We start from the raw sequence: 229297 nt of genomic DNA, 5'->3' as shown, positions 1-229297 counted from the left end.
GGTGGCCACCGCCACCTACCGGCGCGAACTGCTCAACAAGTGGCGGCGCAACATCTGCTGGACCTCCGGACACGGCGAAGGCTGGGCCCTCTACGCGGAAAAGCTCATGCAGGAACTCGGATACCTCGACGACGCGGGCGACCACATGGGCATGCTGGACATGCAAAGGATGCGCGCAGCCCGGGTGGTGTTCGACATCGGCGTCCACCTGGAACTGGAGATGCCCGCACGCTGGGGCACCGGTACGTGGACCCCGGACAAGGGATACGAGTTCCTCAAAGCCAACCTGCCAATCAGCGAAGGGCAACTCAACTTCGAGTTCAACCGCTACCTGGGCTGGCCCGGCCAGGCGCCCTCCTACAAAGTAGGCCAGCGCCTCTGGGAACAGATCCGCGCCGAACTTGAGTCACGGCCAGGGTTCGACCTCAAGGAGTTCCACACCAAGGCCCTGAACATCGGCTCCGTTGGACTCGATACGCTTCGGCGGGCGCTGCTTTAACCTCCGGGGTGGACGAGATGTTAAGCACACCGCCGCTGGGAATAAGTAACAAAACCCGCTGTCCGCCTTGGATTTTCGTGTTTTTCTGTTTCTTCCAGCAACTGGGGGTGCGTAATATTTCTCAATATTGTTTCGACGTGATAATGGCTTCGGACCTAGCGTGTTCGGGTGAGCACTCAGACAAGCACCCCCTCCCCCGCAGGGAAGACGGGCTTCCAGCTTCCCAAGTGGGCTGGATCGTTCGGCTTCCAAATCATCGCCGCACTCATCGTGGGCCTTGCCCTCGGCCTGCTGGCCAAGTACACCGGCAGCACCAAGACCAACCCCAACGGCCTCGGCGCAACACTGCAGACCATCGGTTCCAGCTACGTGTCGCTGCTGCAGACCGCCGTCGTGCCCCTGATTTTCACGGCCGTGGTGAGCTCCATCTCCAACCTTCGCCAGGTTTCCAACGCCGCCCGGCTGGCCTGGAACACCCTGCTGTGGTTCGCCATCACGTCCCTGATCGCGGTGCTGATCGGCATCGGCCTGGGCGTCCTGCTGCAGCCCGGCGCCAACACCGGAATCACTGAAGAAGCCAAGTACGCCGGCAAGTCCGGCGACTGGTGGTCCTTCCTGATCGGCCTCTTCCCGAAGAACTTCCTCGGCCTCGGCGCGAGCTCCACGGTCGCCGAATCCGGCGCCGTGACCACCTCCGTCAGCTTCAACGTGCTGCAGATCCTGGTGATCGCCATCGCCGTCGGCGTTGCCGCCCTCAAGGTGGGCAAGGCAGCCGAGCCCTTCCTGAACCTGAATGCCTCGGCCCTCGCCGTGATCCAGAAGGTCCTTTGGTGGATCATCCGCATCGCGCCGCTGGGCACCGTCGGCCTGATCGGTAACGCCGTCGCCGTCTACGGTTGGGACACCATCGGCTCCCTGGGAAAGTTCACGGTTGCCATCTACGCCGGACTGGCGCTGGTGCTGTTCGTTGTGTACCCCATCCTGGTCCGCACCCACGGCCTGTCCGTCAAGCAGTACTTCTCCGGTGTCTGGCCTGCTGTCCAGCTGGCCTTCGTTTCCCGCTCGTCCGTGGGAACCCTGCCGCTCACCCAGCGCGTCACCGAGCGCAGCCTGGGCGTCCCCCGCGGCTACGCCTCCTTCGCCGTCCCGCTGGGCGCCACCACCAAGATGGACGGCTGCGCCGCCATCTACCCGGCCATCTCCGCCATCTTCGTGGCCCAGTTCTTCGGCATCCAGCTCGACTTCAGCCAGTACCTGCTGATCGCCCTGGTCTCCGTCCTGGGATCCGCTGCGACGGCCGGCACCACCGGCGCCGTGGTGATGCTGACGCTGACGCTCTCCACGCTGGGACTGCCGCTGGCCGGCGTCGGGCTGCTCCTTGCCATCGACCCGATCCTGGACATGGGCCGTACCGCCGTCAACGTGGCAGGCCAGGCCCTGGTCCCCACCATCGTGGCCAAGCGCCAGGGCATCCTGGACGAAGCGCTGTACAACGCGCCCCGCAACGGCACCCCCTTCGTTGACGATGACGCCGCCGCCAACAACGGTGCCGCTACGGACGGTACTGCTGCCGACACCGCGCCCCGCGAGCTGCAGGACGCCAAGGCATAACAAACGCCGGTGCCGCAAGGCGCCTCGTATGTGCTAACACAGGAAGTCCCCGGGAATTCTCCCGGGGACTTCCTGTTGTCCCGGGCTGTCACCCTGGGACGCCTGCAGGGGCGGTTAGGCAGTGAGGCGCGCGGTCAGTGACCGCCGCCGCCGATCACCCCGTTCTGGACCGCCTTGGTCACGGCGTCCGCCTCGGCCTGGGTCAGCTTTCCATCGGTGACGGCCTGGTCCAGGCGGGTCTTGAACGCTGCCGCCCGGTCTGCCTGTGCCGCGGTACGGAGCTCGTCGAGCGCCGCCGTTACCTTGGCCTCGTCAATTCCGAGCGATGCTGCGAGGGACTTGGCAAGCGCAGCTTCGCGGGTGGCCATGTCAGGCTTCTCGCCTTCTGCCGGCGGTCCGCTGGGCTTGTTGGCCTCCCGGAAAGCCTTCAACGCGTCAGCGACTTTTGCTTCGTCCACGCCAAGCTTCTGGGCCAGCTCTGACGCCTGGACTCCACCGCGTTCACCTCCGCGTCCGCCGTGGCGGCCCATGCCGTCATGGCCCGCGCCCGCGCCTGTGCCGGCATCGGCAGAGGAACTCGAACTGGCGCTCGGTGAGGGGGTTGGCGTCGTCGTGGCCGAGGCTACTCCCGCCACTCCAATGCCGGCACCCACGGCAAGCGCCGCGGCCGACAGGCCGAGCGCCATCTTCTTCCTGCGTGACATTCTCTTCTCCTGCTCCGCCGTCGCCAGACGGCTGCTGTGGCTGAACCCTTTCCGGGCCTTACCAAAGCATCCGTGCGAAGGTTCGGTAGAGGCTGTTGGGAGCCTTTCATTCTCCTGTGAATTTAACTTGCCCACCGTGCAAACTTGCACGTAGTGTAAGAGCGTGAAGTCATCATCGTCCTTGCCTGACGCGCCCGCGGCTCCCTCGCGCCGCGAACTGAACAAGGCCGCGACCCGGCAGGCCATCACGGACGCTGCGCTGGCGCTGCTCCGGTCCAAAGGTCCCGGCGGTTTTACGGCCGAAGACATCGCCGAGTCTGCCGGTATCTCCCGGCGCACCTTCTTCAACTATTTCAACAGCACTGACGCCGCGCTTGCTTCGGTCACCCACGGTTTCCTGGATATTGTCATCCGGCAGTTGCAGCTGCGCCCCGCGGAGGAACCGCTGCTGGAGGCGGCACAGGCTGCCCTCATGGCCCTGGCGGACCCCAGGACGGTGGAGCCGCTGGCCGAGCTGTTCGCCCTGACGCAGCACAGCCAGCTGATGGCCCACACCGAACTCGAGGCCTGGGACCACTGCCGGGCCCAGGTCTTCACCGTGGCAAGGGACCGGGTGGCGGCGGCCCCGGACGGTTCGGACGAGCTGTACGTCCATGCCCTGGCCGGCTCCGTCATCTCCTGCGGCAAGGCCGCCATGGAGGTCTGGTTCAGCCGCCGGGGACCCGACCTGTCGCCCGCCTCCCTGGCCGAACTCCGGCAACTCCTTATCGATGCCATGGCCCTCCTGGGCTCAGGCTTCACCCCGCCTGCCGGCGCCGGCACGTCCACCTCCCCGGCCACCCCGGCCCGCACGTCAGCCCCTTCAGCCGCCCACTCCTCCTGACCAGATCGGTTTCCCTCATGGCACTGCTGCTCTACCGCCTTGGCAAGTTCTCCTACCGCCGGCGCTGGCTGGTCCTTTCGCTATGGCTCGTGGCGCTGGTTGCCGTCGGCGGCTCCGCCGCGGCTTTCCACGGCACCCTGTCCAACAATTTCCAGATCCCCGGAACGGAAACGCAGCGGATCGCGGACAAGCTGAAGGAAGACCTTCCGTCAGCGTCCGGCGGCACCGCCACGATCGTTTTCGAAGCACCCGACAACGGCTTCACCGACGCCAGCCGGGTGGCGGTCAGTGACGCCCTGAAGAAGCTCGAAACGCTGCCGGACGTCCGCGGCACCGTGGACCCGTTCGCCACCCAGGCCCAGGTGGACCAGGCAGGGCAAACCATCACCGACGGTGAGCAGCAGCTGGCCGCCGGGCAGGCCAGGCTGGACGCCTCCAAGGCGCAGCTGGATGCCGGGAAGGCACAGCTGGAGGCGGCAGAGCAGCAGATGGTGGCCGCCGGCGCTCCGGCAGCAGCCATCGAGGCTCAACTGGGCCAGCAGAAGGCCGCAGCGGCCGAAGGCCAGGCAAAATACGACGCCGGGGCGAGGGAACTTGAGGCCAGCAAGGCCAAGCTGGAGTTGGGCAAACGGCAGGCCGAAGCATCCTCCGCCATCCGCTTCGTCTCCGAAGATGGCAAGGCTGCCGTAGCCCAGGTGCAGTTCAACGGCTCCATCAACGGGCTGAGCCCCGAGGTCCGGCAACAGGTGCAGGACATCGCGCACGCGACCTCCGCCGCCGGCGTCACAGCCCTCGCCAGCAAGGAAATCACCGAGGACATCTCCGAGCTGTTCGGCATCGCGGAAATCATCGGCATCGCCGTCGCAGCCCTGGTGCTGATCATCATGCTCGGTACCCTCGTGGCGGCCGGCCTCCCGCTCCTGATGGCTGTCATGGGCGTCGGCGTGGGCGTCGGCATCACCTTCGCACTGTCCGGCCTCTTCGACATGAGCTCCATCTCCCCCATGCTGGCGCTCATGCTGGGCCTCGCCGTCGGCATCGACTACTCACTGTTCATCGTCAACCGGCACCGCACCCAGCTCCTGGCCGGCATGGATCCCGAGGAATCCGTGGCCCGCGCCACGGGGACGTCCGGCAACGCCGTGGTGTTCGCCGGCCTGACTGTCATCATCGCCCTCGCCGCCCTGGTGGTCCCCGGCCTGCCGTTCCTGGCCGTCATGGGCCTGGCAGCCGCGGGCACGGTGGCCGTGGCGGTCCTGGTCGCCATCACCCTCACCCCGGCCATGCTGTCTCTCATCGGCCGCCGCATCATCTCCAAGCGGGCCTGGGCCAAGGCCAACGCCCACAACGCAGAGCCCGGCCACGAAGCGGCAGACGACGCCAAGGACCGTGAACGCAGCACCCACGGCTGGGGCGGCCTGGTGACCCGCCACCCCGTGCTCGCCATGGTGGCCGGCGTGATCCTGCTGGGCACGCTGGCCCTCCCCGCCACACAGCTGCAGCTCGCCCTGCCGGACGGCGGCTCCGAACCGGTGGATTCCGAGGCCTACCAGGCTTACGACGTCACCGCCCGGAGCTTCGGCGAAGGCGTCACCGGCCCCATCGTTGCCGTGGGCGAGTTCCCTGCCGGGCTGGACGAGGCCGCAGCCACCACCCTGCAGTACAACATTGCGGACAAGCTCCGGTCAGTGGACAACGTGGTGGCAGCCGTTCCGGTGGCCATCAGCGAAGACCGCCGCACCGCCGTCTTCCAGGTCATCCCGGAGGAAGGCCCGGCCAGCGCCAGCACGGTCAAGGTTGTCTCGGAACTCCGCGGCCTGAACGCCGAAATCAAGGCCGATTACGACGTTGCCATGGGCCTCACCGGGCAGACCGCCGGCAACATCGACGTCTCCACCAAGCTCGGTGACGCGCTGCCGCCCTACCTGGCCATCGTCGTCGGGCTGTCCCTGATCCTGCTGCTGCTGGTGTTCCGCTCCATCGTGGTGCCGCTCCTGGCCACGGGCGGCTTCCTGCTTTCGCTGGCTGCCGCGTTCGGCGCGGTGGTGGCCGTCTACCAGTGGGGCTGGCTGGGCACCGTGTTCGATGTCGCCAACCCCGGTGCGGTCCTGAGCTTCCTGCCGATCATCCTGATCGGCGTGCTGTTCGGCCTGGCCATGGACTACCAGGTGTTCATCGCTTCCGGCATGCGCGAGGCGTACATGCACGGATCCACAGCAAAGGAGGCCGTGCGGGTCGGCTTCCGGCACGCCGCCGCCGTGGTGACCGCCGCCGCCATCATCATGGTCAGCGTGTTCGCGGGCTTCATCTTCAGCCACCTCACCATGGTCCGGCCGCTCGGCTTCGCGATGGCGTTCGGTGTGCTGCTGGATGCGTTCGTGGTCCGGATGACCATTGTCCCCGCCGTCATGTACCTCCTCGGCGAAAAGTCCTGGTGGCTGCCGCGCTGGCTGGACCGCATCCTGCCGGACGTGGACGTGGAGGGCGCCAAGCTCAGCCGCCCGGAGAACGCGAAGGCGTCTGCAGAGCTGGTCCACTAGGCTGATTCCGTGGTCCGCCTGATACTTGCCTCCCAGTCCCCCGCCCGCACCAAACTCCTAGCCGAAGCCGGCATCCGGCACACTGTGCTGGTCTCCGACGTGGATGAGGACGCCGTGCAGGCGCGCTACGGCGTGACTGATCCGCACGACACCGCGCTCCTGCTGGCCCGGGCCAAGGCCGAGGCCGTGGCGGCGCTCCCGGACTCCGAGGGTGCACTGGTTCTTGGCTGCGACTCGGTATTCGAGTTCGACGGCGAGGCGCACGGCAAGCCCTACACGGCCGACGTCGCGCGGGAGCGGATGCTCCGGATGAGCGGCAGCTCCGGGGTGCTGCATACAGGACACTGGCTGGTGGACTGCCGGGATGCGGACACGGACGACGACGGCGGTGACGGTGCAGGGTCCGGCGCCACCCTCGGCGCGGTTGCCTCAGCCGAGGTCGCCTTCCTGGACATGGACGCGGAGGAAATCGACGCGTACATCGCCACCGGCGAGCCGCTGCACTGCGCCGGGTCTTTCACCATTGACGGCCTGGGCGGGGCCTTCATCCGGAAGGTCGACGGCGACCCGCATGCCGTCGTCGGCCTGTCCGTTTCCACCCTCCGCGGGCTGCTGGCCGCCGCAAACGTGCGCATCACCGATCTCTGGCCACCGCGCTGAAAGGCGGCCAATTACACCGGACTTGTAGCTTCCCTACAAAGCATTGCCGGTTTACACGCGGATTCCGCAAGTAATATCGGCGGAACCTCCAAAACCGCGCTAGGCTCCCTGAAGGAAAGAAGGAGACGCCTTGTCAGCAAATATGGAGCAGTCCGCCGGTACCACGCAGCAGAGCCTCACCAAGGTGCTGATCGCCAACCGCGGTGAAATCGCGGTGCGCATCATCCGCGCCGCCCGCGACGAGGGCATCGCCTCCGTGGCGATCTACGCCGAACCGGACCGCGACGCCCTGCACGTCCGCCTTGCTGACGAAGCCTATGCCCTGGGCGGCAACACCGCCGCCGAGTCGTACCTGGTGATGGACAAGATCATCGACGCCGCCCTGCAGTCCGGTGCGGATGCCATCCACCCCGGCTACGGCTTCCTGGCCGAAAACGCCGAGTTCGCGGCCCGTGTGATCGAGGCTGGCATCACCTGGATCGGCCCGTCCCCCGAAGCGATTTCCGCCCTGGGCGACAAAGTCCAGGCCCGCCACATTGCTGAAAAGGTGGGTGCACCCCAGGTTCCCGGCACCGCCGATCCTGTGCAGTCTGCCGAGGAAATCCTCGAGTTTGTGGACAAGTTCGGGCTGCCCGTGGCCATCAAGGCTGCTTTCGGCGGCGGAGGACGCGGCATCAAGGTGGCCCGCACCCGCGAAGAGATCCCCGAACTGTTCGAGTCCGCAGTCCGTGAGGCCACCGCTGCATTCGGACGCGGGGAGTGCTTCATCGAGCGCTTCCTGGACGCTCCCCGGCACGTTGAAACCCAGTGCCTCGCTGACGCCCACGGCAACGTTGTAGTGGTCTCCACCCGCGACTGCTCGCTGCAGCGCCGCAACCAGAAGCTGGTCGAAGAAGCACCGGCGCCGTTCCTCACCCCGGAGCAGAACCAGCGACTGTACGAATCCTCCAAAGCCATTCTGAAGGAAGCCGGCTACCTCGGTGCCGGTACCTGCGAATTCCTGGTGGGCCAGGACGGCACCATTTCCTTCCTGGAGGTCAACACCCGCCTGCAGGTAGAGCACTGCGTGTCCGAGGAAGTCACCGGCATCGACCTGGTCCGCGAACAGTTCCGCCTGGCCCGCGGCGAGGAGCTGGGCTACGGCGACCCCGAGGTCCGCGGCCACTCCATCGAGTTCCGCATTACGGGTGAAGATCCGGGCCGGAACTTTATGCCCGCTCCGGGGACCATTGCTACGCTGAAGAACCCGACCGGCCCCGGCATCCGGATTGACTCCGGCGTGGAGCAAGGTGACGTCATCAGCGGCAACTTCGACTCCATGCTGTCCAAGCTGGTGGTCACCGGGGCTACCCGTACCCAGGCCCTGCAGCGCTCACGCCGCGCCCTGGAGGAGATGGTGGTGGAAGGCATTCCCACCGTCATCCCGTTCGACCTTGCCGTGGTCAGCCATCCCGATTTCGCTCCGGTGGAGGGACCCTTCAAGGTCCACACGCGTTGGATCGAAACAGAGTTCACCAACGACCTGCCGGCCTGGAATCCCCGCGGCGCCTCCGAAAGCGACGACGCCGAAGAACGCCAGCGCGTGGTGGTCGAGGTAGGCGGCAAGCGCCTCGAAGTAGTGCTCCCGGCCTCCCTGGGTTCCCTGGGCGCCGGCGCAGCTCCGGCGGCGAAGTCCGGTAAGTCCAAGAAGCGCGCACGGTCCGGCGGCCCCGCTGCCGCAACCGGCAACGCGCTCACTTCCCCCATGCAGGGAACCATCGTGAAGGTGGCTGTGGCTGAGGGCGACGTTGTAGCCGAGGGTGACCTGGTAGTGGTCCTGGAGGCCATGAAGATGGAGCAGCCCCTCACGGCGCACCGTTCCGGAACCATCACGGGCCTCAAAGCTGTTGCAGGTGAGACGGTGTCCGCGGGCGCCGTGATCGCCACCATCGAAGACTGACGGGCCGGAGGCACCCATGCTGGCACCCAGTTTCCAGGAAGAAGTGGCCCGCTATCACGAGGCGGTTCCGGAGATCACCCGGGGCAACACAGGTCCCATCAAGGATCTTTACTCCCGGCTTGAGGACGTAACTCTGGCCAACCCTTTCGGCGGCATCGCTAAAGGTTGGGCGCAGGTTGAAGCCCGGCTGGACCAGGCCGCCCGGCAGTTCCAGGACGGCGAGATGCTCGGCTTCGACACCATCACGTCGTACACGGCGCGCGACACCGCCTACCTGGTGGAAACCGAGCACTTCCGTGCCCGGCTGGACGGTGCTGCGGCTACCGAGGAGTTCGCTCTCAGGGTAACCAGCATCTTCCGCCGCGAGGAAGGCTATTGGAAGCTGGTGCACCGCCATGCCGATCCGGCTGCGCGGCCTCAGTCCCGTAGGTCGCTGGCCCAGGCCGTGGCCGGCTGAACCAGCCTGTAGCCCGCTGTCCGCTGGCTCAGAGTCCTACCCGACCGGAATGACTACGGGTTCAGCCGTTCCACACCACCCAGCAGCCCGGAGCCGTCCGCTCCGGGCTGCTGGCGTATGGCGGGCAATTGCAGGCACACTTAGCAGGTGTTGCCATTCCTGCTCCTGGCCTCCCGGGCCGAAGACGCCGCCGCCGATGACGAGTACGCCGCGTACCTGAGGTACGGCGGCCTGGAGGAGGGGGAGCTGCGACGAATTCGGCTTGAAGCGGCTCCCCTGCCCGAGCTGGACCTCTCCGCGTACTCCGGCGTGATCGTGGGCGGCAGTCCGTTCACGTCCAGCGATCCGCCCGAGGACAAGAGCCCTGTCCAGCACAGGGTGGAACAGGAACTGTCAGGCCTGCTGGACCAGCTGGTGAACCGCGATTTCCCGTTCCTGGGTGCGTGTTACGGGGTCGGGACACTGGGCAGGCACCAAGGCGCCGTGATCGACCGGACGTACGGCGAGCCCCTCGCCGCCGTGGAGATCGGCCTCACCGACGCCGGCCTGCAGGACCCGCTGCTGCAGGGCATGCCACAGGCGTTCACCGCTTTTGCCGGCCACAAGGAAGCCTGCAGTTCGCTGCCCGCCCATGCGGTACGCCTGGCCGGATCCGCAGCCTGCCCCGTACAGATGTTCCGGGTCCGGTCGAACCTCTACGCCACCCAGTTCCACCCCGAACTCGACGCAGAGGGCCTGGTGACACGCATCGACATTTACCGCAACGCCGGCTACTTTCCTCCGGAGTCCGCCGAAGACCTGATGGCCGACGCCCGGAAGTTCACCGTGACCGAGCCGATGAAGATCCTGCGGAACTTCGTGGAGCGTTACGCGGCCTGAGCTTCCGAGCTTCCGAGCTTCCGAGCTTCCGAGCTTCCGAGCTTCCGAGAGCGACCATAGGGGCAGTGACGGATCACCGGCAAGCGCATCCCCATCATGCGCTTCGTTCAAGCCTCCCGCTGCCACCTGGCCCTTCTGGCGACATCCTGTTCGCGCCCTGGAGGATCAGCGCGCCAAGGCTCAGGGAACGCCGGCTTGATGACGCGGCCCAGGAGTTGGACGGATGGTCGTGGGGGCGGTTGGTTGCCGGGTGCCCGCGCCGGGGCTCGGGCTGTGCCCGCATGTTTGCCCGGGCTGCTGGTGTGGCTGATGGCTGTCCCGGGGAGTGGTGGTGCGGTGGAGTGGTAGGTGTGTCCGGTGGGGGTTCGGAGCTTCACGGTGTGGCGTGCTCCGGGATTGGATGCTGTTCCAGCTGACCAGCCTGGGCTTTCTTTGGTGTGGTTGCAGGCTTCGCAGAGTCCTTGGCCGTTGGCAGTTGTGGTGTTGCTGCCGTGGTGCCAGGGGATGATGTGGTCGTGGTGGCGGATGGGTGCGTCGCAGTATGGGGTGCGGCAGGTATCGTCGCGGGTTTGGAGGAAGCGTTTGAGTCCTGCCGGGAAGAGCCGGGCTTTGGAGTCCAAACCGATAAGGTCACCGGTGCCGGGGGCGGTGTAAAGCCGCCTCACCCAGACCGCCATCCCCGGCTTGGGCTGGTCTCCGGTGACCAGTTCGCGGGCCCAGGCGGCGGGGACAATGCCGTAACCGGTGAGCCGGGCGGGTTCGGAGTCGGCTTGGAGGAGGGTCCGGTCGGTCATGACGAGCTGGACCTGGACCCCGCTGATCCCGCCCGGGGCCCCGGTGATCCGTTCGACGAGGGTGTCGGCCATGGCCTGGCCCGTGGACCGGCCGTCCCCGGCGGAACGGAGGGTGCCGGCTTCCCTGGTAAGGGCCGCGTAGACCGCTACACCCTGGGCGACCGGAAGCAGCGCGGTCAGGCGGGCCATCGTGTCCGGGGCCGGGCGCAGGCTGACCGTCCGTCCACCCACCGCGTTGGCGGCCCGCCTGGCCACCGACGCAGGATCCCGCCGGTACGCGGCGGCCCTGACCGCGGAGACGATGGTCCGGTCCCCGGCACCATCAAAGGAGCCGGTATCGGCGGCGAGTTCCTCATCCACCCCGGCCCGGTCCTCGGGTGAGAGGCAGATGGTTTCCTTCACGACCAAGGTGGTGCGCCACTCACTCAACCGCCCGGACCGGAACGCCGCGAAAGTGCGGGGCATCCCGGTCAGGGTCTTCGCCAGTCCCAGCAGCCGCCCACCCCGGGACGGGGACTCCCGGCGCGCCAGCGCCACCTGCGCCCCGACCCCGGCACCCTGTTCGTCGGCCGGGACACCGGCAGCAGCCTGTTCCCGCCGCTGGGCCAGGTCAAAAGCCACAGTGATCTCGGCCTGCCTCGCCGCCGCCACAGCCTTCAAATCCTCAAGCTGCCGGAGCTGATCGATCATCCCCGCACCATCACCAGCAACCGGCACCACCGCCAGGATCTTCAACGCCTCAACCACGCCCGGGGCACCAACACCCGCGGAATAGCCTGAGGCCGGGCTGGGGCCGGCGTGCGAGGCAACAGGAGCGGCCGAAGCCTGCATGATGGCCGGCCCGGCGGCAGCGCGTTGGAGAACGGCAGATCCAGCTGAGGCCGGAGAAGGAATGTGAGCAGCCGAGCCGAGTGCGGTGGCCCGCGCGGCGTCGGCGGGCGAAGCAACTCGGGCAACCGGGGCGGCCGGATGTGCGTCAGCAGCAGCCGGAATAAGGGCAACAGAGCCGGGCGCGGAGGTGTCCTTGACAGCAGGTGGCACGGCAGCTGCATGCCCCGCCTCCACTGCCGCCACCCCAACCGTCTCCATCACCAAAGTCTTCCAGCACCCACTGACATTCCCCACGCCCCCAAAGCCCTATGTGGAAAACCCCGGAAGCATGGATGGGACTCCCCCGGTGGACTGCTGACTGCACCCCAAACGAACAGCAAACGGCGCCACCAACCGTGGCGCCGCCGTCGAACGTTCCAAGTCCCAGTCCACGTCCAAAGGCAAAGCAACCTAGGAGCGGCGATACGTCAATGGAAAATGCCCTATTCAAAAGAGAATGCCCGGACAGTCCAGGGGCTGTCCGGGCATTCCTGCAAGGCTGACGGGTCAGGCTACGTTGTTCTCGTAGTCGAGGTCCCTGGTTTCCTTGCTGACGAACAGTGCGATGAGGGTCAGCACGGCCATGGACGTCAGGTAGACACCCACGAGTACCGGGCTGCCGTCGGCCAGCTCCCACAGCGCCACGGCGATGAACGGCGCAACTGCCGCACCCAGGATGCTGGAGAAGTTGTAGCTGATGGCCGATCCCGTGTAGCGGACGTTCGTGGGGAACAGCTCCGGCAGGAGCGCGCCCATCGGCCCGAAGGTCAGTCCCATGAGCGAGAAGCCCAGGATCAGCAGGGCCATGGTGCCCACAAAGCCGCCGCTAAACAGCGGAACGAAGAGCAGGCCGAAGGCGAAGATTCCCGCGGTAACGCCGATCAGCATCTTCCGGCGGCCGTACTTCTCAGCAAGAGGACCGGAGACCAGGGTGAAGATGCCGAAGAACACGACGCCGGCAATCAGCATCCAGAGGAAATCATTGCGGGTGTAGCCCAGGCCCGGAACGAACGCCGCTGCGGCGGCCTCGGTCATCGGTTTGCCGGCCTTCTCGGCGGCCGCCTTGGCCGCATCGAGGCTGGAGGCCCGGGTGCCGTAGGTCAGGGTGAACGTGGTCATCAGGTAGAAGAGCACGTAGGTGGCGAGCATGATGAAGGTACCCAGGATCAGCTGGCGCCAGCTGGTCTTGAAGACGCGGCCCAGGGGCAGCTTGGCGACCTCGTTGGACTCGATCACCTTGGTGAACGCCGGGGTTTCGATCAGCTTCAGCCGCACGTAGAGGCCGATGATCACCATGACTGCGCTGAGCAGGAACGGAACACGCCAACCCCAGGCCTGGAAGGCGGCGGGTGAGAGCGTGTAGCTGGCTACCAGGAAGATGACGTTGGCGATGATGAAGCCGATGGGAGCGCCAAGCTGCGGGAACGTGCCGTAGATGGCGCGCTTGTTGGCCGGTGCGTTCTCGGTGGCCAGCAGGGCCGCCCCGCTCCATTCGCCGCCAAGGGCCAGGCCCTGGGCGAAGCGCATGACTACCAGCAGTGCCGGTGCCCAGAATTGCCAGCCCGGTACCAGCGCAGTGGGCAGGCAGCCGATGAGGAAGGTGGCGATGCCCATGGTGAGCAGCGAGGCCACCAGGGTGCCCTTGCGGCCGAACTTGTCGCCGAAGTGCCCGAAGACGATGGACCCCAGGGGGCGGGCGACGAAGGCCACACCGAAAACCGCGAAGGAGCTCAGGAGCTGGGTTGTCTCGTTCTGGCCAGGGAAGAACAGCTGCGGGAAGACGAGGACCGCCGCAGTTGCGTAGACATAGAAATCATAGAACTCGACCGTGGTGCCGATCAGGCTGGCGACGATCACACGGCCGCGGGAGTTCACCGGCTGGGGTGAACCGGGCACCGTGGAGGTGTCGGTGGAAGACATGTGTAAACGCTTTCGTGAGAAACCGGCCGGATACAGCGGGCTGCCCCGGCGCGAAATAGTTAGAGTTCAATATTAGTTCCGCTGGTCCAGTCAATGGACGAAAGGTCCAGTATTTGGACCTGTGCTGTGCGTCTCACTTTTTGGGCACCCTCGCATCCTAACGGCGTCCGGCGGGCACAGATAGGCAAATGTCACAGCCCGTTAACATCCGGCGTCGGTCCGTGAAACGCGCCGTCCCTACCTTGGAGGAACAACATCCCCCCAAAGGAGGTAACCCGTGACTGTTGACCGCACCGCAGATGCCGGCACCGGCAATTCCGTTGATCTGGACGACGCCCCGTCCCCGGAATCAGCCGCAGCATCCGCCAGCGCACAGCCCGGCACTACCCGCACCGCAACCGCTCCCGCCCTCGAATTCCGCCCCGGCCGTTGGATCGCCAACTGGGACGCCGAGAACAAGGAACAGTGGGAAACCGCCGGCCGCTCCATCGCCCGCCGCAACCTGAACTGGTCCATCTTCGCCGAGTTCCTCGGCTTCGTCGTCTGGCAGCTGTGGTCCATCGTGGTGGTCCAGCTCCCGGCAGCAGGCTTCACCTTCACCACATCCGAGATTTTCTGGCTGATCTCGATGCCCAGCCTGGTGGGCGCAACCCTTCGCATTCCCTACACCTTCATGGTTCCCCGCTTCGGCGGCCGGAACTGGACCATCGTCTCGGCCCTGCTGCTCCTGATCCCCTCGATCGGGCTCGCGATGTGCGTCTCAAACCCGGAGACACCGTTCGGCGTGATGCTCCTGGTGGCAGCCCTGGCCGGCTTCGGCGGCGGCAACTTCGCCAGCTCCATGGCCAACATCACCTTCTTCTACCCGGCACGTGAGAAGGGCTGGGCCCTGGGCCTGAACGCCGCAGGCGGAAACCTCGGTGCCGCCGTCGCGCAGCTCGCCGTCCCCATCGTGATCACCCTCCTGGCCGCCGGCACCGTCAACCTGCCCATGGCCGGCCTGATGTGGGTCCCGTTCATCCTGCTGGCCGCCTTCGGCGCCTACAAGTACATGAACAACCTCACCAGCGCCAAGGGCGACGTGGCCGGATCCGTGGCCGCACTGAAGGAACCGCACCTGTGGGTCATGGCGTTCCTTTACATCGGAACCTTTGGCTCGTTCATCGGCTTCGCCGGCGTGTTCCCCAAGCTGATCAAGGACTACTTCCCCGAGTTCTCCACCATCGGCGTGGGAACCGTGGCCCTCTCGCTCGCCTTCCTGGGCCCGCTGGTGGGCTCGCTCGCCCGGCCTTACGGCGGGCGCATGGCGGACCGCATGGGCGGCGCCCGGATGACCGTTTCAGCTTTCGCCTCCATGGCCGTGATCACCCTGACCATGATCTGGACGCTGCCGCTGAAGAACTTCTGGCTCTTCCTGGTCCTGTTCCTCATGCTCTTCACCGCCAGCGGCTTCGGCAACGGCGCAACCTACCGGATGATCCCGGTCATCTTCGCCACCAACAGCCGGGCAGCGCGCAGCGGAGCCAGCTCCGTGGCCACCCAGCGGCTGGCTTCCTCGGCCCTCGGCCTGATCTCCGCGATCGGCGCCTACGGCGGGTTCCTCATCCCGCAGGTACTGAACGCATCCAACACTGCCAGCGGCTCCTACACCCCGGCCTTCTACGGCTTCGTGGGGGCCTACGCCCTGATGCTGGTGGTCTGCTGGGCCTGCTACATCCGCAACGCCAACCGAAACGCGATGGGACACGTCTAACCATGACCACAAGCGCCGACACGCACTGCCCCTACTGCGCCCTGCAGTGCGCCATGACGCTCACGTCCCCCACAGGACCGGCCCCGGCTGCACAGCCGGGGCCGGTCCCCGTGGCCCTCACCACGGCACCCGCTGCACCGCTCGAGGTCCAGGGGCGCCACTTCCCCACCAACCGTGGCGGCCTGTGCCGCAAGGGCTGGACCTCCGCCAATCTCCTCAACCACCCCGGACGCATCACCGAGCCCCTGCTCAAGGGAACGGACGGCGTGCACCGGCCCATCTCCTGGGACCAGGCCCTGGACCTCGCCGCAGCAGCGGTGAAGGACGCCCGCGCCCGCTACGGTGCAGACGCCGTCGGCGTCTTTGGCGGCGGCGGCCTCACCAACGAGAAGGCGTACCAGCTGGGTAAGTTCGCCAGGCTGGCCCTGGGCACCTCGCGGATCGACTACAACGGCCGCTTCTGCATGTCCTCCGCGGCTGCGGCAGGGATGCACGCCTTCGGCGTGGACCGCGGCCTGCCCTTCCCGCTCGAAGCGCTGGACACGGCCAGCACCATCCTGATGCTGGGCTCCAACGTGGCCGAAACCATGCCGCCCTTCGTCCAGCACCTCAAGGGCGCCCGCGACGCCGGCGGCCTGATCGTGGTGGATCCGCGCCGTTCCGCCACAGCAGATTTCACGGCCGACGGCGGCGGCCTCCACCTCCAGCCCCTTCCGGGCACGGACCTCACCCTGCTGCTGGGCCTCTCCCACGTGGTCATCCACGAAAACCTGGCGGACACCGCCTATGTCAGTGAGCGCACCTCGGGCTACAGCGCCGTAGCCCGCAGCGTCGCGTCCTTCTGGCCAGAACGGGTCCAGTCCCTCACCGGCGTGCCGGCCGACCTCATCCGGGAAACAGCCCGCAGGCTTGCCGCCGGGGCCAGCAAGGGCGGCAGCTACATCCTCACCGGCCGCGGCGTGGAGCAGCACGTGGACGGAACCGACACCGCCACCGCCGCCATCAACCTCAGCCTCCTGCTCGGCCTGCCGGGTTCGGCCCGCAGCGGCTACGGCACCCTGACCGGCCAGGGCAACGGCCAGGGCGGCCGGGAGCACGGGCAGAAAGCCGACCAGCTGCCCGGCTACCGCAAGATCACCGACCCCGCCGCCCGCGCCCACGTGGCCGGCGTCTGGGGCGTTCCCGAGGAGCTCATCCCCGGTCCGGGCCTTCCGGCAGTCCAGCTGCTGAAGTCGCTGGGAAAGAACGACGGCGTCCGTTGCCTTTTCGTCCACGCCTCCAACATTGCGGTCGCCTCGCCGGACGCCAACGCCGTCATCGAGGGACTCCGCAGCCTGGACTTCCTGATGGTCTGCGACTTCTTCATGTCCGAGACGGCAGCCATGGCAGACCTGGTTCTCCCTGTCCTTCAGTGGGCGGAAGAGGAAGGCACCCTGACCAACCTCGAAGGCCGCGTCCTCCGCCGCCGCCGGGCCCTCACACCGCCTGCCGGGGCCCGCAGCGAGCTGTGGATCATGGCCCGGCTCGCCGAACGGCTCGAAGCACCGTCCACTTACAGCGAGGACCCCGAAACCGTCTTCGAGGAACTGCGCCTGGCATCCGCCGGCGGGCTGGCCGACTACTCCGGCATTGACTACGCCATGCTGGACCGCGGGGAAGCCGCCTACTGGCCCTACCCCGCCGGCAGCACCGGAACCCCCAAGCTCTTCCAAAAGAGCTTCGCCCACGCCGACGGCAAAGCCGTGATGACCCCGGTGCTGCCGCGCCGCCGTCGTGCGCCTGCCGAAAACCCCTTGGCAGAAAGTGAAGACGCGGCCGATACCAAGCCCTTCACCCTCATCACCGGCCGCCTCCTGGAGCACTACCAGTCCGGCGCCCAGACGCGGCGGGTCGCCGCGCTCCTTGCCGCCCAGCCTGAGGCCAGAATGCAAATCCACCCGGCCGCGGCAGCCGCGATGGGCGTCACCGAAGGATCATTCGTGTCAGTGGCCAATGAACGCGGCGAGGTGGTGTGCCGGGCCGAACTCAGCACCGCCATCCGCAGCGAGACGGTCTTCCTGCCGTTCCATTTCCCCGAACTGGAAAGTGCCAACCGCCTCACCGAGGCGGCCACCGACCCCATCTCCGGGATGCCCGAATTCAAATTCAACAAGGTGTGGGTCCGGCCGGTGGCCGCACCCGTAGCGAGCAAAGTGCTTCAGACGATGGAGGCCTCATGAGCGAACAGATAGTCATTGTGGGATTCGGGCCGGTGGCCGCCCGGCTGGTTGATGAGCTGCTGCCCGCCGTACGCGCAGGCCAGGTAGCACTGACAGTGGTGGGCGAAGAGACCGAAGCTGCCTACAACCGCGTCCTGGTGGCCGACCTCGGGGTTGGCCGCACCACCGCCGAGGCCCTGGCCCTCTCGGACGCCGGCGCCCTCGCTGCGGACGGTGTGGAGGTCCGGCTGGGCACCCGCGTCCGGCGGGTGGACCGCGCCCGACAGCAGGTCCTGCTCTCGGACGGCACCCCCGTCCACTACGACCGGCTGGTGTTCGCCACCGGTTCCCGGCCCGTGATCCCCAACCTCACCGGAATCAACCCGGACCCCGCCTCACCGGTCCTGCCAGCCGGCGTCACCGCGCTCCGGGACCTCCGGGACGCCGGCGTCCTGCGGCAGGCCGTGGACGGCGGCAAGCGCGTTGTAGTCCTCGGAGGCGGCGTCCTTGGCCTGGAAACGGCGCTCGCAGCGGCTGAGGAAGGCGCCACCGTGACCGTGGTGCACAACGGACCGCACCCGCTGGGCCGCACCATCGACCAGGGCGGCGGCGCTGTCCTGGCGGCGGGCCTGCGGCGATGCGGCGTGCGGATGGCCGGCAACGCGCGCTCCACCGGTGTGGAACACAACGCTCCCGACGGCGGTTTTTCGGCTTTGCTGCTTGATGACGGTTCCGCGATCGACGGCGACCTCCTGGTCATCTCGTGCGGCGTGCGTCCCCGCACCGAGCTGGCAGAGGGATGCGGCCTCTCCACGGCCGCGGGCATCCTGGTGGACCACCGGTTGCGGGCCCACCACGAACCGCACGTCTTCGCGATCGGCGACTGCGCCGAGGTGCGCTGCCCGGACCCCGGCTGCGCCGCATGCCGCACCGCTTCTGGTCCGTCAGGGCTGGTGGGCCCGGGCTGGCGCCAGGCCGAGTGGCTGGCCGAATACCTGACGCTCCTGGCAGCGGGCCTGATCGAGGACGCCGAACTCCTGCCGGAACTGCCGGCCGAACAGCCGGGCATCATCGTCCTTAAGGCGCGCGGCCTGAACATGGCCGTCGCCGGGGACAACGGCGCCGACCCCTGGGACGAGGAAGCGCTCACCGCCGGTGCCGTCAACGGCCGGCCCCGCCTGCAGATCGCCCAGTGGGCGGATCCCGAGCACGGCCGCTACGTCAAGATGACCACGCGCGGCGGCGTGCTGGAGGGACTCGTCGCGGTGGGCATGCCCCGCACCGCGGCAGAGCTCGTGGGGCTCTTCGAACGGAACGCGGAACTGCCGGCCGACCGGTCGCTGCTGCTGCGGCTGGACGGTCCGGACCAGCTGCCGGTCAGCGGCTCAGCGGATCCTGCCGGAACCGTGTGCCGCTGCGCCGGGGTCAGCGGAGCGGTGATCCAGGGCGCCGTGGAGGAAGGCTGCGCCACGGTGGCCGAGGTGTCCAAGGCAACCCGCGCCGGGACCGGCTGCGGCGGCTGCCACGAGGCCATCAGGGGCCTCATCGAACGGCACTTCCAGGCGGTACCGGCAGCCTGACCGGGGCCTGCACAGGATCGGCAGGGCCGGCAGCCGCTTTTCCAGGACGTACCTGCCTGGTCAAGCTCCCCGTTGTCCACGGCCTCGGCATACTCCGTCAGGTCCGGACCCGGCTGGAAGTCCACGAACTGGTCCTTCAGTTTATGCAGCTGCCCGCGCGGCGGTCCAGCCTTCAGGACGCCCGGCCGCAGGGCGCCTCTTCACACCCCGAACATACGTCCCGCCAGCAGGTAGATTCCGTAGAAGGCGGAAGCCAGGAGGACAGCCAGATAAGCCAGCACCAGCCGCGTATCGCGCAGGTAGCACTTGGACTTCTTGAGGCCGCGTCGACGCGCTTTCCAGTATCCAATGAGTCCTATGGCTGCAAAGACGGACAGCGCCAGGGGACCCGCGAGCCACCCCAGCAGGGCAATTGTGGCGAAGATGCACAGGCGCAAGGGGTCAAAAGGCGCTTCTTCGGTGCTGCCAGGGCCGGAACCCGGTGGGGCCGAGGGTGCTTCAGGAGTGGTGCCGTGCCTCCCGCCCAGCAGCTGTGAGGGCAGCGGCCCGGCGGCGATCCGCCTGGCATGCGACGCTGGGTCCATCATTCCTCCCTAAACCTGACGCATCGGGAGCAGCCGGACACCGGTGGCGGTACTCATGCGCTGCCTCGCCAGCGAAGGCCATGCCTGCACTGCGCAGAACGGAGCACACTGGTGGGCGCCGGCGTCGCTCTTGGTTCCCACGTGGACGCAGCATTGGGTCAGCCGCTCCTCGATCATCGTGGAGATGTCCATGAAAGGCTTGACCATGATCCGGGTGACCCGTTCCGCGAGGAGCCTGCGCAGGCGTTGTTGCTGGCCAGGGAGCTTGCCTGCCGCCAGGGTGGTCAGCGTGCCGATGCCCAAATCGCACTGGGAGCAGATGTTCTTCCAGAGGTCCATGGTGCGTGGGTGGGACAGCGACGCCTGCTCGCTCAGCAGGTCCAGCAGCGAGGTTTTCATCAGGTTCCGCAGCTCCAGCGGGATGGAGCTGTCAGCGATCCGGTTCGCAAGGCTGTCCGGGTTGAGCTCCAGCCACGTCAACAGCTGATCGTGCCCGATCAATGATGTCAGGGACCTCCAGACTCCCGCGTCGTCCTTCAGCATGTAGCCCACCGAGGCGCAGTGCGGGTGGGAGCAGGGCAGTGCCGTGAGGTCGTGCCAGGACACTACGCCGTTGGTCTGCTCAGCCAACCTCTCCAGGACGCCTGTGTGGGTGAGCCGGTCCAAGGGATCGATGCCGTGTCCGCGTCCTGAACCGAAGACGGGCTGCAGCGCCACCCCGCCAATAAAGGGAGTCTCCAGGGCACGCGTCACTACGGCACCCACTTCACCATCGTTGACCCCAAGGGATGCCGTCATGGTCAGCGTGGTAAAGATGCCCGCTTCCGACAAGCGGGAGATTGCCGCGTCCTTGTAGCGGGTCAGATCCCCGCCGCGGTGGTAAATCGACGATTCCCTGGACGGACCGTCGTACTGGAGGTACACCTCCACCCTGTCCCGGTGCCCTGCCAGCAGGCCGAGGAGGTCGTCATCGGCGGCAATCAGCATGCCGTTGCTGTTCACCATGATCCGGACGATCGGCCGGGAAACGAGTTCGTCCAGCAGTTCGGCCAGATAGGGGTACAGCGTAGGTTCACCGCCGGAGAGCATCAGCACATCCAGCCGGTTGTTCTCCCGGGCCAAGCGGGTGTCCACACTGTCGAGCACCTCCTGAAGCGGCGCGACTCCCTGCAGTTGCGGGCCCGACGCCGTAAAACAGGTGGGACAGCGCAGGTTGCAGTGCTCGATGATGTCCTGCAGGAGGATACAGGTGTGCTGAGTCTGCATGGCCGGAAGCCCGAAGGCATAGGCCTCAGGGACAGCGCGGAAATTGTCGGTCTGGTCAGGGATGTGCTGCTTCGTGGGCGCCTGCCACTTCTCCAGGTAGCGCAGGATTTCCGCCGACTCGTCGTACAGGGTGCGGACCAGGCCATGGTCCGGGCAGCCGCGTTCGAGCCACACACGACCTTCACGGACAAGCAACGCCCCGGACAGCCGCCGGACCTCGCTGAGTGGCGCGTCGGTTCCGTGGCATTGGGGGCAGAAAGCGGTCACATAACGGTGGATCCTGTCACCGCGCAGCGGCTGGCCTGGCCCTGGCAACTGTTGAGTCCTCATGATTCGGCACCCTTCTTCAAATTTCGACCTGTGTAAGGGCACCCACGCAAAGTCCCCCGCCGAGCAACGTGAAAATGCCGAGCCCAATCAGTAAGCCCGCTCCGGTGCGTGAAGTGCGGGGATTAACGGCAAGAACCATGGCCAGCCCCAGATAGACGGCGATCGGTACGAAGGCGGCCGAGCCGGCGAAGATGCTGTTTGCCCATGCATTCGGTGGTCCGGTGTTCGGCGCTCCGATGCCGATTGTTGCCCAAAGGTAGAGGATGTACAGGGCCAGAGCGCCGAACAACGTTCCGGACCCCAGATGACCACCCCGGTTTTCCCGCTTCTGACCACGCCCTTGCTCCCTTGGCGGCGGAACCGGCTGGTCGTCGTTCATGTCAGGCCCGGACCTGGGCAAGGAACGTAACGCAGAGTCCGCCACCCAGCAACAGGAAGGCACCCAGGCCGATCAGCAGCCCTGTCCCCAAGCGCGACGTCCGGCGACGCACTGCCAGCACGATCGCCACCGCCAGGTACAGGGCGATGGGGATGAACGGGGCCGGGATGGAGAGGAAGGTGGCCGACCAGGCATAAGGCCCCTGTGCCATTGTTCCCAGGACGTAAACGGCGTACAGGGCCAGGGCACCGAAAAAAGCCCCCAAACTCATTGATCCGGATTTCGGGGCTTGCGGCGCCGGGTCGTCCTGGTTCGGCGGTGGCGGCGGGGCGTCGGACGTGTTGTCACTCATGCTGCGGTTCCTTCCATCTCGCGGCGGAGGAGTGGGCCGAAGACACGCCGGACCCGCAACACCAGGAGGGGCAACACTGCCAACAGGAACCATTGGGGCCTGCTCATCCCCAGCCAGAGCACCTCGTTGCCCCGGACGAATTCGACGAGGAACCTGAAGAGGGCATAGGCGCTGACGAAGCAGATAAAGAGATCGCCGGGATGGGGCAGGCGGTCCCGGTAGCGCCACATAAGGGCAAAGGCCGCAACGTGGAAGACAATCTCGTAGGCGAACGAGGGATGAAGTCCCACCCCGACCTGAGCGCCGGTCAGCGCGGCCTGCGCAGGAGTGAGGATGACTCCCCAGGCTCCCCCGGTCGGCGTTCCGGGGAGCTCTGTTAGAAGGCAGCCGGTACGCCCAAGGATGAGCGCCAGGGCTACTGCCGGGGCCAGCAGGTCACCCGTCGGCTGCCGGTAACCGGTCAATCGTTTGGCCAGGAGGACGCCGAACCAGGCTCCTACCAGGCCGGCCAGGATGCTGCGGTCGCCATTGCCCCACCAGTCAGCCAGTGAAACTTGGCGCGAGATGTCCCAAGTGAGCACCCTGGAACCGATGGCTCCGAACGCAACGGCAAAACCTGCAACAGGCCACAACCGGGGATCGCTGAGCCCGCGGCGACGCTTCTCGTACGCGTAGAACAGCAGGGCTGCGAGGATTCCCAGCCCGACGAAGCCGGCATGTACCAGCCCGTTTCCCGCGAAGGGAAGCCCGATCATGAGCAGAGTGTAACAACGGGTTGCCCGTGGAATGCGGGCCCTTCGGCCCTTACATGGGCGGGTGCCCTACATGTGGACGTGCAGGCGCCGGGCGGCTTCGGAAATGGAGCCGGTCAGCGACGGGTACACCGTGAAGGTGCTGGCGACGTCGTCAACGTGGAGCTTCTGCTTCACGGCGATGGCGATGGGGAAGATCAGCTCCGACGCGTTCGGACCAACCACCACGCCGCCAATCACAGTCCCGGATCCCTTCCGGGCAAAAATCTTCACGAAGCCGTCACGGGCGCTGCGCATCTTGGCGCGGGCGTTGCTGCGCATTGAGAGCTTCACGACGTCGCCCTGGTACTTTCCGGAGTCGATGTCGGCTTCCGAGACACCCACGTTGGCGATTTCCGGTGAGGTGAAGATGTTGGAGGCCACCTGGTGCAGCTTCAGCGGAGTCACGCCGTCGCCCATGAAGTGGGCCACGGCGATCCGGCCCTGCATGGCGGCCACGGAGGCAAGCGGCAGGACGCCGGTGCAGTCACCGGCGGCGTAGACGTTCGGGGCGCTGGTGCGTGAAACGCCGTCCACCTTGATGTGGCCGCTTTCGCTGACGGCTACGCCGGCTTCCTCGAGTCCGATGCCGTCGGTGTTGGGGATGGACCCCAGGCACAGGAGGCAGTGGCTGCCGGTGACCTTGGTGCCGTCGCTGAGCGTGACCACCACGCCGTCGTCGGTCCGCTCCACCGATTCGGCGCGTGAGCGGGACAGCACGCGGACACCGCGGCGTTCGAACACTTCCTCCAGGACCACGGCGGCGTCAACGTCCGAGCCCGGGAGCACCCTGTCACGGCTGGATACCAGCGTCACCTTGGAGCCCAGGCCGTTGTAGGCGGAGGCGAACTCGGCGCCGGTGACGCCGGAGCCCACCACGATCAGTTCCTCGGGCAGTTCATCGAGGTTGTACAGCTGTGTCCAGTTGAGGATGCGTTCGCCGTCGGGACGGGCGGTGGCCAGTTCGCGCGGGTGGGCGCCGACGGCCAACAGGATGGTGTCCGCCTCGATGGTTTCGGTGCCCTCCGCGGTCAGGACCTCGATGGTGTGGTTGTCCAGGAGCCGGCCGGAGCCGGCGAGAATCCGGACGTTCTGGCTGGCCAGGGCATCGTGGATGTCCTTGGACTGGCTGCGGGCCAGGTTGAGCAGGCGGTCATTGATGTGCTTGAGGTCGGCCCGCATCACGGGGACGAAGTCGCCGCCGTCGACGTCGAACTTAACGCCCAGCTCGCCGGCTTCGGCAACGCGGGTCATCAGGTCCGCCGTGGCGATGAGGGTCTTGGAGGGGACGACGTCGGTGAGGACCGCGGATCCGCCCAGGCCTGCGCGCTCGATAATGGTGACCTGCGCCCCCAGCGAGGCGGCCACCATCGCGGCTTCGTATCCGCCTGGACCACCTCCCAGGATCGCGATCCGGGGTGAACTGAAATCTGGGTGCGTAGTCACAAACGATTATTCTCCCGCATCCTCGCCTGACCACCAAAGAAACCGGTCTCTCAAGGGTGCGGGCCAAGGGGTGGGCGGAGCGGAACCGGCAGGATACCTTGTACCAGTGAGTACAACTGACTTCCTGAACACTGACCCCTTCGCCGCCGCCCGCGCTGCTGCCGACTACATTGCCGAGGAAACCGGGGTGGACACCCACGACGTCGCCCTGGTGCTTGGCTCCGGCTGGGGCGGGGCCGCTGACCTGATTGGCGAAACCACTGCCACCCTGTCAGCCGAAGAGGTGCCCGGTTTCCATGCACCCGCCGTCGAAGGGCACGTGGGAACCATCCGGTCGATCCTGACCACCGAAGGCAAGCGTGCACTGGTCCTCGGTGCCCGGACCCACTACTACGAAGGCAAGGGCGTCCGCGCCGTAGTCCACGGAATCCGCACCGCGGCCGCCGCCGGCTGCAGCACCCTGGTCCTCACCAACGGCTGCGGCGGCCTCAACGAGGACTGGGCGCCGGGCACCCCCGTACTCATCAAGGATCACATCAACCTCACCGCCGCTTCGCCGCTGGAAGGCGCCACGTTCGTAGACCTGACAGATCTTTACTCCGCACGGATCCGCGGGCTGGCCCGCGAGGTGGATTCCAGCCTCGACGAAGGCGTCTACGCACAGTTCCCCGGCCCGCACTACGAGACTCCGGCAGAAGTCCAGTACGCCAAGCGCATCGGCGCCGACCTGATCGGCATGTCCACCGCGCTGGAGGCCATCGCCGGGCGGCACGCCGGCATGGAAGTGTTCGGCATTTCGCTCGTCACCAACCTGGCAGCAGGGATCAGCCCCCAGCCGCTCAGCCACCAGGAGGTGCTGGAATCCGGCCAGGCAGCGGGTCCGAGGATTTCGGCCCTGCTTGCCGGAATCATCGCCAAACTCTGATCCGTGGGGCGCGGCACTGAGGCTTCGGTGCCGCACGGGCAGCGCCAATGACGATAGCGTTATGCCCATGACGTCCTCCGATGCCGATGTTCGCCTGCTCAACGATGCCCGCGAGTGGGCAGCCCAAGACCCGGATCCGGCAACGTCGGCCGAGCTCCTGGAACTCATCCGGGCATCGGCAGACGGAGACCCCGCGGCCCGGCAGGAACTCCAGGACAGCTTCCGCGGCACCCTGCAGTTCGGCACCGCCGGGCTCCGTGCCGCCCTCGGTCCCGGGCCCAACCGGATGAACCGCGTGGTGGTGCGCCGTGCGGCCGCCGGCCTCGCGGACTTCCTTGCCGACGCCGTGGCGACGGCATCCCCGGGAACCCGGCCACGCGCCGTCGTCGGCTATGACGCCCGCCATAACTCGGATGTGTTCGCAGCGGAAACTGCGGCTATCTTTACCGCGGCAGGAATCGAAACCTTCCTGATGCCGGCGGCGCTGCCTACTCCCCTGCTCGCCTATGCCGTCCGCGCCCTGGCATGCGACGGCGGCGTGATGGTCACGGCAAGCCACAACCCACCCCAGGACAACGGCTACAAGGTGTACCTGGGACGCCACGCCGTGGCCGAAAACGGCAACGGTGCCCAGATCGTGGCCCCGTACGACGCCGAAATCGCTGCCCGCATCAGCGCGGTGGGCGCTCTGGACACCATCAAGCTGGCCGCGGACGGCTGGACAGTGCTGGATGGATCGCTCGCGGCCGGGTACCAGTCCGACACGGCGGGACTCGCCCTCCCGGACCTTTTCCCGGCCCGGGACCTGCGGATCGTGCTGACTCCCATGCACGGCGTCGGCGGGGAGACTGCACTCGCGGTGCTGAACGCCGCAGGTTTCGGGGATGTCACCCTGGTCAAGGAGCAGGCCGAACCGGACCCGGACTTCCCCACCGTGAGTTTCCCCAACCCGGAGGAACCCGGCGCGCTGGACCTGGCCCTGGAAACGGCAGACCGCCTCGACGCGGACATCGTCCTGGCCAACGACCCGGATGCCGACCGTGCCGCGGTGGCCGCCAAGGACCCGGACACCGGCGCCTGGCGGATGCTCCGCGGCGATGAGGTGGGCGCCCTCCTGGGCGCGCACGTCGCCGCACGGCATGCTGCCGCGGGCGTGGAAACCCCTGAGGGGGAAAGCCCGGGGGTGTTCGCCAACTCGATTGTGTCCTCGCGGCTGCTCTCCCGCATCGCCGCGGCGGCAGGATTCGCCCACGAGGAAACCCTGACGGGCTTCAAATGGATTTCCCGCGTACCCGGCCTGGTCTACGGGTACGAGGAGGCGCTGGGCTATTGCGTGGCGCCGGACCTGGTCAAGGACAAGGACGGCATTTCCGCAGCCGTCCTCATCGCCGAACTGGCCGCCACCGCCAAGGCCGACGGCAAGACCATCTTCGACACCCTCGATGAGCTCTACCTGCAGCACGGCCTGCACGCCAGTGACCAGCTGAGCATCAGGGTGGCGGACCTTGGCCTGCTGGATGCCATGATGAACCGGCTCCGGGTTTCCCCGCCGGAATCCTTTGGCTCATCGGCAGTCGAGGTCTCCACCGACCTCTCAGTCGGTTCCGACCAGCTGCCGCCCACCGACGGCCTGCTGTACGTGACACGCAACCTCACCCGCGTCATCATCAGGCCCAGCGGCACGGAGCCCAAGCTCAAGTGCTACCTCGAGGTGATCCACCAGGTGGGATCCGCCGCGGAACTGCCCGACGCCCGGCAGGCAGCACGGGCGGCGCTTGACGAGGTCCTCCGCGACATCAGCGAGGCCCTGGGGCTTTAACGCACTGAAGGGGCGCCCCGGGGCGCCCCTTGTGGTTGTTATATGTGTCCGGCCGGGTCACAGCTCCACTTCGACGAAGCCGTCGCTGACGCGGGTGCCGAAGGCTTCGATCCGCAGGCCCGGAGCACTGAAGCATTCGCCCGTTTCGAGGTCGTAGACCTCTTTGTGCAGCGGCGAAGCGATGGTGGGGCGGGAGCCCTTGGAACCGAGGATGCCGCGGGCCATCACGTACGAGCCGGTTGCCGGGTCCTGCTGGGCCACGGCAAAAACGCCGCCAGCAAGCGTGCGGAAAAGCGCCACCTGCCGGCCGCCCACCAGGGCTGCCTCTCCCCATGCGGGTTCGAGGTCCTCCAGGCGGCAGACACGGTGCCAACCTGCCGCGGTTTCCGCTGCTTCGGCGTCGAGTGTCCCGAGTTCCAGTGTTGCCGTCATGTCCGGCTCCTCTCCCTGCGCTGCTTGTCCTGATGTCTCTTGTTGGCAGCCTGAGCGGCCGTGTTCCACGCTAGGCGCCGGGTGTTTCCGCGGCATGCGCCAAATATGTCCGGGGCGTAAAAGAGACCTAACCCGGGCGGAAATGCCCTCGTGATGCAGAAGTTAAGTTGACGAAACAATTGGGAAACTGAAGCGAAACTGCCCCTCCCTAGTCTGGGTGGACTGCTCGACAGAGAAAGCCGCAGAGCACCGTCTGCGGCCCATGCGAAAGGCCCACAGTGACCGAACAGACTCCTAGCACCGAGACTCCGCGCCGCATCGTCGTCGCCGGCGGCGGCCCCGCGGCCCACCGTTTTGCGGACGCCATGCATGCCCGCGGCCTCGACGGCTGGCATGTCACTGTCCTCACCGAGGAAGCCCACCTCCCCTACGACCGGGTGGCACTGTCCAAGGCCCTCACCGACGGCGGGGTCGACCTGACGCTGGGTGCCGCGTCGATGTGGGACCACGGTTCCCTGGACCTGAGGACCGGCGAGCGCGTGGTGAAAATCGAAGCAGGCGCAAAAACTGTGCAGACTGCGGCCGGGAACGCCTACGAATATGACGAGCTGGTGGTGGCAACGGGTTCGGACGCCGTGCGCCTGCCCATTCCCGGTGCCGAACACGCCCACGTGTACCGCACCCTTGAGGACGTGTGGGCCATTAACCAGGCCCTCGCCGAACTCACCGCCAGGCTGGGCCGGAAGGTCAACGCCGTCACCATCGGCGGCGGCCTCCTGGGCCTTGAATCGGCGGCGGGCACCGAGCAGCTTGGCGCCACCCCGGTCGTCATCAACGGCGCTCCCTGGCTGATGAACACCCAGCTGGACGAGGGCGCAGGCCAGGCCCTGGGCCGCCTCATCGAAGCGAAGGGCTTCGAAGTCCATGGTGGCGTGTTCCCTTCCCAAATCCTGGCCGACGACGACGGCCAGGTCACCGGGGTGCTCATGGCGGACGACCGGATCATCCCGGCAGACCTGGTGATTGTCGCCGTCGGCGTCCGTCCCCGGGACGAACTCTTCCGCGCCGCCGAGGGAGAAGAACAGGTCTTTAGCCTGGGCCCCCGCGGGGGCGTGGTCATCAACGACTACTGCGCTACCGAAATCCCGGGCATCTGGGCCATCGGCGAAGTAGCCAACTACGGGGGCATGTGCCTGGGCCTGGTGGCCCCGGCCAACACGATGGCCGAGATCGTGGCGGACAGGCTGCACGGCGGCGACGCCACCTTCCCCGGTTTCGACACCGCCACCAAGCTCAAGCTCTCCGGGGTTGATGTGGCCAGCTTCGGCGACGCCTTCGCGAAGACCGAGCACGCCCTGGAAATCGTCTACGCCGACCCCGCCCGCGGCGTCTACCAGAAGATCGTCACCACCGATGACGCCAAGACCCTGCTGGGCGGCATCTTCGTCGGCGACGCCTCACCGTACATGAGCCTGCGCCCCCTCCTGGGCCGCGAACTCCCCGCCGAGCCGGGCGCGTTCCTCAGCGCAGCCGGCGGCGGTGATGCCCCGGAAACCGAACTTCCGGACGACGCCACCCTGTGCTCCTGCAACAACGTCACGGCCGGGACCATCCGGGACACCATCAACGGCTGCGGCGCCTGCGAGGGCAACGCACCCGTCCAGGAACTCGGCGAGCTCAAGGGCTGCACCCGGGCCGGCACCCAATGTGGTTCCTGCGTCCCGATGCTGAAGAAGCTGCTGGAAACCGAGCTGACCAAGTCCGGCGTCGAGGTCTCCAAGGCCCTCTGCGAGCACATCGAACTGTCCCGCCAGGAACTCTTCGAGACCATCCGTGTCCTGGAACTGACCTCCTTCGAAGAGATCATGGCCAAGTACGGCACCGGCGACGGCTGCGACATCTGCAAGCCCACCATCGCCAACATCCTCGCCAGCCAGAACAGCGCCTACGTCCTCGACGCCGGCCGCGGCACCCTGCAGGACACCAACGACCGCGCCCTGGCCAACATGCAGAAGGACGGCACCTACTCGGTGGTACCCCGCATCGCCGGCGGTGAAATCACCCCCAAGAAGCTTGGCGTGATCGCCGCCGTGGCGGAAAAGTACAACCTGTACACCAAGATCACCGGCGGCCAGCGGATCGACATGTTCGGTGCCCGGCTGGAGGAGCTGCCGGAAATCTGGAAGGAACTGGTGGACGCCGGCTTCGAATCCGGTCAGGCGTACGGCAAGAGCCTTCGCACGGTGAAGTCCTGCGTCGGTTCCACCTGGTGCCGCTTCGGCGTCCAGGACTCCGTGGCCATGGCCATCCAGCTGGAGCTGCGGTACCGCGGCCTCCGCAGCCCGCACAAGCTCAAGATGGGCGTCTCCGGCTGCGCCCGCGAATGCGCCGAGGCCCGCGGCAAGGACGTGGGCGTCATCGCGACGGCGGACGGCTGGAACCTCTACGTCGGCGGCAACGGCGGTGCCACCCCGGCGCACGCCCAGCTGCTGGCCAAGGACCTCGACGACGAAACCCTGGTCAAGTACATCGACCGCTACTTCATGTACTACATCCGCACCGCCGACCGCCTGCAGCGCACCGCGCGCTGGCAGGAGGAACTCGACGGCGGCATCAAGCACGTCGAGGACGTGGTGGTCAAGGACACCCTGGGCATCGCCGAGGACCTTGAAGCGGCGATGGCCAAGCACGTCGACACCTACATCGACGAGTGGGCCGACACCCTGAAGGACCCGGAGCGCCTGCGCCGGTTCCGCTCCTTCGTCAACGCACCGGACCAGAAGGACGACTCCATTGCCTTCGTCCCGGATGAGCGTGGCCAGATGCGCCCCGCAACGGCCGAAGAGAAGGCAGCCGCTGCCCAGCAGCCCGTCCTCCTCGGAGCCTCCATCGCGGTCCGTCCCGGCACGCCCGCACCCGTTGGAAACGAGGCATAACCATGCAGCTCAGCATCGACCTCACGGGCCGCGAGGTCCTGGTGACCGGAACAGACACCGCCGCGCGGCAGGCCGTACGGCGCTACGAAGCCGCGGGCGCCGTCGTCCGCCGCCTCGCCGGCCCGCAACGCACCGCCGCGCTCCCGGAGAAGCCGTTCATGGTGGCCGCGGTCGACGACGGGCAGCCGGGCTGGGAGCCGCTGCTCCAGCAATACCGGGCTGCCGGCGTCCCGGTCGCCACGGAACCTGCAGCAGGCGCCGCCGGGCATGTGACCCTGGTGGGCGGCGGACCCGGCACCACCGAGCTCCTGACCGTTGCCGCCGTCAAGGCGCTGCGCGACGCGGACGTGGTGTTCTACGACCGGCTGGCACCCTGCCAGGACCTGCCTGCCCTGACCAGCGCCGAGCTGGTGGATGTGGGAAAGAAGCCCGGGCACCACAAGGTAGGCCAGTCCGATATCGAAAAGCTCATGGTGGACAGCGCCCTGGCCGGCAATAACGTGGTCCGCCTCAAGGGTGGAGATCCCTACGTGTTCGGCCGCGGCGGCGAGGAAGTGGCCGCCTGCGTGGCTGCCGGGGTTAAGGTCCAGGTGGTGTCCGGTGTCACCAGCGCCATCTCCGTGCCTGCCGCGGCGGGGATACCCGTCACGCACCGCAACGTGAGCCACATGTTCACGGTGGTGTCCGGGCACGCTCCGCTCACCGAAAAGGAGCATCATCACCTTGCCGGCCTGGGCGGCACCATCGTGGTGCTGATGGGCATCGGAACGCTGCACCACCTGGCTGCAGGACTCCGCCGGGCAGGCATGCGGGCCGATATGCCCATGGCAGTGGTGGAACGGGGTTACCGTCCCGGCCAGCGCACCACCATCGCAGACCTCGGCACCATCGCCTCGGCTGCTGCAGGCTGCAGCAACCCCGCCGTCCTGGTGATCGGCGAGGTGGTGCGGGTGGCGGAAGCCAACCGTGGGCACGCTGAAGCCGCAGCCGACCTGGACCGGCTGGCGGCCTCGCTGCTCGGTTCGTGAAAGGATTGACCCCCATGAATGCACTTGCACCGGCCGAAACGGCAGACGCCACCGGGGCGGCCGCCGCCGCGGAGGCCCAGGCGGCCGAATCACCGCTGGAGGGCTTCCGCATCGGTGTGACCTCGCACCGGCGCTCCCAGGACCTGATCGACGCCCTTGAGCGCCGCGGCGCCGAGGTGATCCATGCCCCGGCCCTCAAGATCGCTCCGGTCCAGGAGGACCTCCGCCTCATCGAGGACACCCGCACCATCATCGCGGCCAAACCGGACCTGTGCATCGCCACCACCGCCTACGGCATGCGCCGCTGGTGCGAAGCGGCGGACACGTTCGGCATCGGCGACCAGCTGCTCGAAACCCTGGGCGCCTGCCGGATGTTCGTCCGCGGCCCCAAGGCCCGTGGCGCGGTCCGCGCGGCCGGCCTCGCCGACGTCGGAATCAGCAGCGACGAAACCACCGCAACGCTGGTGGACATGCTGCTGGCGGAGGGAGTGCGCGGCAAGACCGTCGCGGTCCAGCTGCACGGCTACACGGACGTCCGCCAGCTGGAACGGCTGCGCATGTCCGGTGCCACCGTCCTGACCGTCACCCCGTACCGCTGGGTCAAGCCGGACGGTGCTGACCGGCTCCCCCGCCTGATCGAGGCCGCCTGCAGCGGAAACCTCGACGTCCTCACCTTCACCAGTGCACCCGCCGTCGACGCCATGTGGAGCACCGCCCACGAAATGGGCGTCTACAAGCAGCTGATCGAAAGCCTGAAGACCAACGTGACCACCGCCGTGGTGGGCCCTGTCACCGCCCAGCCGCTGCTGGACGCCGGGGTTAAGCCGCTGATCCCGGAGCGATTCCGGATGGGCGCGCTGATCCGGCTTGTCGTCGAGCACCTGGCGTTGAACCATGTGCGTCGGCTGGACACCCGGTCCGGGAACATAGAGCTCCGCGGCCGCAGCCTCCGCATCGACGGCCAGGCGGTGGAGCTCGCTCCCGCTCCCCTGCTGCTGCTCCGCGCCCTGCTCGGCGCCGGCGGGGCGGTCCTCTCCCGCGAGGCGTTGTCCGACCTGCTGGAACTGCGCGGTTCGGTGCACGCACTGGACATGACCGTCAGCCGGCTCCGGTCCTCGCTGCCCGACGGCAAGCTCATCGAAACCGTGGTCAAGCGGGGCTACCGGATCCGGGTCTAGCCGTTACGGCCGGCGGCGAGGGCCTCCAGGCGATGGCGGCGGGTAACGGCGCGGGCCGGCCGAATGTGTCCAAGTCGGGCGCAATGAGATGCAGGTCACCGGTTCTGTTACCGGCCGGTAAATACTGGCGAACACCGGGGTGCTGAACGGCAACTGGCGGGAAACACGCCGGAAAAGCCGCACGCCTACGCTGGGTTCCATCATGAACTTCCGGCCGTTTCCCGGCCGCCAGCGAAAGGGCCAGCACATGTCCGCTCCGGCACCCACCACGTCCACCTCCGCCGCCACCCGCATCGTCATCGCCGGAGCAGGGCCAGCTGCCCGCGCCCTGGTCCGGCAGCTGGACCAGGGCCGCTTCGCTGGCAGCATCACCGTCCTGAGCAACCGCGACGACGCCCCCGAGGACCTGCTGGAACTTGCCCTGCTGCCGCAGGTGTCAGTCCGCTTCGGCCAGCCAGCCAGCCACATCGATGCCGATAACCGCACCGTGGCCACGGCTGACGGCATGGAGTTCGCCTACGACCAACTGGTCATCGCCACCGGTTCGGCCCCCGTGGCCGCGCCCGTCGAGGGCGCCGCACAGTGCCTGAGCTACTCCACCATCGACGACGCCGCCCGCATTGCGGACCGGGTGCAGGAAGTCACCCGGGAACTGGGGCGCCGTCCGCTCGGGATCCTGGTGGGCACCGGGGCGGCCGCAGGCCAGGCTGAGGCCGTGCTGCGCGCCAAGGGCGTCCGTCCGGTCCGCACCACCGCCCGGCCGGCCGCCGTCGTGCCCGGAACCTCAACCTTTGGCCTGGCCGCCTCGGCCGTGGTTTTCGAGGACGGCAGCAGCATGTCCGGGGACCTGGTGGTCCTTGCCGAGGACCGCGTGTCCTGCGACGGCCTTGCCGCCAGCGCGGGTCTGCGGACGGCCGCCACCGGAGGCATCGTCATCAGCCAGGACTTCCGGACTTCGGTTCCCGGTATCTGGGCCATCGGGGACGCGGCAGCGTTCGACGGCGTACGGCTGGGTTTGCTGGTGGCGGCGGCTTCCGCTGCGGGGGCCTGCGCCACGCAGCTGCTCACGGCGGCTTCGGCAGCCGCGCACCTGCCCGAGGCATCAAGGGAAGCAGCAGCTGCGGTGCCGTCGCCGGCACGGTCCCTCCAGGCAGCCGCCTGACGCCTGGCGCAGCGCGGGTTGCAGTGTGGGCACCTGTGACAAGATGGTTCCCGAAACGCGAGTCAAGGACGCGCCGGGCCCACGACGCCCGGGCGAGGCCCCGAGAGGACCATCATGAGCAACGAAGCCACCCCTTCCGTTCAACCCGCTGCCGCTGCGGCCGGGAATATTGCTTCCTACATCGACCACACGCTGCTGAAGCCCGAAGCCTCAGAGGCTGACGTCCTCAAGGTCTGCGCCGAAGCCGCCGAATACGGTTTCAAGTCCGTCTGCGTCAACCCGGTCTGGGTCAAGACCGTCAAGAAGGCGCTAAAGGGCTCCGGCGTCCTGACCTGCTCCGTGGTGGGCTTTCCGCTGGGGGCAACCCCCACCGATGTGAAGACCTTCGAAGCCCGCGGCGCGGTGCTGGACGGGGCCGACGAAGTGGATATGGTGATCAACATCGCGGCCGCCCGCGCAGAGGACAAGGGCGCCCTGACCGAGGATATCGCCTCGGTAGCGGAGGCAGTGCACGCCAGCGGCGCCATCCTGAAGGTGATCATCGAGACCTCCCTCCTGTCCGACAACCAGAAAGTCCTCGCCTGCGAGGCAGCTGTGGCGGCCGGAGCCGATTTCGTCAAGACCTCCACCGGTTTCAACGGAGGGGGCGCCACGGCCGAAGACGTGGCACTCATGCGCAGGACCGTGGGGCCCGAACTGGGCGTCAAGGCCTCGGGCGGCGTGCGGTCGCTGGCAGACGCTCAGGCTATGATTGCTGCAGGTGCAACACGTATTGGCGCCAGCTCCGGAATTGCCATCGTCAAGGGCGAACAGGGTTCGTCCGCGTACTGACGGCCGCCGGACGCGCCACAATCAAGCCCCGCGGGGCCGAGGAGGAACGAATGTCCAGCAAGATCAACGCGTCCAACGAGGGCACAGCGAACACGGGCACTGTCCGCACTCCCCAGAATGAAAACAAGCTCGCCGGCACCATCGTCGTGTTCGTGATCATGATGGCCCTCTTCCTCGGCGCCGTCTACTCGCTGTCCTTCCTGACGCTTGGCAACCCGTGGCCGATGGCCGTTTGCCTGGGCCTGTTCGCCCTGGCCTTCTGGATTCCGCAGACCATCCTCGGCCGCTCGGATTCCGCCGGCGAACACTAAGCCTGCACACGCACAAAGACCCCCGGACGCCGTCCGGGGGTCTTTTGCTGTTCCAGGCCCGTGCGCCTGCCCTCAGGCGAACCAGGGGGCAATCCAGGCGGTGGCAGCTGCCACCACCCGCGGCCACTGGTTCCGGGCAATGGCCCAGCCCGCCACCGTCAGCCCCACCATGGCGTAGGCGCTGACGGGGATCAGCACCAGCCATTCGCGCTTGGACCCCGCCCGGCCCAGCAGGGGCAGTGACAGCGCCCCGTTGGGCCGCCAGACGTTCCGCAGCAGCGGCACCTTCCGCAAGAGTTTCGGCGGCCGGATCACCAGGGGCCACAGCAGCGGCACTCCCCCGGTGGTGATGAGGTCTCCCACGATATGGACCACCACACCGATGAGCATCGACATGGGCAGCCAGGTCCACTGGTGCGGCGCGTACACCGTGACCAGCCCGGCCATCACCAGGGCGAAGATCCAGTTGGAGATGAACCCGCTCTTCGGAAACAGCTTCAGGGCCTTGGCAGCGATGTTGATCAGGAACATGCACAGCAGCCCTGCGCCCACGGACAGCAGCCCCCACGGGGTTTCCATCTGCACTTGCGCGGCCACACCGGCGAGGAGCACGAACCCGGCGGCGCCCAGGACCGAGTGGGTGCCCTGGCGGTGGCCGCCGCTGGCGGTTTCGATGCCCCTTGCTATGGCGTTGGACAACGGTGGCAGCGAATGGGCCACGGTGCTGGACCGGTGGTCCCAGTCGCAGACCAGCGCGGTGCCGGCCGTGGCCATGCCGCCGATGAGGATGCCCGTGGGGTCCAGCGGGTACCAGCCCAGCGTGTACGGGCCGGTGGACGCAACAGCTACCCACGCCGCGGCTCCCGATGCGGCGTGGTGACCTCCCATCAAGTGCTAACTCACCGCCAGCGGGGCGTCAGAGAAGATGTTGCGGATGACTCCGTTGGCCCACTCCAGGATTTCAGCGTCCTGGAGGTCCCGTCCACCGATCCGGGCCGTCTTGGGCTTGGGGATGAGGATGGCGTCCAGCGCGGGCTTGGACTGGGACCCCGGGTACATCCGGGTCAGCCGCATCACCTTGGACTCGGGAAGCGATGCCGGCGCGAACTTGATGAAGTTGCCCTGCAGCGCGACGTCGGACAGTCCTGCTTCCCGGGCACCCACCCGGAAGCGCGCCACCTCCACCAGGTTCTGCGCGGGCAGCGGCAGTTCGCCGTAGCGGTCCACCAGCTCGGCCTTGACCTCGTCGATGGCCTCGTTGGTGAGGGCTGCGGCCAGCTTGCGGTAGGCCTCCAGCCGGAGCCGCTCACCGGGCACGTAGTCGTGCGGCAGGTGCGCGTTGACCGGCAGTTCGATCTTCATCTCGGCGGCCTTTTCCTCGGCTTCACCGCGGAAGTCCGCCACGGCCTCGCCCACCAGCCGGATGTACAGGTCGAAGCCCACGCCCTGGATGTGGCCCGACTGCTCACCGCCCAACAGGTTTCCTGCGCCGCGGATTTCCAGGTCCTTCATCGCCAGCTGCATGCCGGCGCCCAATTCGTTGTGCGCTGCCACGGCCTTGAGCCGTTCCAAAGCCACCTCGCCCAGCGGCTTCTCCGACGGGTACAGGAAGTACGCGTAGGCGCGTTCACGGCCACGGCCCACACGGCCGCGGAGCTGGTGCAGCTGGGACAGCCCGTACTTGTCCGCGCCGTCCACGATCAGGGTGTTGGCATTCGAGATGTCCAGGCCCGTTTCGATGATGGTGGTGCACACCAGGACGTCGAACCGGCGTTCCCAGAAGTCCACGATGATCTGTTCCAGGCGGCTCTCGGACATCTTGCCGTGCGCCACCTCCACCCGGGCCTCGGGCACCAGTTCACGGATCTTGGCCGCGGTCCGTTCAATGGTGGACACCCGGTTGTGGACCAGGAACACCTGGCCTTCGCGCATCAGCTCGCGGCGGATGGCGGCCGAGGTCTGCTTGTCCGTGTACGGGCCAACGTAAGTCAGCACAGGGTGCCGCTCCTCCGGCGGGGTGGCCAGGGTGGATGTCTCCCGGATACCGGTCAGGGACATCTCCAGGGTCCGGGGAATCGGGGTTGCACTCATGGCCAGGACGTCCACGTTGGTGCGCATCTTCTTCAGCGCTTCCTTGTGCTCCACGCCGAACCGCTGTTCCTCATCCACGATCACCAGTCCAAGGTCCTTGAATTCGAAGTCCTTGGACAGCAGCCGGTGCGTGCCGATCACCACGTCCACCGCGCCGCTCTTCACGCCCTCGGCGGTCTCCTTGGACTCCTTGGCGGACTGGAAGCGGGACAGTGGCTTGACCCGCAGGGGGAACCCGGAGAAGCGCTCGGTGAACGTCTCGTAGTGCTGCTGGGCCAGCAGCGTGGTGGGCACCAGGACGGCCACCTGCTTGCCGTCCTGCACCGCCTTGAACGCAGCACGGACGGCGATCTCGGTCTTGCCGTAGCCAACGTCGCCGGACACCAGGCGATCCATGGGGATTTCCCGCTCCATGTCCGCCTTGACCTCGTTGATGGTGGTCAGCTGGTCCGGCGTCTCCACGTACGGGAAAGCTTCCTCAAGCTCGCGCTGCCAGGGGGTGTCAGGGCCGAAGGCGTGGCCGCGTGAGGCCATCCGGGCCGAGTACAGCCGGATCAGCTCACCGGCGATCTCCTTGACGGCCTTGCGTGCCTTGGACTTGGTGCTGGCCCAGTCCGCGCCGCCCATCTTGCTCAGCACTGGGGTGTCCCCGCCCACGTACCGGGTCACCTGGTCCAGCTGGTCCGTGGGGACGAACAGCCGGTCGCCGGGGGCCCCGCGCTTGGACGGCGCATACTCCAGGACCAGGTACTCCCGGACGCCGTCGCTGCCGCCGGCCACCTTGCGTTGCAGCAGTTCCACGAACCGGCCGATGCCGTGCTGTTCGTGGACCACATGGTCCCCCGCCACGAGCTGCAGGGGGTCGACGGCGTTGCGCCGCTTGGAGGGCATGCGCCGCATGTCCTTGGTGGACCCTGCGGAGGTCCGACCCAGCAGGTCGGCTTCGGTGAGCAGGCCCAGTTTCAGCCCGTCCAGGACGAAGCCGCGGCCGACGGCGGCAGTGGTCACCTCGATGATGCCCGCCTGGGGCTCGTGGTCAAGGCTGTCCACGCGGGCGCAGGGGATGTCGTTTTCGTGGAAGAGTTCCGCCAGGCGCTGGGCCGGGCCGGGGCCTTCGGTGGCCACCACGATCCGCCACTGGTCGCGGACGTGCGAGCCGATGAAGGCCATCATTTCCGCCACGTCGCCCTGGTAGCCCCGCGGTTCGCGCGCGTGCAGGTTCAGGACGTCGATCTCGGGAAGGAGTTCCGCATCCTGCGCCAGTGACGTGATGGACCACCAGGAAACGCCGTGCCCCAGCGCTGAACCGCGGGTCTCCGCGAGCGAACGGAAGCTCGCCGTATGCAGCGCTGCCGATGCCTGCGAGCTGAGGTCCAAAGGTGCGGCACCGCCGTCGGACGCCGTGGACCACGCTGCCTCAAGGAATTCCTCGTTGGTGGCCGAAAGGTCGTGGGCGCGGGTGCGCACCTTCTCGGGTTCGATGACGACGGCGATGGACTCCGCCGGCAGCTGGTCCACGAAGGGCACCATGGCGTCAACCAGCACCGGCGCCAGGGATTCCATGCCTTCAACGGCGATGCCGCCGGCGATCTTTTCCAGCATGTCCGCGGCGGCGGGCAGCTCCGCCTTCAGCTTTGCGGCCCGTGACATGACGGACGCGGTGATGAGGATTTCCCTGCAGGGCGGGGCATGCAGTTCCGTGGGGTGGTGGATGCCGGGGGCGGACAGCGAGCGCTGGTCCGCCACGGCAAACCAACGCATCTGGTCCACCTCGTCACCGAAGAACTCCACACGGATGGGGTGGTCCTCAGTGGGCGGAAAGACGTCGATGATGCCGCCGCGGACCGCGAATTCACCGCGGTGGGTCACCATGTCCACGCGGGCGTACGCGGCGTCGGCAAGGCTTCGCACCACGTCGGTGAAGGGAACATCCTGGCCCACCTTCAGCGTGACCGGGACCAGGTCTCCCAGCCCGGCCACCACGGGCTGGACCACGGCGCGGACGGGAGCCACCACCACGCGCAGCCGCTCCGCCGTCGAACTTTCCGGATGCGCCAGCCGGCGCAGGACCGAGAGCCGGCGCCCCACCGTGTCCGATCGGGGCGAGAGTCGCTCATGAGGGAGGGTCTCCCAGCTGGGGAACTCGGCCACGGAGTCCGCGGGGAGGTAGGCGCGCAACGCCGCCGCCAGGTCCTCCGCCTCACGGCCGGTGGCGGTCACCGCGAGCACCACGCCGGGATCGGCCGCGCCTTCCTGCCCTGCCGCGGCGGCAGCCAGGCCATCCGCCATCTCCGCGAGCAGCACGGGCCGCAAACCCGCGGGCGCGCTGATTTGGTAATCCTGTCCCCTGACGGCGAACCCGCGTCCGGCCTCAGCCCGGACACGGGCGAATGACTGGTCCGGGGCCAATGCACGGCGCAGCCCATCGAGCGTGGGGCCGTGCGTGGCGGTAACGGGAAGGCTCATGACAGCTGCTCCTGGGGTATTCACGGAAGATCGCAGGCAACGCGAAAACCCGAAATTCGCTGCGAATCCCGGGTAACCCCAGCCTACCGCGCACCAGTGACATTCCGGTTTGGACGGATACTCCGGGACCCTCGCTGACGCAGGCGCCCCGAGTCCGGCGGGGCTACGCTGGCAGGACCGGACCTTTTTAGGGAGCGGCCGTCCAGAACGGCGGCGGCTCCGAACTGCTAAAGCGGAACACCGCTGAGGACGAACAGGAGCCAGCATGACCGGAGACAGCACCACAGATTCGCCCGTACCGGCGCACGGGGCCCCAGCTTTGCCCCGGACGGTCCTGGTCACCGGGGCCACAGGCTACATCGGGGGCCGCCTGGTGCCCAAGCTCCTCGAGGCAGGCCACACCGTCAAGGTGCTGGTGCGCTCCCCGGACAAGATCGCGGGCGTGCCCTGGCGGAACCAGGTGGAGGTAGTGCAAAGCAGCCTCGACGACGGCGACGCCCTGCGCCAGGCGCTTGCCGGCGTCGACGTCCTCTATTACCTGATCCATTCGATGGCGGCCGGGGCGGGCTTTGAGTCCAAGGAACAGGCCATGGCCCGGACCGCCGCCGAGGCCGCAGTGGCCGCCGGAGTAAGCAGGATTGTCTACCTGGGCGGGCTGCACCCGAAGGGCGTGGAACTCTCCACCCACATGCGGTCCCGGGAAGCTGTGGGCCAGGTATTCCTGGACAGCGCGGTGGACGCCATCGTATTCCAGGCCGGCGTCGTGATCGGTTCCGGCTCTGCCTCCTTCGAAATGATCCGGCACCTCTCCGAAACCCTTCCGCTCATGCCCGCGCCCAGCTGGGTCCGGAACAGGATCGAAGCCATAGCCGTACGCGACGTCCTGTACTACCTGGTTGCTGCCGCGTCCCTGGAGGGCACCATCAACCGGACTTTCGATATCGGCTGCCGGCAGGTGCTGACCTACGCCAGGATGATGCAGGAATACGCCTCGGAGGCCGGGCTGCCCTACCGGGTGGTGTTGGCGCTGCCCATTCCCGCGCCCAAGCTGGCAGGCATGTGGGTGGCGCTCACCACGCCCATCCCGTGGTCCATGGCGGTCCCGCTGGTCCAGTCGCTCCAGCATGACGCGGTGTCCAACGAGCACGACGTCGACGGGTACATTCCGCAGCCCGACGGCGGCCTCACCCCCTACCGCACTGCGGTGGCCCTGGCCCTGGGCAAGGAGCGGGATGGACAGGTGGAGACCACGTGGGCGAATGCCGGCGCGGATTCCGATCCCCTGCCCAGCGATCCGGAATGGGCGGGGCACAAGGTTTACATCGACGAGCGGACCTTCCACGGTGACGTGGACCCTGCCCACGTCTGGACGGTCATCGAGGGCATCGGCGGCCGGAACGGGTGGTACTCACTGCCGCTGGCCTGGCAGGTTCGGGGCTGGCTGGACAAGCTGACGGGCGGAGCCGGGCTGCTGCGCGGCCGCCGCCACCCGCACACCCTGCACGCGGGCGAGGTAGTGGACTGGTGGCGGGTGGAAAGCATCGACAGGGGCAAGCTGCTGCGCCTGCGTGCCGAGATGCGGGCGCCGGGACGGGCCTGGCTGGAGCTCGCCGTGGAACCCGATGGTGACGGCAGCCGTTACCGTCAGCGGGCCATTTTCTTCCCGAAAGGCCTCAGCGGCAGGCTGTACTGGTTGGCCGTGCTCCCCTTCCACAGCTTCATCTTCCCGGCGATGGCACGGAACATTACGGCCGCTGCCCAGCAGCTGGCCAATGCGGAACGGCCCGCCGCAACCCCGTAGGATGTTTGGAGCCTCATCCGATCGCGACGTCCCAGGAGGACCCATGGCCCTGAGCGCCACCACCACCGTTCCGCACCCCGTTGACAGCGTTGCCGCTGTCCTGGTGAACGAGGATTTCCAGCGCCACGTCAGCCAGCTGGTAGGCGGAAACCTGGAATCGTTCACCGTTGACGGTGACATTGCCGGCGCCTTTAGCGCCACGCTGGTGCGGACGCTGCCCACCACACGCCTTCCCGAGATCGCCCGGAAGTTCGTCGGCGAGCACCTGAAGGTGACCCAGGTGGAGACCTGGGATGCCCCGGCCGCCGATGGCTCCCGCAAGAGCAACATCTCCCTCAAGGTTGCCGGTGCCCCCGTTGACGTGACCGCTGTCCAGCGCCTGGTGGCCGAAGCCAGCGGAACGCGGGTGGAGCTGGAAGGCGAGGTCAAGTCCTCAGTGCCGTTCCTGGGCGGCAAGATCGCCGACGCCGCCGAGCCCATGGTGGCAAAAGCACTGAACCTGCAGGCCACCCAGGCGCAGGCCTGGCTCGAAAGCCACTAGTTCATGCAGCTCCCTGTCTTCGCCGCGCTGGTCCTGATCATCGCCGGTGTTTGGTCGCTGGCCGTCTGGCCGCAGTTCCTGCGCCGGGTCATGAAGGACCCGCGCGCACGCGATGCCGCCGGAAAACCAACCAAGTTCCTGACGGTGCACGTGGTGCTGGTCAGCATCTCGATGGTGCTGGGAGCGGCGACTGCCGTCATCGGTGTTCTGGGGCTGCTGGGTAAATAACCCGCTCCCGTTTTAACCCAAGAGGTCCACTTCCCATGGGGAAGCGGACCTCTTGGCGTTTGCGGGCAGTGCGTGTCTGCAGGCTGCAGTACGCGTTGCGGGCGGCCCGGTCAGGACGCCTGGTTCAGGGCATCCTCCGCGGCCACCCAGGAAATCATGGCGCATTTCACTCGGGCCGCGTATCGCGCGACGCCCTCGAAGGCGGCGGCATCCCCCAGCAGTTCAGGATCGGCCGGGATCTTGCCCCGCGACCTGAGTACCTCGCGGAAACTGTCGATCACGTCGTGCACCTCCGCCACGGTCATGCCTTCGGCGAGGTCGCTGAAGACCGAGGCCGAGGCCATGGAGATGGAGCAGCCGGCGCCGTCCCAGGAAACCTGCGCCACTTTCCCGTCGGCCACGGCGAGCCGCAGGGTCACCTCGTCGCCGCAGACCGGGTTCAGCTGGTGGGACTGCCCGGTGGAAGCACCGCTTGGCGCTGGGGTTTTGGCCAGGCCGCTGCCGTGCCGGGCCTTTGAGTGGTCAAGGATAATCTGCTGGTACAACTGGTCAAGGCTCATTGCATACCTTCGGTTCTGGCGGCTAAGCGCGGAAGTAGGCCCGCACGCCGGCCACGGCGTCCAGGAACTGGTCTACGTCGTCGGTGGTGTTGTACAGGTAGGCGCTGGCGCGGGTGGTGGCGGTCAGCCCCAGCCGGCGGTGCAGCGGCTGGGCGCAGTGGTGGCCTACCCGGACGGCGATGCCCGTCGAGTCCAGGAACTGTCCGACGTCGTGGGCGTGGACGCCTTCGACGTCGAACGCGGCCAGCCCAATGCGTTCCTCGCCGGCTGCCGGACCCAGTACCCGGATCCCGGGAAGCGCCTCAAGGCCGGCCACCATGCGCTGGCCAAGGTCCATTTCCCACCGGTGGATCCGGTCCAGGCCGGTCTCCGTGAGGTAGTTGGCGGCGGCGGCCAGGGCGACCGCCTGCGAAATGCGCTGCGTTCCTGCCTCGAAGCGCTGCGGAGCCGGGAGGTATTCGGCCCGTTCCATGGTGACCGTTGTGATCATGGAACCGCCGGTGAGGAACGGTGGAAGGATATCCAGGAGTTCCTGCCTGCCGTACAGCACGCCGATTCCTGTGGGTGCCAGCATCTTGTGGCCGGAGAAAACGGCGAAGTCCACGTCCAGCTCTTTGACGTCCAGGGGCATGTGGGGCGCGGACTGGCAGGCATCCAGGACTACCAGGGCATTCGAAGCACGGGCCAGGGCCACCAGTTCACGGACCGGATTGATGGTTCCAAGGACGTTTGAGGCGTGCGTGAAGGCCAGCAGCCTGGTACGGCTCCCGATGATTCCTGCAGCCTGCTCCAGGCTGAGCCGGCCGGCATCGTCGATGGGCAGGTAGCGGAGTGTCGCCCCGGTGCGGAACGCCAGTTCCTGCCACGGGATGAGATTGGCGTGGTGTTCCATTTCGGTGACCACTATTTCGTCACCCGGTTTCAGGGCAAGGCCCTTCAGTGCCGAGTCCCCCCGGCCCTGGGCAGCCCAGAGCGCGGCGTTGGACAACGCGTAGGAAATGAGGTTGAGGCCCTCTGTGGCGTTGGAGGTCCAGACAGTTTCGGAATAGTCTGCGCCGACGAGGTCCGCCACGGTCTGGCGCGCGTCTTCAAAGGCCTCGGTGGCTTCGACCGCAAGATGGTGGGCGCCCCGGTGCACTGCCGCGTTGCGCTGCTCGTAGAACTCCTGCTCGGCTTCGATCACGCTGAGCGGGTTCTGGGATGTCGCACCGGAATCGAGATAGACCAGGGGCTTGCCGTTGACCATCTGGTTGAGGACCGGGAAGTCGTTGCGGATGCGGAGGACCTCGGCGTTATCCATGACCGGAACGGACCGCTCCAGGGTGGCGGGCGTTGATACTACGGCCAAGACGTGCTCCTTGAGATGCCAGCGGTTGACACTCAATTGTCCCACAGCACGGCTGTGGCGGCCGCCCGGAGGGGTCAGCCGCCACAGTCGCTCCGGGCTTCAGCCCGCGGAGCGGAGGGCCGGCGACGGCTGGGGGGAGAGTCTCGGTCTCAGAAGACTCTGACGTCGCCGGCCCCGTCTCGGTCCGGCCGCATGGGCCGGAAGTTCAATGAGGCCTTGATGTGTTTCGGCAATCCGTGCGGCTCTTTGCTGCCGTGTGCTTTGCCTCCTTAAGTAAATCCCCCGGGGCCGGCGCGCACACGAGTAGGGTGTACTCGAATTCCGGCGGGTGCCACTACGGGGACACTGAGTGTCGATACCCGCAGGGCCGCCGATGCCCTGCGATGCACGGCTTTAACGCAGGCCACGGGTGGCTGCGGAGTCAGCAGGAGGGCACGCAGAGTTACCCCGCACCCCGGTGAAGGACAGGGTGCAGGGCCCACAGGGAGGACGAACAGAGCGACGGCGGCAGCTACCGGGGAAGGGCGGTTTCCAGTTCGTCGCGGCTCCGGACGCCCAGCTTGACGTAGGTGCGGTACAGGTGGCCTTCCACCGTGCGGACGGAGACCATGAGGCGCTGGGCTATCTCGCGGTCCGTGAGGCCCTGGACGGCGAGTTCCACGATGTCCTGCTCCCGTCGTGTGAGGTGCACGGTGGGAGCCGCCGCGATGAAACGGCCCTCGCGGAACCGCTCCCCCAGCTCGTGGTCGCACTTTTCACGCTGAGCCACGGCCTGCCGGGACCGGCGGCGCTCCCCCGCCTGCTCAAGAACGGCACTGGCACGGGCGTAGGCCTCACGGGCAAGGTTGACGAAGCCGGATTCCTCCAGCGAAGCGGCTGTCACCATCAGGGCGTCGCCGTCGGCGGCTTCCCACCCGGCGGCAAGGGTCAGCATCGCTTCTGCCCAACGCCCCTGCAGGCCGCCCGCTGCTTCCTGCACCATGGGAATGACGGAGGGATCCCCCAGGTCCCAGCATATGGCGAGGAGTTCGAGCAGCTGCCCGGCCCGGCCGGAAGCTTCGGTAGTGGTCATGAGCGTGTGCAGCGACGCCAGGCCCTTGCCGTCGTGTGCAAGGTACTCTCCCGCGGCCATCGCATAGCCGCGGGCCAGGAGGTCAGCGGGACCACCGGCCATGGCGTCTGCATAGTCCTGTTCCAGGCGCTTGGCCTGCGCTGCGTCCCCCAGCCGTGCAGCAACGTAGTATCCCAGAGCGGACCCAAAGCCGAACAGCTGCAGGGGGTCGTTAAGGCGCAGCGCCTCCACGGCCGGGAGCAGCACCTGGTAGGCCCGTTCCATCCGGCCCTGGCGCAGCAGTGAGTACCCGCGCAGCACCTGCAGGCTGCCGTTGAACGTGGCCACTCCTGCAGCATGGGCGGCGGCGTAGCTGTTGAGCTCCCGCTCCGCGGACTCCCATTCGCCCATGGCCAGGTAGCAGCTCACGAGCCTGCCGAGGACCACTTCCGGAAAGAAGTACAGGCTGTCCTCGAGCGGTGACAGCTCGGACGCGGCCCGGAGTGCGGCGTCAAGGCCGTCGCCGGGGCGGCCCGCCGCCGTGAGTGCGTGCGCCAGCAACGCTTCCCCCAGCGCGGCCATCGGTTCCGCCTTGGTCTCGGAGAGGCCCTGGACCCTGATGCCCTCCACCTCGTCCGCCAGTGCCTGACAGTCCGCTTCGGCCCCCGACTGGAGCAGGCGCAGGAGCTGCACCGGCCAGGCGGGACCCGCTTCCCCGGCCTGGGAAACCTGGCTGAGCACGTCCTCGGCCACGGCTGCCCGGGACTGCCCGGCTGCCTGGTGCGCCGATACCCGCAGCAGGAGGACGGCCGGCCCCTGCGGATCATCGGCAAGCGGGGCCCAGCACTCATCGAGGAGGGCTGCGGCGTCAGCATAGGCGCCTTCGTTGTAGAGCGCCCGGGCCTGGATGGCCTGGGCTATTGGCAGTGAGCCCGGCTCCTGGATCCGGGCCGCGATGGACCGGGCGCTGTCATTCCGGAAAAGCAGGAGTGCTTCGCGGGCGGACTCCAGCATGTCCTCCTCGGACACTTTGACTCCGACTTCAATGGCCCACTCCACGGACCGCAGCCGCCCCTCACCGCGAAGGACCGTGCCGTCCTGCCGGGACTGGATCTTCTCCTGCAATTGGAGGCTGCGGGAGACCGAGATGGTGTTCCTGATCGCGTCGGAGAAGAGGCCGTTCCAGAGGGACAGCTCGGCAGGCACGCCTGACGTTTCGACGGCCATCTGCTGGTCCAGCAATGAGCGGACCACCGGCGCCCCGCAGATTTCTTCGATGACCTTGCGGCCCACCGGGCCCGCCAGTGCGATGAGCTTGAGTGCTTCCTGTTCCTCGGCGTTGCGCCGCAGGTGGTCCTTGGCCACCACGGCTGTCAGCCGCGGTCCGTCGGCGGGCAGGGCACCCAGCAGGATCCAGATACCGTTGCGCTTCGAGAGGATTCCCGCTTCGGCGGCATCGTGCAGCAGCGCATCGAGGAGGCGGGGGTTCCCGCCGGACGCTGCCCAGACAGCCTCGATTGTGGCCGCGGGAACAGTTCCGTCCAGCAGGTGGGCCAGGACTTCTTCGATCTGTTCCCTGTTCAGCGGGCGCAGGTCCACGCGTTCGGCGAGCCCGTCATACCAGAGCTGGTCCAGTGGCTGGGGCAAGCCCGGACGCGGCCTTGCCGCCGCCACGACGGTGGCCCAGCCGGCCGAAATGAGGTCGGCCACCACGCCGGCGGAGGCATCGTCAAGGTAATGGGCGTCGTCCAGCACCATCAGCACGGGCGCGCTGTTCCCGGCCCGCAGCTTTTCGAAGTAGCTCCACATGGACCGCAGCACCGCCACAGGGGAGACGGATTCGTCGGCCGTCAGCTCACCGGTGTAGGGCGTCAGGACACCGAACGGAACCGCCGCAAGGGCGGAGCTGCCATGGATTCGCAGGATGTTCAGCTCGCCGGCGAGGCGTTCCGAAATGGCTTCGGCCAGAGACGACTTTCCAATGCCGGGGCCAGCCATGACAAACACCGCCTGGCTGGTGCGGTTCCGGACGATGTTGCAGATCCTGTCCAGCGGTTCGCGGCGTCCGGTGAGGACCCTGCTTGCTGCTGCTTTGTGGCCGTTAGACGAGTCCAGTCAGATCACCCCTGGAGGTTACGCCGAGCTTGGTGAAGACCTGGTACAGATGGCCCTCAACAGTCCGGACTGACACGCCCATTTCCAGGGCAATGTCGCGGTTGGATGCACCCCGGCCCGCAAGCCGCGCTATTTGCCGTTCCCGGCTGGTCAGCAAGGGGCTGCCGCTGCTGGGCACAATGGGGAGGTTCGCAACCGTGGTGGCCAGGATGTCCAGGCGGGCCTGGGCCGTGCGGGCCGAAATCGAGTCGCCATCCTGGCGTGCGAAGTCCACCGCGAGGGCCATGCACCGGGCCTCGACGGCGTCCAGCTCCAGGGTGGCGGCAAGCTCTCCGCCGGCCAGGAGGGTCTTGGCATCCTTGGTGCGGCTGCCCAGGGCGATGAGCCGGGAGACCTCGGCAAGCGGACCCTGGCGGCGGCCGGCAATGTCTTCGAGCAACCGGAAGTCTGCATCGCTGCCGTTGACCGTGGCGGCCAGCAGTTCGACGCCTGAAAGAGTGTGGAGGCCCGCGGCGAGGTTCCGCCGGGCAGATTCCTTGAGCCGCGCCACGGAGTCGGCGTCGTTCAGCCAGCGGCCGGCCGTCAGTGCACAGAAACGGATGATGCTCTCGTCAGCGAAGCCGGCGGCTGCAGGGATCCGTTGCAGCTTGCCCAGGTATTTGCGGGCCTGGGGAGCGTTTCCTGTCTGCGCGTAAGCCAGGGCGGTGGCTGCGTAGGTGTACCGGAGGGCGGTCTGGACGGGCTGGAGTTCCAGCTGCGCGCCGGCGGAGAGCAGGAGGTCCAGGGCTGCGGCGCCACGGCCTGCGAAGACGTAGGCTATCCCGGCCCCCAGCTCGCTGGAAGCAGTCCCGTAGGGCAGCCGGTACGGTTCGTCCGTGCTCTGGGGGCCCAGGAAGTCCAGGCACCGCCGCCACTGCCCCGCCAGCAGCAGCACCATGTAGGACTCTTTGGTGTACTGCTCCCGCAGCCCCACCACGTGGGAGGCGTCGCTGATCTGGCCGCCGAGTTGGCGCATCAGGCCCAGCGCGTCCATCTCGCGGCCGGTGAGCACCAGCGCGGTCATCAGCAGAATCGCGGCGTGCATGCGGTAGCCGGTGTCCGGGTTCAGTTCGGGATCGGCGGCGGCTTCAAGTTCGGGAATCAGTTCCGCGTAGTCGCCCTTGAACGCCCGGTACTCGAACGCGCTCAGGGCCACGCGGTTTGCTGCGACGGCTGCCGGTTCGGGCCAGGAGGGCCGCTCGGCACCCGTGCCGGCAAGCAGGCGGTCCCGGGCTTCACCGAGCAGTGACGGCACTTTGTCCGCGTGCTCGGGAAGGCCCATCATCACCTTGGCCCTGGCCGCGGCCACCTGTGCATACTCCTCGAGGTCGAGGGCGTCCAGCTCCGGCTGCGAAATGTCCTCGAGGGCGGCCAGTGCCTGGTCCGGCATGTCCAGCTGAAGGTAGGCAGCCGCGCGCTGCCGCTGGGCAGGAACCCATTCCCGGTCTCCGCGGCGAAGCAGTTCCCCGTAGGTGAGCGCGAACCGCGGGTCGAACAGCTGGACGGCGGCCTCGGCTGCCGAAAGGGCCAGCGCGGGGCTCAGTTCCGCCTCGCACTCATGGGTCCAGGCGGCAAAGGCCATCAGCTCTTCAACAGTCATGCCCGCAGGGTCCGGCTCCACACCGCCAAGAAGCACGGCACGCAGTTCGCGGCGCCGGGCGATGCTCAGCCAGGTCCGCACGACGTCCCCGATGTATTTCTCCCGCAATGAGACCCAGCGGTGGTCTGAATTGTCGATTTCGAGGAGTCCGCCGTCTTCCATGTCCGCCACGACGTCGGCGCCGTAGATCGAGGTCAGCCGGGACAGCTCCACTCTCCGGGCGCAGGACAGCATTTCTATGACTTCGCGGGTCTCCACGGTTTCCCGCGACCACCGGGAGCGGACGATGTCGTCGAGGCTTGCTGCGCCGTCGAGGACTACTTTGTCCCGCAGGGTCCACACGGAGTCGGACAGCACCAGGTTGCCGGACAGCTGCTGCTCGGTGACCAGGGCTTTGAGCAGCAGCGGATTCCCTCCCACCATCTGGTGGTACGTGGTGACCAGGGAGGCGGACACGCGGTGGCCCAGCAGTGAAAGGAGGACCTGCCGTGTCTGGAGCTCATTAAGGTTGCTGAGCCGGACCTCGGTAAGCCTCCGGTCCGTGAGGAGCCAATGGAAGTCCGCGGGGAGGTCACTGATCTTGGGTGCCACGGCAATGATCTTGGCGGTCCCGGTCAGGAGCACGTTGAGGAGCACGCCGGCGCTGAGATCGTCGATGGTGCCGGAGGTGTCCAGCGTGATTACGCAGGGCCTGCCGGCGGCGTCACTGCGGATCAGGGACGTGATGCCGCGGAGGATGGCCGTGGGCGAGCCCATATAGGCCTGCGGAAGGCGGGCCAGGAGAAAGGACAGGCATCCGTAGGGTGTGGTGGAGCCGGCGGGTCCGCTGCGGAGCTGCAGCGACCACACGTCCGGGCCAAGGTCCGTGACGGCGGCACGTGCGAGGGATGATTTTCCGACGCCCCGGCCGCCGGTGATGACGACGCCCAGCGAGTTCTCTGCGGTCAGTGCAGTGCGGACGGTTTCAAGGTTGGCGCTGCGGGCGGGCACGGACCATTGCGGCCCCGGACTGCCCTGGGCCGGAGTACGCAACCCGACGTCCAGGGGTGCTGGCCCGCGCCCCCAGCTGAGTGGCTCGATTGACATGAACGTTCCCCTACATCCAGCTATAGCGGGATGTAGCCCCTTTGCTCCCCCGCATAGCAAGAAGAGTACCTTGCCCGGCGGACAACGAGACAGGTCAAAGCCACTTTAAGTTTTATTGTGGCGCCGCCCGTACCTCTTAACCGGCTGTCTTGGCCGGGTGGAACTTCTGTTGCGCGGCGGTGAGGCCCTCCTTCAGGAGCAATTCGACGGCGTCGGCCGCCTCGTCCAGCAGGAACGGGAGCTCCTTGAGCTCTGCGGTTCCGAAATCGCGCAGCACGTAATCGGCCGTGTCCATGCGGCCGGGCGGGCGGCCCACGCCGACCCTGACCCGGAGGTACTCCTTGGTGGCCAGTGCCTTGGAGATATCCCGCAGGCCGTTGTGGCCGCCTTCGCCGCCGCCGATCTTGAGTTTCACCGTATTAAAGGGGATGTCGATTTCGTCGTGGACCGCCACCACGTGGTCGGGTGAAATGCCGTAGAAATTGGCCAGAGCGGACACCGGTCCGCCGGAGACGTTCATGTAGGTCATGGGCTTTGCGAGCACCACCCGGGGACCTCCGATGCCCAGGCGCCCTTCGACTACCTGGGCGCGTGCTTTATGGCTCTTGAACCCGGCGCCTACCCGGCCCGCAAGTTCGTCGAGGACCATCTGGCCGACGTTGTGCCTGTTCCCTTGGTACTGGGCGCCGGGGTTGCCGAGGCCAACAATCAGCCAGGTATCAGTCATGGATCAATCCTAAGGTGGGTGGTCTCGCGGCTTGGGCTCAGGCATGGCAATGGCCGGACCCCTGCGGGATCCGGCCATCGGCACATGTGGCGGAAGGCTACTCGGCAGCAGCTTCTTCGGTGGCTGCAGCTTCGCCGGCGGGAGCCTCGGCCTGCTCGCCCTCTTCCTCGGCGATTTCAACTTCCTCGGAGATGTTCACAACCAGCGCCTCGGCGTCGGTCAGCAGGACAGTGCCCTTGGGCAGCACGAGGTCGGATGCGTGGATGTGCTCGCCGGCGGCGCGGCCTTCGATGCTGACCTCGACGGCGGTGGGCAGGTGGGTGGCCTCAGCTTCGAGGGAGACGGTGGTCAGCTCGAGGTTGTGGACGGTGCCGGGAGCGGACTCGCCTTCAACGTGAACGGCAACATCAACCGTGACCTTCTCGCCCTGGCGGACGGTCAGGAGGTCGATGTGCTCGATGATCTGCTTGATCGGGTCGCGCTGGATGTCCTTGACCAGGGCCAGGTGGCCTTCGCCGTTGATGTCAAGGGACAGCAGGGCGTTGGCGGTGCGGACGGCCAGGGTGGTGGCCTTTGCGGGGAGGGTGATGTGGATGGGCTCTGCGCCGTGGCCGTAGATGACGGCGGGGATCAGGTTGGCCATCCGTGCACGGCGGGCGTAGCCCTTGCCGAATTCGGTGCGCAGTTCTGCTGCGAGCTTCTGCTCAGACATGGAATCTCCTTGAAGGCTAAACGGTGTTCAGCGAGGGCGGAGGTCTGGGATGACCTTCAACGCCGGGCGGCCGGGGCGGCCCAATCCAAGAAGGCTGTTCTTCATCTGAAGGACAGGTCAGACCCAGTCGATCACGGAGATCTGCGAGCCGTCGAAGCGGCCGCTCTCCCTCGCCAAGGTTTCGGGGTAAACCCTACCAGTGCCGGCACCGTTTACTGAAAACGGTGCCGGCAGCGGCAGGGACAGGCTGGTGCTAGGCGTTGCCGTCGAACAGGCTGGTGACCGATCCGTCGTCGAACACTTCACGGACGGCGCGGGCAATCAGCGGCGCGATGGACAGCACCGTCAGCTGCGGGAAGCGCTGCGACGGGTTCAGCGGCAGGGTGTTGGTGACCACCACTTCACGCGCGCCGGACTCTGACAGGCGCTGTGCCGCCGGCTCGGAGAAGACGGCGTGCGTGGCGGCGATGATGACATCCTTGGCGCCGGCGTTCTTCAGCACCTGGACAGCGCCGGAGATGGTTCCGCCGGTATCGATCATGTCGTCGATCAGGACGCAGGTGCGTCCCTCGATCTGGCCCACAACGGTCTTGGACACGGCCTGGTTGGGGACGGTCAGGTCGCGGCTCTTGTGAACGAAAGCGAGGGGCGCGCCGCCCAGGCGCTCGGCCCACTGTTCGGCGACGCGGACCCGGCCGGTGTCCGGGGAAACCACGGTGATGTTTTCGGCGTCAACGCGGGTGCGGATGTAATCAGCCAGCAGCGGGATGGCCATCAGGTGGTCGACGGGGCCGTCGAAGAAGCCCTGGATCTGGGAGGTGTGCAGGTCCACGCTCATGATGCGGTCCGCACCGGCGGTCTTGTAGAGATCGGCCACCAGGCGGGCGGAGATGGGTTCGCGGCCGCGGCCTTTCTTGTCCTGCCGGGCGTACGGGTAGAACGGCGACACCACGGTGATCCGCTTGGCGGAGGCACGCTTCAGCGAATCAATCATGATCAGCTGTTCCATGAGGTGGTTGTTCAGCGGGGCTGGGTGGGCCTGGATCACGAAGGCGTCAGTGCCGCGGACGCTTTCACCGGCGCGGACGTAGATCTCGCCGTTGGCGAAGTCGTAGGCGTCCACCGGGAGGAGGTCGGTGCCGAGCTCCTTGGCGATTTCCCGGGCCAGCTCCGGATGTGCCCGCCCGGTGGCGAGCACCAGCTTCTTCTCGCCATGCGCCGTAATTTCGCTCATTGTTACTTGCCCTCTTCTGTAGATGCCGGGGTACTTGAGGAGTTGTTGATGGCCGCCTGTGCCAGTTCGGCGGACCGGCTGCCGGGACGGTTGGCCGGGACCCACCCTTCGGTGTTGCGCTGGGCGGCGATGCTCAGCGCGAGCGCGCCTGCCGGGACGTCCTTGCGGATCACCGCGCCGGCGCCGCTGTAGGCGCCGTCCCCCACGGTGACCGGTGCAACGAAGACCGTATTCGAACCTGTCCTGACGCCTGAGCCGATGACGGTGCGGTGCTTCTTCTCGCCGTCGTAATTGGCCGTGATGTTGCCGCAGCCGATGTTGGTGTCTTCGCCGATTTCAGCATCGCCGGCGTAGCCAAGGTGGGACAGCTTGGAACCGCGTCCGATGGTGACGTTCTTCGTTTCGTAGAAGGCGCCGATCTTGCCCTTTTCGCCAAGGACGGTGCCCGGGCGCAGGTAGGTGAAGGGTCCGACGGCGGCGCGCGGGCCGATCGTCGACCCGGAGCCGTGGGTGCGGATCACCGTAGCGCCCTCTCCCACCTCAACGTCGGTGAGGGTGGTGTCGGGTCCGACGACGGCATCCCGCGCCACCGAGGTGGAGCCGTGCAGTTGCGTATTGGGCAGCAGGCGGACGTCCTCGTCCAGTGTGACGGAGGAGTCGATCCAAGTGGTGGAAGGATCCACCACTGTCACGCCGGCGCGCATCCATGCCTCCACGGTGCGCCGGTTCAGTTCGGCACCGAGGGCGGCGAGCTGGACGCGGTCGTTGGCGCCCTCCACCTGCCAGCGGTCAGCGGTGACGACAGCGGCAACGCGGCCGCCTGCCTCGCGCGCCAGCCCCAGCACGTCGGTGAGGTACTTCTCGCCCTGGGCGTTGTCGGTGGTGACCTTGCCCAGTGCATCGCGCAGCACGGCGGCGTCGAAGGCGTAGATCCCGGAGTTGACCTCGCGGATCAGGCGCTCGGCGTCGGTGGAGTCCTTGTGTTCGCGGATGCCGGTCACGGTGCCGTCTTCTCCGCGGAGGATCCGGCCGTAGCCTGTGGCGTCGTCCAGGACTGCGGTGAGCACGGTGGCCGCGTTGGCGTCCCGTTCGTGGGTGGCGACGAGTTCGGCCAACAGCCCGCCGGAGAGCAGCGGGACGTCGCCGTAGGTAACCACCACGGTGCCGGTGAGCTCTTCCTTGGCGTCCAGCGCCTGCAGTGCCACCTCCACGGCACGGCCGGTGCCGGGCACCTCGTCCTGGTCCACGATGGCCGCAGACGGGTCGAGTTCTGCCACGTGCCCGGCCACAACGTCGCGTTCGTGGCGGACCACGATGGCGAGCTGGCGGGGTTCAATGCTGCGGGCGGCGAGGAGCGCGTGGCCCACCATCGAACGTCCACCGATTTCGTGGAGGATCTTGGGGGTACGTGACTTCATCCGGGTACCGGCACCTGCTGCCAATACGATGACTGCGGCCGGACCGGTGTTTTCAGGGATCACGTACGGATTCTCCTCGCTTTTTTGCGCTGGCGCTTCATGGTGTCCGGCCAACCTCCGCCGGCCCGGCACCGGGAGTTACCTGCTGAACTCCCCGCACAGCAGTTCCGCCCATAGGATTCGAACCTATACTCCACGGCTCCAAAGGCCGGGGTGCTGCCGTTACACCAGGGCGGACCATGCCTCCGGCACAAGGCCCGGGCACAAGTCCCTATTTTGCCACGGCTTCGGGGCAGCGCGCGACACAGCCCCAGTTGACCGGGAACCGGGCGCCCCGGAAACCGGGAAAACGGGCCCGCCGGGGTAGGGCATGATGGAAATGTGAGCAACAACCCTCCGCGGACACGGATGACTGGCCTTCAGCGGCGGAACCAGCTGATCGACGTGGGGCGTGGCCTGTTCGCAGTCCGCGGACTGGATGGCACCACCATTGAAGAAATCGCCGCCTGCGCGGGCGTCTCGAAACCGGTAATCTACGAGCACTTCGGCTCCAAGGAAGGCCTCTACACCCAGGTGGTGGACTTCGAGTTCCACATCCTCCTGGACGCCATCAACACCGCACTGGGCGCCGAAGCCAAGCCGCGCGTCCTGGTTGAACGCGCCGCCCTCGCCCTGCTCACGTACATCGAGGACCGCACTGAGGGCTTCCGGATCCTCATGCGCGACGCTCCCCCGTCCCAGCCCGAAGGCGCCTTCTCAACCCTGCTGTCCCACGTCACGGCGAGGGTGGAGCACATCCTGTCCGACGAGTTCTCCCGGCGCGGCTTCAGCGGCCAGGACGGCGCCATGTACGCCCAGATGCTGGTGGGCATGGTGGCCATGACCGGCCAGTGGTGGCAGGACAGCCGCCAACCCGATAAGAACACGGTCGCAGCGCACCTGGTCAACCTCGCCTGGAACGGCCTCACCGGCCTCAAGAAGGACCCGGAGCTGCAGTCAGAGGTGTGAGTTGCCCGATGCCTGCGTTGCCTAGGTCAGTCGCCCAGGAGTTCAGAGGCTTCGAGCCACTCCAGTTCCAGGGTGTCCTTTTCGTCGGCCAGGTTCTTCAGTTCGCTGTTCTGTTTGGCGAGGGCGTCGAAGTCTGACTTCTCGGTGCTCTTGACCATATCGTCGTGCAGTTTCTTTTCCTGCTGGTCGAGCTTCTTGATCTGCCGCTCGATCCGGTTGAGGGCTTTGCGGGCCTCGCGCTTTTCGGCTTCGGACGGTCCGGTCCCGGTGGCCGCAGATGCGGCGCCGGCGCTGGTGACGGGGTTTCCGCCGCCGGTCACGGTGGACCCGGCAAGGGCGGCCTCGCGGAGTTCAAGGTACTGGTCCACGCCGCCGGGCAGGCCACGGAGCTTGCCGTCGCCAAGGAGCGCCATCTGGTGGTCGGTGACGCGTTCCAGCAGGTAGCGGTCGTGGCTGACCACCACCAGGGTTCCGGGCCAGCCGTCCAGGACGTCCTCGACGGCGGCGAGGGTGTCGGTGTCGAGGTCGTTGGTGGGCTCGTCGAGCATCAGCACGTTGGGTTCGCCCACCAGCAGCCGCAGCAGCTGCAGGCGGCGCCGCTCACCACCGGAGAGGTCACGGACCGGTGTCCACTGCTTCTGGTTGGTGAATCCGAGCTGCTCCACCAGCTGGCCGGCGGTGAATTCCTTGCCACCGACGTTAAAGGAACGCTTTTCGCGCTCAATGACCTCGATGACGCGCAGGTCAGCGACGTCGTCGAGCTCCTTGACTTCCTGGGTGAGGACCGCGGTGACCACCGTCTTGCCGCGCTTCAGCTTCCCGGCGTCGGGGGCAATCTCGCCGTTCAGGAGCTTCAGGAGTGTGGTCTTGCCGGCGCCGTTGACGCCCACCAGGCCCAGCCGCTCACCCGGAGCCAGGCGCAGGGTGATGTTGTCGAAAAGCTTCTTCCCGTCGTCGTCGCCCTGGAAGTTCAGCGAAACGTGTTCCAGGTCCAGGACGTCCTTGCCCTGGCGCGCGGTGGCCATTTTGCTCAATGCCATGGAATCACGCGGCGCGGGAACGTCGGCGATGAGCGCGTTGGCCGCCTCGATCCGGAACTTCGGCTTGGCGGTACGGGCAGGGGCTCCGCGGCGCAGCCAGGCGAGCTCCTTCTTGACCAGTTGCTGGCGCTTGCCTTCCACCACGGAGGCCATCCGGTCCCGCTCGGCCCGGGCAAGGACGTATGCAGCGTAGCCGCCCTCAAAGGGGTCCACGATCCCGTCGTGCACCTCCCACGTCTTGGTGCAGATTTCGTCGAGGAACCAGCGGTCGTGGGTGACCACCAGGAAGGCGCCCTGGTTGGCGCGCCAGCGCGATTTCAGGTGGCGGGCCAACCAGGCAACACCTTCGACGTCAAGGTGGTTGGTGGGCTCGTCGAGCATGATGACGTCGTGGTCCTCGATCAGCAGCTTGGCCAGGGCCACCCGCCGCTTCTGGCCGCCGGACAGCGCGTGGACGTTGGCATGCCAGTCGACGTCGGACACCAGGCCGCCCATGACTTCACGGATTTGCGGGTTGCGCGCCCACTCATAGTCGGCCTGGTCTCCGACGATCGCCACGCCCACTGTGAGGTCGCCGTCGAGCACGTCGCTCTGGTCCAGGTAGCCGACGTTGACGTCCCCGCGTTTGGTAACGCGGCCTGAATCCGGTGTGGAGCGCAGGGCGAGCAGCCGCATCAGGGTGGACTTGCCGTCGCCGTTTCGGCCCACCATGCCGATGCGGTCGCCCTCCTCGAGTCCGAGCGTGACGCCGTCCAGGACTGTGCGGGTCGCGAAGGAGACCGTGAGGTTTTCGCCGCCAAGAAGGTGTGCCAAAAAGAACTGCTTTCTGCTGCCCGGATGGGCGTTGCGCTGCTAGAGAAGGGTGTCGGAGATGATGCGGGCACCGGGGACGGGACCGTGGACGGCGAGGGCGGAAAGGCCTTGGTGCTGCAGGTCTTCCGCCAGTGCATCCGCTGCCACGGAGTCATCCGCGAGAAGGGCCACGGTGGGCCCGGAGCCGGACACGATGCCGGCGATGGCGCCATGCGATTCGCCGATGCCCAGCGTATCGCGCAGTGAGGGCGCCAGTTCAATGGAGGCCCGCTGGAGGTCGTTGACCAGGATGCGGCTGAGGGCGTCTGCGTCGCCACCGCGCAGCGCGGCGAGGATGTGGGGGTCGACGCCGGTGGGCTCGTCCGCGTCCACGCCCTCGGCTTCACGCAGCCTGTCCAGGGTCCGGAAGACTTCCGGGGTGGGCAGGCCGAAATCGGCGGTAACCAGGACCCAGTGGGTCTTTGCCTTGGCGAGTGCCGGCGACAACTGGTCACCAACCCCGAGCCCTACCGCCGTACCGCCGAGCAGGGAGAACGGAACGTCGGCTCCGAGTTCGGCAGCAAGGTGCGCGAGTTCCTCCCTGGACAGGCCGCTGTTCCACAGGGCATCACAGGCCAGCAGCGTAGCGGCGGCGTCGGCCGATCCCCCGCCCATTCCGCCGGCCACGGGCACCCTCTTGGTGATTTCCAGGTGGACCCCGGTGGCGTGCTCGGAAACGTCAGCCATGATGGCGGCGGCCCTGTACGCCAGGTTGCTGGCGTCGAGGGGGATGTCGACGGCGTCAAGGTCAAGGGTGCTGCCCGGGCTCAGGCTCACCGTGATGCCCGGCGTTTCCGTGCTGGTGGCGGCCACTTCTTCATAGAGGGAGACAGCCAGGTAGACGCTGGCTACGGAATGATAGCCATCGGGCCGGAGCGGGCCGACGTCCAGCGAGACGTTGATCTTTCCAGGAGCCTTGACCCGGACCGTCCGCGCCGCGAACCGGACAGCGGGCGTGTTCACGCGCCCGCTTCCTTGGCTTCGGCGATTCGGGCGAACGCGGCGATGTCGATAACCTCACCGCGTGCCGTGGGGTCGACGCCGGCCGCCACCAGGCAGCGTTCGGCTTCCGATCCTCCCCCGGCCCAGCCGCTGAGCGCAGCGCGCAGGGTCTTGCGACGCTGGGCGAAGGCTGCATCAATCACGGCAAAGACCTGCTTGCGGGTTGCGCTGGTGGCAGGCGGCTCGCGGCGGGTGAAGGCGACCAGTCCGCTGTGAATCTTGGGCGCGGGCCAGAACACGTTCATGCCGATCACGCCGGCTTTGCGCATCTGGCTGTACCAGGCTGCCTTGACTGACGGAACGCCATAGGTCTTCGAGCCCGGGCCGGCAGCCAGGCGGTCGGCTACCTCGTCCTGGACCATGACCAGGCCGTGCTGCAGGCTGGGGAAATGCTCCAGGAGGTGCAGGACCACGGGTACCGCAACGTTGTAGGGCAGGTTGGCTACCAGCGCCGTAGGTTCCACGGGAAGTTCCGTGACCTTCATGGCGTCAGCCTCGACGAGGTGGAAGTTTCCGACGGCGGCCGGCCGCCATTCAGCCACCGTTGCCGGAAGCTTGGCGGCGAGGACGGGATCGATCTCCACAGCCACCACGGCCGCTGCGGCGTCCAGCAGGCCCAGTGTCAGTGAGCCGAGGCCCGGGCCGACTTCCAGGACCGTCTCATCGGCCCCGACTCCTGCTGCTGCCACGATCCTGCGGATGGTGTTGCCGTCGATGACGAAGTTCTGGCCCAGGGTCTTGGTGGGCCTGACACCGATCTCCCCTGCCAGCCGGCGAATGTCGGAAGCACCGAAAAGCGGTGCGGGCGCGGCGGGGTTGGGTTCAGTCACCTAGGTATCCTATCCCGCGTGGCCGGGCCGTTTCCGCCGGGCCGGCCGTGTTAACGGCGAAGCCGGGCCCGGAAGAATCCCGGGCCCGGCTTCGATGCGTGGACCATGCCAGTACGGGCTGGCAGCGGATCAGCTAGCTGCTGGCTGCCCAGCCGCAGCCCCACGGCTGCAGGCCGCGCTGCGCGTACACGCGGTTGGCGATGTCGATCTGCTGGGCCTTGGTGGCCAGGCTGGCGTTGGGTGCGTAGGCACCGCCGCCGGCGCCGATCCACGTCCGGATGTCGAACTGCAGACCGCCGTAGTAGCCGTTGCCGCTGTTGATGCTCCAGTTACCGGTGGACTCGCACTGGGCGATCTTGTCCCACATGGCTTCGTTCATCATGGCCGGAGCAGCAGCGCCGGTGTTGTTGCCGGCGGCCGGGGCCGCAGCGGCCTGGGCGACAGGCTTTGCCTTGGTGCCCACCGTGACCTTCTCAGCGACGGGCTGGACGGCTACGGCTTCAGAGACGAGGGTACGGGAGGCTTCACGGCCATCCACGAGGACCAGCTTGAAGGTCTTCTCCAGCTTGCCCGCGGCGCCTGCCTGGGTAACTTCCTTCTCACCCTTGAGCATCTCGGCGTTTTCGGTGGTCACCGTCTCGAAGGGGACGTCCTCGGTGGTTTTCGCGGTCTGGCCGTTATCAACCCGGGACACCTTGATCACCATGTTGTTGACCACGTGCGCGTTGGCAGGCTGGGAGGTCCGGTCGTTGGCGCCGATGGTCAGCCCGGCGCTTTCGAGCACGTCGCCTACGGTGGCGGCGGTGGTGGTGGTGGTGTTCACCTTGCCGTCGGCGACGACGCTGACGGACTTGGGGGTGGAGATGGACACGAAGGAACCGGCGAGTGCGAGCTGCGCATCCTTGGGGACTGAGAGGGATGAGGTGCTGGCCACGCCGAGTTCGGTGACCAGGCCCGCGACGTCCTGCGCGGTGGTGCTAACCGTTTTCTCTGCTCCGTCGAGGCTGACCTTAACTTCCTTGGCCTGGTTGACGTTGATCACGGTTCCGTTGTGGACCGAGGCGTCGATTGCCGGGGAAACCCTGTCTGCGGGCTTCAGTTCGACGTTGGCACTCTTGACCACCTGGCCGACGGTGCCGCCGAAGGTCTGGACGGAAGAGACCTTGCCATCGACGTTGAGCGTGATGGTTTTGTTATTGCCGACGAAGGCTACGAGCCCCGCTACCAGGGTGCAAAGCACCAGCAGCTGGGCTCCAACCTTGAAAAAGCTGATCTTGCCATCCGATGTGAAGAACTTGACCACGATTGCCCGTAACTTTAGGTCCATCCGGGCACGGGGATTTGCGCAGTAAAATGCCCGGCACCGCCTTTGAACAGCAGTCCGGGCACCTTTGCGCCGCCTGCTTCCCGCCAGCAGCCAGGACGGGACATGATCCCGGCTTGTGATGCTGAAAAGGAAGCGAAATTACCCGTTGGCCTTCCCCGACCCCGGCTAATAGTTTTCCACTGTAACCGTAGCGTTATAAACGGGCCAACAAATTTGCATACCACGTATGCCTCCAAGGTCACTCAATGTGACACTTCTCAGCTCCAGGATCCGTATGCCCGCAACGTATTTGAGCTGATCCGGGTGCACAGCTCCGAGAGGTCCGTGCCTGTCAATTCAGCCATGGCCCGGACGGTGTACGGCACCATGTAGCTGGCGTTGGGCCGGCCCCGGTGCGGATGCGGGGTCAGGAACGGGGCGTCGGTTTCCACCAGGACCAGTTCCGGGTCTGCGACCGCGAGCGCGGACCGCAGGTTGGCCGCGTTCCGGAAGGTCAGTGTTCCGGCGAACGACATGTACCAGCCCTCGCGGTTGCAGATGGCGGCAAGCTCCTCATCGCCGGAGAAGCAATGGAATACCACCCGGTCCGGTGCACCCTCTTCCTCCAGGACCTGCACCACGTCGGCGTGTGCGTCCCGGTCGTGGATCTGGAGGGTGAGGTCCAGCCGTTTGGCGATGTCGATGTGCCGCCGGAATGAGTACCGCTGATGGGCAAGCCCCTCGCCTGCCGTGCGGAAGAAGTCGAGGCCTGTCTCGCCGATGGCACGGATCCGCGGGTGGGCTGCCAGCTCTTCGATCTCGGCGAGAGCGTCTTCGAGTTCGCCGCGGGCGGCATAGCCGGGAGCATCATTGGGGTGCAGCGCCACAGCGCCCAGCAACCTGTCATCCTGCTGCACCGCCTGAACGGTGAATCGCGACGATTCCAGGTCGCAGCCCACCTGGATTGCCCCCTGGACACCCACAGCGGCAGCAGCGTCCATAGCCTCGGTTATTCCTACCGGCCCTTTTCCGTCTGGAAAATCCAGGTGCGTGTGATTATCCATTACCGGTACCGGCAGCGGTTCGGGCGCGGGCGGATATTCGCGTTTCGGGGTCGCTGCGCCACTCTGGGAGCCTCCGGTTGTGGGTTCGCGGTAGGCATCGGGGGTCTGCGGACTGCACATCATTCCAGCCTAACGGTGGACGGCACCACGATTTCGCCGGAACTCTATGCCAGGCCAGGCAGTTGTGTTAGTAGTCTGGTGGGAGCACATGAGAACGCCCACCGACGGGCGAAGGCAGGCTTGCTGTCCCGTCCAGGTGAAACCCTGGCTGAAAGGTTGCCGATGGAATCTTACCGACGCACTGCCAACGATGTGAGCGCTGCGAACCGCAATCTGGCGGGCGTTTCCGATCCCGTCAGCCACCTGAACGGCCACCGTGCCGCCGCCATGGACGCTGACTCGTTCCACGACGCCAGCCAGCGGATCCTCAGCACTGTCAACACGGTGATCGACGGGAAATCCGACGCCGCGGAGCTTGCGTTGACAGTCCTCCTCGCCCAGGGCCACCTGCTGCTGGAAGACGTTCCAGGCGTCGGCAAGACCCTGCTGGCCAAAACCCTTGCCAAAACCATTGACTGCACCGTCAGCCGCATCCAGTTCACGCCGGACCTGCTCCCCTCCGACGTGACCGGAGTGTCCATCTACAACCAGTCATCCAGGCTCTTCGAGTTCCGTCCGGGCGCAGTTTTTGCCAACATCGTCATCGGCGACGAGATCAACCGGGCGTCAGCGAAAACCCAGTCCGCCCTCCTCGAATGCATGGAGGAGCACCAGGTGACGGTGGACGGCACTTCCTACCGGCTCGACGAACCGTTCATGGTGGTTGCCACCCAGAACCCCATCGAGATGGAAGGCACCTACCCGCTGCCCGAGGCCCAGCGTGACAGGTTCATGGCCAGGATCTCCATGGGCTACCCGGACAAGGACGCCGAAATCGAGATGCTCGAAACCCATCAGGCGGCGTCCCCGCTGGCAAAGGTCTCAGCCGTGGTCACAGCTGCGGAGGTAGCAGCCATGATCACCACCGTCCAGCAGGTCTACGTCTCGCAGGCCGTGAAGGAATACACCGTGTCCGTCGGCAGGGCCACGAGGGAAAGCCCGCTGCTGCGGTTGGGGGCCAGTCCGCGATCCATGCTGCAGTTGCTTCGCGCGGCGAAGGCGACCGCGGCCCTGGACGCCCGCGACTTCGTCCTCCCCGACGACGTCATCCAGGTGGCCGAGGCTGTCCTGGCCCACCGGATCATCCTGGACCGCAAAGCTGCCGGCGCCGGCGAAACAGCGCACACTGTGCTGCAGGGCATCCTGTCGCGGCTCCCGGTTCCGCAGGCACCCGCAGGCGCCGGCAACGCGGCTGGTGCAGGCACTGCCGCCGGAACGCGGAACCAGGCCGCCCGGAACGCGGCGTCCGTGGCAGGTTCGGGCAGGAACCGCTAAGCGGTAAGCCATGGCCCTCCTCGACAGACTGCCCCAGCACCTTTTCACCGCACGGGGGTGGGGCATGCTTGCTGCCGGGGGCTTCACCCTTGCCGCCGCCCAGATCATGGGACGCAGGGACCTTCTGACCCTCAGCATCCTGCTGCTGGTCCTCCCCTTGGTTTCGCTGGCCGGTATCCGGTTGGTGAAGCCCCGTTTCCGGGTGTACCGGGAATTCCATCCTTCGCCGGTGGAAACATCGTCCCCAACCACCGTGCGCCTTGCCGTGGCGCGGACCGGCGCAGGCAGTGGCCGGGCCAGCATGGAGGAACGCCTGCCGGCCCGGTTCGGTTCTTCGCCCTCATTCAGGTTTCCCTCCCGTACGGCCTCCGGGGGTACCAGCCGCTATGAATATCACCTGCGTTCGGAGCAGCGCGGCCAATTCCGCATTGGGCCGGTCACCGCTGAGTTCACGGACCCCTTCGGGTTGTCACTGCACCGCCAGTCCATCGACGACGGCGACACGCTCACCGTGACGCCGGCCGCCGTCGTGCTCCCCGCTACCGGTCTGGCCGGCGCGCGCGGAAACGATGGTGTGACGGCAACCAGGACCCGCGCCAACCCCAGCGACGACGACGTCATGACGCGCGAATACCGTCACGGCGACCCCATGCGACGGGTCCACTGGGCGGCCACCGCCCGCCATGGCTCACTGATGGTCCGGCAGGAAGAATCCGTCACCACACCGGAGGCCACCATTATCCTGGACCACCGGTTCGGGGCATTCTCCAGCGGTTCCACCACGGCCGGCGGTCTGGGCGGCCAGGCCGGCCAAGCCAGCCAGGACGGGCATTCCATGCTGACCAGCCGGACGTTTGAATGGTCGGTGGTGGCGGCCATGTCCATCAGCGCACACCTCGCAGAGCGGAACTACGGCCTGCGCATCCTGGACGTCCGCGGCGAGCCCGCCTTCCTGCATTCGCCCTCGGCGCCCGAACCGGAGTCAGAAGAATACGGCGGCGCGTCAGGGCTGCAGTCCATCGCAGAGAGCCTCGCTGCCATCCAGCTCACTGGGCCGCACCACGTCCGGACCAATGGCAGGTTCCGTCCGTCCGCCGGCCCGGGTTCGGCTCCGGCACTGCTGCGCCCCCGCAGCCGCAATGGCCAGGATGCGGGACCCGCCGCCTTCGACGACAGGCTCATGGACAAGCTGTCCGCGCACCGCATGCGCGGGCCACTGATCGCGGTCCTGGGCCGCATCTCGCCTGAAGAGGCAATCGCCCTGGCGCCCGCAGCCAGTTACGGGACCAACGCCTTCGCCGTGATCGTGGCTGAGAAACCTGATGACTTCTCCCCCGTGCTGGAGACCCTGCGACAGGGCGGATGGCGCGCCGTGGCGGTGCCGGCCTCAGTGGGCCCCGCTGCCGCCTGGGGATCGTTCGACCAGGACGTGCCGTTGCCCGCTCCGTCCGGCGACGCCAGCCGCGGCGCGGGGGTGGTCCGATGACCATGGCGCCGGCCCGGACTCCGGGAACGGGGACGCAGTCCACACCGACAGAGGGTTCAAGGCCCGCCCGCGTGGGCGCCTACCCCTGGGCCATGGCCGCAGCCATCGTGCTGGCAGTATGCGGGGCAGCCTTGTCCCTGAACGGAGTCCTGCGCGGCTGGGCCTGGTATTGGCCGGTGGCCACCACCGTTGGCGCTGTTGGCTTTACCCTCGCCGGGCTTCGGGCACTGCGCGCAGCGCCCCTGCTGGTCACCGCAGGAGGCTTCCTCTCACTGGGGGCCATCCTCACGCTGACGTTCTTCCGCGGGTCAAGCATCCTGGGGGTGATTCCCACCGCCGCGACGTTATCCGACGTCAACCAGCTGATCCGCCGCGCCAGCGAAACCGTCCTGTCGGAGACGGCCCCCGTTGCACCCAACGTGGGCATCGTCATGGTGATTTGCGCCGTCCTGGGACTTGCGGTGATCCTGGTGGATGCCCTGGCCGTCCCGCTCGGCATGCCGGCGGCCACCGGCATGGGGCTGCTGGCCATCTTGGTGGTACCGGCAATGATCAAGCCGCAAAGCGTCGGTTTCTGGGGATTCATTGCAACGGTGGCCGGTTACCTGATGATCCTGGCCTGCAGCCAGTGGTTTGCCCCCGACTTCCGCAGCCAGGGCGGAACGGCGCGGAACCCGGGGCAGCTTCGCCGGGCCGCCCTCACCGGAGCCGTGGCGCTGGCCGCCACCCTGGTGGTGCCGCTGGCTGTCCCCGGCTTCGACCAGGGCACCTTCCCGCAGGGCTCGCGGCTCAACCCGTGGGGAACCGGAACCGGCCTGAATCCCATGATCACGCTGGGGAACAGCCTGCGGACACCGGACGGCAGCGGCCGTATCACCTACGCCACCAGTGCCACCGCTCCCCTGTATCTGAGGTCCGTCACCGTGGACCACTTCGACGGCGAATCCTGGGGCCCGGACGACCGCACCTCATCACGGCTGCCACTGGGCGGACAGATCGATCCAGGCTATGCGATCCTCGCCGACGAACAGCAGCAGGTCACCGCCATTGACACCGGAACGTTCAGCAGCCCATACCTCCCGGCCCCCTATGCTCCGGAAACCGTCCGCGGCCTCAACGGCCGGTGGACCTGGGACCCCGCCACACTGAGCATCAAGGGCTCCGACGCCACAGCCTCGCGGCGCCAGGAGTACGTGGTGACATCGTCGGTGCCCAACCTGACTGCTGCGTTACTGGAGCAGTCTTCGGCTCCAGCGCGGGACGTTCCGGACGACTTCACGCGGATCCCCGGGAACGTGCCGGAGATCGTCCGGACCACTGCCGGGCGCGTGGCCGGTGCGGGCGCCACGCCATATGAGAAGGCCATGGCCATCCAGCGCTACCTGCGCTCGTCGGAGTTCACGTATTCCCTGCAGTCGCCCGTGCAGGGCGGCTATGACGGCAACGGCCTGTCCGTCCTGTCCGACTTTTTGGAGCAGAAGAGCGGATACTGCATCCACTACGCCTCGGCAATGGCGGTGATGGCACGGTTGGAGGGGATCCCCAGCCGGATCGCGGTAGGCTATGCGCCGGGCAGGCTGACCGGTGCCACTGTAACGGTGGCCGGCCAAGGCGAGCTGTCGGAGTACGAGGTGGACGCGCGGGATGCGCACGCCTGGCCGGAACTGTACTTCCAGGGGCTGGGCTGGGTGCCGTTCGAGCCCACGCCGTCCCGTGGTGTGGTCCCGGACTACGCCAGCGAAACCTCGTCCCCTGCAGCACCGGGCTCCGTTGAAAACAATGATGACCTCGTCCCCGACCCCGCCCCGGTTCCGACACCGGCCCCCAGCGCCACCCCGGTTCCGGCCCCGGGCGTCGGCGGCGGAAGCACCGACGCCGGCGCGCAGGTGCTGCCGTGGCTGCTGGGAACGGGCGGCGTGCTGGGCGTGCTCCTGCTTGCGGCGTCGCCGCGCCTGGTGCGCACCGGAATCCGTGCGCGGCGCCTCCGGCCACGGAACGCCGCTGATGCCGTTCCGCTGGCATGGAGCGAGATGCTGGACCTTGGCCGGGACTACGGTCTCCCGGCCGGCACCAGTGAATCACCGCGCGCCTACGCGTCGCGCCTCCGCAGTTCACTGCTGGGCGAGCCGGACGGCATGGATGAGGCCGCGCACCGCGCCGTTGCCGCCGTCACGGCGGCCTTCGAACGGCGCAGGTACGGCCGGCCGCCGGAGCAGGCTGACGGTCCCCCGGAAACCGACGCCGGGTCGTCCGGCCCCGGCAGCGCTGCGGGTTCATACGGTGCCGAAGCGCCCGCACCGCTGGGGCCGCTCGAGGATTCGCTGCGGACCAACGCAACACTGCTGCAGCGGTGGCGGGCCAAGTGGCTGCCGCCCTCCGTCATGGGCCGGCTGGGGAGGCTCGCCACCGCTCCGGTCAGGCTCGCGGGCCGCGCGTGGACGCGGCGCGCGGAGGCGAGCGCAGAAGCCCCCGTGCGCGCCCGCCCGGCCGGACCAGGGCGGACTGCGCACGGCGGCTTCCACGAGCAGGAAGGCAACTGACTGCGGCGATCCGGCCACGTTCGCCGGGCCTCCTGCCGGCGGAGGAGACTAGCCCGCGTAGGGGTCGGCGATGCCGATGTACTGGGTGTAGAGGTACTCCTCGATGCCTTCGAGCCCGCCTTCACGGCCAAGGCCGGACTGCTTGACGCCACCGAACGGTGCCGCGGCGTTGGAAATCACCCCGGCGTTCAGGCCGAGCATGCCGGTTTCGAGGCGTTCACCCATCCGGATGCCCCTGTTGAGGTCCTTGGTGAAGACGTACGCCACCAGGCCATACTCGGTGTTGTTGGCCAGGCGTACGGCGTCGTCCTCGCTGGAGAACGTGATGATGGGTGCCACCGGGCCGAAGATCTCCTCCGAAAGGATCCGGGTGCCTTCGCTGACTCCCGAGAGGATGGTGGGCTGGTAGAAGTAGCCCGGGCCATCCACCGGTGCGCCGCCCAGGACAGCCTTCGCGCCGGAGGCAACGGCGTCGGAAACCAGTTCGTGGACCTTGTCCCGGCTCTTGGCATCGATCAGCGGACCCACCTTGGACTCGGGCTCGGTGCCGCGGGCGGTGGTCATCTCCTTCATCTTCGCGGCGAACTTCTCCGCGAATTCGGTGGCCACGGATTCGTGCACGATGAACCGGTTGGCAGCGGTGCAGGCCTCACCCATGTTGCGCAGCTTGGCCAGCATTGCACCGGCGACAGCCGCATCCAGGTCAGCATCCTCGAAGACAACGAACGGGGCATTGCCGCCGAGTTCCATCGAGGTCCGGAGCACGGTTTCAGACGCATCGGCAAGCAAACGGCGGCCCACCTCGGTGGACCCCGTGAAGGACAGCTTCCGCAACCGGGCATCCTTAATCAGCGGACCGGTGGTGGCGCCGGCGGTGGAGGTCGGAATAACGTTCAGGACACCGGCCGGCAACCCGGCTTCCTGCATCACGGCGGCGAACAGCTGCGACGTCAGCGGCGTCAGGTTGGCCGATTTCAGGACCATCGTGCAGCCGGCGGCGACGGCCGGTGCGATTTTGCGGGTGGCCATGGCCAGCGGGAAGTTCCACGGCGTGATCAGCAGGCACGGGCCAACAGGCTTCTTGGTCACCAGCAGGCGGGACTTGCCGTCCGGGGCAACGGAGTAGCGGCCGAACGCGCGGACCGCTTCCTCGGAGAACCAGCGCAGGAACTCTGCGCCGTAGGTGACCTCGCCACGGGCCTCGGCCAGGGGTTTGCCCATCTCCATGGTCATCAGCAGCGCGAAGTCCTCAGCGCGCTCGGTCACAAGCTCGAATGCCCGGCGCAGGATCTCCCCACGCTCACGCGGCGGAACCTTTGCCCAGGACTCCTGCGCAGCCACCGCCGCGTCCAGGGCCGCGGCACCATCTTCGGCGCCCGCGTCGGCAATGCTCAGCAGCACCTTCCCGGTAGCAGGATCCTCGACGTCGAACGTCTTGCCGGAAACGGCATCACGCCACTCGCCGTTGATCAGCAAACCGGTGGGAACGGAGGCCAAAAGGGCGGCTTCACGGTCGGCGGTAACAGCGGCCTGTGCAGTAACAGTCACGATGACTCCCTCGTCAGTAGGGTTGTGGCGGCCGTGGTGTCCTGCCGTAGCGGCGGAGCGTCGGAGGCCGATTAACTGTCACACTACTGCCGGCATGGAGAAGGGGTCTACGCTCCGCCGCACTGCCCACTTATGGGTTTACTGTGCAGCTGCACAGCACTTGCCCACCACGCGCGGTACGGGTTCGAGGTGGCCTCAGCGGGCGGCAAGGACGGCCGAATACAGCTCACGTTTGCTGACCCTGACGTCCTCTGCGACGGCGGCCACTGCTTCCTTGAGCCTGATGCCCTGGGCCACCAGTTCATTCACTGCCGCCACGTGGTCCTCCGGCGTGCCGGCGGCCTGCTCCGGCGCGCCACCCAGGACCACAGCAATCTCGCCGCGGACCTCATTGTTTTCGGCCCAGTGCAGCAGCTCATCGAGGGAGCCCCGGATGACTTCCTCGTAAGTCTTGGTCAGCTCCCGGCAGACCGCGACCGGCCGGTCCGGCCCGAAACGCTCGCGCAGCGCACGAAGCATAACCTCAAGCCGGTGCGGCGCCTCGAAGAACACCATGGTCCGGCGCTCACCGGTGAGGTCTGCCAGCCGTCCGGCGCGTTCACCGGCTTTCCGCGGGAGGAACCCCTCAAAGCAGAACCGGTCAGTCGGCAGGCCGGACAGCGCCAGGGCAGTAAGGACGGCGGACGGGCCGGGGACGGCGGTGACCGTCAGTCCGGCGGCAACCGCACCTTCCACCAGCCGGAAACCAGGATCGGAGACCGACGGCATCCCTGCGTCGGTCACCATCACCAGGGTGCTGCCCGTCCGGACCTGGTCAAGGAGTTCCGCGGTCCGGGTCGCTTCGTTGTGCTCGTGGTAGCTGATGATCCTTCCGGCAACGGTGACGCCGAGGCTCTGGACCAGGCGGTGCAGGCGGCGGGTGTCCTCCGCGGCAACAATGTCCGCTGTCCCCAGGAGCTCAACCAGGCGCGCGGAGGCGTCACCGACATTTCCGATGGGCGTGGCGGCAAGGACGATGCGCCCGGGGGCAGGAGGGCTGGCGGCTGGTGAGGTGTTGGGGGAAGAATCCACGCCACCAGCCTACTGCTGGGAAGGACTGCCAGCCGCAAAAGGTAGCATGGGGCTCGTGACGCAGACCTCGACGCGGCGGCCGGGAGCCGGAGAATCCGGAGCCGGACAACCCGCTCCCGTGGCGTCTGCAGGCATCCTTTCAGGGGTTGGTGAACAAGGTCCGCTCCGGTCCGGCCGCGGCAGGTCCCGGCCATGGGTGGTCCGTCCGGCGGAGGCCTTCAGCACCGAGGGACTCCGGGCGCGGCTGCTGGGCAATGTCCGGTCATGGCGGGAGTACCCACCCTCGCTGCGGATCTGGTTCGTCCTGGTGCCCGTCTTCACGGCGGTGGTGGCAGGAATCCTCCGCTTCTTCCGCCTGGACGCCCCGCACAAGCTGGTCTTCGACGAGACGTACTACGTCAAGGACGCCTACTCCTACCTCATCAGCGGCTACGAGCGCAGCTGGCCGGACAAGGCGAACGACTCCTTTAACGCGGGCAACCCGGATGTCCTGTTGAACTCCCCCGAATACGTTGTCCATCCGCCGGTAGGCAAGTGGATGATCGCCGCGGGAATGGCGCTTTTCGGCCCGGACAATCCCTTCGGCTGGCGCTTCGCGGCGGCCCTCACCGGTACCCTCTCGGTCCTGCTGGTCTCCCTCATCGCCCTCAAGCTCTTCAGGTCGCTCCCTCTGGCCGGAGCCGCCGGCCTGCTGCTGGCGGTGGACGGACACCACCTGGTGATGTCGCGCACCTCGCTGCTGGACATCTTCCTGATGTTCTGGATCCTGGCCGCATTCGGGGCGCTCCTGATGGACCGGGACGATGGCCGGCGGAAGCTCGCTGCCCGGCTGGCCGCTGCCGCTGCACTCAACGGCGGACGTCCGCCGGTGGCAGAACTGCTGTCCGGCCCCTGGCTTGGCGTCCGCTGGTGGCGCATCACGGCCGGAGTCTGCCTTGGCCTGGCCGTCGGCACCAAGTGGTCCGGCCTGTTCTTCCTGGCCGGGTTCGGGCTGCTCACCGTCTTCTGGGACTTGAATGCGCGGCGCGTGGCGGGCATCCGGGGCTGGGTCAGCGGCGGAATCATCAAGGACGGCCTTCCCGCGTTCTTCAGTACGGTTCCGGTGGCCGCCGTCGTTTATTCGCTGACGTGGATCGGCTGGTTCCGGTCCGACAACGGCTACTTCCGCCACTGGGCGGAAAACAACCCCTCCGCAACGTGGGGCTGGTTGCCGGACGCTGTGCGGTCACTCGCCCACTACCACCAGGAGGCCTACACCTTCCACCAGGGCCTGAGTTCCGAGCACCCCTACGAGGCCAGCGCCTGGAGCTGGCTGGTACTGGGCCGGCCGACGTCGTTCTTCTATGAATCCCCGCAGCAGGGCACCCCCGGCTGCGACGTCGCCAAGTGCACTTCGGCCATCCTGTCCGTGGGCAACCCCCTGATCTGGTGGGCTGCGGCCATCTCCCTGGTTGTCCTGCTGTTCTGGTGGGCGGGCCGGCGCGACTGGCGCGCCGGCGCCATACTGGCCGGCGTTGCCGCAGGATACCTGCCGTGGTTCATGTACCCGGACCGGACCATGTTCTATTTCTACGCGGTGTCTTTCGAGCCCTTCCTGGTGCTGGCTCTTGCCTACTGCCTGGGCCTTGTCCTCGGCAGGGCGTCCGATCCTCCGTGGCGTCGCCGCTCGGGGCTGTATCTGGTGGTCCTGTTCGTGGCGGCAGCGATCATGCTGTCCGCCTTCTTCTACCCCGTATGGGCAGCGGAAGTCATCCCCTACGACGCCTGGAAGGTCCGCATGTGGATGCCGTCATGGATCTAGGGCAGGATGGCATCAGACCCCGAATGGACGCCGCTGCCGCGGCCTGGCTGCGGAACGGAGACCTGTTGTGAGAGAAGCAAGCACTGAACTGCTGGTCGGGCTGGACGCCGCCAGCAACGTGACCGACCTGTTGCTGGAACGGCACGCCGCCAACCCCGCCCATGCTTTATACCGGCGCAAAGGGCCCAACGGGTGGGTGGATGTACCGGCCGGGAAATTCCTGCAGGACGTCAGCGCACTCGCCAAGGGGCTGATCGCCGGCGGGCTCGAACCGGGCGACACTGTCGCCGTCATGTCTGCCACCTCCTACGAGTGGACCCTGGTGGACTTTGCCATCTGGTTCGCCGGCGGCGTGACCGTACCCATCTACGAAACATCGTCAGCCAGCCAGGTGGACTGGATCCTCCGCGATGCCGGAGCGCGCCGCGTCTTTGTCCAGGACCATGCCACGGCGGAACTTGTCAGCGGCGTGGTGGCCGGCTCGGCGACGCTCCGGGACCGTTTGGTCAACGTCATACGCATGGATTACGACGGCGAAGCACCGCACCTCGCCAGCGTTTCGGCTGCGGGTGCGGGGGTCAGCGACGCCGAGCTCGAACGGCAGCGGAGCACGGCGGGCCTCGACGACGTCGCGTCCCTGGTTTACACGTCCGGCACCACCGGCGGCCCCAAAGGATGCGAGATCACCCACGGCAACTTCGCGCTGGTGGCCCGGAACATCGTGGCATTCCTGCCGGAGCTCCTGGTCCAGGACCAGTCCCGGACCCTGATGTTCCTGCCCCTCGCCCACGTCCTTGCCCGGGCGGTGCAGGTGGTCTGCCTCTCCGCCGGTGCCACCCTGGGACACACCCCGGGCGCCGCGCAGCTGCTGGAGGACCTGGGCACGTTCAAGCCCACCTTCCTGCTGGTGGTGCCCAGGATCTTCGAAAAGGTCCGGGCCACCGCAGCACATAAGGCAGCACTGGCCGGGAAGGGCCGGCTCTTTCAGGCGGCCGCGGCTGCGGCGATCTCCTACTCCACCGAACAGGACCGGCAAAGCCGCGGCGAGGGGTCCGGGCCCGGGTTCCTCCTGCGGGTCCGGCACGGCCTCTTCGACCGGCTGCTCTATCCCCGGCTGCGCCAGGCACTGGGCGGCCAGGTGGGTTACACCGTGTCCGGGGCCAGCCACCTTTCCCTGGAGGACGCACACTTCTTCCGCGGTGCAGGCATCCCGGTGCTGGAAGGGTACGGCCTGACCGAAACCACCGCGCCGTGCACGGCCAACACACCCAGCCGGACGCGCGTCGGGTCCGTGGGAATTCCGATTCCAGGCACCACTATCAGGGTGGCCCAGGACGGCGAGATCCTGGTCAAAGGCATTGGCGTGTTCAAGGGTTACCACAACAACCCACAGGCCAATGCCGAGGCGTTCGTGGATGGCTTCTTCCGCACCGGTGACCTCGGGGTGCTGGACCCGGACGGGTTCCTGACGGTCACGGGCCGGAAGAAGGACATCCTGGTCACGGCCGGCGGAAAAAACGTTGCCCCTGGGCCCCTCGAAGACGTCATCAGGGCGCACCAGCTGGTGGGTCACGCCGTGGTGGTGGGTGACGGCCAAAAGTTCGTGTCGGCGCTGATCACGCTGGACCCGGACGGACTGGCCGACTGGAGGTCGGAGCGCGGGATGCAGCCGCTGGAGCGCCAGGCCGCCGTCACTGACGCCGAGGTCCTCGCGGCCGTCCAGGCCGCGGTGGACCACGCAAACCTTTCGGTCTCAAAGGCCGAATCCATCCGCCGGTTCACGCTCCTGGACACGGAGTTCACGGTGGAATCCGGCCACCTGACGCCGTCGCTGAAACTGAAGCGGTCCGCCGTCGTCAGGGATTTCGACGCCGAGATAGCGAAGCTTTACGCCTGAGCGGGCTCCGTGGTCTCCTCCGCTGCCCGGGTCACGCCGCGACGGCGGCGCGTGGGCCAGGTGAGGATCAGGGTCACCAGCGACACGAGGAGCACCAGGCCCCCGATCACAATGCCTGCGTCCATCCAGAACTGGCCGGGGAACAGCCGGATCAGGGTGTCATCCAGGCTGAAGGTCCAGGATCCGTCCGCGAAGAAGATCCGGTGGAACTCGGTGAAGAACTGCTGCCAGCCCAGGAACGCCAGCGTGCCGAGTCCCAGGATGAGTACCAGCGTGACAATGGAACCGGCGAAGAGGCCCCGCCGGACTCCCCCGGTGCTGCGCTTGCGCAGATACAGGACGGCAATGACGCCCAGGATCAGGAGCAGGGTGCCGGCTCCGAAGGTGGAAAGGATCACGGTCTTGACGTCGGCCATGTGGCTGACTTCGCCGTCCTTGAACAGTTTGTCGCCGCTGCGGTGCACCAGGTCGCCGAGGTAGCGCGGACCGGCCCAGTTGCTCAGGTAGTCGACGGCGTAGGAGCCGTAGGTCATCCTGTCGTCCGTGCTGAACCCGTAGCCGTCGCCGGGAAACCCTGGGCGGTTGTATTCGATCCACAGGAACAGCGGGCTGGTGACTGCGCGGACGGCGAGCACCAGGAGGACAACCGGGAAGAAGATGGCAAGGAGGACCTGCATGACCCGCGGTGCCACCGGCTTGGCGTTGGCCGCGCTCTCACGCTCGGCGTTGCGCCGCGCCACTTCCTCTTCGGGTGGGCGGACAGAAAGCGCGGACGTGGGAAGTGGCTCGCGGAACGACCCGCCATCGCCCTTGCCGGCAGTCCTGCCGGTGGACTGTGCTGCAGCGGAGGATCCTGCGGCGGAAGTCCCGGCGGCAGAGGACTGCACGGCTGCAGATTTTTGGGTGGCGGATTCGTCGGCGGCTTCCGCGGCGCGGCGGCCGGACCTGCTGTCCGGCTGCTGGTCCACGGGCGTGGCCGTGCCTTCCGTCACGGTCCCATCCCCGGTGCGCGCCGGTGCCGGGGATTCCTTTCCGGCGCCGTCATTGACGGGCCGGTCACGCGTTGTGGTGTCCTTGCCAGTGCCGCCGTTGTCCGGCGCGTCGGCCGCCATCCAGGAGAAGGCGGGCTCGTCCGAGTCCCCTGACGTATCCAGGAAAGGTTCGGGCTGCGGCTTGGCGCTTGTGGCGCGGGCCGGGGTCTCGTCTTTCACAACAGCGTCACTTCCGTTGGGGTGTCCGCGCCGGGCTGGGATAGGCTGGCGCGCTTCATCTGTTGTCGAGCCTACCGCCCGCTCCTGGACACGGGCGAGGAACCACCCCGGAGCAATTACAACGATTCAGGCAGCGATTTCCGTGTAGCCTGCATCCTCGCGGCGAAGGTCGCCCCGCTCCCCCGCCAGGTAGGCGCGGCGGCCCCATACCAGGGCGTACGTCCAGTAGCAGGCAAGCACGGCGGCGCCGATGGCAATCTTCGCCCAGACTGGAAGCGGGCTGGGCGTGACGAACCCTTCCACGAGGCCGGACACGAAGAGCACCAGGACCAGGCCCAGCGCCACGGTGACCAATGAACGGCCTTCCTCAGCCACAGCCCGCAGCCTGGTTCGTGGCCCCGGCGACACCATGGCCCAGAAGATCCGCAGGCCAGCGGCACAGGCAATGAAGACGGCGGTGAGTTCCATGAGGCCGTGCGGAAGGATGTAGCTGAAAAAGACGTCTGACTTGCCGGCAGCGGCAAAAATTCCTGCCGCCACACCGACGCCTTGGGCATTGGTGAAGAGAATGATGGGCACCCACACACCGGTGATGCCCAGGGCAACAGCCTGGGCGCTGATCCAGGCGTTGTTGGTCCACACAGCGCCTGCGAAGGAAGCTGCAGGGTTCTCCGAGTAGTAGTCAATGAAGTCCTCTTCGACGTACTGCTTGGCCGCAGCCTCCGAGGCCACCGCGCGCAAGGCCTCGGGCGACGATCCGATCCAGATCGCGTAGGCGGCGCCAATGATGAGGAAGGCGGCCCCACAGGCAAGCGTCAGCCACGCCAGGCGGTAGAACGCTGCCGGGAGCGCGAGGACGAAGAACCGCTCCAGGTCTGCCATGGGGTTGGACCGCGCACCGGTGAACCGTGTCCGTGCCTGCGCCAGGGTGGCTGACAGGGATGCTGACAGGCCGCTTTCCGGGGCAACCGAGCGGATGAGTGACAGGTGGGCGGACGTGGCCTGGTACAGGGCAAGCAACTCATCGGCCTCCGGCCCGCTGAGCTTGCCCTTGTGGGCAAGCTCGTGCAGCCGCGTCCACTTGTCCGCGTTGACGGCGGAGAAGGCGTCCATATCCACGGCACCAGCCTAGCGGCACCGCACTAGACTTTGACCGACTGCACCATAGCCGCGAGGAAACGGATACGCACGTGGGATCGATCATCACCGGTGAGGCCGTGGTCCTGGAACTGCGCCCCGCCTCCTTTGCAGCGCGCGCCCTGGGACTGTTCCTCGACGTCCTCTTCAACGTGGTCCTGCTGGTGGTCATCCTGATCGGCCTCGCCACCGCCGGCGAAGACCTGGACGAGGCCGCCATGCGTGCGCTGGTCCTGTGCAGCGTGGTCTTCTGCCTGGTGGTTGTCCCGGTCGGGCTGGAAACACTGAGCCGGGGCCTGTCCCTGGGCAAGCTTGCCGCAGGCCTCCGGGTGGTGCGGGACGACGGCGGGGCCATCCGCTTCCGGCACGCCCTGATCCGTGGACTGACCGGCTTCCTCGAGGTCTACCTGACGTTCGGCGGCTTGGCCCTTGCCGTGGCACTCTTCAACGACAAGTCACGGCGGCTGGGCGACCTGATGGCGGGAACCTACGCAATCCGCACCCGGGTCGCTGCCGAGCGGCCGGTTCCGGTCGCCATCCCGCCAGGCCTGCGCGCCTGGGCCCGGACGGCGGACATCGGCCGCATCCCGGATGCCACCGCACGCCGGGCATCCCAGTTCATCCGCCAGGCCGCCAGGATGGCGCCGCTCTCCCGGGCAGGTATGGCCGCGTCAATCGCCACCGAACTCGCCGCCCATGTGGCCCCCGGGCCGCCGCCGGGCACCGGCCCGGACGACTACCTAGCCGCCGTCGTGGCCGAGCGGCGGAACCGGGAACTCACCAAACTCGCCCGGCAGCGCCAACGCAACACGGAGGTCGGCGAGCGGCTGCAGCGGCTGCCTTTCGGCAGCTGACGTCAGTTGTCGTACTCAGTCCAGGGGATGTTCCAGTCGCCGTACCCGTCATCGTGGGCGGCGTAGTCCCCCTCGGTGTTAATGATGTTCACCACGTCGCCGGTGCCCATGTTCTCGAAGACCCAGGCGGCGCCGTCGGGGGCGAACCCGATGCAGCCGTGCGAGACGTTCGTATTACCGATGTAGGGGAAGGCGGATTCAAGCGCCTGGTGGATGTAGGCCCCGCTGAGCGTCAGCCTGATGGTGTACTCCACATCCACGTCACCGTAGTAGGCCGGGTCGCCGGGTTTCAGCCCGATGCTGGAGGCGCGGAAGTGGTCGAACCGGTTCTTCTCCATGAGGACGCCGTAGCCACGGGCTGACGGGAACCGCTTGTCGCCCATACTGACGGGCAAGGTCTTCACCGGCTGGTCGTTCACGCTGAGGGTGAAGGTGTGTGCAGTGGCATCCGCCACGGCCACCTTCTTATCCCCGATGTTGACCTTCACTTTTTTGTCGAAGTTGGCGATCTGGCCGTTGCCCAGGTCCACGCCGAACATCTGCATGTCCATGGTGACGGTGGAATTCGCGGCCCAGAAGTTTTCCGCCCGGTACCGCACCATCTTGTCGTTGTACCAATGGAAGGCGCCCACCTGCCCGGCGCTGCTGGTGATCTTGATGGCCTTCTCCACGGCGTCCCGGTTGAGTACGGGTTCGCTGAAGATGATCTGCAGCGGCTGGCCCACGCCCACCTTCATTCCGTCCAGCGGATACACGGCGGCGTCCGCCTCGTGCGAACTGGAGACGGTGCTGAACTGCTGGGTGGTGCTCGTTTCGCGTCCCGCGCCGTCCTTCACCACGAACGTGTAGCTGTAGTCGGTGTTGAACTTCAGCGGCGCGGTTGCGGTCCATCCGGTGCCGGCAGGGTCGATGCTGCCATCCACCTTTTCGCCGGCAGTGCTGGTCAGCGTCACGCGCTCGATGGTGCCGTTGCTGATCTTCAACGACACGGGGGCCGCGGGGTTGACCTGCTTGGCACCGTTGACCGGGGAAGCCTCGGACTTCACCGCAGCCACCACCGGTGAGGCGATGCCGGGAGAGGTCCGGGTAGCGGACCCGGCTTCGGATTCCAGGTCCCCGCCTGCGAGGCCGGGCGCGACGGCGGCGAACACACCGCCGGCAGCCGCGAGGATGCACACCACGGCGATGATGAGCATCTTCTTGAGGGACCGGCGGCGGCGGGGCTGGACTTCAGGCTCCATGATCAGATCCTAGGCGCTGGAAGTAACAGCCCGGGCGCGGAGGGCGCCCGGGCACCTTACTTCTTGGTAACGGCTTGTTGGCGGCGGCTTCTAGTACCGGTAGTGCTCGGGCTTGTACGGGCCGGCGGCGTCAATGTCCAGGTACTCAGCCTGGTCCTTGGTCAGCTCGGTCAGTTCCACACCCAGGGCGTCGAGGTGCAGGCGGGCCACCTTCTCGTCCAGGACCTTGGGCAGGACGTAGACCTGATTCTCGTACTCGCGCTCGTCAGCGGGCTGGTCCTTCTTGGTCCACAGCTCGATCTGGGCGATGGTCTGGTTCGCAAAGGAGTTGCTCATCACGAAGGAGGGGTGGCCGGTGGCATTGCCCAGGTTCAGCAGGCGCCCCTCGGACAGGACAATGATGGAACGTTCGGAGCCGGTGCCCTGGTCAAAGACCCATTCGTGCACCTGCGGCTTGATCTCCACCTTGCTGACGCCGGGGACCTTGGCCAGTCCGGCGATGTCGATCTCGTTGTCGAAGTGGCCGATGTTGCCCACGATCGCCTTGTTCTTCATGCCCACCATGTGCTCAGCCATGATGACGTCCTTGTTGCCCGTGGTGGTGATGAAGATGTCACCCAGGGCGAGCACGGATTCAAGCTTGGCCACCTGGTAGCCGTCCATGGCCGCCTGGAGAGCGCAGATGGGGTCGATCTCGGTGACGATCACGCGCGAGCCCTGGCCGCGGAGGGCTTCCGCCGCGCCCTTGCCGACGTCGCCGTAGCCGCAGACGACGGCGACCTTGCCGCCCATGAGGACGTCCGTTGCCCGGTTGATGCCGTCGGGAAGCGAGTGGCGGATGCCGTACTTGTTGTCGAACTTGCTCTTGGTGACGGAGTCGTTGACGTTGATGGCCGGGAAGAGCAGCTTTCCCTGCTCGGCGAGCTGGTACAGGCGGTGAACGCCGGTGGTGGTTTCCTCGCTTACGCCCTTGATGGTGGCGGCAGTCCGGGTCCACTTGTGCGGATCGGCTGCCAGCGACCGGCGCAGGACGTCGAGGAAGATGCCATATTCCTCGGAGTCGGTAGGATCTGCTGACGGAACGTTGCCGATTGCTTCGAACTCCACGCCCTTGTGCACCAGCATGGTGGCGTCGCCGCCGTCGTCGAGGATCATGTTGGGGCCAAGCTCCGGGTTGGTCTCGGCACCCGGCCAGGTGAGGATCTGTTCTGCGGTCCACCAGTATTCCTCAAGCGTTTCGCCCTTCCAGGCGAAAACGGGGACACCCTGGGGGTCCTCCACCGTTCCCTTGCCCACAACGACGGCTGCGGCGGCCTCGTCCTGGGTGGAGAAGATGTTGCAGGACGCCCACCGGACCTCGGCACCGAGCGCGGTGAGGGTCTCGATCAGCACGGCGGTCTGTACCGTCATGTGCAGGGAGCCCGCGATCCGGGCGCCCTTCAGCGGCTGGCTGGCGCCGAATTCCTCGCGGAGGGACATCAGGCCGGGCATCTCGTGCTCGGCCAGGCGGATCTGGTGCCTTCCGGCCTCGGCCAGGGAGATATCGGCAACTTTGTAATCGAAGGTCATGGATGGTCCTTTGCTGTGTCCGGGAAAATCATGAACAGGCCGCATCAGCGTTTCCGGAGGGCCTGGAAATGGCAGTTGTTTCGTGTTCCGCCGGGGGCGGGGCTCCGGGAGTGATTCACCGGGGCCGGCGGGCTTAGCGGACGGCGTCTTCGGCGGGGTCGGAGTCATGCTGGTCGGACCCGGCGGCCGTCGCGGCAGCCAGCAGTTCCGGGGGCAGGAGGAGGGGAATGCCGTCCTCGATGGCGTAGCGGGGCTTCACTCCGTCAGCCCCCGCGGCCGTGGCCACCAGTTCCTCGCCTTCCTGCACCAGGGGCGAGCCCGTGACGGGGCAACGCAGGACAGACAACAGTTCGGAACTGATTTTTGGCATAGGTTCAGGCTCCCTGGCGGGCGCGCTCGCGCCGGTAGCGGACATGGTGTGCAGGTTCCAGCCTACCGCCAGAAAGGGATCAGGACGGCTCGCGCAGGATGCGCAGGTGTCCCCTTCGGATCCCTTCGGCCCCGGCCGGCGCCTCCAAGGCGGAATGCTGGCTGCGCTGCGCGGGTTGCTGCGGCGCCTGGGCGGGTACCGCTGCCGCCTCCCGCACCGCGTTGGCCAAGGCGAGGAGATCGTCCGGGCCGGGCTGCTGCGGAGTCGAGGGCATGGCCAGCCGCAGGACCTCCCAGCCGCGGGGAACGGTCAGCGAGTCGGCGTGTTGCTCGCAGAGGTCGTAGCAATGCGGTTCTGCGTATGTGGCAAGCGGACCCAGCACAGCGGTGGAGTCCGCGTACACATACGTCAGGGTGGCCACCGCCGACTGGCGGCAGGCAGATCTTGAACACTGACGGATAGCTCCCACGACATCCCAGACTACTCTGCGCCCAAGCCAAAACGCCGCATTGGGGCCCATGCCCGGACGCGCCTTCGCTGCGGGGCGAATCTGTCGCGGAATCCCCGGTCCGGGTTTAAAGTCAATGTATGCAGTCATCGAACCAGAATTCAGGCCTGACGGTCCGGTTGGCTGACCCGGGTGCCGATTCCACCACCGGGGCGTCCGCAGCCGGCCGGAGCTTCATGCGGCGCCGGCGGAACCGTCACGGCCGTGGCCTGCGCGGGGAAGTCATGCTTCCCACCCACCCGGGCTACCGGACGCGCGGCGACCGCTTCGATGACATGGTGCTGGACTCGGCCCAGCGGCTGCATGATATCTGGGGCAAGACCCTGGACGGCGTCAGGTTCGGCGTTGATGATATTCCACCGGAGCTGGAACTCCTGGCCGCCACCGGCGCACCCGCACCCATGGGCGCTTACACGCCGGCAGCCGGGGATGACGGGCCGCTGATCACCGTCTACCGGCGCGTGGTGGAACAGGCCTGCCCGGGCGTGGAGGAACTCCAGGACATGGTTCACGACGTCGTCGTCGAGCACACTGCCGAGATGCTGGGCGTGGCGCCCGAAACCTTGGACCCGGTGTACCGGCGTCGCTACTGAACGCGCAGGCGGGTCAGTAGCCCAGGGCTACCGGGACCGTTTCCTGTCCGGCGGCTGCAGCCTGGAAAGGCAGCGATGAGACGTCGCTGCGGCCATCCTGTCCCACCAGGACGGCACCGTACGCGGCGTCGCCGGATGCTGACACCACGTAGCCCACAACCTCGGCACCGTCTGCCTCATTGGGAACGGCGATGGAGGCTGTCGTTCCGCCGGCGATGTCGGCGGTGGCCGGTGCCCTTACCTTGCCGTCGGCGGTGATCGCGGCGTACGTGATGGTGGCCCTGGCATCGAGGGCGCCAAATACCAGCTGGCGGGCGCCGCCCTTGGGTACGGCGACCACATGCTGGCTGCCCAGCCGGATTCCGGATGCCGCCCAGGCGAGGTCCGAGGGCTGGTTCGCCTGCAGCCCTCGGGTGATGCGTGTTGCCGCCACAAACGAAACGTCGGACGACGCCGCTACCGTGTAGTTCCCGGCCGGCACCCCGGCCAGGGATACTTCGGTAATGGAATTGGCTTTGGCTGTGATCACGCCGCCGGACGGGAGTGCCTTTTGGCCGTCCCGGCCGTAGAGCTTGACCTCGACCACGGCGTCGGACGGCCCCGGCACGGTGATCTCCAGCGCGGGGGCGGCGTCTGCATACCCGGGCTTGCCGGTCAGCGCGGCGATGCCGGCGGCGTCCTGGATGTCAACGCCGGTCATCACCTGGCGGACGGCGGGCGCGGTGCCCGGCGTAATGAAGTCCACTCCCCCGGGCGTCAGGCCGCGCAGGACACTCTGCTGGATGGCCGCCGCAATGGGACCGCCAGTGCTGCGGACACGGACACTCAGCTGTTCCTCGCCGGGCGCCAGCCCGGCCAGCACCACTGAACGCGTGGTTCCCGGCGCCACCAGCAGGCCGCGGCTTCCCGGCGCCTGGATCTGCCCCTTAGCGCCGAACAGCTCGAGGCTGACGGTGGCCGGGCTGCTGGATGCATTGCTCAGGACCAGCACCGATGTCCGGCCCACGGTGGTACTGGCTCCGGCAAGCCATTGGTCGTTGGAGGGCTGCAGGCAGTTGGCCGCAGCCGAACCCTGCAGGTCACCGTCCGTTGCCCTGAAGATCATGGCCCCCGCCGCGGACGCTTTCTGGTTGGCCACGGCGTCGGCGCTGAGGACAGTGACCGAATCCACGCCACGGCCCGACACCGTACCGGCCAGCAGTTCCTGCCGCGGGCCTTCGGATGCCGGTGCGCCCGGAGCCTTGGCGATTTCGACGGCGGTGGCCCCGTCCAGCCGCGACAGCCGGCTTCCGGGTACCACTCCCGCAGTCCCCAGTACCGCTCCGGTCACGCTGGTGGCGGCGGTGTCCGACTCGGGGCTGAACTGCGGATCAGTCCCTGCTTCGGTGCCTTCCAGGAGGCGGGCCGGGCCCGGGCACACGCCCACGCTGGTTCCGGCGGGAACAGCTGCAGCAGCAGGCTGGACGCTTCGGCTGGAAGCGGCCGTGGGCAGCAGCGAACCTGCGGCAACGACGCCGCCGGCGCAGGCGAGGACAAGGACGGCTGTGGCAGCCCCGGCAAGGGCTGCCTTCCGCCGCTTCCCGCCGGCGGGGACATCTGCCGCGCCGGAGTCCTTCTGGCCTTGCAGGCCGTTCCGGTCCTGCCCGGCTCCGGTATCGGCTACGGCGGGACGGGTGGGGTGCTCATGCATTCTGCTTTTCCTTACGCAGGGCGCCTTCGTCGCGTGACAGCCCGGTCCTGGGCCTGTTGACCGGCATGGGAATGGCAAGCATGACCGTCAGGCCGATGACGGTGATCTGGGCTGCTCCTACCCACCAGGACCAGGGGTTTTCGTAGCGGACTGTCAGCTGTCCGCCCGAAGCCGGCAGCGTGAACGCCTGCGCCCATCCTGATGTGGTGGATGTGAGCTTCCGGCCATCGAGCCAGGCGGTCCAGCCGGCATCGGCGCGTTCGGCCAGGACAACCAGGCGGCCTTCCGGGCCACCGGAAACGGAGGTGTCGACGTCGTCTACCCCCGATGGCACCATGGCCAGCGTGGCGCCGTTGCTGTCTGTAATCCGGACACGGTGGGCAACTTCCGCCGCCTGCGTGGCGGACTGGTTCCGCGACGTGATTCGCCAGAGCCAGCCCACGTCGGTCTGTCCCACAGCCACCAGCCCCGGGACGGCGTCCATCCGGCTTGCGGTCAGTTGAGCCGCGGTATCGGCGGAACGCAGGACCACGAATCCGGCGCCGAGCTTCTCAAGGTCTTCGCGCGGGTCAACGCCCTGCCCGGCAACCAGCGTGGCCACTACCCTCCGCACGGACGCTGTAACGTCGTCGTCGCCGCGCACCGTTTCGGCTCCCGCAGCACCCGTGATGCCCCGGGCAGAGGCGATAGCGGACAGGCTGTCCAGCGTGGTTCCCGCACCACGCATCAGGGAAGCGTCGTAGGTACCGTCCTCGCGGGTACCGATCAGCAGTGTCCGTGTCTGCTCAGCACCGGTTCCGCGGTCGATTGCGGTGGCTGGAAGGGTGCGGATACCGGCAGCCTCTACGAGCCTGGCGGTACCGAGCCCGGGTGCTTCGGATTCTTCGGGAACGGCTGGCGCCGCAGTCGCTGCGCCGGTCCGGAGCAGGTTTTGGGCGGACCATGCGGCCATGCTGACGACCGGCCCCACAAGAAGGACGGCCATGCCCACTGCAACGGCCGCATTGGCTGCCGTGGCACGGCGCGGTTTCGTGGCGGCGGTCCGGCCGGCTGCGTTCAGGAGCCGTTCCGCTCCGAGCAGGCCCGCACCCAGGAGGGCAAACGCCGCGGCGGACACGGCAGGTCCGGTGAATGGGCTAACGAGGCTGTCAGCGGTGGCACCAGTGGCCACCTGGGTGGCCAGCCATCCGCAGGCCAGCGCTATGGTGGCCGCTGCCCACAGCGTCCGCACCGTCCCGGACCCGCGTCCCGTGGCGAAAAGGGCCACGACTGCAAGGATGAGTACCGGTGCTGCCAGGAGGACCGTCAATGCCAGGGCCCACGGCAGCGCGCCGTCCGCAAAGAGCGGCAACCCCACCAGCCCCTTGGCGGGGTCGAACGCCAGCGGCTGGCCCAGGAGCTGCTGCCAGAGCGGGGCAGCCGCGAAGGGCAGGGGCATGCCGGGGTCGGCCAGCAGGGCACGCGGCCTGTCGAGAACCGAAATGCCAAACGGGATGAACAAAGCAGCGCTGGGCAGGAGGGCCCACCACACGGTGCGGCCGCGGCGGCCCATCCGAAGCCCACAGATAATGATGACCAGGGCTGCCGGGACCAGGAGGGAAGGTGCGGAAGCAACCGTGACGGCGAGGGCAAGACCCGCCGCGGCCGCGGCAGTCCAGGAAGGTGTTCCGTTGATTCCCGGCCGGACGGCCGGTTTGTCAGCTGCACGCAGGCCTGGTTGCGGTGCTGCATGGCGGCCGTGGCCCACGGCGGAACCCGTGGCCCGCAGCAGGGCCAGGACAACCAGGGGAACCATCAGGTGCGCCACGAGGGCTCCGGCCCGCCCCTGGTTCAGGGCAACCTGCAGGGCCGGCGCAGCCGACCAGAACAGCGCGGCAACCAGGCGAAGTCGCCGCCGGGTGGTCAGCCCGCCTGCGGCGAACCACGCCGTCAGTCCGGACAATGGCGTGCCGAGGATGATAAGCCACGCCATGGCGGCGTTCGCGTTGCCGCCGCCCAGTACCCCCATAATCCACAGCACGTAGTCGAAGGGGTCTCCGTGGCCGGGAAGTCCCGCACCAAGGTTGATCCACCAGCCGGAGGCGTTCTGCCAAATGTCCCCCAGGCCAGTGGAGATGGGGATGAGGCCACCGCCGGCCACAGCCTCAGCACGGAGAAGGCCTGCCAGGCCCAACAGCGAGGCAAGGGAAGCGATGATGAAGGCGGCCAGGGCACCGTTGCCCACCCAGCCGCGCTTCCGGGTTGCCAGTGCGGCGAAATCGTCTGCGGAGTCACCCGTGGGCTGGTGTGCCAGGGGGTCCTGTTCAAGTTCATCTGCGGGGTTGTCGTCCGCCCCAATGGCTTCCATCAGGGAACGCCGGTGGCTCCAGACTTCCCGTCGCGGCGTCTGGAGCTTGCGGATCACGGACCGGCGGATGCGCCGGGTCTGCCGCGCCGACTTCCTTGCCCGGGCAATGGTTCGTGGCCGCACCAAGGCGGCGAAGGTGGCAGCAATTTGCGTGATTCCGTGGGCCGGGTCTTTCACCACGATGCTCAGGACCAGCCTGAAGAGGCTTCCGAGCAGGGCTCCCACGGCATGCACCGGGACCATCCACAAAGGCGCGTGCTTCAGCCGCAGGTGTACCTGGGCCTTCCTGGCTGCTGCCGGGTTACCCAGGGCGTGCGGCCTGTGCGCCACGTGGAACATTCGAGCTGCCGGTACCACTACAACCCGGTGCCCTGCCAGGCGGTTGCGCCAGCAAAAATCGACGTCGTCCCCGGTGCCCGGGAGCCCGGGGTCGAACCCGCCCAGCTGCTCCCACACGTCCCGCCGCACGAGCATTCCCGCCGAATTGACGGCGAAAGTGTCGCTGCGGCCGTCGTACTGGCCCTGGTCAAGCTCGTCGGCGTCGATGAGCGTCAGCCGTTCCGCCCACCTGCTGGTGGACAGACCAACGTCGATGAGCTTCCGTTCCTCGTGCCAGTCCAGTTGTTTGCAGCCGGCAACGGTCACCGACGGCGCACGTTCCACGGCACCAAGCAGTTCGGCCAGGGCCTCCGGGGCGGGGGCGGCGTCGTCGTGGAGCAGCCAGATCCACTCCAATTTGCGGTCGGCCCTGCCGGCCCCGCCCGGGGCAAGCTCCGCAAGGGCTGCGGACACGGCGGCGCCCATGCCGCCCTTCCCGTGATCATGGGAGACGACATGGGCTCGGCCCAAGGTGTTTTCGAGAAGGGTCCGGGAGTCGTCACCGGACCCTGTATCGACGCCTATTGCATAGTCGACCGGACGGGTCTGGTCCGCTAGACCTGCAAGCGTTCTGGGGAGATAGGCACTGCCGTTGTGGGCAACCACAACGGCAGTGACATGGACATCCTGGTGAATCAGACCGCTCGCTTCCTCAGTCGTCGGCGCTCACGCTCGGAAAGGCCTCCCCAGATGCCGAACCGTTCGTCATTGGCCAACGCGTACTCCAGGCACTGGGAGCGAACGTTGCACGCACCGCAGACCTTCTTGGCGTCACGGGTGGAGCCCCCCTTTTCCGGAAAGAAAGCTTCTGGATCGGTTTGGGCGCACAGTGCATCTGTCTGCCAGCCCAACTCCCCTTCGTCGTCGAAGTCCTGCTGGAACGGCAGGCCGATCCACACTGGCTGCACCGTTCCCGGAGCAGCCAGTTCCATGGGCGGATCGAGTTCGTCTTCCGGTTCCGCGCCGACATCGAGAAGGGCTTCGTGGGCTGCCAGGAATGCGGTGGCCTGGTCTTCAAGTGCAGTGCCGGTGTTGCTGTTGTAGCGCTCCGCGGCGGCAGGATCGGCGGGATCCACGTACCAATCACTGGGCACTCCCCGTGCACGGTACCTTGCCGTGGCCTGTCCGGCCACTACGGCATCTTCCTGGATACGCTCTGCTTGCCCCACGGCGACCCTCCTGATGTTGCAGCCACTGCCTGGATACGTGGACACTCGGTTGTGTGCCGGTATTTACGCAGTTGCCTTTAGATATCTAATTACACGTGTGTAACTAAGGCGAGTCAAGCCGCAGCCGGGATAATAATCAGTGACCTCGGCGAACCACGTGCACGCCACGCCCGGGAATTTTTACCCCCTGGCGCCGCTTCCCCTACTCCCACCCGCCAAAAAGACGGAAAACGGGCTGGAATCGCTGTGGCCGCGCGAAAATAACGCCCATCGAAGAAATTAGCAAGCCCGCTTACTACTTTGTGTGATAAAGATCTCACGTGGCACCGGCCCCCAGATTCGGCACTACCGGGCCGGATGACCGGCACGGTCGCCAGTGGCAGGATGGAGGCATGACTACTCCGGCGATCCAGCTGTTGAACAACCTCCGCTCCGGCAACTCCACCGCACCGCGGCTGACGTGGTACGGACCGGAGGGGGAGCGCGTGGAACTTTCCGGCCGGGTCCTGGACAACTGGGTAGCGAAGACCAGCAACCTGCTGCAGGATGAGCTCGATGCCGAGCCCGGCATGAAGATCAGGCTGGCCCTGCCCGCGCATTGGAAAACGATGGTGTGGGCCCTTGCCGCTTGGCAGCTGGGCCTCGAAACCGTCCTGGAGGGTGAGGGCGCGGACTTCCTCGTCACTGCCGACCCCGATCGGCTGAACGGAAAGGCGGCGGGGCAGGAACCGGCAGAAGGGACTTACGACGCCGTGATCGCCGTCGCGCTTCCCGCCCTGGCCATGCGGTGGCCGGGTGAGCTCGCCGGCGGCTGCCTCGACTACGCAGCCGAAGTACGCCTGCATGGAGATGTTTTCCTGGCGCATGCCGATCCCGATCCCCGGGCGCGGGCCATCTCAGGATCGGACGGCCGTGAGCACCTTCAGCAGGACCTGCTGGAGGGATTCGCCGCCAGCCATGACGGCGGCGTTCGGCTGCACATTCCGGCCGCGGATGGCCTGGAGGCGGCGCTGGCCAATGCCCTCGGGGCGTGGAAGCAGGACGGATCCGTGGTGATCACCCACCCGGACGTCCAGCTGACCGACAAGCTGATCGCCGCCGAACGCATCCACGGCAACTGACACCGGCCAGGGGCCGGCAATGTCCAGCTAGGACTTGGCCGGACCGTCCGCGGACGGCTGGCGCTCGTTGTCTGCGGCCAGCGGCGCACCGTGGTGGTGCATTTCGATGAGCTCGTGGTCATGCGAGAACTCCGGCTCTTCGTCCAGTTCCTTGTTGAACACGAGGAAGCGGTAGGCGAAGAAGCGCACCACGGTGGCCACCAGGATGCCCACCACACCGGCCAGGAACAGCAGGTTCTTGTCGGTGACGCCGAGCCCGTACTTGGCCAGGGCCGTGAACCCGGTGGAGATGCCGATGCCAATGCCGTTGATGAGGACGAACATGATGAACTCGCGCAGGACATTGTCCTGGCGGCGGTGGCGGAAGGTCCAGAAACGGTTGGCGATCCACGAGAAGACTGTAGCCACCGTGGCGCCAACGAACCGCGCCTTCGCTTCGCTGTCCGTCATCGGACCGTGCATGAGGTAATACGTCAGGCCGTTGTCAATGACGAAGGCCACACCGCCCACCGCCCCAAATTTGGCAACCTCGCGCCAAAACAGCGACGCCAGGCCCCGGATGCGGTCTGCAAGTGCGGAAATCATGACCCTCCAAGGCCGTATAACGTGTGGGCCTTTTGGCCAGAGATCCATTTTAGCGCCTCGAACCTTGGAGGAGCCTCCCAATAAACCTCGTTTGAGGGGCCGCGTTACCTCGAATCTCGCTTTCCGCCACGGCCGGAAGCCGGGTTCTCCGGCGGTTTTCGGTAGGCTGGCAGATGTGACTTTTCCAGTAATAGGTGTTGTTGGCGGCGGCCAGCTTGCCCGAATGATGGCCCCAGCCGCGACTGCCCTCGGCTTCGAACTTCGAGTCCTGGCGGAAGGTGAGGACGTCTCTGCCGTCTCCGCGGTGTCCACTTCCCCGGTGGGAGACTACAAGGACCTGCAGACGCTCCTGGACTTTGCCAAGGACCTCGACGTCATGACTTTCGACCATGAGCACGTCCCGGCTGCCCACCTCCGGGCACTGCAGGAGGCCGGCGTCAACATCCAGCCCGGCCCCGACGCCCTCATCCACGCCCAGGACAAACTGGTGATGCGGGCAGCCATTGACCGGCTGGAACTGCCCAACCCGGTGTGGGCCTCAGTGGACGACGTTGCTGCCCTGGTGCGCTTCGGCGATGACACCGGCTGGCCTGTGGTCCTTAAGACTCCGCGCGGGGGCTACGACGGCAAGGGCGTCAGGATCGTCGGGTCGGCGGACGAGGCGGCCGAAACAGCGGACTGGTTCGCTGCAATGAGCCCGCTCCTGGCGGAGGCCAAGGTGGAGTTCACCCGGGAGCTTTCAGCGCTGGTGGCACGGACCCCCGACGGCGAGGCCCGCGCCTGGCCTGTTGTACACACCATCCAGGTGGACGGCGTGTGCGACGAAGTCATCGCCCCCGCCCAGGACATCCCCGTGGAGGTTGCGGCAGCGGCCGAGGACGCCGCGCTGCGGATTGCCGCAGAACTTGGTGTGACCGGCGTGCTGGCGGTGGAACTGTTTGAGACTCCGGGGACCGGGGCGGGCTTCCTGATCAATGAGTTGGCGATGCGTCCGCACAACACCGGGCACTGGACCCAGGACGGGGCAGTGACCAGCCAGTTTGAGCAGCACCTGCGTGCAGTCCTGAACCTTCCACTGGGTGCTACCGATGCGCTGGCTCCGGTAACAGTCATGAAGAACTTCCTGGGCGGCGACAACCAGGACCTGTATGCGGCATTCCCGCAGGCCCTGGCCAGCGAACCGGCGGCCAAGGTGCACTGCTACGGCAAGTCAGTGCGGCCCGGCCGCAAGATCGGCCACGTCAATCTGGTGGGCGCCTCCACCACGGAAGTAGAGTCAGTGCGGCGCCGGGCCGGGATTGTGGCCGGCATCATCCGTGACGGGCGGGCACCTGCAGAAGAGCCGCCCATGACATTCGAGGAGAACGCATGAGCGCCCCCACCACCCCGGCCAACGGATCCGCGGCAAGCCCCCTGGTAGGGCTGGTCATGGGCTCCGATTCGGATTGGCCCGTCATGGAAGCGGCGGCGGAAGCGCTGGCAGAGTTCGGCATCCCGTTCGAGGCCGATGTGGTGTCGGCGCACCGGATGCCCACGGAGATGATCCGGTACGGCCAGAGCGCCCATGAGCGCGGGCTTCGCGTGATCATCGCCGGTGCCGGCGGCGCGGCACACCTGCCCGGCATGCTGGCCAGCGTCACTCCCCTGCCGGTCATCGGGGTGCCTGTTCCGCTGAAGACGCTGGACGGCATGGACTCCCTGTTGTCCATCGTCCAGATGCCCGCCGGCGTGCCCGTAGCCACGGTGTCCATCGCCGGAGCCCGCAACGCAGGCCTGCTGGCCGTGCGCATGCTGGCTTCCGGGACCGACGAACTCGCCGCGTCTCTTCGCGCGGACCTGCTCGAGTTCGCCGCGGACCTCAACGCCGTGGCGTCCCGCAAGGGTGCCAACCTCCGGCAGAAGGTCAGCGAGGTCTTCGCCGAGGGCAGCGGAACACTGCGGGGCAACCGTTAGGACCGCCGGAATGTCCAGCAGCAAGGTCCCCCAGTCCGGGTCTGACACGTCCCTGACAGACCCCGTCCGCTACCCAGTGAGCGCTTCGCCGCCGGTGCGGACCAAGCGGGCGTTCGTCCTGATCCTGCTGACGCTGTTCGTTCCGGGCAGCGCACAGCTCGTGGCGGGCGACCGCAAACTGGGGCGGACGGCGCTGCGCGTCACGCTCTGCGCCTGGGCGGCCATCGTCCTTGCACTCCTGCTGCTGCTCTTCAACCGGCCACTGCTCATCAACGTCATCACCAACCAGTTCGCCTCGCTGGTGATCATCCTCGTCCTGGTGGCCCTCGCCATCGGCTGGGCTGTCCTGTTCATCAATACCCTGCGGCTCATCCGGCCTGTGCTGCTGGTTCCCGGCGCGCGGCCGGGCGTCGGCATCGCCCTGGTCCTGGCGCTGGTCATCAGCAGCGGATCCCTGGGCTACTCGGCCTACCTGCTCAACGTGGGGCGCAACGCCATTGGCAGCATCTTCTCCTCCGGTCCGGCCATTGATCCCGTGGACGGACGCTACAACTTCCTCATGATGGGCGGCGACGCCGGTGATGACCGCACCGGCCGCCGGCCGGACAGCCTGTCGGTGCTCAGCGTGGATGCCAAGACCGGGCAGACGGCCATCATCTCCATTCCCCGTAACTTCCAGAACGCCCGGTTCAGTGAGGGCTCGCCCATGCGTTCGGTCTACCCGGACGGCTACAACTGCGGCGACGAATGCCTGATCAACGCCATCAACACCGAAGTCACCAACCAGTACGCGGACCTTTACCCGGGCGTTGCCGACCCCGGCGCCCAGGCCACCATGGAAGCGGTGTCCGGAACTCTGGGGATGCCCATCCAGGCCTACGTGCTGGTGGACATGGAAGGGTTCTCCACGCTCATAGACGCCATGGGCGGGATCAGGATCAAGGCCGGAGGCTGGGTTCCCATGAGCGGGTACTTCGACGAAGCCACCAAGACGCACGGCATGCCGCTCGGCTGGATCCCGGCCGGCGAGCAGACCCTGAACGGCGACCAGGCGTTGTGGTACGGACGGTCCCGCGAATACGTGGACGACTACGCCCGGATCCAGCGCCAGCAGTGCGTGCAGCAGGCCATGCTCAAGCAGCTCGATCCGGCCACCCTCCTCGCCAAGTTCGAGGACATTGCCAAGGCCGGAACCAAGGTGGTGGACTCCAACATCTCCTCGTCGCAGCTGGGCAGCTTTGTGGACCTGGCCATGAAGGCCAAGGGCAAGGAGGCCAAGCGCCTCACCCTCGGCCCGCCGGACTTCGATGCATCGTTCTCCACGGTGCCGGACTTTGACCAGATCCACGAGCGGGTGGACCAGTTGCTGGCCTCCGCATCCGGCGCCCAGTCGGCAGGAACGGCCGACGACGTCATGGCAGTACCAGCCGCGGGCGGCGGGCACGTGCAGGCATCCGGCAGCCGCTCCCCCGACGTGCTGCAGGCCGGCGGGAGCACTGCGCAGCAGGCCACCCCGGCGCCGTCGGACTTCACCCCGGTGACCACCACGCCCGACGGCGAACCGATCACTGCGGAGATGCTGAACCAGCTCAAGAGCGAAGGCAACGAGGAAGCCATCCGGGAGCTCGTGGCAACGAACGGCCAGTGCGCGCCGCTCTAGCGCGCATGGCGGAACCGCCCTGACAGTCCTAACCAAGAAATGGAACGGTTTTGTACGAGATTGACAACGTCCTCCGGGACTACGCGTGGGGATCCACCACAGCCATCGCTGCCCTCCTGGGCCGGCCCGAGTCCGGCTCCCCTGAAGCTGAACTCTGGATCGGCGCCCACCCTGACTCGCCGTCCACCGCCCATGTCCCGGAGGACCGGAGCACCGCTCCGCTGGACGCGCTGATCACCTCTGACCCGGAGCATTTCCTGGGGGCGGAGTCCGTGGCACGTTTCGGCCCGCGCCTGCCGTTCCTGGCGAAGATCCTTGCCGCTGCCCAGCCGCTGTCCCTCCAGGTCCACCCGAGCCTGCAGCAGGCGCAGGCCGGGTTCGCCCGTGAAAACGCTGAGGGCTTGGCCCCGGACGCCCCGCACCGCAATTACCGGGACGACAACCACAAACCGGAAATGATCCTGGCGCTGACGCCGTTCGAGGCCCTCTGCGGCTTCCGGTCCGTAGCAGCCACCCGAGGGATCCTGCAGCATGTTGCGGACGCCGTCAGCCGTGAAGGTGGAAGCCCCGGAGATTCCGGGCGTGAGGGGGCTGCCCTGGTGGCGGCCCTGCTTTCGGACCTCGACGGCGGAGCCACCGGCGGTGATGAAGGCGCCGGCCTGCGCAGGGCCTTTGAACGGCTCATCAGCGGTGGCGGGGACGTCGCCACAGCCACGTCCCAGGTGGTTGCCGCACTGATCGGTGGCAGCCTGGCGCCTTATGAGGCCGAGCTCAGCACCGTTATCAGCCTGAACGAGAAGTACCCGGGCGACCCCGGGGTGCTGATCTCCCTGCTGCTGAACCGCCTGTCGCTGCAGCCGGGCGAGGCCGTATACCTCCCCGCGGGCAACGTGCATGCCTATCTGCACGGCCTGGGGGTGGAGGTGATGGCGTCCTCGGACAACGTGCTGCGCGGTGGCCTCACGCCGAAGTACGTTGATGTTCCGGAACTGCTGCGCACCATCGACTTCAGCCCGGTGGCTGTCCCCATGCTGGATGCCGAACGGTCGGAGCTGGGCCAGGAACTTTTCCGGCCGCCCTTCGCTGAGTTCCAGCTCCAGCGGATTGAGCTCTCGCCCGGCGACGGCCCGGTGCCGCTGGCACAGTCCGGCGCAGCAGTGGTGATCGTGGTGGCCGGCGGAATCTACCTGGACTCACCCAAGGGCGACCTGCGCCTGGAGCGCGGCGCCAGTGCCTTCCTTGCCGCCGCCGAGGCTCCGGTGAACGTGCACCTGGCCTCGGACAGCGCCGAGGCGGCACTGGCGTTCGCTGTTACGACCGGCCTTTAGCCCCGGCGCAGCAGCGTCCGTGCCCGTCCGGCGGCGGCTTTGGCCACCCGCCGGGCGGTCTGGAGCCCCCGGCGGGCCAACGGCATCGCTTTCGAGTAGGCCGGGTAGAACGGTGAGAGCGGCTTTTCCCACGTTCCCAGCAGCATGTTTTCGTGCTTCGCGAACTGCTTCTTGAAATCGGAGATACCGTCGTTGAGCAGGCCGTTGAAGTCGTACCGGGAGCATCCGTCCTCCCGCATGGCCTGCAGGGCAGCCCACTTGACGCCGTAGTTCACGCGCTGTTTCTGCCCTTCAGCCGAGACGCCGCCGTAGAGTTCAAACGCCGTGGCGCCGCTGCGGGCGAGCCAGACGAACGCCAGCAGCTGCTCGCCGTCAAACGCTCCAATGATGGGCGAGCCGTCACCAAGGTTCCGGAAGATGTCGCGGTAGTACTGGTCCTCGTGGATGCCAAACCCGGCACGCTCGGCTGTCTCGTGGTAGATGGCCAGGACCTGTTCGAGCTCGGACTCGTTCTTGACCTTACGGAATTCGACCTCGCTGCGCATCGCCTTCCGGATGTTGGCCCGGGTCGACTTCGACATTTCGGCCATGAGCTCATCATCGGTCCGGGTCAGGTCCAGGATCAGGGTCCGGGGAATGAGGACCGTGTTGGTGGTCTCCCGGAAGCCCGCCCCGGCCACGGCCCCGGCGTAGGCCGAGTCCTTGTCCCAGTCGGGTTCGATGCTCAGGGCCACGCCGCGGTGCCGGATGGCGGCATGGTCAGCGAGGCTGTTGAGGATGGCCTGGGTGTCCTCCACCGAGCACATCGGGCCCCTGGGGATGTAGACCAGTGCCCGGAAAGGCAGCGGCAGCGGGCGGACCAGCAGCTGAGCGGCTCCGACGGTGGCCTCCCCGTCCTTCAGCAGCACCCGGTCCACCGACCAGCCGTGCATGGCCTTGGTCTCTCCCCAGCCCCAGAGCTGCTGCGGATGCCCGTTGAACGTGTCGACGGATTCATCCCAGAGGGCGCGGTCAGTACAGGGCACAACAGCAGGAATCATGGCTTAAACCCTATACCAGCCTTTAACGCCGAAGCCCCGGAGCACCGTTGGGCGCTCCGGGGCTTCCGGGGAACTGTGCTCAGCTCTTGCGGGCGTAGCCTTCCCACTTGCTGGCCTGGTGCTCGCCGTCCACGAAGCGGATGGTGCCGGACTTGGACCGCATCACGATGGACTGGGTGAGGACCTTGTCCTTGGAGTAGCGCACGCCGCGCAGCAGGTCGCCGTCGGTGATGCCGGTTGCTGCGAAGTAGCAGTTGTCGCTGGAGACGAGGTCATTAGTGGAGAGGACCCGCTCAAGGTCGTGGCCGGCGTCGATCGCCTTCTGCTTCTCTTCGTCGCTGGTGGGCCACAGGCGGCCCTGGATGACGCCGCCGAGGGACTTGATGGCGCAGGCAGCCACGATGCCTTCAGGGGTGCCGCCGATGCCCATCAGGGCGTCAACACCGGTGCCGGAACGGGCTGCAGCGATGGCGCCGGCGACGTCGCCGTCCATGATGAACTTGGTGCGGGCGCCGGCTTCGCGGATCTCCTCGACCAGCGGGCGGTGGCGGTCGCGGTCCAGGATCATCACGTTGAGCTGGTTGACCTTCACGCCCTTGGCCTTGGCGATCAGGTGCAGGTTCTGCTTGACGGGCAGGCGCAGGTCCACCATGTCAGCAGCTTCCGGCCCGGTGACGAGCTTTTCCATGTAGAAGACGGCGGAGGGGTCGAACATAGAGCCGCGTTCCGCCACGGCGAGGACGGCCAGGGCGTTGTTGATGCCCAGGGCGGTCAGCCGGGTCCCGTCGATCGGGTCAACGGCAACGTCGCATTCGGGGCCGGTACCGTCGCCGACGCGTTCACCGTTGAACAGCATGGGGGCTTCGTCTTTTTCGCCTTCGCCGATGACCACAACGCCATTGAAGTGGACGGTCTGCAGGAAGGAGCGCATGGCGTCGACGGCTGCACCGTCGGCGGTGTTCTTGTCGCCGAAGCCCACCCAGTGTCCACCGGCGATGGCTGCTGCCTCGGTGACGCGGACGAGCTCGAGGGCAAGGTTGCGGTCCGGCTCATCGTTGCCCACAGCAAGGGACGGGGAGATCGTGGAGTACTTCTGGGTCATGGACGCTGGTGACACGTTAACCTCTTCTTCGAGTGGCGATCATTGAACCCGTCCCGCCGGAGCAGCTGGACGGTGATTCCTCTGCTTCCGATCATAGTCGCGGGACGCGGTGCCGGACGGCGGATGACGCACACCCGCAATGTGCACGCGGTGTGCGGGACTCCCGCCGGGAGCCGCCGAATGGAAGTCCCATGCCGGCATGGGCGACTATGGAGGGGTGAATGAGATGCAGGAGAAGACCAGCCCCACCCCTGACCCGGCAGGAACCGGAGGCAGCGGCGGAGCCGGCACCGGGGACGCAGGCGCCCCCGTAAAGCCTGTCATTCCGGCAGCAGCGGCCAAGCGGGCGAACGCTTCGGTCATCGGCATGGTCATCGCCCTGGCGGTAAGCATCGCCGCGTTCCTTCCCGTCATTCTCATGAACCCGCTGCCCAAGAGCGACGGATACCGCCCGGACATCGACGTCGCGGGCATCTCCCAGCGGGCTGCGGATGTGGCGGGATTCACACCCGCGGCGCCTGATACCGGGACCGCGTTCCGTGCCAACTATGCGCGGTGGGAAGCGGGGACTGGCAACGGCGTCCCCACATGGGAGGTGGGCTTCCTGACCCCCAAGGAGTCCTTCATCGCCCTGGTGCAGACCAGCAAGGCCAACCCCACCTGGCTCCTGCAGCAGACCAAGAACGCCCCGGTGACCGGCACCCGCAGCGCGGGCGGCCAGGAATGGGAGCTCCGGGACACCGGCAAGGGCGAGAAGTCGATGGTGCTGGATTACCGCGGCACTACCGTGGTCCTCTCCGGCGCGGCGCAGCTGGACGAATTCGGCTCCTTGGCCGACGCCGTCGTGAAATCCATGGACAGCAACCCGGCCGTCACAGTTTCACCGTCGGCACCCGCCGCACCTTAATGTAGTAAGCGTGGCTACTAATCTGACTCCTGCACTGGCCTGGCGCCGCCTGCGCGAAGGCAACGAACGATTCGTCAATGGCGAGTCCTCCCATCCGAACCAAAACGCCGACCACCGGTCGTCCCTGGTGGATACCCAGCATCCGTTCGCGGTGATCTTCGGCTGCTCCGACTCACGGCTCGCCGCGGAAATCATCTTCGACGTGGGCCTCGGCGACGTTTTCGTGGTCCGCACCGCCGGCCAGGTCATCGACGACGCCGTCCTGGGCTCGCTCGAGTACAGCGTCGGTGTGCTCGGGGTGCCGCTGATCGTGATCCTTGGCCACGACAGCTGCGGAGCCGTCACAGCTACCAAGTCGGCTGTCGAGACCGGCGAGATGCCCACCGGCTTCATCCGCGACCTCGTGGAGCGCATCACGCCGTCTGTCCTGACCTCGCTGCGCAACGGCCAGCCGGAGGTCAACGACATGGTGGTGGAGCACGTCAGGCAGACGTCCCAGCGCCTTGTGGACAGTTCGCGTGTGATTTCCGACGCAATCGAGGAAGGCCGCACTGCGGTCATCGGGCTTTCGTACCGGCTGGCCGAGGGCCGCGCCGACCTTGTTTCCGGAATCGGCGAGCTCTAGCAACCATTGACGGACCCAGGGAGCGGGTCCCGGGACGGCCGGACGGGCCGCTCCGGGGCCCGCTTCACGGTTTTCGATGGGGCGGCCGGGAGCCATAAGCTAGCCCCATGACTTCCACTGAAGAGTTCCGCATTGAACATGACACGATGGGCGAAGTCCGCGTCCCCGTGAACGCACTGTACCGCGCGCAGACGCAGCGGGCAGTAGAGAATTTCCCCATCTCCGGCAAGACCCTGGAGCGCACCCACATCGAGGCGCTGGCACAGGTCAAGAAGGCAGCTGCCCAGGCCAACGCAGAACTGGGCGTGCTCGACGGCGAGCTGGCCAAGGCGATTGCCGACGCTGCCGATGAGGTGGCAGCCGGCAAGTACGACGGCGACTTCCCCATCGACGTTTTCCAGACCGGTTCCGGTACCTCCTCGAACATGAACACCAACGAGGTCCTGGCTGAGCTGGCCACGCGTGCACTGAAGGCCGCCGGCAGCGACAAGGTGGTCCACCCCAACGACCACGTCAACGCTTCGCAGTCCTCCAACGACGTGTTCCCCACGTCCGTGCACGTGGCCGCCACGTCTGCGCTGATCAACGACCTGATCCCCGCCCTTGGCTACCTGGCGGAGTCGCTGGAGCGCAAAGCCGTTGAGTTCAAGGACGTCGTCAAGTCCGGCCGCACGCACCTGATGGACGCCACTCCGGTGACCCTGGGCCAGGAGTTCGGCGGCTACGCCGCTCAGGTCCGCTACGGCATCGAACGCATCAACGCCGCGCTCCCCCGCGTGGCCGAGGTTCCGCTGGGCGGCACCGCCGTGGGCACCGGCATCAACACCCCCGCCGGGTTCCCGGAGCGGGTCATCGAACTGCTCGCCACGGACACCGGCCTGCCGCTGACCGAGGCCCGCGACCACTTCGAGGCGCAGGCCAACCGCGACGGCCTGATCGAGGCGTCCAGCCAGCTGCGCAACATCGCCATCTCGTTCATGAAGATCAACAACGACCTCCGCTGGATGGGTTCCGGTCCCAACACCGGCCTGGGCGAAATCGCCATCCCTGACCTTCAGCCCGGCTCCTCCATCATGCCGGGCAAGGTCAACCCGGTCATCTGTGAGGCATCCATCATGGTGGCCGCCCAGGTCATCGGCAACGACACCGCCATCGCCTGGTCCGGCACCAACGGCGCTTTCGAGCTCAACGTCGGCATTCCGGTGATGGCCGCGAACCTGCTCGAGTCCATCCGCCTGCTGGCCAACACCAGCCGGGTCATGGCGGACAAGATGATCGACGGCATCACGGCCAACGTGGAGCGCGCCCGCTTCCTGGCCGAGGCCTCCCCCTCGATCGTCACGCCGCTGAACAAGTACATCGGCTACGAGAACGCAGCCAAGATCGCCAAGACCGCCGTCAAGGAGGGACTGACCATCCGCCAGGCCACCGAGAAGCTCGGCTTCGTCGGCGAAGGCGAAGGCAAGGTCTCCGAGGCCGACCTCGACAAGGCACTGGACGTCACCACCATGACGGCCCCGGCCCACAAGGCCTAAAGCACTTAGCGCCCGACGGCGGCCGCCCACCTTCCCAGCGAAGGCGGGCGGCCGCCGTCGTTCTTTAAGCCCCTCCCGCGCGACCTCAGATAAAAGTTGCACCATTGATGACTTAGTGCAAAACTTTACTCTGTGACTGATAGTGCAAATTCCGATCCTGGCCTGCGGGAACGCAAACGGGCCGCCACCCGGACCGCCATCACCGCCGCCGCCAGGGCCCTGACCTCGGCGCGGGGCCTTAATGGCTACACCGTGGAGGAAGTCTGCGAAGCGGCCGGCATCTCACGCCGGACCTTCTTCAACTACTTCCCCACCAAGGAAGACGCCATCATTGGCCACGCCGAGGACGACGTTCCGGCGGACGTCATCGAAGAATTCGTCGCCGGCGGCGCGGGCTCCGCCGCAGGTGACATCTCCCCCACGCTGTTCCAGGACCTGGTGAAACTCTCCCTGCGGCTGGCCGAAGGCATGTCGGCCTCCGAAGAGGAAACCCGTCAACTGATCGCCGTGGTCAAGAAGGAGCCCCAACTCATCCTGCGGATCATCGGGGTGACAGAACAGCGCGAGGCGCAATTCGCCCGCGACGTTGCACGGCGTGAAGGGGTGGCGCCGGACCATCCCGTGGTGCAGATGGCCGTGGTGCTGCTCAGCACCATCGCCCGCAAAAGCAGCATGGCCTACTTCTCCGACGGCAACACCCGCAGCTACCCGGAGCTGCTGCTGGAAAACATCTCGGCAGCAAGCCTCCTCTTCTCCCAACCATTCGACAGCACGGCCACCGCCGCAGCAGAAGGAAACGCATGAGTACCGCAACCGCCACACCGCCGGCAGGGCCCCTGCTGCTGACCCAAAAACGCATCTGGATCATCTTCTCGGCCCTGATCGCCGGAATGCTGCTGTCCAGCCTCGACCAGACCATCGTCTCCACCGCAATGCCCACCATCGTGGGCAAGCTCGGCGGCGTGGAGCACCAGGCCTGGATTACCACGGCCTACCTGCTGGCCACCACCATCGTGATGCCCATCTACGGGAAATTCGGTGACATCCTGGGGCGGCGCAACCTGTTCCTGGTGGCCATCGCCCTGTTCACCCTCGCCTCGCTGGGCTGCGCCCTGGCCACGGACTTCTGGGGCTTCGTCATCTTCCGCGCCATCCAGGGTCTGGGCGGTGGCGGACTCATGATCCTTTCCCAGGCCATCATCGCCGACATCGTTCCGGCCAAGGACCGCGGCAAGTACATGGGCCCGCTGGGCGCCATCTTCGGCCTGTCCGCCGTGGCCGGTCCTCTTCTGGGCGGCTTCTTCGTGGACCACCTCACCTGGGAATGGGCCTTCTACATCAACATCCCCGTTGGCCTGGCCGCGTTCGCCATCGCCTGGTTCGCCCTGACGCTGCCGAACAAGAAGGCTGAGAAGCGGATCGATGTCCTGGGCGTCGTCCTGCTCTCCGTCGCCACCACCTGCCTGATCTTCTTCACCGACTTCGGTGGCAAGAAGGACGAGGGCTGGGATTCACCCCTTACCTGGGCCTTCGGCACCGGCCTGCTGGTGTCCGCCGCCGCGTTCGTCTTCGTGGAGCGCCGTGCGGAAGACCCCATCATCCCGCTGAGCCTGTTCCGCAACCGCATCTTCATCAACGCCACCGCCATCGGCTTCACCCTGGGCCTGGGCATGTTCTCGGCCATCGCGTTCGTTCCCACGTTCCTGCAGATGTCCTCCGGCACCTCCGCCGCCGAGTCCGGGCTGCTCATGCTTCCCATGATGGCCGGCCTGATGGGTACATCCATTTACTCGGGCATCCGGATTTCCAAGACGGGCAAGTACAAGATGTTCCCCATCCTGGGCGCTGCGCTCACGATGGCCGCCATGCTCTGGATGACCACCCTGGCCGCGAGCACACCCATCTGGGTGATCTGCGTGCAGTTGTTCGTGTTCGGCGCCGGGCTGGGCCTGATCATGCAGGTAGTGGTCCTGGTGGTCCAGAACTCCGTGCCGGCGGAGCAGATCGGCACCGCCACCAGCACCAACAACTACTTCCGCGAGGTGGGCGCCGCCATGGGCGTGGCGATTTTCGGATCCCTGTTCACCACCCGCCTGTCCGAGTCGCTGACCAGCGCCTTCACAGGTGCGGGCGCATCTGCCGAGCAGGCATCGCAGTCCACCAGCACCCTGGACCCGCAGGCAATGAACCAGCTTCCGGAACAGCTGCGGGACGCCATCGTCAACGCCTACGCGGACTCGTTGGCCCCGGTGTTCTGGTACCTGGTGCCGTTCATCGCCATTGCCCTGCTGTTGGCCATCACCCTCAAGCAGATACCGCTGTCCGATACGGCCGGCATGGTGGCCCGCGGCGAAGCCGTCGGCGGCGAGGAAGCTGAGCGGCTGGCCGCCGGCCTGCCCGGCGTTTCCGCAGGGCAGCATGCTCCCGCCGGGGAAGCCGTAGACGCCAGCGACGCGGCCATGGCAAAGGACGACGACGGCGAGCTGGTCTCGCAGGGCCGCTGACCGCCGTCGTACGCACGCCGCCGCACCCGGTGCGGTGCAGCGGATCGGCTAACAGGGACGCCGCAATCTTTGGGGGTTGCGGCGTCCCTGTTCGTGTCAGCGGGCTGCCGGGGTTGAGGCGCGAATTTCAGGGCTCGTAATGGACTGCGTCATGGGGCGCCAGCGCCCGTTCGATGCTCTCCCTGTCCCGCGGCCGGATGTCCGGCAGGCCGTCGAGGGGGAACCAGCCCACGGCAAGGGATTCGTCATCGTTGACCCGGGGCTCACCGGACACGTGGCGGCACCGGAACACGATGTCCAGGAAGTCGCACACATCCCCGTTGGGGAAGGTGACGGGACCGGAGACGCCGACGGAAACCATGCGCTCGGTCTCTGCCACCACCGCGGTCTCCTCGAAGATCTCCCGCACCAGGCCGGGGCCCGGGTGCTCCCCCGGATCCAACAGACCAGAAATCAGGGCCCACCGGCCGTTATCCGATCGCTGCCCCAGCAGGATATGCCCGTCGTCATTGACCACCACACCCCGTACTGCAGGAATCCACAGGGGATCGTGGCCGATTTTTTCACGGAGTTTGAGGATGAATTCAGGCGCTGCCATGGCTTCAGCCTAGCTGCCGCAGGGCGAGGCCAGACCCTTCGGTGGCGTCAGGCGGCAGGCAGCAGCAGCATCACGGCGGCGGTGCCGGCCAGCATGAACGGGCCGAAGGGAATGGCGGATTTGAGGCTGCCGCGGCGGGTGGCGAGCAGTCCGAGGCTCCACAAGCCGCCCAGGAGGAAAGCCGCGAATGTTCCGGCGAACACGTGCCCCCAGCCGAGGTAACCCAGGTACATGCCCAGCACACCGGCGAGCTTCACGTCACCAAATCCCATGCCGGGCGGATACACCAGGCGGAGGACGAAGTAGAACAGCCACAGCACCGCTCCCCCGGCGAGGACACGGCCGCCGGGCAGGCCGAAAAGCCTGGCACCGCCGTCGGGCACAGCCGCAGCGTCCGCCCCTGCCACCAGGACCGTAGCCACCGCAGCGAGCAAGAGCACCCCGGCCACCCCATAGGAGGGGAAAACGATCCGGTTGGGCAGCAGGTGGTGGCGGACATCGATCACCGTGAGGCGGACTGCCATCACCGCGAAGTAGAGGCATGCCGCCAGCACCAGCCAGAAGGCGAGGGGGGTGTCCAGCCACAGGTCGCCGAGTCGTCCGATCACCCCTCGGATGCTACTGGAATTCCCCTGCCCGCCCCACCGTGTCCGCGTAAACTGTGGATATGTCAGCCTGGGATTCCCGGCGGCGCCCGGACCCCGCCAGCGGCGCATCCCCCTCAGATCCCCCTGCCATGTTCCGCAGCCTGTGCCGGTCTTCGCCGTGGAAGTGGCAGTCGCTTCGCTTTGAGTACTGGGATGAGCCGTTCGACGCGGCACCGGCTCCGGGAGCTTCCCTGGTCCGGGCATGGCTGCGCCGGCCCGGTGCGCTCCGGCTGGAGAGCCCCGAAGGACTGGTCCTCCACAGCACCACGGGAATCAACGATTCCCGGGATGGCCTCTACGTCAGTTCCACCCGCAAGTCCTGGCTCCTCCCGCCCCACCTGGTCTCCCCTGTGTACGGCGCGGCCGGACTGGTGAAACGGCGTCCGGAGGCGGCCTACGGTGAGCCCGGGTTCGGCAACGGAAGGTTCTCCGCTGCACTGGACCCGGTGGAGCTTGCCGGCAATTCCCCTGCGCCGCTGGAGTTTCCGGGCAGCAACCCGGTACAGGTGGAGGACGTGCGCACCGTGGACCACGAGGGCAGGCCTGCCCTGGAGGCCGTGGTGGCGCCCACTCCCGCCTACCAGCCCTGGGATCCGGCGGCTCCCCTGTGCCTTGCCGGCCGCTCCCTGGTGCGGGTGGACCTTGGAACGGGCGTCTGCGTGGCCAGCCGTTCGCTGGAGCACGACACCGAAAGCTACGGACACTGGCTGCGGATCCTCGGCGTCGACGAATACATGCTGGACGACCTCTTCCTCGCCGAGTCGATGAACCTCACCGACGTCCGCCGCCACATCAGCTGGGACGTGCCCGCCTGACGCGACAGGCAGAGGTGCACGTCATCGGCTAGGCTTCGCGGATGATTAGCATGAGCTCCATCTGGCCGCTGTACGACCTGAAACTGTCCACTCCCCGGCTGGAGCTCCGGCCCGTCACCGAACAGGACATCCCGGCAGCCGTCGAGGCAGCCCGCAGCGGCATCCACGAACCCGGCCGGAACCCGTTCAGCACGGCCTGGGCAGAGGCTCCCCTGGCTGAAATGGGGCCGCGGATGGCCCAGTGGCAGTGGCGCCTCCGCGCCGAATGCACCCCGGAGTCCTGGACACTGCTCCTGGGCATCTGGCACGAGGAGCAGTTCATCGGCTGCCAGGACGTGGGCGCGAAGGACTTCGCACTGTTGAAAACCGTCTCCACCGGATCGTGGCTCAAGCAGTCCGCCCAGGGCCGGGGGCTGGGCGCAGAGATGCGTGCCGCCGTCGTGCTCTGGGCCTTCGACTGGCTGGGCGCAGACTTAGCCGAATCCGAGGCCGCGGACTGGAACGCAGCCTCCCTCGGCGTCTCCCGCACCCTCGGCTACGAACCCAACGGAACCACCCGCAAGGCGTGGGGCACTCAAATTGAGACGGTCCAAAAAGTCCGCCTCACCCCGGAAACATTCAAGCGCCCCGACTGGACCCTGCAGGTAGAAGGCCACGAGGCTGTAGCGAAGTTCCTCGACGTGCGATGAGTGCCTGTCCTTGGCTGGGTACTCCGGGCCACGGTCCTTCTCAGTCGCTTAGCGCGTAGGTTCCTTCCCAAGGCTCGCAAGCTCGCCTCGGGGCCCTCGGAACGACGCTTACGGCGATGCGCTCCTACGAGAAGGCCCGTAACCCCGCTTGTGCGTGGGGCAGCCTTCCGGCAGCGTGCGTCAAAGGCGAGGAACGAGCCAGCACGCAGAGGAAGGGTGCCCCACGCACCCGCCTTAGCCTTCCAGGAGTTCCGTCACCAGGGCGGCGATTGGGGACCTTTCCGAGCGGGTCAGGGTGATGTGGCCGAAGAGCGGGTGTCCTTTCAGGGTTTCGACGACGGCGGCGACCCCGTCGTGGCGGCCGACGCGGAGGTTGTCGCGCTGGGCGACGTCGTGGGTGAGCACGATCTTCGAGTTCTGGCCGATGCGGCTCATGACTGTCAGCAGGACGTTCTTTTCGAGGGACTGGGCCTCGTCCACGATGACGAATGCGTCGTGCAGGGAACGGCCGCGGATGTGGGTGAGGGGCATGACCTCAAGCATTCCGCGGTCCATGACTTCCTCCACCACTTCCTGGCTGACCAGCGCGCCCAGCGTGTCGAAGACGGCCTGGGCCCACGGGTTCATCTTCTCGGACTCGGAGCCGGGCAGGTAGCCGAGTTCCTGGCCGCCCACGGCGTAGAGAGGGCGGAACACGATGACCTTGCGGTGCTCCCGGCGTTCCAGGACCGCTTCGAGGCCCGCACACAGGGCCAGGGCCGACTTGCCGGTGCCGGCCCGCCCGCCGATGGAGACGATGCCGACCGAAGGGTCCATCAGCATGTCGATGGCCAGCCGCTGCTCGGCGGACCTGCCATGGAGCCCGAACACGTCCCGGTCGCCCTTGACCAGGCGCACCTGCTTGTCCGCGCCCACCCTGCCCAAGGCGGAACCCCGGTTGGACAGCAGGACCAGCCCGGTGTTGACCGGCAGTTCCGCGGCCGCGGGGATGAACACCGGTTCGTGGCCGTAGAGGGTGGAGATCTCCTCCTCATTGGCTTCGACCTCGGCCACCCCGGTCCAGCCGGAGTCCTTGACCAGCTCGTTGCGGTACTCGTCCGCCGTCAGCCCCATGGCCGAGGCTTTGACGCGCATCGGCAGGTCCTTGGACACGACGGTGACGTCCTTGCCTTCGTTGGCGAGGTTCTTCGCGACGGCGAGGATGCGGCTGTCGTTGTCACCGCTGCGGAACCCGAGCGGAAGCACCTCGGCGGAGATGTGGTTGAGCTCCACCGTGAGGGTGCCGCCGTCGTCCCCGATGGGGATCGGCTGGTTCAAGCCGCCGTGCTTGACCCTCAGGTCGTCGAGGAGCCGCAGCGCCGTGCGGGCAAAGTAGCCAAGTTCGGGGTCGTGGCGCTTTGCTTCCAGCTCGGTGATCACCACGATGGGGACGATGACTTCGTGTTCTGCGAACCGCAGCAGCGCCCGGGGGTCCGAGAGGAGGACGGAGGTGTCGATCACGAAGGTGTGGATCAGGGAATCCCTTCCGGAGACGGCAAAACCGGCCGCAGCATCAGTTGCCGCGCCGGTTTTTTCAGTGGCTCGCACAGTGCGAGAGGTAGCTGTTCCTGCCTGGTCTGAAAGGACCTCATGCAGTTTTTCAGAAGTAGCCACATCGACTCCAGCCCCGGGCCCCAGCCCGGCCTTGTTATTGGTGAGGCGGCTCGGCCAGGAGGCCGGGTCCGGCCTCCCATACAACTGGTGCGATGTTTCGCTCCATGTACTGGCCTCCCCGATCAGCCGGCGGTTTGCCTGCTGATGGATATAACGTAAATCCACCCCCCGGCATTTCCGCAACCATTACGCGGCGATTCCTGTTGCGGTGTTGTGAACTCCGGGTGAACCGGGAGTGTCAGGCGCCGTAGCGCCGTTGCCGGCCCGCGTAGTCACGCAGTGCCCGCAGGAAGTCGACCTTGCGGAACGCCGGCCAGAGTGCCTCGCAGAAATAGAACTCGCTGTAGGCGCTCTGCCACATGAGGAAGCCGGAGAGCCGCTGCTCGCCGGAGGTACGGATGACCAGGTCCGGGTCGGGCTGGCCGCGGGTGTAAAGGTACCGCGAGATGTCATCCACGCTGAGTTCATCGGCAAGCTGGTTGATGTCGGCACCCTTGGCCACGGCGTCGTGCAGAAGCTCACGGACTGCATCCACGATCTCGCGGCGACCGCCGTATCCCACAGCCACGTTGACATGGATCTTTTCGTGGACAGGCGTCCGTGCCGTCAGTTTGTTCAGGCGCTCGGCAAGGTAGCCGGGAAGCAGTTCCGGCGCCCCCATGGCATGGACGGAAATGTTCTCGTCCTCGTCCAGCCGGTCCAGGGTGTTGGCAATGATGCCCATGAGGAGGTCCAGTTCCTCACTGGACCTGTTCATGTTGTCCGTGGACAACATGTACAGCGTTACCACTTTGACGCCGAGCTCCTGGCACCAGCCCAGGAACTCATGAATCTTATCCGCGCCCGCTTGGTGGCCCTGGCTTGTCGGTGCATTGAACTGCTTGGCCCAGCGGCGGTTCCCGTCCACCATTACACCGATGTGCCGTGGGATGCGGTCCCGGGAGAGGTCCTTGAGCAGCCGCCGCTCGTAATAGCCGTAGAGGAACCCGGGCAACTCCACGCGTCCACTCACCTGACTTCCTCGCTGTTCGTACTTGCACATCCTAGGCTACCGCCCGGGCGGCGCATGCCGGTCGAAGGGGCCCCGGCGCGGGGTCGCAAACACCCAGTTACCGATGAGTAACTTACCGGAACGTAGGTTATTCTGGACTTATGAACAGCGACTCTTCCGAGGCTCCGCGCACGCCGCAACCGGAGGATGAAAAGCCCACTCCGCCAGGAAACTCTCCGGTTGACGATGCCGCCATCAGGCTGGCTGAGCTGCTGATGATCAAGCCCAAGTGGCGCGGCTGGATCCACACCGTGGCGGCCCCGTTTGCCTTGGCCGCGGGTATCGTCCTGGTGGTCCTGGCGCCCACCGCCGACCGCAAAATCACCTCGGCCATCTACGCCGCCACCGGTGTGCTGCTGTTTGGCGTCAGCGCCGTGTACCACCGCGGCAACTGGTCACCGCTGGTGAAGCGGGTTTTGAAGCGACTCGACCACACCAACATCATGCTGGTCATCGCCGGCAGCTACACGCCACTGGCCTGGACCCTGCTGGAACGGCAGCAGGCCGTCCTCCTGCTCTGGATCATCTGGTCCGGCGCCATCCTGGGGGTGTTGTTCCGGCTCCTGTGGACTGATGCGCCGCGCTGGCTGTACGTGCCCATCTACATTGCGCTGGGATGCGGCGCACTGTTCTACTTGCCGCAGTTTTTCCAGGCGAGCCTTCCAGCAGCCGTCCTCATCTGCGTGGGCGGCGCGCTCTACATCGCCGGAGCCGTGTTCTACGCGCTGAAGAAGCCGAACTTCAGCTACAACCACTTCGGCTTCCACGAGCTCTTCCACGCCTTCACGGTCTTTGCGTTCGCCGCCCATTTCACGGCCATCGCCATAGCCGTCCTGGGCTGACCGCAACCCCCGCAAGGGTCCGTGGGGGGAAGGGCCTACTCCCGCGGCAGCGAGCTGCCCTGGCTGTAGCCGTTTCCCTTGGTGTCCCGGGCTTCCTGCGGAGCCGTGGCATCCTCGCGGGCTTCCTCCGCCACAATGTCCGCTTCGGCAGCAGCTGCGATGCGCTCCTCCTCGACCTGTGCCCGGTACCGGACGCGCCGGATCCGGCGGACCATGTCCACGATGAGCAGCGCCGTGGCCACGACAAAAAAGGCGGTCATGATAAAGCCCAGCAGGCCGGGCGTTACCTGGTCCTCCGTGATCCCGTCGCGCAGGGTTGGAGTGGGCATCGGCGTGGGGGTGGTGGCCAGGCTGAGGAGCAAGTTTTGCACGTGTAATACCTTCAAGGGATCGGGTTGCAGCCGGACATATGTCGTGCCCGAAGCGCCGGAGGCTAACTTCTACGCGGCATAGAAATCGCTGCCGCTTCTATCTTAGCCCGGCAAACAGGTCCGTCTCGGGCAGTTCGGAGGAGACCCGGGACTTGATCAGGGAATAGTCCTCCCATGGCCAGGCCCGCCGCTGCATGTCCGCTGATACGGCGAAGAAGAAGCCCAGGGGATCCACCTGCGTACGGTGGGCCCGAAGGGCGTCGTCGCGCACCTCGAAAAAGTCTCCACAATCCACCTGGGTGGTGGTGGCATGTGTTGCGGGCGGCGGAGTATGCCCCTCGGCGTCGGACTCCAGCCACGCTGCGAGGCGTTCCGCATACGGCGACTGCAACCCGGCTTCCTCGAGCGCGAAATGCAGTGCGCGGAAGCGTTCCGGGCTGAAGGCACGGTCATAGTACAGCTTGCCGGGTTCCCATGGCTCCCCCGCTTCAGGGTACTTATTGGCGTCCCCTGCGGCATCGAACGCTTCCACTGCCACTTTGTGCGCCATGATGTGGTCCGGGTGGGGGTAGCCACCGTTCTCGTCATAGGAGAGGATGACGTGCGGTTTAAAGGACCGGACCAGCCGCACCAGGGGCGCCGCGGCATGGTGCAGCGGCAGCGTGGCGAAGGAACCAGCCGGAAGCGGCGGAAGGGGGTCACCTTCGGGCAGCCCCGAGTCCACGAAACCGAGCCAGCGCTGCCGGATGCCAAGGATCTTTGCTGCCCTGTCCATCTCCAGGCGCCGGGCGCCTGCCATGTCCCGCTTGGGATGCGGTTCGCCTTCCACGGCGGGGTTCTGGATGTCGCCGCGGGATCCGTCGGTGCAGGTGGCCACCATGACCTCTACGCCGGCGGCAGCGTACATGGCCATCGTGGCAGCACCCTTGCTGGATTCGTCATCCGGGTGGGCATGCACTGCGAGCAGCCGAAGCGGTGCCGGGGAGGTGCTGGACGCTGTCATGGAAGGACGGCTCCTGATTCTTCTTGGTTTGTGGCGGTGCGGGGTTGTGGCGGTATGCGGGCGGACGGAAAACACCGCCATGGACGGTGCAATTGGCCACCACGGGATGGGCACTAAACTGGTCTGGTGACTTCCCCGGACCAGTCGGCCCCATCCGCGCCCGCAGACACTAGCCTAGCCAATCGATATGGTGGCCAAAAGCGCAGCCTGACGCCCGCCGTCAAGCGCGCCATCGCGGGCGGGGCCCTCGCCGTCGGTATCGGTTTCCTGGCATGGGTCTCAACGTCTAACTCGTTGTCCTCGGTGACCTTCAAGGACGTGGGTTACAGCACACCGGATGCCACTGTGGCCGAGGTGGACTTCCAAGTGACCCGCGAGCCCGGCACTCCCGTCAAGTGCGCCGTGAAGGCCCTCGATTCCAAGTATGCGGTGGTTGGCTGGAAGGTGGTGGACATTCCTGCCGATGCCCCTGAGGGGTCAGAGGGAACGGCCGACGGCGGCAGGACGGTTTCCCAGCGGGTCATGGTCCGCACGGAGTCGCTGTCCGTGTCCGCCGTTGTGGACAGCTGCTGGGCCACGGACGGATCCGGCCAGAAGGTGTGATGTGGACCGCTTGCTCGTTGGGATAAATCCAGGGGTTTGACTACAATGGATCAATACCTTCACCCCGCTGAGCTGGTTGCTGTTCCACAAGTGGCCACCGTGGCGGGGTCTTTTGCATGTAGGACCATTTAGAGGAGAAGTCCGTGTCTACCACCAACAGCGCAGCTGCAGCCTGGCTTACCCAGGAAGCTTTTGACCGCCTGAAGGCAGAGCTGGACCACCTTTCCGGCCCCGGCCGGGCGGATATCGTCCAGAAGATCGAAGCTGCCCGGCAGGAGGGCGACCTCAAGGAGAACGGCGGATACCACGCTGCCAAGGAAGAGCAGGGCAAGATCGAGGCCCGCATCCGCCAGCTGACCGTGTTGCTTCGGGACGCCCACGTGGGTGAATCTCCCGCCGATGACGGCATTGTGGAGCCCGGCATGATCGTAGTGGCCCGGATTGCCGGGGACGAAGAGACCTTCCTGCTTGGATCCCGTGAAATTGCCGGCGACTCTGACTTGGACGTCTTCAGCGAGAAGTCCCCCCTGGGCTCTGCCATCCTGGGCCACAAGGAAGGCGAGACGCTGAGCTACGTTGCGCCCAACGGCAAGGACATCACGGTGGAAATCCTGTCCGCGAAGCCTTACGCAGCCTAGTTTCCTTAGCTGCCACAGCGCCTGCCGCCCCAAGGGCGGCAGGCGCTGTGTTGTTTCAGCTTGTTGGGCGGCAGCTACAGGGGAATTGCGCGGTCCCGTTGCCGGTCGGCGCCGGAACGCGGGCGGAGGATCAGTGCGGCCACCACTCCCCCGGCGGCTCCGCCCAGGTGGGCCTGCCAGGAAACGAAGCCGGACACGATGGGCAGCATGCCGAACAGGATGCTGCCGTAGCCCATGAACAGGACCACGGCCAGGAGGATCTGTTTCCAGCTGCGGTTGAAGAAGCCGCGGACCAGGAGGAAGGCAAAGAGTCCGAAGACGAGGCCTGAGGAGCCTACGGTGATCCCGCCGTCGCCGATCAGCCAGACGGTGATTCCCGATCCCAGCCAGCTGAGCCCGAGGGCAGTCAGGAAAACCCGGAGCCCGGAGAGAAACACCAGGAAGCCAAAGATGATCAGCGGCAGGCTGTTGGAGAGCAGGTGGTTCAGGTTGGCATGCAGCAGCGGAAACGTGAAGATGTCCAGGAGCCCATCAGCGCTCCGGGGCCGCAGTCCGAACGTGCGCGTCAGCGACCCCAGCGTCAGCGTGTTGAACAGCTCAATGACGAAGAGCAGTGCCACAAACCCGCCCAGGACGAGCAGCCCGCCCTTGGCGCGCGCCGCCGTCGTCTGCCGCTCCCGGAAGTCCCCGTTCCGCATGAGGCCAGCCACGCGTACTCCTAGTGCACCACGATGGGCTGGAATCCTTCGGCACGCAGCGCGCTGAGGACCTGCTCGCCGTGCTGGTGGCCCTTGGTCTCCAGGTTTACGGTGATGGAGACGTCGCCCATGCTGATGGAGCCACCCACTCGGGTGTGGTCCAGGCCGGTGACGTTGGCATCGTTTTCGGCGATGATCCTGGCGATGGTTGCCAGCGAGCCGGGACGGTCATCCAGCATCATGCGGACCGTCATGTAACGTCCGGCTGCGGACAGGCCACGCTGGATGACCTTAAGCATCAGCATGGGGTCGATATTGCCGCCGGACAGTACGACGGCGGTGGTCCCCGGGTTTTCGATCTTGCCGTCCATGAGGGCTGCTACGCCGACGGCACCGGCGGGCTCCACCACCATTTTGGCGCGTTCCAGCAGGAAGATCAGCGCACGGGCCAGCGAATCCTCGCTGACCGTCACAACATCGTCCACGAGTTCGCGGATGATGCTGAACGGCAGCTGCCCTGGCCGGCCCACGGCGATGCCGTCAGCCATGGTGGACACCTTCTTCAGCGGCACCAGGGCGTCGGCGGCCAGGGAGGGAGGGTAGGCCGCGGCGTTTTCCGCCTGCACCCCGATGATGCGGATTTCCCGGCCGAGTTCCTTGGCCCGGGCTTTGATGGCGACGGCGACGCCGGCCAGGAGACCGCCACCGCCAACGCCCATCAGGACGGTGTCCACCGTGGGGATCTGCTCGAGGATCTCCAGGCCAACAGTGCCCTGGCCTGCCACCACATCAACGTTGTCGAAGGGGTGGACGAAGACCGTCCCCGTTTCGTTGCTGTACCGCTGGGCTTCGGCCAATGCCTCGTCCACGTTGTGGCCGTGCAGGATCACTTCGGCACCGTGGCTGCGGGTGGCTGCGAGCTTCGGCAGCGCAACACCGAGGGGCATGTAGATGCGGGCCTTGATTCCCAGGCTTTTCGCTGCCACGGCAACGCCCTGTGCGTGGTTGCCTGCGGACGCTGCCACGACGCCGCGCTTCTTTTCTTCGGGTGACAGGCGGGCCATGCGGACATAGGCGCCGCGGACCTTGAAGGATCCTGCGCGCTGGAGGTTCTCGCATTTGAAGTAGACCTCGCCGCCCACCTGCGCGCCCAGCGCACGGGACGATTCCACCGGAGTGCGCGCAATAATCCCGTCAAGCAGCTTCTGCGCCTCAAGGACATCGTCCAGCGTGACGGGAAGGGTTTGCAGGATGTTCACGTACTACTCTCCTCTTGGTTCGTTCCCGGCGCCCCGCGGGGATGCGGAGTGGGCACCGCGGTGTTCAGCTGTGGTGCCGTCAGACGTGTCCCGTTCGCCGCCGAAGTCCTTGGGCGGTTCAACGCCTTCAATGGTGTTGTCCCCGCCGGCCGGAGCTGTCAGGGGCCTCCCGGCAATCACCGGCACCTGTTCATGTTCCCATGTTCTGGCCGCGATGTAGCGAATGGCCGAGTTTGCTACGGCCAGGATGGGTACCGAAAACAGTGCACCCGGGATGCCGGCAAGGTAGGAACCGGCGGCAACGCTGAGGATGACGGCTACCGGGTGGAGCGAAACGGCCTTGCCCATGACCAGCGGCTGCAGGATGTGGCCTTCGAGCTGCTGGACAGCAAGCACGATGGCGAGCATGATCAGCGCATTCACGGGGCCGTTGGCAACCAGTGCGAGCAGGACGGCAATCACGCCGGTCACCAGGGCACCCACCACCGGGATGAATGAACCCAGGAACACCAGCACGCCCAGGGGAAGAGCCAGCGGGACACCGATGATGGCGGCGCCCACGCCGATGCCGATCGCATCCACAGCGGCAACGAACATCTGGATGCGCGCGTAGCTGACCATGGAGGCCCAGCCCTTGCGTCCGGCGCCGAAGGCGGCGGCCCGCGCCCGCCGCGGAAGCAGCCGAACCAGGAACGCCCAGATCCGGTCTCCCTCCAGCAGGAAGAAAATGAGGATGAACAGGGCGAGGAGCAATCCGGCGGCGAAGTGTCCGGCGGTACTGCCAAACGAGAGGGCGCCGCTGAGGATGCTGCTGCTGTTGTTCTGCAGTGCGTCGCTGGCTTCCTTGACGTACTGGTCGATCTGGGCCGCCGTCAGGTGCAGCGGCCCGTCGGAGAGCCACGTCTGGACCTGGCGCACTCCTTCGAGCGCCTGCTGCCACAATTCGCCGAAGCCGATCACCAACTGCCGGCCGACCAGGGCAAGCGCACCGGAGATCACTGCGATAAAGCCAAGGACAGTGGCGGCCACCGCAAGGCCGGCGGGCAGCCCGCGCCGCTTCAACCAAGCCGTGACCGGGCTCAGCAGCCCCGCGAGGAGCGCCGCCACCATGACCGGGATGATGAGGAAGGTGATGTGGCTCAGGAGCCAGATCAGCGTGCCGGCCATCAGGAGGATGAGGCCCAGGCGCCAGGACCAGGATGCGGCAATCCGCACACCGTACGGGATGTCCCGGTCCAGCTCACGGTCCGTCAGGACCCGGAGGGGAGCCGCCGTGGCGGGGGCTGGAGCTGGCCTGGACTGGGTAGCGTCGTCCGCGTTGGGCGTCATAAGGAAACTCTAACCGCCCGTGGCGGCGTGGTAGTCGATTCCCCACTCCATGGCGAACGACTCCCCCGGCTCGAGCCAGCGCAGGCCGTCACCGGAGTTAAAGGCGTTGGCCGGACCGGTCATCGGCTCTACGGCGAGCGCACGGCTCCGGCCGGGGTAGACCGTGCTGACGAAGACGTGGACGTACTGGCAGGATTCGTCCTGCCAGAGGCTGACGCTGCGGCCGTCCGGACCCGCCAGCACGTGGCGGGCCCTTCCATCCTCATACCCGAGGCCGGTGAGTGCGACGTCGACGCTGAGGCCGCCGATGGTGCGGCCGGTGCGGAAGTCGGTGTCGCCGTCGACGGGCGCGGAACTGCGGGGTATCAGCCGTTCATCGGCGATGAGCTGGGTGTCGGCCTGGACAGTCAGTACCAGCTCCTCGGCCGGTGTATCTCCCAGCCGCAGGTAGGGATGCGCGCCGAGGACAAACGGTGCTGCTGCGGCGGAATGGTTGGTCAGGCTCTGGCGGACCGCGAGGCCCAGGTCTGCGGTCAGCTCGTACCGTACGCGGTGCCGCACCAGGAACGAGTACCCGTGCTGCGGAAAGACCGTGGCTTCCAGGGACACGGAGTAGGGCGATTCGTCCACCAGGGTGTAACCCACATTCCTGAGCAGGCCGTGGCTGGCGTTGTTCCGGGATACCTCGGTGATGTCCAACTGCTGCTTTTTGCCGTCAAGGACCCAGGCGCCGTCCTCCACCCTGTTGGCCCAGGGCGCCAGGGTGATCCCTGCGCCGCCGGGCGGGATGACATCGTCGCCGTAGGTCTCGGTCAGGAGCACGCCGCCCCGGCTGTAGGAGCGGAGTCCGGCGGCGAGCTCGGTAATGACGGCCACGGCGTCGCCGCGGCGAAGTTCGTATTGGCGACCTGAGGCAAAGGCGCGCAGGTGCGGACTGGTGGATGCGTCCTGGGACGAAGACTGGGTCATGCGCTTTAACGTACCGCGGCGCCAGCAGTCGCACAGAACAGCAAATGTTGTTTTTTGTTCTTAACTATTCTTTTTTGGTTGAACATGCAAAAATATCTCCATGACAGCGATCACCAGCACCAGACTCTCCGACGGCCGGGAGCTGATCTATTTCGATGACCCGGGCACCAATGCGGCGCGGGCAACGGGGCCCGCCGACCAGCGGGGCCTGCCGCCCCGGGGCGAGCCCGGAGAGGTCCGTTTCGATGCCCTCACGGATGAATGGGTTGCAGTGGCGGCGCACCGGCAGGCCCGCACCCACCTTCCGCCTGCGGACCAGTGCCCCATCTGCCCCACAACGCCTAACAACCCGTCCGAGATTCCCGCCGCCGACTATGACGTGGTGGTCTTCGAAAACCGTTTCCCGTCCCTCGGCCCGGCCCTTGGTCCGGTCCCGGAAGACGCTGCATGGGGAACCAAGGGCCCGGCCTACGGCCGCTGCGAGGTGGTGTCCTTCACGCCCGAGCACACGGGCTCCTTCAGCACCCTCAGCGAAACCCGCTCCCGGACGGTGATTGAGGCCTGGGCCCAGCGCACGGAAGCGCTCAGCTCACTGGCGGGCATCAAGCAGGTGTTTCCCTTCGAGAACCGCGGCGCAGATATAGGCGTCACCCTCCACCACCCGCACGGCCAGATCTACGCCTACCCCTACGTCACTCCCCGGGCGGGCGTGCTGGGTTCGGCTGCCCTGCGCTACTACGAAAAGCACGATGGCCGCGAAACCCTGACCGGCTCCCTCCTCAAGGCGGAACGGCAGGACGGCAGCCGGATGGTTATGGAAGGCGAGAACTTCAGCGCCTACGTCCCCTTCGCCGCCCGCTGGCCGCTTGAAATCCACCTGGTCCCCCACCGCCACGTTCCGGACCTGGCGGCCTTGAGCGGGGAGGAGAAGGACGAGCTTGCGCACGTCTACCTGGACCTGCTGAAGCGCCTGGATGCCCTGTACCCCACTCCCACCCCGTACATCTCCGCCTGGCATCAGGCTCCGCTGGAGCCCGAACTCCGCGCCTCCGGCTACCTCCACCTTCAGCTGACCTCACCCCGGCGCGCTGCGGATAAGCTGAAATACCTTGCCGGATCCGAGGCAGCCATGGGTGCCTTCATCAACGACACCACACCGGAAAGCGTGGCCGGGCGGCTGCGCGCAACGGTTCCGGCACCTGCCACTGCGGCCGCCGAGGCCGCTCCGTCCCAAGGAGTTCCCGCTTGAGCGCCGCACCCCACCCCACCGCCGATTCAGCCACCCCGGGCACACAGGACCTGGCTGCCCGCTTCACCCGGGAGTTCGGCGCCGCCCCGGCAGGCGTCTGGCGGGCACCGGGCAGGGTCAACCTGATCGGTGAACACACTGACTACAACGAGGGCTTCGTGCTGCCGTTCGCCATCGACCGGACTGCCCGGGTAGCGGTGGGCATCCGCCAGGATTCCACCGTGAGGCTGCTGTCAACGTACGGCGACCAGGGCATGGTTTCCACCACGCTCGACGCCCTGGAGCCGGGCTCCGCGAAGGGCTGGACCAAGTATCCCCTCGGCGTGATGTGGGCCCTCCGCGGGCGCGGCATTGACGTTCCCGGAATCGACCTGCTGCTGGACTCGGACGTTCCGCTCGGCGCAGGCTTGTCCTCGTCGCACGCGATCGAGTGCGCGGTGGTCACCGCCCTCAACGAGCTCACCGGCGCAGGCCTGGCAGCGGAGGACATGGTCCTGGCCACGCAGCGCGCCGAAAACGACTTCGTGGGGGCTCCCACCGGCATCATGGACCAGTCCGCCTCCCTTCGCGGCGCCAAGGGCCACGCGGTCTTCCTGGATTGCCGTGACCAGAACGCCACCCTGGTGCCGTTCGAAACGGAACCCGCGGGGCTGATCCTGCTGGTCATCGACACCAAGGTCTCGCACTCGCACGCCGACGGCGGGTACGCCTCGCGCCGCGCATCCTGCGAACTCGGCGCCGAGGTCATGGGCGTCAAGGCGCTGCGCGACGTCCAGGTGGCTGACCTTGAGGAAGCCAGCGGGCTGCTGGACGAAGTGACGTTCCGCCGCGTGCGCCACGTCGTCACGGAGAACGACCGCGTGCTCCAGACGGTCGAACGCCTGGCCGCCGAGGGGCCCGCCGCGATCGGCAGCCTGCTGGATGCCAGCCACGCATCCATGCGGGACGACTTTGAAATCTCCTGTCCGGAGCTTGACCTGGCCGTGGATGCCTCGCGCGCCAGCGGGGCCATCGGGGCGCGGATGACCGGGGGCGGTTTCGGGGGCGCGGCGATCGCGCTGACCCCCGTTGCTTCCGAAGAGAAGGTGCGTGCCGCCGTCGTCCGCGCTTTCGCCGAGGCTGGCTATGCCGCACCTGACATCTTCACTGTCTCCCCCGCGGCTGGCGCAATGCGGGTTGCCTAGCAACCTGCGCGGCCAGCCGGTCAAGGGGAAGTCGTTAAACGTTACAGGCCCACCGGAAGGTGGGCCTGTAACGTTTAAGGACTCGGACGACGGCGGCCGCCGCCGTCGGTGCTAGTCGTCGCCGCGGAGGATGGCCAGCAGGCGGATGATCTCCACGTAGAGCCAGACCAGGGTGACCGTGAGGCCGAAGGCCGCGGTCCAGGAGAAGCGCTGCGGGGCGCCGCTGCGGACGCCGGCTTCAATGCTGGTGAAGTCCATGATCAGCGAGAAAGCGGCGAGGCCGATGGCGAGCAGGCCGATAACAACGCCAATCACGCCGCTGCGCAGGCCGAAGGGCTCCTGAGTCACGCCGGTCAGCATCATGACCAGGTTAACCACTGAGAACAGGGCGTAACCGCCAAGGGCGATCATGAAGAAGCGCATCGCTTTGGGGGTGGCGCGGACCTTGCCGCTCTTGAACAGCAGCAGGGTGACGGCAAACACGGAGAGCGTGCCCACCACTGCCTGCAGGCCGACGCCCGGGTACTGGGTATCGAGGATGCGGGTCAGGCCGCCAAGGAAAAGTCCCTCAAGGCCGGCGTAGGCCAGGATCAGCGCAGGAGAAGGCTGCTTCTTGAACGTGTTGACGAGTGCCAGGACGAAGCCGCCGAGGGCGCCGACGATCATGAGCATCGACGCGAGCCCCAGGCCGACGGTCAGGGTGACTGCCGCGCCGAGGATGAGAACGCCGAGGCAGGCCGCCGTTTTGACGATCACGTCATCGAAGGTCATCCGGCCGGTATCCGCCGGGCCCGCCGACGGCTGGTTGTACATGTCCTGGAGCTGGTTGTCCGTCATGCCCTGCGGCTGGGCGTTCCAGGTCTGCTGGCCGTAGGGTGCCTGGGCGTTCGGCTGCTGGCCGTAAGCCTGCTGGCCGTAGGGGGCGCCGCCGTAGGCCTGCGGGGCAGGCGGTGCCTGGGTGGCTCCACGGAAGCTCTTTCCGTTGAAGATCGGGTTTCCGCCAAGTGCCATTGCGGGATTCCTCCATGCTGGGTGGGTGATGGATCTTAAGGTTTACGCTACCAATTCCCACGTAGCCGGCTCCCCTAAAGTTCCCGCCGCCCTTCCTTGCAATACAACCGTGACCTGCCGGTGGAGAGGCCGCGTCCCTGGAGACACCCCCACTCAACAAAGGTTGTTTCCCACGATCCGCGCCATATCGCAGCCGCAGGCCCCGCAGTTGTTATCCGATCGCTACCAATATGGCCTGAACCACGGCATTCACCGGTTCTGATGCGCTGTAGCATAAGCCAAGCAGGGTGACGGAACTCACACTTGTGGGTGTCGGGCGTCATGGCATTTTTCCCCACCCTGCGACCGTTCGCAGCGGCTGCAATGGCGCGGCCTAGACCGCCCCCAAGTGGAGGTTATCAATTTGAGAAGTACACCCCAAGGCCAGCGGGCCGGAAGGCGCCTCGGTTTGCTGAGACTGATGGGAGCCATCGGCGCTTCCATCTTCGCAATCCTCCTGGTGGCCGGACCGGCGAGCCAGGCCGCTTCCCCGTCACCGACACCATCCCCGTCGAATCAGACCTTCCAGAACAACATCAGCGGGTTCCTCCGCGATGACACCCGCGCACCCCTGGCGGACGTGACCATCACGGCGAAGAAGGGCGATTTCACCGGCACTGCCAAGTCATCAGCCAACGGCGCCTGGAACATCGGCGTGCCGGAGCAAGGCACCTACACGGTGGAACTGGATGAATCCACGCTTCCCGAGGGCATCAAGCTGGCCGACGGCCAGGACAATCCCCGCGACGTAACGTTCAGCCAGACCTCCAACCTCTCGGTGATCTTCGCGTTCGGCAAAGGTATCGTGGTGCAGCAGCAGGACTTCGGCCAGAACCTGCTCAACAGGCTGGTGGCGGGACTGAGCTTCGGCCTGCTACTCGCCCTGGCATCGGTTGGCCTGTCCCTGATCTTCGGCACCACCGGCCTCACCAACTTCGCCCACGGCGAGATGGTGACCCTTGGCGCGGTCCTCGTCTTCGGCTTCAACGCCATTGGGCTTCCCTTCTGGCTGTCCCTGATCCTGTCACTGGCGGGCGGTGGCCTGTTCGGTTATGCCCAGGACCGCGGGCTCTGGCGGCCACTGCGCCGCCGCGGAACGGGCCTGGTGCCCATGATGATCGTCAGCATCGGACTGGCCCTCGCGGTCCGCTACGTGATCCAGTTCTACTTCGGCGGCGCCACCCAGCAGCTGCCTTACGCCCAAAGCCCCGAGGTCCAGATTGGCCCGGTTTCCATCTCGCCGAACAACCTGTGGTCCCTGGGCATCAGCGCGGTGGTCATCGCCCTGATCGGCATCGTGCTGCTGAAAACAAGGCTTGGCAAGGCCACCCGCGCAGTGGCGGACAACCCCGCGCTGGCTGCCGCGTCCGGCATCGACGTGGACGCCGTCATCCGGCTGGTGTGGATCACCGGCGGCATGCTCGCTTCCCTTGGCGGCATCCTCTGGGCCTACTACCGCCCGGGCGTCACCTTCGACATGGGCTCGGCCATCCTGCTGCTCATCTTCGCCGGTGTGACCCTCGGCGGCCTGGGAACCGTCTTCGGCGCCCTGATCGGTTCCATCATCGTCGGCATCTTCGTGGAGCTGACCACCGTGTTCGGCCTCGCTGCCGACCTCAAGTACGTGGGAGCTTTGTTCATCATGATCGTTGTCCTCTTGTTCCGGCCGCAGGGCATCCTGGGCCGCCGCGAGCGCGTGGGTTAGGAAACAGACATGGATTTTGGCTTCATTCTTTCCAGCGCCGCCGGCGAAATCTTCAGCCCCACCACGGCCGCCTACGCCATGGCTGCCCTTGGGCTCGCCGTCCACTTCGGCTATTCGGGCCTGCTGAACTTCGGCCAGGCCGGCTTCATGGCCGTGGGCGCGTACGGGTTCGCGATCTCCACCCTGACCTTCGGCGTCCCGTTCTTCGTGGGCCTGCTCATCGCCATTGCGGCCTCCGCAGTCTTTGCACTGCTGCTCGGCATCCCCACCCTCCGGCTCCGGGCGGACTACCTGGCCATCGTAACCATCGCCGCCGCGGAAATCGTGCGCTACATCGTCACAACCAACCAGCTCACTGCGGTCACCGGTTCCGCCAACGGCCTCGCGGCGTTTGAAGGCAGTTTCTACGCCATGAACCCGTTCCCTGAGGGCTCATACTTCGGCATGAACAACCGCGACTTCTTCATCCGCGTGGTGGGCTGGGCCCTGGTGGCAATCTGCTGCACCCTTGTGTGGCTGCTGATGCGCAGCCCGTGGGGCCGGGTGCTGAAGGGCATCCGCGAGGACGAGAACGCCGTCCGGTCCCTGGGCAAAAACGTCTACGCCTACAAGATGCAGGCGCTCGTTATTGGCGGCATCCTCGGCGCCCTGGCGGGCATGATCTTCACGCTGCCCCGCGGTGCCGTGCAGCCTGCCAACTACGGCACCGAACTGACGTTCTTCCTCTACACGTGCCTCCTGCTGGGTGGCCTGGGCACGGTCCTTGGCCCGGTCATCGGGGCAATGATCTTCTGGGTGGTCCTCTCCCTGACACAGGGCATCCTCTACGGCCTCATTGAGTCCGGTGCCGTTACGTGGCTGAACACCGTCCAGGCCGGTCAGCTGCGCTACATCCTGGTGGGCGTGGCCCTGATGCTCTTGATGATCTTCAGGCCGCAGGGCGTCTTCGGAAACAAGAAGGAGTTGGCGTTCGCGTGAGCATCCACAATGAAAACCCTGAAACCTCCGGTGCCGCCGCCCCGGATTACATGACCGACAGCCGCCCCATCGCAGCGGGTGAAACCGGGCCGGGCTGCAAGAAGCGGGACCCGATCGTGGTGGCGGAGAACGTCACCCGCAGCTTCGGCGGCATCAACGCCGTGGATGTGGACTACCTGGAGATCCCGCGGCACAAGATCACCGCACTGATCGGCCCCAACGGGGCCGGCAAGACCACCCTCTTCAACCTGTTGACCGGTTTCGATACCCCCAACACCGGGAAGTGGCAGTTTGAGGGCCACAGCCTCGCGGGGGTATCGCCCTACAAGGTGGCCCGCATGGGCATGGTCCGCACGTTCCAGCTCACCAAGGTGATGGGCAAGCTGACAGTCATGGAAAACATGAGGCTGGGAGCGTCCAACCAGCCCGGCGAAAGCCTCGCCAAGGCCCTGTTCAAGGGCATCTGGGGCGGCCGGGAAAAGGAGATCACAGCCCAGGCCGATGTCCTGCTGGAGAAGTTCAAACTTGACGCCAAGAAGGATGACTACGCCGCGTCGCTTTCCGGCGGACAGCGCAAGCTCCTGGAGATGGCACGCTCCCTCATGGTGCGGCCCAAGCTGGTGATGCTCGACGAACCAATGGCCGGCGTCAACCCGGCACTGACTCAGTCCCTGCTGGACCACATCAAGAACCTGAAGGCCGACGGCATGACCGTCCTGTTCGTTGAACACGACATGCACATGGTCCGGCACATCGCGGACTGGGTGGTGGTCATGGCGGAGGGCAAGGTTGTCGCCGAAGGCCCGCCCGGGGAGGTCATGAAAAACCCCGCCGTCATCGACGCCTACCTCGGCGCCCACCACGACGTCGACCTGGGTGACGCAGAGGGCATCAAGGAGCTCGCTGCCGAACTCGTGGCGGACGACGAATCCATCGTCGGCACCGATAACGCCGGAATCATCTCCCTGGACGTCGTCGGGGACGAGGCCGGGACGGGCAGTCCGGAGGAACCGTCGCCAAGCGACGGGCAACGCGGCAGGCGCGCGCACAGGGACGCCGAAACCGATGGGAACGGCCGGACAGATAGGGACAGCCAATGAGCAGCACCAGCGCGGCACCGGCCGCCCAGCCCGTGGACGACGGCGAAGCAGTCGTCAAAGTCACCGACCTCGTGGCCGGATACATTCCGGGCGTCAACATCCTGAACGGCTGCAGCATTGAAGCCCGGAAGGGCGAGCTGATCGGCATAATCGGCCCCAACGGCGCCGGCAAGTCGACCCTCCTCAAGGCCATGTTTGGCCTGGTGAAGGTCCACTCCGGCACCGTGGTGGTCCGCGGCCAGGACATTACCGGGCTGAAGGCCAACAAGCTGGTGACCCGCGGCGTCGGTTTCGTCCCGCAGACCAACAACGTGTTTGCAGCCCTCACTATCGAAGAAAACCTCCAGATGGGCATGTTCCAGCGGCCCAAGGACTTTGCCCAGCGGTTCGACTTTGTCACAGGGCTCTTTCCGGAACTCGGGAAGCGCCGCGCCCAGCGGGCCGGTTCCCTGTCCGGCGGCGAGCGCCAGATGGTGGCCATGGGCCGCGCGCTGATGATGGATCCCGCAGTCCTGCTGCTGGACGAGCCCTCAGCCGGGCTCTCCCCCGTCAAGCAGGATGAGACCTTCCTCCGCGTCCATGAAATCAACCGTGCCGGCGTCTCGGTGATCATGGTGGAACAGAACGCCCGCCGCTGCCTGCAGATCTGCGACCGCGGTTATGTGCTGGACCAGGGCCGGGACGCGTACACAGGTACCGGCCGGGAGCTGATGAAGGACCCCAAGGTGATCCAGCTGTACCTGGGCACCCTGGCGGACACCGTCGAGTAGGCCGGAAACCAAACACCAAGAAGCCCCCGTCCGGAATGGACGGGGGCTTCTTGTGCCTGGGAAGGGTTAGAGCTTGCCGAACTCTTCCTTGACTGCGGTGTACTTGTTGTCGTCCTGGTACTCGTAGATACCGATGTACGCCTCGGTGGGGTCACCGGCGTCGGAGAAGGTCACCGGACCGGACTGGCCGTCGTAGTCGATGTCCTTGCCTTCGCGGAGCAGGGTGACGCAGGCGGCGTAGGACGTGCACTTCTCGCCGCCCTCCGAAACTTCCTTCAGCTTTGCGGCGATGTCCGTCCCCTTGGTGCTCTTGGCAGCTTCCGCGGCCAGGGAGATCAGGTTGACGGCGTCGTAGGACTCACCGGCGTAGCTGTAGTCCTTCAGTGCCGGGTCAATGGCGAGGAGCTTCTTCTTGAAGGCGTCCTGAGCGAACGTACCGGGAATGGTGCCCCGGGCGCCCTTCAGGGTGCCTGCCTGGAAGTCCTTGCTGTAATCGGAGGTGTTGCCGTCCACCAGGAACATCTGGGTGGGCTTGACTCCCTTGCCCGTCATCAGCGGAACGATGCTCTTGGCCTGGTCGAAGGTGATCAGGGCGATGGCGTCCGGCTTGGCCGCAAGCACCTTGTCCACCTGGCTGCTGAACTGGCTGTCGCCTTCGTTGAAGAGTTCCTCGGCCACAACCTGGCCGCCTGCCGCCTCAAAGGATTCCTTGATGTTCTTGGCCAGGCCGGTGCCGTAGGCATCGTTCAGAACCACCATGCCGACGGTCTGGGCGCCACACGTTGCCATGTAGTTGCCCAGGACCTTGCCCTGGAGGACATCGGACGGTGCGGTGCGCCAGTACAGGCCCTTGTCATCCCAGGTGGTGAAGTCCGGAGACGTGTTGGCTGGCGAGAACTGGATAACGCCTGCACCGGTGATCTGGTTGATGACCGTCTTGGACACGCCCGACGACGCGGCGCCGATGATGGCGCTGACACCCTGGCCGAGCAAGGCGGAGGTGGACTGGGTGGCGATGTCCGTCTTGGTGTCACCGGAGTCGCGGTGGATCACTTCCACTGGCTTACCCAGCACGCCGCCGGCGTCGTTGACTTCCTTGATGCCGAGGTTCACACCGGCGATTTCGGGCGGGCCGAGGAAGGCCAGGGATCCGGTGGTGGGCAACAGCGAGCCGATCTTGAGCGGAGTCTCAGTGCTGCCGGTGGACGGCGGAACAGCTGCCGGCGCCGCGCTCTGCGTGGCTGCGGCGCCCCCTCCTGTTTCCGGTGCGGGGCACGCGATGCCTCCGGCTGATGCGGAGGAAGCGGACTCGGACGTCGTGGGTGTGGACGAACCGCCGCACGCTGTCACCATGAAGGCGACGCCGATGCCAAGCGCTGTCAGCTTGGCAGCGCGGGTTCCCGCCTGGGGGAATAAAGTCATTTACGAGCTCCTCGATCTAAAGGTGCGAACGGCCTTTGACGCGAAAAATCAGGTGTTCCTGATTTAGCTTCAAGCTAATGCAAATCCCAGGCGAAGATAAGTGACTGAGGTCACATCCTTATAACAGTCGTTGCATATGCGAAATTAAACGACGGAAGCCGCCCACAAGGCGGGCGGCTTCCTCCGGTTCGGTGCCGTTTGGCGGGCATCCTCTGCTCCGTACCCCAGGTGGGACTCGAACCCACAACACGCGGATTTTAAGTCCGATGCCTCTGCCAATTGGGCTACTGGGGCGCCGGGTCAATGGTATCCCGTCAGAAGCGTTCGAACGGTTCTGCGTACCGGAACGTCCCGTGCACCCCGCCCGGCCACAGCGCCAGCGGCAGGAGCTGGAAGTGCCCGCCCCACGCCTCATCAGGCGGCAGCACGCCGAAGGACGCCGCCGGAACGAATCCGAACCTGGGGTAGTACTCGGTGCTGCCGAGGAGCGCGATGCCGCTCTCCCCCGCGGCGTTGGCCCTGGCGATGGTCTCCGTCATCAAGGCTGATCCGATGCCCTGGCGCTGGAGCCTGGGCGTCACGCTGATCGGTCCCAGTCCGAGCAGCTCATGGTTGCCTACCCAGCCCCGGGTGCTGATGACGTGGCCCACCACTTCGCCGCCCAGCACAGCCACCACGCTGAGTTCAGGAAGGTATTCATCGGCGTCGAACAGGGCCCGCAGGATCTTCACTTCGACGGCCTCCCCTTCTGCAGGAAGTCCGGTTGCCGGGGAAACGGCAAACGCCTCAGCGGTCACTGCCAGGATGGCGTCCCGGTCCGCGGGGGTTTCGGTGCGCAGCTGCAGGCCGGGACGCGGCGCATCCCGGCTTTCGGCGGAAAGATCGGCCAATACCTGCAGGGCCCGCTGCGCGTCCGCTGCTGGGACCAGGAGGTGGTCGTGGTGGAACCCGGCCAGGACATTGCAGCTGACGCCGGCGTCCGTCAGGGCACTCGCCACGGCGGCGGTGAGGCCCACGGCTTCCAGCGCCGAGTGGATCTCCAGCGTGATCCAGGCAGCCACGAAGTCGTAGGGAAGGCCCAGCCGGTCGGCCTCCGCACGGGGCAGGACGACAGTCAGCCCTTCAGCCTCGCGGACAGCCGCCTCAAGATGGCCCTCCAGGGTCCTGCCGTGGGGCCAGAGGACATAGACGTACTCGCCGTCGCGCTGGACGGGGTGCATCCCCGCCAACAGGGACTGGAGGTTCTTTTCGGCGGTCATGAGGCCAGTCTAGGAGGCGGGTCCGGCGGGGCCACACAACGCAAACGGCGGCTGCCCCCTTTCGGGGACAGCCGCCGTCGTGCTTGGGGCGGGAAGCCGGTTACTTGGCCTGGGCCGAGACCGGTTCCTTCGGCTCCACCACGGAGGCGCCGGCGGCCGGGGCCGCGGGCGCAGGGGCCGCAGCGGGCTTGGGTGCCGGGGTGGCGGCAGCAACGAAGGCGCCGCGCGGGTTGTCCAGGTCCAGCAGCTGCGTGGTGTCGCGGCCGGCGAAGAAGGCAATGATCCAGTTCAGGACCACACGGAACTTGCGCTCGAACGTGGGCATGGCCATGCCGTGGTAACCGCGGTGTGCCAGCCAGGCCAGCGGGCCCTTCAGTCCGATGCGGCCCAGCAGGTTGATGTTGGCAACGCCCTTCCACTCGCCGAAGCCGGCCACAGCACCAAGGTTCTTGTGCTTGTAGTCCTTCAGCGGCTTGTCCCAACGGGAGGCCCACAGGTTCTTCGCGAGGCGCTTTGCCTGGCGGAGAGCATGCTGGGCGTTGGGGACGCAGGTGCCGTCAGGCAGGCCCTTGCCAGTGAGGTCCGGAACGGCCGAGATGTCGCCAGCAGCCCAGGCGTTCTCGACGATGCCTTCGTCGCCGCCGATGCGCAGGTCCGGGAGGACGCGGACGCGCCCGCGGGGTTCCAGCGGGAAGTCGGTGGAGCGGACCATGGGGTTGGCCTGTACGCCGGCGGTCCAGACGAGGGTGTCGGCTTCGAATTCCTGCGCCGGGCTCTTGTCCGGGAGGTTGATGAGCTTCAGTGCGCCTTCAGCGCTGTCCAGCGAGGTGTTGAGCAGGACCTCGATGCCGCGGCTGCGGAGGTGCTCCACAACCCACTCGGCCTGCGGGGCCGTGACCTCGGGCATGATGCGGCCCATGGCTTCAACCAGGACGAAGCGGACTTCCTCCTGCTTGACCCGGGGGTTGTTGCGGACAGCGGCGCGGGCCATGTCCTCCATCTCGGTGATGCATTCGATGCCTGCGAAACCGCCGCCGACAACGACGAAGGTGAGGGCCTTGGCCCGGGCCGCAGGATCGGTCATGGTGGAGCCGAGCTCAATGCGCTCGAGGACTTTGTTGCGCAGCGCAACGGCTTCCTCGATGGTCTTCAGGCCGATGCCCTTGTCCGCGAGGCCCTTGATGGGGAACGTGCGGGTGATGGCGCCGGCAGCCAGGACGACGTCGAAGTAGGGAACCTCGAAGGTCTCCCCACCGTCGGACGGAGCCACAACCGCGGTGCGGTTGGCGTGGTCGATCGCGGTGACGCGGCCCTGGATCAGTTCGGACTGCTTGAGGTGCTTGCGGTGGGACACCACGGCATGGCGGGCCTCGATGTTGCCGCCTGCCACCTCGGGAAGGAACGGCTGGTAAGTCATGTAGGGCAGCGGATCAACGACGGTGACGATGCCACCTGCATTCGCGATCTTCTTCTGCAGTTTGAGTGCTACGTACAGGCCGACGTACCCGCCGCCGACGACGAGTACCCTGGGACGGTCCTGGAGCTGTGGGGTGGTTGCCATGCTTTCAAGGATAGCCCAGTTTGTGAAAATCTTCACTAACTGCGTCAGGTGCCCGTAACGCTACGGCTTCCGCTCGGAATCCACCTTGTCCAGGACCCCCGTTTCGGTATCGTCACGTGCCAATGCGGGGTTCCTGGCCGCCCTGGTTAACTGGACGGCGGCCGCGGCGATGATCGCGAGGAACAGGAGCGCGAATCCAATGACGACGGCGGCGCTGATCGCGCTGTCCCGCTGCGAGGGAGCCTCGGCCGCGGGCACAGTCGCTTCGGGAAGCGTGGGCACCGCGCTGGGGACGTCCGCGGTGGGCAGCGGCGCAGGGGTGGCCAGGTTGCCGCGGCGGTGGACCCGGATCCATTCGGCCACCGAGCCCAGCGGGTTGCTGGAAGTCTCGGGCACGTCATCCTTGAGCGCGGCCTCGGCGTTGAGGATCCCGTAGCCGTACAGCGGGTCCTTCCCCGGAACGCCGGCATCCTTGGCGGTGGTGACAATGCGGTTGATGACCTGCTCGGCGCTCATGGACGGCCATTTGGACCGGATCAGCGCTGCAACCCCCGAGACAATGGGCGTGGAACCGGACGTTCCCGCCCATTCCGCGTAGCCGCCGCCCGGAAGCCCGCCCAACAGATCCTCGGCCGGGGCCGCGACGCCGATGCTGATGCCCTGGGACGACGCGTCCACGCTGGCCGTGTTCTTGCGGTCCAGTCCGGCAACCGTCAGGACACCGGGGATGGTGGCGGGCGCGCCCACCTGGATGTTGCCACCCACGCGGTTGCCGGCGGCCGCCACGATGACAACGTCCTTTTGTTCGGCGTAGAGGAAGGCGGCGTCCCAGCTCTGCGGCCACTGCGGGGTGGTGCTGCCGAGGGAAATGTTGATGACCTTGGCGCCGTTGTCCACGGCCCAGCGGACAGCCTCCGGAATCTGGTCCTGGTCGCTCTTGCCCGAGGGGTTGGTGGACCCCAGCCAGGTGGAGACGGAGAGGATCTCTGCCTCCGGGGCCACACCCACGATCCCGTCCGGCCCCTGGGTGGCAGCACCGGGCGAGGGCTTGGGGCTGGCGGTGGCAGGCTGGTGGCCGCGGCCGGCGAGCATGGTGGCTACGAGGGTGCCGTGTTCCGGCTTGGAGCCGACGCTCTTCTGCCCGTCAGGCTGGCCGGCGCCGGAGGCGTCGAAGCCTCCCACCACGGCGCCTTTGAGGTCCGGGTGCTGGGCGTCCACGCCGCTGTCGATGACGGCGACCTTGACGCCGGCACCCTTGGACACCTCCCAGGCCTTGGTGATGCCGGACTCGGCGAGCCAGTATTGCTTGTCGCGCCAGTCGTCGGCGTGGGCGGCCGGCGCGGTCACGAGGCCGGCGCAGAGGCAGCAGGCCACCAGGACAAGGGCCAGCACCGCCGACCCCGACCTCCGGAGAACGGATGCAGGTGAGGAAACCATGGAATCAGCCGATGCTCAGGGCAATGCCGTCAAGGATGTCGTGTTCACTCGCCATTGCGGTGGTGACCCGGCCGTCTGAAAGCCGGTTCACCTGCTCCAGGATGCGGCGCCACACCAGTCCCCCGGCGCCGATGACGTCCACCCGCCCTGGGTGCATGTACGGCAGCGCCGCACGGTCGGCGCGGACCATGCCCAGGAGGTCCGACGACGCGTCCCGCACCGTGTCGATGGGCAGTTCGGCGCCATGGATGGCGTCCGGCGAGTACTCGGTCAGTCCGAGGGCGTGCGCCGTGATGGTGGTGATGGAGCCTGCAACGCCGACGACGGCGGTGGCGCGTTCCAGCTGGACCTCACGGCCGGCGAGGGCAATGGCTTCGTCTACGTCGGCTTCCGCGGCGGCGATCTGTTCGGGGGTTGGCGGATCATTTCGCAGGTGCCGCTCGGTCAGGCGGACGCAGCCGATGTCAACGGACCGGGCCGCGGTGACGCCGGCTCCGGTACCCAGCACGAACTCGGTGCTTCCGCCGCCGAGGTCAACCACCAGCACCTCGTGGCCGTCCAGGATGGGCAGGACGCTGCTGGCCCCGGCGAAGGACAGCGCGGCCTCTTCGTTTCCGGAGATGACCTCGGGGGCCACGCCCAGCAGGTCGCGGATGCCATCCACGAAGACGTCCCGGTTCCGGGCGTCCCGGCTGGCGGATGTCGCCACGAACCGGATCTTTTCAGCGCCGTGCCGGTGGATGAGCTCCGCATAGTCAGCGGTGGCCGCGAAGGTGCGGTCCAGTGCTCCCTGGGTGAACTCCCCCGTCGCGTCCACGCCTTCCCCGAGCCGCACCACGCGCATTTCCCGGACGACGTCCGTGAGGCGGGGGGTGCCGGTGCTCCGGTCGATGTCGGCAATGAGCAGGCGGATGGAGTTGGTGCCGCAGTCGATGGCGGCCACACGGGTCATTCCGGAGCCTCCGTGGCTGTGGCGGACTTCCGCACCGGTGCCGGCCGGCCCACGATGCCGGGCAGGCCCTGGGGTCCGTGCCGGCTGAGGTCCTTCGACGGTGCCTCTCCCGTGGAGTCCCAGGCGCCGTCGCAGTAGCAGCGGTCCGCGGTCCACCAGTCCTGGATGCGGCCCAGTGCCTCGTCCCCCAGGGGGTTGACGCCGGGTCCGGCGGCCAGGGAGTGGCCCACCAGGACGTGGAGGCACTTGACGCGGGTGGGCATGCCGCCGGCGGAGACGCCGGCGATTTCGGGGACGGCGCCGATCCCGGACCGCTCCCCGATGGCATCGCGGGCGGCAAGGTAGGCCTCATGGGCGGCGCGGTAGCCCGCGGCAAGCTGGTCGTCGGCGGCGAGTTCGCCGTTCATCTCGTTCATGACGCCGGCTGCCTCAAGCCGTGAGACGGCGGACGTAATGACGGGGTGCGTCAGGTAGAACGTGGTGGGGAACGGGGTGCCGTTGCCCAGCCGCGGGGCGGTGGCCGCCACGAGGGGGTTGCCGCAGACGCAGCGGGCAGGAATTTCCACCACATCGCGGACGGGTCGTCCCAGCTGCCTGCTCAATACGTCCAGGTCATGTGCGGATGGTTGGCGGGAGTTCTCCCGGGCGGCTGCCGTGTTGTTTTCCACTGTCGCGGGCCGTCCTTCCTGTTGCGTTTATTCAGTCGCCGCGCGCGTGATGGATTCCCACAGGGAATCCACCCACGGCAGATCTGCGGGGTCTTGGGCGGCTGCGGCACCGGGCTGTCCGCCGGTTTCGTCGGCGGGCAGATCGCTGCCGAATACCCAGTAGCCGGTTTCGCCCGGCATAACCATGTTAATGCGGTCGCGGGCCTGCTGCTTCACGTAGTTGGGGTCCTGCCACCGCGAGACCTGCTGGCGGAGGGCGTCCCCGGCGGCCTGGCGTGCGGCGATGTCCGCGTTGAGGGCGTCGATTTCGGCTTTTTTGTCGAAGAAGACCTTAACCGTGGGCGCCAGCAAGGTGGTGATGGCAATCATGACCACGGCCAGGGCCAGCATCCGTCCGGAAAACGCCTTGGCCGGGACGGGCTGCTGGTCCTCTTCCGGGGATGGGGTACCGCCCTTCGGACCGGCCTTCCCGGCAGCTGCGCCGCTCCGTGCGGTGCCCGCCGCGGCGGTCTTGGCCTGCGCCGGGCCGCTTCCGGCTCCGCTGCGGGTTCCAGCCGGGCTGCCCGAGTTCCTGCCTGCCGCTGATGAGCCCGCCGCGCCGCCCGGAGCGTGACCGGCGCCGTCCTTGCCGGAACCGAAGTGCGCCCTGATGACGTCGGCACCCTGCGCGTGCCCGGCGTCGGACGTGTCCTTGGCTGGGCGGTTGGGGGCGACCTTGGGAACTTTGGGACGGCGGGTGGCCATGACACTCCTGAATCGCGGCCTGCCTGCGGCCGCCACTGTCTGTGATGATCCTTTGTTGCCACAGCGCGGTTGATCAACAACATGCGCCGGGCAACAACCGGGCGGACGGGCTGCTGCAGAAACAGCAGCGGTGGCTATGGTCTTTCAACCATAGCCACCGCCCGTTGGATTACGCGGGTACTAGCCCTTGAAACGCGGGAACGCGCTGCGGCCGGCGTAGCGTGCGGCGTCATCGAGTTCCTCTTCGATGCGCAGCAGCTGGTTGTACTTGGCGACGCGCTCGGAGCGGGCCGGGGCGCCGGTCTTGATCTGGCCGGCGTTGGTGGCCACCGAGATGTCGGCGATGGTGGTGTCCTCGGTTTCGCCGGAGCGGTGCGAGGTGATGGTGGTGTAGCCGGCGCGCTGGGCGAGGCTGACGGCGTCCAGGGTCTCGGTCAGGGAGCCGATCTGGTTCACCTTGACCAGCAGGGAGTTCGCGGTCCGGGTGTCGATGCCGCGCTGCAGGATGGACGGGTTGGTGACGAAGAGGTCGTCACCCACCAGCTGGACCTTGTCGCCGATGGCGTCGGTGAGGGTCTTCCAGCCTTCCCAGTCGTTCTCGTCCAGCGGGTCCTCGATGGAAACCAGCGGGTAGTCCGCAACGAGTTCTGCGTAGTAGGCGCTCATTTCGCTGGCGGACAGTGCCTTGCCTTCGAACTGGTAGGCGCCGTCCTTGAAGAACTCGGAAGAGGCGACGTCCAGGGCCAGGGCGATGTCCTTGCCCGGGGTGTAGCCGGCGTTCTTGATGGCTTCCTGGATCAGGTCCAGCGCTGCGCGGTTGGACGGCAGGTTGGGCGCGAAGCCGCCTTCGTCGCCGAGGCCGGTGGAGAGGCCCTTTTCCTGCAGGACAGCCTTGAGCGCGTGGTAAACCTCAACGCCCCAGCGGAGGCCCTCGGAGAAGGTCTCAGCACCCAGCGGGACAACCATGAATTCCTGGATGTCGACGTCGGAGTCAGCGTGCGAGCCACCGTTGAGGATGTTCATCAGCGGCACGGGCAGCACGTGGGCGTTGGGGCCGCCCAGGTACTTGTACAGCGGGAGGTCAGCGGAAGCTGCGGCAGCGTTGGCAACGGCCAGGGAAACACCCAGGATGGCGTTGGCGCCCAGCTTGCCCTTGTTCGGGGTGCCGTCCAGGTCCAGCATGGCCTGGTCGATGCTGCGCTGGTCGGTTGCGTCGAAACCGGTGAGGGCGGGAGCGATCTGGTCGATCACGGCGTCAACGGCCTTCTGGACGCCCTTGCCGAGGTAGCGGCCCTTGTCGCCGTCGCGGAGTTCGACTGCCTCGTGCTCGCCGGTGGATGCGCCGGACGGAACCGCTGCGCGGCCGATCTGGCCGTCAGAAAGCAGGACCTCAACTTCAACGGTCGGGTTGCCGCGGGAATCGAGGATCTCGCGGGCGTGGATGGCATCGATAAGCGCCATGAATTTGCTCCTTATGGGCGATTAACGGGGGGATGTGGCAGAAAAACTCGACGTCCTCGTCAGGAAACAGCGTAGTCGAGAGTGGTGGAGGTTACGGAAACCTCACCACCGGCGGACGTCATGATGGTGCAGGGTCCGGCCCTTCCGGGTTCCGGCTGGCCTGCTGCTGGTAGTGCCGCACGGCCCCGCGAAGGGCGCGTTCGGCATCGAACCCGCCGGCGTGGGCGGAACGGACGACGGCGAGAAGCAGGTTTCCGAGCTCCTCCTCCGATGCGAAGGGGCCGGCTTCGATCGCGGCGGGCCCGGCGTCAATTGCTGCTGGCGCGGCTACGCCGGCCCTCGCAGCGCGGTCGAGCGATTTCTGTGCCCTGGCGAGGGCCGGCAGCGCCTGCGGAATGCCCTCGAACGGGTCCTTCCGCTCCGGCTTTTCGGCCCGCTTAACCGCGTCCCACTTCTGCACGATCTGTTCCACGGTGGCGGGAAAGCTGTCCTGCAGGGTGCCGTCCGGGCGGAAGACGTGCGGATTGCGGCGGATCATCTTGGCACCCAGGCCGCGCGCGACGTCGTCGAACGTGAACGCGCCGCGCTCCTCCGCCAGCCGGGCGTGGAGGACCACCTGGAGCAGGACGTCGCCCAGCTCGCCAAGCAGCTCACTGTCCGGGTGCCCTTCCTCGATGGTCTCGGCCACCTCGTAGGCCTCCTCGAGGAGGTACTCCACGAGCGATGCGTGGGTCAGGGCTCCCATCCACGGGCAGTGCTCCCGCAGCTGCGCGATGATCCCCAGCAGCTCCCCCACCTCGGAAGCCCGCCCGGAGACCCCTGCTGCCGTGGGCCCAGTGACAAGCCGGTTTACCGGGGTTTCAGCCAAGGTTGGCGTAGGCGTCGTTGATGTACTCCACCAGCGCTTCCTTTTCCTCGAGCGGCAGGAAGGCGGCTTCGGCCGCGTTCAGGGTGAGCTCCAGCAGGTCATCGAGATCGTAGTCGAACGTCTCCACGAGCAGCTCGAACTCATCCGTCAGGGTGACGCCGCTCATGAGGCGGTTGTCGGTGTTGATGGTGACGTTGAAGCCCAGCTGGTACAGCATGTCCAGGGGGTGGCTTTCGATGCCCTCGCCGAAAGCGGCGATTGCTCCGGTCTGGAGGTTGGACGACGGGCAGATTTCCAGCGCGATGCCGCGGTCCCGGATCCAGCTCGACAGATCGCCCAGCGTGACCAGGCCCACCGTGTCTTCGGATTCGGAGTCTTCGTCAAATTCCACCGTGACGTCCTCGGCGATCCGGACGCCATGGCCCAGGCGCAGCGCGCGGCCGTCCACGAGGGCGGACTGGATGCTGTCCAGGCCGGCCGCTTCGCCGGCGTGGACGGTGGCGGGGAAATTTTGCTGTGCCAGGTAGGTGAAGGCGTCACGGAAGCGGGACGGCAGGAAGCCGTCCTCGGCCCCGGCGATGTCGAAACCGACCGCGCCCTTGTTGCGGTGGCGGACGGCCAGCTCGGCGATCTCCTGGCCGCGGTCAGCATGGCGCATCGCGGTGATGAGCTGCCCCACCTGGATTTCGCGGCCGCTGTCGCTGACTGCCTCGACACCGGCTTCGAGGCCCTCCTGGACCGCTTCGACTGCCTCGTCGAGGGTGAGCCCCTTCTGGAGGTGCTGCTCAGGCGCCCAGCGCACCTCGCCGTACACCACGCCGTCGTCCGCCAAATCCTCGACGAACTCCTTCGCTACCCGGACCAGGCCTTCGTGCGTCTGCATCACGGCCACCGTGTGGTCGAAGGTTTCGAGGTAGCGGACCAGGGAACCGGAGTCCGCGGACTCGCGGAACCATTCGCCCAGGGCCACGGGATCGGTGGACGGGAGCTGGTGGCCCACGGCCTCCGCCAGTTCGATGATGGTGGCCGGACGGAGTCCGCCGTCCAGATGGTCGTGCAGCGACACCTTCGGCAGGCTCTTCAGGTCGAAATCGATGGCAGGGGCTTCGTCAACAATAGGCTCAGTCACGTTCCCACCTTAGGGTGGGTGCCGGTTCAATGCCAGCCGCTAGGCGGCAGTGGGTCCGCCGTCCTTGGCTGCCGGTGCGAGCAATGCCGGACCGCCGGTTGAGCTGTCCCGGGCGCCGGAGGGCCCGCCGTCCAGCCACTCGTCCACTTCCGTGGCGTCCTTGCGGGCCAGGTGCTTGTGCCACCAGCGCAGCATGTGGTCCAGGAGGACACCCAGGACGATGGCGAACACCACGGCGATGCCGGCGCTGAGCAGCGGGTTGTGGTGCAGCCAGGGGAACGAACTGGCCAGCAGGCCGATGCCGATGGAGTAGCCCACCCAGGTGAGGCAGGCGAAGGCGTCAAGGACGAAGAAGCGGCGGTGGCCAAAGCCGGTGCTGCCCGCCACGTAGTTGACTGCCACCCGGCCCCAGGGAATGTAGCGTGCGGTGAAGATCAGTACCGCGCCGCGCTTATCCAGTTCATAGCGTGCCCAGCTGAAGACCTTCCGGACCCTGGGCCTGCGCATCCACTTCCACCGGTCCAGGCCGATTTTGCGGCCGAGCATGAAAGCCATGTTGTCGCCGGCCATGGCGCCGATCAGCGCGGTGGCACCAAGGATCCACATGTTGGGTTCGCCACTGTGCCGGGAGAAGGCCGCCAAGGCGACGATGAGGGTCTCACTGGGGACCACCATCGCGAAGCCGTCCACGAAAAAGAACACCAAGAGGACCGGGTAGATCCACCACTGGCCCGCTGCATGGAGCACGGCCTCATTAATAAACTCCACGCAGTCTTGCTCCTAGACAAAAATGCCGCTGCCATAGCGACGCAGCCAAAGCGGAAATCGTTCCTAAGTGTCCCACGGCGGAGGCGTCGTTCGCTACGCCCCCGCCCCGGGAACACCACTGCAACGCTATCCCGGCAGCGCGTGCGCCGGCGTCGTCCCAGCGGCTGATCTTGGCGCCGTCCGGGCCTCCTCCCCCGGGTGGAGACGGGGTGCCGCGGAAGCCGATGCCGCGGGACGGATTCAGGCTTCGGGTTCGCGAATCCGGTCCACGACGTTGGGCTTGCCCCTGAGCTTGTTGATCACCAGGTCCACGATGATGCCCAGCGCCACGGCGCAGACGATGGCAATGGCGGCGCCCAGGAGGTGGTTCTCCTCAAACCACTGCCCGAAGAACAGACCGATACCCACCGAGTAGGCCGCCCACAGGGCTGCGGACAGGCAGGTCAGGCCGACGAAACGCAGGTGGTGGTAGTGGGTCACGCCGGCCGTCAGGTTGACGGCAACGCGGCCGATGGGGACAAACCGCGCCACGAGGATCAGCGAGGCCGGCCGCTTGCGCAGTTCCGCGCCGGCCCACCGGAATGCTCCCTGCATGCGCTGGCCGCGCATCCAGGCCCAACGGGTGGTGCCGACTTTCCGGCCAATCAGGTAGGCGATGTTGTCCCCGGCGAACGCGCCCAGCGCAGCAACGGCCATCAGGACGTAGGGGTTGGGTACGTCCGCCGTGGCGGCCACGGCCGCGAGGCCCACCACCACTGATTCGCTGGGGATGGGAGGGAAGAAGCCGTCAATGACGCAGCAGGCCAGGACGAGGAAGAGTACCCAGGGTTGTCCGGCTGCGGCGAGGATGAAGTCATTGATGGCCTGCATAGCTTTCTATGCTATTCGGTCGATGATCAACTGCTGTGCGGGCCGCGAACCCTCCGGTGCAATCACCACTGCATGCTCGAGCGCTTCCTTTGCCCGGTCGAAACGCTCGGGGGTGTCCGTGAGCAGGGTCATCAGCGGTTCGCCTGCCCGGACCACTGCACCCGGTTTGGCGTGCATGCGCACGCCTGCGCCGGCCTGCACGGCATCCTCCTTGCGGGCACGTCCGGCGCCCAGGCGCCAGGCGGCCACGCCCACGGAGAGGGCATCCAGTTCCACCACGACGCCGTCGGCCGGAGCGTATATCACCTCCGACTCCCGGGCCACCGGCAGCTTCGCGGCGGGGTCGCCGCCCTGGGCCCGGATCATCCTGTTCCAGACGTCCATGGCGCGCCCGTCCTTGAGCGCCGCGGCCGGATCGGCGTCGCGCACTCCTGCGCAGGCGAGCATTTCCTCGGCGAGCCTGACGGTCAGTTCGACGACGTCGGCCGGGCCGCCACCCGCCAGCACCTCCACCGATTCCTCAACTTCAATCGCGTTCCCGGCGGTCAGGCCGAGCGGGGTGCCCATGTTGGTCAGCAGTGCCACGGTGTTCACGCCGGCGTCCTGGCCCAGGGCCACCATGGTTTCTGCCAGCTCGCGTGCCTTGGCCTCGTCCTTCATGAAGGCGCCGCTGCCCACCTTGACGTCGAGGACAAGCGAGCCGGTGCCTTCGGCGATCTTCTTGCTCATGATGGACGAGGCAATCAGCGGGATGGCTTCCACCGTGCCGGTCACGTCGCGCAGCGCATACAGCTTCTTGTCTGCCGGGGCCAGCCCTGCCCCGGCGGCGCAGATGACCGCACCAACATCCTGGAGCTGGGCAAGTATTTCGTCGTTACTCAGGGACGCCCGCCAGCCGGGGATCGATTCCAGCTTGTCCAGGGTGCCGCCGGTGTGGCCCAGGCCGCGGCCGGACAGCTGCGGGACGGCGACGCCGAACACCGCAACCAGCGGGGCCAGCGGCAGGGTGATCTTGTCTCCCACGCCGCCGGTGGAGTGCTTGTCCGACGTGTATTTCAGGCCGCCGTCGGGGCGGCGAAGGCTGGAGAAGTCCATCCGTTCGCCGGATGCGATCATCGCGGCCGTCCAGCGCGCAATCTCGGTGCGGTCCATGCCGTTGAGGAGGATGGCCATATTCAGCGCAGCCATCTGCTCATCCGCGATGACGCCGCGGGTGTAGGCATCAATGGTCCAGTCGATCTGCTCCGGGCTCAGCGTGCCCCTGTCCCGCTTGACGCGGATGATGTCGACGGCGTCGAATGCTTCGGCAATGGTGTCCGTTGCGCGGGTCTCTGTCATCGGGTTTCCTCCAGGTGTTCGGGACCGAAGGCATCAGGAAGGACCTGGTCCATGGTCTTGATTCCTTGGGTGGTCATGAGCTCCATGTCCGGAGCACGGAATTCGTACAGCAACTGCCGGCAACGGCCGCACGGCATCAGCACGTTGCCGGTGCCGTCCACGCAGTAGAAGGCACGGAGGCTGCCGCCCCCGGTCATCTGGAGGTTGCCCACCAGGGCGCACTCGGCGCAAAGAGTCAGGCCGTAGCTGGCGTTCTCCACGTTGCAGCCACTGACGATCCGGCCGTCCCCGGTAAGGGCCGCAGCCCCCACCGGGAACTTGGAGTACGGCGCGTAGGCCTTGCGCATGGCGTCGACGGCGGCCGCCTCCAGCGCGGACCAGTCGACAGTCTTCCCCACGCCGGTCAACCCTTGACGTACGGTATGCCGCTGGCCGCCGGCCCCCGGGACCTGCCCACCAGGCCGGCAACGGCCAGGACGGTCACCAGGTACGGGAGCATGGCCATGAACTGGCTGGGAACCGGGGTGCCAATAATGGTGACGATGCTCTGCAGGTTGTCGGCGAAGCCGAACAGCAGGGCTGCGAAGAAAGCTCCGATGGGGTTCCACCTGCCGAAGATGAGTGCTGCCAGCGCGATGAACCCGCGGCCGCCGGAGATCTCCTTGGTGAAGCTGTCGATGGCCACCAGGGTGAAGAACGATCCGCCGATTCCGGCCACCGCACCGCCCAGGGTGACGTTCCAGAACCGGGTGGCGTTGACGTTGATGCCGAGGGTGTCGGCGGCCTGGGGGTGCTCGCCCACGGCGCGGACCCGCAGCCCCCACCGCGTCTTGAACAGGCCCACCCAGACCACCAGCACTGCGACGTACATCAGGTACCCCACCAACGACTGGCGGAACAGGATGGGTCCGATGATGGGAACCTCGGACAGGATGGGGATCTCGATGATGTCCAGCCCCGGCGGGGAGTTGAACCGGGCTTTGTCTTCCTGCATCACGGTGCTGAAGAGGAAGCCGGTGACGCCGGAGACGAGGACGTTCAGGACCACGCCAACGATGATCTGGTTGACCAGGTACTTGATGCTGAACAAGGCCAGCACCATGGACACCACGGCACCTGCAACGGCCGCGGCAGCCAGGCCGATGAAGGGGTTCTGAGTCATGGTGGCAACAATGGCCGCGGTGAAGGCGCCACCGAGCAGCTGGCCTTCGATGGCGATGTTGACCACGCCGACGCGTTCGCACAGGACACCGGAGAGCGAACCGAACACCAGCGGCACGGCCAGGGTGACCGAGCCGGCGATGAGGCCCGCCAGCGAGATACTGGGGGTGCGGGCGCCGCCCACCACCCAGATCAGGAACGCGGCCACGAACAGGACAATGAACGTAACAGTCAGCCAGCCGGGGGCAGGGCGCCCCTTGGTCTTGAGGTAGACGGTGTAAGCGGCGAGGGCCAGGAGCAGCACCGACAGCACGATGCCGCCGCCAAAGGCGTTGACCTCCAGGGCGGGCAACTGGAAGAAGTCGCTTCCCGTGGAGACGCCGAAGCTGGCCGTCTTGTTGGGGCCGAGGAGTCCGAAGAACACGAGGGCAATCAGCCCGAACGCAGCCAGCAGGACGGGCGTCTTCCAGCTCACCGGTTTGGCGGAGGTGGCTGCTGCGCCGGTATCCGCCGCGGCATTGTCCGGCTGCGGGTTGCCCGGCCGGGATGAAACTGTTGTGCTCATGCTGCACCTCCGGTAGTGGCTGCCTTCGTGGACTTCGCGGCGCGGGCGGGCTTCTTCCGCCGCGGGTTGAGCCCGAAGACGGCGCGCACCAGCGGCGGCGCAGCAATGAAGAGGACGATCAGCGACTGGACCACCAGGACAATGTCGATGGGCGTGCCGGTCTGGATCTGCATCTGGACGGCTCCGGCGCGGAAGGCGCCGAACAGCAGCCCGGCTGCGAAAGTGCCCCACGGCGTCGAACGCCCCAGCAGGGCGACGGTGATGGCGTCGAAGCCGTAGGTGGCTGCCACGCCGTCCGTCAGGACTTTTTCGGTGCCGGCCACCTGGGCCACGCCGGACATGCCGGCCAACCCGCCGGCGATGGCCATCACCAGGATGGTGGAGCGGGACACGTTGATGCCGGCGGTCTGGGCAGCTTTGGGGTTGGCACCCACGGCGCGGAATTCGAAGCCGACCGTGGACCGGTTCAGGAGCCACCAGACCAGGAAAGTGGCGCCGATGGCGAGAACGAAGCCCAGGTGGAGCCGGTACTGGCTGCCGAAAATCTGGGGGTACACGGCGGACGGATCCAGGATGGGTGAGATGGGGTTCGACTCCCCCGGGCGTTGGAAGGCCGGGGTGTTCAGCAGGTACCGCAGGAAGTACAGGGCGATGTAGTTGAACATGATGGTGAGGATGACCTCATGGGCTCCCGTGCGGGCCTTCAGCACGCCGACGAGGCCGCCCCAGAGCGCGCCGCCGATGATGCCCGCCACCAGGACCAGCAGCAGGTGCAGGCCCAGCGGGAGGTGCAGTGCGAAACCAACCCAGGCGGCAAGGATGCCTGCCACGATGATCTGGCCCTGGGCGCCAATGTTGAAGAGCCCTGCCCGGAAGGCAAGCGCCACTCCGAGGCCGGCGGTGATCAGCGGCGTGGCGATGGTGAGGGTCTCCATGAACGGAGCAAACTGGGCTGCCACACTGTTGCCGCGGGGGTTGAACACGGCCCCTTGGAACAAAGCGATGTAGGAGCGGGTGGCGGCGTTCCAGACCGCGGTCAGGAAGTCGGCGGGGCGGGCGAAGAAGTAGCTGGCTGTGGAGGCCACCCGCGTGTCGGTGCTGGCAATGAGCAGGCCGCCGATGACGAGGGCCAGGAACACTGCCAGGACTGACACCATGCCGCTGCCGGTGAAGATCTTGCGGAGCAGCGTGTCAGGGCCTCCGGGCAGCTGGCCGCTTTGGGCGCTGGCAGGGACGGCCGAGGGGCCCATGGCGCCGCCGGCCGTGTCCACGGAGACGACGGCGGCGGTTTCCTCGGCGGCAAGGTTGGCTTGGTGGGGCTTGGTTGGCTGGGTGACACCCTGCTCTTCGCCGCCAGTTCGTTTGGGGGGATGCTGCTCAGACATGGTCGCCTCCCTCGGCGTTGGAGGTGGGGGCCGGGCGGCTGGCGGCCGGCTGGGGTTGGGCCTGTTCATCGGGGTGGATTCCGGCCATCATCAGGCCAAGGACGTCGCGGCCGGTGCCGGCGGGAACGATGCCCACCAGCTTGCCCTTGTACAGCACGGCGATGCGGTCAGCGAGTTCCATGACCTCATCGAGTTCGGTGCTGATGATCATCACCGGGGTGCCCTGGTCGCGTTCGGCGACGATGCGCCGGTGCAGGAATTCGATGGAGCCGACGTCCACGCCGCGGGTGGGCTGGGAAGCGATGAACAGGCGCAGGGGGCGGGAGAGCTCCCGGGCCATCACCACCTTTTGCTGGTTGCCGCCGGACAGTGTCCCGGCGGCCGCAGCTGCGGAGGGCGTGCGGACATCGAATTCCTCGATGCGGGCTTTGGCGTTTTCGAGGATCCTGGCCGGGCTCATGCTGATGCCCTTGGCGTAGGGAGGTTTGTCGTAAAGGTCCAGGACCAGGTTTTCGGCGACGGAGAAGGTTCCCACCAGGCCGTCCACTTTGCGGTCTTCGGGGACGAATCCGACGCCGGCCTTGAGGACCTCCTTGACCGAGCGGCCCAGGAGTTCCTTGCCGTCGAGGGTGATGGACCCGGACACCCGCTCCTGGAGTCCCAGGATGGCCTCGGTGAGCTCGGTCTGGCCGTTGCCCTGGACGCCGGCGACGGCCAGGATTTCACCCCGGGCGATGTCGAAGCTGAGTCCGTCCACCACGTGCTGGCCGTTGTGGGCGATGACAGTCAGGTCCCGGACCTCAAAGGTCTTCTCCTGCGGCTTCGCTGGGGCCTTTTCGAGGGTGAGGCTCACGGCACGGCCCACCATCATCGAGGCAAGGTCCGTGGTGGAGGCCGAGGGTTCTGCCGAGCCGACCACCTTGCCGCGCCGGATAACGGTGATGGTGTCCGAGACTTCCTTGACCTCACGCAGCTTGTGGGAAATGAAGACGATGGAGGTGCCGCCGGCCTTGAGCTGCCGCATGATGTCCAGGAGTTCGTCGGTTTCCTGCGGGGTGAGGACGGCGGTGGGTTCGTCGAGGATGAGGACCTTGGCGTTGCGAACCAGCGCCTTGATGATCTCAACCCGCTGCTGGACGCCAACGGGGAGGTCTTCCACCAGGGCATCGGGGTCGACGTCGAACCCGTACTGGTCCGAGATTTCCCGGATCCGGCGCCTGGTTTCGTCGAGGTTGAGGAAGCCCGCCGCCTTGGTGGGCTCGGCACCCAGGGCGACGTTTTCGGCGACAGTGAATACCGGGACAAGCATGAAGTGCTGGTGCACCATGCCGATGCCGGCCGCCATGGCGTCACCCGGGCCACGGAAGGAGACAGGTTTGCCGTCGATGAGGATTTCGCCGTCGGACGGCTCGTACAGTCCGTAGAGCACGTTCATCAGGGTGGACTTACCGGCCCCGTTTTCGCCCAGCAGGCAGTGGATCTGGCCGGACTCAACCACCACGTCGATGTGGTCGTTGGCGAGCAGGGTCCCAAAGCGTTTGGTGATGCCTCTGAGTTCAAGTTTCAAAACTCTGACCAATCTCGAAGCGTCCGGTGATCGACCGGACGGGATATGTGGCTGCAGCTCCAGCCTAGTGGGTGCAGCCGTCGGAGAACCGGGCGGTGGCCCGAAAAAGGGATGCCAGCAAAAAGCGCCACTGCCGGCCAGTCAGGGACGGGCCGGCAGTGGCGCCAAGTGCGGGGTCAGGCCTTCGGGCTCGCGGCGGATTCGACCTTCAGCTTGCCGTCCACGATGTCCTTCTTGATCTGGTCCAGTTCAGACTTCAGGTCCGCGGGAACCTGGGAATCGAAGTCGTGGAACGGGGCCAGCTGCACACCGTCGTTGGCGAGGGTGCCAACGTACGGGGTGTTGCTGAACTTGCCGTCCTTGTCTTCCTTCACCACGGTTTCCACGGCCTCGCCCATCTGCTTCATGACCGAGGAGAGCATGATCTCCTTGTAGTCCGGGGCGGTGAGGAAGCCGTCGGAGTCAACCCAGATCAGCTTGACGTCCTTGCCGGCGTTCTTGGCTTCCTGCAGGGCGGCACCTGCACCCTTGCCCACGGGCCCCGCCACCGGCATAACGATGTCAGCGCCCTGGTCCAGGAAGTTCCGGGTGAGCTGCTTTCCGACGTCCTGCTTTTCGAAGTCGCCGGTGAAGCTGCCGTCCTGGGCGTCCTTGTTCCAGCCAAGGAGCTTGACGTCCTTGCCCTTCTTTTCGTTGTAGTACTTCACGCCGTCCGCGTAGCCGTCCATGAAGATGGTGACGGTGGGGATCTTGATGCCGCCGAAGGTGGCCACGGTCCCCGTCTTGGTGGTGCCTGCGGCGAGGTAACCGGCCATGAACGCCGCCTGCGCGGTGTCGTAGATGATCGGCTTGACGTTGCTGATGGGCGTCTCGTAGCCGAAGTCGATGATGGCGAAGTGGCTGTCCGGGTTGGCCGTGGCCTGCGCCTTGGTGGCATCGCCCAGCAGGAAGCCTACGGTCACGGTGAGGTCGCAGCCGGCGGTCACCATGGCACGGAGGTTGGGCTCGAAGTCGTTGTTGGTCTTGGATTCGACCTGGTTGACCTTGATGCCCAGGTCCTTCTCCGTCTTCTTCAGGCCCTCATAGGAGGACTGGTTGAAGGACTGGTCATCGAACCCGCCGGAGTCGGAGACGATACAGCCGGTGTAGTCACTGGCACCGGCGGACGAGGTACTTCCCGGTTCGGGGGCCGCGCCGCAAGCTGTCAAAAGAAGGGCCGAGGCGCTGACGGTAGCCAGGCCAGCCATTGAACCGCGCTTCATGCGTGCACGCAGTGATGTCATCAAGATTCCTCCAGGATGCGAGAGTGGCGCTACGGCACGAATTCAATGAGTGTCCGTTTCTGCACTGAAATTCTGTTGTCACTGATGCCCGCAGCATGCGCCGGAGCGCACTGATGCCATCACTTTAGTGGCCTGCGCCACGTGCCCCTAGCACGCTGGCGCCACTTCCCGGAGATTGTTTACAAGTTGTTACCAAGCAGTAGGGGTGCCGCGGATCCGCGACACCCCTGGTGCTTGGTGAGGTTGGGGCTTCGGCCCTACAAGCGGACCAGCATCTTGCCCGTGTTGGCTCCGTCCAACAGGTCCATGAAGGCCTGCGGTGCGTTTTCCAGCCCGTCCACCACTGTCTCGTCGTAGCGGACCGTTCCATCATTGAGCCAGCCTGACATCTTCTCGGCGAACTCTGCAGCGTGCTGCCGCTGGCCGCCCACCAGGAAGCCGCGCAGTGTGAGCTGCTTGCCGATGGCCTGCATGAGGTTATGCGGTGCGGGGGTGGGCTCGGTGGAGTTGTACTGGGCGATGGCTCCGCACATGGCCACCCGGCCGCCAACGTTCAGGACCGACAATGCGGCTTCGAGGTGTTCGCCGCCCACGTTGTCGAAGTAGACGTCGATGCCCTGGTCGCCGGCGGCCTTTTCGAGCTGCTCGCGCACGGGGCCGTCGTGGTAGTCGAAGGCAGCATCGAAACCGAGTTCGAGGAGCCTGGCCACTTTGGCAGGTGAGCCTGCGGAGCCGATAACGCGTGAGGCGCCCATGGCCTTGGCAATCTGGCCCACGAGCGAACCGACGGCACCGGCGGCGCCGGAAACGAAGACGGCGTCCCCTTCCTTGAACTCGGCCACTTTGAGCAGGCCTGCGTAAGCGGTGAGTCCGGTCATGCCCAGGGCACCCAGGAACGCCGAGGCGGGAGCCAGGTCGGTCCGGGCCGGGGAGGCTGTGCTGCCGTCAACCACGGCGTATTCACGCCAGCCAAGGGAATGCACGACGACGTCGCCTTCCTTGTGTGCGTCGGAACGGGACGCGATGACCTCACCGACGGCGCCGCCGTCGAGCGCTTTGTCCAGCGCGAAGGGCGCGGAGTAGGACTTGACGTCGTTCATGCGTCCGCGCATGTAGGGATCAACGGAGATGAACAGGTTCCGGACCAGGATCTGGCCTTCAGCCAGCTCCGGAAGCGGCGATTCGGCCAGGCGGAAGTTCTCCGGGACAGGCCGGCCGACGGGGCGGGAAGCGAGCTGGATTTCACGGGTTGCTGCGGGAATGGTGGTGGTGCTCATGCTGCGTACTCCAAAACTTTGAGTTCGACGGTGATGTTGCCGCGGGTGGCGTTCGAGTAAGGGCAGACCTGGTGGGCTTTGGCCACCAGGGCCTCGGCCGTTGCAAGGTCGAGTGCGGGAAGGGCGATTTCCAGTTCGGCGGCAAGGCCGAATCCTGCCCCATCGTCCAGCTGGCCCAGGTGAACCTTGGCGGCGACGGCGGAGTCGGTCAGGTCGGCGCGCTCCTTGCGGCCCACCAGGCGGAGTGCCGAATGGAAACAGGCTGCGTAGCCGGCAGCGAAGAGCTGCTCAGGGTTGGTTCCCTGGCCGCTTCCACCGAGTTCCACCGGGCTGGCGAGGCCCACTTCGAGCTTGCCGTCGCTGGACCGGGCGCTGCCGTCCCGGCCCTCGCCGGACGCAAGCGCTTCTGCTGTGTAAAGGGTCTTCACGTGGATGACCGCCCTTTCATGGTTGGTGTCTGGGTAAATTTTTGGGCTCGCGGGAGCGTTGTGGCTGTGAAGGTTTCAGACCGCGTCGTGGAGGGCCGCGGTGAGCTTGCTAAGGGTTCCGCGCAACTGCTCAAGCTCTCCGGCCGTTAGTCCTGCGGCGTCAGCCAGTCGCTGGGGAATGGCTCCGGCCTTGCTGCTCAGGTCCTTCCCGGCGGGCGTCAGATGGACGGCCACGCGGCGCTCGTCAGCTCCGGAGCGGCGGCGTTCCACCAGGCCCAGGGCTTCGAGCCGCTTCAGCAGCGGGGACAGCGTTCCGGAGTCGAGGCCGAGTTCGTGGCCCAGGTCCTTAACCCCCCGCGGCTCGTTTTCCCACAGCACCAGCATGACGAGGTACTGGGGGTAGGTCAGTCCCAGTTCCTCCAGCACGGGGCGGTATACGGCCGTGGCGGCGCGGGATGCCGAGTAGAGGGCGAAACACACTTGCCGGTCGAGGCGGGGAGCATCAGTCACAACCACAATGCTAGTCCACAATTCAATTGTGCACAACTTACTTTCGCTTGCCGCTCCCCCGGACGCGCAAAAAAGCGCGACGCCGGCACTTTGGTAAGTGCCGGCGTCGCGCCTTCATCATGTCTGCGTGGGCCAAACGGTGCGGCCAGGATTTCCCCCTGCCGCCCAGCCGGGAACGCGGCCTACAGGTCGCGAATGGTGCGCAGGGCCGCGCCCGTCAGCACCTGGATCCCGAGACCCAGCGCACGTTCGTCCAGGATGTAGTCCCCGCGGTGCAGGTCGTATTCCTCGCCGCCCGGCGTCTTGGTGCCCAGCCGCATCATGGCGCCCGGCAGTTCGGCCAGGAACCAGGCGAAGTCTTCCCCGCCCATGGACTGCGGGGTGAGCACCACAGCGCTCTCGCCGATTTCGGCGCGGGCGGATGCTTCGATGAGGGCGGTCTCATGCTCAGAGTTCACCACCGGCGGCACTCCCCTGGTGTGCTCAAGCCGGACGTCCACGCCGTACGGCGCCGCCACCTGGTGGACCACCTCATCGAGCAGTTCACCGGCCGCGTGCCAGGCCTCACGGTCCAGGCAGCGCATGGTGCCGGCCATGTAGCCCACCCCGGGGATGGCGTTGGGGGCGGAACCGGCGGAGATCTGGCCCCAGACCACGGAGACGCCGCTGCGGACATCAACCCGGCGGGACAGCACGGCGGGTACATTCACGGCGATCTGGGCCAGCGCAAAGACGAGGTCTTCGGTGAGGTGCGGACGGGAGGTGTGGCCGCCGCGGCCGGACAGCTCGATCCGGATGGTGTCCGAGGCCGACGTAATGGCCCCGATGCGGGTTCCGATCTTGCCCACCTCGATGCGGGGGTCGCAGTGCAGGGCCAGGATCCGGGGCACACCGTCCAGCACCCCCTGCTCGATGCAAGCATGGGCGCCGCCGGGCATCGTTTCCTCGGCCGGCTGGAAGATGATGCGGATGGTGCCGCCAAGGGGCGACTCCTGATGCATGCGGTGCAGGACCAGGGCGATCCCCAGCATGGTGGTGGTGTGGACGTCGTGGCCGCAGGCGTGCGTTACACCGTGGTTCCTGGACGCGAACGGCAGGCCGGTTTCCTCGATGATGGGCAGGGCGTCGATGTCCCCCCGAAGGGCCGTGGCGATGGGGCCCTCACCGACGTCCACGGTGAGCCCGGTCCCCTCGAGCCGGCGCGGCGCCAGGCCTGCAGCTTCCAGCCGCTCGGCCAGCTTGTCAGTGGTGCGGTACTCCTTGAACGAAAGTTCCGGATGCGCGTGCAGGTCCCGGCGGAATTCGATCAGTTCCGGCAGGAGCGGCTCCAGCCACGGAGCCACCAAAGCGGTGGGTTCGGCTTCAGTAGTGTAATTGCGCACTGCTTCACTCTAGCGATCGTGGCCGCAATAGCGTCCATCACAGTCGCCGCGTTACATCCCGGGCACCGCTGGTGCCCGGGATGTGGGCCGCGGCGTCCTAGAGGACGTCGGTATCGCCGCTGGCCTTGAGGGCGTCCACGGCGGCCTTGACCCGCTGCGAGTTGGCCATGGTGGTGACCAGGAGGGCATCGGGCGTATCCACGATCACCACGTCTTCAATGCCGATCAGGGCAATGACCCGCTTGGTGTCCGTGACCACCACGCCGCTGGAGTTCTCCGTGAAGACGCGGGCCCCCTCGCCCAGCACCGTGACGTCATCCACTTCCTTGGCGGAGTTGAGCCGGCCCACGGAAGCAAAGTCTCCGACGTCGTCCCACCGGAAAGTTCCGGGCACGACGGCGACGTCCCCGGCTTCCGCGGCGGGTTCGGCCACGGCGTAGTCGATGGCGATCTTCGGCAGCGTGGGCCATACCCGCGCCGTGACCTCATCCCGCTGCGGGGTGTCCCAGGCGCGGGCGATCTCCTGCAGCCCCCGGAACAGTTCGGGCTGGTTGGCTTCCAGGTGCTTGAGGAGCAGCGCCACGGGAGCGACGAACATACCGGCATTCCAGACGTAGTTGCCGCTGTCGACGTATTGCTGGGCCACCGTCTCGTCCGGCTTTTCCACGAACTCCACCACGTCCTGGGCGCTGGGCGCGCCTTCAACGCGGAGCACCTGGCCTGAGCGGATGTACCCGAAGCCCGTGGAAGGGTGCGTGGGCTTGATGCCGATGGTGACGATCTTCCCGGCGGCTGCGGTGTAGATCGCCTCCCGGACTGCTTCCTGGAAGAGCTGGTCCGGGCTGATCACCTGGTCCGCGGCGAAGGATCCCATGATGGTGTCCGGATCCCGTTCGTGCAGGATGGCGGCAGCGAGTCCGATCGCGGCACCGGAATCCTTGGGCTCGGATTCAAGCACCAGGTCCGCGTCCTGTACCTCCGGAAGCTGCCTGCACACTGCATCGCGGTGCGCCTTTCCGGTGACCACCAGCATCCGGTCCCCCGCAAGCGGTTGGAGCCGGTCATAGGTGGCGCGCAGCAAGGTGCTGCCCGAACCGGTGAGATCGTGAAGGAACTTGGGAGCTGCGGCTCGTGACAGGGGCCAGAGGCGGGTCCCCACACCGCCAGCCGGAATCACCGCGTAGAAGCGGTCAAGAGGTGATACCGGGCTTGTCACTTTGTCTGTACTCATCAAGGCCTACTTTAGCCGAACGGGTGCGGTTGCCCGCGTAGACGGACCCGCGCCAGGGACCCCGCCCGGGAGCAGGACAGCCGCATTCAGAGCAAGGCTTTGTGGCGTTTGTCTCATAAATTCAGAAAAACCGCGCCACTGCTGGGCAGCAAGATGCTCCTAAATTGAATAAGCTGTGAGCGAAGCCTAGATTTAGGCCTGAGCTACGAGTGCTCTCGCAGCAGGCGTTCCCCCCGCGTGGATCTCATGCCAGCGCCGCTGTGTTGCAGGGAGGTTTATCAGTGCCGACAAAACCAGCTGGCACCTTGTACCGCGGCCGTGAAGGCATGTGGTCTTGGGTAGGACACCGTATTACCGGTGTAGTGATCTTTTTCTTCTTGTTGGTCCACGTCCTGGACACAAGCCTGGTGCGCGTGTCTCCGGAGGCGTACACCGCCGTCATTGGCGCCTACAAGAATCCGCTGATGGCGCTGGGTGAGACCGGTCTTGTCGCTGCAATCGTGTTCCACGCCTTCAACGGCCTGCGCATCATCGCGGTGGACTTCTGGAAGAAGGGCGCCAAGTACCAGCGCCAGATGCTCTGGGCAGTCCTGGGCCTCTGGGTTGTCACCATGGTCGCCTTCTCCATCCGCCACCTGTCCCTCGCCCTCGGAGGTCACTAAGCCATGACTGCAACCATCGAGAGCCCCCGCAGCGGGCGGATCGCACCCCAGTACCGCCGCAACGGCGGAAGCCGTGGCAACTTCGAGATGATCGCCTGGCTGTTCATGCGCCTCTCCGGCGTGGTGCTGGTGGTCCTCATCTTCGGGCACCTCTTCGTGAACCTCATGGTGGGCGAGGGCATCCACGCCATCGACTTCGGCTTCGTGGCCGGCAAGTGGGCAGATCCGTTCTGGCAGTTCTGGGACCTTGCCATGCTGTGGCTGGCCATGCTCCATGGCACCAACGGCGTGCGCACCATCATCAACGACTACGCCGAGAAGGACTCAACCCGCCGCTGGTTGAAGACGGTCCTCTACTCGGCCACCGTGGTCATCATCGTCCTGGGCACCCTGGTGATCTTCACCTTCGATCCGTGCCCTGTGGTGGACGGCGTTCCGCTGCCTGGCGGTTTCTGCCCTGCCTAGCACCAGCATGATCCCGGGCCCGCGGGCATAAACCGCGGGCCCTGTTGTGCGGGGACAGCAACACGCCCCGTTTGTTTTATTGCGAATTTTGAGAGAAAGAGCGTCTGGTATGCAGGTCCATAAGTACGACGTCGTCATCGTCGGTGCCGGTGGCGCTGGCATGCGCGCCGCGATCGAATCCGGTCAGCGCGCGCGCACAGCAGTACTGACCAAGCTCTACCCCACCCGCTCGCACACCGGTGCGGCGCAGGGTGGCATGTGTGCAGCCCTTGCCAATGTCGAGGAAGACAACTGGGAGTGGCACACGTTCGACACCGTCAAGGGCGGTGACTACCTGGTGGACCAGGACGCCGCCGAGGTCATGGCCAAGGAAGCCATCGACGCCGTGCTCGACCTGGAAAAGATGGGCCTGCCGTTCAACCGCACGCCCGAGGGCCGGATCGACCAGCGCCGCTTCGGTGGCCACACCCGCGACCACGGCAAGGCACCCGTGCGCCGTGCGTGCTACGCAGCGGACCGTACCGGCCACATGATCCTGCAGACCCTGTACCAAAACTGCGTCAAGCACAACGTTGAGTTCTACAACGAGTACTACGTCCTTGACCTGCTGACGGTCGAAGAGGACGCAGTCCGCGAAGACGGCACCCCCTACAAGCAGAAGCGTGTTGCCGGTGTGGTCTCCTACGACCTCGCCACCGGCGAACTGCACGTATTCCAGGCCAAGTCCGTGGTGTTCGCTTCCGGCGGCGCCGGCAAGGTCTTCAAGACCACCTCCAACGCCCACACCCTGACCGGTGACGGCATGGGCATCGCGTTCCGCCGCGGCATCCCCCTGGAGGACATGGAGTTCTTCCAGTTCCACCCGACAGGCCTTGCGGGCCTGGGCATCCTTCTGTCCGAGGCCGCCCGCGGTGAGGGCGCCATCTTGCGCAACTCGGAGGGTGAACGCTTCATGGAGCGGTACGCCCCCACCATCAAGGACCTCGCACCCCGCGACATCGTGGCCCGTTCCATGGCCAACGAAGTCCGCGAGGGCCGCGGCTGCGGCCCGAACAAGGACTACGTCCTCCTGGACCTGACCCACCTGGAACCGGCGCACATCGACGCCAAGCTCCCGGACATCACCGAGTTCGCCCGCACCTACCTTGGCGTGGAGCCCTACACGGAGCCGGTGCCGGTGTTCCCCACCGCGCACTACGCCATGGGTGGCATCCCCACGAACATCGAAACCGAAGTCCTCCAGGACAACGACACCGTGATCCCCGGCCTGTACGCTGCGGGTGAGGTGGCCTGCGTGTCCGTCCACGGCTCCAACCGCCTGGGCACCAACTCGCTGCTGGACATCAACGTGTTCGGCAAGCGTGCCGGCATCTCCGCAGCGGAATACGCCAAGACGGCCCAGTTCGTAGAGCTGCCGGAGAACCCGCTGGACTACACAACGGAACTGCTGGACATCGCCCGCAACGGCACCGGCGACGAAAAGGTGGCGCAGATCCGCAAGGAACTGCAGGACACCATGGACGCCAACATGCAGGTGTTCCGCACCGCGGACACCCTGAACCAGGTCCTGCGCGACATCGCCTCCTTCGAGGAGCGCTACAAGCACATCAACGTGCAGGACAAGGGCAAGCGCTTCAACCTTGACCTCCTCGAGGCCGTGGAACTGGGCTTCCTGCTGGAACTGGCCAAGGTCATGACTGTTGCTGCCCTGCACCGTGAGGAATCCCGCGGCGGACACTTCCGCGAGGACTTCCCGGACCGTGACGACGAGAAATTCATGAAGCACTCCATGGCGTACAAGGATGACCACGCGCCGGCTGACGGATCGGCGGAAGCAATCGCCGGGATCCGGCTGGCCACCAAACCGGTCGTCTTTACCCGCTACGAGCCGATGGTGAGGAAGTACTAAGATGACCGCTGAAATCGCTGAGCCAGCCTCAAAGATTGAACTGCCTGCCGGCGTCGGCGGGGGCGGCGAAATCCCCACGTTCGATGTCCACATGCGCGTCCGTCGGTACAACCCGGAGGTCTCGGAAGAGGCCACTTGGGATGACTACCACCTCACCATGTACGGCACGGACCGCGTCCTGGACGCCCTGCACAAGGTCAAGTGGGAGATGGATGGCAGCCTGTCGTTCCGCCGCTCGTGCGCCCACGGCGTGTGCGGTTCCGATGCCATGCGCATCAACGGCCGCAACCGCCTCGCCTGCAAGACCCTCCTGAAGGACCTGGACACGTCCAAGCCCATCACGGTGGAACCCATCAAGGGCCTGCCGGTGGAGAAGGACCTGATCGTGGACATGGAGCCGTTCTTCCAGTCCTACCGCGAGGTTATGCCGTTCCTGATCAACAAGGGCCACGAGCCCACCAAGGAACGCCTCCAGTCCGCTGAGGACCGTGAGCGCTTCGACGACACCACCAAGTGCATCCTTTGCGCTGCGTGCACGTCCTCCTGCCCGGTCTTCTGGACCGACGGCCAGTACTTCGGCCCGGCGGCCATCGTAAACGCACACCGCTTCATCTTCGATTCCCGTGATGACGCCGGCGACATGCGCCTCGAGATCCTCAACGACAAGGAAGGCGTGTGGCGCTGCCGCACCACCTTCAACTGCTCCGAAGCATGCCCCCGCGGCATCCAGGTGACGCAGGCGATCGCCGAGGTCAAGCAGGCGATTCTCTCCCGCAAGATCTAAGGATCACCAGCGGACGACGGCGTCGCTCACCCCACGTGGTGAGTGGCGCCGTCGAACGTTAAACCCCCGTTGCCCTATCACTTAGGGTTCCCATTCCCCGGTTTGGGAGCCCGCAGTGATGGGGCAAGCCCGTTCGACAGGAAGGGGACACCGTGTCCCGCACAGAGAAGGTCACATTCGCCGGCTCCACCGGAGAGATGCTGTCCGGGATCATCGATATTCCGGAGGGCCCCGTCAAGGGCTGGGGTGTGTTCTCGCACGGATTCACCCTGGGCAAGGACAGCCCCTCCGCGTCCCGGATGTGCAAGGCCCTTGCGGACAGCGGCGTGGGCATGCTGCGGTTCGACAACCTGGGCCTTGGCGGTTCGGCAGGCGAGTGGTCTGCCGGCTCCTTCAGCCACAAGGTTGCCGACACGGTCAAGGCTGCAGAGTTCATGCGCAGCGAGGGCAAGGAAATTTCACTGCTGGTGGGCCACTCCTTCGGCGGTGCGGCAGTACTGGCCGCGGCCCGGGAGATTCCGGAGCTCGACGCCGTCGCAACAGTAGGTGCCCCCTTCTCGCCCAAGCACGTGGCCCACGTCTTCGACGCCGCCCTGGACCGGATCCTGAGCGAAGGCAGCGCGGAGGTGGACCTGGGCGGCAAGCGCGTGGAGATCCGCAGGCACTTCGTGGAGGACCTGGAAAACGCCGACCTCACGGACTGCATCCGGCAGCTGCACAAGCCGCTGATGGTGCTCCACTCCCCCACTGACAACACCGTGGGGATCGAGAACGCCAGCACGATCTTCCAGACCGCCCGGCACCCCCGGAACTTCGTCTCCCTGGAAGGCAGCGACCACCTCCTGACCGGCAAGGGGCAGGCTGCGCGGGCAGCCAGGATCATAGCGGCCTGGGCCGACCAGTACCTCGACGCCGCGCCCTGACCGGCCCCAAGCTGCTAGGGCTGGCCGGCCGGACGCTGACTACTTGCCGATGGCGGCCTTGCTCTCGCTGATCCACTGCTCGGCGGCCTTCTCCGGCGTCAGGCGCTTGAACAGCACGTCGGTGTTGATCCGCGCCGTAATCTCGGAGACCGCCGTCGAACCCGTGGGTCCGATGTAGGTGGGCGCGAAGTCCATTTTGCCGATCTCGCCGATGTAGGCGGCCTCCACTTTGCCCTGCGGGGTCAGGAGGTCCTGGATGGCCGTGCGCATTTCGGGGTTGCTCGGGACGCCGCGGTCGCTTTGGATGATCTTGGCGGCGGCCTGGTTGTTGACCAGGAAGTTCACCAGTTTGGCGGCGGCTTCGGTGTGCTTGCTTCGGGCCGAAATGGTGTAGAACTGCGACGACTGGAGCCAGATGCCCGGTGTGGGCTTTTCGCCGGGGAGCTTGAGGAGTTTGAGTTCGGCGCCGGAAGCCTTGCTGAGCGCTGTCAGGGAGTTGCTCCACGTGAGCATCATGCCGGCCTGGCCCATGCCCATGAGCGTTTGTTCGGTGCTGACACTGAGCTTTTCCACTGTTTCTGAGGCGTTGGGCGCGGCGCCGGACTCGCTGAGTTTGAGGGAGAAGTCGAAGTAGTCCTGGACTGTCTCCTTGGTGAGGCCAAGCTGGCCGTCCTGGGTGTAAAGGGACTCTCCCCGCTGCCGGGCGAAGGCGTCCAGGGAGTCGTGGGTGAGGACCGTTGCCGTCCCGTAGGTGCCCTTGGGGCTCTTCGCCGTCACGCTTGCCGCGGTCCCGGCGAAGTCTTCCCAGCTCCAGGTGGTGTCGTCCGGGAGCGGAACGCCGGCCGCCGCAAAGACTGCCGGATTCACCACGATGGCCAGGGCGTTGGCACCGGTGGAGATGCCGTACTGCTTGCCCTGGACCTGGCCGTTGTCCAGCGCCCCCTGGTCCAGCTTGGCGAGGTCGAGCTGACCTGACACCTTGGAGAGATCCAGCAGCGCTCCACGGTTGGCGTATTCGGCCGGGTAGGCGCCGCCCATGGTGATGACGTCCGGCGCATCGTTAGCGGCCACCTGGGTGGCGAGTTTGTCGAAATAGCCGCCGATGTCCCCGAACTCGGGCTTCACCTTGATGTCCGGGTTTGCGGCTTCGAATTCTGCGATGGCTTTGTTGGTGAGCTCTGCACGCCCCGCATTTCCCCACCAGGCGAACCGGATTTCCACCGGGCCGTCGTTGGCTCCGCCCGACGGTGCGGAGCACGCCGCTGTCAGTCCAAGCAGGCATGCAGCGCTGAGCATTGCAATGGATTTGCGAAGGCGGTGGGTACTGAGACGCGTCATTGGGCCAGCTTCTTCCCTCGTCAGAAAACGGTTTCGTGAAACGTATCATAAAGGGGTTGTCCGCCAACAGGCCCTGCCGCTTCCGGGGACGCCGGACGCGGGCTGTTCAGGTTTGGGGAATGGTGTGGCGGGCGCCAAGGATGGATTTGCGCGGCTTGTCCCCCGAGGCCAGGTCGGCTTCGCGGACGGCCGACCAGCCGGCCGAGACGAGGTACACCTGGCTGACGAAGTTGAACCAGATGAGCAGGCCGATGATGATGGCAAACGGCGCCAGGATGGGATTGCGGCCGGCACCGCCCAGCAACTCGGTGCTGAAGATCTGCAGCACCGTGGTGCCGATGGCGGCCAGGATGGTGCCTTCCAGCAGGGCGCGGCGGGAGAGCTTGAGGCCGCCCGCCAGCCGGAACATGATGAGGGCTGTCACCCAGCTCAGGACCAGCGGAACGGCGATTTTGATGAGCGTCGTCAGCGGGCCGGCCACAGCATCGTCCAGGTGCAGGACCTCAGATACCCAGCCTGCTGCCGTCCCGAAAATCAGCGACGCACCCGCGCTGATGACGAGGGCTACCCCGAGGAGGAGCAGGGTGCCCGCGTCGCGCAGCTTGAGGACCACCGGGTTGACCACCAGGGGCGGCAGTTCCATGACGCCGCGCAGCCCGTCCCTGAGCCCGTTGATCCAGCCCAGGGAGGTGATGATGGTGACGATGGCGGCGATGATGGCGGTGAGTCCCAGGCCCTGCGGGTTGAGGAGGTCCTGGGGGTCCACCAGCCCCGTTCCGCCGTCCACTTTCAACAGGCCCGGGGCACTTGAGGCCACGCTGCTGACGATGCTGTCCAGCAGTGCAGGCTGTCCGCGCAGGACAAGCCCCGCAACGGAGAACCCGGTGGCCAGCAGGCCGGTGATGGAGAAGAACATGTTGAAGCCGATGCCGGCGCTCATCAGCGGACCGTGCTGGAGGCTGTAATGCCTGAAGGCGCGCATGGGACGGAAGGCGTTCAGCCGGGCAAGCAGCCATTGGACCATGGCCAGGAGGGACTTGATCCCCCCGCCGCCGGACCGCCGCGCCTTGCTCCAGTCCATCCGCTTTTGGCTGACGGCCAGCTGAAGCTTGGCCCGCTCAGTGGGAAGAGGCTGCCCCGCCGGCTCGGGATGCCGCTTCCGCAGCACCGTCCGCGAATCGGGTGCCGGCGTCGTTGTCAGTTTCGGTCCCAAAGTCCAGCTCTTCCCGTAGCTGCCAGATGCCGTCTGCATCATGCTCGTAGAGTCCCATGCTAACCACGGGGAAGGTGGCCTTGTAGCTTTTCAACACCGTTTCCGCCTCATCGAGGCTTTCCGGGCTGACATCGTGGGCGATCGTGACGTGCGGGTGGAAAGCGAAGGGCAGGTCACGCTGCAGCGGTCCCTGCTGGAGCTTTTCGTGCAGCTCGACGCACTCGCCGAAACCCTCCTGGACCTTGATGAACACCACCGGTGAAATGGGGCGGAAGGATCCTGTCCCGGCGATGGTGACCATGAAGGGGCTTTGCCGGCGGGCCACATCCCGGACGTGGGCCAGGGTGGCCTCCCAATCATGGGTGGGGGTGGTGGTCACCAGCGTGATGTGCGCAGGCACCACACCGGCCAGCGGATCGCCGAAGGACGCACGCCATTGCTGGAGCTCTGCTGCGATGTCAGGCGGGAACCCGAGGATGACGCCGACGCTGGAAGACATGGTGCTAGCGGACTCCTGCGAGGCTGTGGGACGGCAGGAAGCCCATGCGCTCGTATACCTTGGCCATCGTTACGGAGGCAATCTCGCGCGCCCGTTCCGCGCCAAGGGCCAGCAACCGGTCCAGCTCGGCAGGATCGGCCATCAGCTCGTTGGTCCGGTTACGCAGCGGGGTGACAAAGTCCACCACCACTTCAGCGAGGTCTACCTTGAGGTGGCCGTACATCTTGCCCTCGTACTCGGCCTCAAGATCCGCCACCGGCTTGCCGGTCAGGGATGAGTAGATGGTGAGCAGGTTGGAAACGCCGGGCTTCTCCTCGGGGTCGAACCTGATCTCCGTGCCGGCATCGGTCACGGCGGACTTGATGCGCTTGGCGGCAATCTTCGGGTCCTCCAGCAGCTGTATGGCCCCGTTGGGGGACTCTCCGGTCTTGGACATCTTGGCGCTGGGGTTCTGGAGATCGTAGATCTTCGCGCTTTCCTTGAGGATGGTGGCCTCAGGGACGGTGAAGGTGTCGCCGAATCTCGTGTTGAACCGCTGCGCGAGGTTGCGGGTGAGCTCAAGGTGCTGCCGCTGGTCTTCACCGACGGGTACCAGGTCCGTCTGGTACAGCAGGATGTCCGCCGCCATCAGCGTGGGGTAGGCGAACAGCCCCAGGGTAGCGGTGTCTGCGCCGGACTTCTGGGTCTTGTCCTTGAACTGGGTCATCCGGGAGGCCTCGCCGAAACCGGTGATGCAGTTCAGCGCCCAGGCCAGCTGGGCGTGCTCTGGCACGTGGGACTGGACGAAGAAGATGCTCTTGTCCGGGTCGATCCCGGCCGCGATGTACTGGGCGGCCACGATGCGCGTGCGCTTGGCAAGCTCCGAGGGGTCGAAGTCCACGGTGATTGCATGCAGGTCTGGGATGAAGAACACGGCGTCGTATTCGGCCTGCATATCCACCCAGTTGCGGACGGCTCCGATGTAGTTGCCCAGGTGCAGGGAATCAGCGGTGGGCTTGGCACCGGAAAGGATGCGCTTCTTGGCGGCCGGGGTGGGCTGGAGTGTCATGCGTGAAACTTTCGGGGCTTAGAGCTGGTAGTCCACTACCAGCGGGGCATGGTCGGAGAAGCGGGTGTCGTACGTGGCCGCGCGGTCCACGACGGCGGAGGTTGCCGAGGCTGCCAGCGCCGGCGTCGCCAGATGGTAGTCGATGCGCCAGCCGGCGTCGTTGTCGAAGGCTTTGCCCCGCCAGGACCACCAGGTGTAGGGCCCGTCCATCTCGCCGGACATGGTCCGGTGAACGTCGTGCCAGCCGATCTCCTCGCCCAGGAACCGGTCAAAGTAGGCCCGCTCTTCCGGCAGGAATCCGGCCTTCTTGAGGTTGCCCTTCCAGTTCCGGATGTCCAGGGGCGTGTGGGCCACGTTGAGGTCACCCACCACCAGGGCATGGTCGCTGTGCTTGGACAGCTCCGGAAGCCTGGTGCTCATGGCGTCCAGGAAACGGTACTTGTCGTCCTGCTTGGGGGTGTCCACCTCACCGGAGTGCACGTAGGCACTGGCGACGGTGAGCTGCACGCGCTCCCCCGAGGCATCGGTCACGCGGAAGTCGGCTTCAACCCACCGGCCGGCGGTGGCAAAGTAGTCGTCGCCGATCCCGTTGCGGGTGGCAATGGGCTCTTCGCGGGAGGCAATGGCAACGCCGGCGCGGCCCTTGGCCTCGGCTTCGGCGTGCAGGATGTGCCAGCCTTCGCCCAGCAGCTGCCGGACAATGGCATCGGGCGCACGGACTTCCTGGAGGCAGAGGATGTCCACGCCGCGCGGCTCCAGCCAGGCGGCCATGCCGTTCTTGTAGGCAGCCCGCAAACCGTTCACGTTGACGGATGCGATGCGGAGGTGGTCCTTCTTCAATGCCGAGCTCACCCGCTCCACTCTAGTCGATGATGGTTCCGGCCACGGGCTCGCCGTTGCCGGAGGACCTGATCATGTCCCGCGCGTTGGTTGCCGTGATTTCAATCGTTTCAAGGGCCCGGTGGATGGTGTCCTGGTTGGCGGCTGCACCCTTGGCGCGCTCCTCCTCCACAACGCGGATCTGCACCTGGACGATCTTGAAGGAGTGGTCCAGCTTCAGGTCGCGGACCTCATCGGCCTGGCTGCGCTCGGACACCACGGTGGTTCCGCCATGGTCGGCCGCTGACTGTGTGGGACCCCGGCCGGCTGCGGTGGTGAAGGCATTCTGGGCCTCGCTGAGCTTCGCCCCGGCTTTCTTGGCCGCCTTCTGGATGCTGAAGACCACGAAGCAGGCGAGGGCCAGCCAGAAGAAGGCGATGACGGCGACAACCCAGCCCACGACGTCGTTCTGGTTTGCCGCGAAGATCACGGCAACGATGAACGCGGTCACCAGGACCATCAGTCCGGGTCCGCTGATGCGGAACATCGAGAAACCGCCCTTGGCGGCGTGGGGAGCTGAATTGGGGTTGCCCAGAGATTGCATGCACCTATTCTCTCAAATGGCCCGGCATGCTCCGGCCGCCTTCCACCCCCGGCGAACAGACCCATGTAAGTAGCAGCAGGTGTCGTTTAGACCGCCCTAAACGACATCTGCTGCTACTTGGTTGGGAGGGGGCTATTTCAGGAACAGGGCCCGCAGGCGGAGGGTGGTCAGGAGCATCCCCGCGGCGGTCATCACCAGGAAGTAGCCGATGTGCACCGCAGTGGCCGCCGTGAAGACGCCGACGCTGATCTGGCGCAGCAGCTCCACGCCGTGCCACAGCGGCATGGCCTGGATGAACCACTGGATGGGTTCCGGGTAGACGCTCAGCGGGTAGAACGTGGCGCTGAACAGGAACATCGGCAGCAGGATGAAGTTGATCCAGTCCATCTGCTGGAAGGTCTTGAGGAAGCTGGTGATTCCCATGCCCAGGCTCGCGAAGCCAAACGCAATGAGCACCGAGGCCGGGATCATCAGCAGGGCCCAGGGCGAGGTGATCAGCCCCATCACCCCCATCACGGCCGTGAAGCCGGTGGCGTAGAGCATGCCACGCAGGAGGGCCAGGAAGATCTCGCCGAGGGCAACGTCCAGCGGCCCCAGCGATGTGTACAGCATGCCCTGGTACAGCTTGGCGAAGTTCATCTTGAAGAACACGTTCCATGTGGAGTCGTACACCGCCCCGTTCATTGCCGAGACTGCCAGCAGCGCCGGGGCGATGTAGGCCGCGTAGCTGATGATGGTGCCATCGGGACCTTCAACGGCGCCGACGATGGCGCCGAGCCCCACCCCCATGGAGACCAGGAAGAGCACCGGTTCGAAGAACCCGGACAGCATCACCAGCCAGTTGGTGCTCCTGGTGGCCATCAGCCCGCGGGCAATGACGGCCCTGGCGTTGCGGGAGTACAGCGGGCCGAAGGTCCGGTCCCGGGCTGCCGCAGCCGCTGCGCCCGCCGGGCTTCCATGGTCCATGCGGGTGCTCACTGGCCCATCCTCAGGGCGAAGCGGCGGCGGGTCAGTGTCCAGCCCAGCGCCGCCAGGCCAAGGAGGACGGCGAGGTGCAGGAGCGTCAGCAGCGGCGGCTCCTGGTAGCCGTAGCTGAGGACCCGTCCCAGTTCGGTGCCGTGCCAGATGGGCGATATCCAGCCAATCCAGCGCACGGCCAGCGGAAGGGTGTCCAGGGGAAAGAAGGTTCCCGAGAACAGGAACAGCGGCATCACGATGAACCGCATCACCAGGGCGAACTGGCCCTTGTCCTCGGTGATGGAGGCGGAGTAAGCCATCAGCGGCAGTCCGAATGAAAGCCCTGTCAGGGTGGCCACAAGGATCCCGGCCCAGCCCCAGCCCGACGGCGAGGCGCCGAACAGTGCCACGGCAAGGAAGTAGATGGCGGACTGCAGCAGCAGGCGCAGCGTGACGGCCATGATGTGGCCGGCCGCAATCTGTCCGGGGGTCAGTGGCGAAGCGTGCGGGCCGTAGTAGGTGCGGCGCCACTTAAAGCCGTCCATCACCGGGAAGGTGAATTCGTTGGCTGCGGTCATCACGCCGGCGGACACCAGGAGTGCCGGGGCGATGAACGCAAGGTAGCTGACGCCGCCGAAGGCTGCGCCGCCCTGCCCGTCCACCAGCGTGGCCAGTCCCACCCCCATGGCGAACAGGTAGGCCACGGGCTGGCCTACGCTGTACATCACGATGGACCAGCTGTAGCCCTTCATCACGCGCAGCACCTGCTCCGCGTAGTAGAAGGCTCCCCAGCGCCGCGCCCTCGCGGCGGCGACTTCGGGGGCGTGGGCCTGCAGGGCATGCGGTCGCACACCGCGTGCGTCAGTCAACGAGGCTCCGTCCGGTGAGCCGGAGGAAAACGTCCTCCAGCGAGGACCGCCGGACCAGCGAGGTCAGCGGCCGCAGGCCGCGGTAAGCAACCTGCTCAAGGGCTGATTCGCCGTCGTCCGCGTAAATCAGTACCCGGTCCGGCAGCACCTCGAGGCGTTCGCCGATGCCGTCCAGCTCCGCCGCGATGGTGGTGTTCCGTTCGGAGCCGAAGCGCAGCTCCACTACCTCCCGTGTGGAATGCTCGCGGATCAGCCGAGCCGGCGACCCTTCAGCCATGATCCGCCCCTTGTCCACCACGATCAGCCTGTCGCACAGCTGCTCGGCCTCGTCCATGTAGTGGGTGGTGAGGATCAGGGTGACGCCCTGTTCCTTGAGCCGGAACAGGCGGTCCCAGAGGATGTGCCGGGCCTGCGGGTCCAGTCCGGTGGTGGGTTCGTCCAGCAGCAGGATCCGCGGTTCGTTAATCAGGGACCGGGCGATGGTGAGCCGGCGCTTCATGCCGCCGGAGAGGGCATCCACCTTGGATTTTGCCTTGTCCGTCAGCTGGGCGAACTCCAGCAGCTCGTCTGCCTTGGGTTTCAGGTAGCTCATGGGCAGGCCGAAGTAGCGGCCATAGACCAGGAGGTTGTCCCGGACCCTCAGTTCCTCGTCCAGGTTGTCCTGCTGCGGGACCACGCCCAGGTGCGCGCGCACCTCCGGGCCGTGCGTGTCCGGGTCCAGGCCCATGATGTCCAGGGTGCCCGAGGTGCGCCGGGTGACCCCGCCGATCATCTTCATTGCGGTCGATTTTCCGGCGCCGTTGGGGCCGAGGAGCCCGAAGGACTCCCCCGCGGGCACGGAGAAGGAAATACCGTTGACGGCCGCGAGGTCGCCGTACTTCTTGGTCAGGTTGTCGGCTGCGATGACGATGGGGCGCGACGGCGGGCTGCCGGACCGGGTGCCGGACAGCAGGAAAGCATCGTTGTGCACCCTCCGCACATTAGTTGAGGTACCGGGGATGTGGAAGGGCACTTGCAGTTTGGGGTTAACGGGCAACGGCGGCGCGGAACCTTTCGCTTGAAAAGTTCCGCGCCGCCGTCGTGCGCTCGTTCCCGGTGGCTAGCCGGCCGATTCGACCGAGCGTTCCGCGGCTTCGACCACGTTGGTCATCAGCAGGGCCACCGTCATGGGACCCACGCCGCCAGGGTTCGGCGAGATCCAGCCGGCCACCTCTGCGGCGGCGGGTTCGATGTCGCCGTGGACGCGGCGCTTGCCGGTCTCCGGATCGGTTTCCCGGGTAACGCCGACGTCCAGCAGGGCAGCGCCCGGCTTAACGTCCGCGGCCTTGACGATGTGCTTGACGCCGGCGGCGCCCACAATGACGTCCGCCTGCTTGAGCAGCTCCGACAGGTTCTTGGTGCCGGTGTGCGTCAGCGTCACCGTGGCGTTGACAGCCCGCCTGGTGAGCAGCAGTCCGATGGACCGGCCGATCGTGACGCCGCGGCCAACCACCACCACGTGCTTTCCGGAAAGGCTGTAACCGTTGCGTTCCAGCAGCTCGATGACGCCGCGGGGCGTGCACGGCAGCGGAGTGGTGATCTCCCCGTTGACGTTGAGCACCAGGCGGCCGAGGTTGGTCGGGTGGAGCCCGTCGGCGTCCTTCGCGGGGTCGATCCGCTCCAGGATGGCGTCGGTGTCCAGGTGCTTGGGCAACGGCAACTGCACGATGTACCCGTGGCAGTCAGGGTCCGCATTGAGTTCATCAATGAGGGCCTCGACGTCGGCCTGGGTGGCGTCAGCCGGCAGCTCGCGCTGGATCGAGTTCATCCCGATCTGCACGGACTGCTTGTGCTTCATGGAGACGTACAGCTGCGAGGCGGGGTCGGCGCCTACAAGCACAGTGGCGATGCCGGGGGTGACGCCCTTGGCCTTGAGTGCGGCCACGCGTTCGGTCAGCTCGGCCTTGATGGCAGCGGCGGTGGCCTTGCCGTCCAGGATCTGTGCGGTGGTGGTTTCAGTCATTGGTTACCACTGCTCGTGCTGGGGGTAGAGCGGGAAGTCGGCGGCCAGCTTGTCCACACGGGACTGGAGGGCTTCGACGTCGGCGCCGGTGCCTGCCTTGAGGGCGGTGGCGATGATCTCGGCGACCTCGGTGAACTCGGCGGCACCGAAGCCGCGGGTAGCCAGTGCAGGCGTACCGATGCGGAGGCCGGAGGTGACCATCGGCGGGCGGGGATCGAACGGTACCGCGTTGCGGTTGACGGTGATGCCCACGGAATGCAGGAGGTCCTCGGCCTGCTGGCCGTCCAGCTGGGAGTTGCGCAGGTCAACGAGGACCAGGTGCACATCGGTGCCGCCGGTGAGGACGGAGACGCCGGCTTCGGCGACGTCCGACTGGTTCAGGCGGTCGGCGATGATCTTGGCGCCTTCAAGGACGCGCTCCTGGCGCTCCTTGAATTCCTGGGTACCGGCAATCTTGAAGGCCACGGCCTTCGCTGCGATGACGTGCATGAGCGGGCCGCCCTGCTGGCCCGGGAAGACGTTGGAGTTCAGCTTCTTGGCCCACTGTTCCTTGGCCAGGATCACACCCGAGCGGGGACCGGCGAGGGTCTTGTGCACGGTGGAGGTGACGACGTCGGAGTGCGGCACCGGGCTGGGGTGCAGGCCTGCTGCCACCAGGCCGGCAAAGTGTGCCATATCCGTCCAGAGGAGCGCGCCCACTTCATCGGCGATGGAGCGGAACGCTGCGAAGTCGAGGTGGCGCGGGTAGGCGGACCAGCCGGCGATGATGACCTGCGGCTTCTCGGCGATGGCCTGCTCGCGGAGCTTGTCCATATCAATGCGGAAGTTGTCTTCCTCCACCTGGTAGGCAGCCACGTTGTAGAGCTTGCCGGAGAAGTTCAGCTTCATGCCGTGAGTGAGGTGGCCGCCGTGGGCCAGGGACAGGCCCAGGATCTTGTCACCCGGAGTGATCATGGCGGACAGCGCGGCGGCGTTGGCCTGCGCACCGGAGTGGGGCTGGACGTTGGCGTACTCGGCGCCGAACAGGGCCTTGACCCGGTCGATGGCCAGCTGCTCTGCGACGTCGACGTATTCGCAGCCGCCGTAGTAGCGCCGGCCCGGGTAGCCCTCGGCGTACTTGTTGGTCAGGACGGAGCCTTGGGCCTCCATGACGGCGCGGGGGGCAAAGTTCTCGGAGGCAATCATTTCCAGGGTGCCGCGCTGGCGGCCAAGCTCCTGGTCCAGGACTGCCGCGATCTCGGGGTCGAGCTCGGCCAGCGGCTGGTTGCTCACTGCTGTGGTTGAGGTGGCTGTAGTAGTCACGAAAAACTCCTGGCTAGGGAAACGGGCACTGCTAAGGTCAGGCTACCGGCTGGCGCACTCCCGCACCGCCTTGATGACAGGGCGTGAAAGCGCCCGGCAAGGTGCTGCTGCGCTGGCGCAGCAGCCCAAATCCGGCAAAACATGACCCTCGGCCCAGGCGTACGATCCGTGGTCTTCGTGATTGCCGCTCCCTGGTGGTTAGCCACCCAACGCCAGTTGCGACGCTCCCAGCCTACCAAAACCGGTACCCGCCGCGCGGGTAGGCTATTACGCGTGAATGAAGACCAGCTGAACCAAGCCTATGTACTGACCCTGTCCTGCCCGGACCGCCCAGGAATCGTCCACGCAGTGGCCGGCGCACTGCTGGTCGCGGGAAGCAACATCATGGATTCGCAGCAGTACGGCAGCCCGGCCACTGGCAACTTCTTCATGCGGGTGGAGGTCACCACCGCGGCTCCTGCGTCCGAACTGCGGGCAGCCCTGGAACCGGTGGCAGCGGCCTTCTCCATGCAGTGGAGCCTCAATACCGTGGGCGACAAGGTCCGAACACTGATCATGGCCAGCACCTCAGCCCACTGCCTCAACGACTTGCTGTTCCAGCAGCGCTCCGGCACGCTGCCCATCGAGATTCCCGCCATTGTTTCCAACCACCGGGACCTGGCCGGGCTGGCCGAGTTCTACGGCGTCCCGTTCCACTACATCCCGGTGACGAAGGACACGAAGGAGCAGGCCGAGGACAAGCTGCGCGCCCTGATTGCCGAGCACGATATTGAGCTGACCGTCCTGGCCCGCTACATGCAGATCCTTTCTGATGAGCTCTGCACCGATCTCACCGGCAAGGCCATCAACATCCACCACTCTTTCCTGCCGTCCTTCAAGGGTGCCAAGCCCTACCACCAGGCCCACGCCCGCGGCGTGAAACTTATCGGCGCCACAGCCCATTACGTCACCGCTGCCCTGGATGAGGGCCCCATCATCGAGCAGGAAGTCATCCGGGTGGACCACGCCCGGACTCCCGAGCAGTTTGTGCAGATGGGCCGCGACGTCGAGGGCCGCACCCTGGTCCAGGCCGTGCAGTGGCACGCGGAGCACCGGGTCCTGCTGGACGGCAACCGGACCGTGGTCTTCAACTAAGTAGCAGCAGATGCCGTTTTGAGGCCCCAAAACGGCATCTATTGCTACTCAGTTGGGTGGAGGGGTGGCTTAGGGTGAAGCCATGGCTCCCCTATACCCTTTCGGCGGTCACTCCCCCGCCGTTCACGAATCAGCGTTCATTGCCCCGTCGGCGTCCATCATCGGCAACGCCACCCTCGCCAAGGACTCCAGCGCGTTCTACGGCGTCTCGGTCCGCGCGGATACCGCCGCCATTACGGTGGGTGCCGGCAGCAACCTGCAGGACAACGTAGTGCTGCACGCCGACCCAGGCTTCCCCTGCACGGTGGGGGAACGGGTCAGCGTGGGGCACGCCGCCGTCGTGCATGGCTGCACCGTGGAGGACGACTGCCTCATCGGGATGGGCGCCACCGTCCTGAACGGCGCGGTGATCGGCACCGGTTCGCTGGTGGCGGCCGGCGCGGTGGTGCTGGAAGGAACAGTGGTTCCGCCCCGCTCGCTCGTGGCCGGGGTTCCCGCCAAGGTGCGCCGGGAACTGACCGAAGTAGAGTTCGACGGCGTCCGCGCCAACGCGTCGCGGTACGTGGAGCTCGCGGCGAAACACCGCGAGCTCCACCACTAGTCGAGGCTGATCGGACCCAGTTCATCCAGCAGGTCTCCCGGACCGGGATTGCCCAGGGCCGACGACCCGCCCAGGTGGTTGATGACACCCCACACCGCGTTCAGGCCGGTGGTGACGGCGCCCTCGGCCCAGCCCGCGGTGAAGGAGACGTCGTCGCCGGCCAGGAAGATGCCGCGCTGTGATTCGGGCAGCGTGTCCTGCTTGAAGTGCGTAAACAGCCGCTGCTGGTACCGGTACTGGCCCGGGAGGTTCGCCTTGAAGGCGCCCATGAAGTTGGGGTCGGCCTCCCAGGAGACGGTGATGGGCTGGCCCACGATGTGGCCCGCGATGTCCACGCCCGGGTAGATCTGCTCCAGGGAGTGCAGCATCAGCTCCACCCGCTCATCCGCGTCGAGGGCAAGCCACTTCAGCGCGTCGTCGTTCCAGGTGTACGAGAGCAGGATGACGGCGGGCTGGTCCGGGCCGTTGTCCAGCAGGTACGTGGCCCGGTTCAGCCGGTCCGTCAGCGTCATGGAGAGGACCTCGTTCCCCGTTTCCGGGTCGATGTCCTTCCAGAATGGCCGGTCCACCATGACGAAGGTCTTGGAGGACTGCATGTAATGGGAGCGTTCGATGGCAGTCCACAGTTCCGCCGGGAACAGCGCCTCCTCGGTATGGATCCGGGTGGACAGCAGCCACGACTGGCACGTGGTCACCACGGCCGGGTAGCTGGCCTCCCGGCCCCACCTCTCGCGGACCCGAAGGTTGCCGTCCGGGTCCCGGCTGATCTTTCCCACGGCGCCGCGGGGCGACCCTGAGTGCAGTGACGCCAGGGACGTGCCGGCAGGCCAGTGCACCAGGTCCGACGGCGCGTGCTGCCAGAGTGCCTCGGGCAGCCGTTGCGCTCCTCCGCGGATGAAGCGGTGCTGGTCGTCCGCGTCCGTGTAGACCACGCGCAGGATTTCCAGGATGGAGTTGGGAAAGTCGGTGTCCCAGCCGCCGGTGCCGAAGCCCACCTGGCCGAAAGCCTCACGGTGCGCGAAACCTGCCGCCTTAAACGAGTCGCTGGCGGCGATGAAGCCGTAGAACGTCTGTTCGTCCATCAGCGGGAGCAGTTCGTTCCAGAGTTCCTTGATCCGGGCGGTGTCACGCCGGCGGATGGCATCCTGCATCTCACCGAACTTCGCACCGTCGTTGACGGCTGCCTTCCAGGCGTCTGCCACTTCGCGGAAGAACGGCGGCAGGTCGCCCGGCTTTTCCGCGTAGTGCTTCTTGCCGGCGAGTTCGATCACCGTGCTGGATGTTGCGTCGGCCAGCGGGTTGGGGAAGTCCTGGGTTTCCAGCCCGAGCAGGTCCACGTAGTGGTAGAAAGCCTTGCCGGAGACGGGGAAGCGCATGCCACCCAAATCCGCCACGACGCCCGGCGCCGCCGGGAAGGCCGCGGTGCGCAGCCTGCCGCCGATCTGGTCCGCTTCGTAAACCACCGGCCGCAGCCCCAGCTTCATCAGCTCGTAGGCGGTGACCAGGCCGGAAAGCCCGGCCCCGATGACGGCGACTTCGGTGCCCAGCAGTTCATCCGGAACCGAGCCCAGGCCGCCGGGGTGGGCCAGGTAGTGGTCATAGCTGAACGGGAAGTCCGGGTTGAGCATGGTGACGGGCGCCGCCTGCTCCTCCGGATGCCGGGGAGCGTCTTCCGCCAGCGTTGAGGTGCTGGACGGATCGGAGGCGGGAAGCTCGGTAGCGGTGGTCATTGGATATCTGCCTTCGGGGTTGCTGCGTGCTGGTTGGAATGTGTCCGGGTTCTCGCCGGGAGGAGTGGTTCAGGACTGGTGGTTCACGGCTGGCACGTCCAGGTGTTCACTGCCGCCGAGGGCCGCCACTTTGGAGTTCCGGCGGCCATAGCCGAAGTAGGCAGCCACCCCCACGAGCATCCAGACCCCAAAGGTGATCCACGTGTCGGCGCCAAGGTTGGCCATCAGGTAGATGCACATGATGGCACCGAGGATCGGGGTCACGGGGAAGAACGGCACCCGGAAAGTACGTTCAAGCTCGGGACGGGCACGGCGGAGGTAGATGACCGCCACGTTTACCAGGGCGAAGGCGAACAGGGTGCCGATGCTGGTGGCGTCGGCCAGGGCGCCGAGGGGCACCAGGCCGGCGGTGAGCGCGACGGCGGTGCCGATGATCAGGGTCCCGGCAGCGGGGGTCCCGGTCCGGCGGGAGACGCGGCTGAAGACCTGTGGCACCAGGCCGTCGCGTGACATCGAGAGCAGGATCCGGGTCTGGCCGTAGAGGACCGTCAGGACGATGCTGGCGATGGCAAGCACGGCTCCGACGGCGAAGACCAGGGCGATCCAGGGTTGCCCGGTGGTTTCTTCGAGGATCTTCACCAGGGCCGCCTCCGTGCCGTCGAACCATCCCCACGGCCGGGCGCCGATGGCTGCCACGGCAACCAGGACGTAGATGGAGGTGACGATGAGCATGGAGAGCATGATGGCCCGGGGCAGGTCCCGCTTGGGATTGCGTGCTTCCTCACCGGCAGTGGAAGCGGCGTCAAAGCCTATGTAGGAGAAGAACACCCGGGAAGCTGCCGCGGAGACGCCTGCAGCACCCATGGGCAGGAGGGGATCGAAGTTGCCGGCGTTGAAGGCGGTGAAGGCCACCGCACAGAAGAAGAGCAGGATGCCAACCTTGACCGCCACGATGGCGGTGTTGATCCAGGCACTTTCCTTTGCGCCGCGGACCAGCAGGACCGTGGCGAGGAGGACGATCACCACGGCCGGAACGTTGACCATGCCGCCGTCGCCCGGGGGCTGCGAGAGGGCGTCCGGAAGGACTGCCCCGAAGACAGCCAGCGCCTCGTTGACGTACTGTCCGGCGCCCACAGCGACGGCGGCCACGGAGACCGCATATTCGAGGACCAGGCACCAGCCGCAGATCCACGCCATGCCTTCGCCCATGGTGGCGTAGGTGTACGAGTAGCTGGAGCCCGCAACCGGCACCAGCCCGGCCATTTCCGCGTAGGAGACGGCGGACAGCAGGGCGGCGAGGCCCGCAATCGCAAACGAGATCCAGATTGCCGGACCGGCCAGGGGAACGGACTCGCCCAGGATCACCAGGATGCCGGTACCCAGGGTGGCGCCCACGGAGATCATGGTCAGTTGCAGCACGCCGAAGCTCCGCACCAGCCGGGGTCCGCCGGTGCCGGCGTCCGCTTCAGCCGCCATCAGTGCGAGGGGCTTGCGGCGGAGCAGCTGCGTGCCGAGCGAGGGGCGGGCGGCCGCGCGGTCGGTCACCTGGCCTGGAAGTGTGGGCACAGTCATCGTTGACGTCCGTTCATGGGTCGGTGGATGGTTGGATTCCCCACCCCAGCGTAGGGGTGTGAGCGGCATCTCAATGGGGTGCAAAGTGACCTATAGTGAAAGCCCATGAGACATATTGCACCAATTTCCAGTGAGACGTCCCACTCCGCTCCAGAGCAGGACGCGGTAACCCTGGGCCGGTTCCTCGGAAAACTGCCCGCCGGTGTCACGGTGCTCCACGATGCCGGCAACGGCGGTGCACCCCTCCGCTGGGTGGAGCCCAGTGAGCTCGGGGATCCCACCCCGTACCTCCTGGACGGCGAGTTCGTCCTCACAGCGGGGCTGCCTTTCCTGCAGGCGGGGACGGGCAGCGGGCACGGCGGCCAGGAGCGCGGGGACTCCTCCCGCCCACCGGTGCCGGGAACGGTGGATCCGGCGCTGGCTGATGAGTACGTTGCCCGGTTGGTGGCTGCGGGTGTGGCTGCCCTCGGATTCGGGCTGGAGCCGTACTACGATGCCGTACCCGACGAGGTAGCCGCCGCGTGCCGGCGCCGCGGCCTGACGCTGGTGGAAGTCCCGGCCAGCATCCCCTTTGCTGCGCTTGGACTGGAGTTCTCCAAGCTCCTGGAATCGGGCAGCGCCCAGGCGTTCCGCCAGTTGGCCGAAACGAACCGCCACCTCATGCGGGCCGTCCTCTCGGCGCGCCCGGAGCACGAACTGCTGGCGGCCCTGGCGCAAAAGGTCCCCGTATGGGCAGCCCTGTTCGGGCCGGACGGAAAGGTCCGCGCCAAGGCAGGAGCCGTCGTCGAACTTTCCACCATGCAGCCCTTGGTCAAAAAGCTGCTCGCCGGCAGTGGACCCCGCGTTGAAACCGAGGCGCTGCCCGGGCATGGCCAGGTGCTGGCTGTGGGCCACCCGCTGCGCAGCAGCAAGGACGCTACCCTCGGCGGGCTGGTCCTGGGCACCGCCAAAGCGCTTACGCCTGCGCAAAACAGCGTGGTTTCCTCCGTGGTGGGACTGTTGGAGCTTCTTGTCCGGCAGCGGACCAGCGGTTCACTGGCGCCCAGCCAGCTGGCTACGGCGGTGTTGCTGCACCCCGAGAGCCTCGCCGGCGGCAGCACCCGGCAGCTGAACAGTGTCCGGGACCTGCTGGCCCAAAGCGTCTCGGGTACCCGGACCGGCCCCCTCAGGGTGGTCCAGGGCGTCCGGCTGGAGGGCGCGGTGGCGGACGGGCCGGTCCGGGAGCTGCTCCAGTGGCGGAGGCTTTTCGACACGAAGCTGGTGGAACTTACCGACTATGGCTTCGCTGCCATCACCCGGCTGAAGGTGGATGACCAACTGGTGGCCGAGGTGGAGCGGCTGGGCTGGGGCCTGGTGGTTGGCGGAACAGCCGAGCTCCCCGGCCTCCCGTCCGCGTACCGTAACGCAAGTGCCCTGCGCCCCCGCGTCATCGCCACCGGCCGGACGGTGCGGGAAGAGGAGCAGGCGTGGACTGTTGCCGGACTGCTCGGCGGCGGAGCCGGCAGCATGCTTGCCAGCCGGCTGCTGGCACCGGTCATGGCATTGGATCCGGAACGCAGGGACAGCCAGCTGGGGCTGCTGCGCTCCTGGTTGGGAGCGAACGGTAACTGGGACGCAACCGCGAAGGACCTGGGCCTGCACCGCAACAGTGTCCGGCGCCAGGTCAATGCACTGGCCGCACTGCTGGACACGGATTTCAGCCAGGCCTCCGTCCGGGCCGAGCTGTGGATCGCGCTCCAGTTCGTGGACTCCGTCAGCCCGTCTGGCACCTAAGAACTCAAGGGCGCCGCCGACCGGTCAGGTGGCCCAGCTGCGGTACAGGTCGGGGCGGCGCTCCGCCAGGTAGGGCACGCCGGCCCGCTCACGGCGGGGCGCGTCCGGGTCCAGTTCGGCGTACAGCAGTACCGGCGTCTCCCCTGCTGCGGCCAGCAGTTTTCCGTCCGGGCCGGCGATGACGCTTCCGCCGAGGAAACGGCAGCCGTCTTCCACTCCGGAATGGTTTGCGTAGGCGATGGCCAGCTGGCTTTCCAGCGCACGGGCCCTGACCAGGATCTGCGGAACGTCGTCGAACCCGTGCGCCAGGGCGGTCGGCACCAGGAGGAGTTCGGCGCCACCCGCGGCGGCCGCGCGCACGGCCTCAGGGAACTCCACGTCGTAGCAGATCACCATGGAGGTGGGGATTCCCTGGAAATTTACGACGGCGGGCTGTTCCGCGGCAGGAGTAAACGCGGCACGTTCGTCAGGGCCGAAGAGGTGGACCTTGCCGTAGCCAAGCAGCGTGCTGCCGTCCGTGTCCAGCAGGGTAGCACTGATCTGCCACTCCCCCTGCGGCGTGATCCGCGGCAAGCTGTAGACAAGCCCGATGCCGTGGTTGCGGGCGATGTCGGCGAGCCGGCGGTGGAGGCCAGGCAGTTCGGCGGGATCCAAGGCTGCCCGGACCCGGCGGGGGGCGTAGCCCACCGGAAAGAGCTCAGGGGTCACCAGCACTGCCGCGCCCGCGGCCGCCGCGTCCCGCGCCGCACTGTCAATCACTGCGCAGTTCACGTCAATATCAAGAACATCGGCATTTGCCTGCAGGAGTGCCAGCAGCACTGTTTCCACCTTCCCTACTCCGGACAGGCCCCAACTGGAAACCTTTGTCCCAGCGTAGCCACCGCCGCGAACCATCCCGCGGGACCATCTGCACCGTCGCCAAAGCGTGACGGGCCAATTGACCTACCGGCTCCAGCCCAGACACAAGATGACCCATGCGTTAACTTCTTGACTACAAGAGTGCAGATAGGGCAATGTTCTTAGCATGTCCGCCACCCCGCGCTCAACGAAGAGCAAGCCCAAGAACCCCGGCTCGCAATCCGCGTTGCGCCAACTTAACCAGCAGCGGATCATCGAAAGCCTCATGGGCGGTCCGTCCACCCAGGCCGAACTCGCCAGGCAGACCGGGCTCTCCACTGCCACGGTCTCGAACATCGTCAAAATCATGCTGGATTCGGGACTGGCGTCCACCGAGCCCATTACCAGCTCCGGCCGCCGGGCCCTGAATGTCCGGCTCAACAGCAACGGTGCGGTGGCCGTCGGCATCGACTTCGGCCGGCGGCACCTGCGGGTGGTGCTGGCCTCCCTGAGCTACCACGTTATCGCCGAAGAATCGGTCATGCTGCCGCTGGGCCACCAGGCCGAGGAAGGCATCCGGGCGGCGGTTGCCCTGCTCGCCAAACTTCTCGAGGAAAGCGGAACGGAACGCTCCTCGGTGGTGGGCGCCGGCGTCGGGATCCCCGGCCCCATCGACCGCCGCACCGGCACCGTGGCGCAGGGCGCCATCCTGCCGGAATGGGTGGGAATCAATATCCTCCAGCACCTGGAAGACACGCTCAAAATCCCCGTCTTCATTGATAACGATGCCAACCTTGGGGCATGGTCCGAGGTCACCTGGGGCCAGCACACCGGCGTCAGCAACCTCATGTTCCTGAAGATCGGATCCGGCATCGGCGCAGGCCTCATCCTCAACGGCGCGCCCTACTACGGGAACGTCGGCATCACCGGGGAAATTGGCCACGCCACCATCCACGAACAAGGCCTGGTGTGCCGCTGCGGCAACCGGGGTTGCCTGGAAACCATAGCGTCCACCACCACCATGATCGAACTCCTGAGCCGGGGCGAGGACCGCCCGCTGAACCCGGCGGACATCGTCCGGAAGGCGCTCAACCGAGACCCCGCCACCCTTCGCGTGGTTGATGACGCCGGCCTTTCCGTGGGCCGCGCCCTGGGCAACGTGGCCAACCTGATCAACCCTGAAGTCATTGTGGTGGGCGGGCCCCTGGCGGGCTTGGGAGACCTGCTGTTGGACCCCATCAGGCGGGGCCTCGTGCGGCACGCCGTGCCCGTCATTGGCGAAACCACCACCCTCACCATGTCGTCCCTTGGCGACCGTGCGGAGGCCCTCGGCGCGGCGGCCCTGGTCTTCCAACATGCGGGCATCCGCAAAATGTAGACCGTTTCGTTATCCGGCAATTGCGTTCAAGACTTGACGACAATAGCTGTGATCCAGTTTACTTTTGGATCAGACGGCCCTGCGCTTTGCCGGCCGGACAAAGAAGTCATTGCATTGGAGGGTTAGGGCAGATGACGTCCCAGACCACACAAGCGGAGCCGATCATCCTTGAGATGCGGTCCATTACCAAAGAATTCCCCGGCGTTAAAGCCTTGGCCAACGTGAACCTGCGGGTAAAGGCAGGGGAAATCCACGCCATCTGCGGCGAAAACGGGGCCGGCAAATCCACCCTGATGAAAGTCCTCTCGGGCGTCTACCCCTACGGCAGCTACGACGGCGACATCGTCTACCAGGGGCAGGTCCAGCAGTTCAAGGACATCCGTGCCAGCGAGCATGCCGGCATCGTGATCATCCACCAGGAACTGGCGCTGATTCCCGAGCTGTCCATCATGGAAAACATCTTCCTGGGCAACGAACCCACCAAGCGCGGAGTTATCAACTGGGCCGAAGCCCGGCTCCGGTCCCTGGATCTGCTGGCCCGCGTAGGCCTGCGCGAGGATCCGGACACGCCCATCAAGGAGATCGGGGTCGGCAAGCAGCAGCTCGTCGAAATCGCCAAGGCGCTGAACAAGTCCGTGAAGATCCTCATCCTGGACGAACCCACGGCGGCCCTGAACGAGTCCGATTCCCAGCACCTGCTGGACCTGATGAAGGGCCTGAAGGCCAAAGGCATCACCTCCATCATCATTTCCCACAAGCTCAACGAGATTGAGCAGATCGCCGATTCGATCACCATCATCCGCGACGGCAAGTCCATCGAGACGCTGAACGTGAAAGCGGACGGCGTGGACGAGGACCGGATCATCAAGGGCATGGTGGGCCGCACCCTGGAGTCCAGGTTCCCGGACCACACACCCAAGATCGGCGAGGTCTTCTTCGAGGTGAAGAACTGGACGGTGGGCCACCCCAACGTGCAGGACAGGCTGGTGTGCAAGAACTCCAGTTTCTTCGTCCGACGGGGCGAGATCGTCGGGTTCGCCGGGCTGATGGGCGCGGGACGGACCGAACTGGCCAGGTCAGTCTTCGGCCGGTCCTACGGGCGGTTCATCGACGGGCACGTATATAAGGACGGCAAGGAAGTCACGCTCAAGTCCGTGCGCCAGGCCATTGATGCCGGGCTGGGCTACGTGACGGAGGACCGCAAATCCCTGGGCCTGAACCTGCTGGATGACATCAAGACCACAACGGTGGCCGCCAACCTTCGCAAAATCAGCCGCCATTCCGTGGTGGACGCGAACCAGGAGTTCACCGTCGCTGAGCAGTACCGCAAGTCCCTCCGCACCAAGACCCCGTCGGTGGAAGAAGGCGTGGCCAAGCTCTCCGGCGGCAACCAGCAGAAGGTGGTCCTGGCCAAATGGATGTTCACGGACCCCGACCTGCTGATCCTGGATGAACCCACCCGCGGGATCGACGTCGGGGCCAAGTACGAGATCTACGGCATCATCCAGCAACTGGCGAACCAGGGCAAGGGAGTGATTGTCATTTCCTCCGAGCTCCCCGAACTCCTGGGCCTGTCCGACCGCATCTACACCATCTTCGAAGGCACCGTCACCGGTGTCCTGGACAAAGACGAGGCCAGCCAGGAAAACCTGATGAAACTGATGACCTCGAACCCCAACCGCAAAGCCGCCTGATCCCCTGGATCATCCCAGAAACTTCCGGACCCAAGGACTGACCATGAACGCCCTCAAAAAGCTGTTTGGCGGCAACACCCGCCAATTCGGCATGATCTTTGCCCTGGTGGCCTTGATCGTCTTCTTCCAGATCTTCACCGAAGGCCGGACCCTGACGCCCGGTAACGTCATCAACCTCTTCAACGGCAACTCCTACATCCTGATCCTCGCCATCGGCATGGTGCTGGTGATCATCGCCGGCCACATCGACCTTTCCGTCGGTTCGGTTGCGGCGTTCGTGGGTGTCACCGTTGCCCTGGCCATCCGCGACTGGGGCATCCCCTGGTGGGCGGGCGTGCTGCTCGGCCTCGTACTAGGCGCCGCCATCGGTGCCTGGCAAGGATGGTGGACCGCCTATGTGGGGATCCCTGCCTTCATCGTCACACTGGCCGGCATGCTCCTGTTCCGCGGCTTCAACCAGTTCGTCGGCAAGTCCAACACCATCCCGGTCCCCAGCGACTTCCAGTACCTCGGTTCCGGCTACCTGCCGGAAGTCGGGCCCAACACCGGGTTCAACAACCTCACCCTGCTCCTCGGCATCGCCGCGGCGGCGTTCGTGGTCTGGGGAGAACTGCGCTCCAGGTCCCGTGCCAAGGCCCTGGGCGCCGAGGTCCCGGAAATGTGGGTCACGGCCCTCAAGCTGGTCCTGGTCTGCGGCGCCATCCTGTACGCCACATACCTGTTCGCCACCGGCCGGCCCGGAACCTCGTTCCCCATCCCCGGCCTCATCCTGGCTGTCCTGGTGCTGCTCTACGGCTTCATTTCCTCCCGCACCGTTCTGGGCCGGCACGTTTACGCCGTGGGTGGCAACCGCCATGCCGCCGAGCTGTCCGGCGTGCAATCCAAGAAGGTCAACTTCCTGGTGATGATGAACATGTCCATCCTGGCCGGTCTGGCCGGCATGATTTTCGTGGGACGGTCCACGGCATCGGGCCCGTTCGACGGCGTGGGCTGGGAACTGGACGCCATCGCCGCAGTCTTCATCGGCGGCGCCGCGGTGACCGGCGGCGTGGGCACCGTGGTGGGGTCCATCATCGGTGGCCTGGTCATGGCTGTACTGAACAACGGCCTCCAGCTGCTCGGCGTCGGCGCCGACCTTACCCAGATCATCAAGGGCCTGGTGCTGCTGATCGCCGTCGCCTTCGACGTCTACAACAAGAGCCAGGGCAAGAAGTCCATCATCGGCCTGCTGACCAGGAACATGGGCCGGTCCGGCGGCGGCCCCAGCAGCCCCACCCAGCCCGACGAAACCACCTCCACCAAGGAAGCGATTGCCAGGGAAGCCTGAGCTTTGCAACCGAATAGCGGTAATCCATCACAAAGAGAGAGAAAACCAACTATGCGAATGTTTGGTAAAGCAGGAAAGGCCGCAGCGGTAGCTGCCATCGCAGCACTGGCGCTGACGGGCTGCGGCCGCTCGGAAACCCCCTCGGGCGGAGCGAGCGGCGGCGCCGGAGGATTCGAACAGAACTCCTCCATCGGCGTCGCACTTCCGCAGAAGACCAGCGAAAACTGGGTCCTCGCTGAGAAGCTGTTCAATGACGGCCTCAACGGCGCGGGCTTCAAGGCTGACGTCCAGTTCGCCAACGGCGGCGTATCCGAGCAGCAGAACCAGATCAGTGCCATGGTCACCAAGGGTGCCAAGGTCATCATCGTGGGCGCCATCGACGGCTCCCAGCTGGGCACCCAGCTCAAGCAGGCCAAGGACGCCGGCGCAACGATCATTGCCTATGACCGGCTGCTGCTGAACACCGAGAACGTGGACTACTACGTGGCCTACGACAACTTCAAGGTCGGCGAACTGCAGGGCCAGGCCCTGCTGGACGGACTGAAGGCCAAGAAGCCCAATGGCCCGTACAACGTCGAGCTGTTCGCCGGTTCCCCTGATGATGCCAACGCCAAGGTCTTCTTCGACGGCGCCATGAGCGTCCTGAAGCCGAAGATCGACGACGGCACGCTGAAGGTGCTGTCCGGCCAGACGAACTTCGAACAGGCTGTCACCCAGGGCTGGAAGGCCGAGAACGCCCAGCGCCGCGCTGACACACTGCTGACCGGCAGCTACACCAGCGCTTCCCTGGACGGCGTCCTCTCCCCCAACGACACCCTGGCCCGCGCAGTCCTGACCTCCGTCAAGGCAGCCGGCAAGCCGCTCCCCGTGGTGACCGGCCAGGACTCCGAGGTTGAGTCGGTCAAGTCCATCATGGCGGGCGAGCAGTACTCCACCATCAACAAGGACACCCGCAAGCTCGTTGAGCACGCCATCACCATGGTGAAGGACCTCCAGGCCGGCAAGGACCTGGAAATCAACGACAAGGACTCCTACAACAATGGCGTCAAAACGGTTCCGGCCTATCTGCTGGAGCCGGTCATCGTCACCGCCGCCAATGTGAAGACCGCTTACTCCGACGATCCGGTACTCGGCCCGATCACCAAGTAGCACTTCCTTCCGGAACAGCCCGGCTCCCGTGTGGGGGCCGGGCTGTTTCCGTTCCCGCCTGCCGCTGCGGGCGGCTGCCCTACTGCTTAACCTTGAGCACCCCGGGCCCAGTGAACTTCAGCGCATGGTTCTTCACTGCCTGCGGGGCGCTGAATGCTTTGTAACCGTAGACATCGGCGGGGTCCCAGCCCACATCCGTGGTGAAGTCCCAGTCCGTCCAGTCCGGAGCCGGGACTCCGCCGGCTTCTGCCTCGGCCAGTGCCTCCGCGCGGTTCTGCTCAAACGAAACCTTTGCGATGGCGTTCAGGTCCGTGGACTGCCCGTTGTACCAGGACCCGGTGTCGCTGAAACGGTGGCCGTTGTAGCTGCTGACCATGATCGACGGGTCAGCGCCGGGACCCGTGAACTCGAAGGCATTGTGTTCGGAGAAGATCCGCGACTCGTAGCCGGCGCCGAGGAAGTAGCTGCTGCCGCCCTGGGCCTCGCTCACCAACGGGTAGCGCGGATCGTCGGTGCTGCCGGAGAAGTAATTGTTGACCACGTGGACCTGGCCAAACCGGACGCGGGGTGCGCGCTGCTGGAGGTTCTCGAAGTAATTGCCGATGTAGCTGACGCGCAGCTTGCCGCCGTCCTTGTCAACGTGCTCGTCGCCGGAACCCAGGAGCATGGTCTTGTCGTGGTTGGAGAGCCTGCTGTTGGAAATGGTCACGAAGTCTGTGCCGTCCTTCAGGTCGAGCAGGCCGTCGTGCCGGTTGGCCGGTTTGCCGTTGGGGCCCTTCGGAGCTTCGCTGTCCGGGAACCGACCATCCGAGAGGCTGACATGGTCAATCCACAGGTGGTCCGAGGTCACCGAGGATACGGCGTCAAAGCGCGCGTTCCAGGCGCCGTTGCCGTCATCCGGCGACCAGGTGCTGAAGAAGTCCACCGGCGCTTCCACGCTGAGGTTCCGCATCACCACGTTCGTGGCGCTCAGCATCACGATGTTGGCGCCAATGAATCCTGAGCCGTCACCCAGGCCAACCAGAGTGGTGTTGCTGGGGAGACTCACTTCGATCTGCCGTTTCATATTGTTGCTGCCGGTCTGGCGCAGCTGGCGCTGCTTCTTGCAGTAATCGAACGACTGGTCGCTCCAGACTTTGCCTCCGGGGCCAAAGCAGGAAATGTATTGATTGATGTCGTAGCCCGGAGCATAGTCCTGCTCCCCGAGGATTCGTCCGTCCGGCGTTTGGTTGCCGTCGATGATCCCCTTGACGTAGACGATCTTCGGCGCAGTGGGCTGCCCGTTGTTTGCCAGCGCCGCCTTCAATTCCGTGAGGGTACTGACTTCGTAGCGGCTTTCAGCAGTCGCGCCGGCGCCTCCATTCGTGCCGCGTCCGACGGCGGCCCAACCAGTAGGTGCCGCATCGTCGGCTTTGATCACTCCTCCGCCGGTGGGTGCTGGGCCGGCGGTTGCGGGTGCGGTCACCGCAAGGCCCGCAGCCAGTGCCACGGCGGCGGCCGATGCTGCGATTCCGGCGGGACGCCGAAGGTTTCGGGACGTGGAAGTGCGTGCGTTATCGCGTTTAGGGGACGTCATTGGCCTAATTTCCGGCATGCCACAGAGACCACATGCCTTGAGGGGTGCGGATGAAAAGGTGGGAAGCCGTTGCTGAGAAAGCGGTTTCCGAGCAACTGCTTAATTCTTACGCGCGTCATGACAAGACTGTCAAGGGGTCTTCACAGGGCAAACACAGGTTCGGCCAGCTGTCCGCACAGGGATTCCGCTGATTGTTGATCCTGACAGCGGGCCTGCAGGCCTGCCCCGAAATTCTAGGAGTACAGTGAGCGTCCTTGCCCGGAGTGTAGGCAACGCCTTCAGAAACAAAGTCAGGACCGCAGCCGTCGTTGCCGTCCTGGCTGTCGCCATCGGACTGGCCTTGGCCATGCTGGTGGCCCACCAGGCCGTCGGAGCGAAAGTCCAGGAGCTTAACGCCTCGGTGGGCACAGTCCTGACCGTCAACCCCGCTGGCGGACAAGGCTTCGAAGGCGGAGGCGAGCCCCTCACCAGCGCGCAGGCAACCGCTGCAGCCGCCGTTCCCAACGTGAGCGCCGTCGTCGGGACCTCCTCCCTCCGTCTGCGGAACGCCACGGAAGCCGCCGCCCAGGCCACAGCGGGACAAACCGGCCAGGGCGGCCCCGCCGGACAGGGTGGCCAGGGCGGACCTGGCGGGCAGGCTGCGGCAACGCTGACCACAAGCCTCACTGCGGCAGTGGACGCGGGAACACTTGGGAACCGCAACCAGCAGTCAAATGGAACCACGGGATCCACGGGGTCAACCACGCAGCCCATGCGGTCGCTGCCCATCACTGCCACCGGCATTGGCGCCGAGGTTGACACCACAGGCAAGGCGCTCACCATCACCGACGGCACAGGGTTGGGCGACTACACCGCCGAGTCCGCGAACGCCCTCCTGGGCACCACCCTGGCAGAAAAGAACAACCTCACCGTCGGCTCCTCGTTCACCATCAACGATCAGGCCTACACCGTGGCCGGCCTGTTCGACGCCGGCACCACCTTCGCCAACAACGCCGTCTACGTCTCGCTCCCCACGGCCCAGACCCTGGCCGGATTGCCGGATGAACTGTCCAGCATGATCGTCACGGTGAATTCCCTGGAGAACGTCGAGTCCACTAAGACCGCCCTGCAGGAAGCCCTCGGCACGGACAAGGCGGACGTCACCCAGGGACAGAACCTGGAGACCGCCGTCAGCTCCCTCGGCAGCGTCAAGAACATCTCCTTCATCGCCTTCGTCGCCGCACTCGGCACCGCCGGGCTGATCATCCTGCTCATCATGGTCATGCTGGTCCGGGAGCGCCGGCGGGAGATCGGCGTCCTGAAGGCCATCGGCGCTCCCAACCGGACCATCGGCCTCCAGTTCGTCCTCGAAGCCCTCGTCCTCGCGGCGTTGGGCAGCGCGGCGGGCGCAGTTATCGCCGCCTTTGCCAGCAGCGGCATCGCTTCCGCGCTGATCACCACCAACAGCACGGGCACGACGACGGCCACCACCGCCGGGCGCGGCATGCCCGGCGGCATGCCCGGCGGCGGAGCAGGCTTTCCGGGCGGCGGCCAGGGCGGGAATCCGTTCGGCGGCGCCTCCCAGCTGCTCACTTCCGTCACAGCCAGCGCCTCCCCCGAAGTCATCGCAGCCGGCATCGCCGCTGTGTTCGGCGTCGCCATCATCGGCGCGCTCGTCCCGGCGCTGCTCACGGCACGCATCCGTCCCATCGAAGTCCTGCGAGGAGAATAGCCATGATTGAAGTCAAACACCTGGTCCGCACGTTCAACTCCGGTGACCGCACCATCAAGCCGGTCAACGATGTCAGCTTCGTCCTCGGACAGGGCACCCTGGCCTCGATCGTCGGAAAAAGCGGAAGCGGGAAGAGCACCCTGCTCTCCCTTCTTGGTGCGCTGGACAAGCCCACCAGCGGAGACGTCGTGGTCAACGGCGTGAGCCTGGCGGGGATGCCCGATGCCAAACTGACTGAATACCGCCGGCGGGACATCGGCTTCGTGTTTCAGCAGTTCAACCTGATCCCCAACCTTTCCGCCGTTGACAACGTCATGCTGCCCATGGAGTTCGCGGGAATGCGCAAGGCGGCGCGTCAGCAGCGTGCCAAGGATCTGTTGGAGCAGGTTCAGCTGGTCCAGGACAAGCACGACAGGCGCACCAACCGGCTCTCCGGCGGCGAGCAACAGCGTGTCGCCATCGCCCGTGCCCTGGCCAACGAGCCGAAGCTGATCCTGGCCGATGAACCCACCGGCAACCTGGACGAGCAGACCGGGGACCACATCATCTCGCTCCTCAGCGCCCTCAGCCGCGACCACAACACCACCATCCTGGTGGTGACCCACGACCGTGCCCTGGCCAACAAGACCGACCGCCGGTTCCGTCTGCAGCAGGGAAAGCTGACCGAGGAACCGGCGCACCACCGGGCCCCGCTCCCGGTGACGGCCTAGCAGCGATGGGGAGGGCCGTCGTCGCGCCCTTCCCCATCAGCCTCCCGGCACCCACGGGGACCAATCTCCAACGCTGCTTCAGTCCTGTGGCAGGATGACTGAATGACCGCCCCCATCGCCACACCATGGTTGTCCAGCCAGGCCGATACGGACCCCCGTTCAGCAACCGGAGCGCCCCTCCGTTGGGGAATCATCGCCACCGGTGGCATCGCCAAATCCGTGGCGCAGGACCTCGCCCTGCTGGCAGATGCCGAACTGTACGCCGTCAGCTCCCGGAGGCAGGCGACGGCGGACGCGTTCGCCGCCGCCTATGGGGTTGGCAAAGCGTACGGGGACCACGACGGCGTGCACGGCTACCAGCGGCTGCTCGCCGATGACGCGGTGGACGTCGTCTACGTTGCCACCCCGCATGCGCAGCACCACCAGATCGTCCTGGCCGCACTTCAGGCAGGCAAGCACGTCCTGTGCGAAAAGGCCTTCACCATCAACGCCCGGGAAGCCGCCGAACTGATCGACACTGCCCGCAGCCGCAACCTCTTCATGATGGAGGCCGTCTGGAGCCGCTTCCTGCCCGGAATGCAGCGTGCCTTCGAAATTGCTGCGTCCGGCGAACTGGGCGACATCCACTGGGTCACTGCCGATCTGGGTTTCCCCGCGCCCTACTCCCCCACCGCCCGCCTGTGGGCACGGCAGGATGGCGGCGGGGCGCTGCTCGACCTCACCGTCTACCCCCTGCTTTGGGCGCTGGGAACGCTCGGGTTTCCCCAAACCGTGAGCGCCACGGGGCATGTGAACGACGACGGCGTGGACGCCCAGAATGCCCTCACGCTCGGCTACCATCACGGCGCCCAGGTCCAACTGACCTCATCGCTTTTGGCACACGGACCGCGCACGGCGACCGTCGCCGGCAGCCGCGGCTTCCTGCAAAGCGCCGGGTCGATCAACAACCCCCGCGAACTGACCGTGGCCACGGGGTGGGACGGGCGGCGGACCGAAATGTTCGACGTCGTGGGCAAGGGCTACACCTACGAGCTCCGGGAAGTGACCCGCTGCATCCAGCAGGGCATTGCGGAAAGTCCGGTAATGCCGCTGGAAGACTCGCTGAATACCATGCGCCTCTTTGACGGCGTACGGGCCCAGCTGGGCGTCAGCTACCCGAATGACGGACATCGCTGAAGCCGCGGCGCTTCGCCACATCAGGGCGTCAATGACGTGACAATTTCGGCCGTAAACTTACGGGCTTATTAGCGGGCGGCATCATTTCCTGTCACATTCTTTTTATTGACCCCTAGACTTTCAACGATAAGCAGTCTTAGGATTCTGCCATCGTCGTTTTCCAACGGTACTGGGGGTGGTACTCGTGGCTCATGCACATTTGCCGTGGCGTGCCATGCGCCCCGTGTTGCTTGCCGGGGCCGCGGCCATTGGCTGGTTGACGATGTCTTCCACCGCGGCATCGGCCGATACCCTTTCTGAGGCTTCGTCCCTCCTGGGCGGTGTCACCAGCTCCATAACGTCGTCCGTTTCCTCGGTGACAGGCAAGGTTGCCGGAACCGTTCCAACGGATTCGCAGCCTTCGACTACTGCTCCGACGCCGGCCCCCGCGTCCGCACCCGCCCAGCCGGCGGGACTGCTGCAGCCGGTAGCCAGCCAGGTTTCGGCTGTGGCGGACAACCTGATCTCCGCCGTGCCCGTGGTGAACCGAGTGGTTCCAACGGGTACAGTTTCTGCCGTTGCAACGCCCATCGTTGAGGTTGCTGACGGGACCTCTGCGGCCCTCGTTGAAGCTGTAGTTCCGCCGCTTGCCGAGGCCATCCCCGTGCTTGAACCGGTGTTGGTCCCGGTGTCCGACCTCGTGACCGGATCCGACCCTCTTCCGCTTCCCGATCTCTCCGGAACCCTGCCACTGGAAGAACTGCCGGCCTCCGGACCGGTCGCCGCGGCCAGGACAAATTTCGTTGAGCCCGTGCAGGATGCCGCCGTTGCGGTGCGGGCTGGGTCGTTTGGCGCAGCCGAACCGGCCCGGGCAGCCGACGTGAACGCTGCGGCGCCGTCCCTGACCGTTTTCCCGGGCTTCGGCGCGGCGTTCCTTGCTGAAACCGCGGGCATCCAGCCTGCTGTGCACCCCTCGGGTGGCGGCGACGCCGGCCAGCCGGTCACGGACGATCCCGCGCAGTCCCCTGCTGTTCCGGGCACCGGCACTGGCAGCGGTGGGCCTGCTTCCGTCGCCTTCGGTTCCGCCGCGTGGCTGAGCGCCTACGACTTTGATCATTTCCTCTGCCGCGCCGTCCTGGCCCGGGAAGACGGTGAACATGCCCCCGCACCGGTGTCCTTCGACCCCGGTTCTTCGCCTGACTAGTTGAGTCTCGGCTGCCCCTTTGCGGCAGCGCGCGGCCATATGGGCAGCTGCATCAGCGCCCTTCTTCAACTTCTTCAGGAGAAATCATCATGAGTTCCAACCTTCGCAGGGGGCTGCTTGGCACCCTCTTTGCCGGTGGACTGCTGGCATTCGGCTGCACAGCAGCGAACGCGGCTGACACCACCAACACCACCGGATCGGATCTTTCCGCATCCGCCCTGATCTCGGCGGCGGCGTCCGCTGATACGACGTCGTTGGGCCTGCTGGGTGACCCAACGCCGTCCGACTCAACGGGCGTCGCCGCCGTAGTGGACGTCGCACTGAACGCCGGAGACAACACCGCCGGAGCCGGCAGCGGGCTTGCTGCGGCCGCCGTAGTCGGCTTGGGCCTCGGGGGCAGCAGCACTGCTCCCGAGGCAACGGCGGCCGACGTTGCAGTCCAGGCTGATGTGAACGTCGGCCTGGGTACCGGTTCAGTCATGGCGGAACCGGACCCGGCGGCCCCGGAGGCCAATGTAGCGGTCGCCGCGGATGCGGTTGTGAACCTCGGCGGCGTCACCGGAACCAACGGCACCAACGACGGCCTCACTGCCGTCGTTGACGCAGACGTGAACCTCGGCCTCGGCAACACCGGAACCACGGACGGCACCACCACCGATGCAGCGGTCGCCGCAGATGCGGTTGTGGACCTCGGCGGCGCCACCGGAACCAACGGCACCAACGACGGCCTCACCGCCGTCGTCGACGCAGACGTGAACCTCGGCCTCGGCAACACCGGAACCACGGACGGCACCACCACCGATGCAGCGGTCGCCGCAGATGCGGTTGTGGACCTCGGCGGCGCCACCGGAACCAACGGCACCAACGGCACCAACGACGGCCTCACTGCCGTCGTCGACGCAGACGTGAACCTCGGCCTCGGAAACACCGGAACCACGGACGGCACCACCAGCAACGGCGGACTCGATTCTGCCATCGACGCAGTCATTGACCTCGGCCTCGGCAACACGGGAAACACCGGCGGAGTGGATGCCGGCATCGACCTCGGGATTGACCTGGGCGTAGACCTTGGCATCGGCGGCATCGGCACGGAGACCCCGGGTACTGAAAACCCCGGTACCGGTACACCCGGCACGGAGACCCCGGGCGACGGCGACACTGGCGGTGTTGGCACCGTGGATCCCGGAACAGGCACCCCGGGCGCCGAAACCCCGGGTACCGAAAACCCCGGCAATGGCACCGGCAATGGCAACGGCACAGGGACGGGCAACGGTACTGACAACGGCACCGGCACCGCGGGCGCAGGAACGACCGGAACCAATAGCATCTCGGTAGCCCCCGCCGGTTCAACAGCAGTCAGTGGCGTCATCGCCGCCGACATTACACCCCGAAGCGCTCCTGCCCAGGGTGGTGCGGCCGCACTGGCCAACACCGGCCTGGACGGCTCCCTCGTCCCGCTGGCCCTGCTGCTCCTGGCCGCCGGGATCCTGGTGCTCCGCAAGCGCAGGATTTCCTGACACACGTTCCTGCGTTGCATTCCCCCTGAACAAAGTGGGAAAGCGTCCGTGAATCGCGCCTGAAGCGGCAGCACTCCACGGGCTGCAGGAAAGGAGGACTACAACACAGAAGACAGAAAAGCACGCAAAACATGTCATCAGCACACATGTCCTTGTGGCCGATGGTCCGGCGGCGGATGTTGGAGTTCCGCCGCCGGACCCTCGGCGTGTGCGCCGCGAAACTCAAGGTCAATCGCCGGGCCGCCCCTCCGCCGGTATGATTTGAATACGACAGTGCCGCATCGCACCGGGAGGGACGGGACATGGTGGCGGAATCGCCCAGCTCCACCACGAACGAGGTTCTCGGCGGTCGCTACCGGTTGAATGAGGTCATTGGCCGCGGGGGAATGTCTTCGGTCTACAGCGCCCGGGACGAAAACCTTGGCCGTGACGTGGCCCTTAAGCTCTTCGCCCCGCAGGCCCCGGACACCGAGGAACTGAAACGCCAGGAAGCGGAAATCCAGCTGCTGGCCACTTTGAACCATCCCGGACTCGTCACGCTTTTCGACGCCGGCATCGATACCCGGATCCCGGACGAGCCACGGCCGTTCCTCACCATGGAACTCGTGGAGGGCCAGGACCTCCGCGGCCGTATCCGCCACAGCCGTGTCCCGCTGGAAGAACTGGCAGTCATCGGCGCCGGAATCGCAGACGCCCTGGCCTACGTCCATGGGCTGGGCGTGATCCACCGCGACATCAAACCCGCCAACATCCTGCTGGTCCAGATCCGCCCTGGCGAACCCCTGCGCCCCAAGCTCACCGACTTCGGCATTGCGCGGATCGCGGACTCCACCCGTCTGACCACCACTGGAACCATGGTGGGCACTGCCGCGTACCTCAGTCCGGAACAGGCGCTGGGCCAACCGCTCTCCGCCGCCACGGACATCTATTCGTTCGGCCTCGTGCTGATTGAATGCATCAAGGGCACCGTCGAGTACCCCGGCGGCGCCGTGGAGTCCGCGGTGGCCCGGCTGCACCGGGCACCCGAGATCCCGGACGACCTCCCCGCAGAGTGGGCGCAGCTCCTCCGCTCGATGACTGCCGTCGAACCCCTGGAGCGCCCGTCCGCCGCGGACATCGAGACCGCCCTGCGCCAAGCCCTCGTCTCACCCGCTTCCACACCCGGCGAACTCGCCCTCGAAAGCACCCGGGTGCTGCCGGCCATGCCGTTCCACCCGCCGTCGATCACCGCGGAAGAGTCAGTGGACGAACTGCGGGAAGCGGCAGCTTCCCCCGAAGCCCGGGAACCTGAGGCCAGAAACCTCCATCCGCGGGCCCGCACCAAGCGCTTCTGGATCGGCGTGGTCCTTACGCTCATAGTGGTGGCGGCCGCTGTTGCCGCGGTGATCCTGACCCTGTCCACACAATCTCCCGCCGACGTCGTGCCGTATCCCACGGTCACCGGGGAACTCGGCGATCACCTGAAGGAATTGCAGAAGAGCGTCGAACCGTGATCCCTGGAAAGCATGGGGCGCTGACCGTCCGCTGGTCCGCGGCGATGCTGGCCGCCGGATTGCTCGCCGGCTGCGGGACCGGCGAAACGGGGTTCCAGCGCGATGCCGCCAAGCAGTTGCAGGCACGGGTGCTTGAGGTAGCGCAGGCGTCGTCGCAGAACGATCCCGCTACCGCCCTCAGGGCGCTTGAGGGCCTCGAAACCGAACTCGAAAACGCGCACTCGAAGGGCGGCATCTCGGACGAACGCCGCCGCAGCATCACCACCGTTGCCGCCGCAGTCCGGGCCGACCTGACCGACGCGATCGCCAAGACCGAACAGGCCAAAGCCCGGGCCGAAGAGGAAGCCCGCCAGGCGGCCGAACAAGCGGCCCAGCAAACCCCGCCGGCCCAGGAAGCCCCCGCGCCGTCCACGGTGCAGCCCTCCGGTGAGGACAAGGGCAAGAAGGACAACGCGGGCAAGGGTAAAGGCAGCGGATAGCGGCCCGCCGATGCAGCGTTCGACGCCGGAAGGGACGTTTGGCGCTGATCTCCACTTAGCCAACGGCACAAGAAAGAGGCGGTGCCCCGGAACAGATCCGGGGCACCGCCTCTCTCGTGAAACTGCCGCAGCAGCCTGCCGCTAGCTCAGACTGTCGATGACCTTGTTCAGGGTCGCGGACGGCCGCATGACCGCAGAGGCCTTGGCGTCCTCGGGGTGGTAGTAGCCTCCGACGTCCACGGGCGAGCCCTGGACCGCAGCCAACTCACCAACGATGGCTTCCTCCTGGGAGGAGAGTTCCTTGGCGACGGCGCTGAAAGCGGCGGCCAGGTCGGCGTCGTCCGTCTGCTTGGCCAGTTCCTCGGCCCAGTAGCGGGCAAGGAAGTAGTGGCTGCCGCGGTTGTCCAGTTCGCCGGCACGGCGGCTCGGGGACTTGTTCTCCAGCAGGAACGTGCCCGTGGCGCGGTCCAGCGTGTCGGCGAGGACCTGGGCGCGGGCGTTGCCGGTGGTGGTGGCCAGGTGCTCGAAGCTGACAGCCAGGGCCAGGAATTCGCCCAGGCTGTCCCAGCGGAGGTGGTTTTCCTTCAGCAGCTGCTGGACGTGCTTCGGCGCGGAGCCGCCGGCGCCGGTCTCGAAGAGTCCGCCGCCGTTCATCAGCGGCACCACGGAAAGCATCTTGGCGCTGGTGCCCAGTTCCAGGATGGGGAAGAGGTCCGTGAGGTAGTCGCGGAGGACGTTGCCGGTGACGGAGATGGTGTCTTCGCCCTTGCGGATCCGGTCCAGGGTGAACGCCGTGGCCTTGACCGGGGACAGGATCTGGAGGTCCAGGCCCTCGGTGTCGTGGTCCTTCAGGTACTCGTTGACCTTGGCGATGAGGTTGGCATCGTGGGCGCGCTCCTCGTCCAGCCAGAACACGGCAGGCGTCTGGGAGGCGCGGGCACGGGTGACGGCAAGCTTGACCCAGTCACGGATGGGGGCGTCCTTGGTCTGGCAGGCGCGCCAGATGTCGCCGACGGAAACTTCGTGTTCGAGCAGGACCTTGCCTGATCCATCCACAACCTGGACGGTGCCGGCTTCCTGGATCTCAAAAGTCTTGTCGTGGCTGCCATATTCCTCGGCTGCCTGTGCCATGAGGCCCACGTTGGGGACGGTGCCCATGGTGGTGGGGTCGTAGGCGCCGTTGGCGCGGCAGTCGTCAAGGACCACCTGGTAGATGCCGGCGTAGGAGCTGTCCGGCAGGACTGCCAGGGTGTCGGCTTCCTTGCCGTCCGGGCCCCACATGTGGCCGGAGCTGCGGATCATGGCAGGCATGGACGCGTCCACGATGACGTCGGAGGGGACGTTCAGGGTGGTGATGCCCTTGTCCGAGTCCACCATGGCCAGTGCCGGGCCGTCTTCGAGGCCCTTCTTGATGAGGTTCTGGACGCCGTCGCGAACATCCGAGGGCAGGTCCTCCAGGCTGCTCAGGATGGCGGCCAGCCCGTTGTTGGGGCTGATGCCGGCGGCTGCGAGCTGCTTGCCGTAGGTTTCAAACAGTTCGGAGAAGTAAGCCTTGACCACGTGGCCGAAGATGATGGGGTCCGAAACCTTCATCATGGTGGCCTTCAGGTGTGCGGAGAACAGCACGCCCTCTTCCTTGGCGCGGGCAACCTGGGCCTTCAGGAACTCGTCCAGGGCTGCGGCGCGCATGACGGTTCCGTCGATGACCTCGCCGGCCAGGACCGGGAACGCCTTCTTGAGGACCTTCACCGAGCCGTCTTCACGGACCAGCTGGATGGCGATGGTGCCTTCCGATTCAATGACAACGGACTTCTCGTTGGAGCGGAAGTCGTCCTGGCCCATGGTGGCCACGTTGGTCTTGGAATCAGCGGTCCAAGCACCCATGGAGTGCGGGTTCTGGCGGGCGTAGTTCTTGACGGACAGCGGTGCGCGGCGGTCCGAGTTGCCTTCGCGCAGGACCGGGTTTACGGCCGAGCCCTTGATCTTGTCGTAGCGCGAGCGGACGGCAGTCTCTTCGTCCGAGGTGGGGTTGTCCGGGTAGTCCGGCAGTGCGTAGCCCTGGCCCTGCAGCTCTGCAATGGCGGCCTTCAGCTGCGGGATCGAAGCGCTGATGTTAGGCAGCTTGATGATGTTGGCTTCCGGCGTCTTCGCCAGTTCACCCAGTTCAGCAAGGGCGTCACCGGTCTGCTGCTCAGGCGTGAGGTAATCGCCGAACACAGCGATGATGCGGCCGGCGAGCGAGATGTCGCGGGTCTCCACCTCCACACCTGCAGTCGAAGCGAACGCCTCGATGATCGGCAGGAACGAATAGGTAGCCAGCATCGGCGCTTCGTCGGTGTGGGTGTAGATAATCTTGGACATGCGCGGGCGTCTCCCTGAAGGTCGGCTTGGTTGTGAAACCTTTGTCTATTTCACCAAGTACAACTTACCCGAGGACACCGGTTTGAACCCTACCGGGAACGCTGGATGACCCCGCCGTGAGCAGGATTACAGCGATGGAGAAGCGTACGACGGCGGCGTCCGCCCGGGTGCCCCACCCCGCCCCGCGTCGGGCTCCTGACCTGCGTCTCCACAGCCCCCTTTCCATTGCAGGGTAAGTCACTCCTGTTTACTTATATGTGACGCACGCGATAAATTCTTGAAGTCGATCCGCGCCCTCTCCCCCGGGGCATTTTCCGTTCAGACAGGACAACAATGACACGCACCCGGTCCCTGGCTTCCGGCATCCTGAGCTTCTCCGCCGCAGCCGTTCTGGCTCTGACCACCGCCGGCGGCGCCTCCGCCGCGCCGGCCTCCCCATCGCCCTCCGAAGACGCCCTGCTCCCCTCCGTCGCCCGCCTTGCCGTTAACAGCACTGGTGCAGCGGACTACTGGACCGCGGACCGGATGGAGGGTGCCCGCCCCGGTGATGTCCTAGCCGGGAAAGCCCTGGCAACGAGCCCCCGTTCCAATCCCGCAACAGTGGCCAAAGGAAAGAACACCAAAGTTGGCGCCAGCAAGGCCAAGGCAGCAACAACCGGTTCAGTGACCCACATTGGCAAGGTTTTCTTCACCATGGGCGGCGCCAACTACGTCTGCTCCGGCAACGCCGTGACGTCCAGGAACAAGAGCACCGTCTCTACAGCCGGCCACTGCGTCTTTGGCGGCCCGGGCCAGGAGGCCACGAACTTCGTCTTCGTGCCCGCCTACGAGAACGGCCAGGCGCCCTATGGAAAGTGGACCGCCAGCGACCTCTACACCACCAGCGAATGGACCGCCTCCGGGGACATCTCCTACGACACGGCCTTCGCCGTGATGAACCGCCTCGACGGCAACCTGCTGACCGACGTGGTGGGCGGCTCCGGAGTGGCGTTCAACGAGGACCGCGGACTGTCCTACACGTCTTACGGCTACCCTGCAGACAAGCAGTACAACGGCGAGGCCCTGAAGAGCTGCGCGGGCCCTGCCACAAACGACACCGTCAACCCTGCTTTCACCACCCAGGGCATCCCATGCGACATGACCAGCGGTTCCTCCGGCGGCCCGTGGTTCATCGGCTCCGGCCCGGATGGACTGCAGAACTCGATCAACAGCTACGGCTACAGCGGATCCAAGGTCATGTACGGCCCGTACTGGGGTGACTCGATTGAAAAGACCTACCGTGTTGCGTCACGATCCTAGCGAAGAGCCCGATGCCGGCGTCGCCCACATCGAGGTAACCCAGACGCACGAGGAAATCCTCGAGTACTGGACCGATGAACGGATGGCGGAGGCCAAGCCCCGGGAGCTGGTGTTGCGGCCAGAACCTGAAGAGCAGCACCCGGCCGGCGAGGACTAAACCGCACATGAAAAACGGCGCCTGCCCCCTGCGAAGGGGACAGGCGCCGTCGTTCGTTAAAGCAGCCGCTTAGTGGAAGAAGTGGCGCGCTCCGGTGAAGTACATGGAGATGCCGGCGGCGTTTGCCGCAGCGATGACTTCCTCGTCGCGGACGGATCCGCCGGGCTGGACGACGGCGCGGACGCCGGCGTCGATCAGGATCTGCAGGCCGTCAGCGAACGGGAAGAACGCGTCCGAAGCTGCCACGGCGCCCTGGGCACGCCGGGGGGCGCCGGCACCGGTGGCGTTCGTGGCACCGCCGGCGCCATCGACGTCGGACTCCACCTGGAGGCCCAGCGTGTTGGCGCGTTCCACGGCCAGCTTGCAGGAATCGAGGCGGTTGACCTGGCCCATGCCGATGCCGACTGCTGCGCCGTTGTCCGCGAGGAGGATGGCGTTGGACTTGGCTGCACGGCAGGCGGTCCAGGCGAAGGCGAGGTCCGCGAGGGTCTTCTCATCGGCGGCGTCGCCCGCAGCCAGCGTCCAGTTGGCGGGGTTGTCGCCGTCGGCGTCCACCTTGTCGCTGACCTGGACCAGCATGCCGCCGGAAACCTGGCGGAACTCGGTGGGGTAGCGGCCGTAGCCCTCGGGCAGGGCAAGCAGCCGGATGTTCTTCTTCTTGGAGAGGATCTCCACGGCCTCGGGCTCGAACCCGGGCGCGATGACTACCTCGGTGAAGATGTCCTTGACGGTGTTGGCCATGGCCGCCGTGACCGGACGGTTGGCTGCGATGACGCCGCCGAACGCAGACACGGGATCGCAGGCGTGGGCCTTGGCGTGGGCGTCCGCGATGGGATCCGCGGCGCCTGCCGAACCGACGGCAACGCCGCACGGGTTGGCGTGCTTGATGATGGCCACGGCCGGCTCGCTGAAATCGAAGGCAGCGCGGAGGGCGGCGTCGGCGTCAACGAAGTTGTTGTAGCTCATGGCCTTGCCGTGCAGCTGGTCTGCCTGGGCGATGCCCACCGGGGCGGCCTTGTCCACGTAAAGGGCAGCCTGCTGGTGCGGGTTCTCGCCGTAGCGCAGCACCTCGGAACGTTCCAAGGACATGCCGGCGTAGGCAGGCCAGTCGATGATGCCGTCGCCGTCTTCGTCGAGGAACTGGCTGGCGGTCCAGGTGGCCACGGCATTGTCGTAGGACGCGGTGTGCGCAAACGCCTTGGCGGCGAGGCGGCGGCGGGTCTTCAGGTCGAAACCGCCGGCGGCGGCAGCAGCCACCACCTGGCCGTAGAAGGACGGGTCCACCACGATGGCGACGGCGGCGTGGTTCTTCGCGGCCGAGCGCACCATGGCGGGGCCCCCGATGTCGATCTGCTCCACGACGTCGTCCTGCGCGGCACCGGACTTGACGGTCTCCACGAACGGGTAGAGGTTGACCACCACCAGGTCGAAGGCTTCGATGTCCATGCTTTCGAGCGTCTCCATGTGGGCGGGGACGCGGCGGTCTGCCAGGATGCCGCCGTGGACGCGGGGGTGCAGCGTCTTGACGCGGCCGTCCAGCATTTCCGGGGAACCGGTGACTTCCTCAACCTCCTGCACGGGGATGCCCGCGGCAGCGATCTTCTTCGCGGTGGAACCGGTGGAGACCAGCTTCACACCCGCTGCGTGCAGACCTGTGGCGAGCTCCTCCAGGCCGGTCTTGTCGTAAACCGAGATCAGGGCCCGGCGGATGGGTACACGGTCAATGGATACGCGCTCATGCTGCGTGAAGCTCACAAATGTCTCCGTCTTATCTCGCGGTTCAGTGCCGCGGTTGGTGGGGATAGGGCCAGTTTATCGCGTAGCGCACGTTGCCCCGAGTGTCCGCCGGAGTGTGACCTCCGGTGGGCGGGGCTAAAGTTTCAGGAGGAGGCGGCAATGAACACTTACACCACTGTGCCCAGCGGCGAACAGGTGGTCCAGGAACTGCCCTGGCGATGGAAAGTCCAGGGGCGGATCTTCCTGATCGGCGGCCTCGGATTCATGTTTGACGCGTGGGATGTGACGCTCAACGGCATCCTGATTCCCCTGCTGTCGAAGCATTGGGCGCTGGCTCCCGGCGAGGTGGCGTGGGTGGGCACGTCAAACCTGATTGGCATGGCCCTGGGGGCCTTCATCTGGGGCACCATTGCGGACACCATCGGCCGCAAGAAGGCGTTCACCGCCACGCTGCTGCTGTTCGCCGTCTTCACCGTGGCCGGCGCCTTTGCCCCGGACTTCATCTGGTTTTGTGTGTTCAGGTTCCTGGCCGGCTTCGGCCTGGGCGGCTGCATTCCGGTGGACTATGCACTGGTGGGTGAGTTCACACCCCGCAAGCAACGCGGCAAAGTGCTCACCGCCATGGATGGCTGGTGGCCGGTAGGCGCCGCCCTGGCCGGATTCGTTTCCGCCGGCCTGGTGGCCCTCTACGGTGACTGGCGGCTGACCATGCTGGTCATGGTCCTGCCTGCGCTGCTGGTGTTCTGGGTCCGGCGAAGCGTGCCGGAGTCGCCGCTGTTCCTGATCCGCAAAGGCAGGCGGGACGAGGCTGCGATGGTCATTGATGGGCTGGTGGCTGCCACGGGCGCCGAAGCCCGGGCTTACAGCCTGCCGGATGCGAAGGACGTACCCCGGCTCTCCGCCGGCAGCGCCTGGATCCAGCTGCGGTCGGTGTGGCAGTTCAACTGGAAGATCACCACCGCCGCGTGGGCCCTGTTCTTCAGCATCCTCCTGGTCTACTACCTGTCCCTGACGTGGATGCCGCGGATCCTCATTGGCGCCGGGTTCGCCGAATACAAAGCATTCGTCACCACTGCGTCGATGGCCGCCGTCGGGCTTCTGGGCGTCATCGTTGCCGCCCTCCTGGTGGAGCGCGTGGGCCGCAAATGGATCCTGGCGATCACCGGCCCGCTGTCCGCGCTGACGCTGGTGATCGTGGCGTTCGTGGTGGACATCCCGTCTGCGGCGGTGTTCTGGCTGCTGGTGTTCGGGTTCGTGGTTCAGGTGGCCATCCCGGTGCTGTACGCCTATGTGTCGGAGCTCTACCCCACGGAGCTGCGCGGTACCGGCTTCGGCTGGGCATCCACGTTCTCGCGGCTGGGCGCGGGTTTCGGTCCGCTGATTTTCGCCAACTACTTCTGGCCTGAGCTGGGCCTGGCAACGTCCTTCGCCTTGGCCGGCGGCCTGGTGCTGCTGGCAGTGCTGTGGATGGCCTTCTTCTCCCCCGAAACCCGCCAGCGCCGCCTCGACTAGCTCCCTTGCTGTCCCAACTGAGTCGCGCTAAGTGCCCTTTTGGCGCCCCATAACGGCACTTCGCGCTACCTGGTTGTCCTCGCCGGGGTGCCAGCCGCGTGCTGTGAGCGCTGCGCGGACCTTCGCCACCGCTGGCCGAGCATCCCGCTCCATGTGCAGCCTGGAGATACGGACAAGCAGCCAACCCGCGCTGACGAAGTCCTCTTCACGGGCAATGTCCCGGACAATCTGGCCCGCAACGGAGTGGGGCTCGCCGTCGTACTCGACCGCCACCTTCCGTTCCGGATAGCCCAGGTCGGGCTGGCGGACGACGCCGGAATGCAGTTCCAGGGGCATGTTCACCACGGGGTCGGGCAGGCCTGCGTCCTCCAGGGCCAGGCGAAGCCTAGTTTCGGGTGCGGAGTCAGACCCCACCCGTGCCCGATCAAGTGCCACCCGGGCCTTTCTGATTCCGGGAGTTCCTTTGTGCCGGTCCAGCATGTCGGCGAGATCGTCCTTGGTCGCGTGCGGCTCGGCCCTCCCCTCAAACCGGGGCCGCGGCACACGAAGTAGATGATCGGCAACCACTGTCAGCTCTTCGATGCTCATCCTGCGGGCGCAGTCCAGCCAGGTCCTTGGCCGTGACGTGACCAGCAGTCCGGCGTGGTTGACAATTTCATCAGCAAAAAACTGCCCCCGGTGCCCCTTCACGCCCGGTCGGCGCATGATGGCTGAGGTGTCCGGACGCGAGATGTGCAGTATCGGCTCGTCACTGCCGGGGAGGAAACCCGGAAACTCCCAGAGGAGAAATGCCGAAGCGTGGGATGCTGCGGCGAACTCCGTAACAAGGGTGAACGGCCGGATACGGGGCGCAAGCAATAAAGCGGCGGTGGGATCAGGCACCCGGACGCCACGGCTTGGCTGACTCAAGCCGCGGTGACGCAGGCGCTTCCGGCTGACTCCGGCGTCGGCCGCTTCCTGCAGCGTGAAAGGCAGGGACGCTAGCACACCCGGCAATGGGGTTGGCACCTTCATCGGGCCATCGTGGCATGCGCAGCAGGACGCCGTGGAAGTTATCCACAGGCCCGCACACCACGTCCAACTAGGTAGCGCCAAGTGCCCTTATGAGGCCTGAAAACGGCACTTAGCGCTACCTAGTTGGGTGGGGAGGGAGAGCTGGGGGTGTCGTTGGAAAGGGGTCAGGAGGCAGCGGCGAGGCTGGCCAGGGTGGACACCAGCAGCCGGCGTTCCACCACCTTGATGCGCTCGTGCAGGGTCTCTTCCGTGTCGGCGTCCTCGACGGCCACTGCTTCCTGGGCGATGATGGGTCCGGTGTCCACACCGGCATCGGCCCAGTGCACCGTGCAGCCGGTGACTTTGACCCCGTAGGCCATCGCGTCACGGATGCCGTGGGCACCGGGGAACGCCGGAAGCAGGGCCGGATGGGTGTTGAGGTACTTGCCGCCGAAAGCGTCGATGAATTCCGGGCTGACGATCCGCATGAACCCGGAGGACACCACCACGTCCGGCTGGAACGCGGCCACCTCCCTGGTCAGTGCGGCGTTCCACTGGGCCCGGTCCGGGTACTCCTTAAAGTCCACCACAAAGGTGGGAATCCCGGCTGCGGCGGAGCGCTCCACGCCGTAGGTGCCGGGCCGGTCCGCTCCGACGGCTGCGATGTCCACGTCCAGTTCCCCCGCCTTGACTGCGTCAATGACAGCCTGGAGGTTGGAGCCGGTACCGGAAACGAGGACTACGATGCGCATGCGTCTAGCTTATGGGCAGGCTCGCGTAGGCTGGAAAACATGAACTCCACACCGGAACCGGCCGGGCCCCAGCGGACAAAACCGCCTCTCAGCGAGGCTGCAAAAGCCTCCAGGGCCAAGACCCTCACACTGTTCCGGATGTTCATCGTGTCCGTGTTGGGGTCGTTCTTCGTCTACCAGCTGGACGTCCGTTATCTCTGGCTAACGGGAATCCTGACGATTGCCGCACTGGCCCTCGGCATCGTCCTGTTGATCAGGTGGTTCCGTTCGAAGGAGTCCCGACTGGTCCTGATCGCCACCATCTGCGGGCTGATGGTGACCGCCGGCATGGTGCTGCTGACGCTGGCCTCGGCCCTGTTCTTCAACCAGGCCGCGGAGTACCAGGCGTGCGTGAACCGGGCGCTCACAGATCAGGCGCAGCGGAGCTGCCAGGTGCAGCTGGAGGGTTCACTCCCCCGCCAGGCGCCGTAGCAGCGCCTTTGCTGACAGGCCATTGGCCTGAGGAGCGCCGGCCTCGAAGCTAGTGGACCAGCTCAGCGTCGTCTTCCGACACGGCCCGCTCGCGTTCCAGCCATGGCCCGGCAGCGTAACCGATCACGACGCCGGCACCCACCTCCGCGGCCAGCCAGACTCCCGTCCACAACGGGTCCGGACCGATCTCTGTCAGCCGCCCGATGCCGGCCGAGCCGCGGGCCAGCCAAGCCAGCCCCATGGCCAGCAGTCCCGCAGCCACCCCTGCCAAGACTCCCAGGACCAGGGTGGACACCGTGGCTGTGAACCAGCGGGCGTGGACCTTGATGGAGAGCCATTCGTCGAAATGGTTCTCGCCTTCCCGGAGGAACCACCAGCCGGCCAGCACGCCGGCGATGACCGGCACCATAAGGGACACGAAGGCGTAGTCCAGTGCTCCGGCGGGAATGGCGGACAGTACCGGGATGGACGGCAGGGGCCCGACGGCGGTACCCAGCGGGCCCACCTGGGAACCGACGCCCATGGCGAAGCCGGAGCCCGAGGTCCAGGCGAGGGCGAAGACCACCAGGTTGGGAAGGTAGCCGAGCTGCGCGACGGTGAGGGCCGCACCGCCGGCGGCACCGGCGTCGAGCGCTTCATAGACGGCCAGCACCAGGTTCCAGTGGACGAACAGGTCCACGGCCAGCAGCACCGCGGCCAGTGCCAGGGCAGCGGCAACCGCCACGAACCCGGCCTTCACCACCGAGGCGAGGTAGGACCCTGCCCACCGTGAATGCTGGCTGGTCCGCGAGATCCAGTCGACGGCGTCCACACCGATCAGGCGGCTCCACGATCCGGCTTCGCGGCGGGCGCCGATGACCATGCCCAGGGCGAAGGGAATCAGGGGAACCACCATGGCGTAACCGAGGTTGATGCCGACGTCCGGAGTGCGGCAGACGAAACCGGTGGCCACGCCGAACGCCGAGTAGACCACCCATGACCCCAGCAGCGCCTGCCACAGCTGGTCCGTGTAGGAGGCCCGGGCCAGGCGTCGCCCGGCCCGCCAGGCGAGCAGGAACGGAATAAGGGTCAGGCCGAGGGGCACCAGCGTCAGAAGGCCTGAACCGGTGTGGGACGCGGCGGTGGATCCGGCCGCTGCCAGTTCCAGCGGGACCCCGTGCACCAGGAGCCAGGACTGGCCGGCGAGCCGGGCCAGTGTCTCAAACCCGTCGTCCTGGAAGCCCGCCGTTGCCCACACGGCAATGATGGGAACCAGCACGGCCAGCGCCGAGATGATCGCCGCCTGCGCTGTTTCAATAGCTCCCTGCAGCCACAAGGGCATGGGAAGGCCACGGTCTCCGGTCTGGTCAGCGCGCAGTTTCATCGTGATCCATGGTGTCACGCCGGGCCTGCACTGCCCGCCAGCGACAGGCCCCCGAAGTGCGGGCACACAAATGCCGGGAGCCCCCGCAGGGACTCCCGGCATTCGCAGGCTCCGCACACCCACTCCCGGAGCCGTCCGGCAACGAGGCGTTCGACGCTGCTACGTGGCTCCGGTGGCGCAGGTTATGTCAGAGGCGGTTGTCGTCCCCAAGGCGTCGGTCGCCGTCCAGGCCGTCCGCGTCGATGTGCTCCGTGCGGACTTCCTCGCGGTGCCCGGGGACGGTGGTGGCGTACTTCCGCAGCCGGCCCCGGCCGGCGTCGTAGTCCCGTTCACGGCTGGCGTCACCTCCGCCCGTGACACCGGCGGTGGGCGTGCCGGCGTTCAGGTCGGCGTCGCCCTGCAGGTCTACGTCGTTGCGCGTATTGTCCTGCGACTCTGAGTACGTGGTGGCCCCACGGTCGTAGTGCGTGTACAGCCGGTCCTCTTCCTCGGGGGTGAGGTGGCCGTCGACGTCGACGCGCGGGGCGTCCTTCACATGGTCCTTGGTGTACGGGACCACCAGGTCGTCGTCCTGGCTGCGCGCGCCCTCGACAGGGATGAAGGACTGGGACGTACCGAAGAGGCCCGTCTTGACTGTGACCCAGGTGGGCTCACCCGTGTCGTCGTCTGCGTAGAGCTGGCCAATCGAACCGATCTTGTCGCCGTCGGCTCCGATGACGTTGCCGCCCTTGTGGAGCAGGGTCTCAATGTTCTCCCGGTTGAGCATGACTTCTCCTTGGATGATCGTTGCACTAGGCATGCGCCAGCTGCGGATTTTCCGGCACGGGATTCCCCCGGGCCTTCGGCTCCCGCCCCGTTGCTTGAGGCACTGCGCTGACTGCTCCACTACAGTAAGCATGCTTAGCATCAAATGGGAAGTCTGCTTATTAATTTTTGCAAAAGACCCGTGATGCCGCACTCCCGGCTGTTCACCGAACCTTTCCCTCCGGGCCATGCCTTCATCCCCGCCGCGTCAGGGCCGGCACCCACCGTGGAGGGGTGAGGATCGCAATTGTTGCTGAATCATTCCTGCCACTGATGAACGGGGTAACGCACTCCATCCTGCGGGTGCTGGACCATCTGCAGGAGCGGGGCGACGAGGTCCTGGTCATTGCGCCGTCAACGCACGACGGCGGTGCGGAGAACCACGTCAAGGGCGCGGAGATCCACCGGCTTCCGGCAGTCCCGCTTGCGGGATACGCGAACGTCCGGGTGGCGATGGGCGGTGTGTACCGGGTCAAGCGAATCCTTGCCGACTACGCACCGGACGTCGTACACCTGGCCTCGCCGTTCGTCCTCGGCTGGCGGGCAGCCCAGGCGGCGGCCCAGCTTGGCATCCCCACCGTTGCGGTCTACCAGACGGAGGTTCCCGGCTACGCGGCCCGCTACGGCGTCCCCTTCCTGGAGAACTGGGCCTGGAACCGAGTGGAGAACATCCACCTGCTCGCCTCCCGGACCCTGGTGCCCTCCACGTTCGCACTGAACCAGTTGCGCGGACGCGGCATTCCCCGGGTGCGGATGTGGCGCCGCGGGGTGGACACGGCCAGGTTTTCGCCGGACAAGCGCGACGACAGGTGGCGGGCCTCGGTGGCACCGGCGGGCCACCGGATCATCGGCTACGTGGGCAGGCTGGCCGTGGAAAAACAGGTGGAGGACCTCGCCGCCCTGGCTGGAATGCCGGGCACCACCCTGGTGGTGGTGGGTGACGGACCGCAGCGCGCGGCCCTGCAGGAAGCCCTCCCGGGAGCCGTCTTTACCGGGTTCCTGGGCGGCGATGACCTGGCCCGCGCGGTGGCGTCGTTCGACCTCTTCGTCCATCCGGGCGAGTTCGAAACCTTCTGCCAGACCATCCAGGAAGCCATGGCATCGGGGGTGCCGGTAGTGGCCACGGGACGCGGAGGACCGCTGGACCTGGTGGAGAACTCCCGGACCGGCTGGCTCTATGAGCCCGGTGACCTGCCGGCCATGCGCGGCCACGTCCTGGACCTGATCGGCGACGACGCCAAGCGCCGTGCGTTCGCCGCCGCGGCGCACGCCTCGGTACAGGCCCGCACGTGGCCGGCCCTGTGCTCCGAACTGATCAGCCACTACACCGATGTCATTGCCGAACAGCCGGTCCTGTCCGGTTCGTACAAAGCCAAAGGAGCTGCTCTATGAAAATTTCGGTGATCGGCTGCGGCTATCTGGGCGCCGTGCATGCGGCCACGCTGGCTTCGATGGGCCACACAGTAGTGGGCATCGACGTGGACCACGCGAAAGTGGAACAGCTGGCCCGCGGTGCAGCCCCCTTCCACGAACCGGGCCTGGACGAGCTGCTGCAGGACGGCAGCGCCACCGGACGGCTCCGGTTCTCCACCGACATCGCGGATGCCGCCGGCGCCCAAGTGCACTTCCTGTGCGTGGGCACCCCGCAGGACAAGGCCTCCGACGCCGCCGACCTGTCCTACCTCGTCTCCGCCACCCGGGCCCTGCTGCCGCACCTGGCCGCGGGCGCCGTCGTCGTGGGTAAATCCACGGTGCCGGTGGGCACTGTGGACATGCTGCGCGGGGTGCTGGGCCGGCGTCCCGACGTCCTGCTGGGCTGGAACCCGGAGTTCCTCCGCCAGGGCACGGCAGTCAAGGACTCGCTGGTGCCGGACCGCCTGGTGTACGGCGTGGACGGCGGCAAGGCCGCTGCGTTCAACCGGTCCACGGGCGCTCCGGCAGGGGTGACGGCAGCCCTGGATGCGGTCTACGAGCCGCTGCTGCGCGCGGGCATTCCACGGCAGGTCTGCAGCTGCGCCACGGCGGAACTCATCAAGTCCGCGGCCAACGCGTACCTGGCCACCAAGATCAGCTTCATCAACGCGGTGTCGGAGCTGTGCGATGCGTCCGGCGCGGACGTGGCGGAACTCAGCGAGGCCATGGGACTGGATCCGAGGATCGGCAACCGGTACCTGCATGCCGGGCTGGGCTTCGGCGGCGGCTGCCTGCCCAAGGACATCCGCAGTTTCCGGGCGCAGGCCACAGGTCACGGCGTAGATGCCGTGGCGGACTGGATGCAGCTGGTGGACTCGGTCAACCTTGGCCAGCGGCAGCGGACGGTGGACCTGGCGGCGGAGCTCTGCGGCGGTACCGTGGCCGGCCGGACCATCACCGTGCTGGGCGCCTCCTTCAAACCGGACACGGACGATATCCGCGACTCCCCCGCCCTGGATGTGGCAGACCGTCTCGCCGCGGCCGGAGCACACGTGACCGTCACCGACCCCAAGGCCGTGAACAACGCGTGGCGGCGCTACCCCCGGCTGCGGTTCGAGGCCAAGGTAACGCTGGCCCTGGAAAGGGCAGAACTGGTACTGCTCCTCACCGAGTGGGATGAGTACCGCCGGCTGTCCCCGGCCGTCGCAGGCAGCCTGGTACGACGGCGGGTGCTGCTGGATGCGCGCAACGCACTGGACGCCGGGGCCTGGCAGGCTGAGGGCTGGGTGGTGCGCGGCCTTGGCACGTCCGCGGACAGCGGCGCCTTTTGTCCTACCGACGCCACTGTCCCGGCGTCGGCGTAGCCCGGGGTCCGGCCAGTGGACGTATCAGTCCAGGAGGCCCAGGCCGGCGAAGGCGAGCGCCACGCCATTGCCGGCCGGGCCGGGTGTGAGCCGGTCGGCGACGGCGAGCACGCCGGGATGGCCGTCCTCCACCGCGATGCCCACCCCGGCGTACTCAAGCATTTCGATGTCGTTGGCGCTGTCGCCGATGGCCACAATGTCCTCCCGGTGCAGGCCCAGGCGTTCCTCCACCACCCGGATGCCCACCGCCTTGTGGGTGCCGGCCATGAAGATCTCGCCGGCGGAATCGCCGAGGGCGGACAGCGAACTGGGGATGAGCCCCACCTGCGGGCCGAGGCCAGCCATGAGGCGGGTCAGCGGTACCGGGGAATCAAAGCAGGAAATCTTGGCGAAGGACGCGCCGCGAAGGTCGTCGCTGTACTGGACCGGCCCCAGGATGTCCTCCACGGGATCCACGTCGGTGCTGAGGACGCCGTCGTGCCGGGAACGGCCGGCAAAGACGGGGGTCAGGACCCGCCGGAGCCGTTCGCCTACTCCGGTGCGGCCGAGCAAGGCTTCGGGAGCCTCCAGGATGTAGGCGACGTCGTGGGCGTCCAGGGTGTCCACGATGAGGGCGGCCACGTCGGGTTCGAACCGGGTGTCCTTGAGCACTTCCCCGTTCATTTCCACCCGGGCACCCGCGCCGGTGATCACGCCGTCGAACCCTGCCCCCAGGATGTGGGCCGGCACCATGGACAGCGGACGCCCGGTGCAGACGAACACCAGGTGGCCGCGGCGCCGCACTTCCTGCACGGCTTCCACATGGGCTGCCGGGGCCAGGCCGTGGTCCGCGTATGTCCCGTCAATGTCGAGGAAAATGGCGCGCGGGCGGTCTGTTTGCTGGCTGGACATGCCGGGCTCCTAAGGATGTGCTGAGCGGGACAATCCATCCTATCGAAGGCATGGAATACCGCGCCCCGCCGAGCCAAGGGGGCTGCTCAGGCAGGTGTTTACCGGGAAAACTGATAGTCATCCTGTGATATTGAAAGCCTTGCAGAGAAGTAAGCACGCTGATTGAATTAGGGAACCGGAGATGGGGGCACGGCACAACTTACTAATAAGGAGTGACAGCATGGGCATTCTCGGATTTCTCATCTTGGGCCTGATTGCGGGCGCCATTGCAAAGGCCATCCTGCCAGGCCGTCAGGGCGGCGGCTGGGTGGTGACCATGGTCCTCGGCGTAGTCGGCGCTATCCTTGGCGGCTGGATCGGGTCCCTGATCTTCGGTGGCGGCTTGGCCGAGTTCTTCGATATCCGCACCTGGCTGCTGGCCATCCTCGGATCCATTGTGGTCCTGCTGATCTACGGCGCAGTCATGAACCGCAGCGGACACCGGGCCTAGCAGCCTCTCTATCCATTAGCGCAGAAACGCCGTCCCGGCAGCGGGGCGGCGTTTCTGCGTTCCGACCCGGAACCGGTATTCGTGCCCAATCCGTAGTGAAGCTGGCCCCCATTCCCGGCAGTTCGCACCTTATGATGTGCGAGGGGGTGGTGGTATGGCTGAATCCAGCCACGAAAGCACAATGGCAGTCCGGACGTTCGAGGCGATGCTTGACGCCAGCCCGGATGCCTTCCTGGCCCTCGCGGCGGATGGCACCATCACCCTGGCCAATGAGGCAGCAACCAGGCTCTTCGGGCTGGACCGCAGGTTCCTCACGGGCCTGGATTACCGGACACTCCTGGCGGACCGCTCCCACTCCGAGGTGGACAGGCTCTTCCGCCAGATCCTGGCCCGCTCCGCCGTGCACCCGCGGGAAGTGGCCTGGGTCCACGCCGACGGCAGCAGCTTCTCAGCCGAAGTGGCCGGGTCCCTCTTCCCCGCCGGGCCAGGGCAGCTGCCCGGGAAAGCATCGGCCGGTGCCGGCGATGCCACGGACACCGCGCCCGACGACGGCGCCCCGGCCAGGGCACAGGTCCTCCTCTCGGTCCGGGGTACTTCGCACCGGCAGGCCACGAATGCGGACCTTCGCCAGGCGATGTCCCTGCTGACGTCCACTCTGGAGTCCACCGCGGACGGCATCGTGGTGATGGGCTCCAACGGCACCGTGGCGGGATACAACGATCAGTTCCTCACTATGTGGGGCATTCCCCGCAAACTCATGGAAGGCGAAAGCGCGGACCCGGTGATGGAGCGCATCAACAGCCAGCTCACGAACCCAGGCGCGTTCCTGGCCAGGCTCCTGGAAGTCCAGGGCAACGCCACCGCCGAGAGCCACGATGTTGTGGACTTCAAGGATGGCCGCACCTTCGAACGGTATTCGCGTCCCCACAAGGTGGGCGAGGACGTGGTGGGGCGGGTGTGGAGCTTCCGGGATGTCACTCCCCGCCGCAGGGCCCAGGAACAAGCGCACCAGGCGATGCTGGACCTGGCGGAGCAGGCGGAAAAGCTGCGCGTCATGGCTTTCCAGGACCCGCTGACCGGCCTGGCCAACCGGGCCGTGTTCAATGACGCCCTGGCCGGGTCGCTGCAGGAGCCCCGGCTCAAGTCCGTTGATGTGCTGCTCCTGGACCTGGACGATTTCAAGGAGGTCAATGATCTCCTGGGCCACCAGGCCGGGGACGACATGCTGATCGAAGTGGCCCGCAGGCTCCGCGGCTGCGTCCCTACCGCGGATGTGGTGGCACGGCTGGGCGGCGACGAGTTCGTGGTGCTCCTGACCGCCTGCCCCAACGTGGACGATATCGCAGCGTGCATTGTCCGCTGCCTGCACGTCCCCGTCACCATCAGCGGCCGCGCGCTCCGCCCCAGCCTGAGCCTGGGAGTGGCATCGCGGGGGCGGGACGAGGTGGGCCCGTCGGAGCTGCTGCGCCGGGCGGACATCGCCATGTATGCGGCGAAGGCCGCCGGGAAGAACCGTTTCCTGCGGTTCCATCCGGACATGATGGCTGCCCTGGTGCAACGGACGGACCTGGAAAACGGCCTGCAGTTCGCCCTGCAGGGCGGGGAAATCTCAGTGGATTTCCAGCCGATCGTGTCGCACCGCAGCGGGCAGGTGGTCCAGTTCGAGGCCCTCGCACGGTGGGACCGCGGCGCCGGGCGGGTGCCGCCGTCGGACTTCATCCCACTGGCCGAACGCACCGGACTGATCCGGGACATCGGCCTGGAGGTGATGGCACAGGCCATGGCGCAGCTGGCGGACTGGCTGGGTGAGGACCCGGTACGGTCGCTGGCGGTGAACGTGTCCGGCGTGCAGTTGCAGGAACACGACTTCGCCGCAAAGGTTCTGGGCCTGGCGGAGACCAACGGCGTGGCCGCCCGCCAGCTGGTGCTGGAAGTCACCGAAAGCGTGTTCTTCGACGCCGATTGCGACCTGATCAGGCAGCTCAGCACGCTGCGGGATGCGGGCGCCCGGGTTGCCCTGGACGACTTCGGCACGGGCTATTCCTCGCTGGGGCGGTTGCAGGACCTGCCGGTGGACTCCGTGAAGATCGACAAGACCTTTGTGTCCATGGTGCGGACCGGCAGCGAACGCCTGCCCATCCTGAGCTCCATGATCAACATGGCGCACAGCCTGGGCCTGACCGTCACCGCGGAGGGAATCGAGACCGCCTCACAGGCGGACTACCTCACGGCACTCGACTGCGATTCGCTGCAGGGCTACCTGTTCTCGCTGCCCGAGCCCGCCTCGCGCTTGGGGCACGCGCTGCGCCGGGCCGAAGAAGTGCTGGGCGCGCTGCACCAACGCTAGCTGGCAGCTGCGGAACAGGTACGACGCCGGGCCTTCCGGCTGCTAGGCGGCCTGCCTGCCGCCGGGCTGCTTGGGCTTCTTTCCCGAGCCGAGGGGCTGGCCCGACGGGCGCGGCGGAGTGGACGGCCGGCCCTGCTGCTCACGCGCTTCGGGTGCGGTGGACTGGGCGTGATCATACGGTGCAGGGTCATGGGCGGATGACCCCGCAGCCGGTTCCGAGGCACCGGATTCCCTGGCAGCTGCCTGGGCGGCCGGGGCAACGTTGGCCTGTCCGGCTGATTCCTCGTCAAGGGTTTCCTCGTCGACGGCGTACTCGATGACGCCATCTGCATTCACGGCGTTTTCAGCCGGGACGAACGCATCAGCGGGGTTTGCCATGGCGGCGCGGTTGCGGCGCCAGCGGCGGATGAGGTCCACGGCGGCCAGCAGGCCCGCCAGCGGAGTGAGCACCGCAGCGGTGTACACGAAGAGCAACCAGGTGAGGGTGGTCAGCGGCGGCTGGTTGTTGTGCAGGAGGGACAGCCCGCCAAGGATCGCCACGAGCCAGAAGAGGATGACCGCCGCGAGGACTGCTCCGGCGGGAAAGTACTGGTTCCGCACAATCTTCTTCAGGGTTTCCAATGCACTTCCTCCTTGCCTGGCCGGGGCTGCGGAAAGTGGCCGCATCACCCTAAGTATGGGGCCCGTTTCCGCCGAATCACGGCAAGACGCCACGGCGAGTGATGAACGTAACTGGAGTGTCGCCGTCGTCCCCGTTTTTGGCGGCAATCCGACGTGCCTTGGCGCTGTTGGTCTTCCGCCGGAACCGCCCGGCGCATAGGTTGATCCTTGACCCAATCACCCCGGGAGGACCCGCATGCGCAAAGTTACGGCCGGACTGTTCCACTCCATTGACGGAGTGGTTTCGGATCCGTTTAAGTTCCAGTTCGACAGCTTCGACGCTGAGCTCGGCGAGGGGCTCACCACCATGATGAACACCGTGGACACGGTGGTGCTGGGCCGGAAGAGCTACGAGGAGTGGGCGTCCTACTGGCCCAACGCGTCCGCGGACCAGGACTTCGCCGCGTTCATCAACCCGGTGGAGAAGTTTGTGGCGTCCAGGACGCTGAGCGAGCCGCTGGAGTGGCAGAACTCCCGGCTGATGGACGCACCGCTGCAGGAGTTCGTGGCGAAGCTCAAGGAGAGTGACGGCGGTGAGATTGCCGTGTGCGGCAGCATCTCCGTGACCCGGCAGCTGCTGTTTGCGGGTCTGCTGGATTCGCTGCAGCTCATGACCCACCCCGTGATTGCCGGCAGCGGCAGGCGGCTGTTCGAAGACGACGATCCCCTCACCCGGCTGGTCCTGCTGGATGAAAAGCGCACCAGCAAGGGCAACGTGCTCAGCACCTACGGGCTCCGGGGTGACTAGGCTCGCCGCGCTCTTGGGCTCCGGGCCTCCTGACCCCAAGGGAGGCCGCCGCCCGGGGGCACATTGACACGGACACGCCGCGCCATGGCGCTCTGGCCCCCTGCTTTAGCGGTGGATGTGCCCCGCGACGGCGGAGATGTCGGCCGGCGTGGTCCTGCAGCAGCCGCCGATGATCCGGGCCCCGAGGGCCTGCCAGGCGGGGACGCCGTCGGCAAGCGCTGCCGGGGCCGTGGCGGCTGCGGGTGCTGCGTCCCAGGTTTTGGTGCCCGCGTCGTAGGTCTCCCCGGAATTCGGGTAGGCCGCCAGCGGTTTGTTGGTGCCGCCGCGGAGGGCCGTGAGCGCGGGGGCCACCAGCGCCAGCGGTACGCAGTTAACCCCGACGGCGGCCACGTGGGACTCCGCGTCCAGCAGTTCGGCGACGGCGGCCAGGGGCGTGCCGTCGCTGATGTGCCCGGCGTCGCGGAGGGAGAAGGAGAACCAGGATTCGACGCCGAGGTCCCGGGTCAGTTCCGCCAGGGCCTGGGCTTCAGCAAAGGAGGGCAGGGTTTCGCAGGCCAGGACGTCCGCACCGGCCGCGGCCAGGGCTTCGAGGCGGGGACGGTGGAAGGTCTTGAATTCCGCGGGTGTCAGGGCGTAGTCGCCGCGATACTCCGAGCCGTCGGCGAGGTAGGCGCCGTAGGGCCCCACGGATCCCGCGATGAACAGGGGCCCGGCCTCCGGGTTGTGGGCCAGGTGGTCACGCCGCGCTTCGTCGGCCAGCCGCACGGACTGGGCCACGAGCTCCAGCGCCTCCTGCTCCGTCATTCCACGGCCCGCGAATCCCTGCGGTGTTGCCTGGTAGCTCGCGGTGGTGGCGATCCTGGCACCCGCCGCGAAGTAGTCCCGGTGCACGTCCCGGATCAGGCCCGGCTGTTCCAGCAGGACCTTGGCCGACCACAGTGGATCGTCCAGGTTGCAGCCGCGCACCTCAAGTTCCGTGGCCAGTGCACCGTCGGAGGTCAGGGATTCCCCGGCGTCGAGCAGGGCGGACAGCGTGGGGATGGCAGGCATGTTGGTCACTATACGCATCCAAATATGCCCATGCCGGGTATTACGCCCGCGTGAACCCGCCGGAACCGCACCACAACTACACTCGGAGCCATGTCGAAATCCTCCAGCATGGGCCGCGGAATCATGGCCCTGCTGGCTGTGGGATCCCGCCACGCATCTGAACATCCGGGCGGGACCGTGGCCGAGATCGCCACCGGCCTGGGCAAGGACCGCAGCCAGGTCTCACGGTACTTGCGCAGCGCGGAGCAGGAGGGCTTCCTGGCCCGCACCGTCCATCGCACGTATGCGCTGGACCTGGAGGTCTTCACCGACGCCCAGCAGCTGACGGCCCGCCGGCTGGAATCTGACGGCGCCGTGGCCCTGGACACCCTGGCCGGCGAAACTGATGAAGCCTGCTTCCTTGGCATCCTGCACGGGAACAGTACCGTGACCATCGGCGAAAGTGTTCCGGCCAGCAGCAACCTGGTGGGCTCGTGGCTGGGCCGGCCCTACCCCGCGTACTGCAGTGACGCCGGGCAGGCGGTGCTCTGGGAGGCCTCCGACGAGGAGGTCCGCACCGTCTTCGCGGGCGTGGACTTTGTCCGGCACGGGCCCAACACTCCGGACAGCGTGGAAGACTTCCTGGCCAGGCTGGAGGCTGCGCGCCGCCGGGGCTACTCGGTGGTGGACCAGGAAGCGGAACCGGGGCTCTACTCCCTGGCCGTCCCGGTCCGCGATTTCAAGGGCGAGGTGGTGGCAGCCCTGCAGATCGTGGGGATCAGGGACCGGCTGGAACCCCGCCAGGAGGCCTGCGCCGCAGCGCTGCTCCGGCAGGGGCGGTGGCTCGAAGCGGGATTGGGGCACCGGCCGCGGGACTAACGGGACACAGCCGCAGCGCCAAGCCTTTCCGCGGCGGCGGCCAGGGCGGCCACCGCGTCATGCCGCTCCGCCAGACCGGGACCGCCGAGCACGCTCAGCGAGGCCCGCACTTCTCCTGACCCGTCCCGCACGGGCACAGCCAGCTCAACAACGTCGTGCTCGAATTCCTCGACGGCGGCAACCACCCCGGCCTGGCGGTCCCGGACCATGAGCCGCCAGACACCGTCGATGGTGTGCGCCGCGCCGGGCCCGCCGATGCCAATGAAGTTCACGTCCTGCAGCAGCCCCTCCAGGGCCAGCCGGTCCAGATCCCACAGCAGGGCCCGGCCGGCGCCCGTGCACCACACCGGGCTGACCATGCCTGGTTGGACGAAGCTGCCGGGTATGGAGTCGTTGCTGGAGTTCCGGAGCAGGATGGCCCGGTAGCCTTCGCGGACAGAGAGCCTGGCACGCAGGCCCGGCACGGAGACCAGGGATTCGAGTTCGGTCCTGGCGGCCAGCACCCAGCCGGTATTGAGTGCCGCGGCCAGGCTGAAGTATTCCGGCCCGGCCCGGAACGGTCCACGCTCCGGGCGCTCAAGCAGTCCAAGGTCGCAGAGTTCCTGCGCCAGCCGCGAAACCCTGCTCTGGTCCATCGACAACGCAGCGGCGAGCTGGGATACACCCAGGAGTGGCCGCCCGGACTTTTCCCGGTCCACCACCAGCCGGACAATCCGGAGCCCCTGCGCCATGGACGACGCCTCAGCGGATGAATCCACGCTTTCCCTGCCCCTCCCGCCAGTCACGCGCCCCATTCTTCCACGGCCTTGCGGCGCGACGCCCGGCATAGCCACCCCACGGTCACCGCAGGCGTCTACGGCACCCAGGCCGTGGACGACGACGGCGCCCGCCGGCGAAGGTGCCCGCCGCACCCGCCGCACAACCGGCGTTGTCCGTGCCCGGCTTAGCGCCGCGCCTGAACCGGCTTGCGGCCGTGCCGAAGGTGGAAGTAGAGGTAGCAGGCGGCCACGAACGGAACACCGAAGTACAGGGCCGGTGCCTGGGCAGGATCCAGGGCGATGCCGACCAGCGAAACGACGCACAGGGTGAACGCCAGGATGGGGACCAGCGGGAACAGCGGTGCCTTGTAGGCGAGGGTGGAGATATCGCCGCCGCCCCGGATGAAGGCGCGGCGGTGGAAGAAGTGCGAGGCCGTGATGGACATCCAGACGCCCACCACCGCGAAGCCGGCCACGGACACCAGGACGAGGTAAACGGTCTCGGGTGCCACCACGCTGCTGATCAGGGACGCCAGGCCGCCCACCATGCTCAGGGAGAGTGCGGCCAGGGGGATGCCGCGGCGGGTCAGTTGCTTGAGGGCGCGCGGTGCATGGCCTTCGTCCGCGAGCGAGTAGAGCATGCGGGCGCAGGAGAACAGGCCGCTGTTGCCGGCGGACAGGAGCGCGGTGATGATGACGAAGTTCATGATGTCGGCCGCGAACGGGATGCCGATGGCGGAGAAGACGGTGACGAAGGGGCTCTCGTCCAGACCCACTTCGGTGTACGGGATGGTGGCGGCGATGACGGCGATGGCGCCGACGAAGAAGATGAGCAGGCGGATGACGGTGGTGCGCATGGCCTTGGGGATGGCCGTGGCCGGGTCCTTGGTTTCGCCGGCGGCAACGCCGATCAGTTCGGAGCCGGAGAAGGCGTAGAAGACGGCAAGCACGGTGACGAGGACGCCGGTGAAGCCGTTGGGGAACAGGCCGGACTCGGTGGCGAAGTTTTCGAACAGGAACGGGTGCCCGTCACCGCCGCCGCCCAGCGGACGGAAGCCGAACAGGGCCGCGCCGCCCAGGACGATGAGTCCGATGATGGCGGCCACCTTGATGATGGCGAACCAGAACTCGGACTCCCCAAAGAACCGGGCGGACACCGCGTTGAACCCGAAGAGGATGGCAGCGAACACCAGGCACCAGACCCACACCTCCACGTCCGGAAACCACCGCTGCATGAGCAGGCCGGACGCCGTGAACTCGGAGCCGATGGCTACGGCCCAGCAGAGCCAGTAGAGCCAGGCGGTGGCAAAGCCGGTGGCGGGTCCGATGGAGCGGGCGGCGTAGATATGGAACGCCCCGGACACAGGGTAGGCGATGGCCAGTTCGCCCAGGCAGGCCATCACCAGGTACACCACGAACGCCCCCACGAGGTACGCGATCACCGCACCCAGCGGGCCTGCCTGGGAAATGGTGTAGCCGGAGCTGAGGAACAGGCCCGAGCCGATGACGCCGCCCATGGCGATCATCACCAGGTGCCGCGGCCCCATGGAGCGGCGGAGTCCGGAGGTGACCGGCTGCGCCGGGTCCGGCCTGGTGTCGAGCGTAGGCAATGAGGGTTCCACGGGTTTCTCCAGTGCGGGTGATCGGTGCAGGTGGTGGCGGCGGTGGTGGGTGCTCCGCGGGCTGGCGTGCTTCGCAGATGCGCTTCACAGGGACCCGGTGGGGTCGAAGAAGTGAACGCCGACAGAGCCGAAAGTAGCACGGTTGCCGAATTTACGATCATTAAAGGCATGACGGCTTGCTTATATTGCACGCTGTTACACACCCGACTCTGGCCCGGAAGCGACCCCACTGCGCCCCGGGACGGGCGCCGCCGCAGCCCCAGGAAACGGGCGACGGCGGCACTCCCCCAGGTGCCGGCGTCGGGCGTCCCCAACGGCAGCAGGTAAAATTGGAGGGCCATGCGCTGTTCCTACTTTGATGCCTCCCGCTGCCGCTCCTGCACCCTGATAGGCACGCCCTACGCGGAACAGTTGGCCGGCAAGCAGGCCCACTGCCAGGCTCTCCTCTCCGGCCACACGTCGCTGGAGTGGCTGGAGCCCGCGGCCAGCCAGGAATCAGCGTTTCGCAACAAGGCCAAAATGGTGGTCAGCGGGACGGCCCAGAACCCCACCATCGGCATCCTTGACGCCGACGGCCACGGCATCGACCTGCGCAAATGCGGCGTCTGCTCCCCCGGCCTCCGCGCCGTGTTCCCTGTGGTGGCCAGCTTCATCCGCACCCACCGCCTGACGCCCTACGACGTGCCCAACCGGAGCGGCGAACTCAAGCACCTGATCGTCACCGAGTCCCCGGACGGCGAGATCATGCTGCGCCTGGTGCTCCGTTCGGAGCAGCTGGTGCCGCGCATCCGGAAGCACCTCCCGGACCTGCTGGCGGCCCTGCCCCAGGTGAAGGTGGTGTCCATCAACCTGCATCCCGAGCACAAGGCGGTGCTGGAGGGCGACCGGGAGATCCTGCTGACGGAGCAGTCCACGCTGAACATGCGGGTCAACAACATCAACCTGCACCTCCGCCCCCAGAGCTTCTTCCAGACCAACAGCGGGATGGCCGCGGCGCTGTACCGGCAGGGGCGCGAATGGGTCAGCGAACTGGCGCCGGCGTCAGTGTGGGACCTGTACTGCGGCGTGGGCGGGTTCGCCCTGCACGTGGCCGATCCGTCCCGCACGGTGACCGGCATCGAAACCAGCAGCGAGGCCATCGTCTCGGCCCGGCTCAGCAGCGACGAAGCAGGGCTGCAGGGCATGGAATTCGAGGCCGGGGACGCCACCGCGTTCGCCCTGGCGGCACGGCAGGCACCGGAGCTGGTGATCGTGAACCCGCCGCGCCGGGGCATCGGCAAGGAGCTGTGCGGCTGGCTGGAATCCTCCGATGTCCGGCACGTGGTGTACTCCAGCTGCAATGCCCAGTCCCTGGCCCGCGATCTGGCCGCCCTCCCCTCCTTCACGGCACGGCGGGCACGGGTCCTGGACATGTTCCCGCAGACCACCCACTACGAAGTAATGGTCCTGCTGGAGCGTGCCCGCTAGTTTTCCGGCGTCCGCTGGGCGAGGACGCGTTCGACGGCGGCCGCGCTGGCTTCCTGGCCGCCGGACCGCAGTCCTGCCACCACGCCCGCGGCGTCGGCGGCGGACCGGTTCTGGCTCAGCTTCTCCTTCGCCTCGATCCGGGTGATCAGCAGCTCGATGCCCACGATGGCGCGCAGCTGCCCGGCAATGAACTTTTCGGGAGCGTCCCCGACGCTCCACGGATGCTCACGTTCCCCCTCATGCCGGTCCGTCAGGCGGCGGACGTGCCGCGCCAGCCAGCCGGCGTCGTCATGGACAACCAGCTGGCCGTACACGTGCGCGGTGCTGTAGTTCCAGGTGGGCACCACGCGGCCGTGCTCGGCTTTGGACGCGTACCAGGACGGCGAAATGTAGGCGTCGGGGCCCTGGATGATCGCCAGCGCCTCACCGGCAACAGCCGCGGAGGCCTGCGGGTTGTTCCGGGCGACGTGCGCGTGCAGGGCACCGTGCTCCCCCACGTCCGGCTCGTAGACAAAGGGCAGCAGCGTGGCCAGCAGGCCGCCGTCGGTCATGGTGATGAGGTTGGCAGCGCCGGGGGTGGCGAGCAGGTGCCGGACGGCGTCGGGGCCGGCGGCGAAGTGGGCGGGAATGTACATGGGGATGTCCTTTCGGTTGGTGGGAGGCGGGTCAGGCGGTTGGTTTGAGCCGGACGCGGACGGCGGCGCCGGCGCAGAGGATAACGGCCAGGCCGCCAATCACGGTGGTCCGGGTGACGGCTTCGCCCAGCAGGAGCGCCGCCCAGCAGATGCTCAGCACGGGCTGCAGGAGCTGGATCTGGCTGACCTGCGCCATCGGCCCGATGGCCAGGCCGCGGTACCAGGCGAAGAAGCCGAGGAACATGCTGACCACGGCAAGGTAGGCGAAGGCTGCCCATTGGACGGGCGTGGCCGACGGCGGCTGGCTGGCGAGGTCGAACACGGCCAGTGCCAGCATGGGCGGGAACGCGAGGACCAGCGCCCAGGCAATGGTCTGCCAGGAGCCCAGTTCGCGGGCCAGCAGGCCGCCCTCGGCGTACCCCACGGCGGCGCACACCACGGCGCCGAGCAGCAGGAGGTCCGCCCAGTGCAGGTGGCCGATCCCGCCCGATTGCAGGAATGCGAAGGCGAGGGCGGCCAGCGTGCCGAGCGCCATGACTGCCCAGAAGGCCGGACGGGGACGCTCCCGGGTCCGCAGGATGGCGGCCGTAGCTGTGGCGGCGGGAAGGAGGGCGATCACCACGGCACCGTGCCCGGCCGGAACGGCGGTGAGCGCGTAGGACGTCAGCAATGGGAAGCCGACGACGACGCCCCCGGCCACCAGCGCCAGCCTCGGCCAGGTGCGCGGTTGCGGAAGCCGCTGCCGCGTGAGTGCCAGGGCTGCGGCTGCGAGGACTCCGGCGACGACGGCACGGCCGGACCCGATGAACAGCGGGGACAGGCCTGCCACGGCCATCCGGGTCAACGGGACCGTGAAGGAGAAGGCAGCTACGCCAAGGAGACCCCACCAGAGGCCGGTGGACGTCCTGTTCGGGGCGGTTCCGCTGTGCCGGGCTGGCAGTATCACTGGCTCCGGCAGGACAGTAGCGCTACTATGTTGACTCATGAACAACGATAGCAGTTCGCAGATCGTCCTGGCACTCAGAACGTGGATCACCGCCGCAGCGCCCGGGGCGAAACTGCCGTCCACGCGCTCGCTGGTGGCCGAACATCAGGCCAGCCCGGTGACGGTGCAAAAGGCGTTGCAGGCGTTGACGGCACAGGGACTGATCGAAAGCCGGCCCGGCGTGGGAACCTTCGTGCGGGCGGTTCGCACGGCGCGCCCCGCGGACTACGGCTGGCAGACCGCGGCGCTGGGGTCGCCATCGGCCGCACTGCCGTCGTCGTCCACCATGCGCACGGCGCCCAACGACGCCATCTGGTTCCACTCTGGCTACCCGGACCGTGAACTGCTGCCCGAACGGCTGGTGCGTGCCGCGCTGGCCAGGGCAGCACGTGGTGACGCCGCACTCTCCCGCCCACCGGCCGCCGGAATGCCGGAGCTGCAGCAGTGGTTCGCCCAGGAGCTCGGGGCGGCGACGCCGGTGGGCATCACTCCCCCCACGCCGAGCGATGTGATCGTGCTGCCGGGAAGCCAGAGCGGGCTGAGCTCGATCTTCCGGGCGCTGGTGGGGGCCGGACAGCCGCTGCTGATGGAGTCGCCCACGTACTGGGGTGCCATCCTGGCTGCTGCCCAGACAGGCGTGCGGGTGGTGCCGGTACCCAGCGGGCCGGACGGGCCGGACCCGGTGGAACTGGCCAGGGCGTTCGTGGAAACCGGGGCGCGAGCGTTTTACGCCCAGCCCAACTACGCCAACCCCAGCGGCGCACAGTGGGCACCGGGCCGCGGCGGCGAGGTCCTGGATGTGGTGCGCACTCATGGGGCGTTCGTCATCGAGGACGACTGGGCCCATGACTTCGGCATCACCTCAACCCCGGTGCCGCTGGCGACACAGGACGATTCCGGCCATGTCATCTACATCCGGTCGCTGACCAAGAGCGTGTCCACGTCGGTCCGGATCGCCGCTGTTGTTGCGCGGGGACCGGCCCGGGAACGGATCCTGGCGCACCGGGCGGCGGAGTCGATGTACGTCAGCGGGCTGCTGCAGGCCGCGGCGTTGGACGTGGTGACGCAGCCGGGCTGGCAGACCCACCTGCGCAGCCTGCGCCAGCAGCTGCAGTCCCGCCGGGACCTGCTGGTCACCAGCATCCGGGAGCACGTGCCGGACGCCCATATTGAGCTGCTGCCCAAGGGCGGGCTGAACCTCTGGCTTCGGATGCCCGACGGCACGGACCTGCCCCGGCTCACGCGCGACTGCGAGGACAACGGGGTGATCATTGCCGCCGGAACGGACTGGTTCCCGGCGGAACCTGCCGGCCCGTTCGTGCGGCTCAACTACTCCGGCCCGAACCCGGCCGCGTATCCGCAGGGCGCAAAGGTGATCGGCGAGGCACTGGCCCGGCAACACTGAGCACCGCCGAAACAAGGTTTAGGCGGGTTTGACCAGCTCTTCGCTCCTGTCCCAGAGTTCGCGGGCCAGGACGGCGTCGTAGGCCTGCTTGTTGGCCTTGGCCAGGGCACGCTTGGCGTAGTAGGCGCCGGAGATCCAGTCGGTGCCGGCGGTGCCGTTGATGAGCCACAGCATGGTGTCGGCGCCCTGGTCCGGGGTGAGCATGAAGCGGTTCAGGATGGTTTTGTACGCGTGCCGCCATGGACTTGCCGAATCCGCCGCGAAGTTGGTGCGGACCACGCCGGGGTGGAAGGCCGCCGTCGTAATTCCGCGCTCGTGGAAGCGGCGGTGCAGCTCGGACGTGAAGAGGATGTTGGCGAGCTTGCCGGTGCCGTAGGCGCGGTTTACGGAGTAGCTGTGCTCGGCGGCGAGGTCGAAGAGGTCCAGCTTGCCGAAGCCGTTGGCGGCGCTGGAGGTGTTGATGACCTTGGCGTCGCTGGCCGCCAGGGTGTCCATCAGCAGGGTGGTAAGCAGGAAGGGCGCCAGGTGGTTGACCTGGAACGTGGCTTCGTTGCCGTCCACGGTCAGGGTGCGCTTGCCCATGATGCCGCCGGCGTTGTTGGCCAGGACGTCGATGCGGGGGTAGTCGGACTTCAGCTGCGCCGCGAGGGTGCGGACCTGTGCGAGGTCTGCGAAGTCGGTGACGAAGTAGTCGGCGTCGATCTCCTTGGCCAGCGCACGGGTCTTCTCGGCGGAACGCCCCACGACCACCACCCGGTCGCCTCCCTTCGCCAGGGTCCGGGCGGCTGCTGCGCCGATGCCGTCGCTGGCGCCGGTGATCACGATGGTGCGTTGGGTCAAGGGGTGTCCTTTGCTCGGAGCGGCTGCGCCCTGTCCTTGGTGAATCGAACGGGCGCACATAGGGGGAACAACGACGGCGGGGCGGCCGGTGTTCCCACCAGCCGCCCCGCCGCTACTTGGCTGGGACGTTAACCCGCCAGCCCGGCCACCAGGAAGATGACCGCGGCGATGGCGAAGCCCATGACACCGATCAGGGTTTCCATCACGGTCCAGGTCTTCAGCGTGGTCTTGACGTCCATGCCGAAGAAGCGGCCCACCAGCCAGAAGCCGGAGTCGTTCACGTGCGAGACCACCACTGAACCGGCGGCCACGGCGATGACCATGGCGGCCACCTGCATGCCGTTCAGCCCGCCTGCGGCCACGGCCGGAGCGATCAAGCCGGCCGTGGTGGTGAGGGCAACGGTGGCGGAGCCCTGGGCGATACGGAGGATGGCGGAGATCAGGAAGCCTGCCAGTATCAGCGGAATACCGATGCCGCCCAGGACGTCGGCGAGGGCCTTGCCGATGCCGGAGGTGCGGAGCACGCCGCCGAACATGCCGCCGGCTCCGGTAATCAGGATGACGGAGCAGACGGGCCCGAGCGAGGACTCCAGCAGCTTCTCCAGCGCGCCGGCGTCCTTGCCGCGGCGCGCGCCCAGGACGAACAGGGCTACGAGCACGGCGATCAGCAGCGCCACCGGGGTTTCGCCGAGAGTGCGCAGGACCTGGAACCACTGCTGGTCCTTGGTGCCCTCGGCCAGAACGCCGGAGGAGGCGAGGGTGTTCAGGCCGGTGTTGAGGAAGATCAGGACCAGGGGCAGGAGCAGCAGGCTGATGATGGTGCGGAAGCGGGGCGGGTTGGCCTCAGCTTCGGCGGAGGCGTGGCCGAGGATTTCCGGTACGGGAAGGACCAGCTTCTTACCCGTGTACAGGCCGTAGAGGTAGGCGGTGACGTACCAGGTGGGGATGGCAACGAGGAGTCCGGCGATGGTCACCAGGCCGATGTTGGCGTCAAAGAACGCGGCGGCGGATACGGGGCCCGGGTGCGGCGGCAGGAAGATGTGCATGACGGAGAATGCGCCCGCTGCAGGCAGGCCGTAGCGAAGTACGCCACCGCCCAGGCGGTGCGCCACAGCGAACACGACAGGCAGCATGACCACGAGGCCGGCATCGAAGAAGATCGGGAAGCCGAAGATCAGCGAGGCGAGGCCCAGCGCGAATGGGGCGCGCTTTTCGCCAAAGATGCCGATCAGGTAGTCGGCCAAAACCTTGGCGCCGCCGCTGGTTTCGACAATGCGTCCCAGCATGGCGCCGAGGCCCACCAGAAGCGCTACTGTTCCCAGCGTGGTGCCGAACCCGTTAATCAGGACGGGAACCACCTGGTTGGCGGGGATGCCGGTGGCGAACGCCGTGGCCAGGCTGACGAGGATCAGGGCGATCAGGGCGTGAACGCGCAGCTTGATGATCAGGAACAGCAGCACGAGGATTGCGGCTGCGGCGATGAGCAGCAGGGGGCCTGCTCCCAGCGTCTGGGTCCATCCTTCGATGGTCATGGTTCTCCTTTGAAACAGTATTTCTGATGGGGATTCGGGGGATGCTTAGGAAGCGCGGGGCGCCTGGTCCGCGTCAAGGCCAAGGGCTTGAACGACGGCGGCGACCAGTTCTTCCGGTGAGCGCGAGATGTCGAGGCGGAGGCTGCCGGCGTCGAGCTCTTCCTTGCTCAGGGGTTCCAGCGTGGCCAGTTGGCTGGGCAGCAGCGTGGGCGGCATGAAGTGGCCTTCGCGGCCCTGCATGCGCTGGCCGATCAGTTCCGCTCCGCCGTCGAGGTGCAGGAAGATCACGCGTCCGCCGGCTTCGGACAGGAGGCGGCGGTAGCTCTGCTTCAGGGCGGAGCAGGTGAGGACGGTACTCAGGCCGTCCCGGGACTTGCCGGTCATCCAGTCCCGGATCTCGCCGAGCCAGGGCCAGCGGTCGTCGTCCTGGAGGGGAATACCCTGGCTCATCTTGGCGATGTTGGCCGCCGGGTGGAACTCGTCCGCCTCGGCGCAGGCCCACCCCAGCGTGTGGGACAGGGCGGCGGCGAGGGTGGACTTGCCGGACCCGGCAACGCCCATCACCACCAGGTGTGTGGGTGGATACTGCATATCTGTACCTCCGGAGAAGACGTCGTTGGCTTTCGAAGAAGCTCCCTGCTGTGCCCGATTCGCGTGGGCTACGCCATAAGGTATCACCTTTTGGAGCCATAAATACTATCTTTCAGTGTCACAAGTCATACCTTTGGGGTTAACGCCGGTATTCTGGAAGTGCGCTGCGGCGCAGAGAGAGGCGGACAGTATGTCAATGGCGACAGTTGAAGAGACGGATGACGCGCACGACGCCGGCCCGTCCGGCGCGATGCATGAACGCGTTTTAGAGGCGGTTGGCGTAGCCGTGGCCTCCGGCCAGCTTCCGCCGGGCAGCCGGCTCACGCTCGAAGGGCTGCAGCAGGAGTACAAAATTTCCCGGACCGTTGCCCGGGACACCATGAAGGTCCTGGAGTCCATGAACCTGGTGTATTCGCGGCGCCGGGTGGGAATCGTGGTGCAGGAACGCGAGCACTGGAACGTTTTCGATCCCAAACTGGTCCGGTGGCGCCTCGCCTCGGACCGCCGCGAGATCCAATACAGCAGCCTGACCGAGTTGCGCATCGCCGTCGAGCCCATAGCCGCTGCCGGGGCAGCACGGCGGGCCAGTGCCGACGAACGCGCCCAACTCCTGGCCCTGGCCCGCGACCTGCGGAGGCTGGGTGAAGCCGGGGACCTGCAGAACTTCCTGGCGGCGGACATCGAATTCCACCAGCTCCTGCTGCGCAGCTGCGGCAACGAAATGTTCCGGGCCCTCGAAGGCATGGTGGCGGAGGTCCTGACCAGCCGCACCCAGCAGGGGCTCATGCCGTTCAAGCCCCGCAATGAAGCATTGCAGGCGCATGAGGATGTGGCAGCTGCCGTGGCGGGCGGCGATACCGCTACCGCGGAGCGCGCCATGCACCACATCCTCGATGAGGTCCGCGAGGCCATGGGGCTACGCTAAAGCCATGAAGACGGGTTGGGGGATCCTGGGAACACTCGCCGCGGCCGCGGTGGGGGTACTCCCGGTGACCGGATGCATGACCTACGCCTGCACGGCCATCGGATGGACCAATTCGTTGACCGTGACTGCCGAGGGGAACCCGGCCGCCGTCAGCGAGGTTCGGCTGTGCGACGAAAAGGACCGGTGTTCCCGGCCTGCTCCGACCCCGGAGGATCCCCTTCCCCTGCGGAGCGTGGCTCCCACCTTCGATCCGTCCACTGCCACACCCCAGCCCGCGCCGGAGTCTGAGTCCTATCCCCTGTTCACTGTCACCAGGGAGGGTGACACCTGGAATTTCATGATGGGGATGAACGCTCCCCCGAAGGCCACCATCAGCGTCCTCGCGGCGGACGGAACGGTTCTTGCAGAGCAGAAGTTCGACCTTGCGTGGAAACGGGTGGGCGGTTCGGAGCAGTGCGGCGGCCCCATGAGCACCCCGCCCATCGAGTTGCGAGTGCCCTGACCTTACCGTGCACCGGCAGGGCACCCTTCCCCCGCCAATCCGCATGACCGGCGTGTGGCCGGGGCATGGCGGCGGGGCCCGGCAACAAAGCCGGGCCCCGCCGTCGTACGTCCTGTTCCTGTGCCCTACATCCGGAAAGATGCGTAGGGCTCGCTGGGCAGGTTCCCTGCCGACCATGGAGCTCCTGAGCGGATGTCCGGGGTGTGTCCACGGCCGTCAGCCAGGATGGTGCAGATGGTTGCGATGAGAACCCAAAGAACGAAAAGCAGGAGGCCGAGCAGTTCCATGGTTGGTGCTTTCTGGTGAGTATGCGGATGGGGCGATTTCAGTGTGTTCGGCGGGCGTGTGAGCAACCGTGTGACGGCCGCTGACGCCGCCAATCCCGCGGCGTACCATGAGCCCTATGGCCGAGAACTGGATTCGGCTCCTCGGTCCGCCCGCGATCGAGTCCCCCGGCACCACTCCCCCGCAACCCCGGGGCCGCAAGGCCTGGGCGTTGCTGGCATTCCTTGCGCTGCAGGCCGATGGCACCGGCCGGTCCCGCACTGCTGCCCTGCTGTTTCCGGATGCCGCGGACCCGCTGGGGGCATTGCGCTGGAACCTGTCGGAGCTCCGGCGGGCTCTTGACGGCGTCACCGTAGCGGGCGATCCCCTGCGGCTGGACCTGCTGCCGCCATGGCGCTGCGATGCGCTGGACGCGATGGACCCGGCCACCGGTCCGGGCACCGACCCGCGCCGCTTCACCGGACAGTTGCTGGAGGGGCTGGCCTTCACGGACTCCCCCGTGTTCGATTCCTGGCTGGCGGACCAGCGCTACCGCCTGGACAACGTGGTCCAGGCGCTGCTCTACGAGGCTGCCCTCGCGGCGCTGGCATCGGATGCCGCGGGCGAGGCTGCCGAGCTGGCAACCCTGGCCCTGGAGCGGGATCCCTTCCATGCAGACTGCAACGCCGTCCTGGTGAAAGCGCTCATTGCCGCGGGCGAGTACCGCAAGGCCCGCGCGCACGCCGTCCACTGCGGCAACCTCTACCGGCAGGAACTCGGACTGCCGTTGCCGGCGGAGGTCCGCCGTGCATTGTTCGACGCAGATCCCGAGCCCGATCCCGGCACCCCGGCCACTGCGGCAACCGTGCGGTCCTACCTGGATGCGGGCGGGGCATCGCTGTGGGCCGGGTCCGTGGACCGGGGGCTGGAGCAACTGCGGCTTGCAGTCAGCCTGGCGCAGCACACGGGGAACAGCCATTTGGTGGCCGAGTCGCTGGTGACACTGTCAGGCGCGCTGATCCACCAGGCCGGCGGCCGCGGCGCCGAGGTGGCTGACCTCCTGCACCGGGCGCTCCAGGCGGAGGGGCCCGACGGCGCCTCCCGGACTGCCGCTGCGGCGTACCGCGAGTTGGGTTACTTGTCCGTGCAGCGGGGTGTGCCGGACCGGGCCGCAGGATGGTTGGACAAGGCGATGCAGGCGGCGGACGGTTTTACCGATGAACGGGCGCGGATCCTGGCCATCCAGGGCATGCTTGCCTCGGACACGGCCCGCTACGACACGGCCATCGCTGCGCTGACCGAGTCCGGGCAACTGGCTTCCGGCATCGGGAACCGCCGGCAACAGGCGTTCAGCGCGGCCCTGCTGGGACGGGTACACCTCCTGCGCGGCGAGCTGGACCCCGCCGGGATCGTCTTGGACCAGTCGCTCGCCTGGATCGCCGAGGAACACTGGACGGCGTTTGAGCCGTTCGTTGCGGGGGTGCGTGGCGAAACCTACCTGGCGGCCGGGCAGATGGAGGAAGCGGCCGCATTTATCGACCGGGCCTGGGTGATGGCGGAACTGGCGGGCGACCACTGCTACATGGCCCTGGCGGCCGGGGCCGAAGCACGCATGTTCTCCCGGCACGGCGACCTCGCAGCTGCGGAGCACTGGATCGACCGCGGCCTTGAGCCGAAGCCCTGGTACCTCTGGTACTCGGCCAGGCTGCTGGATACGGCCGCGGAAGTTGCCATTGCCATCCGGTCACCCCGTGCCGCCGGTTTCGTGGAGCGGTTGGGCGAGCTGGCAAGCCGCAGCGGGATGCGGGAGTTCGTGGTCCGGGGCCAGTCCCACCGTGCCCTGCTCGGAGACGCAGCCGCTGCCGAGGCCGTCCCCTGGCTGGCCAGGGAAATCGACAACCCTGCGCTGACGGCGTTCCTGGCGGAGCGTCACCCGGGGTAAGGAAGCCAGGGGTGATGCTGCCCGGCTCCCCCGAGTGGAGGCCAGATAACCATTGCTGCACAATCCTCCCGCAGTGGTTCGTTCCTGCCGGGAACTTTCCTCGGGCCCGCGGACACTATGAGGTATGGGACGGTTGGGGGAACCAGATGAGGTGCTGTGGAGCCGGTGTGCGGGTGACGATCCGGAGGCGTTGGGGCAATTATTCGACAGGTATGCCGATGCCGTCTTCCGCTACTGTTTGAGCCGCACCGGCTCTTGGCAGGACGCGGAGGATCTGGTCTCGGTGACTTTCCTGGAGGCTTGGGGGAAACGCAGGAACTTGGTGCTGGAGCGGGATTCCCTGCTTCCCTGGTTGCTGGGCGTCGCTACCAATACGATGCGCAACCGGTCCCGGTCCCGCCGGCGATACGACCAGTTCCTGGCAAAACTGCCCCACTCCCCTGTCGAACCGGACCATTCGACGGCGACGGCGGAGCGGCTCGATGCCGAACAGCAGGTCCGGGAGCTGCTGGCGGCGGCCACCAGCCTGACCGACGGAGAGCGGGACGCGCTCTGGCTGTGCGCCGTCCACGGCTGCTCATACCAGGAGGCGGCAGAAGCCCTCAAGGTCCGTGTCGGCACCATCAAGTCGCGGGTCAACCGCGCAAAGAGCAAGCTCCAGGCCGCAGCCCCCACCGCGCTGGGGCGTCAGTCGCTGGAGAACCATGAAGAGTCGAGGCAGTCATGAACCTTTCGAACATCGAGTTTCCCGGGGACACCCGCCCTGCGGTCCGCGCGGCGCTGGTCCGCGAAGCCGCAAACCGCCGTCGTGCGCCCTGGTGGCGCCGCCCCGCAGCCCTGACCTTCGCAGGGATCGCCTTGGCGGGCTCGACGGCGGCCATGGCCTACGTTGCTTTCGCGCCGGTGGAGGACAAACGGGATATCCGTTGTTACTATCGCGCCGATCTCACCCGCGAGTATCCGTCCGGCAATGGTTTTGGCAGCACTCTGGGGCCGTACCTGCTGTCCGGAGCCATGGACGAGGGCTTTGACTCGTCGAATCCCGGCCCGGATCCCCAGGCCGGGAAAAAACAGATCGAGGACCCTGTGGCGCTCTGTGCGTTCAATTGGGACCAGGGTCTGATGAACCCGGGCGGCGCCACGGATGACCTGATTCCGCCGGACTTCGAAGGCCCCGCGGCCCGTCCCCCTCAGGACCTGGACGGCAAGGCAACTGATGCGCAGGGGAACCCTGCCCCGGCCATGCCCAATAACTTCGGCCCGGGCCACTACGTGCCGGAACTGACAGCCTGCGTGGTGGACAATGCCGTGGCCATCATCCCGGGACCGCACAGCGTCTGTTCCCAGCTGGGAATCCCTACGCTGGACGCCGGAAGCTGACGTGGCACACCCGGGTTAAGCAAAAGCAGGGCCTGCCCGAAGGCAAGCCCTGCTTTGTGAAACCTAACGGTCCCGGAACTCCAGGAAATTAGAGAGCCTGGATGTTGGTGGCCTGGGGACCCTTGGGGCCCTGCTCGGTGTCGAAGGAAACCTTCTGGTTCTCTTCGAGGGAGCGGAAGCCGTTGGAGTTGATTGCGGAGTAGTGTGCGAAGACATCCTGTGAGGAGTCATCGGGGGAAATGAAGCCGAAGCCCTTTTCAGCGTTAAACCATTTGACGGTACCAGTAGCCATTATTTTTGTCCTTCGTGAAGGTGGAGGGAAAGTCCCGACTTTCGGGCCCTCCTGCGTGGGGTGTTCAAAAACCGCTACTTCAGAAGAACGCGGACTTTCGACCGCGCGTACTGCCTGAACTACCAACTGCATAAACACAACAACAGGTACTACCCTACAGGAGTTTGCGCCCAAGCCTAATTCCGTGCCTGTTCAACCCCGCGTTACCCCTGGTCACGTTCCTCCAGCGCAGGACTGTAACGGGTGAAGCCGGGCCGGAGCCGGACCGAGTCCTTCCCTATCAGCGCGATGTCTTCCCACAGCACCAGGAAGGAACCCCGGTGCCGCCACCGCAGCAGGTGCGCCAGCGGCCAGGGCTGCGTGAGGTTGGTCCGCTCGTAGCCCAGGAACGAGGCCGCGCTGTGCGGGCTCACTACGATCCCCAGCATCCGGGCCTCGGAGATCAGCTGGTGTGGGGCGCCGTCCAGCACGAAGCGGACATCGGCTGCCTTACCCAGCCGGCCGCCGTCGGAGTCCAGGACCGGAAGGCCCAGCACGTCACCGAGGATCATGGCGGCCTCCCGGGATGCGCGCGATGATCTTGTCCCGCACCCAGCGCTCCACCCAACTGGCGTCCAGCCCCTCGCCGTCGACGCCGAGCCGCACCACCACGCCGACGTCCGCCACGTCCTTCCACGGGATCCGGATCAGCCGGGACTGCGGCGGCCTGCCGCCGAAGATGCGGGTGCCCAGCACCGGCCCGGTCAACAGGGCGTCGAGCACCGGCGCCGGGGTGCCCTCCGGAATCTCTGCACCGATGTCCGGCCCGCTCAGCTCGAGGTCGTCCACGGTGGTGACCGGGACGCCGTCGTGGTCCAGCACCTGCCGGTCCAGCAGGTGCAACTGCGCGTCCAGGATCCGCCCCGGCATGGGCGGCAGCGGGACGAGGTCCGGGGATGTCATGCTCCTGCTCCCGTCACGATCATCAGGGGTATGGCGGCCACGGAGGCCACCAGGATGATCACCAGGTAGACCATGGCGAGAACATTCACGGCCCGTCCGTTGACGTGCCGGCCCATGTACTGCGGATCGTTGGAGACGATGAGGATGGGCAGGTAGGTCAGCGGCAGGGCAATGGCGGAAAACACCACGGAATATTCGGTCACCAGCACCGGATCCACCCCGGTGGCCAGCACTCCAATGCCTACCAGCATGCAGACGATCATGGCCAGGTGGAACCGGGCAGCCTGCACGGGGCGGCGGAACTTGCCCCAGGACCAGCCGAAGAACTGAGCCAGGGTGTAGCCGCTGGAGAGCGTGGTTTCCAGTGCGGCGCCGAACGTGGCCGCCACCACGCCCACCAGGACGAAGGCCAGGCCGAGCTTTCCAGCGCCTTCGGCCACGGGCAGGATCACCTGGGACAGCGAGGTGACGGAGATGCCTGCGGGAAGAAGGACGACGGCGGCGCACCCGGCGATGGCCACGGACAGCAGCCCGCCGAGCGGGAAGCCAACCAGGACATTGATGCGGGACTGGGCCAGGTCCTTCACCGTCCAGCCTTCCTCCACAGCACCGGAGGAAAAGAAGAACACCTCGTAGGGGGTCATGGCCGCGCCGAAGAGGGCGATGGCGAAGTACCAGTACGTGGGTGCGGTTTCTTCCGCAGGCACGGCCGGAGCCAGGGCCTGGCCGGCGAGGACACCCCAGTCCGGCTTGAGCAGGAACAGCGCCACCGCGAACCCGATCAGAGTCAGCCCCAGCAGGCCGGTGACGTTTTCCATGATGGAGAACTTCACCCGCCAGATCACCAGCCATACGGCCACCGCCGCCACCGGGATCCACAGCAGGTAGTGCACGCTGCTTGCCAGCTGGAGCGCCAGGGCCACGCCGCCGATCTCGGCCGTGACGGTCATGAGGTTGATCAGGAACGACGCCGACAGGTTGGCAAGCCCGGCCCGCGGCCCCAGCCGTTCACGGATCACCTCGAACGTGGCCCGGCCGGATGCCGCAGCCACACGCCCGGACATGTTGGCGAACAGGCAGATCCCCAGCACCCCCACGGCCACCACCCACACCAGGGACAGTCCAAAGCGCGAGCCCACCACGGCGTTGGTCACCAGGTCCCCAATGTCCACGAACCCGCCGATGGCGGTGAGGACGCCGAGCGCGACGCCGAGTAGCCGCTTCACCGGGACCCCACCTTTTGGCTGAGCTGCTCGAGCGCGTCCTGTGCGGCGGCGAGCGCCCGCTCACCGTCTGCCGTGGAAGGCGCGGCCCCGCCGTCGTCCGCGGATACGGCGGCGCGTGCCGTGAAGAAGCCGGCGGCGCACTGGTCCAGGATGTCGAGTGCCTGCCGCTGGGTCTCGCGGTCCGCCTGGCTGGCAGGCGAGAGTTTCTGCACGGTGCTGCGACTGGTTTCGACTTCTTTGAGGGCGTCATCCAGCGCGGTGGCGGTGGCGGCACGGGTCAGTTTGCCGTCCATGTCCTGCTTGAGGGCCAGGCGGGCGGTGGCCACGGCGGACGAGCTGTCCTTCGCGGCGGTGGAAACAGTTTCACCGACGCCACTGCTGCAGCCCGCAAGGACGATGGCCAGAGCGGCGAGGCCAAGGATCAGGACCCGGCGCGGGGCGGTGGCTGGCGTATCCGGCATCCTCGCCTCCCAACCCCGGCACATCCCGGGTTCCCGCAGCTCCCCCGGACCGCATCAAAATTAGTTGCCCTAGGTTAGGTATAGCACCGCCGCTGGATATTTGATCTGCTCAGGGGCGTATTTTCTGCGGATGTGGGCACACCTGAATACCAGGCCGCGGTCACGCCCGGCCATCACCGGCGGACCTCGACCGCACCAGCGAATAGGCATATCCTGCATCCAGATCCAGTCCACTTCGCCGGGAGATGACACCCATGGAGATGCCCAAAGCTTCGGAGCAGGACAAAGAACGGTTCCGGCGGGTGGTGCCGGACCATCCCGACGTGGTGGTGAAGCCGATGTTCGGCAACCTGGGGGCGTTCATCAACGGCAACATGTTCGCGGGCCTGTTCGGATCCACCATCGGCGTGAAACTCTCTGACGAGGACCGGGGCATCCTCGAATCCTCCGAGCGGACCGTACCGTTCGGCCCCGCGGAACGGCCGATGGGCGGGTACACCGGGCTGCCGGAGGTCTGGAACGAAGAGGGCGACGGCGACGACACCCGCGCCAGGGCCTGGGCCGAAAAAGCGCTGGGCTACATCGCCACGCTGCCGCCCAAGCAGCCCAAGGAACCGAAAGCCCGGATGCCACGGTCCGGCACCCCGCGGGCAGCCGCGAAGTAGCCATGTCCTCCCCCGCAGCCTCCCGGCAGGAAACCAACACAGTGATAGTGGGTGCCGGGCAGGCCGGGCTGGCCACCAGTTACTGGCTCAGCGAGCACGGGGTGGAGCACCGGCTGCTGGAACGGCGCCCGGCGCTGGGCGGGGCATGGCAGGACCGTTGGGATTCCTTCTACCTGAACACCCCCAACTTCTCCCTGGACCTGCCCGGCAAGGCCTGCACCGGGTCCGAGCCGGACGGATTCCAGCCGCGGGACGCTACCATCGGCTGGTTCCGGGACTACGCGGAGGACATCGCGGCGCCGGTGGAGCTGGATACCACTGTCACCCGGATTACCCCCGCGGACGGCGGGTTAACGGTGGAAACGGACCGTGGCGCATGGGCTGCCCGCAACGTCGTCCTGGCCAGCGGCGCGTTCCAGCGGCCGCGGATCCCGCCGGCCGCCGTCGGGATCTCCCCGGACGTGCTGCAGCTGCACAGCCACGATTACCGCAACCCCGCCCAGCTGCCGGACGGCGCGGTGCTGGTGGTGGGCACCGGGCAGTCGGGCGGGCAGATTACCGAGGACCTGCTGGACGCCGGCCGCACGGTGCACCTGTCCGTCTCGTCCTGCCCGGAGGCGCCCCGGCGGTACCGCGGCAAGGACGTTTTCCACTGGATCGTGCAGGTGAACGTGCACGGGCCGGAGTACGGCATCAACGCCCTGCAGGTGGACCAGCTCCCGTCCCCCGCGGGCCGGTTCATGTGCAACCCGCTGTTGTCCGGCAACGGCGGCGGCCGCAGCATCCGCCTGCGCGGGTTGGGCCGCAGGGGCGTCCGGCTGCATGGCCGCTTCGAGGGAATGCACGACGGCGATCCCGTCTTCACGGACGACCTCGCCGAGCGCCTCACGCTGGTGGAGGCCGGGTTCGGCCAGCGGCTGGGGCGCCTGTCCGACGCCTACATCAAAGCTGCCGGCCTCGATGCCCCGCCAGCCGACGTCCCCGGGCCGGACAGCTGGCTGCCGCCAGAATCCGGCGCCCGGCTGGACCTTGCGGCGGAGGGCATCACGTCCGTGATCTGGTGCACCGGCTACGGACTGGACTTCAGCATGCTGGACCCATCCATTGCCCTCCTGGACGAGTGGAATTACCCCCGCCACCTGCGCGGCGTGACGGAGCACCCGGGCCTGTACGCCGTCGGGCTTCCCTGGCTGACCAGGCACATCTCGGCGACGCTGCCTGGCGTGGGCCCGGACGCCGAATACGTGGCGGAACACCTGGCGTCGCGTTCCGCTTAGCCGGGGCCGTGGACCTTGCGGTGCTTGCCGGTCCGGGCGAGGAACGCGTACACCACCAGCGCAATCCCGGCCGCGATCATCACGGCAGGAACAGCGAAGTCCAGAGGGATCAGGAGCGCCGACACCTGGAGGGCCATGATCACGCCAAGTACCGCGAGGACCCCGGCCGGGATCAGCGGCCACTTGAGATGGCCGGTGCTGGTGCCGTCGGAGGGGCGGACCGGAAGCAGGGTCAGCACCCCGAAGGTGGCCGCGAGGCCCAGGAACAGCACAGCCGCAATTGGCGTGCCCTGAAACGCCGGCGGCAGGGCCACAATCACGGCCAGTGTCAGCATCACGCCGGCCGGGATGATGGCCCACCAGTTGTCCGGGACGCGGGCGTAGACGGCAGCGAAACCGGCGCCCATGAAGAGGAACAGGAAGCCCGCGGACGCGCCGCTGCCCGTCAGCCCGGCGGAGGTGACCACCGCGGCGAGGCCCAGGAAGACGGAACCGGGGATAGCCGCCCACCAGTGCTCCCGGCGTCGGATGAAGACGGACAGGAACAGGACACCGGCGGCGGCGAACACCAGCGGCGCAACGATCGCTCCGCTGTCGAGGACGCCCACCCGGTCCAGCATCAGCAGGACACCCAGCATCATCAGGACGATGCCGGCGGTGATGCTCGCGTTGGCCGATTTCACCGTATGCCTCCCGGATCCTGCAGGCGGCAGGGTGCCGCTGCTGCCTTCAGGCTAGGCTCCGGCCGGGAGCAGCAGGTAGGGCATAAAGCCCCGCACCGCACCGGCGGTACGTGCGTGAATCCGGGCTGCCTACTTCAGGCTCAGCACCTCGTCGATGGGGCGGCCGTTAACGAACACCTGCGCGCTGGTGGCCCCGGAGGCTGCCATGGCCGTGTATTCGAGCTGGGACGTCACCCGTGGAGTGTCGCACACGCCGCCCAGCATGAACTGCCCGGTCAGCCAGATGGTGATGGTGTTGCCGGTCAGTTCACCGGCCACGTACGTCAGGTTCGACTGGTAGAGCGCGTTGACCAGTCCGGACAGGCCGACGTCGCGGCTCCTGTTGGCGAGCAACGCTTCGACGCTGGGCCTCACTTGGTCCGTGAAGGTTACCGGTCCGGTAGTGGTGGCCACCAGGCTGTCGCCGCAGCCGATGAGGGGCCCGGACATCCCGTTGTCGCCGACGGCCACGTAGTACACGGTCAGCGGTCCCGTTTGTTCCGGCAGCCCGGTGGGTTGCGGTTCCTCCGTCGCAGGAGGGCTGGCAGGGGCGGACGACGGCGGCGCGGCGGCGCTGGTGGTGGGCGCGGCTGAGGTGCTGGCCGGCGTCGTCGCGGTGGGCGCGGTGGTGGGGGTCGCCGTCGTGCTTGGACCCGCGGTGCCGGAAGCGCCCGCCGTGGGGGCGGGCGCGGCGGAACTGCCCGTGGGTGTCGGGGCGGGAGGGCCGAAGCAGCCTGTGAGCACCATCAGGCCACTGAGCCCCAGAATGCCAAGAACCGGATGCCTGGGCCTGGTCATGATGCCCCCTTGAATGTGGGCCCGCGGGGTGCGGGACCCACATTCAAGCTACGCCGGAGGGTTACTCCACAACAGGGACTAAAGTCCGGCGGCACACACTACGGGCCGGCGCACCAAAACCCCTGCCGGTCACCACACCGAATCGCCGCGCAGCACCACGTCACTGCCGCCGTCCACGTAGATAACCTGCCCGCAGAGGTGGGTGTTTTCAGGACTGTTGAGCCAGGCCAGCAGGCGGGCCACGACGATCGGTTCGGCGATGCCGTTCAGCGGCATGGGGACCAACTTGAGCAGCGACTCCCGCTCCTCTTCCGTGTCAATCAGGTCCGCCGTCATGGGCGTGGCAATGATGCCAGGCGAGACGGCGTTCAGCGGGATGCCGGCACCGGCCCAGGCATCCGTGGCAGCGTGCCGGCGGACCCAGCGGGAGAGCGCCAGTTTGGTGGACGCGTAGATGAGCCCGCCAGTGGCGGCCGGTTCCTTGGCCAGGACCTCGGCGCGGGCCAGGGCTGCCGGTTCGTCGCCTGCGGCCAGCAGCGCCACGAGCTCGTCGTCGCTGGCCATGAGGGCAGCCATCGAGGAGACCAGGAGGGCGCGTGGCGCGTCCGAGCCAGCCAGCAGCGGCCGGAGTCCGTCCAGTGTTGCCAGGGTGCCGAAGAAGTTTACGGCCACGGTGGCGGGTGCCGGCAATGCGAGCCCGGCCACGGCGTAGACGGCGTCGATGGTGCCGCCGCTGGCGTCCCGCACCGCGTCCACCATTGCGGAACGGCCGTCTGCCGTGGACAGGTCCGCCACCACCTCGGCGTCATGGAGGTCAACGCCGATGACGCGCTCGCCGCGGTCCTCGAGCAGTTCCTTCGTGGCCTTGCCGATGCCGGATGCGGCGCCGGTGATGACGGAGGTGCGGGACATGGCAACTTCCTTAGGCAGGCCTGATGGGGTTGGCACCCACTCTTCCCGGCTGCCCGCGGCCGGGCCAGAGTCCAAGGACCCTGCGCCGCACTTCCGGCCCGGCACGGCAATCGACTGATCTTGTCACGCAGTTAACCCGCCATTCACATCCCCCACGGAAGCTGTCCAACCGGCCTCCCTAGGTTCGAAGGCATGGACAACATATCCCGCAGAACCCTGATCTCCGCCGGCCTGGGTGCAGGCATCGTCGCCGCCCTCCCGGGTGCCGCCGTCGCGGTTTCCACCGCTGACGACGCCGGCCTCCGCACCAACCCCTTCCTGCTCGGCATCGCGTCGGGTGAGCCGTGGCCGGACGGCTTCGTGCTCTGGACCCGCCTGGCGCTGAACCCCGTAGCCGAGGACGGTCTGGGCGGCATGCCCGCCCGAAACGTTGCGGTGCAGTGGGAAGTGGCAGAGGACGAAGGCATGCGCCGGGTAGTAGCCCGCGGCGTCGAGCACGCCCGGATCGAAACCGCGCACTCGGTGCACGTGGAGTTGCGCGGACTCAAAGCGGGCCGCGAATACTTCTACCGGTTCCGTACCGGCCGGCACCTGAGCCCGGTG

The 229297-nt window shown here is 66.7% G+C and carries 203 protein-coding genes, 2 tRNA genes and 1 riboswitch (2 of these 206 cut by a window edge); of the genes, 90 read left to right on the top strand and 115 right to left on the bottom strand.

Going from position 1 to position 229297, the window contains the following annotated elements:
- Together ACP3TD_RS07355 and ACP3TD_RS07350 are read left to right on the top strand one after the other, a co-directional pair.
- Positions 1 to 499, top strand: the 3' end of a protein-coding gene (locus ACP3TD_RS07355; protein WP_426766480.1) for a DUF885 domain-containing protein. It extends 1187 nt beyond the left edge of the window; the window shows 499 of its 1686 coding nt (coding positions 1188–1686); the start codon falls outside the window, past its left edge; its stop codon occupies positions 497 to 499.
- A 168-nt stretch (positions 500 to 667) separates the two neighbouring features.
- Positions 668 to 2110, top strand: coding sequence for a dicarboxylate/amino acid:cation symporter (locus tag ACP3TD_RS07350; RefSeq protein ID WP_426766479.1), 1443 nt, complete (start codon positions 668 to 670; stop codon positions 2108 to 2110).
- A gap of 134 nt (positions 2111 to 2244) precedes the next feature.
- Here ACP3TD_RS07350 and ACP3TD_RS07345 read toward each other — a convergent pair whose 3' ends face one another.
- Positions 2245 to 2814, bottom strand: a complete 570-nt coding sequence (locus ACP3TD_RS07345) for a hypothetical protein (protein WP_426766477.1) — start codon at positions 2812 to 2814, stop codon at positions 2245 to 2247.
- A gap of 163 nt (positions 2815 to 2977) precedes the next feature.
- Here ACP3TD_RS07345 and ACP3TD_RS07340 point away from each other — a divergent pair, with 163 nt between their 5' ends.
- The 6 genes from ACP3TD_RS07340 to ACP3TD_RS07315 all read left to right on the top strand — a co-directional run bounded on the left by ACP3TD_RS07340 (position 2978) and on the right by ACP3TD_RS07315 (position 10172).
- Positions 2978 to 3697, top strand: coding sequence for a TetR/AcrR family transcriptional regulator (locus tag ACP3TD_RS07340; protein WP_426766476.1), 720 nt, complete (start codon positions 2978 to 2980; stop codon positions 3695 to 3697).
- A gap of 17 nt (positions 3698 to 3714) precedes the next feature.
- A complete protein-coding gene (locus tag ACP3TD_RS07335; protein ID WP_426766474.1) occupies positions 3715 to 6237 on the top strand; it encodes an MMPL family transporter in 2523 nt (840 codons plus the stop codon).
- A gap of 9 nt (positions 6238 to 6246) precedes the next feature.
- Complete coding sequence (locus ACP3TD_RS07330) at positions 6247 to 6897, top strand: Maf family protein (protein WP_426766473.1); 651 nt, start codon at positions 6247 to 6249, stop codon at positions 6895 to 6897.
- A gap of 142 nt (positions 6898 to 7039) precedes the next feature.
- The gene (locus ACP3TD_RS07325) at positions 7040 to 8836 is read left to right on the top strand and encodes an acetyl/propionyl/methylcrotonyl-CoA carboxylase subunit alpha (RefSeq protein ID WP_426767154.1); all 1797 of its coding nucleotides are present in this window, start codon (positions 7040 to 7042) and stop codon (positions 8834 to 8836) included.
- 16 nt (positions 8837 to 8852) lie between these two features.
- Positions 8853 to 9293 carry a YybH family protein gene (locus tag ACP3TD_RS07320; RefSeq protein WP_426766472.1) on the top strand — a complete coding sequence of 147 codons (441 nt, stop codon included), beginning with the start codon at positions 8853 to 8855 and terminating at the stop codon, positions 9291 to 9293.
- A 147-nt stretch (positions 9294 to 9440) separates the two neighbouring features.
- Positions 9441 to 10172 (top strand): glutamine amidotransferase, encoded by a 732-nt coding sequence (locus ACP3TD_RS07315; RefSeq protein ID WP_426766470.1) that lies wholly within the window; start codon positions 9441 to 9443, stop codon positions 10170 to 10172.
- A 107-nt stretch (positions 10173 to 10279) separates the two neighbouring features.
- Here the strand turns inward: ACP3TD_RS07315 and ACP3TD_RS07310 are convergent, their stop codons facing one another.
- Both ACP3TD_RS07310 and ACP3TD_RS07305 read right to left on the bottom strand, forming a co-directional pair.
- On the bottom strand, positions 10280 to 11797 hold the full coding sequence (locus ACP3TD_RS07310; RefSeq protein WP_426767152.1) for an HNH endonuclease: 1518 nt from the start codon (positions 11795 to 11797) through the stop codon (positions 10280 to 10282).
- A gap of 546 nt (positions 11798 to 12343) precedes the next feature.
- Positions 12344 to 13756, bottom strand: coding sequence for an MFS transporter (locus tag ACP3TD_RS07305; RefSeq protein WP_426766469.1), 1413 nt, complete (start codon positions 13754 to 13756; stop codon positions 12344 to 12346).
- 277 nt (positions 13757 to 14033) lie between these two features.
- Between ACP3TD_RS07305 and ACP3TD_RS07300 the strand changes: the two genes are divergently transcribed.
- Genes ACP3TD_RS07300 through ACP3TD_RS07290 form a run of 3 tightly spaced genes read left to right on the top strand, consistent with a single transcriptional unit; the run spans position 14034 to position 19287 of the window.
- Positions 14034 to 15509 carry an MFS transporter gene (locus ACP3TD_RS07300; protein ID WP_426766467.1) on the top strand — a complete coding sequence of 492 codons (1476 nt, stop codon included), beginning with the start codon at positions 14034 to 14036 and terminating at the stop codon, positions 15507 to 15509.
- A gap of 2 nt (positions 15510 to 15511) precedes the next feature.
- A complete protein-coding gene (locus ACP3TD_RS07295; protein ID WP_426766465.1) occupies positions 15512 to 17728 on the top strand; it encodes a molybdopterin oxidoreductase family protein in 2217 nt (738 codons plus the stop codon).
- Positions 17725 to 19287 (top strand): FAD-dependent oxidoreductase, encoded by a 1563-nt coding sequence (locus ACP3TD_RS07290; RefSeq protein WP_426766464.1) that lies wholly within the window; start codon positions 17725 to 17727, stop codon positions 19285 to 19287. The genes ACP3TD_RS07295 and ACP3TD_RS07290 overlap by 4 nt, the downstream gene beginning before the upstream one ends.
- Before the next feature lie 200 nt (positions 19288 to 19487).
- Here the strand turns inward: ACP3TD_RS07290 and ACP3TD_RS07285 are convergent, their stop codons facing one another.
- From ACP3TD_RS07285 to ACP3TD_RS07260, 6 genes are all read right to left on the bottom strand, one after another.
- Positions 19488 to 19871 (bottom strand): hypothetical protein, encoded by a 384-nt coding sequence (locus tag ACP3TD_RS07285; protein ID WP_426766462.1) that lies wholly within the window; start codon positions 19869 to 19871, stop codon positions 19488 to 19490.
- Positions 19872 to 19880: 9 nt separating this feature from the next.
- Positions 19881 to 21467, bottom strand: coding sequence for a radical SAM protein (locus ACP3TD_RS07280; RefSeq protein ID WP_426766460.1), 1587 nt, complete (start codon positions 21465 to 21467; stop codon positions 19881 to 19883).
- Between the two features lie 16 nt (positions 21468 to 21483).
- The gene (locus ACP3TD_RS07275; protein WP_426766458.1) at positions 21484 to 21846 is read right to left on the bottom strand and encodes a hypothetical protein; all 363 of its coding nucleotides are present in this window, start codon (positions 21844 to 21846) and stop codon (positions 21484 to 21486) included.
- A gap of 1 nt (position 21847) precedes the next feature.
- Complete coding sequence (locus ACP3TD_RS07270) at positions 21848 to 22198, bottom strand: hypothetical protein (RefSeq protein WP_426766456.1); 351 nt, start codon at positions 22196 to 22198, stop codon at positions 21848 to 21850.
- Positions 22195 to 22953, bottom strand: coding sequence for a prolipoprotein diacylglyceryl transferase (locus ACP3TD_RS07265; RefSeq protein WP_426766454.1), 759 nt, complete (start codon positions 22951 to 22953; stop codon positions 22195 to 22197). Before ACP3TD_RS07265 ends, ACP3TD_RS07270 begins: the two co-directional genes overlap by 4 nt.
- A gap of 66 nt (positions 22954 to 23019) precedes the next feature.
- Positions 23020 to 24435, bottom strand: coding sequence for an NAD(P)H-quinone dehydrogenase (locus ACP3TD_RS07260; protein ID WP_015936523.1), 1416 nt, complete (start codon positions 24433 to 24435; stop codon positions 23020 to 23022).
- 106 nt (positions 24436 to 24541) lie between these two features.
- Here ACP3TD_RS07260 and ACP3TD_RS07255 point away from each other — a divergent pair, with 106 nt between their 5' ends.
- Positions 24542 to 25360: a purine-nucleoside phosphorylase gene (locus ACP3TD_RS07255; protein WP_426766451.1), complete on the top strand. Its 819-nt coding sequence runs from the start codon at positions 24542 to 24544 to the stop codon at positions 25358 to 25360.
- Between the two features lie 67 nt (positions 25361 to 25427).
- Complete coding sequence (locus ACP3TD_RS07250; RefSeq protein ID WP_426766449.1) at positions 25428 to 27179, top strand: phospho-sugar mutase; 1752 nt, start codon at positions 25428 to 25430, stop codon at positions 27177 to 27179.
- Between the two features lie 57 nt (positions 27180 to 27236).
- Here the strand turns inward: ACP3TD_RS07250 and nirD are convergent, their stop codons facing one another.
- The gene (gene nirD / locus ACP3TD_RS07245; protein WP_426766447.1) at positions 27237 to 27611 is read right to left on the bottom strand and encodes a nitrite reductase small subunit NirD; all 375 of its coding nucleotides are present in this window, start codon (positions 27609 to 27611) and stop codon (positions 27237 to 27239) included.
- Between the two features lie 278 nt (positions 27612 to 27889).
- Between nirD and nirB the strand changes: the two genes are divergently transcribed.
- From nirB to ACP3TD_RS07215, 6 genes are all read left to right on the top strand, one after another.
- Positions 27890 to 30547: a nitrite reductase large subunit NirB gene (nirB, locus tag ACP3TD_RS07240; RefSeq protein WP_426766445.1), complete on the top strand. Its 2658-nt coding sequence runs from the start codon at positions 27890 to 27892 to the stop codon at positions 30545 to 30547.
- A 2-nt stretch (positions 30548 to 30549) separates the two neighbouring features.
- Entirely contained in the window at positions 30550 to 31575 is a 1026-nt protein-coding gene (gene cobA / locus ACP3TD_RS07235) for a uroporphyrinogen-III C-methyltransferase (protein WP_426766443.1), read from the top strand.
- Between the two features lie 14 nt (positions 31576 to 31589).
- The gene (locus tag ACP3TD_RS07230; protein WP_426766442.1) at positions 31590 to 32753 is read left to right on the top strand and encodes a uroporphyrinogen-III synthase; all 1164 of its coding nucleotides are present in this window, start codon (positions 31590 to 31592) and stop codon (positions 32751 to 32753) included.
- A 247-nt stretch (positions 32754 to 33000) separates the two neighbouring features.
- On the top strand, positions 33001 to 33915 hold the full coding sequence (locus ACP3TD_RS07225; protein WP_426766440.1) for an FAD-dependent oxidoreductase: 915 nt from the start codon (positions 33001 to 33003) through the stop codon (positions 33913 to 33915).
- 114 nt (positions 33916 to 34029) lie between these two features.
- Positions 34030 to 34746, top strand: a complete 717-nt coding sequence (deoC, locus tag ACP3TD_RS07220) for a deoxyribose-phosphate aldolase (RefSeq protein ID WP_426766438.1) — start codon at positions 34030 to 34032, stop codon at positions 34744 to 34746.
- Between the two features lie 50 nt (positions 34747 to 34796).
- Positions 34797 to 35057, top strand: coding sequence for a hypothetical protein (locus ACP3TD_RS07215; RefSeq protein ID WP_056081798.1), 261 nt, complete (start codon positions 34797 to 34799; stop codon positions 35055 to 35057).
- Positions 35058 to 35129: 72 nt separating this feature from the next.
- Here the strand turns inward: ACP3TD_RS07215 and ACP3TD_RS07210 are convergent, their stop codons facing one another.
- Together ACP3TD_RS07210 and mfd are read right to left on the bottom strand one after the other, a co-directional pair.
- Positions 35130 to 35945 carry a metal-dependent hydrolase gene (locus ACP3TD_RS07210; protein ID WP_426766436.1) on the bottom strand — a complete coding sequence of 272 codons (816 nt, stop codon included), beginning with the start codon at positions 35943 to 35945 and terminating at the stop codon, positions 35130 to 35132.
- A 6-nt stretch (positions 35946 to 35951) separates the two neighbouring features.
- A complete protein-coding gene (mfd, locus tag ACP3TD_RS07205; protein ID WP_426766434.1) occupies positions 35952 to 39614 on the bottom strand; it encodes a transcription-repair coupling factor in 3663 nt (1220 codons plus the stop codon).
- A gap of 265 nt (positions 39615 to 39879) precedes the next feature.
- On the opposite strand from mfd, the gene ACP3TD_RS07200 reads away from it, so the two are divergent.
- The 3 genes from ACP3TD_RS07200 to ACP3TD_RS07190 are packed head-to-tail and all read left to right on the top strand — an operon-like array spanning position 39880 to position 42184.
- Positions 39880 to 41415, top strand: coding sequence for an SDR family oxidoreductase (locus ACP3TD_RS07200; protein ID WP_426766432.1), 1536 nt, complete (start codon positions 39880 to 39882; stop codon positions 41413 to 41415).
- A 43-nt stretch (positions 41416 to 41458) separates the two neighbouring features.
- A complete protein-coding gene (locus ACP3TD_RS07195) occupies positions 41459 to 41956 on the top strand; it encodes a DUF2505 domain-containing protein (protein WP_091719060.1) in 498 nt (165 codons plus the stop codon).
- Between the two features lie 3 nt (positions 41957 to 41959).
- Complete coding sequence (locus ACP3TD_RS07190; protein ID WP_426766429.1) at positions 41960 to 42184, top strand: SCO4848 family membrane protein; 225 nt, start codon at positions 41960 to 41962, stop codon at positions 42182 to 42184.
- Between the two features lie 110 nt (positions 42185 to 42294).
- Here ACP3TD_RS07190 and sufU read toward each other — a convergent pair whose 3' ends face one another.
- The 9 genes from sufU to ACP3TD_RS07145 all read right to left on the bottom strand — a co-directional run bounded on the left by sufU (position 42295) and on the right by ACP3TD_RS07145 (position 54311).
- Positions 42295 to 42744 (bottom strand): Fe-S cluster assembly sulfur transfer protein SufU, encoded by a 450-nt coding sequence (sufU, locus tag ACP3TD_RS07185; protein WP_426766427.1) that lies wholly within the window; start codon positions 42742 to 42744, stop codon positions 42295 to 42297.
- Between the two features lie 22 nt (positions 42745 to 42766).
- Positions 42767 to 44092, bottom strand: a complete 1326-nt coding sequence (locus ACP3TD_RS07180; RefSeq protein WP_426766425.1) for an aminotransferase class V-fold PLP-dependent enzyme — start codon at positions 44090 to 44092, stop codon at positions 42767 to 42769.
- Between the two features lie 511 nt (positions 44093 to 44603).
- Entirely contained in the window at positions 44604 to 47195 is a 2592-nt protein-coding gene (locus tag ACP3TD_RS07175) for a LuxR C-terminal-related transcriptional regulator (RefSeq protein WP_426767151.1), read from the bottom strand.
- 49 nt (positions 47196 to 47244) lie between these two features.
- Positions 47245 to 49983, bottom strand: coding sequence for a LuxR C-terminal-related transcriptional regulator (locus ACP3TD_RS07170; RefSeq protein ID WP_426766423.1), 2739 nt, complete (start codon positions 49981 to 49983; stop codon positions 47245 to 47247).
- Positions 49984 to 50119: 136 nt separating this feature from the next.
- A complete protein-coding gene (pth, locus tag ACP3TD_RS07165) occupies positions 50120 to 50710 on the bottom strand; it encodes an aminoacyl-tRNA hydrolase (protein ID WP_426766421.1) in 591 nt (196 codons plus the stop codon).
- Between the two features lie 97 nt (positions 50711 to 50807).
- Positions 50808 to 51422 carry a 50S ribosomal protein L25/general stress protein Ctc gene (locus ACP3TD_RS07160; RefSeq protein ID WP_426766419.1) on the bottom strand — a complete coding sequence of 205 codons (615 nt, stop codon included), beginning with the start codon at positions 51420 to 51422 and terminating at the stop codon, positions 50808 to 50810.
- Positions 51423 to 51675: 253 nt separating this feature from the next.
- On the bottom strand, positions 51676 to 52656 hold the full coding sequence (locus ACP3TD_RS07155) for a ribose-phosphate diphosphokinase (protein WP_056081823.1): 981 nt from the start codon (positions 52654 to 52656) through the stop codon (positions 51676 to 51678).
- Positions 52657 to 52658: 2 nt separating this feature from the next.
- Complete coding sequence (gene glmU / locus ACP3TD_RS07150; protein WP_426766417.1) at positions 52659 to 54137, bottom strand: bifunctional UDP-N-acetylglucosamine diphosphorylase/glucosamine-1-phosphate N-acetyltransferase GlmU; 1479 nt, start codon at positions 54135 to 54137, stop codon at positions 52659 to 52661.
- A gap of 102 nt (positions 54138 to 54239) precedes the next feature.
- A tRNA-Gln gene (locus ACP3TD_RS07145) sits at positions 54240 to 54311 on the bottom strand.
- A 144-nt stretch (positions 54312 to 54455) separates the two neighbouring features.
- Here ACP3TD_RS07145 and ACP3TD_RS07140 point away from each other — a divergent pair.
- Positions 54456 to 55082, top strand: a complete 627-nt coding sequence (locus tag ACP3TD_RS07140; protein ID WP_426766415.1) for a TetR/AcrR family transcriptional regulator — start codon at positions 54456 to 54458, stop codon at positions 55080 to 55082.
- Positions 55083 to 55108: 26 nt separating this feature from the next.
- On the opposite strand, the gene ACP3TD_RS07135 is transcribed toward ACP3TD_RS07140, so the two are convergent.
- The 5 genes from ACP3TD_RS07135 to ACP3TD_RS07115 form a co-directional block, all read right to left on the bottom strand.
- A complete protein-coding gene (locus tag ACP3TD_RS07135; protein ID WP_426766413.1) occupies positions 55109 to 56935 on the bottom strand; it encodes an ABC-F family ATP-binding cassette domain-containing protein in 1827 nt (608 codons plus the stop codon).
- 39 nt (positions 56936 to 56974) lie between these two features.
- Positions 56975 to 57937: a 4-(cytidine 5'-diphospho)-2-C-methyl-D-erythritol kinase gene (locus tag ACP3TD_RS07130; RefSeq protein ID WP_426766411.1), complete on the bottom strand. Its 963-nt coding sequence runs from the start codon at positions 57935 to 57937 to the stop codon at positions 56975 to 56977.
- Complete coding sequence (gene rsmA / locus ACP3TD_RS07125; RefSeq protein ID WP_426766409.1) at positions 57934 to 58806, bottom strand: 16S rRNA (adenine(1518)-N(6)/adenine(1519)-N(6))-dimethyltransferase RsmA; 873 nt, start codon at positions 58804 to 58806, stop codon at positions 57934 to 57936. The genes ACP3TD_RS07130 and rsmA overlap by 4 nt, the downstream gene beginning before the upstream one ends.
- A gap of 133 nt (positions 58807 to 58939) precedes the next feature.
- On the bottom strand, positions 58940 to 60109 hold the full coding sequence (locus tag ACP3TD_RS07120) for a ubiquitin-like domain-containing protein (RefSeq protein WP_426766407.1): 1170 nt from the start codon (positions 60107 to 60109) through the stop codon (positions 58940 to 58942).
- A 281-nt stretch (positions 60110 to 60390) separates the two neighbouring features.
- Positions 60391 to 61296: a TatD family hydrolase gene (locus ACP3TD_RS07115; protein ID WP_426766405.1), complete on the bottom strand. Its 906-nt coding sequence runs from the start codon at positions 61294 to 61296 to the stop codon at positions 60391 to 60393.
- Between the two features lie 162 nt (positions 61297 to 61458).
- Between ACP3TD_RS07115 and ACP3TD_RS07110 the strand changes: the two genes are divergently transcribed.
- The 3 genes from ACP3TD_RS07110 to ACP3TD_RS07100 are packed head-to-tail and all read left to right on the top strand — an operon-like array spanning position 61459 to position 66636.
- Positions 61459 to 62610: an AAA family ATPase gene (locus tag ACP3TD_RS07110; RefSeq protein ID WP_426766403.1), complete on the top strand. Its 1152-nt coding sequence runs from the start codon at positions 61459 to 61461 to the stop codon at positions 62608 to 62610.
- A gap of 10 nt (positions 62611 to 62620) precedes the next feature.
- The gene (locus tag ACP3TD_RS07105) at positions 62621 to 64096 is read left to right on the top strand and encodes a DUF58 domain-containing protein (RefSeq protein WP_426766401.1); all 1476 of its coding nucleotides are present in this window, start codon (positions 62621 to 62623) and stop codon (positions 64094 to 64096) included.
- Complete coding sequence (locus ACP3TD_RS07100; RefSeq protein WP_426766399.1) at positions 64093 to 66636, top strand: transglutaminaseTgpA domain-containing protein; 2544 nt, start codon at positions 64093 to 64095, stop codon at positions 66634 to 66636. The genes ACP3TD_RS07105 and ACP3TD_RS07100 overlap by 4 nt, the downstream gene beginning before the upstream one ends.
- 48 nt (positions 66637 to 66684) lie before the next feature.
- On the opposite strand, the gene ACP3TD_RS07095 is transcribed toward ACP3TD_RS07100, so the two are convergent.
- Positions 66685 to 68184, bottom strand: coding sequence for an NAD-dependent succinate-semialdehyde dehydrogenase (locus ACP3TD_RS07095; RefSeq protein WP_426766397.1), 1500 nt, complete (start codon positions 68182 to 68184; stop codon positions 66685 to 66687).
- Between the two features lie 195 nt (positions 68185 to 68379).
- Positions 68380 to 69255 (bottom strand): 16S rRNA (cytidine(1402)-2'-O)-methyltransferase, encoded by an 876-nt coding sequence (gene rsmI, locus ACP3TD_RS07090; protein ID WP_426766396.1) that lies wholly within the window; start codon positions 69253 to 69255, stop codon positions 68380 to 68382.
- Positions 69256 to 69301: 46 nt separating this feature from the next.
- On the opposite strand from rsmI, the gene ACP3TD_RS07085 reads away from it, so the two are divergent.
- A complete protein-coding gene (locus ACP3TD_RS07085) occupies positions 69302 to 71056 on the top strand; it encodes a dolichyl-phosphate-mannose--protein mannosyltransferase (RefSeq protein WP_426766394.1) in 1755 nt (584 codons plus the stop codon).
- 67 nt (positions 71057 to 71123) lie between these two features.
- Positions 71124 to 72953, top strand: a complete 1830-nt coding sequence (locus ACP3TD_RS07080) for an AMP-dependent synthetase/ligase (RefSeq protein WP_426766393.1) — start codon at positions 71124 to 71126, stop codon at positions 72951 to 72953.
- Here ACP3TD_RS07080 and ACP3TD_RS07075 read toward each other — a convergent pair.
- A complete protein-coding gene (locus ACP3TD_RS07075) occupies positions 72944 to 74164 on the bottom strand; it encodes a TIGR01906 family membrane protein (protein WP_426766391.1) in 1221 nt (406 codons plus the stop codon). The two genes, ACP3TD_RS07080 and ACP3TD_RS07075, sit on opposite strands and share 10 nt — an antisense overlap.
- A 126-nt stretch (positions 74165 to 74290) precedes the next feature.
- A complete protein-coding gene (locus tag ACP3TD_RS07070) occupies positions 74291 to 75283 on the bottom strand; it encodes a stage II sporulation protein M (RefSeq protein WP_426766389.1) in 993 nt (330 codons plus the stop codon).
- Between the two features lie 71 nt (positions 75284 to 75354).
- Between ACP3TD_RS07070 and ACP3TD_RS07065 the strand changes: the two genes are divergently transcribed.
- Positions 75355 to 76155: an RDD family protein gene (locus tag ACP3TD_RS07065; RefSeq protein WP_426766387.1), complete on the top strand. Its 801-nt coding sequence runs from the start codon at positions 75355 to 75357 to the stop codon at positions 76153 to 76155.
- Between the two features lie 2 nt (positions 76156 to 76157).
- Here the strand turns inward: ACP3TD_RS07065 and ACP3TD_RS07060 are convergent, their stop codons facing one another.
- The 4 genes from ACP3TD_RS07060 to ACP3TD_RS07045 form a co-directional block, all read right to left on the bottom strand.
- Positions 76158 to 77396, bottom strand: coding sequence for an Ig-like domain-containing protein (locus ACP3TD_RS07060; RefSeq protein ID WP_426766386.1), 1239 nt, complete (start codon positions 77394 to 77396; stop codon positions 76158 to 76160).
- A gap of 90 nt (positions 77397 to 77486) precedes the next feature.
- The gene (gene ahcY / locus ACP3TD_RS07055) at positions 77487 to 78965 is read right to left on the bottom strand and encodes an adenosylhomocysteinase (RefSeq protein WP_426766384.1); all 1479 of its coding nucleotides are present in this window, start codon (positions 78963 to 78965) and stop codon (positions 77487 to 77489) included.
- Positions 78966 to 79098: 133 nt separating this feature from the next.
- Positions 79099 to 79335 carry a Trm112 family protein gene (locus tag ACP3TD_RS07050; protein ID WP_426766383.1) on the bottom strand — a complete coding sequence of 79 codons (237 nt, stop codon included), beginning with the start codon at positions 79333 to 79335 and terminating at the stop codon, positions 79099 to 79101.
- Between the two features lie 79 nt (positions 79336 to 79414).
- The gene (locus ACP3TD_RS07045; protein ID WP_426766381.1) at positions 79415 to 79804 is read right to left on the bottom strand and encodes a DUF3499 domain-containing protein; all 390 of its coding nucleotides are present in this window, start codon (positions 79802 to 79804) and stop codon (positions 79415 to 79417) included.
- A gap of 119 nt (positions 79805 to 79923) precedes the next feature.
- Here ACP3TD_RS07045 and ACP3TD_RS07040 point away from each other — a divergent pair, with 119 nt between their 5' ends.
- Entirely contained in the window at positions 79924 to 80436 is a 513-nt protein-coding gene (locus ACP3TD_RS07040) for a metallopeptidase family protein (RefSeq protein WP_426766380.1), read from the top strand.
- 13 nt (positions 80437 to 80449) lie between these two features.
- Here the strand turns inward: ACP3TD_RS07040 and ACP3TD_RS07035 are convergent, their stop codons facing one another.
- The 3 genes from ACP3TD_RS07035 to ACP3TD_RS07025 are packed head-to-tail and all read right to left on the bottom strand — an operon-like array spanning position 80450 to position 86020.
- A complete protein-coding gene (locus tag ACP3TD_RS07035; RefSeq protein WP_426766378.1) occupies positions 80450 to 82126 on the bottom strand; it encodes a DUF5719 family protein in 1677 nt (558 codons plus the stop codon).
- Positions 82119 to 85457: a glycosyltransferase gene (locus ACP3TD_RS07030; RefSeq protein ID WP_426766377.1), complete on the bottom strand. Its 3339-nt coding sequence runs from the start codon at positions 85455 to 85457 to the stop codon at positions 82119 to 82121. The genes ACP3TD_RS07035 and ACP3TD_RS07030 overlap by 8 nt, the downstream gene beginning before the upstream one ends.
- A gap of 29 nt (positions 85458 to 85486) precedes the next feature.
- Complete coding sequence (locus ACP3TD_RS07025) at positions 85487 to 86020, bottom strand: WhiB family transcriptional regulator (protein ID WP_426766375.1); 534 nt, start codon at positions 86018 to 86020, stop codon at positions 85487 to 85489.
- Positions 86021 to 86412: 392 nt separating this feature from the next.
- Here ACP3TD_RS07025 and ACP3TD_RS07020 point away from each other — a divergent pair, with 392 nt between their 5' ends.
- Positions 86413 to 87141, top strand: a complete 729-nt coding sequence (locus ACP3TD_RS07020) for a TIGR03089 family protein (RefSeq protein WP_426766372.1) — start codon at positions 86413 to 86415, stop codon at positions 87139 to 87141.
- Between the two features lie 27 nt (positions 87142 to 87168).
- Here the strand turns inward: ACP3TD_RS07020 and ACP3TD_RS07015 are convergent, their stop codons facing one another.
- A complete protein-coding gene (locus ACP3TD_RS07015) occupies positions 87169 to 87726 on the bottom strand; it encodes a GtrA family protein (RefSeq protein WP_426766371.1) in 558 nt (185 codons plus the stop codon).
- Between the two features lie 175 nt (positions 87727 to 87901).
- Between ACP3TD_RS07015 and ACP3TD_RS07010 the strand changes: the two genes are divergently transcribed.
- Genes ACP3TD_RS07010 through manA form a run of 4 tightly spaced genes read left to right on the top strand, consistent with a single transcriptional unit; the run spans position 87902 to position 92667 of the window.
- Positions 87902 to 89098 carry a 5-(carboxyamino)imidazole ribonucleotide synthase gene (locus ACP3TD_RS07010; protein ID WP_091718995.1) on the top strand — a complete coding sequence of 399 codons (1197 nt, stop codon included), beginning with the start codon at positions 87902 to 87904 and terminating at the stop codon, positions 89096 to 89098.
- A complete protein-coding gene (gene purE, locus ACP3TD_RS07005; protein ID WP_426766369.1) occupies positions 89095 to 89679 on the top strand; it encodes a 5-(carboxyamino)imidazole ribonucleotide mutase in 585 nt (194 codons plus the stop codon). Before ACP3TD_RS07010 ends, purE begins: the two co-directional genes overlap by 4 nt.
- Positions 89680 to 89689: 10 nt before the next feature.
- Positions 89690 to 91339 (top strand): LCP family protein, encoded by a 1650-nt coding sequence (locus tag ACP3TD_RS07000; protein WP_426766367.1) that lies wholly within the window; start codon positions 89690 to 89692, stop codon positions 91337 to 91339.
- Positions 91340 to 91389: 50 nt separating this feature from the next.
- Positions 91390 to 92667 carry a mannose-6-phosphate isomerase, class I gene (gene manA, locus ACP3TD_RS06995; RefSeq protein WP_426766366.1) on the top strand — a complete coding sequence of 426 codons (1278 nt, stop codon included), beginning with the start codon at positions 91390 to 91392 and terminating at the stop codon, positions 92665 to 92667.
- Here manA and ACP3TD_RS06990 read toward each other — a convergent pair.
- Both ACP3TD_RS06990 and glpX read right to left on the bottom strand, forming a co-directional pair.
- Complete coding sequence (locus ACP3TD_RS06990; RefSeq protein ID WP_426766365.1) at positions 92664 to 93707, bottom strand: lipid II:glycine glycyltransferase FemX; 1044 nt, start codon at positions 93705 to 93707, stop codon at positions 92664 to 92666. The two genes, manA and ACP3TD_RS06990, sit on opposite strands and share 4 nt — an antisense overlap.
- A gap of 79 nt (positions 93708 to 93786) precedes the next feature.
- The gene (gene glpX, locus ACP3TD_RS06985) at positions 93787 to 94809 is read right to left on the bottom strand and encodes a class II fructose-bisphosphatase (protein WP_171908945.1); all 1023 of its coding nucleotides are present in this window, start codon (positions 94807 to 94809) and stop codon (positions 93787 to 93789) included.
- Between the two features lie 226 nt (positions 94810 to 95035).
- On the opposite strand from glpX, the gene ACP3TD_RS06980 reads away from it, so the two are divergent.
- The 5 genes from ACP3TD_RS06980 to ACP3TD_RS06960 all read left to right on the top strand — a co-directional run bounded on the left by ACP3TD_RS06980 (position 95036) and on the right by ACP3TD_RS06960 (position 100380).
- Entirely contained in the window at positions 95036 to 95716 is a 681-nt protein-coding gene (locus ACP3TD_RS06980; RefSeq protein WP_426767149.1) for a DUF4245 domain-containing protein, read from the top strand.
- Between the two features lie 10 nt (positions 95717 to 95726).
- Positions 95727 to 96341 carry a carbonic anhydrase gene (locus ACP3TD_RS06975; protein ID WP_426766364.1) on the top strand — a complete coding sequence of 205 codons (615 nt, stop codon included), beginning with the start codon at positions 95727 to 95729 and terminating at the stop codon, positions 96339 to 96341.
- A 107-nt stretch (positions 96342 to 96448) separates the two neighbouring features.
- The gene (locus ACP3TD_RS06970) at positions 96449 to 97876 is read left to right on the top strand and encodes a class II fumarate hydratase (RefSeq protein ID WP_091718982.1); all 1428 of its coding nucleotides are present in this window, start codon (positions 96449 to 96451) and stop codon (positions 97874 to 97876) included.
- A gap of 132 nt (positions 97877 to 98008) precedes the next feature.
- Positions 98009 to 98680 (top strand): TetR/AcrR family transcriptional regulator, encoded by a 672-nt coding sequence (locus ACP3TD_RS06965; RefSeq protein ID WP_426766362.1) that lies wholly within the window; start codon positions 98009 to 98011, stop codon positions 98678 to 98680.
- On the top strand, positions 98677 to 100380 hold the full coding sequence (locus tag ACP3TD_RS06960; RefSeq protein ID WP_426766360.1) for an MDR family MFS transporter: 1704 nt from the start codon (positions 98677 to 98679) through the stop codon (positions 100378 to 100380). Before ACP3TD_RS06965 ends, ACP3TD_RS06960 begins: the two co-directional genes overlap by 4 nt.
- 127 nt (positions 100381 to 100507) lie before the next feature.
- On the opposite strand, the gene ACP3TD_RS06955 is transcribed toward ACP3TD_RS06960, so the two are convergent.
- Both ACP3TD_RS06955 and ACP3TD_RS06950 read right to left on the bottom strand, forming a co-directional pair.
- A complete protein-coding gene (locus ACP3TD_RS06955; RefSeq protein ID WP_261620604.1) occupies positions 100508 to 100978 on the bottom strand; it encodes an NUDIX hydrolase in 471 nt (156 codons plus the stop codon).
- 47 nt (positions 100979 to 101025) lie between these two features.
- On the bottom strand, positions 101026 to 101586 hold the full coding sequence (locus tag ACP3TD_RS06950; protein ID WP_091718973.1) for a prepilin peptidase: 561 nt from the start codon (positions 101584 to 101586) through the stop codon (positions 101026 to 101028).
- Between the two features lie 59 nt (positions 101587 to 101645).
- Here ACP3TD_RS06950 and ACP3TD_RS06945 point away from each other — a divergent pair, with 59 nt between their 5' ends.
- Both ACP3TD_RS06945 and ACP3TD_RS06940 read left to right on the top strand, forming a co-directional pair.
- Positions 101646 to 102440: a hypothetical protein gene (locus ACP3TD_RS06945; protein WP_426766357.1), complete on the top strand. Its 795-nt coding sequence runs from the start codon at positions 101646 to 101648 to the stop codon at positions 102438 to 102440.
- Between the two features lie 41 nt (positions 102441 to 102481).
- The gene (locus tag ACP3TD_RS06940) at positions 102482 to 103129 is read left to right on the top strand and encodes a GNAT family N-acetyltransferase (protein ID WP_426766356.1); all 648 of its coding nucleotides are present in this window, start codon (positions 102482 to 102484) and stop codon (positions 103127 to 103129) included.
- A 234-nt stretch (positions 103130 to 103363) separates the two neighbouring features.
- Here ACP3TD_RS06940 and ACP3TD_RS06935 read toward each other — a convergent pair whose 3' ends face one another.
- Positions 103364 to 104782, bottom strand: coding sequence for a PhoH family protein (locus ACP3TD_RS06935; protein WP_426766354.1), 1419 nt, complete (start codon positions 104780 to 104782; stop codon positions 103364 to 103366).
- A 238-nt stretch (positions 104783 to 105020) separates the two neighbouring features.
- Positions 105021 to 105782 carry an isoprenyl transferase gene (locus tag ACP3TD_RS06930; RefSeq protein ID WP_426767147.1) on the bottom strand — a complete coding sequence of 254 codons (762 nt, stop codon included), beginning with the start codon at positions 105780 to 105782 and terminating at the stop codon, positions 105021 to 105023.
- Positions 105783 to 106033: 251 nt separating this feature from the next.
- On the opposite strand from ACP3TD_RS06930, the gene trhA reads away from it, so the two are divergent.
- On the top strand, positions 106034 to 106675 hold the full coding sequence (trhA, locus tag ACP3TD_RS06925) for a PAQR family membrane homeostasis protein TrhA (RefSeq protein WP_426767146.1): 642 nt from the start codon (positions 106034 to 106036) through the stop codon (positions 106673 to 106675).
- Between the two features lie 35 nt (positions 106676 to 106710).
- Here the strand turns inward: trhA and ACP3TD_RS06920 are convergent, their stop codons facing one another.
- On the bottom strand, positions 106711 to 107046 hold the full coding sequence (locus ACP3TD_RS06920; protein WP_426766353.1) for a hypothetical protein: 336 nt from the start codon (positions 107044 to 107046) through the stop codon (positions 106711 to 106713).
- A 97-nt stretch (positions 107047 to 107143) separates the two neighbouring features.
- Entirely contained in the window at positions 107144 to 108049 is a 906-nt protein-coding gene (mca, locus tag ACP3TD_RS06915) for a mycothiol conjugate amidase Mca (RefSeq protein ID WP_426766352.1), read from the bottom strand.
- A 126-nt stretch (positions 108050 to 108175) separates the two neighbouring features.
- Between mca and ACP3TD_RS06910 the strand changes: the two genes are divergently transcribed.
- Both ACP3TD_RS06910 and greA read left to right on the top strand, forming a co-directional pair.
- Positions 108176 to 108652 (top strand): DUF4307 domain-containing protein, encoded by a 477-nt coding sequence (locus ACP3TD_RS06910; RefSeq protein WP_426766351.1) that lies wholly within the window; start codon positions 108176 to 108178, stop codon positions 108650 to 108652.
- A 143-nt stretch (positions 108653 to 108795) separates the two neighbouring features.
- The gene (greA, locus tag ACP3TD_RS06905) at positions 108796 to 109290 is read left to right on the top strand and encodes a transcription elongation factor GreA (protein WP_091718961.1); all 495 of its coding nucleotides are present in this window, start codon (positions 108796 to 108798) and stop codon (positions 109288 to 109290) included.
- Between the two features lie 74 nt (positions 109291 to 109364).
- On the opposite strand, the gene ACP3TD_RS06900 is transcribed toward greA, so the two are convergent.
- Genes ACP3TD_RS06900 through ACP3TD_RS06885 form a run of 4 tightly spaced genes read right to left on the bottom strand, consistent with a single transcriptional unit; the run spans position 109365 to position 113545 of the window.
- Positions 109365 to 109988 carry a rhomboid family intramembrane serine protease gene (locus ACP3TD_RS06900; protein WP_426767145.1) on the bottom strand — a complete coding sequence of 208 codons (624 nt, stop codon included), beginning with the start codon at positions 109986 to 109988 and terminating at the stop codon, positions 109365 to 109367.
- Positions 109989 to 110008: 20 nt separating this feature from the next.
- The gene (gene ilvA, locus ACP3TD_RS06895) at positions 110009 to 111247 is read right to left on the bottom strand and encodes a threonine ammonia-lyase (protein WP_426766349.1); all 1239 of its coding nucleotides are present in this window, start codon (positions 111245 to 111247) and stop codon (positions 110009 to 110011) included.
- Positions 111248 to 111250: 3 nt separating this feature from the next.
- On the bottom strand, positions 111251 to 112576 hold the full coding sequence (locus tag ACP3TD_RS06890; protein ID WP_426766347.1) for an AI-2E family transporter: 1326 nt from the start codon (positions 112574 to 112576) through the stop codon (positions 111251 to 111253).
- A gap of 9 nt (positions 112577 to 112585) precedes the next feature.
- Complete coding sequence (locus ACP3TD_RS06885) at positions 112586 to 113545, bottom strand: aldose 1-epimerase family protein (RefSeq protein ID WP_426766346.1); 960 nt, start codon at positions 113543 to 113545, stop codon at positions 112586 to 112588.
- A 100-nt stretch (positions 113546 to 113645) separates the two neighbouring features.
- Here ACP3TD_RS06885 and galT point away from each other — a divergent pair, with 100 nt between their 5' ends.
- The gene (gene galT / locus ACP3TD_RS06880) at positions 113646 to 114794 is read left to right on the top strand and encodes a galactose-1-phosphate uridylyltransferase (RefSeq protein ID WP_426766344.1); all 1149 of its coding nucleotides are present in this window, start codon (positions 113646 to 113648) and stop codon (positions 114792 to 114794) included.
- The gene (gene galK, locus ACP3TD_RS06875) at positions 114791 to 115978 is read left to right on the top strand and encodes a galactokinase (RefSeq protein WP_426766342.1); all 1188 of its coding nucleotides are present in this window, start codon (positions 114791 to 114793) and stop codon (positions 115976 to 115978) included. The genes galT and galK overlap by 4 nt, the downstream gene beginning before the upstream one ends.
- Positions 115979 to 116089: 111 nt before the next feature.
- Here galK and ACP3TD_RS06870 read toward each other — a convergent pair whose 3' ends face one another.
- Positions 116090 to 116989 (bottom strand): Bax inhibitor-1/YccA family membrane protein, encoded by a 900-nt coding sequence (locus ACP3TD_RS06870; protein WP_426766340.1) that lies wholly within the window; start codon positions 116987 to 116989, stop codon positions 116090 to 116092.
- Positions 116990 to 117449: 460 nt separating this feature from the next.
- On the opposite strand from ACP3TD_RS06870, the gene ACP3TD_RS06865 reads away from it, so the two are divergent.
- The 4 genes from ACP3TD_RS06865 to ACP3TD_RS06850 are packed head-to-tail and all read left to right on the top strand — an operon-like array spanning position 117450 to position 121581.
- Positions 117450 to 118733: a branched-chain amino acid ABC transporter permease gene (locus ACP3TD_RS06865; RefSeq protein WP_426766338.1), complete on the top strand. Its 1284-nt coding sequence runs from the start codon at positions 117450 to 117452 to the stop codon at positions 118731 to 118733.
- Positions 118734 to 118742: 9 nt separating this feature from the next.
- The gene (locus ACP3TD_RS06860; protein ID WP_268158588.1) at positions 118743 to 119711 is read left to right on the top strand and encodes a branched-chain amino acid ABC transporter permease; all 969 of its coding nucleotides are present in this window, start codon (positions 118743 to 118745) and stop codon (positions 119709 to 119711) included.
- 50 nt (positions 119712 to 119761) lie between these two features.
- Positions 119762 to 120811, top strand: coding sequence for an ABC transporter ATP-binding protein (locus ACP3TD_RS06855; RefSeq protein ID WP_426767144.1), 1050 nt, complete (start codon positions 119762 to 119764; stop codon positions 120809 to 120811).
- Entirely contained in the window at positions 120808 to 121581 is a 774-nt protein-coding gene (locus ACP3TD_RS06850; RefSeq protein WP_377202557.1) for an ABC transporter ATP-binding protein, read from the top strand. The genes ACP3TD_RS06855 and ACP3TD_RS06850 overlap by 4 nt, the downstream gene beginning before the upstream one ends.
- 66 nt (positions 121582 to 121647) lie before the next feature.
- Here the strand turns inward: ACP3TD_RS06850 and ACP3TD_RS06845 are convergent, their stop codons facing one another.
- From ACP3TD_RS06845 to ACP3TD_RS06730, 24 genes are all read right to left on the bottom strand, one after another.
- Entirely contained in the window at positions 121648 to 123003 is a 1356-nt protein-coding gene (locus ACP3TD_RS06845) for an ABC transporter substrate-binding protein (protein WP_045730121.1), read from the bottom strand.
- Between the two features lie 220 nt (positions 123004 to 123223).
- Positions 123224 to 123297, bottom strand: a tRNA-Leu gene (locus tag ACP3TD_RS06840).
- A gap of 20 nt (positions 123298 to 123317) precedes the next feature.
- Positions 123318 to 124262, bottom strand: coding sequence for an N-acetyltransferase (locus tag ACP3TD_RS06835; RefSeq protein WP_426766335.1), 945 nt, complete (start codon positions 124260 to 124262; stop codon positions 123318 to 123320).
- Between the two features lie 100 nt (positions 124263 to 124362).
- A complete protein-coding gene (locus ACP3TD_RS06830; protein WP_091723888.1) occupies positions 124363 to 125823 on the bottom strand; it encodes an NAD(P)/FAD-dependent oxidoreductase in 1461 nt (486 codons plus the stop codon).
- Positions 125824 to 125883: 60 nt separating this feature from the next.
- A complete protein-coding gene (locus tag ACP3TD_RS06825) occupies positions 125884 to 127260 on the bottom strand; it encodes a S8 family serine peptidase (RefSeq protein ID WP_426766333.1) in 1377 nt (458 codons plus the stop codon).
- A 4-nt stretch (positions 127261 to 127264) separates the two neighbouring features.
- Positions 127265 to 128212, bottom strand: coding sequence for an exopolyphosphatase (locus ACP3TD_RS06820; protein ID WP_426766332.1), 948 nt, complete (start codon positions 128210 to 128212; stop codon positions 127265 to 127267).
- On the bottom strand, positions 128209 to 128880 hold the full coding sequence (locus tag ACP3TD_RS06815) for a DUF501 domain-containing protein (protein ID WP_426766330.1): 672 nt from the start codon (positions 128878 to 128880) through the stop codon (positions 128209 to 128211). Before ACP3TD_RS06815 ends, ACP3TD_RS06820 begins: the two co-directional genes overlap by 4 nt.
- Positions 128881 to 128907: 27 nt before the next feature.
- Positions 128908 to 129624 (bottom strand): FtsB family cell division protein, encoded by a 717-nt coding sequence (locus ACP3TD_RS06810; protein ID WP_426766329.1) that lies wholly within the window; start codon positions 129622 to 129624, stop codon positions 128908 to 128910.
- A gap of 180 nt (positions 129625 to 129804) precedes the next feature.
- Positions 129805 to 131085, bottom strand: coding sequence for a phosphopyruvate hydratase (gene eno / locus ACP3TD_RS06805; protein ID WP_091718936.1), 1281 nt, complete (start codon positions 131083 to 131085; stop codon positions 129805 to 129807).
- A gap of 118 nt (positions 131086 to 131203) precedes the next feature.
- Positions 131204 to 131830 carry a MazG nucleotide pyrophosphohydrolase domain-containing protein gene (locus ACP3TD_RS06800; RefSeq protein WP_426767143.1) on the bottom strand — a complete coding sequence of 209 codons (627 nt, stop codon included), beginning with the start codon at positions 131828 to 131830 and terminating at the stop codon, positions 131204 to 131206.
- A 115-nt stretch (positions 131831 to 131945) separates the two neighbouring features.
- Positions 131946 to 133082 (bottom strand): adenosine deaminase, encoded by a 1137-nt coding sequence (locus ACP3TD_RS06795; RefSeq protein WP_426766327.1) that lies wholly within the window; start codon positions 133080 to 133082, stop codon positions 131946 to 131948.
- Between the two features lie 39 nt (positions 133083 to 133121).
- The gene (locus tag ACP3TD_RS06790; RefSeq protein WP_426766326.1) at positions 133122 to 133850 is read right to left on the bottom strand and encodes a DedA family protein; all 729 of its coding nucleotides are present in this window, start codon (positions 133848 to 133850) and stop codon (positions 133122 to 133124) included.
- 240 nt (positions 133851 to 134090) lie between these two features.
- Positions 134091 to 134720 (bottom strand): DedA family protein, encoded by a 630-nt coding sequence (locus ACP3TD_RS06785; protein WP_426766324.1) that lies wholly within the window; start codon positions 134718 to 134720, stop codon positions 134091 to 134093.
- Between the two features lie 6 nt (positions 134721 to 134726).
- Positions 134727 to 136058 (bottom strand): thymidine phosphorylase, encoded by a 1332-nt coding sequence (locus ACP3TD_RS06780; protein WP_426766323.1) that lies wholly within the window; start codon positions 136056 to 136058, stop codon positions 134727 to 134729.
- Entirely contained in the window at positions 136055 to 136456 is a 402-nt protein-coding gene (locus tag ACP3TD_RS06775; RefSeq protein WP_426766321.1) for a cytidine deaminase, read from the bottom strand. Before ACP3TD_RS06775 ends, ACP3TD_RS06780 begins: the two co-directional genes overlap by 4 nt.
- 5 nt (positions 136457 to 136461) lie before the next feature.
- Entirely contained in the window at positions 136462 to 137784 is a 1323-nt protein-coding gene (locus ACP3TD_RS06770) for an ABC transporter permease (protein WP_426766319.1), read from the bottom strand.
- The gene (locus tag ACP3TD_RS06765; RefSeq protein ID WP_426766317.1) at positions 137781 to 139169 is read right to left on the bottom strand and encodes an ABC transporter permease; all 1389 of its coding nucleotides are present in this window, start codon (positions 139167 to 139169) and stop codon (positions 137781 to 137783) included. The genes ACP3TD_RS06770 and ACP3TD_RS06765 overlap by 4 nt, the downstream gene beginning before the upstream one ends.
- Entirely contained in the window at positions 139162 to 140736 is a 1575-nt protein-coding gene (locus tag ACP3TD_RS06760) for an ABC transporter ATP-binding protein (RefSeq protein ID WP_426766315.1), read from the bottom strand. The genes ACP3TD_RS06765 and ACP3TD_RS06760 overlap by 8 nt, the downstream gene beginning before the upstream one ends.
- Positions 140737 to 140912: 176 nt before the next feature.
- A complete protein-coding gene (locus ACP3TD_RS06755; protein WP_091718922.1) occupies positions 140913 to 142019 on the bottom strand; it encodes a BMP family lipoprotein in 1107 nt (368 codons plus the stop codon).
- Between the two features lie 257 nt (positions 142020 to 142276).
- On the bottom strand, positions 142277 to 143296 hold the full coding sequence (locus ACP3TD_RS06750) for an NADP-dependent oxidoreductase (protein WP_426766313.1): 1020 nt from the start codon (positions 143294 to 143296) through the stop codon (positions 142277 to 142279).
- Positions 143293 to 143724: an organic hydroperoxide resistance protein gene (locus ACP3TD_RS06745; protein ID WP_091718918.1), complete on the bottom strand. Its 432-nt coding sequence runs from the start codon at positions 143722 to 143724 to the stop codon at positions 143293 to 143295. Before ACP3TD_RS06745 ends, ACP3TD_RS06750 begins: the two co-directional genes overlap by 4 nt.
- A 75-nt stretch (positions 143725 to 143799) precedes the next feature.
- On the bottom strand, positions 143800 to 144234 hold the full coding sequence (locus ACP3TD_RS06740; protein ID WP_426766311.1) for a MarR family winged helix-turn-helix transcriptional regulator: 435 nt from the start codon (positions 144232 to 144234) through the stop codon (positions 143800 to 143802).
- Between the two features lie 182 nt (positions 144235 to 144416).
- Positions 144417 to 145616, bottom strand: a complete 1200-nt coding sequence (locus tag ACP3TD_RS06735; protein WP_314216666.1) for an amidohydrolase — start codon at positions 145614 to 145616, stop codon at positions 144417 to 144419.
- A gap of 97 nt (positions 145617 to 145713) precedes the next feature.
- Positions 145714 to 146847 (bottom strand): mannose-1-phosphate guanylyltransferase, encoded by a 1134-nt coding sequence (locus ACP3TD_RS06730; protein WP_426766308.1) that lies wholly within the window; start codon positions 146845 to 146847, stop codon positions 145714 to 145716.
- A gap of 281 nt (positions 146848 to 147128) precedes the next feature.
- Here ACP3TD_RS06730 and sdhC point away from each other — a divergent pair, with 281 nt between their 5' ends.
- The 5 genes from sdhC (at position 147129) to ACP3TD_RS06705 (ending at position 151590) form a co-directional block, all read left to right on the top strand.
- The gene (gene sdhC, locus ACP3TD_RS06725; protein WP_015936418.1) at positions 147129 to 147509 is read left to right on the top strand and encodes a succinate dehydrogenase, cytochrome b556 subunit; all 381 of its coding nucleotides are present in this window, start codon (positions 147129 to 147131) and stop codon (positions 147507 to 147509) included.
- Positions 147510 to 147512: 3 nt separating this feature from the next.
- A complete protein-coding gene (locus ACP3TD_RS06720) occupies positions 147513 to 147974 on the top strand; it encodes a succinate dehydrogenase hydrophobic membrane anchor subunit (RefSeq protein WP_015936417.1) in 462 nt (153 codons plus the stop codon).
- A gap of 109 nt (positions 147975 to 148083) precedes the next feature.
- Complete coding sequence (gene sdhA / locus ACP3TD_RS06715) at positions 148084 to 149883, top strand: succinate dehydrogenase flavoprotein subunit (RefSeq protein ID WP_091718909.1); 1800 nt, start codon at positions 148084 to 148086, stop codon at positions 149881 to 149883.
- Between the two features lies 1 nt (position 149884).
- On the top strand, positions 149885 to 150667 hold the full coding sequence (locus tag ACP3TD_RS06710; protein WP_015936415.1) for a succinate dehydrogenase iron-sulfur subunit: 783 nt from the start codon (positions 149885 to 149887) through the stop codon (positions 150665 to 150667).
- A gap of 152 nt (positions 150668 to 150819) precedes the next feature.
- Complete coding sequence (locus ACP3TD_RS06705; RefSeq protein ID WP_426766306.1) at positions 150820 to 151590, top strand: alpha/beta hydrolase family protein; 771 nt, start codon at positions 150820 to 150822, stop codon at positions 151588 to 151590.
- A gap of 39 nt (positions 151591 to 151629) precedes the next feature.
- On the opposite strand, the gene ACP3TD_RS06700 is transcribed toward ACP3TD_RS06705, so the two are convergent.
- From ACP3TD_RS06700 to glyA, 11 genes are all read right to left on the bottom strand, one after another.
- Entirely contained in the window at positions 151630 to 152928 is a 1299-nt protein-coding gene (locus tag ACP3TD_RS06700) for an ABC transporter substrate-binding protein (protein WP_426766304.1), read from the bottom strand.
- Between the two features lie 106 nt (positions 152929 to 153034).
- Positions 153035 to 154009 carry a YihY/virulence factor BrkB family protein gene (locus ACP3TD_RS06695; protein WP_426766303.1) on the bottom strand — a complete coding sequence of 325 codons (975 nt, stop codon included), beginning with the start codon at positions 154007 to 154009 and terminating at the stop codon, positions 153035 to 153037.
- A 37-nt stretch (positions 154010 to 154046) separates the two neighbouring features.
- Complete coding sequence (locus tag ACP3TD_RS06690) at positions 154047 to 154640, bottom strand: 2'-5' RNA ligase family protein (RefSeq protein ID WP_426766301.1); 594 nt, start codon at positions 154638 to 154640, stop codon at positions 154047 to 154049.
- 4 nt (positions 154641 to 154644) lie between these two features.
- Complete coding sequence (gene trpS / locus ACP3TD_RS06685) at positions 154645 to 155688, bottom strand: tryptophan--tRNA ligase (protein WP_426766299.1); 1044 nt, start codon at positions 155686 to 155688, stop codon at positions 154645 to 154647.
- 18 nt (positions 155689 to 155706) lie between these two features.
- Positions 155707 to 156540 carry an exodeoxyribonuclease III gene (locus ACP3TD_RS06680; protein WP_426766297.1) on the bottom strand — a complete coding sequence of 278 codons (834 nt, stop codon included), beginning with the start codon at positions 156538 to 156540 and terminating at the stop codon, positions 155707 to 155709.
- Between the two features lie 10 nt (positions 156541 to 156550).
- Positions 156551 to 157111 (bottom strand): hypothetical protein, encoded by a 561-nt coding sequence (locus ACP3TD_RS06675; RefSeq protein ID WP_091718899.1) that lies wholly within the window; start codon positions 157109 to 157111, stop codon positions 156551 to 156553.
- A 132-nt stretch (positions 157112 to 157243) separates the two neighbouring features.
- Positions 157244 to 158077 (bottom strand): ABC transporter permease, encoded by an 834-nt coding sequence (locus ACP3TD_RS06670; RefSeq protein WP_426767142.1) that lies wholly within the window; start codon positions 158075 to 158077, stop codon positions 157244 to 157246.
- 8 nt (positions 158078 to 158085) lie between these two features.
- Entirely contained in the window at positions 158086 to 158937 is an 852-nt protein-coding gene (locus ACP3TD_RS06665; RefSeq protein ID WP_426766295.1) for an ABC transporter permease, read from the bottom strand.
- Positions 158930 to 159907, bottom strand: coding sequence for an ABC transporter ATP-binding protein (locus ACP3TD_RS06660; protein ID WP_426766293.1), 978 nt, complete (start codon positions 159905 to 159907; stop codon positions 158930 to 158932). Before ACP3TD_RS06660 ends, ACP3TD_RS06665 begins: the two co-directional genes overlap by 8 nt.
- A 129-nt stretch (positions 159908 to 160036) precedes the next feature.
- Complete coding sequence (locus ACP3TD_RS06655; protein ID WP_426766292.1) at positions 160037 to 160939, bottom strand: bifunctional methylenetetrahydrofolate dehydrogenase/methenyltetrahydrofolate cyclohydrolase; 903 nt, start codon at positions 160937 to 160939, stop codon at positions 160037 to 160039.
- Positions 160940 to 160942: 3 nt separating this feature from the next.
- Positions 160943 to 162241: a serine hydroxymethyltransferase gene (gene glyA / locus ACP3TD_RS06650; RefSeq protein WP_426766291.1), complete on the bottom strand. Its 1299-nt coding sequence runs from the start codon at positions 162239 to 162241 to the stop codon at positions 160943 to 160945.
- A gap of 144 nt (positions 162242 to 162385) precedes the next feature.
- Positions 162386 to 162471, bottom strand: a riboswitch (ZMP/ZTP riboswitch).
- A 43-nt stretch (positions 162472 to 162514) separates the two neighbouring features.
- Here glyA and purU point away from each other — a divergent pair.
- Together purU and ACP3TD_RS06640 are read left to right on the top strand one after the other, a co-directional pair.
- Positions 162515 to 163375 carry a formyltetrahydrofolate deformylase gene (gene purU / locus ACP3TD_RS06645; protein WP_045730150.1) on the top strand — a complete coding sequence of 287 codons (861 nt, stop codon included), beginning with the start codon at positions 162515 to 162517 and terminating at the stop codon, positions 163373 to 163375.
- 82 nt (positions 163376 to 163457) lie between these two features.
- Entirely contained in the window at positions 163458 to 163976 is a 519-nt protein-coding gene (locus ACP3TD_RS06640; protein WP_426766290.1) for a gamma carbonic anhydrase family protein, read from the top strand.
- On the opposite strand, the gene ACP3TD_RS06635 is transcribed toward ACP3TD_RS06640, so the two are convergent.
- Both ACP3TD_RS06635 and ACP3TD_RS06630 read right to left on the bottom strand, forming a co-directional pair.
- On the bottom strand, positions 163973 to 165706 hold the full coding sequence (locus ACP3TD_RS06635) for a flavin monoamine oxidase family protein (RefSeq protein ID WP_426766288.1): 1734 nt from the start codon (positions 165704 to 165706) through the stop codon (positions 163973 to 163975). The two genes, ACP3TD_RS06640 and ACP3TD_RS06635, sit on opposite strands and share 4 nt — an antisense overlap.
- Positions 165707 to 165775: 69 nt before the next feature.
- The gene (locus tag ACP3TD_RS06630; RefSeq protein ID WP_426766286.1) at positions 165776 to 167278 is read right to left on the bottom strand and encodes an amino acid permease; all 1503 of its coding nucleotides are present in this window, start codon (positions 167276 to 167278) and stop codon (positions 165776 to 165778) included.
- Positions 167279 to 167383: 105 nt separating this feature from the next.
- On the opposite strand from ACP3TD_RS06630, the gene ACP3TD_RS06625 reads away from it, so the two are divergent.
- Positions 167384 to 169051 carry a PucR family transcriptional regulator gene (locus tag ACP3TD_RS06625; RefSeq protein WP_426766284.1) on the top strand — a complete coding sequence of 556 codons (1668 nt, stop codon included), beginning with the start codon at positions 167384 to 167386 and terminating at the stop codon, positions 169049 to 169051.
- Positions 169052 to 169075: 24 nt separating this feature from the next.
- Here the strand turns inward: ACP3TD_RS06625 and ACP3TD_RS06620 are convergent, their stop codons facing one another.
- A complete protein-coding gene (locus ACP3TD_RS06620; RefSeq protein WP_426766283.1) occupies positions 169076 to 169870 on the bottom strand; it encodes a nitrilase-related carbon-nitrogen hydrolase in 795 nt (264 codons plus the stop codon).
- 205 nt (positions 169871 to 170075) lie between these two features.
- Here ACP3TD_RS06620 and ACP3TD_RS06615 point away from each other — a divergent pair, with 205 nt between their 5' ends.
- The 4 genes from ACP3TD_RS06615 (at position 170076) to ACP3TD_RS06600 (ending at position 175436) form a co-directional block, all read left to right on the top strand.
- A complete protein-coding gene (locus tag ACP3TD_RS06615) occupies positions 170076 to 171266 on the top strand; it encodes an ROK family transcriptional regulator (protein ID WP_056082089.1) in 1191 nt (396 codons plus the stop codon).
- A 131-nt stretch (positions 171267 to 171397) separates the two neighbouring features.
- The gene (mmsA, locus tag ACP3TD_RS06610) at positions 171398 to 172960 is read left to right on the top strand and encodes a multiple monosaccharide ABC transporter ATP-binding protein (RefSeq protein ID WP_426766280.1); all 1563 of its coding nucleotides are present in this window, start codon (positions 171398 to 171400) and stop codon (positions 172958 to 172960) included.
- 43 nt (positions 172961 to 173003) lie between these two features.
- Complete coding sequence (mmsB, locus tag ACP3TD_RS06605; protein WP_426766279.1) at positions 173004 to 174287, top strand: multiple monosaccharide ABC transporter permease; 1284 nt, start codon at positions 173004 to 173006, stop codon at positions 174285 to 174287.
- A gap of 51 nt (positions 174288 to 174338) precedes the next feature.
- Entirely contained in the window at positions 174339 to 175436 is a 1098-nt protein-coding gene (locus ACP3TD_RS06600) for a substrate-binding domain-containing protein (RefSeq protein ID WP_426766277.1), read from the top strand.
- A gap of 79 nt (positions 175437 to 175515) precedes the next feature.
- Here ACP3TD_RS06600 and ACP3TD_RS06595 read toward each other — a convergent pair whose 3' ends face one another.
- Positions 175516 to 177012, bottom strand: a complete 1497-nt coding sequence (locus ACP3TD_RS06595) for a pectate lyase family protein (protein ID WP_426766275.1) — start codon at positions 177010 to 177012, stop codon at positions 175516 to 175518.
- A gap of 244 nt (positions 177013 to 177256) precedes the next feature.
- Between ACP3TD_RS06595 and ACP3TD_RS06590 the strand changes: the two genes are divergently transcribed.
- The 7 genes from ACP3TD_RS06590 (at position 177257) to ACP3TD_RS06560 (ending at position 185281) form a co-directional block, all read left to right on the top strand.
- The gene (locus ACP3TD_RS06590; protein WP_426766273.1) at positions 177257 to 178723 is read left to right on the top strand and encodes an ABC transporter permease; all 1467 of its coding nucleotides are present in this window, start codon (positions 177257 to 177259) and stop codon (positions 178721 to 178723) included.
- A gap of 2 nt (positions 178724 to 178725) precedes the next feature.
- Positions 178726 to 179433 carry an ABC transporter ATP-binding protein gene (locus ACP3TD_RS06585; protein ID WP_426766271.1) on the top strand — a complete coding sequence of 236 codons (708 nt, stop codon included), beginning with the start codon at positions 178726 to 178728 and terminating at the stop codon, positions 179431 to 179433.
- Positions 179434 to 179535: 102 nt separating this feature from the next.
- The gene (locus ACP3TD_RS06580) at positions 179536 to 180609 is read left to right on the top strand and encodes a Gfo/Idh/MocA family protein (RefSeq protein ID WP_426766270.1); all 1074 of its coding nucleotides are present in this window, start codon (positions 179536 to 179538) and stop codon (positions 180607 to 180609) included.
- Between the two features lie 262 nt (positions 180610 to 180871).
- The gene (locus ACP3TD_RS06575) at positions 180872 to 181792 is read left to right on the top strand and encodes a hypothetical protein (RefSeq protein ID WP_426766268.1); all 921 of its coding nucleotides are present in this window, start codon (positions 180872 to 180874) and stop codon (positions 181790 to 181792) included.
- Between the two features lie 89 nt (positions 181793 to 181881).
- Entirely contained in the window at positions 181882 to 183309 is a 1428-nt protein-coding gene (locus tag ACP3TD_RS06570; protein ID WP_426766266.1) for a hypothetical protein, read from the top strand.
- A 302-nt stretch (positions 183310 to 183611) separates the two neighbouring features.
- On the top strand, positions 183612 to 184802 hold the full coding sequence (locus ACP3TD_RS06565) for a serine/threonine-protein kinase (RefSeq protein WP_426766264.1): 1191 nt from the start codon (positions 183612 to 183614) through the stop codon (positions 184800 to 184802).
- Positions 184799 to 185281: an FIMAH domain-containing protein gene (locus tag ACP3TD_RS06560; protein WP_426766263.1), complete on the top strand. Its 483-nt coding sequence runs from the start codon at positions 184799 to 184801 to the stop codon at positions 185279 to 185281. Before ACP3TD_RS06565 ends, ACP3TD_RS06560 begins: the two co-directional genes overlap by 4 nt.
- A 141-nt stretch (positions 185282 to 185422) precedes the next feature.
- Here ACP3TD_RS06560 and ACP3TD_RS06555 read toward each other — a convergent pair whose 3' ends face one another.
- On the bottom strand, positions 185423 to 187642 hold the full coding sequence (locus tag ACP3TD_RS06555; protein ID WP_426766261.1) for an NADP-dependent isocitrate dehydrogenase: 2220 nt from the start codon (positions 187640 to 187642) through the stop codon (positions 185423 to 185425).
- Positions 187643 to 187975: 333 nt separating this feature from the next.
- Here ACP3TD_RS06555 and ACP3TD_RS06550 point away from each other — a divergent pair, with 333 nt between their 5' ends.
- Both ACP3TD_RS06550 and ACP3TD_RS06545 read left to right on the top strand, forming a co-directional pair.
- Complete coding sequence (locus ACP3TD_RS06550; protein WP_426766260.1) at positions 187976 to 188941, top strand: trypsin-like serine peptidase; 966 nt, start codon at positions 187976 to 187978, stop codon at positions 188939 to 188941.
- Positions 188925 to 189098, top strand: a complete 174-nt coding sequence (locus tag ACP3TD_RS06545) for a hypothetical protein (protein ID WP_426766258.1) — start codon at positions 188925 to 188927, stop codon at positions 189096 to 189098. Before ACP3TD_RS06550 ends, ACP3TD_RS06545 begins: the two co-directional genes overlap by 17 nt.
- Positions 189099 to 189167: 69 nt before the next feature.
- Here the strand turns inward: ACP3TD_RS06545 and purH are convergent, their stop codons facing one another.
- Positions 189168 to 190853, bottom strand: coding sequence for a bifunctional phosphoribosylaminoimidazolecarboxamide formyltransferase/IMP cyclohydrolase (purH, locus tag ACP3TD_RS06540; protein WP_426766257.1), 1686 nt, complete (start codon positions 190851 to 190853; stop codon positions 189168 to 189170).
- A 141-nt stretch (positions 190854 to 190994) separates the two neighbouring features.
- Between purH and ACP3TD_RS06535 the strand changes: the two genes are divergently transcribed.
- Complete coding sequence (locus ACP3TD_RS06535; protein WP_426766255.1) at positions 190995 to 192347, top strand: MFS transporter; 1353 nt, start codon at positions 190995 to 190997, stop codon at positions 192345 to 192347.
- 27 nt (positions 192348 to 192374) lie between these two features.
- Here ACP3TD_RS06535 and ACP3TD_RS06530 read toward each other — a convergent pair whose 3' ends face one another.
- Both ACP3TD_RS06530 and purN read right to left on the bottom strand, forming a co-directional pair.
- Complete coding sequence (locus ACP3TD_RS06530; protein WP_426766254.1) at positions 192375 to 192935, bottom strand: endonuclease domain-containing protein; 561 nt, start codon at positions 192933 to 192935, stop codon at positions 192375 to 192377.
- 590 nt (positions 192936 to 193525) lie between these two features.
- Complete coding sequence (purN, locus tag ACP3TD_RS06525; protein WP_426766252.1) at positions 193526 to 194092, bottom strand: phosphoribosylglycinamide formyltransferase; 567 nt, start codon at positions 194090 to 194092, stop codon at positions 193526 to 193528.
- Positions 194093 to 194131: 39 nt separating this feature from the next.
- Between purN and ACP3TD_RS06520 the strand changes: the two genes are divergently transcribed.
- The gene (locus tag ACP3TD_RS06520; protein WP_426766250.1) at positions 194132 to 194563 is read left to right on the top strand and encodes a hypothetical protein; all 432 of its coding nucleotides are present in this window, start codon (positions 194132 to 194134) and stop codon (positions 194561 to 194563) included.
- Positions 194564 to 194612: 49 nt separating this feature from the next.
- On the opposite strand, the gene ACP3TD_RS06515 is transcribed toward ACP3TD_RS06520, so the two are convergent.
- Both ACP3TD_RS06515 and ACP3TD_RS06510 read right to left on the bottom strand, forming a co-directional pair.
- Entirely contained in the window at positions 194613 to 195926 is a 1314-nt protein-coding gene (locus ACP3TD_RS06515) for a DUF6350 family protein (RefSeq protein ID WP_426766248.1), read from the bottom strand.
- Positions 195927 to 196113: 187 nt separating this feature from the next.
- Positions 196114 to 196692 carry a PRC-barrel domain-containing protein gene (locus ACP3TD_RS06510; RefSeq protein ID WP_426766247.1) on the bottom strand — a complete coding sequence of 193 codons (579 nt, stop codon included), beginning with the start codon at positions 196690 to 196692 and terminating at the stop codon, positions 196114 to 196116.
- A gap of 272 nt (positions 196693 to 196964) precedes the next feature.
- On the opposite strand from ACP3TD_RS06510, the gene ACP3TD_RS06505 reads away from it, so the two are divergent.
- Positions 196965 to 198122: a glycosyltransferase family 4 protein gene (locus tag ACP3TD_RS06505; protein ID WP_426766245.1), complete on the top strand. Its 1158-nt coding sequence runs from the start codon at positions 196965 to 196967 to the stop codon at positions 198120 to 198122.
- Complete coding sequence (locus ACP3TD_RS06500) at positions 198119 to 199507, top strand: UDP-glucose dehydrogenase family protein (RefSeq protein ID WP_426766244.1); 1389 nt, start codon at positions 198119 to 198121, stop codon at positions 199505 to 199507. Before ACP3TD_RS06505 ends, ACP3TD_RS06500 begins: the two co-directional genes overlap by 4 nt.
- A 24-nt stretch (positions 199508 to 199531) precedes the next feature.
- On the opposite strand, the gene ACP3TD_RS06495 is transcribed toward ACP3TD_RS06500, so the two are convergent.
- A complete protein-coding gene (locus tag ACP3TD_RS06495) occupies positions 199532 to 200398 on the bottom strand; it encodes an HAD hydrolase family protein (protein WP_426766242.1) in 867 nt (288 codons plus the stop codon).
- A 220-nt stretch (positions 200399 to 200618) separates the two neighbouring features.
- Here ACP3TD_RS06495 and ACP3TD_RS06490 point away from each other — a divergent pair, with 220 nt between their 5' ends.
- Together ACP3TD_RS06490 and ACP3TD_RS06485 are read left to right on the top strand one after the other, a co-directional pair.
- Positions 200619 to 200888: a GlsB/YeaQ/YmgE family stress response membrane protein gene (locus tag ACP3TD_RS06490; RefSeq protein WP_015936364.1), complete on the top strand. Its 270-nt coding sequence runs from the start codon at positions 200619 to 200621 to the stop codon at positions 200886 to 200888.
- Between the two features lie 154 nt (positions 200889 to 201042).
- On the top strand, positions 201043 to 203235 hold the full coding sequence (locus tag ACP3TD_RS06485) for an EAL domain-containing protein (protein ID WP_426766241.1): 2193 nt from the start codon (positions 201043 to 201045) through the stop codon (positions 203233 to 203235).
- Between the two features lie 42 nt (positions 203236 to 203277).
- Here the strand turns inward: ACP3TD_RS06485 and ACP3TD_RS06480 are convergent, their stop codons facing one another.
- Positions 203278 to 203856: a hypothetical protein gene (locus ACP3TD_RS06480; protein WP_426766239.1), complete on the bottom strand. Its 579-nt coding sequence runs from the start codon at positions 203854 to 203856 to the stop codon at positions 203278 to 203280.
- A gap of 235 nt (positions 203857 to 204091) precedes the next feature.
- Here ACP3TD_RS06480 and ACP3TD_RS06475 point away from each other — a divergent pair, with 235 nt between their 5' ends.
- A complete protein-coding gene (locus ACP3TD_RS06475) occupies positions 204092 to 204643 on the top strand; it encodes a dihydrofolate reductase family protein (RefSeq protein WP_426766237.1) in 552 nt (183 codons plus the stop codon).
- A gap of 105 nt (positions 204644 to 204748) precedes the next feature.
- Here the strand turns inward: ACP3TD_RS06475 and mmuM are convergent, their stop codons facing one another.
- On the bottom strand, positions 204749 to 205693 hold the full coding sequence (gene mmuM / locus ACP3TD_RS06470; RefSeq protein ID WP_426766236.1) for a homocysteine S-methyltransferase: 945 nt from the start codon (positions 205691 to 205693) through the stop codon (positions 204749 to 204751).
- A 90-nt stretch (positions 205694 to 205783) separates the two neighbouring features.
- Between mmuM and ACP3TD_RS06465 the strand changes: the two genes are divergently transcribed.
- Positions 205784 to 206551: an IclR family transcriptional regulator gene (locus tag ACP3TD_RS06465; RefSeq protein WP_426766235.1), complete on the top strand. Its 768-nt coding sequence runs from the start codon at positions 205784 to 205786 to the stop codon at positions 206549 to 206551.
- Here ACP3TD_RS06465 and ACP3TD_RS06460 read toward each other — a convergent pair.
- Together ACP3TD_RS06460 and ACP3TD_RS06455 are read right to left on the bottom strand one after the other, a co-directional pair.
- On the bottom strand, positions 206548 to 207309 hold the full coding sequence (locus ACP3TD_RS06460) for an IclR family transcriptional regulator (protein ID WP_426767141.1): 762 nt from the start codon (positions 207307 to 207309) through the stop codon (positions 206548 to 206550). The two genes, ACP3TD_RS06465 and ACP3TD_RS06460, sit on opposite strands and share 4 nt — an antisense overlap.
- Positions 207310 to 207494: 185 nt before the next feature.
- Positions 207495 to 208931, bottom strand: coding sequence for an amino acid permease (locus ACP3TD_RS06455; protein WP_426766234.1), 1437 nt, complete (start codon positions 208929 to 208931; stop codon positions 207495 to 207497).
- A gap of 339 nt (positions 208932 to 209270) precedes the next feature.
- Here ACP3TD_RS06455 and rlmC point away from each other — a divergent pair, with 339 nt between their 5' ends.
- On the top strand, positions 209271 to 210398 hold the full coding sequence (rlmC, locus tag ACP3TD_RS06450) for a 23S rRNA (uracil(747)-C(5))-methyltransferase RlmC (protein ID WP_426766232.1): 1128 nt from the start codon (positions 209271 to 209273) through the stop codon (positions 210396 to 210398).
- Here the strand turns inward: rlmC and ACP3TD_RS06445 are convergent.
- Positions 210395 to 211033, bottom strand: a complete 639-nt coding sequence (locus tag ACP3TD_RS06445; RefSeq protein WP_426766230.1) for an FMN-binding negative transcriptional regulator — start codon at positions 211031 to 211033, stop codon at positions 210395 to 210397. The genes rlmC and ACP3TD_RS06445 overlap by 4 nt on opposite strands.
- A gap of 31 nt (positions 211034 to 211064) precedes the next feature.
- Positions 211065 to 212018 (bottom strand): DMT family transporter, encoded by a 954-nt coding sequence (locus ACP3TD_RS06440; RefSeq protein WP_426766228.1) that lies wholly within the window; start codon positions 212016 to 212018, stop codon positions 211065 to 211067.
- Here ACP3TD_RS06440 and ACP3TD_RS06435 point away from each other — a divergent pair.
- Positions 212017 to 213423 carry a PLP-dependent aminotransferase family protein gene (locus ACP3TD_RS06435; protein ID WP_426766227.1) on the top strand — a complete coding sequence of 469 codons (1407 nt, stop codon included), beginning with the start codon at positions 212017 to 212019 and terminating at the stop codon, positions 213421 to 213423. The two genes, ACP3TD_RS06440 and ACP3TD_RS06435, sit on opposite strands and share 2 nt — an antisense overlap.
- Positions 213424 to 213441: 18 nt before the next feature.
- Here the strand turns inward: ACP3TD_RS06435 and ACP3TD_RS06430 are convergent, their stop codons facing one another.
- From ACP3TD_RS06430 to ACP3TD_RS06420, 3 genes are all read right to left on the bottom strand, one after another.
- Positions 213442 to 214263 carry an SDR family NAD(P)-dependent oxidoreductase gene (locus tag ACP3TD_RS06430; protein WP_426766225.1) on the bottom strand — a complete coding sequence of 274 codons (822 nt, stop codon included), beginning with the start codon at positions 214261 to 214263 and terminating at the stop codon, positions 213442 to 213444.
- 128 nt (positions 214264 to 214391) lie between these two features.
- Positions 214392 to 215795, bottom strand: a complete 1404-nt coding sequence (locus ACP3TD_RS06425; RefSeq protein WP_426766223.1) for a GntP family permease — start codon at positions 215793 to 215795, stop codon at positions 214392 to 214394.
- A 45-nt stretch (positions 215796 to 215840) separates the two neighbouring features.
- Positions 215841 to 216386: a gluconokinase gene (locus ACP3TD_RS06420; protein WP_426766222.1), complete on the bottom strand. Its 546-nt coding sequence runs from the start codon at positions 216384 to 216386 to the stop codon at positions 215841 to 215843.
- 190 nt (positions 216387 to 216576) lie between these two features.
- Between ACP3TD_RS06420 and ACP3TD_RS06415 the strand changes: the two genes are divergently transcribed.
- Positions 216577 to 217311 carry a FadR/GntR family transcriptional regulator gene (locus ACP3TD_RS06415; RefSeq protein WP_426766221.1) on the top strand — a complete coding sequence of 245 codons (735 nt, stop codon included), beginning with the start codon at positions 216577 to 216579 and terminating at the stop codon, positions 217309 to 217311.
- A 4-nt stretch (positions 217312 to 217315) separates the two neighbouring features.
- Positions 217316 to 217813 carry a hypothetical protein gene (locus tag ACP3TD_RS06410; protein WP_426766219.1) on the top strand — a complete coding sequence of 166 codons (498 nt, stop codon included), beginning with the start codon at positions 217316 to 217318 and terminating at the stop codon, positions 217811 to 217813.
- Positions 217814 to 217938: 125 nt separating this feature from the next.
- On the opposite strand, the gene ACP3TD_RS06405 is transcribed toward ACP3TD_RS06410, so the two are convergent.
- Positions 217939 to 218100: a hypothetical protein gene (locus ACP3TD_RS06405; RefSeq protein WP_200896320.1), complete on the bottom strand. Its 162-nt coding sequence runs from the start codon at positions 218098 to 218100 to the stop codon at positions 217939 to 217941.
- Positions 218101 to 218216: 116 nt separating this feature from the next.
- Between ACP3TD_RS06405 and ACP3TD_RS06400 the strand changes: the two genes are divergently transcribed.
- The 3 genes from ACP3TD_RS06400 to ACP3TD_RS06390 all read left to right on the top strand — a co-directional run bounded on the left by ACP3TD_RS06400 (position 218217) and on the right by ACP3TD_RS06390 (position 221399).
- Positions 218217 to 220019 (top strand): SARP family transcriptional regulator, encoded by a 1803-nt coding sequence (locus ACP3TD_RS06400; protein ID WP_426766217.1) that lies wholly within the window; start codon positions 218217 to 218219, stop codon positions 220017 to 220019.
- A gap of 124 nt (positions 220020 to 220143) precedes the next feature.
- Positions 220144 to 220746, top strand: a complete 603-nt coding sequence (locus ACP3TD_RS06395) for an RNA polymerase sigma factor (protein ID WP_426766215.1) — start codon at positions 220144 to 220146, stop codon at positions 220744 to 220746.
- Positions 220743 to 221399, top strand: coding sequence for a hypothetical protein (locus ACP3TD_RS06390; protein WP_426766213.1), 657 nt, complete (start codon positions 220743 to 220745; stop codon positions 221397 to 221399). Before ACP3TD_RS06395 ends, ACP3TD_RS06390 begins: the two co-directional genes overlap by 4 nt.
- An 88-nt stretch (positions 221400 to 221487) precedes the next feature.
- Here ACP3TD_RS06390 and ACP3TD_RS06385 read toward each other — a convergent pair whose 3' ends face one another.
- The 5 genes from ACP3TD_RS06385 to ACP3TD_RS06365 all read right to left on the bottom strand — a co-directional run bounded on the left by ACP3TD_RS06385 (position 221488) and on the right by ACP3TD_RS06365 (position 224320).
- A complete protein-coding gene (locus ACP3TD_RS06385; protein ID WP_009372930.1) occupies positions 221488 to 221691 on the bottom strand; it encodes a cold-shock protein in 204 nt (67 codons plus the stop codon).
- Between the two features lie 203 nt (positions 221692 to 221894).
- The gene (locus tag ACP3TD_RS06380) at positions 221895 to 222242 is read right to left on the bottom strand and encodes a PRC-barrel domain-containing protein (protein ID WP_426766211.1); all 348 of its coding nucleotides are present in this window, start codon (positions 222240 to 222242) and stop codon (positions 221895 to 221897) included.
- On the bottom strand, positions 222229 to 222633 hold the full coding sequence (locus ACP3TD_RS06375) for a hypothetical protein (RefSeq protein WP_426766209.1): 405 nt from the start codon (positions 222631 to 222633) through the stop codon (positions 222229 to 222231). The genes ACP3TD_RS06380 and ACP3TD_RS06375 overlap by 14 nt, the downstream gene beginning before the upstream one ends.
- Complete coding sequence (locus ACP3TD_RS06370; protein ID WP_426766207.1) at positions 222630 to 223859, bottom strand: Nramp family divalent metal transporter; 1230 nt, start codon at positions 223857 to 223859, stop codon at positions 222630 to 222632. The genes ACP3TD_RS06375 and ACP3TD_RS06370 overlap by 4 nt, the downstream gene beginning before the upstream one ends.
- Complete coding sequence (locus tag ACP3TD_RS06365; protein WP_426766205.1) at positions 223856 to 224320, bottom strand: hypothetical protein; 465 nt, start codon at positions 224318 to 224320, stop codon at positions 223856 to 223858. The genes ACP3TD_RS06370 and ACP3TD_RS06365 overlap by 4 nt, the downstream gene beginning before the upstream one ends.
- A 254-nt stretch (positions 224321 to 224574) precedes the next feature.
- Here ACP3TD_RS06365 and ACP3TD_RS06360 point away from each other — a divergent pair, with 254 nt between their 5' ends.
- Entirely contained in the window at positions 224575 to 224985 is a 411-nt protein-coding gene (locus ACP3TD_RS06360; RefSeq protein WP_426766203.1) for a TfoX/Sxy family protein, read from the top strand.
- Between the two features lie 2 nt (positions 224986 to 224987).
- Positions 224988 to 226262 carry a flavin-containing monooxygenase gene (locus ACP3TD_RS06355; protein ID WP_426766201.1) on the top strand — a complete coding sequence of 425 codons (1275 nt, stop codon included), beginning with the start codon at positions 224988 to 224990 and terminating at the stop codon, positions 226260 to 226262.
- Here ACP3TD_RS06355 and ACP3TD_RS06350 read toward each other — a convergent pair.
- From ACP3TD_RS06350 to ACP3TD_RS06340, 3 genes are all read right to left on the bottom strand, one after another.
- A complete protein-coding gene (locus ACP3TD_RS06350) occupies positions 226259 to 226945 on the bottom strand; it encodes a hypothetical protein (RefSeq protein ID WP_426766200.1) in 687 nt (228 codons plus the stop codon). The genes ACP3TD_RS06355 and ACP3TD_RS06350 overlap by 4 nt on opposite strands.
- A 129-nt stretch (positions 226946 to 227074) precedes the next feature.
- Complete coding sequence (locus tag ACP3TD_RS06345) at positions 227075 to 227782, bottom strand: hypothetical protein (protein ID WP_426766199.1); 708 nt, start codon at positions 227780 to 227782, stop codon at positions 227075 to 227077.
- A 129-nt stretch (positions 227783 to 227911) separates the two neighbouring features.
- Complete coding sequence (locus ACP3TD_RS06340) at positions 227912 to 228694, bottom strand: SDR family oxidoreductase (RefSeq protein ID WP_426766197.1); 783 nt, start codon at positions 228692 to 228694, stop codon at positions 227912 to 227914.
- 192 nt (positions 228695 to 228886) lie between these two features.
- Between ACP3TD_RS06340 and ACP3TD_RS06335 the strand changes: the two genes are divergently transcribed.
- Positions 228887 to 229297 carry the 5' portion of an alkaline phosphatase D family protein gene (locus ACP3TD_RS06335; protein WP_426766195.1) on the top strand. 1179 nt of this gene lie beyond the right edge of the window, so the window shows 411 of its 1590 coding nt (coding positions 1–411); the start codon lies at positions 228887 to 228889; the stop codon falls past the right edge of the window.

Source organism: Pseudarthrobacter sp. 1G09 (genome assembly GCF_050038305.1).
GTDB lineage: Bacteria > Actinomycetota > Actinomycetes > Actinomycetales > Micrococcaceae > Arthrobacter > Arthrobacter equi.
This window is presented reverse-complemented; position numbering and strand designations above follow the sequence as displayed.

Excerpts from the sequence above, each read along its gene's own strand:
- ACP3TD_RS07345 (WP_426766477.1), bottom strand. The coding sequence starts at position 2,814 with ATGTCACGCAGGAAGAAGATGGCGCTCGGCCTGTCGGCCGCGGCGCTT.
- ACP3TD_RS07335 (WP_426766474.1), top strand. The coding sequence starts at position 3,715 with ATGGCACTGCTGCTCTACCGCCTTGGCAAGTTCTCCTACCGCCGGCGC.
- ACP3TD_RS07325 (WP_426767154.1), top strand. The coding sequence starts at position 7,040 with ATGGAGCAGTCCGCCGGTACCACGCAGCAGAGCCTCACCAAGGTGCTG.
- ACP3TD_RS07320 (WP_426766472.1), top strand. The coding sequence starts at position 8,853 with ATGCTGGCACCCAGTTTCCAGGAAGAAGTGGCCCGCTATCACGAGGCG.
- ACP3TD_RS07310 (WP_426767152.1), bottom strand. The coding sequence starts at position 11,797 with ATGCAGGCTTCGGCCGCTCCTGTTGCCTCGCACGCCGGCCCCAGCCCG.
- ACP3TD_RS07305 (WP_426766469.1), bottom strand. The coding sequence starts at position 13,756 with ATGTCTTCCACCGACACCTCCACGGTGCCCGGTTCACCCCAGCCGGTG.
- ACP3TD_RS07295 (WP_426766465.1), top strand. The coding sequence starts at position 15,512 with ATGACCACAAGCGCCGACACGCACTGCCCCTACTGCGCCCTGCAGTGC.
- ACP3TD_RS07290 (WP_426766464.1), top strand. The coding sequence starts at position 17,725 with ATGAGCGAACAGATAGTCATTGTGGGATTCGGGCCGGTGGCCGCCCGG.
- ACP3TD_RS07285 (WP_426766462.1), bottom strand. The coding sequence starts at position 19,871 with ATGGACCCAGCGTCGCATGCCAGGCGGATCGCCGCCGGGCCGCTGCCC.
- ACP3TD_RS07280 (WP_426766460.1), bottom strand. The coding sequence starts at position 21,467 with ATGAGGACTCAACAGTTGCCAGGGCCAGGCCAGCCGCTGCGCGGTGAC.
- ACP3TD_RS07275 (WP_426766458.1), bottom strand. The coding sequence starts at position 21,846 with ATGAACGACGACCAGCCGGTTCCGCCGCCAAGGGAGCAAGGGCGTGGT.
- ACP3TD_RS07270 (WP_426766456.1), bottom strand. The coding sequence starts at position 22,198 with ATGAGTGACAACACGTCCGACGCCCCGCCGCCACCGCCGAACCAGGAC.
- ACP3TD_RS07265 (WP_426766454.1), bottom strand. The coding sequence starts at position 22,953 with ATGATCGGGCTTCCCTTCGCGGGAAACGGGCTGGTACATGCCGGCTTC.
- ACP3TD_RS07250 (WP_426766449.1), top strand. The coding sequence starts at position 25,428 with ATGACGTCCTCCGATGCCGATGTTCGCCTGCTCAACGATGCCCGCGAG.
- nirD (WP_426766447.1), bottom strand. The coding sequence starts at position 27,611 with ATGACGGCAACACTGGAACTCGGGACACTCGACGCCGAAGCAGCGGAA.
- cobA (WP_426766443.1), top strand. The coding sequence starts at position 30,550 with ATGCAGCTCAGCATCGACCTCACGGGCCGCGAGGTCCTGGTGACCGGA.
- ACP3TD_RS07230 (WP_426766442.1), top strand. The coding sequence starts at position 31,590 with ATGAATGCACTTGCACCGGCCGAAACGGCAGACGCCACCGGGGCGGCC.
- ACP3TD_RS07225 (WP_426766440.1), top strand. The coding sequence starts at position 33,001 with ATGTCCGCTCCGGCACCCACCACGTCCACCTCCGCCGCCACCCGCATC.
- deoC (WP_426766438.1), top strand. The coding sequence starts at position 34,030 with ATGAGCAACGAAGCCACCCCTTCCGTTCAACCCGCTGCCGCTGCGGCC.
- ACP3TD_RS07215 (WP_056081798.1), top strand. The coding sequence starts at position 34,797 with ATGTCCAGCAAGATCAACGCGTCCAACGAGGGCACAGCGAACACGGGC.
- ACP3TD_RS07210 (WP_426766436.1), bottom strand. The coding sequence starts at position 35,945 with ATGGGAGGTCACCACGCCGCATCGGGAGCCGCGGCGTGGGTAGCTGTT.
- mfd (WP_426766434.1), bottom strand. The coding sequence starts at position 39,614 with ATGAGCCTTCCCGTTACCGCCACGCACGGCCCCACGCTCGATGGGCTG.
- ACP3TD_RS07200 (WP_426766432.1), top strand. The coding sequence starts at position 39,880 with ATGACCGGAGACAGCACCACAGATTCGCCCGTACCGGCGCACGGGGCC.
- ACP3TD_RS07195 (WP_091719060.1), top strand. The coding sequence starts at position 41,459 with ATGGCCCTGAGCGCCACCACCACCGTTCCGCACCCCGTTGACAGCGTT.
- ACP3TD_RS07190 (WP_426766429.1), top strand. The coding sequence starts at position 41,960 with ATGCAGCTCCCTGTCTTCGCCGCGCTGGTCCTGATCATCGCCGGTGTT.
- sufU (WP_426766427.1), bottom strand. The coding sequence starts at position 42,744 with ATGAGCCTTGACCAGTTGTACCAGCAGATTATCCTTGACCACTCAAAG.
- ACP3TD_RS07170 (WP_426766423.1), bottom strand. The coding sequence starts at position 49,983 with ATGTCAATCGAGCCACTCAGCTGGGGGCGCGGGCCAGCACCCCTGGAC.
- pth (WP_426766421.1), bottom strand. The coding sequence starts at position 50,710 with ATGACTGATACCTGGCTGATTGTTGGCCTCGGCAACCCCGGCGCCCAG.
- ACP3TD_RS07160 (WP_426766419.1), bottom strand. The coding sequence starts at position 51,422 with ATGTCTGAGCAGAAGCTCGCAGCAGAACTGCGCACCGAATTCGGCAAG.
- ACP3TD_RS07155 (WP_056081823.1), bottom strand. The coding sequence starts at position 52,656 with ATGAGCGAAATTACGGCGCATGGCGAGAAGAAGCTGGTGCTCGCCACC.
- ACP3TD_RS07115 (WP_426766405.1), bottom strand. The coding sequence starts at position 61,296 with ATGTGCAGTCCGCAGACCCCCGATGCCTACCGCGAACCCACAACCGGA.
- ACP3TD_RS07110 (WP_426766403.1), top strand. The coding sequence starts at position 61,459 with ATGGAATCTTACCGACGCACTGCCAACGATGTGAGCGCTGCGAACCGC.
- ACP3TD_RS07105 (WP_426766401.1), top strand. The coding sequence starts at position 62,621 with ATGGCCCTCCTCGACAGACTGCCCCAGCACCTTTTCACCGCACGGGGG.
- ACP3TD_RS07100 (WP_426766399.1), top strand. The coding sequence starts at position 64,093 with ATGACCATGGCGCCGGCCCGGACTCCGGGAACGGGGACGCAGTCCACA.
- ACP3TD_RS07085 (WP_426766394.1), top strand. The coding sequence starts at position 69,302 with ATGGGGCTCGTGACGCAGACCTCGACGCGGCGGCCGGGAGCCGGAGAA.
- ACP3TD_RS07060 (WP_426766386.1), bottom strand. The coding sequence starts at position 77,396 with ATGGAGCCTGAAGTCCAGCCCCGCCGCCGCCGGTCCCTCAAGAAGATG.
- ahcY (WP_426766384.1), bottom strand. The coding sequence starts at position 78,965 with ATGACCTTCGATTACAAAGTTGCCGATATCTCCCTGGCCGAGGCCGGA.
- ACP3TD_RS07050 (WP_426766383.1), bottom strand. The coding sequence starts at position 79,335 with ATGCCAAAAATCAGTTCCGAACTGTTGTCTGTCCTGCGTTGCCCCGTC.
- ACP3TD_RS07040 (WP_426766380.1), top strand. The coding sequence starts at position 79,924 with ATGCAGTCATCGAACCAGAATTCAGGCCTGACGGTCCGGTTGGCTGAC.
- ACP3TD_RS07035 (WP_426766378.1), bottom strand. The coding sequence starts at position 82,126 with ATGCATGAGCACCCCACCCGTCCCGCCGTAGCCGATACCGGAGCCGGG.
- ACP3TD_RS07020 (WP_426766372.1), top strand. The coding sequence starts at position 86,413 with ATGACTACTCCGGCGATCCAGCTGTTGAACAACCTCCGCTCCGGCAAC.
- ACP3TD_RS07015 (WP_426766371.1), bottom strand. The coding sequence starts at position 87,726 with ATGATTTCCGCACTTGCAGACCGCATCCGGGGCCTGGCGTCGCTGTTT.
- purE (WP_426766369.1), top strand. The coding sequence starts at position 89,095 with ATGAGCGCCCCCACCACCCCGGCCAACGGATCCGCGGCAAGCCCCCTG.
- ACP3TD_RS07000 (WP_426766367.1), top strand. The coding sequence starts at position 89,690 with ATGTCCAGCAGCAAGGTCCCCCAGTCCGGGTCTGACACGTCCCTGACA.
- ACP3TD_RS06990 (WP_426766365.1), bottom strand. The coding sequence starts at position 93,707 with ATGATTCCTGCTGTTGTGCCCTGTACTGACCGCGCCCTCTGGGATGAA.
- glpX (WP_171908945.1), bottom strand. The coding sequence starts at position 94,809 with ATGACCCAGAAGTACTCCACGATCTCCCCGTCCCTTGCTGTGGGCAAC.
- ACP3TD_RS06980 (WP_426767149.1), top strand. The coding sequence starts at position 95,036 with ATGCAGGAGAAGACCAGCCCCACCCCTGACCCGGCAGGAACCGGAGGC.
- ACP3TD_RS06970 (WP_091718982.1), top strand. The coding sequence starts at position 96,449 with ATGACTTCCACTGAAGAGTTCCGCATTGAACATGACACGATGGGCGAA.
- ACP3TD_RS06960 (WP_426766360.1), top strand. The coding sequence starts at position 98,677 with ATGAGTACCGCAACCGCCACACCGCCGGCAGGGCCCCTGCTGCTGACC.
- ACP3TD_RS06955 (WP_261620604.1), bottom strand. The coding sequence starts at position 100,978 with ATGGCAGCGCCTGAATTCATCCTCAAACTCCGTGAAAAAATCGGCCAC.
- ACP3TD_RS06945 (WP_426766357.1), top strand. The coding sequence starts at position 101,646 with ATGTCAGCCTGGGATTCCCGGCGGCGCCCGGACCCCGCCAGCGGCGCA.
- ACP3TD_RS06940 (WP_426766356.1), top strand. The coding sequence starts at position 102,482 with ATGATTAGCATGAGCTCCATCTGGCCGCTGTACGACCTGAAACTGTCC.
- mca (WP_426766352.1), bottom strand. The coding sequence starts at position 108,049 with ATGACAGCGTCCAGCACCTCCCCGGCACCGCTTCGGCTGCTCGCAGTG.
- ACP3TD_RS06900 (WP_426767145.1), bottom strand. The coding sequence starts at position 109,988 with ATGCGGAACGGGGACTTCCGGGAGCGGCAGACGACGGCGGCGCGCGCC.
- ACP3TD_RS06890 (WP_426766347.1), bottom strand. The coding sequence starts at position 112,576 with ATGACGCCCAACGCGGACGACGCTACCCAGTCCAGGCCAGCTCCAGCC.
- ACP3TD_RS06885 (WP_426766346.1), bottom strand. The coding sequence starts at position 113,545 with ATGACCCAGTCTTCGTCCCAGGACGCATCCACCAGTCCGCACCTGCGC.
- galT (WP_426766344.1), top strand. The coding sequence starts at position 113,646 with ATGACAGCGATCACCAGCACCAGACTCTCCGACGGCCGGGAGCTGATC.
- ACP3TD_RS06870 (WP_426766340.1), bottom strand. The coding sequence starts at position 116,989 with ATGGCACTTGGCGGAAACCCGATCTTCAACGGAAAGAGCTTCCGTGGA.
- ACP3TD_RS06865 (WP_426766338.1), top strand. The coding sequence starts at position 117,450 with ATGGGAGCCATCGGCGCTTCCATCTTCGCAATCCTCCTGGTGGCCGGA.
- ACP3TD_RS06860 (WP_268158588.1), top strand. The coding sequence starts at position 118,743 with ATGGATTTTGGCTTCATTCTTTCCAGCGCCGCCGGCGAAATCTTCAGC.
- ACP3TD_RS06855 (WP_426767144.1), top strand. The coding sequence starts at position 119,762 with ATGACCGACAGCCGCCCCATCGCAGCGGGTGAAACCGGGCCGGGCTGC.
- ACP3TD_RS06850 (WP_377202557.1), top strand. The coding sequence starts at position 120,808 with ATGAGCAGCACCAGCGCGGCACCGGCCGCCCAGCCCGTGGACGACGGC.
- ACP3TD_RS06845 (WP_045730121.1), bottom strand. The coding sequence starts at position 123,003 with ATGACTTTATTCCCCCAGGCGGGAACCCGCGCTGCCAAGCTGACAGCG.
- ACP3TD_RS06835 (WP_426766335.1), bottom strand. The coding sequence starts at position 124,262 with ATGACCGCCGAAAAGAACCTCCAGTCCCTGTTGGCGGGGATGCACCCC.
- ACP3TD_RS06830 (WP_091723888.1), bottom strand. The coding sequence starts at position 125,823 with ATGGCAACCACCCCACAGCTCCAGGACCGTCCCAGGGTACTCGTCGTC.
- ACP3TD_RS06825 (WP_426766333.1), bottom strand. The coding sequence starts at position 127,260 with ATGGTTTCCTCACCTGCATCCGTTCTCCGGAGGTCGGGGTCGGCGGTG.
- ACP3TD_RS06820 (WP_426766332.1), bottom strand. The coding sequence starts at position 128,212 with ATGACCCGTGTGGCCGCCATCGACTGCGGCACCAACTCCATCCGCCTG.
- ACP3TD_RS06810 (WP_426766329.1), bottom strand. The coding sequence starts at position 129,624 with ATGGCCACCCGCCGTCCCAAAGTTCCCAAGGTCGCCCCCAACCGCCCA.
- eno (WP_091718936.1), bottom strand. The coding sequence starts at position 131,085 with ATGGCGCTTATCGATGCCATCCACGCCCGCGAGATCCTCGATTCCCGC.
- ACP3TD_RS06800 (WP_426767143.1), bottom strand. The coding sequence starts at position 131,830 with ATGGGAGCCCTGACCCACGCATCGCTCGTGGAGTACCTCCTCGAGGAG.
- ACP3TD_RS06785 (WP_426766324.1), bottom strand. The coding sequence starts at position 134,720 with ATGCAGGCCATCAATGACTTCATCCTCGCCGCAGCCGGACAACCCTGG.
- ACP3TD_RS06780 (WP_426766323.1), bottom strand. The coding sequence starts at position 136,058 with ATGACAGAGACCCGCGCAACGGACACCATTGCCGAAGCATTCGACGCC.
- ACP3TD_RS06770 (WP_426766319.1), bottom strand. The coding sequence starts at position 137,784 with ATGAGCACAACAGTTTCATCCCGGCCGGGCAACCCGCAGCCGGACAAT.
- ACP3TD_RS06765 (WP_426766317.1), bottom strand. The coding sequence starts at position 139,169 with ATGTCTGAGCAGCATCCCCCCAAACGAACTGGCGGCGAAGAGCAGGGT.
- ACP3TD_RS06755 (WP_091718922.1), bottom strand. The coding sequence starts at position 142,019 with ATGACATCACTGCGTGCACGCATGAAGCGCGGTTCAATGGCTGGCCTG.
- ACP3TD_RS06750 (WP_426766313.1), bottom strand. The coding sequence starts at position 143,296 with ATGAGCACCACCACCATTCCCGCAGCAACCCGTGAAATCCAGCTCGCT.
- ACP3TD_RS06730 (WP_426766308.1), bottom strand. The coding sequence starts at position 146,847 with ATGAGTACAGACAAAGTGACAAGCCCGGTATCACCTCTTGACCGCTTC.
- ACP3TD_RS06720 (WP_015936417.1), top strand. The coding sequence starts at position 147,513 with ATGACTGCAACCATCGAGAGCCCCCGCAGCGGGCGGATCGCACCCCAG.
- sdhA (WP_091718909.1), top strand. The coding sequence starts at position 148,084 with ATGCAGGTCCATAAGTACGACGTCGTCATCGTCGGTGCCGGTGGCGCT.
- ACP3TD_RS06710 (WP_015936415.1), top strand. The coding sequence starts at position 149,885 with ATGACCGCTGAAATCGCTGAGCCAGCCTCAAAGATTGAACTGCCTGCC.
- ACP3TD_RS06700 (WP_426766304.1), bottom strand. The coding sequence starts at position 152,928 with ATGACGCGTCTCAGTACCCACCGCCTTCGCAAATCCATTGCAATGCTC.
- ACP3TD_RS06695 (WP_426766303.1), bottom strand. The coding sequence starts at position 154,009 with ATGGACTGGAGCAAGGCGCGGCGGTCCGGCGGCGGGGGGATCAAGTCC.
- ACP3TD_RS06690 (WP_426766301.1), bottom strand. The coding sequence starts at position 154,640 with ATGTCTTCCAGCGTCGGCGTCATCCTCGGGTTCCCGCCTGACATCGCA.
- trpS (WP_426766299.1), bottom strand. The coding sequence starts at position 155,688 with ATGACACTCCAGCCCACCCCGGCCGCCAAGAAGCGCATCCTTTCCGGT.
- ACP3TD_RS06675 (WP_091718899.1), bottom strand. The coding sequence starts at position 157,111 with ATGCAATCTCTGGGCAACCCCAATTCAGCTCCCCACGCCGCCAAGGGC.
- ACP3TD_RS06670 (WP_426767142.1), bottom strand. The coding sequence starts at position 158,077 with ATGGACCATGGAAGCCCGGCGGGCGCAGCGGCTGCGGCAGCCCGGGAC.
- ACP3TD_RS06655 (WP_426766292.1), bottom strand. The coding sequence starts at position 160,939 with ATGACTGAAACCACCACCGCACAGATCCTGGACGGCAAGGCCACCGCC.
- ACP3TD_RS06640 (WP_426766290.1), top strand. The coding sequence starts at position 163,458 with ATGGCTCCCCTATACCCTTTCGGCGGTCACTCCCCCGCCGTTCACGAA.
- ACP3TD_RS06635 (WP_426766288.1), bottom strand. The coding sequence starts at position 165,706 with ATGACCACCGCTACCGAGCTTCCCGCCTCCGATCCGTCCAGCACCTCA.
- ACP3TD_RS06630 (WP_426766286.1), bottom strand. The coding sequence starts at position 167,278 with ATGACTGTGCCCACACTTCCAGGCCAGGTGACCGACCGCGCGGCCGCC.
- ACP3TD_RS06625 (WP_426766284.1), top strand. The coding sequence starts at position 167,384 with ATGAGACATATTGCACCAATTTCCAGTGAGACGTCCCACTCCGCTCCA.
- ACP3TD_RS06615 (WP_056082089.1), top strand. The coding sequence starts at position 170,076 with ATGTCCGCCACCCCGCGCTCAACGAAGAGCAAGCCCAAGAACCCCGGC.
- mmsA (WP_426766280.1), top strand. The coding sequence starts at position 171,398 with ATGACGTCCCAGACCACACAAGCGGAGCCGATCATCCTTGAGATGCGG.
- mmsB (WP_426766279.1), top strand. The coding sequence starts at position 173,004 with ATGAACGCCCTCAAAAAGCTGTTTGGCGGCAACACCCGCCAATTCGGC.
- ACP3TD_RS06600 (WP_426766277.1), top strand. The coding sequence starts at position 174,339 with ATGCGAATGTTTGGTAAAGCAGGAAAGGCCGCAGCGGTAGCTGCCATC.
- ACP3TD_RS06595 (WP_426766275.1), bottom strand. The coding sequence starts at position 177,012 with ATGACGTCCCCTAAACGCGATAACGCACGCACTTCCACGTCCCGAAAC.
- ACP3TD_RS06585 (WP_426766271.1), top strand. The coding sequence starts at position 178,726 with ATGATTGAAGTCAAACACCTGGTCCGCACGTTCAACTCCGGTGACCGC.
- ACP3TD_RS06580 (WP_426766270.1), top strand. The coding sequence starts at position 179,536 with ATGACCGCCCCCATCGCCACACCATGGTTGTCCAGCCAGGCCGATACG.
- ACP3TD_RS06575 (WP_426766268.1), top strand. The coding sequence starts at position 180,872 with ATGTCTTCCACCGCGGCATCGGCCGATACCCTTTCTGAGGCTTCGTCC.
- ACP3TD_RS06570 (WP_426766266.1), top strand. The coding sequence starts at position 181,882 with ATGAGTTCCAACCTTCGCAGGGGGCTGCTTGGCACCCTCTTTGCCGGT.
- ACP3TD_RS06565 (WP_426766264.1), top strand. The coding sequence starts at position 183,612 with ATGGTGGCGGAATCGCCCAGCTCCACCACGAACGAGGTTCTCGGCGGT.
- ACP3TD_RS06555 (WP_426766261.1), bottom strand. The coding sequence starts at position 187,642 with ATGTCCAAGATTATCTACACCCACACCGACGAAGCGCCGATGCTGGCT.
- ACP3TD_RS06550 (WP_426766260.1), top strand. The coding sequence starts at position 187,976 with ATGACACGCACCCGGTCCCTGGCTTCCGGCATCCTGAGCTTCTCCGCC.
- ACP3TD_RS06535 (WP_426766255.1), top strand. The coding sequence starts at position 190,995 with ATGAACACTTACACCACTGTGCCCAGCGGCGAACAGGTGGTCCAGGAA.
- ACP3TD_RS06530 (WP_426766254.1), bottom strand. The coding sequence starts at position 192,935 with ATGAGCATCGAAGAGCTGACAGTGGTTGCCGATCATCTACTTCGTGTG.
- purN (WP_426766252.1), bottom strand. The coding sequence starts at position 194,092 with ATGCGCATCGTAGTCCTCGTTTCCGGTACCGGCTCCAACCTCCAGGCT.
- ACP3TD_RS06520 (WP_426766250.1), top strand. The coding sequence starts at position 194,132 with ATGAACTCCACACCGGAACCGGCCGGGCCCCAGCGGACAAAACCGCCT.
- ACP3TD_RS06515 (WP_426766248.1), bottom strand. The coding sequence starts at position 195,926 with ATGAAACTGCGCGCTGACCAGACCGGAGACCGTGGCCTTCCCATGCCC.
- ACP3TD_RS06510 (WP_426766247.1), bottom strand. The coding sequence starts at position 196,692 with ATGCTCAACCGGGAGAACATTGAGACCCTGCTCCACAAGGGCGGCAAC.
- ACP3TD_RS06500 (WP_426766244.1), top strand. The coding sequence starts at position 198,119 with ATGAAAATTTCGGTGATCGGCTGCGGCTATCTGGGCGCCGTGCATGCG.
- ACP3TD_RS06495 (WP_426766242.1), bottom strand. The coding sequence starts at position 200,398 with ATGTCCAGCCAGCAAACAGACCGCCCGCGCGCCATTTTCCTCGACATT.
- ACP3TD_RS06490 (WP_015936364.1), top strand. The coding sequence starts at position 200,619 with ATGGGCATTCTCGGATTTCTCATCTTGGGCCTGATTGCGGGCGCCATT.
- ACP3TD_RS06485 (WP_426766241.1), top strand. The coding sequence starts at position 201,043 with ATGGCTGAATCCAGCCACGAAAGCACAATGGCAGTCCGGACGTTCGAG.
- ACP3TD_RS06475 (WP_426766237.1), top strand. The coding sequence starts at position 204,092 with ATGCGCAAAGTTACGGCCGGACTGTTCCACTCCATTGACGGAGTGGTT.
- mmuM (WP_426766236.1), bottom strand. The coding sequence starts at position 205,693 with ATGCCTGCCATCCCCACGCTGTCCGCCCTGCTCGACGCCGGGGAATCC.
- ACP3TD_RS06465 (WP_426766235.1), top strand. The coding sequence starts at position 205,784 with ATGTCGAAATCCTCCAGCATGGGCCGCGGAATCATGGCCCTGCTGGCT.
- rlmC (WP_426766232.1), top strand. The coding sequence starts at position 209,271 with ATGCGCTGTTCCTACTTTGATGCCTCCCGCTGCCGCTCCTGCACCCTG.
- ACP3TD_RS06445 (WP_426766230.1), bottom strand. The coding sequence starts at position 211,033 with ATGTACATTCCCGCCCACTTCGCCGCCGGCCCCGACGCCGTCCGGCAC.
- ACP3TD_RS06435 (WP_426766227.1), top strand. The coding sequence starts at position 212,017 with ATGAACAACGATAGCAGTTCGCAGATCGTCCTGGCACTCAGAACGTGG.
- ACP3TD_RS06440 (WP_426766228.1), bottom strand. The coding sequence starts at position 212,018 with ATGAGTCAACATAGTAGCGCTACTGTCCTGCCGGAGCCAGTGATACTG.
- ACP3TD_RS06425 (WP_426766223.1), bottom strand. The coding sequence starts at position 215,795 with ATGACCATCGAAGGATGGACCCAGACGCTGGGAGCAGGCCCCCTGCTG.
- ACP3TD_RS06420 (WP_426766222.1), bottom strand. The coding sequence starts at position 216,386 with ATGCAGTATCCACCCACACACCTGGTGGTGATGGGCGTTGCCGGGTCC.
- ACP3TD_RS06415 (WP_426766221.1), top strand. The coding sequence starts at position 216,577 with ATGTCAATGGCGACAGTTGAAGAGACGGATGACGCGCACGACGCCGGC.
- ACP3TD_RS06410 (WP_426766219.1), top strand. The coding sequence starts at position 217,316 with ATGAAGACGGGTTGGGGGATCCTGGGAACACTCGCCGCGGCCGCGGTG.
- ACP3TD_RS06405 (WP_200896320.1), bottom strand. The coding sequence starts at position 218,100 with ATGGAACTGCTCGGCCTCCTGCTTTTCGTTCTTTGGGTTCTCATCGCA.
- ACP3TD_RS06400 (WP_426766217.1), top strand. The coding sequence starts at position 218,217 with ATGGCCGAGAACTGGATTCGGCTCCTCGGTCCGCCCGCGATCGAGTCC.
- ACP3TD_RS06395 (WP_426766215.1), top strand. The coding sequence starts at position 220,144 with ATGGGACGGTTGGGGGAACCAGATGAGGTGCTGTGGAGCCGGTGTGCG.
- ACP3TD_RS06390 (WP_426766213.1), top strand. The coding sequence starts at position 220,743 with ATGAACCTTTCGAACATCGAGTTTCCCGGGGACACCCGCCCTGCGGTC.
- ACP3TD_RS06385 (WP_009372930.1), bottom strand. The coding sequence starts at position 221,691 with ATGGCTACTGGTACCGTCAAATGGTTTAACGCTGAAAAGGGCTTCGGC.
- ACP3TD_RS06380 (WP_426766211.1), bottom strand. The coding sequence starts at position 222,242 with ATGATCCTCGGTGACGTGCTGGGCCTTCCGGTCCTGGACTCCGACGGC.
- ACP3TD_RS06375 (WP_426766209.1), bottom strand. The coding sequence starts at position 222,633 with ATGACATCCCCGGACCTCGTCCCGCTGCCGCCCATGCCGGGGCGGATC.
- ACP3TD_RS06365 (WP_426766205.1), bottom strand. The coding sequence starts at position 224,320 with ATGCCGGATACGCCAGCCACCGCCCCGCGCCGGGTCCTGATCCTTGGC.
- ACP3TD_RS06360 (WP_426766203.1), top strand. The coding sequence starts at position 224,575 with ATGGAGATGCCCAAAGCTTCGGAGCAGGACAAAGAACGGTTCCGGCGG.
- ACP3TD_RS06355 (WP_426766201.1), top strand. The coding sequence starts at position 224,988 with ATGTCCTCCCCCGCAGCCTCCCGGCAGGAAACCAACACAGTGATAGTG.
- ACP3TD_RS06345 (WP_426766199.1), bottom strand. The coding sequence starts at position 227,782 with ATGACCAGGCCCAGGCATCCGGTTCTTGGCATTCTGGGGCTCAGTGGC.
- ACP3TD_RS06340 (WP_426766197.1), bottom strand. The coding sequence starts at position 228,694 with ATGTCCCGCACCTCCGTCATCACCGGCGCCGCATCCGGCATCGGCAAG.